Below are 207857 nucleotides of genomic sequence, written 5' to 3' on the forward strand. Positions count from 1 at the left end.
GGACAATCGGATCATCGCCATGCGCATAAGCGGTGCTTCATCCAGTGCGAACCCTCTTACCCTGTCTTCTTGCAAAAATTCCGCAATTAGATCGGCTTGCTCCTCTGCCTCGTAACCTCTCCAGTCGAGGTCAGTGAACGGTATAGTGACACGGGTATAGACGACTTGATGCGGCTCAGACATTCCTTCCCACAGGAAGGCTGTCCGCAGTATTGGATGCTGGTCACACAGCATCTCCCATGCTTGTTGCCAAGCCTGCCGATCCAATCTGCCTTGCATCGTGAAGCTAACCTGCTGAATGTAGACGCCAGATGATGGCGCATAGATGGAATGGAACAACATTCCCTCCTGTGCCGGAGCTAATCCATAGGCATCCTCAATCTGTTCTGTATTGGCCAGATAGCGGTCAATCTCCACTTGCGACAGACGGGCAAGCGGGAAGTCAGAAGGCGTAAATCCGCCCGCTTCGGCTGATTGGCAATGTGCGATTAAGGAACGCAGCGACTGCGCGAACTGCTGCATCAGAGCATGCATCGCTTCTTCGCGGAATAGATTGCTGCTGTAGGACATGGTCAATTGCAATTGTCCTTCGGCAATGACTCCCGCTACATCAAGCAGATGCGCGAGCGGATCAGTCGGATTCTGAACGACTCCGTAATCCTCTACAGCCACTCCGAATATGCTTGTAGCTTCCCTCTGCTGCTGTTGGAATTGCCCCAAATAGTTAAAGCTGATTTCCGGTGTAGGCAGCGACTGCAGCTTGGCTGTCAGCTGTTCATCCTCAGATAGATAACGAAGTACGCCATATCCTAATCCGCGATCTGGTACTTGACGAAGCTGTTCCTTAATGGAGCGGAGCGCTTCACCAGGCGGTGTATCCGAAGCGAGTTCTAAATATATAGGATATATGGATGTGAACCAGCCAACGGTGCGTGATACATCCACGCCATTCGCAATCTCTTCTCTACCGTGCCCTTCCATATGAATCAACATGGAGGATTGGCCTGTAAATTGGTGCATCGCCAGCATCAAAGCGGTAAGCAATACATCATTAATCTGCGTTCGGTATACGGCAGGCACTTGTTGCAGCAGTGCACGGGTCTCCTCTTCCGTCAATAGAGCCGCTTCTGTGCGGAACGAATCTGCCGTGTTAAGCGCTCTTCTGTCGTCATCCGACAGACGGGAGTCGACAGGCAGCGAAGCGATGTCACGCTCCGCCATTGCGAGCCAATATGCGGCCTCCTTACGCATGCTCTCCGATTTCGCATATTGTTGCAGATGCTTGCTCCATTGCTGGAAGGAGGTCGTCTTCGGTTGCAGCTTCGGCATAATGCCCTGACGTGCTTGCTCGTATGCCTCTTCGATATCTTCCAGCAAAATGCGCCACGACACCGCATCAATGACCAGATGGTGAATGACAAGCAGCAATCGGGCCGGCTGATTAGCACCAAGATCGAACAGCACCACGCGCATAAGCGGACCATGTTCAACGTGCAAGCTGCGCTGCACCGCTTCGGAAATTGTAGTAATTGCTTCGGTCTGGGCCGATTCCGAGAGCTGCGACAAATCTTCAGTCGCGAGCATTATCGCTTCATCCAAGCCCAAGTTGGTCTGACTCCAGCCTCCTTCTTCCTTCGCCAAGCGCATCCGCAGCCCATCATGATGGGCAACGAGCGTCTGTATCGTCTGCTCCAATGCTTGCACGTGGACAGGCTGCTGCACAGTAAGCAGCATCGCTTGATTCCAATGGTGTCTATGCCCAAGTGGCTGCTCAAAAAACCACTGTTGAATCGGGGTCAACTCTGCTTGTCCTGTAACGAGCCCCTGTTCCGCCACCGTACGCTCAGACCATTCGGCGACTTCACCGAGTTGTGCTACCGTAGGATGTCCGAATATCATCTTCGGTGTTAAGCGAATACCTTCGCGTGCTGCGCGGGACATCACCTGGATGCTCAATATCGAGTCCCCGCCAAGCTCGAAGAAGTTGTCATAAATGCCGACTTGCTCGAGACCCAATACGTCTTCCCAAATGGATGTCAAGCTGCGTTCCACCTCATTGCGCGGCGCGACGTACGAGCTCACATTCAGCATCTGATCCCATGCAGGCGCAGGCAGTTGCTTGCGGTCTACTTTGCCATTAGGCGTCAGCGGCAGCGCATCAAGTGTGACGAAGGCGATCGGCACCATATATTCAGGCAGCCGCTCTGGCAAGTAGCTGTGGACGGACTGCACCGCTTCGTCATGCTGCTCAACCTGTTGCGTCTTATGCAAGACGAGGTAGGCAACCAATCGTTTGTCACCTGGACGATCTTCTCGGACGATGACGGAAGCTTCTCGTACTGCTGCATGCTCCGCAATGACCGCATGAATTTCGCCAAGCTCAATGCGATAGCCGCGTATTTTCACCTGATCGTCATTGCGTCCGAGAAACTCAATATCACCGCTTGGCAAATGCCTAGCGAGATCACCTGTTCGATACAGTCGTTCTCCCCGTACGAATGGACTATCAATGAACCGCCCCGCCATCAGTTCGGGACGGTTCGTATAACCGCGAGCCAGCCCTTCGCCGCCGATATACATCTCGCCTGGCACCCCTTGCGGAAGCGGACGCAGCTTGCGATCCAGTATATACACGCGCGTATTGGCAATCGGGCGACCGATGGATGGAGCGATCTCCGCCGATGACTTGCCGGACTGCGCAGGAACCCGGCATGCCGTCGCAACAACGGTTGATTCCGACGGGCCGTAGTGATTGTATAGAGCGAACGGCAGCGTATCAGGAGGGTATTGCGCCAGTCGATCACCGCCTGTCAGAATGGCCCGCAGCTTGCAGCCCTCCGGCCACTCCAACGTCAGCATCGGTTCAGCGAGCGGCGTCGGAATGAAGGAGAGCGTAATCTCATTCGCGAGCAGCCAGTCGCGCAATGCGACCGGGTTCAATCTCGTCTCTTCATCGGCAATATAGATACTGGCTCCCGCCGTTACATAAGGCCATAGCTCCCAGACAGAAGCATCAAATGCCACACCGGCCAACATTGTCGCCCGATCTGCCGCTTGTACGTCATACGTCTGGCGGTGCCACCCGATCAGATTCAGCAGGCTGCGATGGGTGATCTCTACGCCTTTTGGCTGACCCGTCGATCCCGAAGTGAATATGACGTAAGCCAGTTTATCTACGCCAGCCGCTTCCGGAAGCTGCAGCTCCTCAGTTGATTCGGCTGCTTCAGTCACTTCAGCTTGCAACTCATGATCGCAGACTACGATACGCCATTGGAATGCAGGCAACTGGTCACGCACCCGCTCTTGCGTCATCAGCACCTTCACTTGCGCCTCGGAGAGCATATACGCCATCCGTTCCTGCGGATAAGTGGAGTCCAGCGGGAGATAAGCGCCGCCTGCCTTCCAGATTGCAAGCATACCTGCCACCGATTCAATGGAACGTTCCATGCAGATGGCCACAATGTCGCCGCTTGCGACATCAGACCGAATCAAGCTGCGCGCCAATCGTTCGGCCATGCGGTTCAATTCGCCGTAAGTGACAGACTGCTCCCCGAATACGATCGCCACTGCGTCCGGCTCTAGTCGCGCTTGCTCTGCAAACCATTCCCCAACGCTTCGATCAAGCGGGAATGCTGCTTGTGTACTGTTCCACTCCATCAGCGTCCGCGTGCGTTCCTGCTCGGAGAGAAGCTGTAGATTCCCGATTTTTTGTGCAGGTCGATTCGCCATTTCTTGCAGCAGCGTTCCCAGATGCCGCAGCATCCGCTCGACGCTGGTTGACGTGTACAGCTTCGGATCGAACAACGCTTGCAGCAACAGTTCTTCGCCAGGGATCGCGACCAATGTGACCGGGAAGTTCGTCTGTTCGAACGTTCGGAAGCTGTGCAACTGCAGCGCATCCGGATTATCTTGCTCCAGCACATCTTGTACCGGATAGTTCTGGAATACGACGAGACTGTCGAACAACGGTGTGCCGTTCGGCACATCGCTCCAGCCTTGTACTTGGACAAGTGGGCTGTACTCGAATTGGCGAATGTCCACCATCTGCTTGTTCAACTGTTTCAACCACTGCTGAACAGATTGATCTTCGTTGACCGCGACACGCACAGGCAGCGAGTTGATGAACAATCCGACCATAGACTCGAAGTCTGGCAATTCCGTCGGCCGTCCGGCTACCGTAGTGCCGAACAGCACATCTTCTTCGTTCGCGTAGCGACTGAGCAATATCGCCCAAGCGCCCTGAATTAAGGTGCTTAGCGTCAACTCATAGTGACGCGCCATCGCTTGCAATCGTGCTGCAGCCTTCGCATCCAGCGTATAAGACACACTTGCTTCGCCCATCTCCTTCTGTTCACCTTTGCGACGTTCGAGCGGAAGGGCTGTCGGAGCCGTGAAGCCGCGGAGCTGTTCCCGCCAATAAGATTCCGCTGCTTGCATGTCTTGCCTTTGCAGCCATGCAATATAATCCCGGTAGGACGATGAGATGGGATTCAACTGAATCTCCTTCCCTTGAACGAGCGAATAATAGCTGGACAGAACTTCTCCAAGCAGTGTAGGCACACTCCAACCATCTAACAAAATATGGTGGAAGCTCCATACGAACTTGTACTGTTCGGCACCTAATCGGATGAGCGTAAGCCGGATGAGTGGTGGTGCTGCAAGGTCGAATAACCGTTCGCGATCCTGTTCAAGGAACTTTTCCCACTGTATTGCTTGCTCTTCTTCTCCCAACCCTTGCCAATCCTGCCGCTCGAACGGCACTTGGGGCGAGCGGAGAACGAACTGGTGAGGCTTGTCTACTCCGTTCCAAATAAATCCGGTACGTAAGATTGAGTGCCGATCGAGCACTGTCTGCCAAGCCTGTTCGAATGCGGCATCGTTCAGCTTCCCTTGCAGAGCAAAGCTCGACTGCTCGAAGTATTGCTGCGAGCCAGGAGAGTATACCGTGTGAAATAGCATTCCTTCCTGCATTGGCGAAATCAAATATACATCTTCAGTCTGACGATAGTTGGCAAGCTGCTCATCCAGCTGCTCCTGGGTCAAGGCCGCCAATGGGAAGTCGGAAGGTGTGCAGCGCCCTGCTTCGGCTGACAGGCAGTGAGCGATTAGAGCACGCAGCGCAGCAACGTACTCTCCTGCCAGCTTCTCAATCGTCTCGCTCTTATATAAGTCGCTGCTGTATGCCCACGTCATATGCAGCTTGCCGCCAACAATCATGGCATTAATATCGAGCAGGTATGCCCTTTTGTTCGCTTCATGTAATACGGAACCCGATGCTTCGGCGGCGAAGCCGAAGATGCCCTCGCCATCCCCAGACTTTTGTTGATTCATCTGCCCCAAATAGTTGAAGCTGATTGTCGCCTGCGGCAGATTGCGCAGCGGCCCTCTGTTCGCCTCATCACCCAAATATCGCAATAATCCGTACCCGATACCGTTGTTCGGAATAGCGGCGAGTCGTTCCTTCACACGCATAATGGCATCTCCAAGCCGAGTTGCCGCTGTACGATCCATATCAAGGTAGACCGGATATACAGAAGTGAACCAACCGACGGTCCGCGACAGGTCAATGCCGTCCATTAATTCTTCTCTGCCGTGCCCTTCCATATCAATAGCGACTGTTCCTGATTTGGTCCAATCCGCTATCGTTTGAGCGAGCGCGGTTACTAATACATCATTAATCTGTGTACGGTATGCACTTGGCACTTCCCTCAGCAAAGCATGTGTCTCCGCTTCACTTAGCTCAACCGCCACGGTTGTTGTGGAAGCTTCGGTATTCATCAGCTTGTCTGTTCGCGAGCCTAGTTCGTAATCGGTCGGTAGGGCAGCCACTTGCACAGGAGACGACTTTACCCAGTAGTCCACTTCTTGTAAAAGCGCACCTGATTGTACGTAGCTGACAAGCCCCTCGGCCCACTGCTTGAACGAGGTTGTCTTCGGCGGAAGCACAGCCTGATCACCTCGTACGAGCGCTTCGTAGGCAGATTGCAAATCCTCCAGCAATATTCGCCAGGATATACCATCAACGACCAGATGATGAATCGCAATGAGCAATCGGGCACGTTCGTGGCGCCCAAGATCGAACAAGACTGCTCTCATAAGCGACCCGTTCAAGCTCAGACTTTGGTGATATTCCTCCGCTTTGTATTCAAGTACTGCCCGCTGCTCGTCTTGCGGCACATGCGACAAATCTACGCGTTCGAACGGTATTTTCTCGAGTTGATCACCATTGTGCTGTGTCCATGTCGAATTCTTCAGTGTATAGTTCATGCGCAAGGCGTCATGATGCTCGATCAGCCGCGCTATCGCTTGTTCCATTGCATCTGCATGCACCGGCTGTTCGATCGTCAGGAACATCGCTTGATTCCAGTGATGGCGGTTCGTAATCTCCTGTTCCAAAAACCAATGTTGAATCGGCGTCAGCGGAACCGGACCCGTAACCACACCTTGCTCGTTTACGGAGACCACCGCTGATTTCACAACGCCAGACAGTTCTGAGATGGTACGATGCTCGAAGATGTGTCGTGGTGACAGCGAAAGTCCTGCTTGAGCTGCTCTGGACACCACTTGAATGGACAGAATGGAATCGCCGCCAAGTTCAAAAAAGTTATCATAAATACCGACATGATCAACCCCAAGGACTTCCGACCATACACGGCAGAGGCTCTCCTCAATGACATTACGCGGCCTCACATACTCCTGTTCTCTTCCTAGTTGAGAGAAGTCTGGCGTCGGCAGTGCTTTGCGGTCCACCTTGCCGCTCGGAGTGAGCGGAAGTTCAGGCAATGTAAGAATGACGGCCGGCACCATATAAGCAGGCAGACGTTCCACGAGATAGTGGCGCAGCTCACCATCGGAAATGGTCTCCTCTTCCCGCGACACCACATACGCGACCAGTCGATTGTCTCCACGCTTGTCTGCACGAGCAATCGTTACCGCATTGCGTACCTTCGGATGTCGCAGCAGTGCAATTTCAATCTCCTCCAGCTCAATGCGGAACCCACGGATTTTTACTTGAAAATCAACCCGTCCCAAATATTCAAGCTGTCCATCATGCAAATAACGGCCGATATCCCCGGTTCGATACAGTCGCTCTCCTTCTTGGAATGGGCTCGCAACGAACCGCTCCGCGGTCAATTCCAGCCGATGAAGGTATCCTTGAGCCAATCCTGCCCCACCAATGTACATCTCGCCGGGCACGCCAATCGGCGTCAGTTCCTTGTTCTCGTCCAGAATGTAAATATACGTATTGGCGATTGGACGGCCGATCGGAATCTCTTCGTAGATAGGTTCGTCGTCCGGGCCTGCATCTGGCGCACGGAACACGGTGCAGCTCACCGTTGCTTCGGTTGGTCCATACGTGTTGTACCATGCCACTTGATGGCCCGTCATTCGCCGCCACTGCGCGAACCGCTCCGGTGACGGACGTTCACCGCCGACAATGACGGCACGTACAGTTGCCGGCATCGAGATCGTTCCGTCCACCATCTCGTTGACCCATTCATGCCAATATGCTGTCGGCAAGTTAAGCACAGTTATATGATGCTGCTCCGCCAGATGGCAGCATTCGGCCGGGCTCATCAGTCTGTCCGGCATCATAACAAGAGCCGCTCCACGAATCCATGTCGGGAAAAACTCTTCGACAGCCGCATCGAAGCTAATCGTTGCGAATTGCAGCACGCGATCAGCCGCTGTCAACTCAAAATGCGCTGCTGCACTAAGATTATGATTCCGCATCGCTCGATGCGGAATGACTACGCCTTTCGGCGCTCCCGTTGAACCGGATGTATAAATGACATAAGCCGAGAGTTCCCCTGTCGCTTCGACTTCCAATTCATCGGCGGGTTGAGCGAAAATGGCTTCGCGATCCGCATCGAGACAGATGACTGCGGCATCATGAGCTGGCAATTGCGAAGCGAGATCCGCCTTGGTTAACAGGAATGACATCTGCGCGTCGTGGATCATATAAGCAATGCGTTCCTGCGGATATGCTGGATCTATCGGCACATAAGCGGCTCCCGCCTTCAATACGCCCAGAAGCGCTAACGCCAAATCTATCGAGCGGTCGCAGAACAGACCAACCAGCTTGCCAGGACCTGCCCCCAATTGGCGCAAATAAGCTGCTACTTGGTTGGCTTGGCAATCTAATTCCCTGTAAGTCATCGACACAGAGCCGCTTATGAGAGCAACTGCATCAGGAGTACGCACCGCTTGTGCCTGCACAAGCTGGTGAACGCAGCCGACTGCGTCATAATTGACGACTTCGCCCGCAGAAATGGCAAGCACATGCTCACGTTCCTCAGGCGTAAGTGTAGGAATGGATGCCAACGTCTGCGTGGGTGAAGCGGCGATCGCTTCAAGCACGGTATGTAAATTAGTTATAATCTGCTGAATCATGTCCTTGTCGAATTTACTGCGATCATATGAAATGGATAATTCCAAAAAATCCCCAGGAACTACACTTATCGTGATCGGATAATTCGTCTGCTCTTCGGAGTGAATGCTCGTAATCATGTCCAAAAGTCCGCGTTCTTCTTCTTTCGTCTGCTGGATTGGATAGTTCTCAAATACGACAATGCTTTCGAAGAGCGAGTGACCACGTGCAATTTCACTCCACGCTTGCACGTCGGACAGCGGACAATATTCGTAATCCCGGATGCTCGCCTGCAGCTCTTGCAGTTGTTTTAAATAAGTAATGACGTCCATCTGCGGAGCTGCGTTAACTCGGACAGGAAGCGTGTTAATGAACAAGCCGACCATAGATTCAACGCCAGGAAGATTAGCGGGACGACCTGAGACGGTAGCTCCGAAAATAACGTCCTGTTCTCTTGTATATCGGGACAGCAGCAGCCCCCATGCTCCCTGTACGAACGTATTGAGCGTCAATTGGTGCTGACGCGCCAAATTGCGCAGTTCATTCGTCACTTGAACAGACAGCGCAGTGCCTACTTCTTCGTAACCACTGTCCCCCTTATTGCGGCTTGGAGGCAGGGAAGTCGGCGCGCCGACCCCCTGCAACAGATTCCGCCAGAATTGCTCAGCTTGCTGCACATCTTGCTTCTGATTCCATGCAATATAATCGCGATAAGGACGGACGCCGGGAAGACGCAAGTTTTTCCCTTTTATGAACGCTCCATAGAACGCGAACACTTCCCCCATTACGATGGAGATGCTCCATCCGTCCAATAGAATGTGGTGGAATAACCAGACGAACTGATAGCTATTATCTTGTAGTTGGATGAGTGCCAGACGCAGCAGCGGCGCTTCGGACAAATGAAATCCTTTGCTGCGATTTTCGCGAAAATAGGCATTGAACTGTTCCTGCTGCTGGTCTTCTGTCAGGTCCCGCCAATCGTATTGTTCTACCGATACCGGAAGCTGATCATAGACGACTTGCACAGGCTTCTCGATATCCTCCCATACAAAGCCTGTCCGCAAAATGTCATGACGCTCAATGACTTTGTTCCACGCCTTCTCGAACAGGGCGAAGTCCATTGCACCTTGAAACATGCAGCTATAGGACACAACATAGACCCCAGAGTCAGGGGAATAAAGCGTATGAAAGAGCATCCCCCGCTGGGTAGGGGAAAGCGCGTATATATCTTTAATGTTCGCAGTCATCGTTTAGCTGTTCCTCCCGCCATGCATTTTTTTCATGATCAAGTCCAACTCTTTCTGGCTCAGTCCCGCTTCAGGGAAATCAGAAGGCGTGAACGTATCCGCTGCGGAATGATTGCAATTCGCGATGATGGCGTGCAGCGTCTCGGCAAAGTCGTCCGCTACCTGCTCAATCGTGCTCTTATGATGCAAATTAGTGCTATACGTAATCATCATTTGCAGTTGGTTGTTGACTACCATTCCAGCCACATCAATGAGATGCTGGCGCGAGTTGGACGGTTCCTGCGTCATGCCGCCCGACTCCGGAGCCGGCTGGAATAAGCCGTCCTGCTGATACATAGATGACATCTGACCCAAGTAGTTGTAGCTCACCTCTACCGCCGGGAACTGCGCTAGCGAATTTCCTAAATCCCCTTGATCCATATATCGTAAAATTCCGTAACTGACTCCCCGATCCGGTATTGCCCGCAATTGCTCTTTGACGGTAAGCAGCCGGGACACAGGCTCCGTATCAAAACCGCCGTCAAGCAATACCGGATAAATGGAGGTAAACCAGCCTACCGTACGAGACAGATCCGCCCCCTGCACGATATCTTCACGCCCATGCCCTTCTAGGTGAATGAGCAAGGTGCTGCTGCCTGTCCAACGTTCCATAGAAGCAAGAAGTGCGGTCAGCAATACTTCATCAATGCGGGTCCGGTAGACAGCCGGGACATCCTGCAACAATCTGAGCGTGCTCTCCGTATCAAGCTGAATGCTGATGACTTCGGATGACTCAAGCGTATTCAGCGCCGGAATCTCGTCATCGCTGGCTGGATAATCAAGCGGAAGCCGCGGCACCCAAGCCATCGCCATGTTCTCCCAATACTCGAGCTGCTGTCTGCAAGCTCCCTTGGCCGCTTCTTCATCAAGCAAATGTGCCCATTGCCGGAATGAAGTAGTTTTGGCTGGAAGCTCCACCGGATGTCCTTCGGCTAGCTGGTTGTATATCCGCTCGGCGTCTTCCAGCAGGATACGCCAAGATACACCGTCTACGACCAGATGATGAATAACAAGGAATAGACGTGCTGGCCGATCTCCACCCAACTCGAACAAGGCAGCGCGTATCATAATACCGTCGGACAAGCTCAAGCTGGCTTGGAGGCTGGAGGCAATCTCTTCAATTTTGACAGACTGTTCGTTCTCCTCAACTTGGGAGAGATCGAAATGTGCAAACGGCACTTCGGTCAGATCTCCATGGAATTGTGTCCAGTCTTGTTCGCTCCCATTGAATCGCATGCGCAGCGCATCATGATGATTGATAAGATGTTCGATCATTTGCTTCACGATATGTGGTCTTACCGATTGCGAATGCAGCTGCAGCATAAACGATTGATTCCAATGATCACGGTTCACGAGCGGCAATTCAAAAAACCAGCGCTGCACGGGAGTGAGCGGCAGTGCCCCTTGTACCAATCCCTGCTCCGCTTGAACCGTTGTCGTTGATTCCACGATGGTCACAAGTTCCGTAATCGTCTGATACTGGAACAGTTGCTTCGGTGTCAACTTCAAGCCTGCTTGCGAAGCCCTTGCGACAATCTGAATGCTTAGGATGGAATCCCCACCCAGTTCAAAAAAGTTATCATGAATGCCAACTTGCTCTACACCGAGCACGTTCGACCATATTTCCGCCAAAATTCGTTCCGCTTCCTCTGTAGGTGCTACATAACCTTGAGATGAGATAAATTCAGGTGCAGGCAATGCGTTGCGGTTCACCTTCCCGCTCGGAAGCAGAGGCAGTTCATCCAACACTATAATGATAGATGGAACCATGTAGTCCGGCACCCGCTCCTTGAGGTAAGCGCGCAATATGTCTCCAATCAATTGGCCGCCTGCATGAGCTTGCACCGCATACGCCACCAGTCGCTTCTCTTTGAAACCATTCGCTTGGGCGATGACGACGGATTGGCTTACATCCGGATGGGAACTGATTTCGTTCTCGATCTCCCCTGGCTCAATTCGGAAGCCCCGTATTTTGACTTGATGATCGAAACGTCCGAGAAACTCGATATTTCCATCCGGCATATACCGAACTAGGTCTCCTGTCCGATACAAACGTTCCCCAGGCACAAAAGGATTGTCTACGAATTTCTCCGCCGTTAACTCAGGCTGTTGCAAGTAACCGTGCGCAAGTCCATCCCCCCCGACGTAAAGTTCGCCAGGCATCCCTATCGGAACCATATTTTTGTTTTCATCCAAAATGTAGCATGTCGTGCCTGTGATTGGTCTGCCGATCGGAATGATAGAGTCTATTTCCTGCGGGAACCTGTAACAGCATGTAAACGTCGTATTTTCCGTAGGACCATATCCGTTAATTAACTCCAATCCGTCCAATGCCAACGCCTTCTGCACATGCACCATGCTTAATGCATCCCCGCCTGCCCATAGCTGTTTCAATTGCCGCAGTCCGTCCAAGTTCTCTTCCACCATCGTGTGAAAGAGCGGTGCTGTCAGCCAAGCGACGGTCACCTTGCATGTCTGCATATAATCGCCAAGCTCTTGCACGGACGGCAGCCCTGGCGGCATAATCGCCAATGTACCGCCATTCAACAAGCTTCCCCACACTTCGAACGTAGAGGCGTCGAAGGAGATAGGGGCAAATTGCAGCATCACCTCGCCATGACCGAACCGGGCAAAGTCAAGCCCTTTCACAAGCCGAACGATTCCGCGATGCGGTATGGATACCCCTTTTGGACGTCCGGTTGAGCCGGAAGTATAGATGACATAAGCTAAATGTTCCGCGCTGCTTGACGACTCAGGCGCCTCCGTCGATAGCTCGGCAATCTCCCATTGCTGATCGAGCAAAATAACCTTAGCCGCTGTCACGGGCAGCTTATTCTGCAATCGCTCCTGTGTGAGCAACAGCGATACGTTCGTCTCCTCCATCATGAACGTAAGCCGTTCTGTCGGGTAATCCGGGTCAAGAGGAACGTATGCCCCCCCAGCCTTCAAAATTCCGAGCAAGCCGGCAATCGCATCGAATGAGCGTTCCATCGCGATCCCGACAGGGACGTCAGGTCCGACCCCGAGCTTGTGCAAATACCGGGCAATTTGATTCGCTCTCGCTTGCAGCTCTCGATAAGTGAGCTGCTCTGACCCGAAGATAAGCGCGATAGCATCAGGGGTGCGTGCCGCTTGCTGGTCGAAAAGCTCATGCACCGTCTTATCGCGCGGGTAACTGCCAGCCGTATTGTTCCAGTCTTGAAGCAGAAGTCGCTCCTCGTCTTTGATCAGCATCGGAACTTGACGAATGCTGCCCTGAGATTGCTGCATTATTCCTGCCAAGATTCGCTCCAAGTGCACCGTTATCTGCCTCATCGTTGCTTCGCTATAACGATGAGCATCATAACCGACGCGCAGCTCCAGCTCATGACCGGGGATGACCGTTACCGTAATCGGATAGTTCGTCCGTTCATACGCCCGAATTTCGAGCAGTTCCAACTTCTCGGCTGACTCCGTCTCCAGTTCGGCTGTCGTTGCTGCTGCTTCCGACGAGGCCTTCAGCACCGGATAGTTCTCATAGACAACGAGACTTTCGAACAGCGGCGTACCGCGCGGCACCTCACTCCAGCTATGGACTTGGGCTAGCGAAGCATATTCGTACTGCCTCATGTCAGTCTGCACTTCTTGCAATTCATGCAACCATTGCAATACTTGCTTGTGCGGCTCTATGTGTACGCGAACAGGGAGCGTATTAATGAACAAGCCGACCATCGTCTCAACCGCATCCAGACTTGCCGGTCTGCCAGCAACTGTCGTTCCGAACATGACGTCTGATTCTCCGCTGTAACGGCTGAGCAAAAGTGACCACGCACCTTGAATTAACGTACTTAGCGTAAGCTGCTGACTGCGCGCAAAAGAATCCAGTTCACTCGTCAATGCGGTGCCAAGCCCGACCATAATTTCGTCATACTGTGCTTCTTCGCGGTCCGCAGCCGTAGCCCCCATAATGGAAGTAGGGCTCTCCATTCCTAGCAAATAGCTCTTCCAAAATCCTTCTGCCGCCTGCTGGTCTTGCTTGTCCAGCCATGCAATATAGTCGCGATACGAAGGTACCTGATGGAGACTCACTGTTGTCCCTTCCGCATGCGCCTCATACAAGAGGAAAAATTCGCGAATGACGAGCGGCACACTCCACCCGTCCAACAATAAATGATGGAATGTCCATATAAACTGATTCACATTGTCCTCAAGTCGCACAATGGTGAAGCGCATAAGCGGCGGCTTTGTGAAATCAAAGCCTCGGCGGCGATCCTCCACGAGCAAGCTCTGAAGCATCTCCATGCGCTCCTTCGCCGGAAGCAAGCGATAATCCAAAATTTCCACGTTCACAGGTACCTCGTCATACAGTACGAGATGCGGACGTTCCAAGCCTTCCCACACCACAGAGGTACGCAATATCGCATGCCGAGCCATCACTTGCTGCCAAGCCTGAGTGAATGGTTGTACTTCAAATGAGCCTTGAAGGGTGAACACGCTCTGCTCGCAATACATACTCGCTTCCGGTGCCTCCAACGAATGGAACAACATTCCTTCCTGCATAGGCGTGAGCGGGAATATATCTTGCATCGTCTGGTTATGGGCATAGACTTGATCCAGTTGCTGCTGCGTCACCTTGGCGAGCGGGAAGTCTGACGGTGTCACGCCTACAGCATCAGGCTTCTGACAATGGGCCATTATTACGGACAGTTCTTCCATATAACGATCCGCAAGCTGCTCAATAGTAATCGAATTATAGTTATTTCTGCTGTACGTCCATGCCAAATGGAGCGAGCCACCCACGATCATCCCGGATAGATCAAGCAGATGCTGACGGACGGACGACGGATCAACCTCGGCGCCCATAGATTCCACAGCACCACTGAACAGAGAATCTCCGCTCGTTCCCAACGTCTGATCGAATTGGCCCAAATAATTGAAACTGAGTTTAGGCGACGGGAACTGCCCGCTCATCGGGAGTTGAGCCACATAGCGCAGCAGCCCATAGGTCAAGCCGCGGCTTGGTACAGCGCGAAGCTGTTCTTTCATAGATTTAAGCTGCTCACTGACTTCATCTTGATCCGAAAGCTCAAGCAGCAAAGGATACATTGAGGTGAACCAACCTACTGTTCTCGATAAGTCGACACCTTCCATCACCTCTTCCCTTCCATGCCCTTCCAAATGGAGCAGAAGCTTGCGCTCCCCTGACCACCATGCCATCGTACGCGCCAATGCTGTCAACAGCACATCGTTAATTTGCGTCCGGTAGGCTGCAGGCACATCTTGCAGCAATTGCCGCGTCTCTTCTGCAGACAGCATACGAATCGTCTGTTCGGCAGCGGCTACCGTACTTGGTCCTTCCACTCGATCTACCGGGAACGATGGTTCATACTTGTTGCGTTCCCCGAACCAGTAGGCCGCATCCGCTCGCACTTCTTCAGAGTGCGCGTAATGGGTTAACTTCTCGGCCCATTCCTGGAAGGAAGTTGTTTTGTCTGGAAGTTCTACCGATTCATTGCTGAGCAGTTGCTCGCACACGGTATGCAAATCTTCCAGCAGAATGCGCCAGGATACGCCATCTACCCCTAAATGATGAATAATAAGCAGCAGTCGACCTGGAATGCCTTCACCAAGCTGGAAATAAATAGACTTGAGCAGATTACCTTCGTCCAGTTGAATGCTGCGCTGCGCGACATTCGCTGCCCGTTCAAGCGCTGCCGCCTGCTGGCCTTGCGCCACATGGGACAGATCTATAATGGAGAACGGGATCTGACCCGAGATTCCCGCATTATGCTGCACCCATCCGTCTTCGTTCTTCGTAAATTGCAGACGCAGCGCGTCATGATGTGCAACCAGATGACCGATTGCTTCCCGCAGCGCGTCTGGACTTACCTTCGGATTGACGGTCAGCACCATGCCTTGATTGAAGTGCAGCGGAGCCATAAGCTCTTGCTCGAAGAACCAGCGCTGAATCGGTGTAAGGGTTACTGCCCCCTCTACGATTCCTTGAGCGGCTGCCGCTGTCGGAGCTTTAACTGCTGCTTGTGCCAGCTCCGCGATCGTTGGATGTGCGAAGAGCTGCTTCGGCGTAATGTGAAGACCTTGTTTTTTGGCACGGCTCACAATTTGTATGCTAAGAATCGAATCGCCGCCCAAGCTAAAATAATTATCATGAATGCCTATTGGCTCGATTCCGAGCACATCCGACCAGATCTGAGCGAATTGTTGTTCCGTTTCGGAACGCGGAGCCACATAGATCTCGGATTCCAGCGTCAGATCCGGTTCCGGCAGCGCCTTGCGATCGACCTTGCCGTTCGGAGTGAGCGGGAACGCATCGAGAATCATGAACGAGGCCGGTACCATGTAATCCGGCAACCGTTCCTTCACATATTGCCGCAATTCGGACGCCAGCACCGCCATCGTATTCGAAGCTGCCAGTGTAACATAGACAACTAATCGCGGATCACCGGCAGAGGTGTGACGCACAATGGCCAATGCTTCGCTAACAGCAGGGTGCAAGGCAAGAACGGTCTCCACCTCGCCCAGTTCAATGCGGAAGCCGCGTATTTTCACTTGATCGTCCTTGCGGCCGATATATTCAATTTCACCGTCTGCCCGGTAGCGGCATAAATCTCCCGTTGCGTACATCCGATCATCGGGCGATGTCTCGAACGGATTGCGAATGAACCGCTCGGCAGTCAATTCAGGCTGCCTCCAATAACCTCGGGCTAGACTTTTTCCAGCCACATACAACTCCCCGACAGCGCCCACAGGGACAACTTGCAGATGCCGATCCAATATAAACGCTTGCGTATTGGCAATCGGCCGCCCGATCGTTGGCGCTTCTTCGCTGTCTGTGCGGACAGGTACGAAGCCGCTTGTCGACACAACCGTATTCTCCGTGGGTCCGTAGTTATTGAATAATTGGAACGGCAGCTGCTGCACCGGATAGCGGTGAAGCTTATCGCCGCCGACCAGCATCACGCGCAACGATATATGCTGCGGCCACTCCAAGCCAAGCATCCGTTCACCGATCGGTGTAGGCATAAAGCTTATTGTGATTCGATGCTCGGCAATCCAGTCTCGCAATTGTTCAGGTATGAGCCTCGTGTCTTCGTCCGGAATGAAGAGGCTTGCACCTGCCGTTACATACGGCCAGATTTCCCACACCGAAGCGTCGAAGGCGGTACCAGCAAGCAAAGTGGCGCGATCGGCGTCCGTTACTTCATACGCTTGTTGATGCCAATTCACTAAATTGAGCAAGGCGTTATGTGTAATCTCTACACCCTTCGGTCTTCCTGTTGAGCCCGACGTGTAGATGACATATGCCACGTCGTCGAGATCTGCTTCACAAATGAAGGCTTGTGAAGCATACTGTTCGAGCTGTTCCCATTCTGCATCAAGAAGAATCGTTCGGGCACGGTGGTGAGGCAGTCGATCTTGAAGCCGCTGCTGAGTAATTAATACCTGCACTTCTGTATCTTCCAGAATGAATTGTAGCCGCTCTTTCGGATATTCAGGATCAAGTGGAACGTAAGCTCCGCCCGCCTTCAGAATGCCAAGCAGCCCGATAATCAGTTCAATCGAACGCTCGACACAAATGCCAACAAGCGATCCTTTTCCTATCCCGACTTGTTGCAGGAAGCGCGCCAACTGATTGGAACGTTCATCCAACTCCCGGTAGGTGATAGATGCGTCCGCACACGATACGGCAATCTGGTCGGGCTTTTCTTGCGCTTTCCGTGCCATTCCTTGATGAACGGGAATCGTGAGAGCCAGCGAAAGGGCGGTATCATTCCATTCATGAAGCAGCTTTTGGCACTCCGCCTCAGGCAATGACGGCAGATCAGCAAGTGTGCGCTCTGAATAGTGGACGATACTAGTTAGCACCGTCTTCAACTGCTCCAGCAATCGCTCTATAGCATCTCCCGTGAATCGATCGCATGCATACAACATCTGAATTTCAAAAGTAGGTCCCGGCAAAGCGACAATGGTCAATGGATAGCCGGTCTGCTCAAAGCTCTGCACCGCTTCCAGTTTCAATTTCCCGTACTGTTCAATAACGGTGCCGTCGATCGGGTAATTCTCGAATACGACGATACTGTCGAATAAGCGCTGACCCTTTGGCAGTTCGCTCCAATTCTGCACCTGCAATAGCGGACTATGCTCGTACTGCCGCAATTGCGTCTGATAAGCCTGAAATTCGCGGAACCAGTCAACAACGGAAGCAGGACCTGGCACCTGGACACGAACAGGCAGCGTATTGATGAACAAGCCGACAATGGATTCTGCCCTCGGCAAGTCGTGAGGACGTCCAGAGACGACAGAACCGAAGACGACATCCTCTTCACCACTGTTCCGGCTCAGCACAATCGCCCATGCACCTTGCAAGAGCGTATTAAGCGTCATTCGATTACGCCGAGAAAATGCTTGCAGTTCCGCAGTAATATTCGCTGGCAGTGTAATCGACCGCTCGTCGCTCTGCTGCTCTGCTGCTGCCGGAGTGCGGCCAATCGCAATCGGCGTCGGGCTTGCGTACCCTCGCAGATTATCGCGCCAGAATGCTTCTACCTTCGACATATCCTGCTTCTTCAACCAAGCGATATGATCCCGATACGGCCGCGAAGCATCGAACATAGCTTCTGTTCCAGCGCGGAAGCATTCATACTGGGTAAATACTTCGCGGAACAGAATTCCGAGGCTCCATCCGTCTACGAGCAGATGATGAATCGTAATAACGAACGTGTAGCGCTGTTCCGCCATCTGAATTAATGCGAGCCGCAGAAGCGGAGGTTCGCTTAACACGAATCCTCTGCTTCTGTCTGCTTGCAAATACGCTTCGAGACGGAGCGGCTGCTCCTGCTCCGGAACAGACCGCCAATCGAGAAGTTCCTGCGACAGCGTAACGTCACGGTTCACGACCTGAATCGGCTCTTTCACATCATCACTAATGAACGAAGCACGCAAAATGGCATGTCGCTGTACAATGTGTACCCATGCCTGGTTCCAAGCGGACGGGTCCAGTTCCCCCTTGAAATTCAAGGAGGACTGGATGACGCACACGCCAGATTCGGGCGCATACAAACTATGGAATAACATCCCTTGCTGCATAGGGGAAAGCGGAAAAAAATCTTCAATGTGATTAAGGCTCATTGTATATGCACAATCCTTCCGAATCAGAATGCCTGGTGAATGTCTTGTGCTGTCAGGAGCCGGAATGCTTCTTGATCGCATCAAGGAAGCCGTCCAGTTCGGATTGATCCCAACCAAATTCGGCAAAATCAACGGCCGAGTATGCTTCTACAGAAGCTTCTTGGCTCTGTAAAATAATCGTGCGAAGTGCATCTGTAAACCCGGCAATCAGCCGTTCAATCGTTGCTCTCTCGTACAGATGCGTGTTATAGCGCCATTCCACGTGAAGCCGCTCATTCTCAACATAGCAGGTCGCATGGAGAACAACATCGAGCTGCGTATGCTCTGACCAATCGGCACCGACGCGGTCCTGTGCAAGTCCGAAATATTCGGAGCGCCCTGTCTGATCTGCCGGATTGACATAAGTGAAGCGAATTGACGGTCTCGCTTTCTCACTCAGCTGCCTTACAATCTCCCGATCCGGACTTACATATCTTAGCAGTCCGTAACCGATTCCATGGTCGGGAACTCGCCGCAGCTGTTCTTTGACGGCGGTCATGACCTCCTGTACAGCTTGGCTTTCTCCTAACTCCAGACGCAATGGGAATTGCGAACTGAAGCAGCCCACGGTTCGCGACAAGTCCAGTTGTACGTTGTCTTGGATGCGCTGTTCTTGCACATCAACGAACAACGAACGTTGTGCCGTCCATGATGAGACAGTTGCGGCAAAAGAAGCGAGCAGCATTTCCCGTGCTTCGATGCGGAACGTCGCAGTTGCTTGCTGCAATAGATCTGCCGTCTCCTGCTCGGTAAGGGAAAGGGTCAGTACGCTGCTCATTCCCATCGTGGCCACATCGGCCATCACGTCTTTATCAACGTGCCGATCAACCGGAAGCTCCGGAACCTCTCCCTCAACCATGTTCATCCAGAAAGCCAGCTCGGATGTCGCGTTATCCGAATGAGCTTGCGCTTGCAACTGCTCAGACCATGATTTGAACGAAGCTGTCTTCAACGGCAGTATTACAGGTTCTCCCTTGCACAATTGTTCATAAGCCGTCTGCAAATCTTGCAACAGAATGTTCCACGAGCTATGGTCCACTGCCAATTGATGAATGGCAATGAACAGTCTGGCAGGAATGCCCGGCCCTAGGTCGAACAGCGCTGCGCGAACTATCGGCCCTTCGGTTACATTCATACTGCGCTGCAGCCGTTCTGTCTCCCGCTTGATGGCATCCTTCTGTGCAGCCACAGGCAGATCGAACAGATCAATGAACTCCAAAGTATGCTCATCCGGCTCTGCTTCGCTTCTTTGCTCCACAATGCCATTCGTTATCGTAAATCGAAGTCGCAATGCATCGTGATGAACAATGATGCTTCGGATTGCTTGTGTCAGCGCCGATACATCAACCGACTCGGGCAATGTCAGCAGTCTGGACTGGTTCGCGTGATGCGGATTCGTCATCGGCAGCTCGAAGAACCAATGCTGCATCGGCGTCAACGGAATGTCGCCAACGACTGGGCCTTGTTCGCTGCCCGTCCGAACCGCTTCTGCCAGCAGAGCGATCGTCTGATGATCGAATAAATCCTTCGGCGTCAGCTTCAGCCCGGCTTGGGCGCAGCGGAAAATAATTTGAATGCTGACAATCGAGTCTCCGCCCAGTTCGAAGAAGTTGTCATGAATGCCCACTCGCTCTACACCAAGCATTTCTGCCCATATGTTGCACAGCGTCTCTTCTACCGGGTTGCGCGGATCGACATATCCTTCCCCGCTCTGTCCGTTCCACTCCGGCGCTGGCAGCGCTTTGCGATCTACTTTGCCATTCGGCGTCAGCGGCAATGCTTCCAACACGACAAATGCCGCAGGAACCATGTAATCCGGCAATCGTTCCTTCAATTGCCCCCGCAGTTCCTCCGCTGACGGTGCGCTTCCTTCCGCCTTCGGCACCATGTAAGCGACGAGCCGCTTCTGCCCTCGCACATCCTCCCGTACCATAACGGCCGCTTCCCGCACCTCTGGATGCAAGCTGACGGCTGTCTGCACTTCGCCAAGCTCGATGCGGAACCCGCGCAGCTTCACTTGATCGTCAATTCGGCCCAAATATTCAATGATGCCATCTTCGCGGTATCGGCATAAATCGCCAGTCCGGTACATCCGCGCCGCCCCGTCTTCCGCGAACGGATTCGGGACGAATCGCTCCTTCGTCAGCTCCTCCTGCTGCAAATATCCGCGTGCTAATCCCGCGCCTGCAATGTACAGCTCGCCTGTCACTCCGATTGGAACAGGCTGTAAATAACGGTCCAATATATAGCAGGCGCTGCCGGCAATCGGCCGTCCTATCGGCGGTGCTTCCTCCGCCTCCTTCTCCACGAGCCACCATGTTGAATACGTCGTATCTTCGGATGGCCCGTATAAGTTATACAGCTTCTGCACCGTTCCAAGGCCATACACTTGCTGGGCCAGCGTGAACGGCAGCGGCTCCCCTGCCAAGTTGACCGTCCGCACCGAAGCCGAAACGGCTTGCATGCGAATCAACTCCGCCATCGCCGACGGCACCGAATTAATAAGCGTTACTTCCTCCCTGGCCGGCAACTCCGCCAAATAGAGCGCGTTCTCTGCCAGAATAACTTTGCCTCCGCATGTAAGCGGCAGGAACAGCTCGAAGATCGACAAGTCGAAATTAATAGACGTAGACGCAAGTACACCCGCCAACTCTTCGGCAGTGAACTGCTCGCGACACCATGCCAGGAAAGCCGAGGTGTTGCGGTGTTCAATCATAACGCCTTTCGGCCGTCCAGTAGAACCGGATGTATAGATGACATAGGCCAGATTGTCCGGCGCAACGCCGCTCTCTACAGGCTGATCGCTCTCCTCGGCAATGGATGCCCACTCGCGATCGCAGAAGACGACACGTGTCTCATAATCTGGAAGTCGGTCGCGCAAGCTCTCCTCAGAGATCAGTACCGGAACTTGTGCTTCCTCCATAATGTAGCGCAGACGTTCCTTCGGATAGGCCGGATCAAGCGGGACATACGCTCCGCCCGCCTTCAGAATACCGAGCAGCGCTATCAACAGCGTGGAGCTTCGCTCCATGCACACGCCGACCAGCACCTCCGGTCCGACTCCCAGCTTGCGCAAATAGTGAGCCATCTGGTTGGACTTGTGATCGACTTCTTCGTACGTAAGCCGTTTCTTACCGACGATCAAGGCATCCCGATTTGGCGTCTGCGCCGCTTGGGCGCTGATCTGCTCATGAATGCAAACAGATTCCATCTCGTGCAAGGCTGTAGCATTCCACGCTCCAAGCATGACATCCCGCTCGCCTTGCGTCAGAAGCTGAATCGAATCGACCGTCTGCACACGATCTTCCGCTATCGCCTCTAACACGCTGCTCATATGTGACAGAAGTCGCTCAATCGACTCCATGTCGAATCGCTTCGCATCATACGAGCATGAAATCGGAATTTCACGCCCTGGACCGGTAATGAACGTAAGGGCGAAGTTCGTTTCTTGATAAGAACTTATAATATCTATGTCCAGTTGCCCTTCCGTCTCATTGGCAAGCCGCTCGTCGATCGGGTAATTCTCAAATACGATAATGGAATCGAACAGCGGAACGCCTCGCGGCATATCGCTCCATGCTTGAATATCCCAGAGCGGAGTGTACTCATACGGATTCAATTCCGCCAATCGCACCTGCAATTGCTGGAGCAGTTCGCCAATGGACACGGTCGTGTCTATAGCCAGGCGAACTGGCAGTGTATTAATGAATAGCCCGACCATAGATTCGACTCCTGCAAAATGAGCAGGTCGGCCGGAAACCGTTGTGCCGTAAATGACCTCTTCCGTTCCGCTATATCGGCTTAATAAGATAGCCCATGCTGCCTGTACGACCGTATTGAGCGTCACCTTATGAGTGCGCGCAACTTGATTCAGACGCGCCGACAGCGTACTGGACAAGCGAATAGTCTTCCATCCTGGCGCTGCCGAAGAACTTGGCGACGGGCGCTTCATCGGAAGCGGCGTAGGTTCACTTATCCCTCGAAGCATCTCCTGCCAAAAAGCTTGGGCTTGACCCGCATCCTGTTCGTGCAGCCAGGCAATATAATCCCGGTACGGGCGAACGTCACTCAGTTCCACGACAGCATGCTTCACATACGATTCGTACATGTGCACGACTTCGGACAGAATGATCGGAACGCTCCAGCCATCAATCAATAGATGGTGATGACTCCATACGAGCGAATATCGATCCGCTGCTTCCTTGAACAAAGCTACACGCATAAGCGGCGCTTGCGACAAGTCGAACCCGCGGTTAATGTCTTCCTGGAGGAACTGCGACAAGCGCACCGCTTGCTCCTCTGCCGTAAGATGCTGCCAATCCAATTCCTCGAACGGCAATTCTACCTCCGCAAGTACTGCTTGATGCGGTTCTGATACACCTTTCACAACCAGTTGAGTTCGTAAGATGGAATGCCGGTTGATCACTTCCTGCCATGTGCGGCGGAACAGCGGCACATCAAGATTTCCTTTGAGCGAGAACGCCGTTTGTTCAAAATAAGTTGTAGATTCTGCTGTGTACAACGTATGGAACAACATCCCTTTTTGCATCGGAGACAGTACATATAAATCTTCCAGTCGACCGATTCCGGCGATTACTGTATCCAATTGCTGTTGGTCGACCACAGCCTGCGGAAAGTCGGACGGCGTATATACGGAAAGCTCCGCAGTACGAGGAATACGCAACATATCCCGTACAGCCTGCACATAGCCAGCAGCCAACCGTTCCAACGTATCCTTCTTATGCAAGTTCTCACTGTACATGAAGGTAAGATGTAGCTTGCCTCCCGATACCGCCGCATTAATCTCAATCGGATTCGATCTAGGGGCCAGCGGGCTTTGCATCGTTCCTGTCGATTCATAAGCAAGAGATAACGGTCCATCCTGCATGACTTGGTCGAATTGTCCCAAATAGTTAAAGATGATTTGCGGCTCCACCATTGCCGCTAGCTGTTCTCGCACGTCAGCCTCTTGACTCAGATAGCGAAGCAGACCGTATCCGATACCATGCTGCGGAACGCGGCGAAGTTGTTCCTTCACTTTTTTGAGCGCGTCCAAATGGGAAATCGTATGTTCGACATCGAGCTTGATCGGGTATACGGCTGTGAACCAGCCAACCGTTCGTGACAGGTCGATGTCTCTCGCCATTTCCTCGCGTCCATGTCCTTCGAGATGAATGAGCACAGATTCTTGACCCGTCCACCCTTTGACAGCAAGCACCAATGCCGTCAACAATACATCATTCACCTGCGTCTTGAACACCGTCGGCATATCCTGCAGCAGCATTCTCGTCTCTTCCGCAGCGAGTGACACCTCCACCGATTGAACGGATACGAACGTGTTCGCCTCTACAGCACACTGCCCGTCCATAGCGTAGTCCAGTGGCAACTTAGCCGAACCTGACTGCGCGAGCCAGTATGATAATTCTTGTAACACCCCCGGCTGCTGTGCATACGACTGAAGCTGTGTAGACCATGCGGAATACGATGTCGTCTTGAGCGGCAGCGCCACAGGTTGATGCTGAAGAAGCTGCGTGTAAGCCGTCAGCACATCCTCGAGTATAATTCGCCAGGACACGCCGTCCACGACCAGATGATGTGCAATCAAGAGCAATCTTGCTGGTTGCGTCGCCCCTATGTCGAACAGTGCTGCCTTGAAGAGCGGGCCTTCGGCCAAATTCAAGCTCGCTTGCAGCTTGTCCGCATGCGATTCCACCGCAGAACGCTGCTTATCTTCCGACAATGCAGACAGATCGAACCTGTCAATCATATATTCGGAACTCGCGGGCGCAATCTTCTGTACCCAACCCGTCTCTGCCCACGAATACTGTGCTCGCAGTGCATCGTGATGATGTAACAGATGAACGATTGCCTGCTCTATAGCACTAACGTTCACAGGTTGCGCTACGGTCAATATGACGGCCTGATTCCAATGGTGACGTTCCACCATCGGCTGCTCGAAGAACCATTGCTGTATAGGGGTAAGTGGAACTTCGCCCGTAACGATGCCTTGCTCAGCTGGTACGAGTGCAGTAACCTCGACGACCGTCGCCAATTCTGCAACCGTCTGATACTGGAACATCTGCCGCGGTGTCAGCTTCAAGCCTGCCTGATTGCTGCGAGCCACAATCTGGATGCTGAGAATGGAATCACCGCCAAGCTCGAAGAAGTTATCATAAATGCCGACCCGGGCAATTCCGAGCACCTTCTCCCATATGCGACAGAGCTGTAATTCCGTTTTATTGCGCGGTTCCGCATAATCAGCAGTTGCTTCCATGGACGACCAATCCGGTGCCGGGAGCGCTCTGCGATCCACTTTTCCGGCAGGTGTCATCGGCAGCTCGGACAGTGGCACAATGATGGCCGGAACCATATAGGTCGGCAACTGCTCTTTCAACGTATTTCGCAGTTCGTAAAGATCAAGCTCGATTCCGGCTTGTGGAACCGTATAAGCAACTAGACGTTTCTCACCTGGCCGATCTTCACGGGCCATGACAATAGCATCCTGCACATGCGGCTGACGCCCCAGAGCGGTTTCTACTTCCCCAAGCTCGATGCGGAACCCGCGAATCTTCACTTGATAATCAGTACGACCTAAATACTCGATGTTGCCATCCGGCGTATATCTAGCCAAATCTCCCGTGCGATACAGAATACCGTCCAAGCCAAGCGGATGCTGCACGAAGCGTTCTGCTGTAAGATCTGGCTGGTTCAAATATCCACGTGCCAAGCCTTTACCGCCAATGTAGAGCTCACCGGGAACCCCAACCGGAACAGGCTGCATGTATGCATCCAACAGATAGATTTGTGTATTGGCAATCGGTCGACCGATCGGTATCTCGTCGTAATGCGGTCCGCCGTCGGCATCCACTGCAGGAGCGCTGAATACGGTTGAGGTAATCGTCGCCTCACTTGGACCGTATGCGTTGAACCAAGCGATGCGATCACCGACCATTCGTCTCCAGTCTGCCAGATGCTCTGGTGACGGGCGCTCACTGCCGACAATGACGGCTCGCACACAAGCAGGTGGGCTGCTCTCAGTCTGAGCCAGATCACGTACCCATTCATGCCAATACGCGGATGGCAGATTCAGCACTGTCAGTTGATGATCTTCTACAAACTTACTGAATGCAGCCGGTGTCATCAGCCGATCCACGGCCATGACAACAGTAGCCCCACTGGTCCACGCAGAGAAGAACTCCTCCAGCGCCACATCAAAGCTGATCGTAGCGAACTGTAGCACGCGATCCTCGGCACGAATGCCGAACAGCTTGCTCACGCTTAGGTTATGGTTAAGCAAGGAGCCGTGCGTAACGATGACACCCTTTGGCTTGCCCGTCGACCCAGACGTATAGATAACATAAGCCGCATTCTCCTGCGTCACACCGCCATCGCCGCCTTTTATCGCAGTAACAGGTTCTTGCTCAATCAAGCTCCAATCGGAATCCAAGCAGACCGTTCTCGCTTCATGCGACGGCAATCGTTCCAGAATATGTTCTTGCGTCAGCAAGAACGCAAGCTTGGAATGGTCCATCATATAGGCGATCCGCTCTTGTGGGTATTCTGGATCAATTGGGACATACACCCCGCCTGCCTTGAATACCGCAAGCAGAGCAACAGCGAATTCCACTGATCGTTCGGCGCAAATGCCTACCAACACTTCAGGAGCAACGCCTAGCTTGCGCAAATGATGCGCCAGTTGATTAGACCGCTCATTCAGCTCCCTATAGGTCATGCTCTTGCTTCCAACAACGAGTGAGACTGCATCCGGCCTGAGCACAGCTTGCTGCTCGAACCGTTCATGAGTGCACATATCGGGCAGTTCGGCAGTCGTTGCGTTCCACTGTAAGAGAACTTGCCCGATTTCCGCATCCGTCAGTATCCCGATCTCGGCCAATGGTCGATCAGGGTACTCTGCCATCTGCTCTAACAAGGTGCAGAAATGTTCCATCATTCGTTCCATTCGCTCTGCTTGGAACAAATCGGTATTATAATTGAACGACGCAAGCATGCCTTCAGGTATTTCTGCCATTGTCAGTCCCAGATCGAACTTGGATTCGCCCAGTTCAATTTTCATAGGAGTCGTAGACAGTCCTGGCAGTTCAATCGTGCTCATCTGCTTCGTCTGCAGATCAAAGATAACTTGGAACAAAGGACTATGCGTCAAGCTACGTTCGGGCTGAATGACTTCTACCAATTGCTCGAACGGCAAATCTTGGTGATCGAAGGCATCCAAAGTCGTCTCTCTTACTTGCTGCAGCATGTCGCGAACCGTAGCACTTGCCGTGAAATCCGCACGAATCGGCAGCATATTTACGAAGAAACCGATCAAGCCCTCAATCTCCGGACGGTTCCGGTTCGCAACAGGAATTCCGACACATAAGCTGTCCTGCCCAGAATAACGATGAAGCAGAATGTGGAATGCGGTCAGCAAGGTCATGTACAGTGTCGCACCCTCTTCACGGCTCAATTTTGCGAGCTTCAGCACCACTTCATTCGGCAGAATGCTATTGACGAGCGCGCCCGAAAACGTCTGAACCGGAGGTCTTGGATAATCGGCAGGCAGTTCCAGAACAGCCGGAATTCCTGCCAGCTTCTGCTTCCAATAGGACAATTGTGCATCTCGATTATTGCCTTGCAGCCATTCACGCTGCCATATAGCGTAGTCCGCATATTGGATTGACAGCTCCGGCAGACTGACCGATTCCCCATTGCAAAAGCCTTCATAGTACGTCCCAAGTTCTCTCACGAACACACTCATCGACCAACCGTCAGAGATAATATGATGCATCGCGAGCACAACGACATGTTCTTCATCGGATAACTTCAACACGGTAACTCTTATCAAGCGGTCTGTCGCCAAGTTAAACGGCCGCTGCACCTCTTCCGCAGCCAAGCGAATTGCAGCTTCCTCGCGCTTCTCCTCCGCCAGCTCGGTCAAATCAACTACCGGCAAGCTCACTTGCACCTTAGATAAAATGACTTGCCGCGGACTTCCGTCCACCGTTACGAACGTTGTACGGAACGTTTCATGACGCTTCACAATCTCATTCAAGCTGCGCTCGAATGCTTCAATCTGCAAATAACCGTTAAAGCGCAGCGCTGTATAAATGTTATAAAAGCGATTATCCGGCTCTAGCTGATCCAGGAACCACAGTCTCTGCTGCGCATAGGACAGCGGCAAAGTCTCTGGTCGTACAACGGGAACCATCGGTTCTGCAGATGCAACTCCTTGCTTGCGAGCTGCTTCCACTTGTACGGAAAATTGCTCAATCGTCGGATAATCGAAAATGGCCCGCAGCGGCAAATCGACCTTGAACACTTCCCGAATACGCGAAATAAGCTGTGTCGCCATCAACGAATGCCCGCCGAGCAAGAAGAAATCATCTGTAATCCGCACATGGCTTACACCAAGCACTTGCGACCAGAGCGACACAAGCAGCTCCTGAATCGGAGTTAGCAGCTCGTGCTCAGCTTGGTCGGACGAATAGTCCGGTGCTGGCAGCGCCTTGCGATCAACCTTGCCATTGATCGTCAGTGGCAATGCATCCAGTATGACGAATGCGGACGGGATCATAGGCTCTGGCAGTTGCCCCTTGACAAATTGACGCAGCATTTCAGCCGTGACATGATCCCCTGCCTGTTCTACAACCAGATAGGCAACCAACCGCTTATCTCCTGGTTGATCTTCCCGTACAGTCACAACAACTTCATGGACATCCGGATGTGTCAGTATAACCGATTCGATCTCACTTGGTTCAATACGGAAGCCGCGTATTTTTACCTGATCGTCAATACGTCCGATGAATTCGATCTGACCGTCCTCGTTCATTCGGACCAAGTCGCCCGTATGATAACAGCGTTCTCCGGCACGGAATGGACTTGCGATGAAGCTCTTCTCCGTCAGATCGGGACGCTTCCAGTATCCTCTGGCAACCCCGTCACCGCCGACAAGCAGCTCGCCCGCTACGCCAACCGGCAGCAGATTCATATGCTTATCCACGACATAAGCGGTCGAGTTCGAAATAGGACGTCCAATCGGAACGACATCGGTATGTTCGCGGGTAACCCGGTAAATCGTCGAATAGGTCGTATTCTCTGTTGGACCGTAAGCATGGAAGAACGTCAGCCTCGGATTGTCTCTGATCAGTCGATTCACATGCTGAGGAGCCATTGATTCCCCGCCCGATATTAAGGTGTCGAGTCCTTGGAAAATACTGCTGTCCTGCGTAGCATACTGGTGCAGAAGCGCAGTCGTTAAAAACATCGTATTTATGCCGTTGCTCTCAATTTCCTGCTTCAGCCGCTGACCGTCCAATATCACTTCGTTCTCTGTCAAATAGAGCCGACCGCCATTGAGCAGCGCACCCCATATATCAAATGTAGTAGCATCGAATACTATCGCTCCCGACTGCAGAATGCGCGTATGTTCATCGAGCCGCATATAGTTTACATTTTTGACGAGCCGGATGATATTGCGATGCTCTACCATTACGCCCTTAGGCCTTCCGGTTGAGCCGGATGTGTACATCATATACGCTAGGTCGGCAGCATCGCCTCGATAGACCAAGTTCCCGGCCTCTTCTTGCTCTGCGGTCAACGACAGCTCCTCCAGCGACAACACCTCTCCAGCGAAGGAGAATGTTAGCAACGCTTCCCGAGTGGGCACAAGAAGCAAGCGTGCTTCACTGTCTTCCAACATAAGCTCGATCCGCTCGCGCGGATAAGTCGGATCTATTGGCACGTAAGCTCCGCCCGCCTTAAGTACTGCTAACATGGCAATAATCATCTGCGGCGAACGCTCTGCCATAATCGGAACAAGCTCTTCTCGCTGAATCCTCCGTTCGCATAGCACATAGGACAGCGAATTCGAGAGAGCATCCAATTCACGGTACGTGATGGCCCCAGATTTCGAAATGACCGCGATATCATCTGGACGCTTCGCTGCCTGCTCTATGAACAGCTCGTGCAGCGGTTGCTCAGGAACCTCAGCAGCAGTATCGTTCCATTCCACGATCAATTGCTCCCGTTCCCGTTCTGTCAGAATCTCCAATGAACTTAGCGGCTGCATCGGATTAGAGGTCATGCCTTCCAATACCATTTGCAGATGTCCGAGCATCCGCTCCATTGCTTCTGGAGAGAAGCGGTTTCGTTCGAATAAGACCGACAGCGTCATTTCTTCACCAGGTACAGCAACAACAGTTAACGGCAAATCCGGACGCTCGACTGACCGCACATCTTCAATCCATAAACCGCTGCTGCCATCTGTCGCTTTACTGTCTACCGGATAATTTTCGAGCACGACGAGGCTTTCGAACAATGGAAGTCCGCGCTCAACCTCGCTCCAGCCCTGCACACGCACAAGAGGGGAATACTCGTATTGGCGCATATCGGTAAGCTGCTGCTGAATTCCTTCCAACCAGACAGCGATACTGTCCTCTGGTGACAGCTTCACTCGAAGCGGCAGCGTATTAATGAATAAGCCGACCATCGACTCTACGCCTACCAGATTGGCAGGCCGTCCGGCAAGCGTAACACCGAACACGACATCTGACTCGCCGCTGTAACGGCTTAATAAGTACGCCCACGCTCCTTGAATAATTGTTCCAAGTGTAAGTTGAGATGAGCGAGCCATACTCTGAATGGAGGCTGTCGCTGCTTGGGATAGCTTAGTCTTCTTCGTATCCATTCCTGTCGGATCATCCATATAGGCAGGCTCTGGTAAGCCAAGCGGCGTCGGCGTCTCGAACCCGGCCATAACACTGCGCCAGTAAGACTCAGCCTGCTCATCGGATTGCTGCTTGAGCCATCCGATATATTCGTGATAAGGACGAACCGGTGCTGGTTGAAGTGCACGATTCGTTGCAAGCGCCTCATAATGTGCGAACACTTCCCCTAATACCAATTGCGCGCTCCACCCATCGAGAAGGAGATGATGGAACGTCCATACAATAAGGTGAGCTTCTTCTTCAATCCGAAATACGGATATCCGCATCAGAGGGGACTCGTTCAAGTTGAAGCCTTCATTCCGATCCTGTTCCAAGAACGTTGTCGTGTTGCGGACACACTCTTCAAGCGGATGCTCTCTCCAATCCTCCCACCTGAACGGCAGGTGTATGGTACGGTGTACGACTTGATGAGCCCGCTCCATTCCTTCCCAGACAAATGAAGTGCGAAGAATAGCATGCCGTTGCGCAACCCGCTGCCACGCCTGTTCAAATGCCGGAACATTCAGCTTGCCACGCAGTGTAAATGAAGATTGCTGAAGATACACATGCGATTTGGTATCCAGTAATGATTGGAACAACATGCCTTCTTGCAGCGGAGCAAGTGTATACAGATCATCCAGCTCTCGATTAGCAAGTTCGCCGCCTGAACGTATAAGTCGATCTAACTGCACCTGTGACAGTTCCGACAGCGGAAAGTCTGACGGTGTCAGGCATTTGCTGCCTGTAGTTCCGGCATATGCGATTAGGTCACACAGTTCTTCTTGGAACGCCCGCGCCAAAGTTGCGATCGTATCCTCCTGATGCAGCTTACGGCAATATGTAATGAAAACTTGCAGCTTCTCGTCTTGAACAAACACATTGATATTGAGCAGATGAATCCGGTGACTTCGCTTACTGACGACAGAACCGACCGCTTCATTCCCGGTCTCAAACATGTTGGAATCAGATACGGCTTTGAAAAATTGGCCTAAATAGTTAAAGGAAATAGGCGGCTGCGGAAGTGCACGCAAGCGGATTGCAGTCCCATCCTGCTTGCCGGCATGTTTGAGTAATCCATATCCAAGCCCTCGATTCGGAATACGGCGCAGCTTCTCTTTCACCTGCTTGATCGACGAGTCCAGGGAAGCGCGAGAATCCAGACGAAGTGAGACTGGATACATCGAAGTGAACCAGCCTACTGTACGAGAAATGTCAACATCCTCGAAAATCTCCTCCCGGCCGTGTCCTTCCAGCTCAATCGATGCATGCCGCTGCCCCGTCCATTTGCCCATCGCCCGCACAAGCGCAGTCAACAACACCTCTTGCACTTGTGCACGGGAATTGGCAGGTACATCTCGCAGCAGTGACTCGGTTTCCGCCTCATCCAGAGTTGCCTGGAACACGTCCGCATTCGCTACAGTATTCAACGATCGGACATCTACATGCCCTTGTACATCAAGGGGAAGCTCACATACAGGATGCTCTCCCTCTTCGTGCAGCCAATCTGACCACTCGGATTCCAAGGCTCCTGATTGCGCGTATTGCGTAATCGCTTCTGCCCATTTTTTGTACGAAGTCGTCTTCAGTTGCAGCTCTGCAAGCTCACCGCGACTCACACATTCACATACACTCTGCAAGTCTTCCAACAAAATACGCCAAGACACCCCGTCCGCGATAAGATGATGCAAAATGATTAGGACACGGGCCTTGCTCGTTTTCCCCATATCAAAATACGCTACGCGAAGCAGAGGCCCTTGAACCAGATCAAGACTGGACTGCAATTCATCTGCTTTCTGTTCCAGTGCTGCAGCCTGCTCCGCTGCCGGAAGCTGCGATAGATCTATATGTTCAAATGGGATCTCGTTATCGTTCGCATAGATTGCCTGCCAACCTGTTGATGACCTCCTAAATCGCAATCGCAGCGCATCATGATGATGAAGCAGATGGGCTACCGCTTTTTTCATGACCGAAGCCTGAACGGGTCTTCTCAGCACGAGCAGCATCGCTTGATTCCAATGGTGTTCATCGGTGAACTGTTGTTCAAAAAACCACTGTTGAACGGGCAGCAGCGGAGCTTCGCCCGTTACCTTGTCTTGCTCCGCCTCGACTGCGCGAGTCGCTCCGACTGCTTCCGCCAGACTGGCCACCGTACGATGTTCGAACATTTGACGCGGTGTAATACGCAGCTTCGCCCGATTGGCCTGCGATACGATCTGAATGCTAACAATCGAGTCTCCGCCCAGTTCGAAGAAGTTGTCATGAATGCCCACTCGCTCTACACCGAGCACTTCTGCCCATATGTTGCACAGCGTCTCTTCTACCGGGTTGCGTGGAGCGACATATCCTTCCCCGCTCTGTCCGTTCCACTCCGGCGCTGGCAGCGCTTTGCGATCGACTTTGCCGTTCGGCGTCAGCGGCAATGCTTCCAGCACGACGAATGCCGCAGGAACCATGTAATCCGGCAATCGTTCCTTCAATTGCCCCCGCAGTTCCTCCGCGGACGGCGCGCTGCCTTCCGCCTTCGGCACCATGTAAGCGACGAGCCGCTTCTGCCCTGGCACATCCTCCCGTACCATAACGGCCGCTTCCCGCACCTCTGGATGCAAGCTGACGGCTGTCTGCACTTCGCCAAGCTCGATGCGGAACCCGCGCAGCTTCACTTGATCGTCAATTCGGCCCAAATATTCAATGACGCCATCTTCGCGGTATCGGCATAAATCGCCAGTCCGGTACATCCGCGCCGCCCTGTCTTCCGCGAACGGATTCGGGACGAATCGCTCCTTCGTCAGCTCCTCCTGCTGCAAATATCCGCGTGCTAATCCCGCGCCTGCAATGTACAGCTCGCCTGTCACTCCGATTGGAACAGGCTGTAAATAACGGTCCAATATATAGCAGGCGCTGCCGGCAATCGGCCGTCCTATCGGCGGTGCTTCCTCCGCCTCCTTCTCCACGAGCCACCATGTTGAATACGTCGTATCTTCGGATGGCCCGTATAAGTTATACAGCTTCTGCACCGTTCCAAGGCCATACACTTGCTGGGCCAGCGTGAACGGCAGCGGCTCCCCTGCCAAGTTGACCGTCCGCACCGAAGCCGGAACGGCTTGTATGCGAATCAACTCCGCCATCGCCGACGGCACCGAATTAATAAGCGTTACTTCCTCCCTGGCCGGCAACTCCGCCAAATAGAGCGCGTTCTCTGCCAGAATAACTTTGCCTCCGCATGTAAGCGGCAGGAACAGCTCGAAGATCGACAAGTCGAAATTAATAGACGTAGACGCAAGTACACCCGCCAACTCTTCGGCAGTGAACTGCTCGCGACACCATGCCAGGAAAGCCGAGGTGTTGCGGTGTTCAATCATGACGCCTTTCGGCCGTCCAGTAGAACCGGATGTATAGATGACATAGGCCAGATTGTCCGGCGCAACGCCGCTCTCTACAGGCTGATCGCTCTCCTCGGCAATGGATGCCCACTCGCGATCGCAGAAGACGACACGTGTCTCATAATCTGGAAGTCGGTCGCGCAAGCTCTCCTCAGAGATCAGTACCGGAACTTGTGCTTCCTCCATAATGTAGCGCAGACGTTCCTTCGGATAGGCTGGATCAAGCGGGACATACGCTCCGCCCGCCTTCAGAATACCGAGCAGCGCTATCAACAGCGTGGAGCTTCGCTCCATGCACACGCCGACCAGCACCTCCGGTCCGACTCCCAGCTTACGCAAATAGTGAGCCATCTGGTTAGACTTGCGATCGACTTCTTCGTACGTAAGCCGTTCCTCACCGTCTATAAATGCCTCAGCATGCGGCGTTGAAGCAGCTTGCACTTGTATCAGATGATGGATGCACACAGCGTGCTCCGTCTTGAGTCCGTTCTCATTCCAACTAACCAGCATCTGCTGCGCTTCTTCCGCTGTGAGCATGGACAGTTCCGCGAGAGGTTTCTCCGCATCCCGCACGATGTGCACCAGCATATGATAGAGGTGATCAAGCAGCCGCTTGATTGCATTTCCAGCGTAACGGCTCGCGTCAAAGCTAATCTTAATACCAAGTTCTGCCCCCGGAAGCACGGTAACCGTAAGCGGGAAGCTGGTCTGCTCCACAGCATGTACAGAGTCTACGGTTAATGTGCTAACAGAGCTGGCAAGTGATGGATCAAAAGGATAGCTCTCAAATGCTACGATGCTGTCGAACATGTGACTGCCGCGGGGCAGCTCGCTCCATCCTTGAATGTTCACTAGCGGACTGTATTCATATTGGCGAAGTTCGACCAGTTGTTCCTGCAGAGAGAGAAGCCATTGCAGCACAGGAGTAGTTTCATCAATGCGAACGCGCACCGGCAGCGTATTAATGAACATGCCGACCATCTCTTCAACGCCCGCCAGGTCAGGTGGTCGGCCAGAGACAACCGAGCCGAATACGACGTCATCTTCGCCGCTATAGCGGCGAAGCAGCAGTGCCCATGCCCCCTGCACGATGGTGCTAACGGTTAGACGATGTCGCTTCGCCAGCAGATGCAGCGCAGCTGTCGCCTCAGTTGGTACAGATATAAATTGCTCCTCATATATCCCGTTCTTCTCTGCGAACATCCGATCGATTCCGATTGCGGTGGGCACCGCAAATCCACGCAGCGTCTCCCGCCAAAAGTGCTCTGCTTGCTTCATATCCTGCTTGTTCAACCATGACACGTAATCCCGATATGGTCGGCACGGATCAAGCTGTGCTGTTTTCCCTTGAGAATGTGCTTCGTATAAGGTGAAAAAGTCTCTAAGAACAAGTCCTAAGCTCCAACCGTCCAACAGCAGGTGATGCGCCGTAAATATAAGCTGATGACGAGCACCATCCTGTCGGATTAACGTTGTACGCAGCAGCGGGGCCTTGTACAGCACGAAGCCGCGCTTGCGATCCTCAAGCAAAAATTGCTCCAATCGTTCTGCCTGTTCTTGCGCGGAAAGTCCTTGCAGATCCAAATGCTCAAGTGGAATTTGCACACTGCGGTTTACAACCTGAATCGGCTGCTTGAGCTTGGGTGTAGCGAAGGAGGTACGCAAAGTCGCGTGCCTCTCCACTACTTCCTTCCATGCCGACTCCATGGCGCCCACTTGCAGCAGCCCACTCAATGCGAACGAAATTTGAATGACATACACCCCGGACTCAGGTGCGTATAAACTATGGAACAGCATACCCTGCTGCGCAGGAGATAAGGGATAAAAGTCCTCCACGTTCTTCACGCTCATGTTTCCATTCACCCTTCCACTGTGACACCCTGATTTTTCGCCTTTTGGATGGCTTACAAATCTTCGTCCATTTCTCCCAAGGCTTCGAAAATGTTCTCCAGCTCCGTTTCATTCCAGCCGAACTCAGCAGCACTTACTGCTACCTGACTGTGTACGCCCGTATCTTGGCAGTCGCTAATAATGGAGGAAAGAACAGTCGCATAAGAGTCAGCTAGTCGCTGAATCGTTGCTTCATCATGAATATCAGCGCAATAACGCCAATCCATTGTCAGTTGACTGTCCGTCACCACACCATTCACTTCAATGAGAGCTTCCCGTTCATTGTCTTGCCCGCTCAGCGTACCGATGGACTCTGGCGCTGCACCAAAATACCCGGTTGTGTCACTGTCGGCCTGAAGCTGTCCTAAGTAGTTGAAGATAATCTGGGGCTGCAGTCGCTGCTTCTGTTCGGAAGAACTACTTTGCAAATAACGCAGCAACCCGTAACCGATGCCGCCGCTTGGAACTTGCCGCAGTTGCTCCTTCACTTGGCCAAGCACCGTGAGCGGATGACGGGAATCAGCAAGTGTCAACTTAATTGGATACATGCTCGTAAACCATCCAACAGTCCGTGACAAATTCACATCCTCGAACAATTCCTCGCGGCCGTGGCTCTCCAGATGCAGCGATACCGACTGCTGCCCCGACCACTCCTCGATCGCAAGCAGCAGCGGAGTGAGCAAAATATCATTCATATGTGCGCCTGTAACTGCCGGGACTTGCCGCAGCAATTTCTTCGTCTGCTCCCGATCCAGCAAGATTCGCACAGTACGGACAGCGTGATTCGTATTCATAGCCCGAATCTGCCCAGGTGTCAACTGCTGATCTATTGGTAGACATGGCTCCTGCTCTGCTTCGATCTCAGCCCAATATTGCTGCTCTGCTTCCAGAGCGTCCGACTGAGCGTATTGCTGCAGCCGTTCCGCCCATGTCTTGAACGACGTTGTCTTAGGGGGCAAATGAACGGACTTGCCTTGAACTATCTGCTTATAGACGTATTGCAAGTCTTCGAGCACAATTCTCCAGGAGACACCATCCACCACAAGATGATGGACAGTTAGCAACAACCTGGCAGGTTGCTCGGCACCACAGTTGAACAAGGCGGCACGCAGCAGCGGACCATTATGTAGATCAAGGCTGGCATGCAATTGTTCGATGTGTGCCTCCATCGCCTGCTTCTGTTCCGTCTCTGCCAATCCGGATAGATCATAGCTGGTGAAAGGCAGCTTCTCTTCAGGTTCGGTACAAACTTGATTCCAGCCCGATTCCGTCTGAATATATCGCATACGCAAGGCGTCATGATGTGTAAACAGCCGCTCTACAGCCGCTTCCAGCGCAGTAAGGTGCACAGGCTGCTTAACCGTAAGCAGAATCGCCTGATTCCAATGATGACGCGCTTGCATCCGCTTGTCGAAGAACCATCGCTGAATCGGTGTGAATGGCACACTCCCCGTCACAATGCCTTGCTCCGCTTGAATAGGCGATGCTTTTTCGACCGTGGCCGCCAATTCAGCGATCGTTTGATGCTGGAACATTTGTTTTGCTGTAAGTTTCAGCCCTACCTGTCCTGCCCGCGCGACAACTTGAATGCTCATAATGGAATCGCCGCCGAGTTCAAAGAAATTATCATGAATGCCTACAGACTCACGTCCGATCACTTGTGCCCAAATAGTGCAGAGCATCTCCTCAATGCTATTGCGACCCGCTTCGTAAGCCTGTTCATTGTGCGTCCATTCCGGCTCCGGCAGCGCCCTGCGGTCGATCTTGCCATTAGGCGTCAACGGCAGCCGCTCCATCATGACAAACGCGCTTGGAATCATGTAATCCGGCAACCAATCACTCACATGCTGGCGCAGTATATCCGTGAGCGCAGCATCTGCAGTATCGCGCTGTCCTTGTGCCGGTACGACGTATGCAACAAGTCGGATCTGACCAGATACATCCTGACGGGTAATGACGCTTGCTTCCTCTACATCCGGATGATGGGAGATAACCGTCTCCACTTCGCCCAATTCAATGCGGAAACCGCGAATTTTCACTTGATCGTCCATACGTCCGACGTATTCGATCTCCCCGTCTGCACGGTAACGGCACAAGTCGCCTGTCCGGTACATTCTCGCTTGCGGATCGGCACGGAACGGGTCTTGCACGAACCGCTCCGCGGTCAACTCAGGCCGGTTCAAGTACCCTCGTGCCAAGCTGCTTCCCGCAATGTACAGTTCTCCCGGCACACCGATCGGTACAGGTTGTCCGCTCGCGTCCAGAATGTAGCATCTCGTATTCGCAATCGGTCTGCCGATCGTCGGCGCTTCTTCCGTCTGCACGCCGGATGCAACCGTTCCGCAAGTGGCCACTACCGTGTTCTCCGTCGGGCCATAATGGTTCACCAAGGCGAACGGCAATTGCACTTCCGGATGGTGGTGCAGCTTATCTCCTCCCGTCAGCAGCGCACGCAGCGGCGTCTCCTCCGGCCAGTCCACGCTGATGACTCGCTCCGCCAACGGCGTTGGCAGGAACGCGAGCGTAATTCCACTCTCAATGAGCCAATCCCGCAGTTGTTCGGGACTCAATCGAATCTCGTCGTCTGCGATATACAGCGCTGCCCCTGCCGTCAGATACGGCCATATTTCCCATACCGAAGCATCAAAGGCCGTTCCCGCAATCAGCGTAGCCCGGTCTGCCTCTGTCACCTGATACGCGCCATGATGCCACTGGATCAGGTTAAGCAACGAATCATGCTGCACTTGCACGCCCTTAGGCTGTCCGGTTGAACCTGAAGTGTAGATGACATACGCCAAATTGGCTGTGTTTACGTCTACTGCCAGCTTCTCACCGCTCTCCTCAGCAATGCGCGGCCAGTCCGAATCGAGACATAGCGCAGCCGCACTATGCTCAGGGAGCTGCTCCAGCAAGCCCGCCACAGTCAACAGCACCGGAACTTGCGTATCGTCCATAATGAAGCGAAGTCTTTCTTTCGGATAATGTGGATCAAGCGGTACATAAGCACCTCCTGATTTCAGCACGCCAAGCACCGCAATGATCAGCTCCACGCTGCGTTCCATGCAGATGCCAACGGGCATCTCTGCTCCGATTCCGTGCTTCGCCAAATGATGAGCGAGCTGGTTCGCGCGCCGATTCAACTCTCGATAGGTCAGGCACTGCTCGCTACATACAACGGCAATGGCATCAGGCGTCTTAGCCGCCCGCCGTTCCACCCACTCATGCACGCAAGGCCCTGCAGCATATTCATGGACAGTGTCATTCCAGTCCTCCAACAATTGCTGCTGTTCGTCACTGGTCAGCATTTGCAGACTACCTACACACTGTTCCGGGTGGGAAGCCATCTGATCGAACAAAACGAAGAGGTGATCCAGCATTCTTTCTACCCGTGCCGCCTCGAACAAATCGGTATTATAAGTGAAGGAAGCAAGCATGCCGTCCGTTGTTTCGATCATCGTTAACCCAAGATCGAATTTGGATTGTTCCCATGCAATCGGAACAGGTGCTGTCTTCAATCCTGGCAGCTCAATCGTTCCCATTTGCTTGCTCAACAGATCGAACACGACTTGGAAAATCGGCGTATGCGACAAGCTCCGTACAGGCTGAACCATGTCAACCAGCTGCTCGAACGGCAAATCTTGATGATCATAAGCGTCCAAAGCTGTCTCTCTGCTCTGCCGCAGCAAATCACGTACAGTCAAATGCTCGTTGAAATCTGCTCGAATCGGCAGCATATTTACAAAAAATCCGATCAAGCCCTCAATCTCGGGCTTACTACGATTCGCTACAGGCGTCCCGACGCAGAAGCTGTCCTGTTCCGTATATCGGTGGAGCAGGATGTGGAAGCCTGTCAGCAGCGTCATGAAAAGAGTCGCTCCCTCTTCGATGCTCAGCTTCTCCAGCTTATGCAGCACATCAGTCGGAAGAACCCGATACACCTGAGCACCGTAGAAGGTCTGCACCGCAGGACGCGGCTTATCAAGCGGCAGCTCCAATACGGACGGGAGCCCGCTTACTTGCTTCATCCAATAATCAAGTTGCACTTCGCGATGCTCCCCACTTAACCAATCGCGCTGCCACACGGCGTAATCCGCATATTGCAGTGGAAGCGCCGACAGCTCTGCCGTCTTGCCGCAGCATAGAGCCTCATATAATGCGCCCCACTCCTTAACGAGCACACCGATCGACCAGCCATCAGAGATGATGTGATGCATCGTCAGCAGCATGACGTGCTCCTCTGGATGAAGCACGACCAGTGACACATGAATGAGCGGGTCGTGAGACAAGCGGAATGTCCGGCTCGCTTCCTCCTTCGCTAATCGCTGTACAACCGTTTCTTGTTCTGCAGACTCGACCAGACTGAGATCAACAATAGATACAGTAAGCGTCAGTTCCTGTACAATCACCTGTTCAGGCTGGCCGTCGTTATTGGTAACGAATGTGGTGCGCAGCGACTCATGGCGCCGCACAATCTCATTCAGTGCTTGCTCCAGAGCAGCGACATTCAGATTTCCTTGCAATCGTAATGCAGCATAAATATTGTTATGCTGGTTCTCCATTCCCAACTGGTCTAGGAACCAAAGCCGCTGCTGGGCGAACGACAACGGCAATTTCTCGGAGCGAGACACTGCGCTAATCGGAACGGCAGGTACCGTCCCTAGCTTGCGAATAGCTTCAATCCTTCCCGCGAATTCGTTCAGCGTGGGTGCTTCGAACAGTGTCCGCAGAGACAGATCAATTTGAAACACTTCACGAACGCGCGAGATAAGCTGCGTAGCCAGCAGCGAATGTCCACCAAGGTCGAAGAAATGATCGTCAATCCGCACAGGCGATACGTTCAGCACATCAGACCAGAGGGAAGCCACCAATTGTTGTAGCTGCGTAAGATTTGCTGCCTCTCCCGACTCTTGTGTAAAGTCCGGGGCGGGCAAGGCGTTGCGATCTACCTTGCCATTAACCGTAAGCGGCATCGCATTCAGTTGCACGAACGCCGTTGGAATCATATATTCCGGAAGCTGTTCTTTGGCATATTGACGCAGATGTTCCGTTGATAACTGCTCTACTGTCTGTTCCGGGACAACATAAGCAATCAGACGCTTCTCTCCAGCAGCTTCGCCCATTACACGTACATACACTTCGCCTACATGCGAATGAGATGCCAGCACTCTCTCGATCTCACCCGGTTCGATCCGATAGCCGCGTATTTTAACCTGCTCATCCATGCGACCTAGGAACTCCACGACTCCATCTGAGCGATAACTAACTAAGTCTCCTGTCCGATAACAGCGTTCTCCCTTGCGGAACGGACTCGCTATGAACTTCTCTGCGGTCAAGTCAGGCCGATTCCAATACCCTCTTGCCACCCCATCCCCGCCAACAAGCAGTTCGCCCGCTGCCCCAACTGGCAGCAGATTCATATGCTTATCCACGACATAAGCGGTCGAGTTCGCGATCGGACGACCGATCGGAATGGTCTTTTTCTCTTCCGCCTGTACGGCATACGTGAGGGAGAATGTCGTATTCTCCGTCGGTCCGTATCCATTGACCAAAGTAAGTTCAGGGTTATCCTGCAGCACACGATTGACATGCGGTACAGATAACACGTCGCCACCAGCAATTAATGTCTGCACCCCGCTGAAAATCCGGCTGTCCTGCTGCACGAATTGATGGAATAACGGAGCGGTCAGCCACAACGTATTGATCCGATGCCGCTCGAGCTCTTGCTTCAACCTGCTGCCGTCCAGAATGACTTCCTTCTCCGTGATATATAACTGCCCGCCATTTAATAGTGCACCCCACACTTCAAATGTCGAAGCATCGAACACGACCGCCCCTGTTTGCAAGATGCGAGTCTGTTCATTCAGTTGTACGTAATTAGTGTTGGCCACCAAGCGAACGACATTGCAGTGCTCGACCATGACGCCTTTTGGACGCCCTGTGGAACCTGAGGTGTACATCACATAAGCTAGATCCTTGACTGTCGCAGTGTCTGTCGAAGTTCGCTCACATTCGTCAACTACCGATTGCTTGTCGGGATACGCTGTCTGTTCATCAATGACCAGCAATTCCCCTGTAAAAGGAAGATTGCGACATTGTTCAGAATCGGCAACAAGCAGCAAGTCAGCTGTCGTATCCTCCAGCATCATAGCGATCCGCTCACTTGGATAATTCGGATCTATCGGTACATAAGCCCCGCCAGCTTTCAGAATGGCTAACATGCCAACCACCATCTGTACAGAACGTTCAGCAAGTATCGGCACGAGCTTATTGCGTCCAATGCCGCGTTCTTGCAGCACGTGAGCCAGCTTGTCTGCATGCTCGTTCAACTCCCGATAACTCCAGGTGCATCCATTGCTAATGACTGCAGCGCTTGTTGGCCGTCTTGTCGCTTGATCTTCGAAGAGCTGATGGATCGTCTTATCCCTCGGATAATCGGTTGTCGTATCATTCCAACTGGAGATGAGCAAGCTCTGCTCGCTTTCGCTCAGCCAATGTAACGAACCAATCCGTTGCTCGGGATTCGCTGCCATGCTGTTCAACACATTTGTAAAGTGAACGAACAACCGCTCCACGCTGTCCGCGCTGAACCGATTCTGGTCATACAAGGCATGCAGACTAAGTTCATTTTGCAGCACGGCGGCAATCGTTAACGGAAGATCCGGATTTTCATACGCCCGAATCTTTTCGATTTGCAGACTGGCAACACCATGTTGTGCTGCCGTATCCGTTGGGTAATTCTCAAAAACAACCAAGCTTTCGATCAGGGGTGTTCCTCTTGGCACATCACTCCAACCCTGAATTTCGATGAGCGAAGAATGCTCGTATTGACGCATGTCGCTCAAATCTTGCTGAAGACGCTCCAGCCAATCGACAAGCCGTTCCTCTGGCGTAATCGTTGCTTTCATCGGCAGCGTGTTAATGAATAGACCGACCATAGAGTCGGCACCTTGAATGTCCGTCGGACGACCTGCAACGGTTACTCCGAACATAACCTGTTCATTGCCACTGTACCTACTAAGTAGAAATGCCCATGCCCCTTGAATAAGGGTCCCCATCGTAAGCTGACGGCTGCGTGACAACTGCTGGAGCTTATTCGTTGCATCCGCAGTCAACTTGATCGTATATTCTCCAGTTCCGCCTGCACCTGCCTCGTTCGCCTGTTCCATCGTTAACCGTGTCGGAGGAACTCCTTGCAAATGATTTCGCCAGAACGCTTCTGCTTCGCGCTTATTTTGCTGACGGGTCCACTGGATGAACTCCTTGTACGGCTTCGGTTTATGGGATGCAATCCGCTGACCTTGCACGGCTGCCTCATACGTTTCCAGCACTTCTCCCCATACCAATTGCAAGCTCCAACCGTCCAGCAATAGATGATGGAAGCTCCACACCATCTTATAGCGGTCTTCGCTTGTTCGAATCATCGCAATCCGCATTAACGGAGCGGCAAGCAGGTCATATTGGTGTTCGCGATCTGCTTGCAGCAGCGCATCCAGCTTCGCTGCTTGCTTAATCGACGGCAGATCCCTCCAGTCCTCCCATTTCGTCGGCAAGGATACTTGGCTTACAACAGCCTGATGAGGCTCCGCTACCCCTTCCCACACAAATACAGTGCGGAAAATATCATGCTTGTCCACCGCATGCTGCCATGCATGCTCGAATAGATGAGGTTGAATATGTCCTCGCAGTGTGAAGACCGATTGTTGGCAATACGCATGGGCCTTCTCTTCCAGCAGTGATTCATACAACATTCCAGCCTGAAGCGAAGACAGTGGATAGATATCAATCAATGTACGTCTACTTAATAGGCCTTCCGGTTCAACCAACCGATCAAGTTGATGCTGTGACAGTACAGCCAGCGGAAAGTCGGAAGGGGCAAACCATTTGGTCGGCGCATGGAGCGCCGATTGAATCAAAGTCTGCAATTCCCGTTCGATCCATTGGGCAAAAGCAGCGATTGTCGTTTCTTTATGTAACTTATGGCAATAAGTAATATAGAGATGAAACCGATCTTCAACCACCATCACATTAATGTCGAGCAGGTGCGGACGGTGTCCGTTGCGGCAAAGTACCGAACCAGCAGACGATGAAGCAAGATCGAACAGGGTCGAATCAGAAACCGCCTGATAAAATCGACCGAGATAGTTGAAGCTTATCTCCGCAGGTGCAAGTTGCTGTACCTGAACTGCTGTCTCATCATCGCTAAGGTAACGCAAGACCCCGTAGCCGATTCCTTTATTCGGAATAGAACGGAGTTGTTCTTTTACCGCTTTGACCACAGCTTCCGGTGATGACGCACCGTCTACCGTCACGTTCACAGGATACATGGTCGTAAACCAACCAATTGTGCGTGACAAATCGACATCTTCCACAATTTCTTCACGACCGTGCCCTTCCATATGCGCAAGCAGTGTACGCTTCCCCGTCCAGTGTCCCATTGCGAGAACGATGGCTGCGAAGAGCAATTCCGGAACGTTAGCTTGAGATGCCCCTGGAACTTCATTCAACAATGCCAACGTATCGGATTCGGACAACAGAGCGGTATGAACAGTGGAGTTCGCAACCGTGTTCACGGCAGCAAGCTCTGCGTCAGTCGTTACGTCGAGTGGCAGCCGCGAAGTCTGCCTACCGCTGTTCTCCACCCAACTCGCCGTTTCTTCCCGAGCGTCTTCCGAACGAGCATAGTGGTGAAGCACTTCGCCCCAGCGCTTGAAAGAAGTCGTCTTGGCAGGCAGCTTCACGGGCAGATTGTCGCTTAACTGGTTGCAGAGCGTTTCCAAATCCTCCAAAAGAATTCTCCACGATACACCATCAACCGCCAAATGATGAATAATGATTAGGAGAAGCGGGGATGCATTCGAACCCCGTTCAAAATAAGCGACGCGAATGAGCGGCCCGTCCTTCAAGTTCAAGCTAGCCTGCAACTCTGAGCTCTTCTGCTCAATCACCAGGTCCTGCTCACCTGTGTCTAGGGATGACAGGTCGATAAGGGTAACCACAATTTCTCCAGATTCCGCTATAGCCGCCTCGGATGGACGTTCTCCGCTGCCGAAGCGCATCCGCAGCGCATCATGATGCGCTAGCAAATACGCAAATGCCTGTTCCAGAACAGTAACCTCAAGCGGACGCTTAACGGTTAGCAGCAAGGCTTGATTCCAATGGTGCGCAGCAGCGAACTGCTGTTCGAAGAACCAGCGCTGAATGGGAATCAATGGAACGACGCCTGTCACTTCTCCTTGCTCCGCATCCACCTCAGGCTTTGTACCAACATGTTCCGCCAGCTCGGCAATCGACCGGTGCTCGAAAATTTGTTTAGGCGTCAGCCTCAGCCCTGCCTGACCAGATTGCGTAACAACTTGAATACTGAGAATGGAGTCTCCCCCTAGCTCAAAGAAATTATCGTAGATACCGACCTGTTCAATACCGAGAACTCTCTGCCAAATGTCACACAACATCTTCTCCGTATCGTTGCGTGGAGGAGCATAATCCCGTCGGTCACTATACGACCAGTCCGGGGCTGGCAGCGCCCTGCGATCAACCTTGCCGTTAATCATGAGCGGGAAGGAAGCGAGCAGCACGAAGACAGCAGGAATCATATGCTCTGGCAAGTCTGCTTTGAGATAGTTGCGCAGCATATCCGCAGTCACGACTGCATCTGCTTGCTCCACGACCGTGTACGCAACCAAGCGCTTATCATCGTTCGCCGCCTCTGCAGCAATGACCAGCGCATCCCTCACTTGCGGATGGGAGACAAGTACATGCTCGATTTCGCCCGGCTCAATGCGGAATCCTCGAATTTTTACTTGTGAGTCGATCCGTCCTATAAATTCGATGATGCCGTCTCCCCGATAGCGAACCAGATCTCCGGTACGGTAGCAGCGTTCCCCGTGGCGGAACGGGCTGTCCATGAATTTCTCTTCCGTTAAATCCGGTCGGTTCCGGTATCCGCGGGCTACGCCGTCTCCGCCAACAATGAGTTCCCCCTTCATACCGGCAGGCAGCAGGCGCATATGCCGATCGACGACGTACGCTGTCGAGTTCGCAATCGGACGACCAATCGGAATTGCTCCCGGTTGTTCCCCTGTGAAGCAATATGTCGTCGAGATCGTCGTATTTTCAGTCGGTCCGTATGCATTCACGATTGTCAATCCTGGATTCGACTGCAGCAAACGATTCATATGCGGCACGGACAGCACATCTCCACCAGTCATTAAAGTATGTAATCTGTTAAAAATGCAGCTGTTCTGCTGAGACAACTGGTGCAGCAGCGGTGCAGTTATAAACATCGTATTGACGTCATACTGCTCAATGGCTTGCTTCATTCGCCCACCGTCGAGAATGGTGTCGTTCTCCAGTACAACCAATTGCCCTCCGTTCAGCAATGCCCCCCACACCTCCAAGGTGGCGGCATCAAAGACAACTGCTCCAGTCTGCAGCATTCGCGTCTGCTCATCGAATTGCACATAGTTGCTATGCTTAACCAAGCGAATAACGTTGCGATGTTCGACCATTACTCCCTTAGGACGTCCGGTAGAACCAGATGTATACATGACATAAGCCAGATCAGAAGGAGCTGCGGCAACTTCCAGATTCTCCCCCTTGTCCGTACCCCCAAGCAGTTCGTCCATAAAGACGACTTCACCGTGAAATGTAAAGGCAGGCAGACTCTCCTTGTTCGCTGCAAGCAGCAGATGCGACTCGCAATCTTCTACGATTACTTCAATCCGCTCACTAGGATATGCAGGATCAATCGGTACGTAGGCACCGCCCGCTTTTAGAATAGCCAGCATGCCGATGACCATGTGCGGCGATCGGTGCGTGATCATCGGCACCAATTGTTCGTGCCGAATGCCTAATTCGACTAATTTTCTGGCCACCGTATTCGCGCAGCGATTCAGCTCCGCGTAGCTCCATGTCAATCCTTCGCTGCGAAGGGCCGGGTGATCCAGTCTCTTTGCAACCTGCTTCTCGAACAGACGGTGAATGGTATACTCGCTTGGATAGGCGACAGATGTATCGTTCCAATGCTGCACAATCATCCGTTCTTCTTCTGCCGTAATGAGTGGCAGATCCTTCAGCATAATTCCTTCACCCGCCGCGCTCATCGCTTCGAGCACAACCTGCAGCCGATTGAGCATCCAGTAAACTTGCTTCTCGCTGAAGCGGCTTACATCGTACAACATACGGAGCATCGCCTCTTTACCAGGCAGTACAATGACAGTAAGCGGCAAGTCAGGCTGCTCCGCGGCATCTTGATCGCTTACAGACAGCTTGTCATTCACGTCCCATGTCTTGCTGTCCATCTGAATGTTCTCGAATACGAACAAGCTGTCGAACAGAGGCGTGCCACGCGGCACGTCGCTCCAGCCTTGCACTTGCAGCAGCGGGCTGTATTCATAGAGCCGCAGTTCAGCTTGCCGAGCTTGGGCCTGGCGCAGCCATGGCCCAAGTACAGCGTCACTACTTACGTTCATTCGAACAGGAAGGGTATTGATGAATAAACCAACCATCGTTTCTACACCTGGCAGGTTGGCCGGACGTCCCGACACGGTCGTCCCGTACAATACATCTTCTTCTCCACTGCAACTGCTTAGAAATAGTGCCCACGCACTTTGGAACAGCGTGTTCGGGGTGACGCGGCATTTGCGCGCAAATCGGTTCAATGTGTCCGTTGTGTCGCGTGACAGACGCAGCGATACTTGCGCGTATCCAGCTTCCATCCCTCGTTCTATGTCTGCAGGCAGCGTCGTCGGTGCTGCGAAGCCTTGCAAGTTATTACGCCAAAATTGCTCGGCTTTGCCCATATCTTGTGCTTCCAGCCATTCGCTATAGTCGCCATAAGGACGCACTTCCGGCAGCTGCGAATATGTCCCCTGATCAATTGCATTATAGAAGCTGAACAGGTCTTGAATGACGACTGGAATCGACCAGCCGTCCAGCAAGAGATGATGAAAGGTCCACAATACGCGGTGTGCATCGTTCTGCAACCGGACAAGTGTCACGCGCATCAACGGCGCAACCTTCAAATCGAATGTAGCCTCGCGATCCTCTGTCAGCAAGCTTGCAAATCGCTCTTCCTGTTCTTCCAAGGAAGCTTGGCTCCAGTCATGCTCGATAATCGGCACTTCCACGTTAGATTGCACGACTTGATAAGGTTCCTCGACATCCTCCCAGACGAGCGAGGTTCGCAGAACAGGATGACGCCCCAGAACTTGCTGCCAAGCTTCAGCCAAAGCGGGTGTATTCAATTCCCCATGCAGACAGAATCGTACTTGAGTAATATAGGCCTGTGATCCTTCATCATACAGACTATGGAAGAACATGCCCTGCTGCATGGGAGATAATTTATAAATATCCTCAATCAATACTCCCATTATTTCGGCGACCTCCTGTTATGTTGATTCACTTGCGCCATGATTGTATCAAGCGTCTTCTGATTCAACTTGGTCCGCTTGAAGTCAGCTGGCGTGTATTCTTCCTGCCCAGTTTCCTTGCAGCCCGCGATAATCTCGCGCAGCGCCTGCATATAATGTTCGGCAAGCCGTTCGATCGTATCGTCGCGGTGATAATTGCTGCTATAAGCCCATGTCAACCTCAGACATCCACCCGTGACGACACCTACGATGTCCAGCAAGTGCTGCCGTGCGCCTTCTCCATGAACAAGTCCTACCGATTCATTAGCCGCTCCAAGCCAACCAGTTGGTGAAGTCATCTGATCAAACTGCCCCAAGTAATTGAAGCTGACTTCTGCTTCCGGAATCGCATCCAACTGCTCATGTAACTCCTCATCTTCTCGCAGCCAACGAAGCAGACCGTACCCTATGCCGCGATTCGGGATATTCGCAACTTGCTCTTTTATCGCCGTAATCTGATCTCTTAGCGCGCCGGAAGCATTCATTTGCAAATAAACCGGGTACATAGACGTAAACCAACCCACCGTTCTGCTTAGATCTGTATCTTCAAGCAGCGCTTCGCGGCCGTGACCTTCCAGTGTAACCATCAACCCGCGCTCTCCCGTCCAGTTGGCGAAGGCACGCAGAAGTGCAGTTAGCAATATTTCCGTAATTTCACTACGGTAAGCGGTTGGAACTTCCTTCAATAGAGACTGAGTTTCTTTTTGCGATAATTGCACCGTTACTTCATTAACAGAACTGAGCGTATTTAAGCCATTCTCATGATCAATCGGAAGCGGTACCGCATAAGAGTCGGCCATACGCAGCCAATACGTTTGCTCCTTGTGCAGCGCATCTGTCTGCGCGTATGCTGTCAATCGCTCCGCCCAGCTCATATAAGATGTCGTCTTAACAGGAAGCGAAGGAACCTGCTCTTGACTCAATTGCCCGCACAGTGTGTCCAGATCTTCTATCAGAATTCGCCAAGAAACTCCATCTATCGCCAAGTGATGAACCGCCAGCAGCAATCTTCTGCCCTGGTCACCGCCCAATTCGAACTGCACGGCCCTAATAATAGCCCCCTTCATCAAATCCATTCCTGCCTGTGCAGACGTCGCTCTTGCTTCCATCTCGTATTGCTGTTCCGTCTTGTCATATTGCGACAGATCAACGAACTCAAGCGGAACGGTCACTTCCGCTGCCGGAACGATTCGCTGCGTCCAGCCCTCATCGCCTTGCTCGTAGCGCAGCCGCAATGCATCATGGTGCAGAACTAGAAGATGAAGCGCCCGGCTAAGCACTTCCGTATCAATCGGTCTTCGTAGTTCCAGCATCATGGCCTGATTCCAATGGTGTCGGTCATGAATATCTTGGTTGAAGAACCAGCACTGAATCGGAGTCAGCGGCACTTCTCCTACAATTTCTCCCTGATCGGCGACAATGAATGCTTCTTCGCCAACTACAGCTGACAACTGAGCGATGACAGGATAGTCGAACAGCATTTTAGGTTGAATGCGCAGCCCAGCCTGTGCAGCCCGGGCGACAACCTGAATGCTGAGTATGGAATCGCCGCCAAGTTCAAAGAAATGATCATATATTCCCACTTTCTCTAAACCAAGCACTTGTGCCCAGATGGAGCATAGAATTTCTTCTGCCGCATTCCGTGGTGCCACGTATGCTTGGCTCTCGCCACTCCAATCGACTTCAGGAAGCGCTTTGCGGTCGATCTTGCCATTCGGTGTTAATGGCAGCCGCTCCATCATAACGAAGGCACTTGGAATCATGTAATCCGGCAGCTTATCCTTCACATATTGACGTAATGTATCCGTGAGCGCAGTATCCCCAGCACCGGCTTGTCCTGGTGCTGGCACGACGTATGCAACGAGTCGGGACTGACCGGATTCATCCTGTCGTGTTATCACGCTTGCTTCCTCTACATCCGGATGATGGGAGATAACCGTCTCCACTTCGCCCAATTCAATGCGGAAACCGCGAATTTTCACTTGATCGTCCATACGTCCGACGTATTCGATCTCCCCGTCTGCACGGTAACGGCACAAGTCGCCTGTCCGGTACATTCTCGCTTGCGGATCGGCACGGAACGGGTCTTGCACGAACCGCTCCGCGGTCAACTCAGGCCGGTTCAAGTACCCTCGTGCCAAGCTGCTTCCCGCAATGTACAGTTCTCCCGGCACACCGATCGGTACAGGTTGTCCGCTCGCGTCCAGAATGTAGCATCTCGTATTCGCAATCGGTCTGCCGATCGTCGGCGCTTCTTCCGTCTGCACGCCGGATGCAACCGTTCCGCAAGTGGCCACTACCGTGTTCTCCGTCGGGCCATAATGGTTCACCAAGGCGAACGGCAATTGCGCTTCCGGATGGTGGTGCAGCTTATCTCCTCCCGTCAGCAGCGCACGCAGCGGCGTCTCCTCCGGCCAGTCCACGCTGATGACTCGCTCCGCCAACGGCGTTGGCAGGAACGCGAGCGTAATTCCACTCTCAATGAGCCAATCCCGCAGTTGTTCGGGACTCAATCGAATCTCGTCGTCTGCGATATACAGCGCTGCCCCTGCCGTCAGATACGGCCATATTTCCCATACCGAAGCATCAAAGGCCGTTCCCGCAATCAGCGTAGCCCGGTCTGCCTCTGTCACCTGATACGCGCCATGATGCCACTGGATCAGGTTAAGCAACGAATCATGCTGCACTTGCACGCCCTTAGGCTGTCCGGTTGAACCTGAAGTGTAGATGACATACGCCAAATTGGCTGTGTTTACGTCTACTGCCAGCTTCTCACCGCTCTCCTCAGCAATGCGCGGCCAGTCCGAATCGAGACATAGCGCAGCCGCACTATGCTCAGGGAGCTGCTCCAGCAAGCCCGCCACAGTCAACAGCACCGGAACTTGCGTATCGTCCATAATGAAGCGAAGTCTTTCTTTCGGATAATGTGGATCAAGCGGTACATAAGCACCTCCTGATTTCAGCACGCCAAGCACCGCAATGATCAGCTCCACGCTGCGTTCCATGCAGATGCCAACGGGCATCTCTGCTCCGATTCCGTGCTTCGCCAAATGATGAGCGAGCTGGTTCGCGCGCCGATTCAACTCTCGATAGGTCAGGCGCTGCTCGCCGCATACAACGGCAATGGCATCAGGCGTCTTAGCCGCCTGCCGTTCCAACCGCTCGTGCACGCAAGGCCCAGCAGCATATTCATGGGCAGTGTCATTCCAATCCTCTAGCAGTTGCTTCTGCTCCGCACGGCTCATCAGCACAAGTTCCTTCAATTGAACATGCTCATCTGCTTGCGCAATCTGTTCGAGCAGCGTCTGCATATGCCCAAGGACGCGCCGAATGGTAAGCGGATCGAACTGCTCTCGCGAATAGAGCATGCGTAAGGACAAGGATGCACCTGGAACGACAGCAAGGGTAAGCGCATAGTTGGTCTGTTCACTAGTTTCCACTGATTGTAGACGCAGATCACTTGTTGCTTCGCTGCCTGCGTCTACTGGATAATTCTCAAATACAAGAATACTGTCGAACAATGAGATCCCATTAGGTACTTCACTGCAGTTCTGTATAAGCGACAGCGGCGTGAACTCGTACAGACGCTGTTCGGCCTGCTCGTCTTGCAACTGCCATAACCAGTCGAATAGGCAATCGTCTTGGTTCAACCGTACACGTACCGGCAATGTGTTAATGAACAACCCTACCATCGCTTCGATGTTCGGCACATTCGCCGACCTGCCTGATACGGTTGCACCAAATACAACATCGCTTTCTCCGCTGTAACGACTGAGCAGAAGTGACCATGCTCCCTGAATCATCGTATTCATCGTGACTTGCTTGTGCTTCATCAAGGAGAACAGGTTACTCGTTACCTCTTCCGTCAATTCCAATCGTAGCTCTTCATATCCCGGCTCACTTGCCGCTTGCTTCCGTTCCATGACAAGCGGTGTAGGAGTCTGGAAGCCGGACAGTTGCTGTTTCCAATACAGTTCAGCCTGCTGCAAGTTCTGCTCATGCAGCCATTCCATGTAGTCCCGGTAAGGTCGAGGAGGTTGAAGCTGAAGCTCTTCCTGTTGCTGCGAGTAGCTGCGATACAGTTGGAACAGCTCGCTTAATAAGAGCGATACGCTCCATCCGTCAAGTAGCAAGTGGTGGAAGCTCCATACCATTCTGTAATGCTCCAGACCGATACGGAACATGGCCACGCGCATGAGTGGAGCTCGCTCCAACTGGAATCCCTGCTGCTTCTCATCAGCCAAAAACTGCTGCAATCGCTGTTCCTGCTCGGCTTGCAAAAGCTCACGCCAATCTGCCTGCACATAAGGCATGACTACCTCTTCATAAACCACTTGATGCGGATGGTTCATCTCTTTCCATACGAATCCTGTTCGCAAAATGCTGTGCCGATTGACTAATGTCTGCCACGCCTTTTGAAAGGCATTGATATCCAGATTGCCTTCCAGCACGGCGTTCATATTTTCAAAGTACATGCCCGTTCCCGGTGAAAGCAGTGTATGGAACAGCATGCCTTGCTGGGTAGGCGATAACGGATAAATATCCTCAATCGTGCAATTTCCTTCATACAACCGATCAAGCTCAAGTTGCGTTATGTTCGCCAGAGGGAAGTCGGATGGCGTCACACCGCCCGCTCCCGGAGAGAGACAATGCGTAATCAGGTTACGAAGCGCCGATATGGATTCGTCAGCCAATCGCTCAATCGTAGTCCGCTTATGCAAATGTTCGCTGTATTCCCACATCATCTGCAATTCGCCGTCGCTAACCATGCCGTACACATCAAGCACATGTCTCCGGTTGCCGCTAATGCTTTGCTTCAGCTCTACTTTGTCAAAGAACGTTGATCCAGCGATCAGTTGGTCGAACTGCCCGAGATAATTGAAGATGACCTCGGCTTCCGGTTGACTCCACGACTCTACCCGCATCTCAGGATCACCCGATAAATAACGCAATATACCAAACCCGACGCCTCGATTCGGAATGGAACGAAGCTGCTCTTTGACCATTTTTAGTGCGGTGCCAAGATCGGCAGCTGCTTCTAGTTCGAGAAAGACGGGATATAGCGATGTAAACCAGCCTGCAGTGCGGGCTATATTGACGCCCTCTACTATATCTTCACGCCCGTGCCCTTCCATATGGATGAGCAGGGAATGTTGCCCCGTCCAGCCCGCGAAGGACTGTATAAGCGCAGTCAGCAGCACGTCATTGACTTGCGTCCGATAAGCAGAAGGCACTTCCTGCAACAGCAGCCTTGTCTCTTCAGCCGTCAGCTTGACGCTTACGTTCTGCAGAGAAGCGTGCGTATTCTCGCCAAGATAATGATCGACCGGAAGCGGTGAGCCGGCCCAATGTGCAGGATTCAGCCAATAGCTTCGTTCCTTGCTAGCCGCCTCGGTCTTGGCATATGCAGTCAATCGGGTTGCCCATTCTTGATAAGAAGTTTGCTTCAATGGCAGCTCTGGTCGTTGTCCGCTCTCCAGCTGCGCATAGAGAAGCTGCAGATCTTCCAGCAGCAAGCGCAGCGTGATACCATCCGACACGAGATGATGGACAATGATCGTCAGCCGATCCGAGTTGACATCACCCGTACGGAAATAAATGAACCTGATCAGCGGCCCATCTGTAATATGCAAGCAAGATTGCCACTCTACTACGGAAGCAGTTCTGACATCTGCTTGTTCCTCTTCGGTATACCGTGATAAATCAACCTCTGACACTGGCGCTGCACCATCATACAAAACGCTCTCCTGCTTCCAGCCTGATTCGGTCTGAACGAACCTCAACCGCAGACCATCGTGATATCTCAGCAACTCCGCTACCGCCTGTGTCAACAGCACTTGATCCATAGGACGAGCGACGCTCAGATGAACGATCTGATGCCAATGGCTCCAGTCAGGCAGATCGGATTCGAAGAACCAATGCTGTATCGGGGTCAACGCCACAGCACCCGTAACTTCGCTTTGATCCTGTTCCACTTGGACAGTTGTAACCTGTGCTACCCCGGCCAGCTCGGCTATCGTCTGGTAGCGGAATAATTGCTTTGGTGTCAGCTTCAAGCCAGCTTGGCTCGCCCGTGATATGATCTGAATGCTGAGGATAGAATCTCCGCCCAAGCTGAAGAACCCATCATGGATTCCAACCTGCTCCACGCCGAGCACCTGCTGCCAAATGCCGCACAGCATGCTCTCCACCTCGTTGCGAGGCTCTGCATAGTTGTCACTGCTCTCTGCCACTCTATCCGGCAGCGGCAACGCTTTGCGATCGACCTTACCGCTTGGTGTAAGCGGAAAGCTGTCCATCAACACAAATGCCGATGGTATCATATAGTCTGGCAAAAATTCCTTGAGATGCATTCGCAGCAAATCGGTCGTCGGAGCTGCCGCATGAGACAATTCCGGTACGAAGTAAGCAACCAACTGCTTGCTTCCCAAGTGATTTTCTTGCACCATAACTACCGCTTCTCTTACTGCCGTATGCAGCGACAACACCGTTTCGACCTCTTGCAATTCGATGCGGAAGCCGCGTATTTTCACTTGATGATCCATACGCCCTAAATACTCAATGACCCCATCGCTCCGATAACGGCACAGGTCACCCGTACGGTACATGCGCTCCCCTGCTTGCTCTGCGAACGGATTCTCAATGAATTTCTCGGCTGTCAGTTCCGGACGGTGCAAATAGCAGCGTGCCAGACCTTGCCCTGCAATAAACAGCTCCCCAGGTACCCCGATCGGTACGGGGCGCAAATGTGCATCCAAGATGTAACAGCTTGTGGCAGCGATCGGATAGCCAATTGGCGGTGCGAATTCCGCATCTGCCTCCACCAGCCAATAAGTTGAATAGGTCGTATCTTCCGAAGGGCCGTACAGATTGTATAGACGTTGTATTGATCCAACCCCATACACTTGACGTGCTAAGGTCAAAGGCAGTTGCTCGCCCGCCAAGTTCACCGTAATGACAGAAGCCGGAACTCCGTTCATGCGTATCAATTCAGCCATCGCGGACGGAACCGTATTGATCAAGCTCACTTCATGGGCCGCTGGCAACTCCGGCAAATAAAGCGCATTTTCGGCTAAGATGACCTTCCCTCCGCAAGTAAGCGGCAGGAACAGCTCGAATACGGACAAGTCGAAGCTGATCGAAGTAGATGCCAATACGCCAGCTAATTCATCCGATGTGAAGTTCTCACGGCACCACTTCAGGAAAGTAACCGTATTGCGGTGCTCCAGAGCCACACCCTTCGGTCTTCCCGTTGAACCTGAGGTATAAATGATGTACGCCAGATTACGCTCCGATACACCGCTCTCTATAGGTTGATCGCTCTGACGCTCAATAGCAGGCCAATCGGTATCCAGCCATATCATATGCGCCGCACACTGCGGCAGTCGATCTGCCAATTGCGATTGAGTCAGGAGTACCTGCACCTCTGTATCTTCCAAAATAAACCCAAGCCGATCCTTCGGGTATGCCGGATCGAGCGGTACATAAGCGCCGCCTGCCTTCAGAATCGCCAGCAGACCGGTGACCATATCCGCATTCCGCTCCGTGCATATACCAACTAAAAATTCCGGGCCTACCCCTAGCTGGCGCAAATGGTTCGCGAGCTTGTTCGCTCTTCGATCCAGTTCACGGTAGCTGATCCGCTGTTCATCTACAACCAGCGCAGTCGCATCCGGCGTACGTCTAACCTGCAGCTCAATCAGGTGATGAATCGTCGTGTTGGCAGGCACTGCCTTCTGGGCTCCTGCATCGAATTGCGTCAGGAGCAAGGTCTGCTCTGCTTCTGTCAGCAACGGAAGCGCTTGCATCGTCACCTGCTCGCCAGCTTGCACCATACCAGTCACAATCACTTGCAAATGTCCTAAAAGCCGTTCAATGGCTTGCTCATCAAAGCGTCTGCGATCATAAATGGAACGGAATTCCAAACGTTCACCCAGTACAACGATAATCGTTAATGGATAGGTGGTTCGTTCCAGAACCGAAATATCGCCGACCGACAGTCCTGTTTTTGCGGTAAGGTCGGAACGATTGACAGGATAGTTTTCGAATACTAGCAGCGATTCAAATAACGGCTGTCCATTCGGGACTTCACTGCATTCCATGACCAATGACAATGGCGTATGAGCGAATTGCATCCAATCAGCTTGACGCTCCTGCAGCTCTTGAATCCATGTTGACACCTCTGCCCCTTGCTTAACATGCATCCGCACAGGCAATGAGTTGATGAACAGCCCAATCATTGATTCGATATGCGGCAATTCAGGCGGTCGAACGGATACGGTTGCTCCAAATACCACGTCTTCCTCTCCGCTATAGCGGTGCAGCAATACGGCCCATGCTGCTTGAACGAACGTATTGACAGTGACGCGCTGCTTGCGCGCGATTCGATGTAACTCCTCCGTTGTTGACTTCGTCAATAGCAATTGCTGTTGTTCAAAGATTTCCTCCGTAAGACGGGTTGCTCCGCCGATGTGCAGTGATGTCGGTGCGCTGAATCCTTGCAAATACGAACGCCAGTAGTGCTTCGCTTCGTTCAAATTCTGCGCTGCACACCACGCAATATAATTACGGTACGGAACAGCGGTATCCTGATGAAGCAGTTCGTGATTCAGCAGCTTCGAATAGATATCGAACAGTTCATGCAATACCGCATATACACTCCACCCATCCAATAAGATGTGATGGAAGCTCCACACGAACTGCGTCCGCTCATGTTCTAATCGAATCAGCATCAGCCGCATAAGCGGCTGTTGAGACAGATCGAACTGCTCTTGCCGATCCTTCTCCAATAGCTGCTCGATACGTCGCTGCTGTTCCTCTGCTTCCAGGTCAAGCAGATTAACAACTTGTATCGGAACATTCACGGATGCAAGTACAATCTGATGAGTCTCCTGCAGCCCTTTCCACTTGAAGATCGTACGAAAAATCGTGTGACGCTGTATGATAGATTGCCAAGCTCGCTCGAATGCCTGCACATCCAGCGGTCCTGTTAATTCCGTTACCGCCTGCTCGAAATATACCGTAGACTCCGGCGAATATAACGAATGGAATAACATGCCTTGCTGCAGCGGCGATAGCAGATGAACATCTTCCATTTCCTTATAATCGAGCCTGATCTGATCAAGCTCCTGCTGAATGAGAGACGAAGCCGGGAAATCAGACGGCGTATACCCTCCGGCTTCAGGAGACACACAATGTGCTATGTATTCCTCAAGGGCAGCAATAAAGCTGTTCGCCACCCGCTCTATCGCAGCCGCATCGTGCAGTGCACGGCTATACTCCCATGTCATCTCCAGACGCCCATCGAATACCATTCCATGCACATCAATCGCATAGCGTCTGCGCCCGAGCGGACTGCGTACGTTGCCCACCTCTCCCTTGGAGAGTGAGAATAATGAGCTGTGATCTAAAAGCTGATCGAATTGTCCCAAATAGTTGAAGCTGATCTGTGGCTCAGGATGATCTGTCTCTGTCCAGCTCATATCCGGATCATCGGATAAATAGCGCAGCAGTCCATAGCGAATGCCACGCTTCGGTATGCGGCGAAGCTGTTCTTTGACGACTTGCAACTGACTGCCAAGAGACGAGTCCACGTCCCAATCCAGACGAACCGGATACAATGACGTAAACCAGCCCACCGTTCGGGAAATTTCTACGTTGTCAATGAGATCCTCGCGACCGTGGCCTTCCAAGGCGACATAAAGACTGCTACCGCCCGTCCAATCGGTAACGGCGCGGGTTAGTGCGGCAAGCAATATATCGTTAATCTGCGTACGATACGCTCTAGGCACTTCTTGCAGCATCAGCCGCGTCTGTTCGGTATCCAAGGTAACCGTAACTTTGCCAATGGAAGCAACAGTATTAACTCCCATTACGGAGTGTGGCCTATCGACGGTGACAGAAAGCGCAGTCTCTTCAGGCTGCACGTCTATTACCGACAGCCAATATTCTTTCTCTGACGCCAACTGCCCGCTGCACACGTATGATTCCACACTCATAGCCCAATCGCGGAACGAAGTCGTCTTCGCTGGCAGCATTACCTTGTCGCCGGCCACCAGTTGCCCGTAGACGGTCTCTAGGTCTTCCAGCAATATTCTCCACGACACCCCGTCGATAACGAGATGATGAACGACAATCAGCAGCTTCTCCCCCTCTTCTCCGAGACGGAATAGCACAGCTTGATATAACTTCCCTGCGGCCAGCAGCAGGCTTCTTTGAGCTTGTTCAGCGTGTTGCTGTATAGCGACTTCCTGTTCTTCGGAAGGTAAGAGGCTTAGATCGACTACTTCCACTAGAACGGGAGGCACATCTTCTTCATTGACCTGCTGCCAGCCCTCCTCCGTCTGGAAGTAGCGCATGCGAAGCGCATCATGATGTTCCAGTAAATAAACGAAGGCTTGTTCAAGCAGCTTGGAATCAACAGACTTCTTCAAGGACAGCAGCATCGCCATGTTCCACTGGTCCAGTTCCTCAAGCTCTTGCTCGAACAACCAGCGCTGAATCGGCATTAGCGGAACAATGCCTGCCACCTTGCCTTGCTCTGCTACCACAACCGTCCCCACCGCTGCCGAGGCAGCCAGCTCCGCAATCGTTTGATGATGGAACATGTGCTTCGTCGTAATCGGCACTCCTGCCCGATTGGCACGGGAAACAATCTGAATGCTCAAGATCGAATCTCCGCCCAGTACGAAGAAGTTATCATGAATACCTATCTTCTCTATCCCTAATACTTGCTTCCAAATGTTCAGGAGCGATGCTTCTGCTTCCGTACGTGGAACGTCGCGCTCACTGTCACCAGACATGGAATAATCCGGCGCAGGCAGCGCCTTATGATTCACTTTCCCGTTCGGGGTCAACGGCAGCTCATTCATCTGGACAAACGCGGTCGGTACCATATAAGCAGGCAAAATTGCTTTTACATATTCCTTCAACTGCTGTTGATCCAACTGTAAGTCATTAACCACATAACCGACGAGACGGCGTGTGCCTTCGCGATCTTCATGTACTATTACAGCACAGCTTCTCACATTCGGATGTGCGGACAACGCGCTCTCGATCTCACTTAGCTCAATACGATAGCCGCGAATCTTCACCTGATGATCGACACGGCCTATGAACTCGATCGAACCGTCCGGCAAATAGCGGCACAAGTCTCCGGTTCGATACAGTTTCTCACCACTGCGGAATGGATTAGGTACAAATCGCTCCTCCGTCAGATCAGGACGCCCCCGGTAACCCCGTGCCAAGCCTTGACCGCCAATATATAGCTCGCCGCGCACACCGAGCGGCACAGGCTGCATGGAAGAATCGAGCAGATAGATACGAATGTTATCGATTGGACGTCCGATTGTGATCGGTCCTTCCTCACCAACTGGCACGATACCGCTAGTCGCAACAACCGTGGATTCCGTCGGTCCATAGTGGTTGATCAATTGGAACGGCAATTCGGCAGACGGTGCAAAGCGCAGACGATCCCCACCTGTCAGCATATAACGCAAAGGCGCAGATTGCGGCCATTGCTCCATGATCAACGTCTCCGCAAGCGGTGTCGGCACGAACGAATGTGTAATTCCATTACATGCCATCCAGTCACACAATCTGGCAGCATCCATGCGGACCTCTTCGTCCACCACATGCAGCGAAGCACCCGCGGTCAGATATGGCCACAGCTCCCACACTGAAGCATCAAATGCTGTGCCTGCCAACAAAGTTGCGCGATCGTCTGGAGTGACACCATATGCGCGTCGATGCCAGAATACTAAGTTAAGCAAGCTGTTATGTTCGATCTCAACCCCTTTCGGCTGCCCAGTAGAGCCGGAGGTATAGATGACATAAGCCAAATCCGAAGGAATGCTCACAATATCCGGGTTGTCAGTGTAACGCCCTTCATATGGGGAATTATTCCGATCCAGACAGATGATACTCTGGATCGGCTCTGTTGGGATGTGTTCCAGGTATCGTTCTTTGGTCAGCAAGACAGTGACATTAGCATCTTGCAGCATGTAAGCAACCCGTTCACGCGGATAAGCTGGGTCAATTGGCATATAGGCCGCACCTGTCTTCAGCACTGCAAGCTGAGCCAACACTAAATCAATGGAGCGTATTGCATAGATGCCAACGACCGATTGATTATCTATTCCTTGCTCCAGTAAGTAATGTGCGAGGGAATTCGCACGCTTGTTCAATTCTTCATATGTAATCTGCTCCGATCCGCACGTAACGGCAATTCGCTCCGGCATCTGCTCGGCCCGCTCGGCAACAAGTTCATGAACGCATTGTGCAGTAGCGTACGGAACATCTGTGTCATTCCATTCATAGACGAACTGCTGCTGCTCGCTTCTTGTAAGCAGTACTAAATCGGCAATGTACTGGGAGCAATTTTGAACGGCCGCTTGAAGCAGTGTCCGGTAATGCTCCTGCATGCGAGCAATTGTATCCGGATTGAACAGATCTGTATTGTAGTCGACGACAACGTGAAGCCCTTGCTCGCTCTCCTCTACAGCCATGCTCAGATCGAACTTGCTAGTTCCGTTGGACAATTCCTGGAACTCCATGCGAACATCTGCTACTTCACGAGTAGTTGCAGGCAAATTATGCAGTGCGAAGGTGACTTGAAAAATTGGCGTCGTTGCAAGTGAGCGCTCTGGATTCAACGCTTCGACCAACTGCTCGAACGGCAAATCCTGGTTCGAGTAGGCTTCCAACGTTGTGAGCCTCATCTGCTGCAGCAGATCACGGAAAGAAGCGTTGTCTGTAAAGTCAGCACGCAAGGCAAGCGTGTTGACGAAGAATCCAATCAATCCTTCGATCTCCGTGCGCTGCCGATTCGCTACAGGGGAGCCGACGACAATGGTTTCTTGACCCGTGTATCGATGGAGCAGCACTTGGAATGCCGTCAATAACAACATATATAATGTGACGCCTTCGCGCTTACATAGCGCATCAAGTTCTCGCGCCAACTGCACCGGGAACACCTGACGACTAGTGGCCCCGTCAAAAGTTTGCACCGCAGGGCGCGGACGATCCGTCGGCAGCAGCAGCAGCGGCGGAATATCAGCAAGCTTGTGGCGCCAATATTCCAACTGGCTATCGCCCCGTGCTCCTTGCAGCCATGCACGCTGCCAATGAACGAAATCGGCATACTGCACAGACAGCTCGGTTAGATTCGGTTTCTCATTCGTTATGTATGCGATATAGAACTGCTGCAGCTCATGCTGTAGAACACCTAACGACCAACCGTCAGATACAATATGATGCATCGTAATTAGCAATAGGTGTTCATCTACCGCAAGTTGAAGCAAGATCGCCTGAAAGAGGGGGCCTGTGCTCAAATCAAATGGGTGCCGGGATGCTGTAAGGATGATGGACTGCACTTCCTTCTGCTTCTGTGCTTCGTTCCCTGTCAGTTTCCGCATCTGCAGCGGGAATGCACCAATCGGCGCTATTCGGGTGACAGCCTGCCCATCTACCAAATGAAAGGTAGTACGCAATATGTCATGACGGGCAACAATGGACTGAATGCTGTGCTGGAGTGCATCTACGGATAACAAACCAGATAGACGAATGGACAATGTCATATTGTAGTAAGGGCTGCCCGGCTCCAATTGATCCAAGAACCACAATCTCTGTTGGGCATAAGAGAGCGGGAAATCATCACGTTTATCGTAAATGACAAAATCATGACCAGCCTCAAGGCTCTCGTCAGCAAGCGATACCGCGATGAATTCAACCAGCGTCTCAATTGTTGGATATTCGAATATAGCTCGAATCGGCAGTTCTACTCCGAATGACTCACGAATACGGGACAACAATTGAGTAGCAAGCAGCGAATTGCCGCCCAGTTCAAGAAAGTGATTCGTAATACCGATTGGCTTCGTCAGCAGCACGTCTTCCCATATCGATACCAGCGTTTCTTCATTAGGCGTTCGAGGTGCAGTGTAGGCTGAATGATGATGTGCAGAGGCTTGCTGCTTGCTGCTGCGTATGCCCTCCATAATTTGTGTGCTAGTACGGTAATTCTCCCGAATATCGATCCACAGGTCCGTCAGGTTCGTTCTCTTCCGACCAAGAGCGAACGCCTTGGTTAAGTCGATAGAGCGTCTAGGCCACCCTACTGCTCTCGTCGTCTCTTCTCCTTCTACTGAAAGCGCTGTCACCAATTCCTGCACTGGCAAGACGGTGCCGAAGCCCCCCTCCTCCGGGACAATCCAATTCGCGCCGACACGTCTTACGAAGTCTGCTGACATCGCATTTCTCGGGGTCTTGCGATAATGCAAATGAATAAACCTGCAGCCAAGCCGTTCTGCAAGGCCAGCTAATCTCTGCAATACAATAATCTCAATGTTTTTCCCTAGTATTTTGCAACTAATAATATAAGAGTGCACGTCCAGCACGTCTTCGTTCTTCACGAATAACATGACTCCGGCTACCCCGTATTCGCCGAAGCGATCACTAGCTTCAATGACCCAACATTCATGGGATTGATGGTCGATCAGTTCTTCCAGTTCTGTGCGGTCTAGAGCATGCGCTGTCAGATGGAAGTCTGCTGTCCAATTCGTGAGGTAAACAACCTTATCGAACTCTTTCTCCGTTGCCGGGCGAAAGTCTACACGCAATTCCATGCGGCTTAGAAAATCTAACAACTGCATGCCAATCCCCCCTATTGATGTCGAAAAGAGTCTTCCAGAATCTCATAGCCATCGTTAATCGATGTGTTCACAATACGCTTAATTACCTCCACTGCAACATGCTCAGGCAATATCGAATCATGGCGAGCCAATGGCGTGTTGCTGAGGTCGGTTCGCATTCGCGGAGGCCGCACGATCAAGAGCTTTCCCTTATGCTGCTTGGCGGCAGATTTCGCCAGTCCCTCAATTGCGCTTTTGGCTGCAACATAATGCGGATAATCAGGTGGAGCGTCCACAACACTTTCGGCTGACAGCACGACACACCAGCCTTGCTTCGCAGCGACCGGTTTCAGCCATACGGAGAGCGGCACGCTGGCTAATCGGAAGCTGCTGGATACGTATTGCTGCACACGCTCCAGTTGCTGTACTTCCATTGCCATCGATAACAGCGGCAGCCCGGCGTTAATCACTACGATGTCAGGATGTCCATATTCATCATCCCATTGCTTCTGAACCTTCAGACACCATGCAGCATCGCTGACATCTCCCTGATACGGACGGATACTCCCACAGCCATCAGGCACCAGCTCCGCTAATCGCATCATAGACTCTTCGCTTCGATGATACATCGTCAGAACGGTAGCGCCCTGCAGCGCCAAACCGAGTGACACAGCTGCTCCAAAGCCTCGGCTTGCTCCCGTAACGATTGCTACCTTCCCCATTAGTGCTCGCGATCTGGGCAGCAGCTCTTCGAGCCGATCCACAGTCACCTCGGCAACTGGCTCCCGCAAGAAGACGTGTAGCTCTGACTCCGCAACCATTACACCATGCGACTGTAGAGACGCACGCGCTCTCATCTTGCTGAATCGGTCATCATACCCGATCACTTCAGCATCATAATCAATTGCGGCATCACTGACCACTGCTTGCTCCTGGAAGTGTGTAGTCAGCTTGCTGCATAACGAATGCCTTCCCGGAAGCACCATCCCGGCGAGATACGTTTGCCACATCAACGCCGCCGTCTGCGCTGCCCCGACTCCTTTGGCACGCAGCTTCAGTCGTTCCATCCACGCTTCCAACGACTTCTGAACAGGCCAGTATTCACCGTTCACCCGGCGTCCCTTGTGCAGATCGGCTGCACTTAGCTCCACTGGGACTTGCCTAACGTTCGGCAGAGCATCCAGTCGGTTCGGTTCGATAGGAGCACCAGGTCGGAAGAATGCCCTTCCCTTCACGGCAATTCGCTCTCCATCATAAATTCGAAATTGACTTTCTTGCATGGACGCGCTGAGCGTCTCGATTACGTAATCTAACTCGACAAACATCGGGTGAATGAACTCGGCTGTGACACTGGACAATGTATATCCCTCCCGATCTGGGAGGGCAGACAAGCAAATAAGTTGCTCCAGAACTCCATAGACAATTCGCGCTCCGTAAGGCGTCCGGTACGCATATGCTGCATCAGCATGCAATGGACTCCAGTCATGGCTGGCACGTGCAAACTCATCCAGATCGTCCATCGTAAAACGAATTACTGTACGAGTAACTTCTGTCATCATGACACAAGCACTTCATCTTCACACGCAATATAGGCAGGCCACTCCACGTTCGCGATCTCGCATAACGAATCTACCGTATGACAACCAATCGTGGCAAAAAACTCCCTTGCTGGCTCATTCCGAGGATGCTGCTCCACTGCAGCCTGCAATCGACTCACTCCACGATCAGCAAGCCGCTCGAACGTCGCAGCCAGCATTGCTTCTTCAATTCCTCTGCCAAGCACACGGCAGCTAAGAACGAAGGTGTCCAGCTCTGCAGAACTGCCTTCCAGCTTAACAATCAATGCTCCGACGATTCCATAATCACCGAAGCGATCCTTGCATTCACACAATAGCGGAATATAAGTCGAATCTTTACAAATTTCCATAAGCTCTGATTCGTTTCTTCTACGGCAATTGAGATTAAATTGATTGGTCTTATTCACAAGCTGGGTGAATCGTGCCATGTCGGCAGCTTCCGGTGCAAATAGTCGGGCGCTAATTCCAAGTCCCGCACGGTATTCTTCTGGTGCAATTGTGTGATTCGCTGCTTCGCGCCGTTTCGATTCCTGCTCATAGTAAGCAGCACGTCCCAAGTCCTCCACTGTCGGAGGAAGGCGATCCAGAGCTCCTGATTGTTGCAATACGCGAATCGCCGTAGACGGATCGGTAGGCATCTGAATGCAGGCGACTTCTGGCAGCGCAGCCTGCACCTCTGCGATTTCCACTGGATTATCGTCAATGAAGACGAAGCTGTTAAGTCCAAGTCCCAGCTCTTCAGCGATCTGGCGCAAGCTCTCTGACTTAGGCTGCCAGCCGACCCGCCAAGATGCGATATGCTCTTTTTTCAGTCGCATCTCACGCCGTTTTTCGAACACTTCCACAACATCCTCGTGAGCATTCTTAGAGCAAACCGCAATCAGCATGCCAGCACGCCGCAGCTCCAGCAGATAATTTTGAAAGTTTTTGAACGCTTCCCCTTTTCCATTGTCGGTCAGATCGATCCCATCCACACCATCCTCTCCGACAACGCCACCCCAGAGCGTATTGTCCGCGTCTACTGCGATCAATTTGCGGGGAAAAGACTTACTTAGCACAATCAATTGAGCAATGCTTCTGCCAACTGCATGGAACACTTCCTCGGTATATGGAATGCGAGCAAGGAAATACAGCTGTTCATTATAGGAGTTCGCATATCCGAAGTGGCGAACCATCTCTTCTGCATCTACAAGCAGCACACCAAGCTTGCGCGCCAGCTTGCGGCGCAGCTCCTCACGGACAGCCGTTGCTGCTGCGAACACACCTGTAACATTATTCGCATCCCCGACTCCGAGTGGGCGACGCTCGGACACAGCAGGCAAGACGTAAACAAGCGTAGACTGCCATCTTCTAGAAGCTTCAAGAGCTGCATCCGCCATATCTACAGCTTCTTTCACATAGGAATCGAGCCCATCCACCATCGGCAGCTGCTGCCCAGCCCACAGATCTTCCAGACTCGGCCACACAACCATAATGTCCGGCTGAAAACGTGCTGTAATGCTGCTATCAGTCAAGCATTCCTGTATAACTTGATTGTAAGGACTGATGAATCCTTCCGAGGTTAGCCCGCTCTGCTCCAATGTAATTCCCAGATACGGTTCGAGAGGATTGATCGTGAACGTAGACAAGTACGCGATCTTCACATTTGCGGGTTTGCCTGACTTTTTGATTTTTTGCCACTGTAAACGAAGTTGAAATAGACTCACATTGTCCCTCCTTTACGCTGTGCCCGCAGGGGTCTCTACCCCCTTCTGCTTCAGCAAGGTTTTCACATCACCAATGGTCTTAATCTGTTGAATCTCTTCGATCGTGAAGGACACTTCATAGGTCTCTTCAAGAGCTGTAATCAGATTAATGTGAGCGAGGCTATCCCACTCCATTACGCTGTCGCGTCCAGAAGCATCGTTCAATTCCGCTTCATCCACACCAGTCACCGCACTTACTATTTCTTCACATCTCATAACAGCACTCCTCACGTTTACAGATATTGAGAGTCCATGCATGCAAAATGTTGCACATCCAACGCCCACGTATCCTTCAAGAAGGATTCCATCTCCTCAGGAGCAGCAGGAGCACGCACCACCGTAACTCCTAAACAGAGTACGCGCACCTCTTCACAAAAAGCCGGATTCGCTCCGATATATAGTACTTCTTCTAACCGAACCCCCTGTTCGTTCGCCATCTCCTTCACCGCCGCTGAGATACACTGGCTTCCGAAGCGCCAAGTTGTAACGTGTCGCAGCTGCAAAGGCATATGAGTACGCTGCTCCCCGAAGGCCCGGATCATATCTATCTCTGAGTTAACACCACAGAGACAGAGCAGGATTCCCCGTTGTTGCATATTCACGATATATTGCTGCAGGAGGCCGCGGTACGGTCCGATATCAAGCTGCTCTCTCTCACTGCTCGGCCCTGTCCAGATCACATCATCACATTCCACGATCACCATACGATAAGGCAGCTTCAGAAGTGAGTAGATATGACGTACAGCCCATGTGCCAACAGCAGCGAAGTATTCAGAAGTATAGGGGACATGCCCCAATTCATCAGCATATGTATCTGTTGTCGTCAAGGTTGGATATATGCGGGAAATATCTTGATGTGAGGTCACCGTCACATTAGGTATACGGCTTGCTTCTTGTATCATCAGGGAGGTCAGGTATTCATACCAATCAAGCTGGCGCTGATCCGCCTGTATTCGCTCTGAAGACGGCAATATCAGAATCTGGGTTGGAGTCATATTCATACGGCGATAAGCCTTAAGCGATTGGCACCATTCATCGACATGTGAGCGAGCATGATCTTCTTCATTCCGACTATCATTGTTATGCAGCTGAAACATATCTTCCAAGCGCAGTAAGATCAAATTAATACCTTCATGGTTAGCAGCAAGTAAACTATGTGGATTAAGTAATTGCTGGAACACTTGATTATAGGGAGCGAACCGAAGTTGATATCGCACCCCGAGGCGTTCCAGCCAGAATGATAAGGAATCTTCTAGTAAACCAGATGTGAACGTTGATGAAATAGCTATTCGAAGCTGTTTTGGCGGAACGGATTCAGTTAATCGCCAAAGTGGAGTGCAAGGTTCAAGTGTGTAACGGTGCAGCAGGTCTTGTAGATGTACAGCAATGCCTTGGGCGATTTCCTGTTCCAACTCTCCTGCCTGATGTATAAGATGAACTTCAAGTGTATCCTTGTGAGCTGCTAATCGAATGTCCAGCTCATATCCCAATAATCCGTCTATCGTTTCATGCAATTCCCAGCTCAAATCTGCTGTTTGCAGGCTCGCGTCAGGCGCCTTATGCCGGGCAATTCGCACCTGATGACAAGGCTTTCCTGACGGCAATTGTGCAAGCTGTTGCAGCAGTCGTGCATCTTTTTGCCGATGTGCAGCTGTATCTAAGTCTTGACAGAGCCTGATCGCCATATCTCCCAGTGTTTCCGACTCTTGTATGCAGGCTTGAAGATAAGAGGTTCCTTCTCTCCCATCCGATACGGCCACATTGAATCGCTCCTGTCCACTGTATCGGTGAAGTACGGTTACCGCAGCTGCCGTCACGAGGTCTGCCGCATGGAGATGATGCAGTAGAGCCAATGATTCGAGAGTTGCATATAAAGATGGAGCAAGCATGCACCCTGTCTGTTGATACGCTACGAACACAGCATTCGAATCATTATTCATCTGAATCGCAAATAGCTCAAGCATATCGGAGGTGTCTATTGCGTCTTGTAGATATGGAAGCTCTTCCTGTCTCGGAATTGGAACGGCTTCTATTGTCGATGATGGGTTTATGTTAGGTGAAGCCTCTGCCTCAAGTGTGGAGTAGATATGAACCAATTCCTGAATCAAGCGATATACGATTGGCCTGTAAGCAGCAGCTTGTACATTCCAGAGGAGTCTATGTTCGTTCTCTGTTACTTTGAGTAATAGTGAGTTCTGTAGATGATCTTTGGTAAGCCCGCATTGTTCAGCTTCCAGCCTGAGCAGCAATTCCCAGGTATTATCCGCGCTTATGTCGATTCCTAGCTCCTCAAGACTCAAGGTATACACGTCAATCTGTTGGCTGGAATTTACGCTTATTTCTGGATATTTATGAGTGAGATGCCCGACGCTTGCTTCCAGCAGCTGTAGATTCAACGGGCCAATCAGCCGAACTTCAATGGTCAACTCATGTTGAACTTGATTGTAAGCATTACTTCTGAAGGACTGCCAAGCAGTCCGATGAGGAGCCGAAGTGCCCTTTCTCTTCCCCTTCCTCTCTTGTGTGTTCAATTGGCTGGAGGTGGGCGTTTCTACCACTTGCATGAACTCACTTCCTTTTTCATAAAAAACATTAACTTTATAATTGAAATGCTGATAGATTAACTCCATAAATAAATAGATTATTCAAATTTCAATGGTAATAACCTACAAATTTGCGAATAGCAAACAATCCTTGTCAAACAACAAGATACCCTAGAGTTTGAGATTATTCAACCTTTTTTTTGCGACATAAAGTGCAATAATTCGAGTTTTAACGGAAAAAATGTCGATTTTTGGTGTCCCATATTTTGAATATGTAAAGCAAAAAACGCGGTGTCTTCCTTTTTAATTTTTTCGAGATTTAACTTTAGCGTTATTGGTTCATTTTCATAGAAAGCGACTTTGATACAAAATTGGGCAGCTCACTCGTGGTGTCGACGGCAAGATGCAGCTTGTATCCAAACCATTTAACCTTGTTCCCGAAGGAATCGAACTTCGCACCCCAGTTGGCATTTCCGGTCAGCTCACTTTTCCGCTTCGGTTGTTTTTTCTCATAGGCATGAATCGCTGCACTGTCGATCGCGACATGACTTCCATCGATGATCCCTTCTTGCTTGCAACGTGCAACAAGATCCTCAAACAAGCGCTTCGCCAGCCCTTTGTTTGTTAGCTCAGCAAAAACTCGGCTTAATGTTGCTATTGAAGGGGCTTCCCGATCAAGTCGAAGTCCACATTGATAACGAAAGCGAAGATCCACATCCAAACGACGATGCAGACCGGTGAATGTATCAATGTTCTCGAGTGGCGCTGCAAGCAGAGCACGAAGAATCCCTTGTCTACAATGTCCATCGGCGCCTCGAGAGGAACCGCTTCTTAATTCCTTGGCGTATGATCGTAAGTCCAAGGCGCTAAAGAAGATAGGCAATCGTTCTTTGGATTCGAGTTTTTGCAGTTCGTTAAAGGAAAATAGACTTTCTTGGAGAATATACAAAGTGACTTCCCTTCCTTGGGTTTTCTGGTTTGGTCACTTGAAAACTTCTCCAAATCGGGGTGAAGTCCTTTTTCTATGCTCAGAAACCCTTACGATTTAAGGGCTTAGATAACTGCAAAATCCTCAAATAAAAAAGTGAACGTCAAATAGGCTCCACCTAGCAGTTAGATGGAAGCCGTAGTATGATGGATGAAGATTAAGAAGTACGACAGGTATCAGGCAGTGAAGATGACCACGGCATAAACGGCTCCAGCGCCTTCGGAGCTTGGAGATCCGACAGCTGCGGCAATTGCTCGAACAGGTACTTGAAACGGATGCAGCCCGTTTTCCTTTGCCTTCTCGATCACGCTGCAAATTGCCGCACTGGCCGCAGCTCCCCGTGGGGTATTGGCAAACAGCCAATTTTTGCGCCCGATCACAAACGGCTTGATCGAACGCTCACTACGATTGTTATCAATCTCCAGCCGTCCGTCCTTCAGAAACGCGGTCAGCTTGTGTCACTTCACCCAAGTTTGTCGCGGTATTTGGCATTGGCATGATATTGCTTCCAAAATACCGCGGCAAACTTGTGCTTCCAATGGGAAAATACTCATTTTAAAAAATGACGTTCACCTGTATCAGCTGCTTTTTGAATGTGATTGAGGAGTATATGCAGTTTAACTGCATCGCCAATGAAGTTCGTAACTACGGTCCACTACAGCATTGCCCATTAACGTCGCAACTGCTTTGAGCATCGCGTTCGCAAACTTCAAGTCATTCAGCCTGATATTGTTTAGTTTATCGCTAGATATCCATTTAACCAAAGTTAATCTTCCCAAATTTAAATGGGAAAATATAAAATACTACCTATAACATCACTTTTCTAATTACCCCCTAGATTTGAGGGGTATATAAAGGGTATATTGCTCTGCTCGGAACGTCTTGCTGCTCACATCCCAGCTGCAAGCGATATGGGTCGGTTCAAATGTTTGCACCGCATCCCAAAAATAGCGCATAAACCCGTATACCGCATTGGTCGGAGTCCCGTCCTTCATGTGGCGAATGAAGCCGTATGCCACGCTCGGAAAAGCAATGCCATCCCGTCGACCAACAGAATGCGCGGCAGTTGAGATGTCTCTATATGTTCTTCCAGTTGTTCTTCCAGCATGAGTGTTAACTCCTTTCGCAATACAATGCCTACCAGTATACCATATATTGCGGTTCATCGCGGTTAGCTGATTCTACCATACCTGCTCAATGCTTGGAGGCAATAGTCCATGTATTCTCGAACATCTCTTCACGAAAGCCTACTGTCGCCCGCTTGCCGTCGGTCACGATCGGACGCTTAATTAATTTTCCGTTCGAAGACAGCAACTCCAACTGCTCGTCTTCGCTCATTTGCGGCAATTTATCTTTCAATTGCATCGATTTATATACTTCACCGGACGTATTGAACCACTTCTTCAATTCCAGTCCGCTCATTTCTACAAGCTTCTTGAGCTCGGCTGCGGTTGGCGGTTGTTCGATCAGCGGAATTAATTCGGTCTCAATGCCTTGAGCCTGCAGCCACTTAACCGCTTTGCGGCAGGTGCTGCATTTGGAATATTCATATACGGTCAACTTCATTGTACTCTCTCCTTTATGAGGTTCTTCAAAAAGCCCCTTTTTGAATACGCACTTATATATCTTATCGCAAGTATTTATGATTCAGATCCTTGACGCAATCGCTCTCTTAGCTGCTCCAGTTCGGGCGGCAGCTTAGCTGTAAACTGCAAGGGCACACCCGTCATAGGATGTAAGAACCACAGCTCGGACGCATGCAGAGCATGCCGGGATAACGGTGCAATCGCAGCCTGCAGGAACGGTGTTCGCGCCAACTCGTTCGATGCATAGAACTTGTCTCCCAGCAGCGGACATCCGAGATGCTGCATATGCACGCGGATCTGATGGGTTCTGCCCGTCTCCAAGCGGCAGGATACCCGTGCAGCCTCGCCGTTATACGTTTCAAGCACGTCGTAATGCGTAATTGAATCATATCCGTCCGGAGTCACGACGCGAAGGTGCGGCTGCTCCTTGTCACGGTCAATCGGGGCATGAACGGTTCCTTCCCGTGGAGTCGGCACACCATATACGAACGCTTCGTATTGCTTCCATACTTCATCGTTCTGCATCTGATCAGACAACTGATGATGAGCATGTCCATGCTTGGCTACGATAAGCAAGCCTGACGTCTCTTGATCCAGACGGTTCGCAGGGCGGAAGCGGGTCTGCTCTCCCTTGAGCCTCCAATAATGGACAACTCCATTGGCTAACGTTCCATTGGGATAGCCTTTCGTCGGATGGACGACAAGTCCCGCTGGTTTATTGACAACGAGAATATCATCATCTTCATATACAACGTCAACCGGAATCGGTTCCGGTTCAATATAGTCTACGGTTTCTTCCGCAATTTGAACGTGAACGACATCTCCGCCGCTCAAACGGTCCCTTACGGTAAGCGGCCGGTCGTTATACCGCTCCATGCCGTTAACCGTTATCGCTCGTTCCACTGTCTTCAAGCGGGTAAGCAGACGCCGGGACAGATTCAGTCGCGAACGGAGAACCGTTCGCAGTTGAATGCCAGCCTCTTCCTCTGGCACAACATAAGTGAGTTCTGCCGCGATGTCCAATCTCGATTCAGTCATGTCGTTCTTGACGTCGAAACACTTCGGCACTGCGCACATATTCCTGGTCCTGTACCCCAGCGATTACGTTGGCACGTCTTGCGGCGACAAAGAAATAATCCGATAGCCGATTAACGTATTTCATCACTTCTGCATGCACCGTCTCTTGGCGGGACAAGGTGACCAAGCGGCGTTCCGCCCGCCGGCACACAGTACGGCATACATGAAGAGCCGAAGCGACTTCGCTTCCTCCTGGTAAAATAAATTTGCGGATAGCCGGAGTCGACGCCTCATGCGCATCGATCCAAGCTTCAAGGCGCGCCACCTGCTCCGCATGAATTTTATACGTGACGCTTTCTTGCTTCGTCTCTGCGTATGCAACATCCGAGCCGCAATCGAATAGCTCGTGTTGAATGTCGACCAGTTGTTCCCGCAGTTCGTCATAGCTGTCTTCTTGACAGCAGGCCGCAGCCCATCCGACGAACGCATTCAATTCATCCAGCTCGCCGTATGTATCCACCCGCAGATGATCTTTGGCAGCCCGCCCACCAATCAGCGAAGTCATGCCTGTGTCTCCTGTCCGCGTATATATATTGTTCACAACTGAGACCTCCCATCTTTCCCATTGATTTATCCGCGAAATCTTCTTGCACTTAACTCCTCCGGAATGCCTGCGTTCAAGCGAAACCATTGATGGCTTCTTCGCGCTAATTCAAGATTCAATGCGGCATGCTGGGTTATATAGCATCGTTCTTTCGGATCGGTGAATGGCGTATATCCGGGAGGTTCGTTCGTGATGACGAACACCTTCCCTTGAAACGACAACAACGCGTTCTGCAGTTCCTCACGTGCTGCTGTCATCAGCTCCATATAATCACCATCGTCGATGCTGCCGTCGTGTTCTTCCATGAAGCGTTGATGCGCCGCACATAAATACGACGTCAAGCTATCAATGACAAGCACTCTCCGATCAGCCCGATACAGATTGGATTCCTCATTGATGCGATGCAGCACGGTCGGCAAAGCGAATTCGGTGTGAATGGTCTTCCATGTGAAGTGAGGGGGCGCGGGCGTAGCAGCCGGCAGCGGCGTATCGTGAGTAACGACATACAGCCCTTCGCGTCCGAAGGTTGCCGCATACTTGAGGGCAAACGGCGTCTTGCCATTGCCGGCGCTTCCTGTCACCCCTATTATCATGTTATTTCCCTCCATCACCTGTCATCCGTCCTATTTACACAATTACTGTTCCTCTGCCAACGCTTTCAGCACCTGAACCGAGAGATCTTCATTCGGGGTTCTCGACGGTATCGTGACGAACAGCCCTGGCTCCTGTATGCCTAGCTTCTTTAGAAGCGGCACCTGTTCTGCTGGCAGAGCATACAGATGCGTCCCTTTATACTCGTTATATCCCTTTTCCGCTTTCTCGTATACGACTCCGTCCATAACTCCTGCCGCATACTTTTCCTTATCAAAATAGTTGTCCAATACGACATGCCCGCCCTGCATTGCCATCGTCTTCACGTCGTCTTCCGGCAAAATCACGATGCCGTTGTCACCCGCGGCATATTCAACAACCAATTTTTGTAAATTGTACATCGGCGATGCAACGGCATCAACCGTAAACTTTCCTTCAAACTTTTTATTCAACTCTTCTTTCAACGCTTGCGTCATCTCGGTCGGCACTGTTGACTTCGGCATCATGAATACGGTTATATCCGCTTTCGGTCCGCCGCAGCCGCTTACAAGGATAAGCATCGTTAGCAGAACCCCCATGAATCCCCATTTGCGCATCACGTAATCCCCTCTTTCCCCATATGTCTCTCAATTCACTATATCATAAACGGTACAAGCAAAAAAAGAAGACCCCGCAGGGTCTTCGTTCACGCTGTCACTTCTTGACATGCGACTTCATATATTCGTTAATTTTCAAGTCCAGCATACTGCTGATTTCGATGACATTCTCAGCCGTGAACGACTGTTCTTCTTGAAACATCTGCTCCATTTGCTTGCGAAGAACAATAATTTCATTCTCTAGCGCAAGTAGCTTGGACGAAACGTTTCTTGTTTTGCCCGACCATTTCGGATGAGATCCATCTTCTCTCAATAAACTACGTGAATACGTCGTTAAGGTGTAGTTCGAACAAAACAAGTGACCTTTCCTCCCTTCGCAGCTGGATACTCGAAATCCCTATAGTCGTCCATCCATCTGTTCCATATGGTGGGACAACCTTGAGAGACATGTTATATTATACCAGACGAAGGGAACGAAAACTAGTTCATTTTAGTTGAATTTGAATTTTTTTCACATTTCTTGCTTCATCTTGTCGAGGAAGCGTCCCATGCGATCGAGCGCATCATTCAGCTGCGCGACAGATGTTGCGTAGGAACAGCGTATGTAGCCTTCTCCGCCCAAGCCGAACACGTCTCCCGGCACCGCTGCGACCTTCGCTTCGAACAACAGTCGATGCGCAAATTGCTCCGAAGTCAGTCCCGTCGACTGAATCGAAGGGAAGGCATAGAAGGCGCCTTGTGGCTCATGACAGTCAAGGCCGATTTCCCGAAAGCCTTTGACGACCAGACGGCGGCGTTGATTATACGACTCCACCATGTGAGCTTTCTCTTCATGGCCGTTCTTCAACGCTTCCAACGCAGCCACCTGCCCCATAATCGGAGCACACATGACCGTGTATTGGTGAATTTTCAGCATCGCTGCAATAATTTCTTTGTGTCCACACGCATACCCCATGCGCCATCCCGTCATCGCAAACGCCTTGGAGAAGCCGCTGACCACGATCGTGCGATCCTTCATACCCGGAACCGATGCGAAGCTGACATGCTTCTGATCATAGGTCAGTTCGGCATAGATTTCATCGGAAATGACGATTAAATCGTGCTCTTCCACAACTTTCGCAATCGGAAGCCAATCCTCATAAGTCATAATGCCCCCGGTCGGGTTGCTTGGATAGCACAGAATGAGAACTTTGGAGTTCGGAGTTAATTTCGCTTTGAGCGATTCAGCCGTTAATTTGAACTGGTTCTCGGCAGATGTTTCGATCCCGACCGCCACACCGCCGCCAATTGATACGATCGGCGAATATGAAATGTAACAAGGCTCCGGAATCAATATTTCATCGCCTGGCGATACGAGCGTCCGCAGCGCCAGATCAATCGCTTCCGAACCTCCAACTGTAACGAGTAGCTCGTCAGCCGGGTTATACGTGATTTGGAACGAATCATGTAAATATTCGGCTATCGCCTCGCGCAGCTCAGGCATCCCTGCGTTGGATGTATATTTGGTGCGTCCCCGTTCCAACGAGTAGACGCACGCTTCCCGCACATGCCATGGCGTGCAGAAATCAGGTTCGCCTACGCCCAGCGTAATAATGTCTTTGCTCGCGTTGGCCATATCGAAGAACTTGCGAATACCTGACGGCGGAATGTCTCTGACGAGTGGATTGATATAATTCCCCATGGAGCGCAGCGTCGCTTGCTTATCCTCTTCCTTAATCATGACACATCACCTTTCACGGGGATACTACGAGACGTTGATCGTCCTCGCGGTCTTCATAAATAATGCCTTCTTGCTTATATTTCTTCAATATAAAATGCGTCTTCGTCGAAAGCACCGCTTCAATTGGAGACAGCTTATCAGATACGAACGAAGCCACTTCGCGCAGATTCTTCCCTTCGACTTCCACGAGCAAATCATATGCGCCGGACATAAGGTAGACGGATTTCACTTGCGGGAACAAGTAGATGCGCTCCGCAATACCCTCGAATCCACGACCACGCTCAGGCGTAATCTGAACCTCGATCAGCGCCGTCACCTTCTCGTCGTTCACCTTGCTCCAATTCAGAATTGTCGCATATTTAACGATAACGTGATCCTCTTCCATTTCGGTGATGGCCGCTCGAACTTCTTCTTCCTCCGCACCAAGCATAGTCGCGATTAAGCTAGGGGAACGTCGGGCGTCCTCTTTTAACAGCTTCAATATGTTAACGTTTAACTCGCTTAAATCCTTCATAAGACGAAATCCTCCCCCGACCTGGATATGTAAGGCCGCTTTTGTTGATATGCTTATTATGATACACCTTTTTACAACTTCCTGCCAAGAACCACCTATGCCGTATTCCCAGGTGCATCCGGATCTGATCTGGACCGGCATCTCACATGCAAACAGCCGCCCTTCCGCAATGGAAAGACGGCGCTATCGACCGGATTGAATTACATGTAATTGTGGGAATCGCCGCCTTGGTAATTCCCCTGCACATAGTTGTTGTTATTGTAATTGTGCTGCTGGCCGTTCAGTTTCTGCTGCACGAACTGGTTCGTCTTCGTCTGCATTTGTTGATGTTGCTGCAGTTGTTTGTTCACTTCCTGCCGCAGCGCCGGCGAAGCCACAGAATACATATTGTGCTGCTCCATTAAATTGAACAATTCTCCCTGCATCTTTATCGTGCTATTCGTCAAATCAGTAAACATTTGCCGGACGGCCGGGCACGCCGCCTCCGTAACGCCTGTCACATATTCACGCGACGTGCGTTTCAAATCGGCCAATATCGTATATAACAAATCTTTCTCAGCCATGAACCCGCTATTTTGTGTATAGTTCATCGTAACGTTACCTCCTGCTCTTTTGACTATATTATTGCGATTGCTGCGGTTGAGTCGGGGCCAGTTGAGCGTGCTGCTGCAATGTCTGCACAAGAATATTCATATGCTGCTGGTGAGCGGACACCATATGCGTCAAAGCTTGCTGAATCGTCGTATTCGTCGAACTGGCTGCGGTTGCGGCGCATTGCTTGATTAATAGATCTTCATTCGATATCGAATCGGCAATATACTCTAATTCTTTGGCAGTCAGTGGTTTCATGGTCAAATGGTTTTGTTGTCCGTATTGCATTTGGCATGATCTCCTTCCATCTCTTCAATGTGGTACCAAATGTATTATGTACCCTGCATTAGGGAAATATGTAACGCGATGAGGCAACCAACCTTTTGGAAGAACAGGAAGCGATGCTGCCCAAAATGGCGCGTATGGCCCGCACCCAGACTCTTGCGTATGGTGATAACAGCATCAGTCGAACTAAGATGTTTTCTTCAATCGGCAGAAGTAAGAACTCATTGGATATATGTAGTAGAATGTTCTGATTAGGCTGTAGAATAGAATATAGACTGGATATTATACAGTGGATCGGGCTGTTTGACAGCAACTCTGCTGAATGATCGGAAAAGCATTGGACTACTTCCAATGGAGCGGCCAAAAAGAGGTGTACGTGCGCTGTTTTAACTGTACAGAATCCAACAGAGGAAGGAAAACGGAATTAGTTGTTAAGCTTATATCGTTTTTGATGCCGTAAATACCAGCTGCCTAATGTGTCGCAGCTGGTTTACGGCTGCTCCTTGAGCTTGTGCTTCATCTTCGCTTCCCCAGCTTCTTCTGCTGCATCACCCGTAGCTTCCGGCACCCTTTTTGCATACTGATTCTTAACTAGAGGCTGCATGAACCATGCGCTTAGCACAGGCGCTGCGCCAATCACCGTGAGAAACACGACAATCGCCGCAGTATTCGTCCGCCACTGGACCAGGGCGATAAAAGCCGCGATACCCGCCATCCGTCCGATGAGCAGACCGAACTCACGCAGTACAGTGAGCTCGACGCGCTGACTGACCGACTTCTTATCGATTCCCATAATATCGAACGTGGACGATGTCATCGGTACGGTGAACAGCGGTGAGAATAGAGAAATCATAATACCGAACGCAAGCAGCGTCCCGTACTTGATCTGAAAAAATAATGGGACAACCGCGAGCGCCATCGCCATCGCCCCGAGCAGCATCCCCTTGGCGCGGTATGATACCTTGAAGAAACGCCCGGCCACATAGAAGCTGGCCAATGCAACCGCAGAGGTAATAAGCGTATAATTGCCGAGCTTCAGTTCATTCGTAGTGACAATATACACGATCAATCCGACTAGAAAAGCGAACACTCCATCGCGTAATCCTTGTGACGCAAGAGCCGGCAGAGCGACGCGCCAAGGACTGAGCGGAGGACGTAACGAAGTGAACGGAAGCGACCAGCAATAATGGCCTTCCGGCGGACGTTTGTGCAGCCAGAAGCTAATAATGACCGCGGCGACAAATACGACAAGGGATATGGTAAATATGATCGGATAGCCACGACTATCACCAAGTGTGGAGATAAGGAAGCCCGAAGCCCAGGGCGCTGCCATCCCGCAGCCCGACCCGATAAATCCGACCCAGCCGTTGAACAAATCCCGGTTGGCGGCATCCGTCACTTCAAAGTATACGACATTGAAGGTCAGCCAGAAGGCGCCAGAAGCGGCACCCAGCGTTAAGCCGAGCGGCCATATGTAATGAACCGCCTCTTTATCAATCCACAATACTGCGGCGTAAAAGATTCCCGCAAGCAAAATACCAAGGCGCAAGCAATTCATTTTATTGCCTTCTTTAACCCATTTGCCAGCGAAATAGAACATGAGCCCGATTGCAATTTGCTGGCTGAACGCAAACCAGCCGATGAGTGAATAATCCGACTTCGCTTTCCAAAGAAAAACGTTGACGAACGTCCCTGACAGGGCATTCGCCAACGAGAATAGACCGTATACGACCAACAACAAGAGAGATTGGCCGTCCAGACGCGCCTTCACGAAGGTAACCCTCCCCGCTTCCGTGGGCTTGTAGAGATTGATCAAAAAGTCACCTTTTGATCACGCTCTTATACCCAGTTCGTTACAGCTTATAAGTTACCCCAAAGCGCGCGTCTTATTTATTCTGATTTCGTATTTCGTACATTTTCCATTATTGGTTCACGATATGTCTCTGCCAGCACCTTCGATACTTGAAAGCAGGATGTGCAGACATATACATCCAGCTGAAACGGCGCAGTAAGAATCGGTTGCTTCAATGTCTCCGGAATGTGAGGTGTAAACTGTGTGGAAGGCATTGTTTCTTTGCCGACAAGCAACATATATTCACGGCACTGCGGGCACTCTGGCACTTCCTGCTGCTCGTGCAGCACCTTGTCTACGCCTTCTTGGTAGCGCAGCGTGTCCGGTTCGCTATACAGAACGGAATCATCATCCCAGCCAAAGTTGGACCAGCCTTTTTCCTCCGGCTGTTCTTCATTCGCATCAGATGCCTGCTCGTTACGCGCATCCTCGGCTTCATCTTCATCGTGTTCGATCATGACGTTCATACTCCGGTATGCATTAAGTTCATTATGGCAGTGTGGGCATTCCTCTTCAGGCCCCAACACTTCGTCCCATACAATTTCAGTATCGCACCAAGGACAGATTGTCGTGCTGCTCATTGTTCATCAAACCTTCCCTATATAGAGGTTGTTCCAAAAGTGTCCTTTTGAGTGCTGAAAAGTCCACTTTTTGAACACATTTTACACTTTTTATCAAGCCTATATATTTATCCAGTACACAATTCCGATAACAACAAATAGCGCGGCTAATGCGAACAGCGTTCCCCATAAGTACTTCATGAATGACCTCCGCGGTATAATCCAATCACACTACTTGATGCTCGCACCAATAATATAGGACAACGATATCGAGATAACCATCGATAAGAGGCCAACCGCACGATTGTCCTTCTGTATCTCATTGTCCAAATTAAAATACGGCATCAAAAAGCCGAACAAAAAGTAAGCCACAAGCAACAGTACATAACCAATTATCGCCCATGTCAATGAGGCGTATAACGAATCCCGCGCTTCGATGCCGAAGCGAAAAATATTGCAAATCCCAAATATTTTCCCCGAGGTTGCCAAGGCGACGCTAATATTCCCTTTGCGAATCTCGTCCCAGCACTTATAACGCGTCACCAATTCAAAGACTGATAACAACAGCACCAGAGCGAATACGGCCACGGAAAAATAAGCTAACATCGATACGTACGGATTGCTAAGCCATTGTTCAATTAGATGTTCCACTGTTGTCCTCCCCACCTTCAAGAATGATTACTTCAATTCCGCCACGGTTACTCCCGTGCCGCCCTCGCCGTAATTGCCAAGACGGAAGCTCTTTACATGCTTATGCCTGCGTAAAAATTCTTGAATGCCGGTGCGAAGGATTCCCGTTCCTTTGCCATGAATAATGTGTACTTGACCCAAGTTGCCGAGCAGGGCCTCATCCAAGAAACGATCCACTTCCATCATCGCTTCTTCTAAGTTAGCTCCCCGCAAATCAAGCTCGGACCGGACATTTTCTCCACGAGTGCGCTTCACGTTCGTGCCGGATTGCACCTGCTTGGCTTCAGACTTGGAAGACGACAGCAGTTCCAAATCGTCGAGACGAACTTTCATCTTCAAAATCCCGAGCTGTACAACGGCTTCTTGCCCTGCCAATTCAACGACGCTTCCTTTTTGGTTCAAGCTGTATACCATTACTTCGTCGCCAGCTTCGATTTGCCGAACTGACTTCACACTTTTCTTCGTCTTCGCAGCAATCTTGCTTGCCGGCGCCGCTTCATCAAGCCGTCTGCGCGCTTCCGTCAAGCGATGGTCCTTCACCTGAGCTCCTTCCAGAGCCAGCTGTCTTAATTCCGAAATAATCTCTTCCGCTTCACGACGGGCTTTGGCTACGATGGCTCGCGCTTCGTCTTCCGCACGCGCTACGCGCTTGTCCCGATCCGCCTCCAGCTTCGCTCGTTCTTCAGCCAACGCTTCACGCATCGCCTCCGTCTCACGCCGCAGCCGTTCCGCAGCCTCGCGCTCCGCTTCTGCGCCAAGCCGATTCTCTTCCAATGAGGCGATCATCGTCTCTACCCGCAGGTCTTCTTCCGTCACTTCGCCGCGGGCATGCTCGATAATGGACTTCGACAGTCCTAGCCGTTCGGCAATGGCAAAGGCATTGCTTCGTCCCGGCACGCCAATCAACAAGCGATAGGTCGGACTTAACGTCTGAACATCGAACTCCATGCTGGCGTTGATGATGCCTTTACGTTCGTATGCGTATGCCTTCAACTCGCTGTAATGGGTCGTGGCCACCATTCGGCAGCCAAGCTTATGAATATGCTCCAGAATCGCAATCGCAAGCGCCGAGCCTTCCGCAGGGTCAGTACCCGCACCCAGCTCATCAAGCAATACCAAGCTCTTCGGCGTCATATGGCTCAAGATGCGAATAATGTTAGTTAAATGGCTGGAGAACGTACTCAAGTTCTGCTCGATGCTCTGCTCGTCTCCGATATCGGCGTATATCGCATCGAACACACACATCTGACTTCCATCCTCCGCCGGAATGAACATACCGGACATCGCCATGAGGCTCAACAGCCCCATCGTCTTCAGCGACACCGTCTTACCACCGGTATTCGGACCTGTCACAATGATGGAGGTATATGAATTGCCGAGCTCCACATCAATTGGCACGACTTGTTCAATTGGAATTAACGGATGACGGCCTTTCTTCAACTTAATAAACCCGCGATCATTCATACGGGGAAAAGATGCTTTCATTTGGTGCGCAAGTCTGGCTTTGGCAAAAATAAAGTCCAATTGTTCTACGCAATCCGTATCGTACAGCAGCACATCGGCGAGAAGACCCACTTCCTCGGTCAATCGCGACAAAATACGTTCAATCTCGCGCTCTTCTCTTAGCTTCGTCTCCCGCAGCTTGTTGTTCATTGCTACGATTGCTTCCGGCTCGATGAAGAGCGTGGCGCCCGAACTGGATTGGTCATGAACGATACCGCCATAATGACCGCGGTATTCCTGCTTTACTGGAATGACATAGCGATCATTCCGAATCGTAACCAACTGGTCCTGCAGCATTTTTTGCGCGCTTTGCGAACGGATCATGGACTCCAGCTTCTCGCGAATTCGCGTTTCTCCGATGCGCAGCTCACGGCGTACGGTCGCCAGTTCAGAGCTGGCTTGATCCAATACTTCACCCTGCTCATCGATACATCGGCGGATGTCTTCCTCCAGTGCCTTCTGGTCACTTATGGATTGTGCCAATTCATGGATCGACGGAACCGGATTATCTTCATGAACACCTGCGATATGCCGCGCTACACGTCTTCCAGATAACAACAGCGAAGAAATATCCCACAGCTCGCTTGCGCTGAGCATGGCATTAATTCGAGCTCGTTTGATGGAGCCACGAATATCCTTCACTCCAGAGAACGGTGCCCCGCCTTTCAGGCGTTCTACCGTCATCGCTTCATCTGTCGCCTGCAAACGGCGCTTCACTTCATCCAAATTGGTACTCGGCTGTAACGCCAACGCAGCCTGTTCGCCCAGAGGGGTCGCCGCGTGATGCGCCAATGACTGCAGTATTTTATGGTAATCCATCGTGTTTAAAATTTTTGAATCCAATTCTAGTCACGACTCCTCTCGCTGTAATTATATCGGAACACCTAATTGATGGCTATTCATGTCTGAACATGCCACTTATGATTATCGCGGATAAGGTTACAATAATTGTTGCACAAACCTATACCCTTCAAACAAGTAAGGAGGAAAGTCCATGAATTTTCTAGGTCATGTCGTTCGATTCATTGTGGCAGCCATCGTGCTGATGATCACGGGCTGGATTGTGCCGATGTTCTCCGTAGGCGGTTTCTGGAGTGCCTTAATCCTCGCCTTGATCATTGCCTTGTTCGGCTGGATTGTCGAAGGCATTTTTGGAAAAAAAGTTACGCCGTTCGGTCGGGGTATCGTTGGCTTTTTGATCAGCGCCCTCGTCATTTACGTCGCCCAGTTCTTTGTAGCCGGCGTATCAGTCACCATCCTCGGAGCGATTCTGGCGGCCTTGGTCATCGGGTTGATTGACTTGTTCATCCCAATCGCCACGCCATTCGAAGCCGGACGACAAGCGAAATAATCTGAAGGCTGCCGCTTCACGCCATCAGTCCTTTCCAGACCCCTATGCCGGATCACTCCAAATGCGTATTTTTTGCTCGACAAAGAATGGCAAAAAATGAGTGAGTCAGCTACACTGTTATGGAAAAGGAGGATGAGCATGAAACGAAGCAGCCTTTGGACGTTATCATCTCTATTCATCATTATGATCGTCTTGCTGGTCGCTTGCGGGGGAAGTAAGGAACAGAATTCACAAGCAAGTGCCTCTGTTGCCGTCGATACAGAACTTGTCATAACAGCGACCAACTATAAGTTTGACCAATCGGAATATCGAATCAAAGCAGGTGAGTCGGTCCGCATCATTTTGGATTCCACCGGAAATCACGGGTTAGCTGTCAAAGAGCTCGGTCTCGCTCTTGAGCCGAATAACAAGGAACAAGTGATTACTCCAGAGAAGCCTGGGACTTACGAGTTCCAATGCACGATTATGTGCGGTCCGGGTCACCGTGATATGAAGTCGATGCTAATCGTCGAATAAATGAATAACCATTGTAATTAACTCCCCATGAACCGGTTCCCCCATAGTCACGTCTGAGCGCACAGCAGTGGCCGCCGTATCCTTTATTCAAGGAGACGGCGGCTTATCTTACTCTAATGCGGCCGCTCATTTCAAAAGGCCTCGAAAAGGTTTTCTCATAGCCATTGCGCCCACTTTACCGCCTCAACCATAACGTCCGGAATCCACTGTCCGGTCTTATCCACCCAGACTGACGCCTCCACCCATGTACGGATGTAACCTGCGGGCCATGCCCGAAGCAGCACATACAGGATGCACCAGAGGAATATGAACTGGATCAGGCCGAGCACTGCGCCGGTAAGCCTGTCTACGGTCCGGATCGGCCGGGAGGCGGTGAATTTGCTCCATGCAAAGCGGATAAGCCATAAGCCTGCAAGGACAAAAAAGAACAGCAGCGCAAAGGCAATCACCGCATGCACCGTATCCATCAATTCAGAGGACAATATTGAACCCGAACCGTCTGCAGGCGGCTGTGGGCTTGCTGCTTGATTGCTTGTCGTAAACAGCCTCTTCTTTACCCATGGGATAAAGTAATCATAGAAGCGTGAAGCGACGATAAAGGCTACGATATAACCAAACAACGAGAGGGCCTGGGCTTTCAGTCCGCGCTTCGCTCCCCACGCGATACATATCATTGCGGTTACGGCGACAATGTAGTCGAGCGCATTCCAAGCCATTATTCCCGCTGCGATTCCGTTCCATAAGTTGTCAAAAAACATTGTGATTTCTTGTAACATGATTCATCCTTTATTCCGATTTAACGGACATCTTGCTCAATTAATTCCAGCCATTCGTTGAACTCCGATTGCAGCTTCGAGTACTCGTCTTTGAGCTTGTTGTAGACTTCTTCCGTTTCTTGTGCTTGCTTACGTTCCATTTCCCGCTCTACTTGAGACAGACGGAATTGATGGGACAGCACTTCGAACTGTTCTTGAATAGCCGTCATGTCTTCGTTCAAGCCAACCTGTTCCTTGGCTTGCTCCAATTGAGCCATTACGTCCTTCAACTGCTGTTTCATTTCCGCTCGTTCATCGTTCCAAGATTTGAACGCGAGTGACCAATCCTGCTCTTGCTCCGCCCACTCCTGTTCCCGCGCACTCCAATTAGATTCGGCTTGCTTCCATTTTCGCTCTTCGTCTTTCCATTGTTCAAAATGCTCAAGCCACTGTTCTTCCCGAGCCTGCCATTTCTTTTCAAGCTCCAGCCAGTTTGCTTCACGCATTTGCCATTTCTCTTTTTGCTCTGTCCATTCCTGCACGTTATTTTGCTGCTCGGCGAGCTGTTCCCGCCACTCTTGTTCACGCGCCTGAACACTTTCAAGCTGCGCCTCCCAAGCTTTCTCCCGCTCTTTCATCTGCTTCTTGTATGCTTCATATTGTTCAAGCTCGGTCGCGTAAAGCTCTTGCTCTTCTTCCAGTTGAGCGCAGCGCGCCGCCGTCTCCAACGCTTCTTTCTGTGCCGCTTCCACGGCTGCTGCCGCCTCAGACTGCGCGCTTTGCATCGTCTCGGCTGCAGACTGCCAGTTCAACTTCTCTGCTTCCAATTGACGGCATTTCGCTTCCAACTCGGAGACCAATTCGTTGAAGGCTTCCTGTTCCTTCTCTTCCTTCGCAATCCATGAGCTTCGTTCCTGTTCGAACTGCTCCTGCAAGCGACTCCGCTCCTGCTTGAACTGTTCTTGCAGGCCAGTACGTTCCTGTTTGAATTGTTCTTGCAAGCTGATGCGTTCCTTATCAGCCTCTAGCTTCCACGACTCCCTTACCGCCTGAATCTGCTCTGCAAGCTGCGCCTCATGCTGGACAATGAGTTCATCGCGCTCGGCAGAGGCCAACTGTTCTGCCTCTTTCAGCTGCTCCTGCAGCTCTGCAACTTCTGCGTGAGCTTCGTCCCGTACGCGAATAAGCCGCTCCATCTCCAACAGACGCGCACGATCAAGCTCTTCCGCTCGGCTTAATTGCCCTTCGAGCTGATGGATGCGATGAGATGGCTTCTTCATCTGCTCTTCCGCTTCCGCGCGCAACGATTGCTCCAGCGCGGCCATCGCTTGCTCATGTTCGGCTGCCGCCTCCTCATGCAGCGCTGAGAACGTATCCACATCCTCCGCATGCTGGGCTCTTACCTGTTCCAACTCTTTCTGATGCGTATTCTCCAATTGTTCGAGTTCATTGCCAAGCGCTGATTTCAATTGATCCAGCTCGCTTTGGTGGCTGGAGTTTACTTTGTTCAGCTCGTTCTGATGGCGGGACTGTACTTCCTCCAGATCACTCAGATGCTTCGAGCTCTGTTGCTCAAGCTCTTGTTGATGCTTCCCGTTCAATTGAGACAGAACGTCCTGATGCTTCGAATGCACTTGCTTCAGCTCGCTCTTATACTTCGTATCGGCTTTCTCCAGCTCGGTCTGGTGCGCGGCTGTCACCTGCTCCAGTTCAGTACGATGCTTCGCCCCCATCTGTTCCAATTCAGTGCGAAGCTCCGCCTCCTTCTGATCGAATTGTTGCTGCAGCGCAGTCATGGCCTGCTCCAGCTTCTCCTGCTGAGCGGCTGCCGCCAGTTCCAGCTCCTTCGCATGCTGTTCGGTCAATTCCTTCACCTGAGTAGTGTGGCGCTGATTCGACTTCAGCAATTGATTGCCATGAGATGACTTCAATTGTTGAACTAGCTCTTTATGTTCCGTCTGGAGCTGGTTCATCTCCGCGGTATATTTAGCTTCAAGCGCTTGAAGATCGCTGGCGCGCTCCTGCGTCAACTTCTGAGCTTGCGCTTCTTGCTGTTCCGTAAGCTGCTTCACTCGCTGAGCATGTTCTGACTTTAACTTTACTACCTGAGCGGTGTGCTCTTGAGTTAAGTTGGCCTTCTGCTCTGTCAACCGCTGTTCCCATTCGGTCGCCTGCGCTGCCAACTGACCTTCCCAAGCGGCCGTCTGTTCTGCCAACTGTTCCTCCCAGACTGCAGCCGTCTCTTCTGTTCGCTGTCTCTCGGCATCCAGCTTCGTCTGCCATTGCTGTTCCTGCTGGGCGAGCTTCTGCTGCAGCGCTGCTTCATGTGCCTTGGCTGCTTGCTGCTTCTCGTCAACCGCTATCTTCAGCTTGGCTTCCTGTTCCTGCAGCTTGCGCTTCAACTCATTCTCCCGTGTTGTCATCGATTGAATGCGGCGGTCTGCTTCCTTCGTCTGCTCCGTCAGCTTATGCAGTCGCTCGTTGGAAGCACGCTTCTCTTCCGACAGCTGGCGATTCGTTTCCTTCAGCTTCGCTGCTTCCTCCCGGAGCGAGGCAGTCTGCTTCTCTACCTTTTCTTTCTCCTTCGTAAGCTCTGCTTGCAGCTTGTCAAGTTCGGCGCCCGATTCCATACGGAGCTTCTCTAACGCTTGCGATGATTCGGACTTCAGCTGTTCCAATTCGTGTGTCAACGCTTTGCCCGCATGCTCTTGCTCTTGGAGAGATACGCTGATGCGCGCATGGTCATCCTTAATCTTCTGAACTTCCTCCGCAATGTGCACGGCCGCGAGTACGGCGATGCGCGGTGTATCCAGTCGCGAGCTCGCATTCGAGATGACCCGCATATGCTCGTCCACCACAGCGGCGATATTGCGCATATATTCTTTACTTGTTGTACCTACCAATTTATATTGCGTTCCATATATTTCAACTGTAACCCGATGTTTATTATCTGAAGTGGTCATTCTTTACATCCTCCTTACCTTAGCGTCGCCACGAACTGCAAGTATGACTTTGCAACGAGGCAACGAAATCTTACCTTATAAGTTCGATATGCTTAGCCTCATTTCCTGCTACGTAAAGCGGAAAGTCAAGTTTCATTTCATATATAACGGCTCAAAAAAAGAAATGGGCCCTTCCTTGTTCCCTCGAGAGGAAAGAACAGGAAGAAAGCCCGCTTTTATTGCTCAAAATCACTTTTCCTCTCAAATGACTAAATCCAATAGAGGAGGAGGCAAGGGAATATGGGTTCTGTCATGGCTCATGCAGCTGCAAACAAGATAATTGCACTTACCATCCGACATTATTTGACCAAAGGATATTTACTTATCAGACATTATTTGGTATCGTTGACGTAATGATACCTATAGGTTTGAAGAGGTGATGATATGAAGGCTGAGTCGCTTCAATTTACAACTATTGGCGAATTCATCAGAACATGCAGACAAGAGGCCAATTTAACATTAGTCCAGTTAGAGGCTATGACAGGAGTCGCCAAAGGCATCACTTCTAAAATCGAGAACGGCGAAACGAAGCGCCCGGAATTTAAAACGATGCACGCCCTTTTAAGTGTCTTTGATATCGCATATCCAAACATTGTCGAATTATATCTCTCCGTTGAGCAGAGAGCTGATGTGCTTATGTCCATCTTGAAAGAGTCCATAACCAGCGCTCCGTCCTTATCCACTAAGATTGCCGCTCAGTTTCTTCGTGACGAAAAAAAAGACAGTATTGGATTAGTGGATGAACTGTATAAGTTCACAGGTTCCATTGAGGATGCGCCAACAGTCAGACTTTCCCTGTACAAGCTCATCATAAAATACGCTCGCACTCACGGCATTCAAACGTACTTCGCCAAGGCGCTGCTACAGGAATATTTAATTGAACGCGATGATTTCGGCAAAATGCAGACGACCTACTATACAGGAAAAAACATTACGCATTATGTTCAATTTCTTTCATTGGAAGAACAGATTACACTCTATTACAAGTTGGGTGCCCATTCGTATCATTTGAAAGAATACAAAGAAGCTATTGAATATTGCAATCAAGTATTAATATTGGATACAACTGACAGCGCCATCAAAGCACATTCTATTTCTTTCATTTCCTTTTCACACTATTTTTTGAACAATTACGACATGGCGGAACGATATCTCCAGCAATACTGCACGTTCCAATTCCCATTTGTACAAGAAAACGCAGATTTTATGACAGCTAAGTTAAACGGAAAAAAAGGCCACATTGATTTAGCCATTAATCAATTGGAACAATGCTTGGAAAAGTCCGCTCACAAAGTCAATATTATTTATGATCTTTTTGATTTATACCTGCAACAAAACAATTTGAGCGCTGTCGAAAAGCTATTTCAGTGGGAATATGACTTTATTGAAAATTCAAGCAACCCTTGCCTTATTACAGAATACGCACATTACTACAAGAAAAAAAGCGAATATTTTAAGCTGGCGGGAATTCACGAGCAATCTGTTGATTGCTTACTGAAAAGCATTACCATGTTTGTTAATGTGGATAGGCACAAAAATGCTTATGAATGCATTGAAGTATTGTTCGACACGATTCATGAAAATTCCGACATTATTAACAACATGCAATATTTACATAAGGTCAAGTCAATGTTTAATCACCTGAGTGGTTCAAAACTCAAGATAGGAGAGATGATATGAAAAAAGTGCATGGTAAACTGGCTGCTGTAATTTTTTGTCTTGCTGTTATTGTTGCACCTGTAGCCACTATGTTTTCTGGCGGCGGCGTCATTAACCCTTGGTAATAGGCTTATGCCTTCCATGAATGCAAAAGGTGGGTTACGGAAATTATCCGTTTCCCACCTTTTATGGTTTATTCCACTTTACATATTAAGTAACATCTGTTCTATTTGCGCAATTCTGCGCTATAAGTTGTTTCAAGCGCCGCAATGACACGACCGTGGATATCGGTAATTTCCTCATCGGTAAAGGTATGCTCCGCATGGCGGTATACGAGGGAAATCGCGACGCTCTTCTTATCCTCTGCGATACGATCGCCTGTGTAGATGTCGAATACCCCTACAGATTCCAGCCATTCGCCAGCCGCTTCCTTAGCTGTAGTAACCAATCGGCCCACTTCCACATTGCGGTCGACTACGACAGCGATGTCACGATCCACTGCTGGGAAACGAGGGAGCGCTTTGTATGCAATGTTGAAATCGGCTGCTTCCATCAGCGGCTGCAACAGCAGCTCCGCCACGTACGTTTCGCCGAGATCCTTCTGACGTTGAATTTCCGGATGCACTTGTCCGATGATTCCGATATATTGCTCTCCTTCCGCATCCATCAAATACATAGAAGCCGAACGGCCCGGGTGCAGCCCCTGCGGACGATTCGCCTCATAACGGATGCGGCCTTCCAGCCCCAAGTACGAAGCAAGAGCATCCACAACACCCTTCACATCGTAGAAATCAACTGCTTCGGAGCTAATATTCCACTGTGCCGCGCTGCGTTTGCCGGTCATTAGAAGACCAAGCACCAGCTCTTCCTTCACCAAGGCCGACAGTGTTTCCTGCGACGTCAAGTACAAGCGGCCAAGCTCGAACGCTTTCACATCGTCAGTTTTACGGTTGCGGTTATACGCCGCCACATCCAGCAAGCTTGGCAGCAAGCTTGTGCGCAGCACGCTCCGCTCTTCGCTCATTGGCATCGCCAGACGAACCGGAACAGCCCCGTCGATGAATGTCGGGAAGAGCTCGGTTTCAGTCGGATGCGTGAACGAATACGTTACTGCTTCATGCAGACCGTTGTCCGTTAGCAATCCGCGAATCGCACGGCGAATCGTCTGACCTTTGTTCAGATGTCCCGGTGTTGTCGGACCTTCAATCGCCGTCGTCGGGATGTTGTCATATCCGTAAATGCGAGCTACCTCTTCGATCAGATCGACGTCACGCGTAATGTCGCCGCGGCGGAATGGCACTTGCACATGAAAGACGCCGGCTTCGGGTTCAGCGGCTTCTAGCCCTAAACGCTGCAGGATAGACGTCACATCTGCCGCCGTCAACGCAGTGCCGAGCAGGCGGTTCGTTTTGTCCAGCGTCAAAGTGACCGTTCTGCGTTCATGCGGCTGTGCCGTCTCCTCGACAATGCCTGCAGCGATGCTGCCGCCTGCCAATTGACGCATCAGCTCTGCCGCCCGGTTGAGCGCTGGAATGACTGCTTCCGGATTCACTTCCTTCTCGAAGCGGAGGGATGCTTCTGAGCGGAGTCCCATCTGGCGCGATGTCTTGCGCACGACGCTTCCTGCAAAATGAGCCGACTCCAGCAAAATAGTTACGGTGTCGCCGCTCACCTCAGAATTCTCGCCGCCCATTACACCGGCAAGCCCGATCGGCTTGACGCCATCCGTAATCAACAGCATATGCGGCTCAAGCTTGCGCTCTTGCCCATCCAACGTAATGAGCGTCTCTCCTTCGTGTGCATAACGCACATCGATCGCGCCATTGCCGCTTAATTTGTCCGCATCAAAAGCATGCAGCGGCTGCCCATATTCCAGCATGACGAAGTTCGTAATGTCAACGATGTTGTTAATCGGACGCACGCCTGCCGCTAGCAGCCGGTTCTGCAGCCAGAGCGGCGACGGCTTAATGCTGACATTTGTAATGTAACGTGCCGCATATCGGTTGCATGCGTCAGGAGCACTGATGCGAACGCTAACAGTACTGCTTGCTTGTTCAGCGGACTCGCTGACCGTGTCTTCCGGCAGACGCACTGGACGGTCCAACAACGCTCCGACTTCATAGGCAACACCGATCATGCTTAAGCAGTCTGAACGGTTCGGCGTCAGGTCCAACTCAAGCACATGATCGTTCAGGCCGAGGACGTCGGCAATCGGCGTGCCAATCACCGTATCTTCTGGAAGCACGAGAATGCCTTCCTGCATTTCCTTCGGGAGCAGCTTATCATTCATGGCCAGCTCTTTGGCCGAGCAGATCATCCCTTGGGATTCCACACCGCGCAGCTTGGCACGCTTAATCTTCATACCGTCAGGCATTACCGCGCCAATTTGTGCGACAGGCACTTTCTGTCCCGCATCGACGTTCTTCGCTCCACAGACGATTTGCAGATGTTCGCCGCTTCCGGTGTCCACCTTGCATACATTCAATTTGTCGGCATCGGGATGCTTCTCCCGGGATACAACATAACCGACCACGATGTTGTCAAGCCCTTTATTGCGGTTCTCCACCACATCAATCTCAATTCCTGCGCGCGTCATCCGCTCAGCAAGCTCTTCCGCGGACACGCCGGTCAAATCGATATATTCCGATAGCCATTTGTAAGATACGTTCATGACCGTTCTCTTCCTTTCATTTAAGAGGTTGTTCAAAAAAATCACTTTTTTGAACATGTATTTAATGTCACATACGAGCAAATTGCTTCAGGAATCTCATATCGTTCGTATAGAAGTGGCGTATATCGTCAACGCCATATTTCAGCATCGCAATCCGCTCCACACCCATACCGAAGGCGAAGCCGGAGTACACTTCCGGATCGTAGCCGCCCATTTCCAGCACGCGCGGATGCACCATGCCCGCACCAAGAATTTCAATCCAGCCGGTATGCTTGCAGATGCGGCAGCCGCTGCCGCCGCACTTCATGCAGGTGACGTCGACTTCCACGCTTGGCTCGGTGAATGGGAAGAAGCTCGGACGCAGGCGAATCTGCATATGCGGACCGAACATTTCACGCGCAAATTGAAGCAATGTTCCTTTCAAGTCACTCATGCGAATGTTCTTGTCGATGACGAGTCCTTCGATTTGATGGAACATGAACGAATGCGTCGCATCGTCATCGTCGCGGCGGTATACACGCCCTGGGCAAATGATTTTGACCGGCACGTCGCCTTTCATCGCTTCCATCGTGCGAATCTGCACCGGAGACGTCTGCGTGCGCATCAAAATATCTTCTGTAATATAGAAGGAATCCTGCATGTCGCGCGCTGGATGATCCTTCGGCAGATTGAGCGCTTCGAAGTTATAATAGTCCTGCTCCACTTCCGGGCCTTCCGCAACGGTGTAGCCCATGCCGACGAAGATGTCTTCGATTTGCTCTACCACTTTATTGAGCGGATGGACCGCGCCTTGCGCCAACGTTCGGCCTGGCAGCGTGACGTCAATTGTCTCTTCCTGCAGACGACGCTCCGTCTCTTCACGTTGGAACGCCTCCTGCTTCTGTTCAATAAACTCCTCAATGGCGCCGCGGACTTCGTTCGCCACTTGCCCGATCATCGGACGCTCTTCCGCGCTCAAGCCGCCCATACCGCGCAATACTTCCGTAAGCGCCCCTTTTTTACCAAGAAATTTGACGCGCAGCTCGTTCAGATTGTTCGCATCCTTCACTTGCTGCAGCTTATCCAGCGCTTCAGCGCGCAGCGCCTGTAAACGCTCCTTCATGGTGTTGACCTCCCTTTAGTTTCCATCTCAAAACAAAAAGGCCTTCTCTGTCTCAAGGGACGAGAAGGCCGTGGTACCACCCTTATTAGACATCACGATACTCTGGCATAGAGCTGCTCTCCTGCAGCGCCGAAGCGAACGTGCTGTCTCACTTGCTACGACGATAACGGGTCGTCACCGGGCACCTCTACTGGCACAGGCGGTCTGCCTGCCGTTCAAGGCCCTGCTCCGGAGTGAATTTCGGCAGTCCGTCCTCAAGAAACGCTCTCAATCCTCGGCGTCTCCTCCCTGATAAGCGGTGCTGCGTACTTGTCTCCATCTCAGCATTGCATGGATAAACGTTGACTATAGTCAATACATTACATTTCAAGTATTATAGTCAACCCGCGGACGTTTTGCAAGTATTATACGCCCCTAATCCTCAATAAACGAAGAGCAAAGTGCAGGCTCTTTATGCAAGAGCCCATCGAAAATAGAACACCTCATTTTATTATGACGTATTATATAAAAATAAACGATTATATATTACACATTATATAATGTTTGTGATATACTACATAATGGAAAAAGAAACCAATGTTCCATCTTAAAGGAGGAATCGAAATGGCATTACCAGTTGCCGTCAACGGCATGGGCCGCATTGGGCGGCTCGTGTTCCGGCGGGCTATGGATGAAGCTGATTCACCGTTTCGCATCCGGGCAGTGAACAGCCTCTACCCGGCTTCCACCATCGCGCACTTGCTTAAGTACGACTCTATACACGGAAAATGGAACGCGGATATTGCCACTGAAGGCAATACGCTCATTATTAATGATACGCATATCCCGGTATTGGCAGAAGCCGATCCGGCAGAGTTGCCGTGGCAACGGCTCGGCATTCATACCGCCATCGATGCAACGGGCAAATTCACAGATCGCCCGGGTGCTTCTAAACATATTGAAGCGGGCGCGGAGAAAGTCATCGTCACCGCTCCCGGCAAGCAGCTCGACCTAACGGTCGTCATGGGCGTCAACGAACAGATGTATGATGACGAAGCACACCAGCTCATTTCCGCCGCGTCGTGCACGACGAACTGTCTCGCGCCCGTTCTTCACATTCTCGACCGTTCGTTCAGCGTCGTCTCCGGCTGGATGACGACCATCCATTCTTATACGAACGACCAGAAGCATCTCGACAACCCTCATCAGGACCTGCGCCGCGCACGGGCATGCACACAATCGATGGTCCCGACATCCACCGGAGTGGGCAAGGCGCTCACCGGCATTTTGCCGCATTTGGCGCCGTCCGTTCAGGGCATCTCCGTGCGAGTGCCGACACCAGACGTCTCGCTTGTTGACTTGACGGCCGAGGTGAAAACGCCGGTGACAGCAGACGATGTCCGACTCGCGTTCCTTCATGCGATTCGGGACGGATATGACCGTTATGTGGAATGGTGCGATGAGCCCCTCGTCTCGACCGACTTCATCGGTAATGACAAATCCGCGGTGGTGGACGGCTTGTCGCTCATCGCGCAGGATCGGCACATCAAGCTGTTGGCTTGGTATGACAACGAGTGGGCTTACGCGGCACGAGTCGTCGACTTGACTCGCCATCTAATACAGGAAGGAGTGAAGAGCGCATGTCCAACAGCAGCAGCCCAGTGATGCTGGGCGTCATTCTGTGCGAGCGGTGCGACAAGGTGCTGGAAGAAGTCGATACTGAGAAAGTGATCGTCTACTACCATCGGTGCGATGCCTGTGCCGCTGACAGTGAAATAGATGGAATCGGGGGAGACGCGCAATGAAATCGAATTGGATTAGTCATTTCCGGCACGGGGATGCTGGTATGAAGGCGCTGCTCGGCGGCAAGGGCGCCAATCTGGCAGAGATGACCCGCATCGGCCTGCCAGTGCCGCCAGGCTTCACGATTACGACGGAAGCATGCCGCTCCTTCTATGCGCTGAACCGGCTGCCAGACAGCCTGATGGATGACGCGCGTGCCGCCCTGCAGGCGGTCGAGCTGGCGCGTGGCCAGCAGTTCGGGGACGCAGGCGACCCGCTCCTCGTCTCCGTCCGATCCGGATCTGTGCATTCCATGCCTGGCATGATGGATACGATTCTGAACCTTGGGCTGAACGATGACACTGTGCAGGGCCTCGCCGCCGTCACGGGCGACGAACGCTTCGCCTATGATTGCTATCGACGGCTCATCCATATGTTCGGCAATGTCGTGTTCGGCGTCGAGTCCGACGCATTCGAACGCATCCTCGCCGATGTGAAGGCGCAGTACAGCGCCCAGGAGGATCAGGACGTAACGGCGGATGGCTTTCGTGAGCTTGTTCAGCGCTATAAGCAGTGCTTAGAGGCAACGGTGGGCACTCCGTTCCCGCAAGATGTGCACGTCCAGCTGCAACTGGCCGTCGAGGCGGTATTCCGCAGCTGGAACAACCACCGTGCGCAGGTATACCGCAAGCTGCACCACATCCCGGACGACGAGGGTACGGCCGTCAATATCCAGTCGATGGTGTTCGGCAACCGCGGCGCGGACAGCGGCACAGGCGTGCTCTTCACCCGCCACCCGTCGACCGGGGCGCGGGAGCTGTTCGGCGAATATTTGACGGATGCCCAGGGAGAAGATGTCGTCGCCGGCACCCGTACGCCGCAGCCGATTGCCAAGATGGAGGACGACATGCCGCACCTGTATGAGCAGCTGATACAGGCTGCCGAACAGTTGGAGCGCCACTACCGCGACATGCAGGACATTGAGTTCACGGTCGAGCGCGGCAAGCTGTTCATCCTCCAGACGCGGGCCGGCAAGCGGACGGCACAGGCCGCCGTCACTATCTCCGCCGCTCTCGTCAAGGAAGGGCTCATCACGGTGCAGGAGGCCTTGCTGCGGACGGACGTCGCGCAGCTGGAGCATCTGCTGCACCCGTCGCTTGCGCCCGATGCCACGCTGGACGTCGTTGCGTCAGGCCTGCCTGCATCGCCGGGCGCCGCTTCCGGCCGCATCGTGCTCGACGCCGACGAGGCCGAGCGCCTGGCCGCCGCTGGCGAGCGTATTATTCTCGTCCGGCCGGAGACGACGCCGGAGGACATTCACGGCGTGCTCGCCGCGGAAGGCGTCTTGACGAGCCGGGGCGGCATGACGAGCCACGCGGCCGTCGTCGCCCGCAGCATGGGGAAGCCGTGCGTCTCGGGCTGCGAGGACGTGTGCTTCGACTTCGGGCAGAAGCTCATCGTCATCGGGACGCGGACGTTCCGCGAAGGCGACCTGCTGTCCATCGACGGCACGTCAGGCCGGGTCATTGCCGGCTCCGTTCCGGTCGTCGAGGCGGATATGTCGGCTGAGTTCCTGCAGCTGCTGGAATGGGCCGACCGTGAACGCGAGCTGCGCGTCTATGCGAACGCGGATGCGCCGGAAGACGCCGCCAAGGCGCGCGCGCTCGGCGCCGAAGGCATCGGCTTGTGCCGGACCGAGCACATGTTCATGTCCGCGCACCGACTTCAGATCGTGCAGGATATGATTCTCGCCGAGACGGAGACGGAGCGCCGGAAGGCCTTGGCGAAGCTGCTTCCGATGCAACAGGACGACTTCGAAGGCCTCTTCGAGGCGATGGACGGCTTGACGGTCACGATACGGCTGCTCGATCCGCCGCTGCATGAGTTCCTGCCGAATCTGGAAGAGCTCGTCGTGCGGCAGACGCAGCTGACGGTGCAAGGCGCGGGAACGCCGGAAGAGCTGCGCGAGCTGGAGCGCTTAATCGGCAAGGTGCGCGGGCTGCACGAATCGAACCCGATGCTCGGCCAACGTGGCTGCCGCCTCGGCATTCTGTTCCCGGAAATCTATGAAATGCAGGTGGAGGCGCTGTTCCTGGCTGCATCCCGCATGCTGCGCAAGGGTGTGCGCGTGCAGCCGGACATTATGGTGCCGCTCGTCGGCCATGCTGCCGAGCTGCGTCTGCTGCGCGAGCTCATCGAGCGCACCGCGGAGCGGGTGCTCGGTCCGGAGCGCCGCAGCTGCGCCTACCGTGTCGGCACGATGATCGAGGTGCCGCGCGCCGCGCTTACAGCCGGTCAGATTGCAGAGCATGCCGATTTCTTCTCGTTCGGCACGAACGATCTGACGCAGATGACGTTCGGCTGCAGCCGCGACGACGCGGAGGGCAAGTTCCTCACCCACTACGTCGACCGCCGCGTGCTGACTGCCAACCCGTTCCAAGTGCTGGACACGACCGGTGTCGGCCAGTTAATTGAGCTGGCTGTGAAGCGCGGCATTGCTGCCAATCCTCAATTGACGACCGGCATTTGTGGCGAGCATGGCGGGGACCGCGATTCCATCCTCTTCTGCCATGAGATCGGGCTCGATTATGTCAGCTGCTCGACGTACCGCATCCCGCTTGCTCGTATCGCCGCCGCTCAGGCGAAGCTGCTGCTCGGCAGCCGGAACGCTTCGCTGCATTCCGTGTCCGTGTAACTTAAAATGACCTAACCGTTGATTATACAGGCGTCCGCATTCGCGGACGTCTTTTTTGGCAAATATACGCGGGTATAGTTGCCAAACATACGAAATTCGAACTACAGAAAATGGATAGTATTAAATCTAACGGTTTGTCTATTTTGGCTATGAAGGAATGTTTAAGTCTGTAATGCGACCAAAGCGATTTTCGATTTTCGTCACTATCCCCTTCTCCAAAAAGATATGCCTGTTTCCTCTATTGCTTCACTCTCCCCTTTATTCAGAAGGGCAACCTCCCTTTCCTTTTAGAGCGAAAAAAATTGACGGACTTACCATATGCAAGTCCTTTTGTCCATTCTCCCATAAGGTCAGGAAGGATAACAACGAGGGTCGAAGCACGTGCCGTCTCGTAGCCTTGATATGATGCGGCCGATTATGACGGCAATGGGCCAGAACTCATGCAGCCTCCTGTTCATTAAGGAAAGCTTACATTTTTCTATAAAGCGATAAAGCTAAAACGAAACCAAACCATTCTTATGGCGATATAACCTATCTTTTATTCGCGGTCGTCAACCTATGAGGCGCCTCGATATCGGTTTTCTGATGAAAGGGGAGATTGGAGCAAAAGGCCGACAAACATACTATCTCATGATTCCTCCCCCTTAATGGTGTGTCAACTTATGTTTTAAAGCTGTAGAAGTTAATTTTTATTGTATTGGGTGACAATAACCTCGAATTTTTTTGTAAGTCTTTCAGACATATAACTATTTTGTTCAGGTTCCTAATAGCTAATGTTAATTGAGGCTGTAAACCTTGTTTATTTGAAGATGGTATGTGTTACAATAAGCGCATGATGGCTTTAGGCTGTCTATCTTTCATAACATTGAAAGGGTTGGGTGAGGGGCTACGATGGAAAGAGGGAATTTCATTGGTCCGCCAAAAAGAACACTCACGCGCGCAGGCGGATTCCGGTCCTTTGCCTAACGCGTCTGTACGGTCAACCACTGGCGGGATGCGTCAGGAGCTGTTGGCCGGAGTCGTGTCCTTTTTTGCAATTGTCTATATTATTATCGTCAACGCATCGATCTTGGCCGACGCTGGCATTCCTCAAGAAGCGGGCATTATCGCGACCGTACTCGCCTCCGCCGCCGGTTGCTTCATCATGGGCTGGTGGGGCAAAGCTCCGATCATTCTCGTACCGGGCATGGGGATCAACGCCATGTTTACGTACACGCTCGTGCATGGTATGGGGTTAACATGGCAGCAGGCGTTGGCGGTTGTAGTGGTGTCAGGCATCTGCTTCACCATTATCAGCTTCACCTCGCTTGCCGAACAGTTGAGGGCCGCTATTCCTGAATCGCTGCAGGAGGCCATTTCCGTAGGCATCGGCTTGATGCTCGTGCTCATTGGGCTGCAAAAAGGCGGCGTCATCGTCTCCGATGCGTCGACCATCATTGCCGTGCAATCCTTCGGCGAGCCGGGCGTGTGGGTCACGTTCGCCACGTTGGCGCTGACTTGCATCCTGTTCATGCGCAAAGTGCCAGGCCATTTGCTGATCGCGATCATCTTCGGCACCGCGCTTGCTTATGTGACGGGAGCCGTATCGTCTGGTGCAGTTGGTGCCGAAGCGAACGGCACATTCTCGTGGTCGGTGTACGGCGACGTATTCGGGCAGTTCACCTTACAAGGTGTGTCCGCAGCTTCGATGGCCGTAGCAGTCTTCTCGATGACGTTGGTCATCGTGTTCGAAAATGTAGGCTTGATTAACGCGCAATTGAACATGTGCGGCCGTCCCGAGCGCTTCCAGCGCGCTATGCAGGCGAACGCTCTGTCGGTCGTCACCTGCGGGCTGTTCGGAACGAGCCCGACCGTAGCTACGGTTGAAACGGCGGCAGGCATCTCGGCAGGAGGCCGTACGGGCTGGACCTCCATCGTGACCGGGTCCTTGTTCCTGGTTACGCTCGTGGCGCTGCCGTTGTTGACGTTCGTGCCCGATCAGGCCGTGGCGCCGATTCTCATCTTCATCGGCGGCTTAATGATGCCCGCCGTGAAGAAGATTCGCTTCGAGCCTATGGCCGAGGGACTTCCTGCGTTCTTCATCATCGCGTTCATCCCGCTCATGCACAGCATCGTGGATGGCATCGCGATTGGGTTCGTCAGCTACGCCTTGTTCCAAATCGCTGTCGGAAAGGCGCGCGAAGTAAAGCCGCTGTTCTACGTCATTTCGGTGTTGTTCGCGGTGCATTTCGTGCTGCAAGCACTGTAATATTGTTTATTGGGCGGCTTCAGGTTGAAGCCGCCTTATTTTGCTTTGAAAGTATCGGTGACAAGCTAGAGTAGTATTACATGTTAGGCAAGCTTGAGACGTTATATAAGCTAGATAAGACTAGGTAATTTGATTAGTTAGATTTAGTTAGGTTATTTGATGCTAAAGCTAGACCTAGATAAGCGATATAAAGTTGAACAAAACTTATTTTCCGGGGTCGAGGCAATTCCATTGGAAAACATGCAGCAGAATGTACGGATTAGGCGGTTAAACGACATGTAGACTGTATTCTGTCCAGTGGATCCGCCTGATTCTCAGCGATTGCCGCTCCAAGAGTGTCAAAGCGCTGGATGAATTCCAGTGAAACCTACCGTAAAGAGGTTTACATCACCGTTTCATTAACAAAATCCAATGCAGGAGTGAGATATACGGCACTCCCCTTCCTTCAGCCCTCCTGTTCTCTTCGCATAGCTAGGTTTCTTTAACAAAATTTCCCGTTATTCGTTGATAATTCAAAAATAGTTGAATATACTGTAATTAAGTTAATAGCAAAGCGGTTGCATGAGAAACTGGAGATGACCACTTCATATCTTTGTCTTACGGCAAGGGTATATGATGTTGAGCCATCTTTTTTTTGTTTGCAGGGGGTGCGGCGGAAAAAACAATTCAGCAATTACAAATTGAAAACGCATACAGATAGTCCGAAGGAGGAACTTGGGATGACACCTTTTTGGGGAGAGTTAATGGGGACCTTGTTATTGATTATGCTGGGTGATGGCGTAGTGGCCGGCGTCGTGCTTCGAAAATCAAAAGCGGAAAACAGCGGCTGGATCGTAATCGGGTTCGGATGGGGACTCGCCGTTGCCATTGCCGTGTATGCGGTCGGGTCCATAAGCGGGGCTCACCTCAATCCCGCCGTTACGCTGGGGCTGGCGGCCATCGGCAAGTTCGCATGGGATCAAGTTCCATTGTATATAGCGGCACAAATGATCGGCGCATTTCTCGGAGCCGTGCTCGTATGGCTGCATTATTTGCCACACTGGCGTGCGACGGACGATCAAGCTGCCAAGCTCGCGGTGTTCGCAACAGCTCCGGCCATCCGCAGCACAGGGGCCAATTTGTTGAGCGAAATAATAGCGACGTTTATTTTCGTGTTCAGCCTGCTTGCCATTGGCGGCAATACATTCGCAGACGGCTTACATCCGTTTATCGTCGGCTTCCTTATCGTCAGCATCGGACTGTCGCTTGGCGGAACTACGGGTTATGCGATTAACCCAGCCCGCGATCTCGGCCCCCGCATCGCGCACGCCGTTCTGCCCATCGCAGGCAAAGGATCCTCTGATTGGAGTTATGCATGGGTACCGATCATGGGTCCGGTCGTTGGAGGCGTTCTTGGAGCGCTTGCTTATTCGTTTATGTTCTAATATATTGGTCATGAATTTCATACCAAAGAGATTATTTTGTTTAATAGTTCATATTTCGCATTTTTCTGTAATGCGTTTTTACGATTCGACTCGATTCCTATATTTAGTGCATCGCCATAACCCATGAGGAGGATTTTATTATGGACAAAAAATTCATACTCGCTTTCGATCAAGGCACAACCAGCTCACGAGCCATTCTGTTCGATCATTCCGGCGATATTGTCAGCGTAGCGCAAAAGGAATTTACGCAACTCTATCCGCGACCCGGCTGGGTCGAGCACGATCCGATGGAAATATGGGGCACGCAGAGCGGCGTTGCGCGCGAGGTTCTGGAACGCACCGGCATTCGGCCGCAAGAAGTGACGGCCATCGGGATTACAAACCAGCGGGAAACGGTCATCGTCTGGGATAAACATACCGGCAAGCCGATTCACAATGCCATCGTATGGCAGGATCGGCGAACGTCCGGCATTTGCGACGACTTGGCTGCGCGCGGGCTTACCGATCCGATTCGCGAAAAAACGGGACTCGTATTGGACGCTTACTTCTCCGGCACGAAGGTGAAATGGATTCTCGACCACGTGGAAGGCGCACGCGAACGGGCCCAGAAGGGCGAGCTGCTGTTTGGCACAGTCGATACGTGGCTCATTTGGAATTTGACGCGCGGCACAACGTTCGCAACCGACTATTCGAACGCGTCCCGCACCATGCTGTACAACATCAACACGCTGGAATGGGACGCCGAATTGCTGGAATGGTTGGATATCCCGGCTGCGATGCTGCCGGAAGTGAAGCCTTCAAGCGGCATTTTCGGCTCTACTGATGAGCATACGTTCGGCGGTGCCGAGATTCCGATTGCCGGAGTAGCGGGCGATCAGCAGGCAGCACTGTTCGGGCAGGCTTGCTTCGAGCCGGGCGAAGCGAAAAACACGTATGGCACGGGCTGCTTCATGCTGATGAACACGGGCGAGCGCGCCGTCGCTTCGAAGAGCGGATTGTTGACGACGATTGCCTGGGGGATCGACGGCAAAGTGAACTATGCGCTTGAGGGCAGCATCTTTATTGCCGGAGCGGCGATACAGTGGCTGCGCGACGGGCTGAAAATGATCGATTCCGCCCCCGATTCGGAATATTATGCGGGCAAGGTGGACAGCTCGGACGGCGTATATGTCGTGCCCGCCTTCGTCGGGCTGGGCGCCCCTTACTGGGATATGTATGCGCGGGGAGCGATTTTCGGCTTGACGCGCGGCTCGAGCAAGGAGCATATCGTCCGGGCGACACTCGAATCGCTCTCCTATCAGACGAAGGATGTGCTGAGCGCGATGGAGGCCGACTCCGGCATTACGCTGCAGGCGCTGCGCGTAGACGGAGGCGCGGTCGCCAACAATCTGCTCATGCAATTCCAAGCCGACATGCTCGACGTCAACGTGGAGCGGCCGAAGGTGACGGAAACGACAGCGTTCGGCGCAGCCAGCCTCGCCGGATTGGCCGTCCAGTTCTGGAATATCGACGATTTGAAAAAGACTAAAAAACTGGACCGCACCTTCTCCCCGCAAATGGACGATGCCAAGCGGAACAAGCTCTACAAAGGCTGGAAAAAGGCCGTGGAACGCACGATGGCTTGGGAGCGTGAGGATGAGGAAGAGCAAGAGGAGGCTGACTCCTCCGGCAATAAAGAGGAGATTAAAGCTTGATTTTTCTCTTAAAAAAGATGGGGAGCGTAAAGAGGAAGGGCTGGCGGAAGCCGGCCCTTTTGTCATGGCCTAGAGCGCGACTCACTTAAGAGGGATACTCTTCGCCAGTAATGTCCTTGTATTGTTCAGGCGCGATTTTGCCGAATTCACAGAACTTGCCGACATACAGCGGATCTTTTGGATCCTTCTTGTAAATCCCCATGTCATAGTAGCGTTTGATCGTTACAAACCAATCCATGTTATATCACTCCTTTTTCGGCTAGTTGAAATAGTAATGTTGCATGGTCTTGCGAAAGCTGCTCGTTCTTGGTATCCAGTTCGGCATTCTGAGCATGCAGCGCAGTTGTTTGTTCAGAATGTTGCTCGCTCTTCGCTTCAAGCTCGGCCACATGAAGCAACAGCTTGGCATTTTCCACCCGAAGCAAGTCGAGCTCGGATGGCACTGGCTTAGGCTGTAAAGCTTTGATCTCTTCTTGCGTCAGACCATTGCGCCAAAAAGAGTGGCCATCTACTAGCAGTGGCGGCTGCGGTTGCGAGTCCTCTCCTTCCGGATCGTACACGGCCATGACCGCGAGATATTCGGCATATTCTTCCTCGTAGTCCGACATGGTTTGTCTATATCCTTGGACGTCGAATGTCGGTTCATAGAGACCGTCAGGTAGCGGAACTGCGACGGTGTACCCAACAAGGACTGATCTTGGTTCGTCCGGCTGCTGATCGCCGTCCTTTCGCGGCATTTCTCGTGGCTCTTTTCCTTCTGGTTGAATCGGCTCCCGCCTATCAAAAACGCCCGTCTCGGATTCCGCAACGAGTTTTTGTTCATAGATGTATTTCCCGTCTGTATCTACGATATAGGCCATTTTATACATTATTTATTCACCGTCCAATCCCCTTCTAGTTCTACGCCATCAAAGCCGATAAAATACTGCGCATCTTTGTTAACGATCTTCACGGCGCCTGTGTTGGAAATGTACATGATTTGGCTTACTGTAGTGCTACCCGACCATGTAGCTACAAGCGGACGGTACGCAGGGGACCCTGAAAGTGTAACAGGAATCTGAAAAACGATTGTTTCTTTTGTTGCGGTACCATCTTGCAATATCCCCTTGAATAAGAGCTTCTTCCCTTTAAGGCGGAAGTAGCAAGGCGTTGATGCATATTGCTTCCAGCCGTTGAGCGGTGTAACTAAAATCCACCCTGTGTCCTCAACCGCATTTGCCTTCTGATTCTCTACCACCGATAGCCGCCGTTCCATGTCCCCCGTATGCTGCACCAAGTCCGATACAGTGCCGCGTAGGTTGGTCGCTAAGGAACTGCTGATAGGAGCCGCAATCGTTGGGTCTAGCATCGTGTATGTGACGCGGTAGACTGCATCTATTAGCCCAGGAATAGGGTTCTCGGCGTACTGGTAATACTCACCATTCCAAATGTTATCCTTAAAAGTCCAACCAAAATCTCTAGCTTGGTTACGATAAACGTCAAGGAGTCTGGTTGTTTTATATTTCAACCTGCCCCCAGATGCATTTATCGCATTAATGTAGTTAGTAACAGGAGTTGTCTTCTCCCGCAGCACAATACCGCTTCCTACCTCGACCATGTTTGATCCTTTGCACAGTGTCGCGCCAGTTTCGTAGTTTTTCACGGGTTCGATTGTTGGCTTGGTCTTCAGGTATTGCAGACGGTATGGTTGCCAAGTCCGACTTTTACTGTAATACGTCGTATTAGCTGTGCTTGGGATTGTGTTCGGCGTACCAGAACCTTTATAACCGCCTTTATAAATGTTACCGTCGTAACTTTGCAAAGGTGTCCACCCTTTATGCAATCCGTCTGTGCGGTTATAAGTCCCTATAGCTGTAGGATCAGCGCCCGAAGTGTCGTACATTTTCCACCCCAAGAAATACGCCTTAATCTCGTCTGCATCCGGTGTATAGTCTGGCCCCCATCCGCTGTCTATGTTGGAGATTGATATATAAAAGTTTCCGTTTACAGATACTGCTTGTAAGTCTGGCGTATCCCCTGTCGTACCAGCAGGAATATATTTTCCATCGTATTTAGATACGTGTCCACTTGCCGGAACTGCCTCAATAACGAGCCCCGTTACCTTTACTTGTTTCCCTCCCTGCGGTGTTGCATCCCCGATAGACCAATTAAGAGCACCGTCCAACGTAACCTTTTTCCACTTCTCCAGCACATACGGCAGCCCATCGTCTCCCATAAATAGCGTATCGGGATTGCTACCATCTACCGGATTAGCGGCTAGGTTGCATTCTGCTGCCCATATGCTGCGTTGTTGTGGCACGAACGGCTTCGGTTCGGTGCCGATGGTGAGCATCGGGTTTCTAAAAATATAAGTCCCTGCTCTTTCAGGCACAGATGTCCATACCCTCGTTTTAACCGCTCCTGAAGGAGCTTTAGCTGTAATGATGCCAGCATTAACATAGTCACTTGATTGAATGACCTCGCCTGCTGCATTGAGAAAGTCTAGGCCTATATCACCGCCGCCCTCTCGTTTGATAGAATACGTATAGATAGCCCCTTGAATGGTAGGGATGCTAACGTTGCTGTTGAGTCTCTTACCGTCATGATTAGGCACCCTTTGAACGTATGGAGCTTCAATTTCACCAGCTCCCCCTCCTGATTTCCTCCAATCATAAAAAAGCGGGCAAAAATTCGCCCCTGTAACTATGGCATAGGGATTGCGAACGTTTGTCATAGCGTCTAAGTAGGGAAATTCTTTAGTCACATCTTCCGAACTCATAGAGTTGATTCGAGCCACTTCTGAAGTAGGAATCTCATATACCCTGATTGCGTCAAATAGACCATACGAGTTAGGCGATGTACTTGAAATTGCCAAATGTACCGCAAACCGAGTGGCAGTAGTTGACAGGGTAAAAGCAGTATGAACAGGTTTAAGTCGGTCACCATTCACAACATCTGGAGTCACATGGAATTGAATCGAATTTTCACCGTTATATTCAAGAGCCTCCAATCTAACTACGCCGTACGATGCTCCGTTTTTTACATACCCGATCAAGACATAAGACTTTCCAGATGTAGTGTTTTCCACAAATAGAAATGCATTTCCGGAATCAAAGTTACTATCAAGTGCCACCTTCAGGCAGCTATCTCCTTGGACCTTTTCTGCATCATACTTCTCAATGATTATAGAATTAGTCTTCCATAGATTCGCGTTTTCACATGCTCCCGCATAACCTAAGAGATTATTTAACGTTCGGCCCTTAACACTCCCAAAATTAAACGGCGTATCATTCTCCACCTCAACCAATTGCACGCCGGGGGATAGCGTTAATGCTTCGTGCTCCGCCACATGCGCATCCTTCAGCCCCTGCTCGATGCGGTTCAAATCCTTTTCCGTCACCGTATCGTCGTACTTCCAATCCGTCTTTGCCTCGTATGGCATTATGCCACCTCCTTCACTGTAATCGGCTGCTTGATGATGGTATCGGATGTGAGCGGGATGTAGACGGCGTTCGACGTCAGCACCGCGCCGTCGGCGGCCCGCAGCTCAATCAGCGACACGCTGTCAACCGAACCAATAGGTATCATGTATTCCAGGTTCACGATGCTCTTGGATACTTTTTTCACCGTAAACTCCGTAATTTCGTAGGTTTTATTGAGCACCACCTTGGTGATGCGTGTGTTCACATGGCTTGCCAGCTCATTCAAAAGCGACGGTTCAATCATTTCATCTGCACCTCCGGTCCGCGCTCGGCGAACGGCGATCGCCCCAGCTTCCACGTCGTTGAAAGCCGTGTCGTCCGTTTCAGGTCCGAGCGGAATATGTTCTCTTGCACACCGACACCCGATAGGAGCGCCGTCTCCTGCTGATAGACAAGGTTCGCCGGCTTTACCGTCCGCACGGTGTGTCCCACCTCTTTAAATACAGCGGCATCCGTAATGTTAGCGACAATCCGCAGCAGGAAGGCTTCTGTATCCACGACGGCCCGCGCCTTGTCTTTGCCCAGCAAAAAATCAAGCTTCTCCTGCAAGTACCGCACGGTAAAGGGGGGCTTGGTCGTATAGCGGTTAATGATGCGTCTGCGCCGGAACTCCAGCGTCTCCGCGTCGCGATCCGGCAGGATGCTCAGCATCCGTTCCCGCCGCGCTATCGCCTCCTCGCTCGCCGTCATGACGAACTGATCGTCGAACAGCCTCTGGATTGCAGCCAATAGCTCCTCTTTCTCTTCATCCTGCGCTTCCATCAACAGAATCATTTCTTTAATGTCATGGTAAAGGTCAGGCAGCAGTCCGATTAATTTATCAGCCATTCAAGGTCACCGTCCCCATCACCGGGATCTCCTCGGCATTCAACTCAACATTGGAAGCCGCACCATTCAGCTTGGTGTCGGCAATGTCCGCAATCCCTTTAATGGTCAAAATTCGCGCTTCCAGTTGGCTGATGCGTACGATTGTTCTCTCCTCCTCTTTCCATGCCGTCCGCAGCGTCAGCAAATAATCGGCAATGACCTTCTCCACGTCGGACTTCACTTGCGGAACGGCAACTCCGGCATCGAGCGTAAGCGTCGTCGACACATTGATGCCGACGGAGGCAGCGCTTTTAATCGTAACTGCGTGACCGATAGGGGCAAATCCCAGTCCTTTGCCTTGATTCACTTCCGGATCGATCAGAGTCTGAACCTCCTTCACCAACTCAGCGGACGGGGAGTCAAAGCTGCCCGAAATGATGGTGCACTTTACAGTGCCTCCGCCTTTCCATACCGGAAATATTTTCACGCCGCCGACGCCGGTAATGGAGGTTACCTTTTTCTTATAATCGGCCACATTCCCCCCAAATGGCTGCTCATTCACAGCCTCGAAGAAACGACGCCGGAGTGATTCATCCGATTCCTCGTCTTCTCCTGGTGCGATTACATCCGCAAGCTCGGCCCTTGCCAGCCCATCAACGTAATCCACCGGCATCAGTGATCCGTAATATTCGTTCCCTTTCGAGCCTTTCGCTTCACTTTCGAGGACGAACACCCCCGCCGTCAACCGCTCGATGACTACATAATTCAGGGCTGCCGTAGAAAAGCGAGAACGCAAAGGGACATCAAACGGTTCGCCCGCGGCATCATAAAACAGCCCTTTCCGCCGTGCCGCAGTCGCTTGCTTCCGTTTCACCCCGTATTCAGCCGTCCGCCGCTCCAAGTATACACCGCTCGACGTATCTGCATAAGAAAGCTCATTCTGCACATGCAGCTCCGTATAAGCCTGTGCAAGTTCAACGGCAATAGGAGCAAGCGCATCGTAAATAATGCTGCCTTCCCGCTTGTCTACATCGCCCGGAACGCGTTCCAGCATGCGCTCCATAATGTCCTCAAGACGGGGCACCGCCCATGCTCCTTGTTCCAAATCAGCCATTCATCTTCACCTCCTTCGACATTTGCAGCTTGCCTAAATTCGTCTCAACCGTAAACCGCACGTGCAGCGAATCCCCCTTTTGCTCAAAGGCGAACTCGTTCACCCGCAATACACGGTCATCCTGCATCAGCGCTTCGGTAATGGTGCGTTGCAATTCGGATTGCACGAAGCCAAGGCTGTACCCAATATGCGCCCGCAGTTCCGAACCATAATCAGGGCTGTAAATAAGATGCGCAAACCGCTCCGTCAGCAGTATCTTCAATACCGCCTGCCTCAACGCTTCCAATCCATCCGTCATGCCAGCAATACGCCCTGATTCCGTATCCAAACGATAGGTTCTGGTAGGCTGCTCCGCATAGTCCAGCACCATCGAAGCAGCCTCTGAGCCCGTACTGTATTTCGGAATCATGCTTTCACCACCCTATCGAGCGCGACATAGCTCTGTCCGCCCTGCATGCGTGCCAGCAGCAGACGGTCGCCGGCGCGCAGTCCTTGACGGACTGCAATCTCCTCCGTGCCAACGCGCACCTTATATTCCTGAAGCTGTTCCGTTATGACAAGGGCGGACGCAGGAACCGTAAATCGCTGATCAATCTGCACCTGCAGTGGCGATGCGCTCAGAACCTCGCCGTACAGAAGCGCGACCGGACTCGCAGCCTCCACGGCGCCCGCACCTGCTTTTTTAATAATGTCCAGCATCATTTTCATGTTCTATATCACCTTCAACGTTAATGACATCTTATGCCCTGACCCGCTCCATTCCTGAGAGCATTCGTCAACCAGCATGTACTGCTCCATGTCTTGTTCCGGCGCAAAAATAGGGATGTACATTCCAGCCCGAATGTGCACATCCCCTACAGCGTTTACTTTCATCGTTTTTTTCTCACGGTTGTACAGCTTCATCAACGCTTCCAAACGCTCCTGCATTTGAGCTTTGTTTAGATTTTCGTCGATTTTTTTATACAGCTGCAGTTGGCCCCATTTCGCGATATTTTTGCTGTCCTGCATAATATATACCTCGCGCTTGCCTGTAGCTTCGTTATCCCGGAACAGCTTTACGCGGTTATACGTTTCGTCATCGATGCTTGCCTTATAGGATATGCCTGTCATCTGGCTGCCCTCGCCCACGATGCGGTCCGTCGTCCAGCTTTTGGCGTCGCGCAGTGTCAGCTTCCCGAAATCGTCATACAGCACAAATATGTTCTTCGTCGCGATCAGCGTCATGTCAAGCGAGCGGAGAATGATATCCAGCAGCTTCTTATTGTCCTGAAGCAGGCTCGGGATTTTATGCTTCGTGTCGGCAAGTTCACCAACCTCGAGTTGACAAGCTTTGGCGATTCGCTGAATCACCTCCGTCGCGGTCACGTTCTCAAGCACGTACGTATCGTTCGTCAGCAAATAGCGGATTTGGTCAAATGCGGTCAGTTTTACTTTATCGCTCTCGTCCGTTTCCACGCTGAATACATACCCGTAAAAGATAGCCGCCCCATCCGCCCACACGCGCACGATGTCGCCATTGTTAATGGTAAATGAACTATCCTGAAACAGCGCTCCCTTGATATACGAAATCGACATGCTCGCCGGCTTGCCTGAGCGAGACGTCGACCACGACATATCGGTAATCAGCTGAGACATATCCCACAGGGTGCCGTTGCGGTTATCGATATGCACCTCCATCCTGTCCGTCACCTCCTAAAGTACCCGTAGATACCCTTCACTTTTTGGGAATGCGCAAAACGCGTCCCGGCTCCAGCTCGTTCATCATTTCATCGTTCCGTATCCCGTTCAGCCTTTGAATTTCAATAAGCTTGCTCTCATCGTTGCAGAGGCTTTTGGCTATGCTCCACAGCTTGTCTCCCGCCTGAACTGTGTATTCGGTAGGTCCTTGTCGTTCATCAGCGCGTGCTTGCGGCGCTTTTTGCACCTTGACTTCCGCTTTGCCATTACCTACAACCTTCACCTTCTGCGCAGAATAGAACTTGTATTGCTTCAGCGACAGATCATACTCAAGATCGCCTACACTGCCTGCTGCCTCTCGCCAGGTGAACTTCTCAATCGCCATCGCCAGATTCATCTGATAAGTCGGGGTCGTCAATACGAAGCGGATTGGCCGCTTGCTCTCCATCCAACTGCGGATCTGGATAACATAGTCGCTCGGAGGAAGCAGCTTGTCCGGCGGGACATGCACGTAAGGTGCGGGGCTTATAGGAAAAATACTGCTGAACTGAATCGCCGCCGGCTTCGGCGTCTCGATGGCATTCACTTCTCCGAGGCCAATGATATCGAACGACTGCAGATTCCCCGCTTCGCTGATATCAAGCTGCGCCGGGTTGACCGGCAATTCGATCACCTGCTCCTGATTGTTGAAGCTCAAGTACATATGGTAGCCGCTCATCCGTACACTCCTTCCGCCGTCATCACAAATTCTTCCTCCAGCTTCTGCTCGATGCGGTTAATGAGCGTATCCATATCGAAGCCTTGATGAATGTCGCCCGTGCTGACCTGCACCGTCGGCGTCAGCGTTACGAAATTCTGAATGCTGTCCATTTCCGCCAAGTCGCGCATCATCATCAGATTCTCAACCGAGATGTCTACCTCGCCGCCGATAGCCCCTACTTTTCCAACCTCGCCTACTTTCGGAATTTCCGCAGCTCCACCATTCCACGGGTCCACTTTACCTCCAGGCGCAAGCCCCGACGTGTCCGGAATCAATTTCTTAGTGAAGTCGAGATTGTCTTGAACAAGCTTTTGCCCGCTGAGGAAAGCATCCGTCAGATTTGTTTGATCCATACGGTACTTCGATAAATCCAATACATCTTTATCACTCTCAGGTTTCTCAAGCAAAATTTGATCGGAACTCCATTTACCAATCAATTCAAATTTAGAGCCTGTTAAATCATTGACCTTCTCAATAATCCAATTAAAGGCATCCGCGAACGAGTTAATTAGATTTCCTATATAATCGGATACCGTTTTAACTAGATCATAAATTAGTTTTTCGCATGCATAAGCTGGATCGATTAATAAATTACCAAAGAATTCAGCAAAGGAAATCAGCAAATTCCACGCATGGGCAACAGAATTGCTGATAAACGCAAAAAGTACAGCAAAGATTCCAACGACGGCGCCGACAACGGTTCCCGTTGATATTCCAAATTCATTCAGTACACTCATGATAAGGACGAGCGCGCCAATGATGGCAAATAACGGCCAAGCGGCTATCACCCATTGGACAAGCCACGCTACCGCCATTGCTGCAGCAATGGCGCCAAGGACAATCAGTGTGTTCTGAACAAGATTCCAATTCTCGACGAGAAAGTCCACAACGGTAGCCGTTGCACCCGCCAGCATGGTCAACCCCGCTTGTATGCCTGCAAAAAATGGGTCGAACTTTCCTTCTTGAAATGCCAGATTGATGATGTCCAGCACCGGAGCGAACACTTGTATCGCAGTCTCGCCGGCCGCCGCCAACAAGCCATTGAACCGGTTTACCGCCGCTTCCCATTTTTGAATCGGGCTGTCCATCAACAACTCCAGCGACGCTTTGCTCATGTTCGCCTTCGTCATTAACGCATCGAAAGTTTGCAGAAAGCCATTCAAATCGCCGCTTTTGGAGAATGACTCCAATTTTTTTTGTTCTGCGGCGCTTGCCGGCATTTGGAGCTTCTGCAGCAAGCCTTCGCTCTTACCGTAATAAGCATCCTTCATCAAGCCTGCTGTCGCTGTCGGGTCACCGCCTTGTGGTTGAAAGGCTGATAAACGCTGCACCATTTCATTCATGCGGAGCACATCACTCGTATTTTTCGATACCGAGGTTAATGCAAGACCAGATTGCAATGATTTCGCTACATCCTTGCCATTCATCAGGGCCTGTCCCCGCAGCGCTTCGAAGACTGGCGAGCCTTTCTGAGCAGTTCCATATCGGGCATTGAAGCGCGCTCGCATATCTTCTGATTCGGCGGCTCCCTTCACGGCATTGACACCTATCGTTTTCCATATGCCCAGCATTTTTGTGCCCAATTCGCTGTAACTTTTACTAATGCTCTCTCGGAGACCTTTAAATATTTCAGCAATGTTGTCCCGCATTTTTGCGTGAATTTTCCCACCATGCGAAATGCCCTTGCCATTGTCATTATCAGCAGGCGAAGGCTGGCGTAAAGGCGCTTCGGCTTTCAACGTTCGGAGGTATACAGAAACCGCCAATTGATTCATGGCATCAACCGTTTTTCGCCACGTGTTCTTTGCGAGCTCCATCGTTTGTTCCAGTTCTTTCTTTATTCTCGTATCTCCTCGGCCAAAAGCGGCCGTAAACGATTGCATAGACAGGACCGGAGCCGTAAACGCCAACGTTGCTTGTGCATTCATGTTCACTTCCCTCCTTCTGTCCGCAAAGATGAAGAGAGCGGTTCCCCATTTGCACCTAAAGCCTCATTCGATAGCTGGTACGCGCCAATTGTGGAACCGCCGCTCTGTCTCCTGCGGTTCGTCCATCGTGTTCTTACCGCTTCTTGCGCATGCTGCGCTGCGCCTTGCGCTCCTCTTCCACGCGGATGTCAATCATCGCGTAGACGGCGGCGCGTTCGCGCGCCGGGAGCGCCAGCAGCTCATGCGGCAAGATGCGAAGCTTATGGAGGGCGTAGTAGGCATAGTTCGCCTCGCCGTCGCCCTCCCGGATTAGTTTTTTACTTCATTGGCGAGGTCGTTCATGTCCTGGTTGAAGCCGTTCAGCGTCTGCACCTGCTGCAGCAGCGCCGTGTATTCTCCGGGCAGCAGCATTTTGCGCAAGAGCGCTTCCGCGCCCATAACGCCATACGACTGCTGCAGCTCCGAATTCTTCAAGTCAGGATAGACGACGCTCGCCACAATCAACTTCGCTGTATACTCGTTGAAGTCAATTTCTGGCGTAACCACACCGCCTTTGCCCTTGACCTGCTTCGTTGCGGCCTTGCGGCATTGCTCATTCTCCACTTCGCTCATGCTGCGCAGCGTCCAAGGAACCGGCTCTCCCTCTTCATTTTTGAACCGGCTCGATACGACAAACGGCATTTCCGTGTTCGCTTCGGCGTGTTGGGCAAAGAAATAGCTTAATGTGCTCATGTTTCGCTCTCCTCATCTTTTGTTATTTTTAATTACATGGAAGGATTAGAAAAGTTATTTAAAATGTCGACATCGTCAAATGTAAATTCCACTTCTTCCTCCAGCACGTCACTCTCCGTATCGAGCTTCGCCATGACGACGCTGTTCAGATTTACATTTTTCAACGTAACCGTCTGTGCTCCGATAGAAGAGGTTGGATCCTCATTCGTCACCTGAATCGTGAAGTTCGTGTCTTTGCCACTCTTAATATATTCCAGCATCATCTGGCGGAACAGCGGTGTCATATAATAGATGGTCATGCTGCCTGTTCCTGACCAGCCTGCTGTCTTGTGCTGCGTAGCACGGCTGCCCAGCGTCTTAATCTCCGCCTTCTGCTTCTCGATCTTTGCTTCCAGCGTCTTGATATAGAACATTTCTTCGTTCTTGCCGTTGATTTGCGCAAATGCGCTGCCCTCGCGACCGGAAATCGTATCTTTTGCTTGTAAGAAACCCATCTTACTTCACCTTCACTTTCATATAAATTTTCTCTACTGCGTCCACTGGCTGCACCGTCAATTGAATGGCGATGCTGTCCGAAGCTTCGCCTTGCACAACCAGCACGTCCGTCTGCGCGTCAAAAGGCTGAATGGCATTCAAACGCTGCAGTTGATCCAAATAAGCAATGCACTCCGCGCGGAACAATTGGCGTCCTTCTTCGTTGTTGTTCGTTTTTCCAACATATGTCGTTTCGAAAATACGCTTCAAATCGTTTGCAATGCCGTCCAAGACACGAATGACACGGTTTTTGGAGAACGGCTGCCCTTTATCCGGCGAATAAGAAGTCAAGCTGTTGATATCCTGTTCCACTACCGCGCGTCCGAGCTGATGAACAAACACGAACTCGCCCTTGCGCAGCGCATCTTCCACTTGGCTGTTCGTCATGCGGATATCGGCATCAACCGCATCCTCGTATGCGCTATACGTCAGCGACTCGTTCATTGCCGCCGCTGCCGTCGCCGCTGCGACCCATGCGGTTGCCTGCGCCGCGTTCAGGACGGTGCCGTCCGCGAGCTTGACTCCATTTTTGACGCTAATGACACCTTCGTTGTCTGCCGTCGGATACTGAGCCATAACCGCCTGCACCTTCTTGCCCTCGTCTTCGCGCATTCGCTTCACAAATGCCGCATATACGGAACATAACGCCGCGTCTGATGAAGTTAGCGCGACCGTATGGAAATCATGGACGGCAATCGCGTCGAGGAAGGACATATGCTCCGCATTCGTCACGCTGCCATCATCGCCTCCGGTGAGCGGAAGTCCCGCAATCGCCTCAATCGCTCCCGCGCCTTCGAATTCCACCCAAGCACTCGCCGTCAATTGTTCGGCTTGCGTGACAGTCTGGCTGTCCACCGTACGTCCGCCAACTTTCGTAATGACGTCCACCTTCGTATCGTCGTTCACGTTCGGCTGCACCACAAGCTGAATATCGTTGCCGCGCGCGCCGCCGTAACGAGCCTTCACCTTCAGCTCTTTATGAGCGGCTGCCGCCTTGGCCCCTTCATTCAAACGGTACAACAGCACCGTCTTCGCCCGCTTGAACGCTTCACGCACAAGCAGCGCCGGCTTGTCCGTTAGCTCGTAGCCGATCTGTTCGAATACCGGCTCCCCCGCATGCAATTCCAACACTTGCTTTGCCGGTCCCCAGCTCAGCTTCAACGGCAGCGCCACAACGCCCCGTTCTCCAATCGCTCCTGTAGGAGCGGCATCCGCTTGAAAGCGCACATATACGCCCGGTCTTACCTTGTTCTGAGTCATCCATGTTCCTCCAGCCATCACTTTACCTCCTGAATTAGAAAATGTTGTAGCAGCGCATACACTTGCGCCTTCGTGTACTGTTCGTTCTCTTGCAAGAGCGCGTGCAGCATGTCCCGTTCGCACGCGTTCCATTCCTTCGCTTCCAGCCACTGTCCCTTCGCATAAGCGATGTCCGGGGCAGCGGACTGCGTCTTACGATCATGCATCTCGCGGTTCTGCATTTCGAATGCGTCCCTCCTGCTTCATCGAATTCATCTTGCTCGCATCTTCCCGCGAGCGCGTCAGCCTGAGTTCATACTGAACCTGAAACCGCAACGTTCGCTCCACGATCTCATGCTTCCAGCTCGTTCCCCGGCATAAGCTCCCGTACACCTCAATAAGCTCCAGCACTTCGTACAGCGCATCAGCCGCATCATGGACGGAAGCATCCAGAACGGCGGGATAATAATGAACTTCGACCGCTGCCTGCGCCAAGTAACGGCGTTCACCGACACGTTCTCGTTCGCCCCGCACGAGCTTGACGACAAAGCACGGCGCTGCCTCATCCATCCGCTCCTCCGCCTCCAGCACAGGGATGTCCGGGAAGCGTTCCCGCACCCGTCTCATCACTCCTTGCCGAATATCGTAGCTCCGCAAGCCTTCACCTCCTGTTCGCATACGCAAAAAAACCGTCCAGCAGCTTAGCCGCTAACGGTCTTCTATTGCAAGGCTGCCCTGCCATATGCCCACAACCTCACACTATCATATTAGCACGGTGCCCCGTCCAACGGCGTGCCATCATCCGGCCATCAAAGGGACACGCATCGAACTGGCCCAACTGAAGTATGTATTCGGAAAGCCTGGTTCCACATTTCCGTCAATCCTCAAATACTTCAAGCCCAAGCATGAAGGCCAGCTCCATTACGGCCCGTGCTTTAATGCGGCGGAACGTGCGCTCGCTGACATTCAGCTCATGGCATAATAAGTAATCCGGCTTGTGCGCGTATGGATTCAGATAGCAGCATTCAATGACTTCTTTTTCCGCTTCACCAAGGTGCGCGACCGCCTTCATCACATTGTCATGCACCGACTTCATGTAAGCTTCCTTGTCCACATTATGTACAGCAACCGCCTCAACAGGCTTGCCCACCTGGTTCGTCGCTCCATGGAACTTCGGTTCATAAGCGGACGTCATTCTCATTTCCCGCCGCACGACTCCCGCGCGTTTGTACAAGCATGCCAAGGATAATTGTTGCTCCACCTGTTTTCGCGTCGCCGTCCGATTTACTGTTGCCAACATCGCCATCACTCCTTCATTATTTCGTTTATAATACCAACACAAAGCTAAAATTGTTACTTTAAACAACCATATAAGTGCTAGGAATGTTTCTCTTTTGCTCGGAAAAGCACTTGAGTTATTGTAAACAACTATATACAATAGACGTTGTTCATTATAAACAACTTGCGAATCATGTTGCGAACATTTGTTCCTATATGATATACTGCAAGCATACCATGCTCATAAAATGAACGTCAATCCTGAATTTATGAACATATGCGAAAAATAAGGGTGATAACGATGTCAGAGACGAACAAAGAACGTGTAGGTTCTCGCATTAAAGAAATGAGGCTCAAGCAAGGCTTATCTCAAGACGATGTTGCGCACGAGCTTGGCATGAAGCGGGCCAACGTAGCCAATTATGAGGCGGGGCGCACGACGCCACCAAGCGACATCATCGGGCGGATCGCCGATCTGCTGCACACGTCAAGCGACTATCTGCTCGGCCGCATCGATAATCCGATGCCTTTGACCGTCAGTCCGCATGAATCCATACCGGAGTGGGCCACGTGGAAGGATAAGCGCGATTTCCGGAAATTGCTTGAAGAAGATGCGGAGATTATGTTCGATGGCGTCCCGATCGAAGAGGACGACCGCGAGCGGGTCATTCAGGTGCTGGAGGCCCTGTTCTGGGATGCGAAAAAGAGAAATAAGCGCAAGCTGAATCGAACGCAACATACCGACTAACTTATCCGCGAGGTGCATCTCATGGATGTAGAGAAGATTGTACGATCGTTAATTCGAAAATATAAGACGAACTGCCCTTTTCAGCTTGCACAGCACGTTAACATTCAAGTTCAGCTGACGCAGCTTGGCAACTCGACGCGCGGCTTCTATTTCCGCAAGCTTCGCCGCCGCTATATTGTCATTAATTCAGATTTACCGTTTGAATGGCAGCGCTTTGTGTGCGCGCACGAGCTCGCTCATGACCGGCTCCATAAGGGAGTCGGCCACTTTTTTATCGAGCGGCATACCTTGTTTCAAGTTGGCAAATTCGAACGGCAGGCCAATCAATTTGCGCTGCAGCTTCTGCTAGCGGACCAAGAATGCATGGCTGGCGAGACGCGGGAAGTGTACTGCGCGCGCAATGGCATTCCGCCGGAAATGGCAAAGTTTCTTCCAATCGAATACGATCGAGAATAAGCGCGGGATGCGAAGGTATGGATCATACTTCGTATCCCGTTTTTTCCCCTTTAATGCAATGTGGATCTGCACAGATGCCGTCACCCTTTCCTGCCTACTCCACATAGTATAGGGTAAAGCCGAAGTATGGGTGTATGCTATCAATCAGAGAGGTGAGACCATTTACATGAAGGCGCTTGTCACCGGGATCTCCGGATTCGTCGGAAGTCATATGGCGGAATACTTGCTTGATAATAACGTGGAGGTCATCGGCACGATTCGCAATCGCAGCCGGATGGAGCATATTCTCCATATTCAAGATCAGGTTCACCTTGTGGAGTGCGAGCTGCGCGATCCTTTCTCCGTCGAATCGCTCTTGACGCAGGAGCGTCCCGATCTTATTTTTCATTTGGCCGCGCAAAGCTTCGTCCCTACGTCATGGAACTCTCCTGTCGACACCATCCACAACAATGTGGCCGGACAGTTAAATATTTTTGAAGCGGTGCGACGGCTGGATCTGGATTGCCGCATTCAAATCGCCTGTTCCAGTGAAGAATACGGCCATGTCGAGCCGGACGAAACGCCGATTCGGGAAGAAAATCCACTGCGCCCGTTAAGCCCCTACGCGGTGAGTAAAGCGGCACAGGACTACCTCGGTTACCAATATTTCAAAAGCTATGGCCTGCATGTCATCCGCACCCGGACCTTTAACCACACCGGGCCGCGCCGCGGGGAGCAATTCGTCACGTCCAACTTCGCCAAGCAGATTGCTGAAATCGAAAAAGGCATCCGCCCTTCGAAAGTATCGGTCGGCAACTTGAATGCGAAGCGCGACTTCACCGATGTGCGCGATGTCGTTCGGGCTTATTGGCTCGCTCTGGAGCATGGCGAAGCGGGAGACTGCTACAATATTGCATCGGGCTCCTGTGTCACAATCCGTGAAATGCTCGACATGCTGCTCTCCATGAGCACCGTCTCGATTGACATCGTACCAGACCCAAGCCGCATGCGTCCTTCGGATGTTGAAATATTGCTCGGCGACATGACCAAATTCTCGAATCAAACGGGCTGGAAGCCGGAGATTCCATTTGAGCAGACATTGCGAGATTTGCTGAACTACTGGCGCGAGCGTGTATAATCTTCTATCGCATGAGCGCATTCGTAAATAACGCGAAGAACCGCCTTCTAGTTACAGAAAGGCGGTTCTTTATTTATTGTTTTAGCTAGTCGCTTAAAATGTTAGGAGATACCTATCATTTCCGTGCCTCAAACGTAAACGTTTGCTTTTCGTGATCAGGCTCTGCACCGTACTGGTAATTTGCCGAGCAAACAATGTCCTTAAATCCGACGCTCTCCAGCAGCAGCCTGAACTCCTCGATACCATACCAACGAAGAGCAAACCGTTGCAGCTCCGTCTGAAGCAAGTTCCCTTTTCGCCATTTTTCATATTTCAAGTAAGATACCCAATGCTGATGGAGAAAATCAACCTCGACCACTTTTTGCTCCATCGTAATCACATCACCGGAAGGCAGTTCATGGGTTGTCGTATACACGTTGCCGCATGCAAAATCCGTACCGGTATAATCAGGCAGAAAAATATCGACAATAAAACGACCGCCTGGCACAAGATGTTCATACATGCATTTCATGGCGTTGATCGACTCTTCCCGCTTCTCGATGAGCAGAAAGCTGCCGGTAGGTATTACGATCGCTTCATACTTATGAGGCAGGGAAAAATGCTGTAAGTTCCCTTCATATAATTCGGCGTTCAAGCTGCGTTCCGCCATTCGTGTGCGGCACACCGCCAGCATCTCTGGAGAATAATCGATGCCGTCCACCGTCAGACCGGCTTCCAGCAACGGAATCAGCATGCGGCCGGTTCCAACCCCAGCCTCCAAAATGCGTCCACCGCAGGATTGCAACCGTTCGCGATAATATTCGATGTCCCCATTAATAGAATGTCCAACCGGCTTGGTGAACTCATACACTTCCGAATTAAGCGCTCCGTAATAGCTAAACATAATTTTTCCCTCCGTATTTGAGGAACGGAAGAAAGGTTATTTTAAGAACGTGGTCGTTCTCAACTCTTCCGCACCTTGAATAAAATATTCGCTTGCAAAGAGCTGACTGTCATCTGAATCACTCGCCTTCTATGGTAATATTTATAAGTATAATTGGTTGCGAGACAAATTACAATTGCGGTTACGTTTCTATTTCTTTAATGATGAGTCCAAAAGTCCTTGATAATACAACCGCTTGCTCAGGGGAAATGATGCAGCCCTGCAGATCTTCCAGCGTTGCGCCCAGTCCATCAAAGCGGCAGCTGCTTACATCAATTCCTGCCAATTTTGTGCCAGACATTTGAGCCTGATCCAAATTCGATTCACATAACTCCACTTTCGTTAATTCCGATCTGTAAAAATCGGCGTTACACAAAGACGTGTTTTCGAATTTCACCTGCTTGCAATTGGCAAAACGAAAAGTCGCAAAATCCGCGTAGCAGTTATGAAACAATACATTTCGCAAAGTCGATCCCAGCAAATTCAGCCCTAAAATTTTGCAGTCATTCATTTCCACTCTGTGCATGATTGCGTCACTTAAATCTATATTAGACAGATCACATTTTTCAAAAATAACGTCCGTTAGTTCAAGCTTATGAAAGGTGATTTGGTCAAACGTTACATTTTTAAAAATGATTTGATCAAAGCAGACTTTTTCAGCTGTTTGGTGTTCAATCACTTCATTTTCAATAACCCTCAACTGAAAAACATCTTCGGTATAAATGTTTCTATCCGTAAAGGTAAAAGACTCCATATACTTAGGTATATTAGGCCGCAGTACATTTTCGTTTTTCCGATTCTTCTTATCCATGCGTGAATCTCCTTGTTTCATCATATTAATCTATTATGTATTTCGATGTAATAACATTGAAAACCTATATTGTTCATTCTAATCCTAGCACAAAAGAAGACTACCGATTAGCAAACTGACTGGGATTCTCTTTATCCTCCCCTTTGTTCCATTCTCCCCTTCCATCAGAAGACGACTCGCCCAATAAACTCCCGTTCACTGACATCATGATCGCCTCGTTCCATGCTAAGGTACATGAATCATCATTCGTCTTTTCCTCAGCGTTATTTCTCCTGACTATATGGGAGATTGGACATAAGAGCCATACACAGAGGACCGTCAACATGTTCTCGTTTGAAAAAAGGAAAGAGAGGCTATATCACCCCTTTGTTCCATTCTCCCCTTCCATCAGAAGACGACTCGCCCAATGAACCTCCGTTCACTGCCATCATGATCGCCTCGCTCCATACTAAGGTACATGAATCATCATGCGCCTTTTCCTCAACGTTATTCTCCTGACTATATGGGAGATTGGACATAAGAGCCTATACACAGAGGACGGACAACATTTTCTCGTTTGAAAGGGAAGGGCAAAGTGATATCAAGGCAAAGCGTATGACATTTTCACCCTCAATTAATGAAAATCCTAATATATTAAAAAAAGCCTTGGAACACCAAGGCTTAAAAGGGTAAAGGTTATGAAGAAAAAATTGGTCCTAACAAAAGATGTTATTGGAGCGGGTGATGGGAATACTCAACATCTGATTCCAAATGAGCCTTCGGCTCAACTTAGAGGTAATGTTGACGCGCGTCCTACTTGGGATGATTCACCGAAGTATTCACGGACGGTACTCAACATCTGATTCTAACTGAGCCTTCGGCTCAATTTAGAGGTAATGTTGACGCGCGTCCTACTTGGGATGATTCACCGAAGTATTCACGGACGGTACTCAACATCTGATTCCAAATGAGCCTTCGGCTCAACTTAGAGGTAATGTTGACGCGCGTCCTACTTGGGATGATTCACCGAAGTATTCACGGACGGTACTCAACATCTGATTCTAACTGAGCCTTCGGCTCAATTTAGAGGTAATGTTGACGCGCGTCCTACTTGGGATGATTCACCGAAGTATTCACGGACGGTACTCAACATCTGATTCCAAGTGAGCCTTCGGCTCAGCTTAGTGGTGATGTTGACGCGCGTCCTACTCGGGATATTTCACCGAAGTATTAACGGACGGTACTCAACATCTGATTCCAAATGAGCCTTCGGCTCAATTTAGAGGTAATGTTGACGCGCGTCCTACTTAGGATGATTCACCGAAGTATTCACGGACGGTCGAACCCGTGGGTTCGCTTCCTGACACAAGATGTTATTGGAGCGGGTGATGGGAATCGAACCCACGCTGTTAGCTTGGGAAGCTAAAGTTCTACCATTGAACTACACCCGCAGAGTACAAAAACACACTCAAGCTAAGAACATCCCAGACTGGAGTGTGTGACAAGTTAGAAGTTGATGGTCGGGACGACACGATTTGAACATGCGACCCCTTGGTCCCAAACCAAGTGCTCTACCAAGCTGAGCTACGTCCCGACAGGCGTTAAGATGTCAACAACTAGTGACAACAATGAATATATCATATTTCACGCCGTTAAGCAAGCGATTTATTGCAATATTTATTGCAGCGCCCGATCGTCCCCGCTTAATTATCCACGAGTCCGTGCTCCAGCGCGTAACGCGTCAATTGGACTCGATTTTCGAGATGAAGCTTTTGCAATATGTTCTTCAAGTGATTTTTCACCGTATGCTCAGACAGTGAAAATTGCGCAGCAATCTCTTTGTTGGATTCGCCCTTGGCTACTCGCTCTAATATTTCACGCTCGCGCGATGTAAGCGGCGTCGCGGCCGGAGGCTTATTCGGCCCTTTGGACGAGAACTCCTGCAATATGCGGAAGGCAAGCTCCTTCGACATCGGTGCCTCATCTATCGCAATTGCGCGCAAATATTCGTGCCAAGCGGAAGGCTGCAAGTTTTTGAGCAGATATCCCTGCGCGCCTTTTTTCAACGCTTCGAATAAATGAGTGATATCGTCAGATACGGTCACCATCACGATTTTTACATACGGAAATCGCTCTTTAATGCGTTTAGTCGCTTCAAGTCCGCCCATCACCGGCATCGAGATGTCCATCAAAATCATATCAGGCATTACCGTTTCCGTCATAGCGAGCGCCTCTTCGCCATTTACCGCTTCTCCAACGATAACAAAGGAAGGATCGATGGACAGAATGTCCCGCATTCCTTCACGGGCGTGCGCATGATCGTCTGCAATGAGTACGCGAAATGCGTTCTCCGGTATCGAATTCATGGTTAAAACCTCCTTTTTATTCGTCATGATTCTAGTCGTTCTTCTTTGCATACGCGCAGCACCGTTTCCTGCGCCACATGCTCCACATGCAAGCTCCAGCCCATATTGCGGGCACGGTCTCGCAGCATTTTCAAGCCGAACTTACCCGACTCCGCGAACGGATCACTCTTGAAGCCCGCCCCGTCATCCCGGACTTCACAATAGAAACCGCCGGGTATCCGTTTCCCTATGACCTGTACCGTCTTCGCATCCGCGTGCTTGCGCACGTTCGTCAGCGCTTCCCGAACACAGGAGAACAGCGCGATCTTTTCCTTTATCGAGAGTGCTTCCTCCGGTAATTCCCATTGCACTTCGACCTGCCACTCCGTGTCCTTCTTGCTGTCTTCAATCATGTGCATCAATTGCAAAGACCATGAGAAATCCGCTTCTTTGGGTGCCGTTCTTAGGTTGGCAATCGCTTGACGAACATCGTCATAGACATGCCGCACCGTCTGGCGCAGCTTGTCCAGCTGCTCCTGCTTCTCTTCCGCAGACGCGGCCTCCAGCCGATCGATTTTGACAGATAACATGAACAACGATTGCGAGATTCCATCATGAAGCTCCTGTGCCAAGCGCTCCCGTTCTTCAAGCGCTGCCTTGGTCTGCTGCTCCCGGCGCAACGTCGCCTGCGTATCGTCCAGCAGCTTGAACAATCTGGTCAGCAGCGTGGCAGACACAATAAAGACGATGACGGGAGCGAGAATATTGCCCATATCCATCGACAAATAGGGCAACAAGAAAGAATGACGAACATACTCCCATAAGCCGATCGTAATCGTCGGTATCCATAAGATGAGGCGTTTAATCATTTTGTCGCTCACGGCGCTTCCCTCCTAGCCCAAACATAAAAAGCATGAGGCACATCCTAAGAAGGACCGTCATGCTTCAGTGAAGTTGCCGACATGATGCTATATCCGCATCCATAATGACTACTGCGGTGGGGCCGTGGACTCTCGCACTATAATTTCTGGATTAAGCTTCAACGTGGTGCTGCGTTTGTTCACGCCGTTAATTTGCTTCATCAGCACATCGACCGCCATTTTACCCATTTGAACAGCAGGCTGGCGAATGGTCGTCAATCTTGGCCTCAGCTCGGAAGCGAGTGACTGATCGTCATAGCCAATGACCGACACGTCATCCGGAATCCGACAACCCGCTTGCCGCAGCGCATTTATGGCGCCAATCGCGGTGAAATCATCGGCTGCGAACAGACCCGTCGGCATTTGCCCTTTCGCTAACCATTTCTGGACGATGTCGTACCCGGATTGAATGGTGAATTCCCCTGGCTCGATGGAGAACGGCTCCAGCCCCTCCTCTTTCACCGCCTGCATGAAACCCCTTTCACGTTCGATTGCACTCAGGAAATATTGCGGTCCTTGAATATGGGCAATCGAGCGGTGCCCCAGATCAATAAGATGCTTCGCCGCTTCATATCCGCCCTTGAAGTTGTCGACTGTCACACTGGACACCGCCGGATGATTCTTTTGGTTGTCGATGAGCACGAATGGAATTTTTCGTTTCTTCAATTCCATTACATAAGGCTCCTCATCAACGGCTGCTAATATGAGCAGGCCGTCTACGCGATCCTCTTGAATGAGATAACTCCCCGCCCCCTCTTCCAAGGGATGGTTCGCTACAGACAAGGCCAAATAGTATCCATGATCTCTTAAAAGAACCGACACTGTCTGCACGATATTGTCTAAATATGAATCCTGTAGCGTGGTTACAATCATGCCGATTACGCCCGTTTTTCCTTTCGCTAAGCTGCGTGCCGCCGCATTGGGATGATAGTCCAGTTCTTTCATCGCCTGCAATACCTTTTGACGATTTTTTTCTCGAACGGTACTGGCGTTGTTCAAGACACGGGATACCGTCACAACGGACAAGCCAGCTTTTTTGGCCACATCAAAAATACTGACTTTCATAGCCTTCTCTCCTCATAGCTTCATCGTATTGGACAGGCTTGCAACATCTAGTATAAATAATAACCAATTTAAAGCGTTATTCCAATAAAATATCCTCTTATTTTGAATATACTTTTTCTTTTCTGAATAAGTATGCTCAGACAATATAAGCTGTGCCGTTCTGCCAGCTGTCGAGAAATCCTGAAACGAAATGAAATAGCTTCCGTATGATTATAAAAACAGGACCCGCAGGACACCCTTAAATTGTGTGTTCTAAAAGGTAGCTGGGATATATCGTGATCAACAAGGGACTTTTTGAACGACCTCTTAAAAGGGAAAAGGAGATGATCGTTTCATGATCGTAGTAACAACAGAGCGAATTGCTAATTACGAAGTAACCGAAGTAATGGGCACCGCCTTTGGCGTAGTCGTGCGTGCTCGCGGAATCGGCGGAGATATTATGGCGTCATTAAAAGGCTTGGTCGGCGGCGAAGTAAAGCAATATACTCAAATGATTGAAGACGCTCGCCGTCAAGCAATGGATCGCATGATTGAGAACGCGCATGCAATGGGCGGAGATGCCATCACGATGATGCGCTTCGACAGTGGTGATGTCGGGCAGAACATGAGTGAAATTGTAGCCTATGGAACGGTTGTCAAGCTGAAGCCGGTGCATGCATGATGACTGCGCTTGGCGTTGTTGGAGTGGCCCTCGTCATATACGGGCTTCCTCTGATCGGTCTTATCATCCTTATTATTATCGGCAAGAAATATTTTGATAAGCGGTATAAGCAATACGATAATCCACTGGATGCGATCGGCGTGAACGGTGATTTCGTTCCGACAAAAGAAATATTCATCGATCCTCGCGACGGGTTCAAGTATCAAGTGTACTACAACCCCAAGTCGGGGGAGCGCAAATATGTGCGCATGACATAATGATATCTAATACGGAAGAGCGCCGCACCTATATCAATAGGAGCTGCGCTTTTCTCACATTCCACAGTCTTGATGGGATAACATCTATCGAAGCCTGTGGCAAGATGAGCGACTATCTTAGAGGCAGGTGTTAGTGTTAGCGTGATCAGATTGCTGGTTACTCGCTTACCTGCCCCTTTGCTTCATTCTCCCCATCCATCAGGAGACGGTACGCTCAAGCACGACGCAACTGCCATCACGATCGGCTGCTTCATGCCATAGTATACGACATGGCATATGCCTTCCCCATTGATGTTATCCTTCCTGAGCTTATGGGAGAATGGATATAAGGACCATTACACGAATACCCGACCATATACTCCCGTTTGAAAGGCAAGCAAGGGTCCATTCTGAATGAAGGGGAGAGTGGAGCAAAGGATAGAACCAGCACACCTCCTTCTTCCGGAAAGCTCACATTCAACAGCCTTAAATACAAAGCGACCGCCCTCTCTCCGGTACCGGAGCAGCAGGGCGGTCGCTTCATTAGGTTACGTTATCATTCCGGGCGTTTCTGGCTTTTCTGACTGAAATTCACTTCTGGCGTCGTCATCTGATCATAGAATTGCAAATATTTGTCCCGATCTTCCGAAGCAAGCAGGGCCATAGCCGAGCGCGGATGCTCGTCAAGCGTGCCCGTCACTAAGTAAGGGATAAGATAGCCCCACTCCCATTTCTCGCGTGTCTGCAGCATGAAGTTCTCAATGAAGCCCAACACCGGACGCAATTGATACTTGCTGTTCTTCAAGTGGGTCAACAGCAATTCTGTTGGACAGTTCCCCGCACCGCGGCCCATGCCGTACACCGATGCATCCAGCAGTTCGACACCGATTTCCGCCGCAACGAGCGTATTCGAGAAAGCAAGCTGCATATTATTATGCGTGTGCACGCCAAGCCGTTTGTTAGGCAAATGATCTTTAAATTTATTTACCAAGTAATGAATATCATTATGATCAAGGCTGCCGTAAGAATCGACGACATAGACCGCATCTACCGGACTTTCTTTAATCATGGCGAATGCTTCCACCAAATCGTTCTCCATCACATTGGACAACGCCATAATATTCAAAGTTGTCTCATAACCGCGCTCATGGAACACGCGAACCAAATCAATCGCCTTGTCGACATCCTTGATGTAGCAAGCGATACGAATCAAGTCGAGCAAGCTTTCACTGCGCGGCAAGATGTCGTTCTCATCCACGCGACCGATGTCAACCAGTGCTGAGAGCTTCGTTGTGCCTTTTTGCGGAATGACTTTTTTCAAGAAATTGTCGTCCAAAAATCGCCAAGGACCTGCTTCATCAGCGCCCTTTAACAGCTTCGGCGAATTTTTGTAGCCAATTTCCATATAATCGACGCCCGCTTCATTCAATGAGGCGTACAGGCTTTGCACAAATTCTACGCTGAAGTCCCAGTTGTTCACAAGTCCGCCATCGCGAATAGTGCAGTCGATAATTTTGCAGTGATTCGTTTTCATCCCGCTATCTCCTTTTCAAAAATAATTTTCTCTCCATTCTAATGGAAACTTACACATAAAGCAAAGCAAAATAACCTATCTTTTGCATCTATTTGACGTATATCGCTGAACATTCACGCAAAAAATGTATTTTCCATGACAAATGTTACATGTTTTTTATAAATCATATGGTAAGTTCAATTTATTCTCAATGATAAAGATTATCATTCCAAATTGCAAATTGCTTTAAGAGATTTGAAAAGCTGTAAACTGATAGAAAGAGGGAATTCCCGTGAGTACACAGCCATCGACTGCTGCTGAAATCAACACCACTCTATGTGAACTCAAGCCTGGACAACAAGCTTGCATCTGCGATTTGACCCGTGTCCATTCGACTATATTCCAACGTTTGCTCGATCTGGGAGTGGAAGAAGGATCTCATGTGCATATGAAGCGCACCAGCCTATTCGGCGGACCGCTTACGCTCGAAGCCAACGGACAATTGTTCGGCATCCGGCGGAGCGTTGCCCGGCTCATCGGGGTGAAGCACACATGACAACCTGGACGACGGCGCTTGTCGGCAATCCGAATACTGGCAAGACTTCCCTATTTAACGCGCTAACCCGTTCCTACGAATATGTCGGCAACTGGACTGGCGTCACCGTCGAGAAAAAAGTTGGACAGCTTCATCGTCAGTCTGGAGCGTTAATAGATTTACCTGGTATTTATTCACTGCACCCGATGTCCCGTGACGAGGGCGTAGCCGTTCAATATTTGCTGCATGAAACCCCGGATACTCTCTTAAATGTCGTAGACGCTTCCCAGCTTGAACGTAATTTATACCTGACCGTTCAACTATTGGAGTATGGCGTTCCAACCTATATCGCATTGAATATGAATGACGTCGCGGAAGGTCGCGGCATCCACATCGATCCGAAGAAGCTGTCTGCAGCGCTTCAAGTCAAAGTTATTCCGGTCAATGCCCGGCGCAAACATGGCATATCAGACATCATCGGGCAGCTCCAGTCTGCGAATTCCGAAGCCGCCTCCCCGAATGAACCATTATCGTTCCAGCTTCATTATGGAGATGAAGTGGAAGCGGCAATTACGCAAATGAGCGCCTTGCTTCCCGAAGCAAATGTGCCTCTTCGTTGGGTGGCTCTGCAATACTTAGAGCGCAATGAGACGGTTCAACATTGGGTGCACAACAGACTCGATTCTGCTCAACAGAGGAAGCTGGAGTTGATAGGGGAGGAGACCGAGAACCAATTGCGTGCGCATGGACAGGCATTGCACTTGGCGCAGCATCTGCGGGCGGTTCGCAACTCCTTCATCCGCGAAGTGCTGTCATCCTCAGTGAACATGAATGAGCGGAAGCCTCATACGTTAACCGAGCGAATTGATGCTATCGTCACCAACCGTTGGCTCGGCATTCCGATATTTATTGGTATCTTGTACTTGATGTTCAAAGCGACCTTTGAATGGATCGGCACACCGCTCTCAGATGCATTGGATGCCTTTTTCTCGGGACCGTTAACCGTTGGCGTCTCGTCCTTGTTAGATTCCATCGGCGCCTCGTCCTTTACCCATGCGCTCTTGGAAGAAGGCATTATTGCCGGTGTGGGCGGCGTGCTCGTCTTCGTACCGCAAATTTTCATTTTGTTCTTGTTCATCTCTTTTATCGAAGACTCGGGTTATATGGCACGCGTTACGATCGTCATGGACCGATTGATGGAAGCTGTCGGATTGAACGGCAAAGCGTTCATCCCCTTCGTCATCGGCTTCGGCTGCAACGTGCCCGGGATCATGGCCGCCCGCACGATCGAACAGCCGCGGGAACGGCTCGTCACGACGCTGCTCGTACCGCTTATGTCCTGCTCGGCACGTCTATCGGTCTATGCCCTATTTGCCGGCGTCTTTTTCGAAAGTCATCAGGCGCTTGTCGTCCTCTCGCTTTATTTGCTCGGCATCGTGCTGTCCTTGCTGCTGGCGAAGCTCTTCACGAAGCGGATGATGAAGGAAGAACAAAGCGTATTCGTCGTAGAGCTCCCGCCATACCGCATGCCTCAATGGCAGACCCTGTTCCGCAGCACATGGGAGAAAGGGAAAGGCTTCGTCCGCAAAGCCGGAACCTTCATTCTCGGGGGATCGGTGCTGATCTGGCTCCTTACGTATGCGGGACCGGGCGGGTTCGGCGTGGAGATGGACGACAGCTTCTTAGCCTACATCGGCGGCTTGCTCGCACCGCTGTTCATTCCGCTCGGATTCGGAACTTGGCAGGCTGGAGCAGCATTAATTACCGGTTTTTTGGCCAAAGAGATTGTCGTATCAACCATGAACATCATCTATCATGCACCTGATGCAGCGCTGCTGGAAGCGCAAATCGCCCAAGCGTTTACACCGCTATCTGCCTTTACGTTCTGTGCATTTATCCTGCTGTACGTCCCGTGTCTGGCAACAGTCGGAATATTGCGCAAAGAGACATCTTCATGGGGCTGGACAGCATTTGCTATCGGATATTCCTTTGTCATTGCTTACATCGTTGCGCTCCTCATTACCGGTGTCGGGCGATTGCTCGGCTATGCTTAAGAAGAAGGTGATATACAATGCCATGGATAGAAATCGGATTAGTTGCCGCTATCTTTGCCTATGCCATATGGATGGTTGTCCGTCACGTTCGAAAAAGCAAGCAAGGAGCATGCGCCTCCTGCGCGCTGAATCGCTCCTGCTCGTCGGCATGTTCCGCTGCCAAGCCACAGGCAGACCGGAGCAGCCTTGATCACGGCAACCTTCCACAATAATAATGCACAAGGGTGAACCATTCCTTCAGGAACGATTCACCCTTGTCTTATTCATGCGCTGCTATGTTATCCCTGTTATCTATAGTGTCGTCAGCGGGATATGGCCTCCCCGCCTTCTGCGAATCTCCTCGATCGTCTCCATGAAGCGCCGCTCCACTTCGCTCAGATATGCGTCTCCCTTGCGAATATATACGACCGACACCTTGTTGAACGGCTGAGGAATACGGAACACCCGCAGTGCGCCTTCCTCCTCTAATTTGCTGATTGCCGCCCGTGGTACGACCGTGATGCCGAGTCCAGCAACCACGGTGCCGATAATCGTCTCGAGCGTACCGAACTCCATGACTTTCGTGGGCGAAATCCCCTCTTGTTGCAGCCATTGCTCCAACTTGGCACGATAACCGCATCCCTTGCGGAATACAAGCAGCGGCCGATGCAGCAGATCGCGCACATAATAATCCCGAATCTGCCCCTCCATGACGCCGCGGCCGCAGACGAGCACCAGCTCCTCGTCGAATACGGGATGCTGCTCCACATTGGCTGCCGTCACCGGTCCAGAGACGAAGGCGCCGTCCAACTTATATTCAAGCACCTCTTCCGTCAACTTCTCTGTAACGCCAGTCATTAACGAAAGGTCTACCTTTGAGTATTTCTGATAGAATAGACTGAGGATATCCGGCAAGCCGACGACGGTCTCTACCGAGCCGATAAGCAAGGAGCCGGAAGGGTCATCCGTATCTTGGAACGCCTTCGTTATCTCGTTCATCAGCTGAGTCATGCGCTCCGCATAATATAGCAGCTTGCGCCCTTCCGCATTCAGCATCATGCCTCTGCGGTGACGATGGAACAGCGGGTGGCCGAGCTCTTGCTCCAGCAAGCGGATGCGGGCCGTTACATTGGATTGAACGTAACCCATTTCCTCGGCAGCACGGCTGACACTGCCATGTTCGACAACTGCCATAAAGATATGAATATCACTTACGTCCATGCTGATGACTCCTTCATGACTGATCCTTCACAGTAAGTGTGAGCTATTATTCTAAGTGATATCTTCTTAAATCACTTTCAATTGTTTTACAAGATACTAAAATAGTCATATGATGAATTTCGTTGAGTTGCAAACATCAGGACCGTACAGTAGGAGTGAACATTCATCATGAGTAAGAAACATTTCTGGCAAGGAGCGCTATTCTGCCTCTTCGCCGCTGTTGCGTGGGGCGCCATGTTCCCCATTGCTGAGAGCGCGCTGCATCATATTGATCCGTTCTGGTTCTCAGGAATTCGTTACCTTGTCGTTGGCTTGCTGTTGGCTGTTATTCTTGGTTTAAAAGAAGGAAAGCGGGCTTTCCGCACCGAAGGCCGCGGCTTGAAGCTGTGGGTGCTCGGTACACTCGCTTTTACCGTATATAACTTCGGTGTATTCTGGGGGCAGCAACAGCTTGGCAAGTCAGGAGTGCTGCTCGCTTCGATTATGGAGTCGTTCATGCCGATGCTTGCCGTATTATTCGTATGGATGGTCTCCCGCAAGCGTCCGAACAGTTGGACCTTAAGCTGTGTCATCGTTGCTTTCATAGGTGTGCTCTTCGTCGTCACGAAAGGGGATTTCGCAACACTTGCGAACGGCGGCTTGCAATTGCTGCCCCTGCTGTCGGTGTTCGCCGGTGTAACCGGCTGGGTAATCTTCACCGTGAGCAGCGATCAATTCTCGGGTTGGTCAGCGCTGCGATTCTCGGCACTAACCTCGCTATACGGCGGAGTCACTACGTTTGCCATCGTATTGATAATGACGGTACTTGGAATCGTCGATACGCCGGCTGTCAGCAGCATCGTTACTATTATGCCTGAGATGCTATTCATGATTGTCGTCGCCGGATTGCTGGCTCTATTAAGCTGGATTCAAGGCATTCAACGATTGCATGCCATCAACGGGATGCTGTTCATCAATTTTGTGCCCGCGACCACCTTTATTATTTCTGTCATTCAAGGCTACTCCATTTCTGGAGCGGAGATGTTCGGAACACTGCTTATCGTGTGCGCGCTCATCGTCAACAACGTGATTAGCCGCCGGTCGCCTGCAGAGCCAACTTCAAAAGTTGCAGCTACGCAGAAATCGGTTCACGGGCGCCTTCCGAAGAAGCGTACACACGCTCCGACAGGATAGCTATCGAACTACGATAACAAACTAGACTTCACATAACCCTACAAGGTGAGTGAACTATCTCTACAAGCAACAAGGGAGAGACCCAATGGTCTCTCCCTTGTTGTATATTCGAATCCATATATATTAGTAATGCGCGAAATGCACGTCTCTACTGCGCAAGCACCGTTTCCGTAATCGTGCGCACCATAACCCCGGTCGCTCCTTTTGGATCGACACCGCGTCCGCTGGCCAAGAAGGCCGTGCCTGCGATATCCAAGTGCACCCAAGGCAGATCATCGGCGAAGGTGCCCACGAACAGACCTGCCGTAATCGTGCCTGCGCCGCCTGGAATGGCATTGCGAACGTCAGCTACGTCGCTCTTCAGCATATCCCAATATTCTTGGTTGGAAGGAAGCTCCCATACCAGCTCATTCGTGCGCGCCGCAGCCGCTTTGAACTGGCCGAAGAACTCTTCGTTGTTCGTTACGACGCCAGTCGTAATGCTGCCAAGCGCCACACCGACAGCGCCCGTCAGCGTTGCGACGTCGATCAGCTTACTTGCGCCAAGCTCCTTCGCATACGTCATACCGTCTGCAAGGACAAGACGGCCTTCTGCATCCGTATTGAGCACTTCAATGGTGCGTCCGCTGTAGGAAGTCAGCACATCACCAGGCTTCAACGCATTGCCCGCAGGCATATTCTCTGCCGAAGCGACAACACACAGCACGTTCGCTTGCGGACGAATGCGACCGATCGCTGCCATCGCGCCCAATACCGCCGCTGCACCGCCCATATCGCAAATCATCTCGTCCATATTGCCCGCACGCTTCAAGGAAATACCGCCCGTATCGAACGTAATCCCCTTACCAACGAGACCACAGACGTCTGTCCATTCGTCCTTGCCTTGATATTTCAATACTATCATGCGTGGCGGATTCACACTGCCTTTGCCGACGCCGAGAAGACCGCCCATGCCTTTCTCCTCGATATGCGACTCATCGAGAACGTGTGCCTCGAAGCCGCTGTCCTTCGCAAGCTCAAGCGCCGCTTCTGCAAGCGTGCTTGGAACCAATACGTTCCCCGGCAGATTCGTCAAATCGCGGGCAAACGTCGTACCGTACGCATATGCGTTGCCGCGTTCTGCGCCCTCTGTCCAAGCCGCTTCGGCAAGACCTTCCGCGCACAGCGTGAACGATGCGAATGCATGCGCCGGCTTTGCATCTTTCTTATACGTGACGCGTTGATAAGCGCCTAACATAAAGCCTTCCACCATCGCGTGAGCCATCATCTTCGCATCTTCCGCCGAAGCTTGCACGAGCTCCTGCGGAATGATAACGGACACGCGGCCAAGACGAAGCTTCACTGCTTCTCGAGCCGCTTCCGCCAACATCAAACGCACTTGCTTGACCGTTAACGCTTCCTCTTTGCGGCCAACGGCGATAAGCACAGGCGCATGATCTTGTCCCGTTGGAACAACATACGTCTTGCAGCAGCCTGCTTCGAACAATCCGCGGCGCACCGCTTCCGCACATGCTTCTGCACCAGGGAAATCTGCCGCCTGCTCGAATTCCGCTTTGGTACCGATAACGACTACGGCGTCCGCGTCAACTTGATTTGATGCCGAGGCTTGTACTTGAACCTTAACATCTTTCAACCATGTCACATTTGCTAGTTTCATTTATGTACCATCCCTTTGTATAAAAATGATGATGCCAAATGCCCTCCATATTGTACCACAAGTTCAAATCGGGTACGAGACGGAGGGCCATTTGCCCATTCAAAATGACTTCAACCTCGGGATGATGTGTTATCCGACATTACGCCAACGGCAGTCGTATGATAAATTCCGTCCACACCTCTTCCTTGCTGTCAACCGTAATCGTCCCCCCGTGATTTTTAATAATCCGGTAGCTGACGGACAATCCGAGACCGGTGCCTTCTTCCTTCGTAGTGAAGAAGGGATCGAACAATCGATCTAACGTCTTATGATCCATGCCTTTGCCGTTGTCGTGAATCTTGATGGACACATACATTCCTTCTTGTTGAGTCGAGATGCGAATGAGTCCTTTTCGCTTGGTGTGAACGTGGTCAATCGCATCGATGGCATTGCGAATCATATTTAGAATGACTTGCTTAATTTGCTTGACGTCGATTGATACAAAAAGGGAGCCTGCCTCGGGATGATCCATCAATTCGATTTCGCAGCCTTTCATGAGCGCGTCGCTTTCGGTGAGGAGGACCACTTCTCGAAGGAGGGATGAGATAGGAACTTCTGAGGTCATCGGAGCTGAAGGTTTCGAAGAGTTCAGAAATTCGAAAATAATGTCGTTGGCCCGGTCAATTTCAGCTAAAATAATCCGAGCATACTCTTCTTTTCCCAGTTGCATCAAATGCGGACGCAGCAATTGAATAAAGCCGCGAATAGAGGTCAGTGGATTGCGGATTTCATGGGCGATGGCCGCTGCAATCTTGCCGAGTATGGCCAGTTTATCATTTTGATAAGCGGTTTGTTCGATTCGCTTGAAATCCGACACGTCTTTGATGCTGAACAGGTAGTCGCCATCCATCTGGTCTCCGTATGTTACAGTAACAAGATAATGTCTATCATTTCGGTCAGAGAATTCATGATAGCGCTTTCTTGTTAAAATGGTATCTTTGTACAGTCGCAAAATCATTTTACGCTTGTCCCTCTTTAAAAGCGGGTGGAAGAGCAATTCGCGCAAGGAACATCCGACCAGCGCTTTGCGGGGAATGTCGAGCAGCTTCGCCGTCTCTACATTGATAAAGGACAGTACCCCGCTGCTGTCAAACAGCACAATTCCGCTATCCATCTGTTGCAGCACATTCTCATACTTATTGCGTACGCTCTGGGTGGAGCACAACGCCTGTGCGGACTGAATCCAAGGCTCGCGAATCGGGTCTAATACCATTGCATTCCCCTCCTTGCTTCCCTGTTCTGTCTTAATAGCCGTAATCCATTCCATGAAATAAATGAACGAACGATTAAGCACCTTGATGCCTTCATCCATTTCGACATGGGATAGCACGGTGAACAACGCTTCCTCATGGATGCTTAATACATCCTGTGGGTTCAATTGATTCGTAGCGCAGGCCGAATCTCTCACTTGCTGCAAGTCTTGATCGCCGCCGTTCAGGATATAGTGCCGCAACCCATTGATGTACCGTTGTTTCCATTCCGATTGATTACGTTCTTCCTTCGCACTCAGCGCATTCAATTGTGACTCACCTCATTATACGGCAACCGTTTCCGTCCCATAGGTTCGTTCCAACAGTACCATCATAGTAAACTTTTGGCAAAAACGTCAACCAATTATTATGTCGAAAATAGACAAATAAACTCGCATCCTCTAAAGGTAATTTAAAGGCGCTGCGCGAGGGTATGCATGTGAAAGAAGGCGAGTTCGTCCGCCTTAGCCGAATCGGCCCAGCATTCGCCAATGCGCTTCAGGACTTATGACAACCATCGCCTTTTACCGTCTGGCATCCGCTGCGATACCAATCACCTTCAATTTCCTATTTCTGCTTCAATAACTGCGCCTTGCGGCGGCTCATCAGCGCCAGGCGGCGCTTCAACTGAGATTCCCACTGCGTATCGTTCCACTGCTTCGCCACAGCCAGCAGGTCCAGCGCATTGTCAATCTGGTTCTTCACCAGTTCGAGCGGATCATCATTCTCATGATTGATGCAGTTCTCGAACAGTCGACCGTCTTCCGAAGTGACGTAATCACGGAAATCGACCTCTTCCGCACCGTCACTTTGTGCATATTCCGCCAGTATTTCATACTCATTTTCCACTAAAAAATGCACTTCAATGCGATGACATACTGGGCAAAGCAACAGGGGAACATTATGAATCCGAGTCCGATAATGCTGCAGCGTACCATTGGTCCCAATCATGCTTGCTCCACAACAAAAGCTCATGTTCTCCCTCCTCGCATGGATCCATTGAAGACTAGATTGTTGTAGCTTATTCGCCGCTATCCCGCTCAATTCCTTTTTTTTACTACAACTTCCTTCTAATGACCTATTTCAAGTCCGTGTTCACGTATATCGTCAAGCTGTAACGCATATAGATGTGGAACAATCTCTGAAATGGGGGCTTGCGTATGAAACCGAATGTGCTGTTTGTGTCCTCTAAGCAAATTCACTATTTACGCTACGACGAAGTGAATCATGAATTGGTTGTACACTATGCTACCGGGGAAACGGCGGCCTATCCGTCGGTATCCGAAAGCTGGTATGAGCGATTGCTTCATTCGGAGAACCGGTATGACGAATTCATGCGTCTGACGGAAAGCGTAATGAAGAAACCTGCGGAGAAACATTGTTGATTAAGCCGCTGCAGTTGCTTTGACCCCAATGTTTTTGCGCTTGTTTTCATAGGTTCTCACAACGCTTTTCAAATATTCACAAAACGATCTGACATGAAACCGGACCGTACCGGATATATATGAACCCATGTTATCGAAAGGGGGAGAACTCTCATCCGCTCACCTATCAAGGACAAATGGTCTTCGCGCCAGCATCATTCAGTTATGCATCTTATGGTCAAAGATCCATGCACCTTATTTGCGTACTGGGACATATCCGAGCGTAAACGTGCAGCCACAGAACGACACTACCGCATGAGTTGGTATGAATTCACCAAGAGAATTCGAATATATGCCGTGACGGACCAACGAGAGCTGCTGTCCAGTTCGGTCCAATATTTCGATGTGAATCTAGATCATCTAGAACATGATGGGGATTCCATCTATATTCATTCCATCGAGCCGGGCCAATCTTATATAGCAGATTACGGTATTCTTAACTCATCATTGCAATTTATACCAATCGCACGCTCTGCAGCCGTTCGCACTCCCCATAATCTCTCGTCAGCATCCACCGATTCGGAACAGACGTCAACACGCATCGTTTCGTTATCATCTCAAGCTCCGTCGTCCGACTCATCCTCACCCTTTGAACAATTCTCAACCTACACGCTATATCCGAATCGAGAAGGAGTCCGTGAATGAAGGGAACTATACTGTATCCGTCAGATGCGCCAATGCAGAATCAGGGACAGATTGCCCTTATCCTGCATGCGCATTTGCCTTATGTGCGTCACCCGCATCGACCGAATTCGTTGGAAGAACGTTGGTTCTTCGAAGCAATGATGGAGACGTACCTGCCTCTTATTGACGTGTTCCGCCGACTTGAACAAGATAACGTTCCGTTCCGCATTACGATGACGCTATCGCCCACGCTCCTGTCGATGATGGAGGATAAGCTTATGCAGACCCGATTTGAAGAGCATCTGAAGACATCCATCCGGCTCGCGCGTTCGGAGACGAAGCGACTTCGCACGAACAACGAGCTGCAGAACGTCGCCGCCTTGTATCTTGAGCGTTGGCTCAAATGGTTGCATATGTATCGTCAATGTCGGGGCCGCGTCATCGAGTGGTTCCGTCATTTTATCCAGAAGGGATGGCTGGAATGCATCACCTGCGCCGCCACCCACGCCTTTCTTCCACTCATCAAGCATCCGGTGATGGCCCACGCTCAGATTGAGATCGGAGCACGTGAACACGAGCGGCTGTTGGGACATCGGCCAGAAGGCATATGGCTGCCGGAATGCGCCTATTCCCCCGAGCTGTCGCCGCTCCTACAAGCAAGTGGAATCCGGTATTTCATGGTCGATCATCATGGATTACTGACGGCACAGCCCCAGCCGCACCGACTTCAATATGCGCCTGCCATGACCGAAGACGGTGTGTTCGCCTTTGCCCGGGACCCGGAGTCGTCCCATCAAGTCTGGAGCAGCTATGAAGGCTACCCCGGAGATTGCGATTATCGGGAATATTACCGCGACATCGGCTTTGATTTGGGCTGGAATGACGAAGCGGAATGGAATTATATCCTCCCCTATATATTGGAGGATGGAGCAAGGCTTAACACGGGAATGAAATACTACCGCATAACAGGAGCGGGCTCAGACAAAACTCCCTACCGTTTGGATTGGGCTCTGCACAAGGTGCGGGAACACGCCAAGCATTTCTTGGACAGCCGCGAGCGTCAGCTGGTTCAAGCGCAGTCATGGATGGATCGGGCGCCTCTCGTCGTCTGCCCTTATGACGCAGAATTGTTCGGCCATTGGTGGTTTGAAGGGCCGCTGTGGGTGGAAGCCTTGTTCCGCGAGCAGCACGCCCGCGGGGAACAGCATGAGCAGCGGACGAAGTTCGTCGCGCCAAGCGACTATATTGCAGCCTACCCGGACAGCGAGCAGACGGATCTGACCTTCAGCAGCTGGGGGCGCGGCGGATACGCCGACGTATGGCTGCAAGAGCGCAACGACTGGATATATAAGCATCTTCATCATGCGGAAGATCGTCTGCTGCAGTATGCACAGCGGCTGCGGGACAGCTGGGGGTTCAGACCCGTGCAGGAACGCATCATGAATATGGCGTTGAAGGAGTGGATGCTGGCTGCCAGCAGTGACTGGGCTTTCATCCTGGATGCCGGCACGGTGACGGAATATGCCGCCGAACGGACCCGACAGCATCTTGGGCGCTGTCATTTGCTGTTGGATATGCTTGAACAAGGGGTGTATGACCTGATTCAGCTAGAGAAGATGGAGGCGGAATATCCATGCTTCAAGACAGCCGATTATCGCCTTCTGCTTCCGGATTCCAGCTCGCCGAGAAGGACAGATATGCCGTTCTACACCGTTCTCCAGCCGCTTCCTCCCCCCCCTTCCACAAGTCCCAAGGCGAAAGTCACCCTCATGCTGGCGTGGGAATTCCCGCCTCTCATCGTCGGTGGCTTATCCCGGGCTGTGTACGATCTGTCCCGCCATTTGGCGGAGAAGCAGTGCGAGGTGCATGTGATCACGCGTGAAGTCCCGGACGCTCCATCCTATGAGTTGATGAACGGCGTGCACGTGCATCGCGTTGCCCTTATACATTCAGTCACCCCTATAGACTTTATGGATTGGGTATTCCAAATGAACGCGGCCATGTCTGACGGAGTAGATGCGCTGGTGAGCAGGGGGTTAACCTTCGACTTCCTTCATGCCCACGATTGGCTCGTCTATCCTGCTGCCCAAGACATAAAGAGCACATTCGGCTGTCCGCTCATCGTGACCATTCACGCGACCGAGCACGGGCGCAACCACGGCCGAATTCAAGGTGAGCTGCCACAGCGCATTCATCAGATGGAATATCAGCTTACGGAAGAAGCAGAGCATGTCATCGTGTGCAGTCATTCTATGGTGCAGGAGGTCGAGCAGATCTTCTCTTTGCCGCGCCGCAAAATAACGATGATTCCGAATGGTGTCGAAATTGGAGCGGAGTCTGCTGCGATACAAAACTTATCCGGAGCAGCCGTTCCCGCATCCGGGCCCCCGCTTCTGTTCTATGTCGGACGGCTCGTATTTGAAAAAGGCATACATGTGCTCATTGAAGCAATGCCCCGCATTTTGCAGTCCGTACCGGATGCCAAGCTTATTATCGCAGGTACCGGTCCGATGAAGCAGGAGCTAGAAGGCCAAGTTCAAGCTATGAGCTTGGGGGAGCAGGTTCATTTTGCCGGATTCGTTCAAGACGACACGAGAGATGCGCTAATTCAATCCGCCCGCGTCTGCGTCTTTCCGAGTCTGTATGAACCGTTCGGCATCGTTGCGTTGGAAGCCATGCGCTTCGGCACGCCGGTTGTCGTATCCGACACAGGCGGATTGGCAGAAATCGTTGACCATGGCATTGATGGTTATAAAGCACTGCCAGGACATATTGAATCCCTCGCTTGGCATGTGACCGACATGCTCTTGCATCCAGAGCACGCGGCGGAGATGGCTGCCACAGCGCTATACAAGGTGCGCACGCAATACGATTGGAACACAATAGCCGTGTCTACGAGACAAGTATATGAAGGAGTGATCGCCCGATGAAAGCCGTCATCATGGCTGGTGGAAAAGGAACACGTCTGCGGCCGCTTACGCTAAAGACACCGAAACCTATGGTACCGTTATTGAATCGCCCTTGTATGGAATACATTATCGAGTTGTTGAAACGGTACGATATTCACCAGATCGCGGTCACGGTTCAATACTTGCCTGATGTCATTCGCAACTATTTCGGAGACGGGTCTGACTTCGGCGTGCAGCTTCAGTATTTTGAGGAGGGCACTCCGCTCGGGACAGCCGGAAGCATCAAGAACGCCTCCTCCTTCCTAGACGAGACCTTCATCGTAATTAGCGGCGACGCCTTGACTGATTTCAATCTGCGTCAAGCCATCCAATATCATAAGCAGAAGCATGCACTCGCCACGATGGTGCTGACGCAAGTCCATTCCCCGTTGGATTACGGCGTGGTCATGACAGATGAAGAGGGGAAAGTGACTCGTTTCCTGGAAAAGCCAAGCTGGAGCGAAGTATTCAGCGACACGGTAAATACCGGCATTTATGTACTGGAGCCTGAAATATTGTCGTGGATTCCGGAACGGGAAAGCTATGATTTCAGCCTGCAGCTCTTCCCTGCCCTGCTGCGGGAGGAGAAGCCGCTCTTCGGCTATGTAGCGAATGGATACTGGTCAGATGTCGGCAGCCTGCACCAATATCGCCAGACGCAGTTCGATATGCTTGACCGGAAAGTCGAGGTGCGCATTCCGGCTTCCGAACCGATGCCAGGCTTATTTGTGGAGCATGGGGTGCGCCTGCCTTCGCGGATACGTCTCAGCGGACCGTCCTATATCGGAGCAGGCTGCACGCTGCATCCTTCCTCCGCTGTTGGGCCTTATACGATCCTCGGTTCTGGGAATGTGATTCATCCGTACAGCTCGCTGGAACGAACCATCGTATGGGATGGCAGCCTTATAGGCAGCCACTGCGACATCCAAGATGCGATCGTGCTGCACCGCACGCTGATTGGCAATGATGTCCACATTCAAGAAGGAGCCGTCATCGGGCACGGCTGCGTGTTGGGAGATAAGTCTCATATTCGCTCTCAAGTAAAATTATGGCCGGACAAAAAGATCCAACCTCACAGCACGGTTCATACTTCGTTGATATGGAGTGAAGAGGTGCCTGCCTCCCTCTTCGGCGGCAAAGGGATTGTCGGCAGACCGAATGGAGACATTACCCCCGAATTTGTCGGGAAGCTTGCAGCCGCATATGGCTCCGTTCTCCCCTCCGACGCTGCTATTGTCCTCGGTTCAGGAATGCATTCCTTTGATACGCTATTAAAAAGCGTGTTCGCCGCCGGCCTCCGTTCGCTCGGCATCCATGTCATCGACATCGGCGTTGTCTCCATGGAGTGCACTCGCTTTGCTGTACAGACACTGAAGGCCGACGGTGCGGTTCACGTGCAGCTCTGCGTGGCTGGCAACGATGTGAAGAATGAACAAGTCTTTATACAATGGACGGATGCCCAAGGTATGCCGATGGCCAAGAGCCTGGAGCGCAAAGTTGAAAATGCTTATTTACAAGAGGATTTTGCAAGAGGCGCCACCAATCGGATTGGACGATGGAAAGGATATGATCATGCCATCCCGGATTATATCGAAGCGCTGCGCCGTGCGGTCGATTTCGAACTGATCCAGGATGCTTGTTTTTCCATCATCGTACAGTCCTCGCCGTCCGAAGCTTCCACAACGGAGCGCTTCGCTTCCATGCTGGGCGGAACGAGGGTACATACCCTATCGGCGCAGCCAAATCCAGCGGCCATCATCGAGCATGTCCGCAATGTTCAGGCTCAGATAGGCGTCATGTTGAATGAAGACGGCACCTTCCAGCTCGTTACGGACGAAGGAACGATCATTCATGAAGACACGCTGCTTCCCCTCATCGTGCTCGCCTTGGCGAAGTCAAGCATCAATGCGAGCATAGGCGTTCCTGTCAGCGCTCCGATTACACTAGAGCAAGTCGCCGTGAAGTGCGGAATCCGCATCATCCGGACGAAAGAGCCGCTGCGCGCCCGTATGGAAGCAACGAATGGGCTGCCCTTCTCCCCGTTCGCCCATCGTTTATATGCGGTGAGTCTCATTTTTCAGCTTATGGCAGCCGAACAGCGCTCCTTGCGCGAGCTTGTTGCAAGCATGCCGTCGATTCATGTGGCGAAGGAGCAAGTCCCTTGTGCCCTGCACGAGAAAGGCGGAATGATGCGGGAGCTGATGGAATGGGTCCGTCGGGAATCGGTTCAGGCAGAATTTCTGGATGGGGTTCGCATTCAATCGGAAGAAGGCTGGGTTCTCATTCAACCGGATCAGGATGAGCCGCTGTTTCATATTATCGCGCAGGCGGACAGCTCCATGAAGGCGCAAATTCTGGCTCATGAATTTGCGGGGAAATTAAAGTATACACAACCTTTGATAAGGAAGTGATGACGTGCCTAGACATCTCGTCGTAGGAAACGGAAAATTCCTAGTCAACTTGGATGAGCATACCTATATACGTGATGTCTACTTCCCTTATGTAGGCCAATTAAATCACGTAGGCGGTTACCGCTGCCGTGTCGGCGTGTGGGTCGACGGACAATTCAGTTGGTTGGATCACCCGGAATGGGACTTTCGCCTAGGTTACGTCGAAGAGTCCCTCGTTACGGACGTGACAGCCGAACATCCCCGATTAGGGCTGACGTTATATATGAATGATGCCGTCCATCAGCGGGACACCATTTTTCTCAGACGAATCCGCATCGTTAACCACCATCCCTTTGCGCGTAAAGTTCGCCTATTTTTCCATCAGGATCTAGTCATCAATGAAACAGAAGTGGGCGATACCGCGGTGTACTACCCAAATAACGGCACGCTCTTTCATTATAAGAAGGACCGCTACTTCATGTTCAACGGCATAAGCACGCGGCAGGATGGCACACTCGAAGGCATCTATGAATATTCGACAGGCATTAAACGGTTCCACCAAGCCGAGGGCACGTGGAAGGACGCCGAGGACGGACAATTGATGGGAAATGACATTGCTCAAGGCTCTGTAGACAGTACGTTCAGCTTGCGTACCGAAGTGCCGGCTTCTGGTGAGCGAACAGCCTACTATTGGTTCAGCGCCGGAACCAGTCTGGAAGAGGTCGTGCGGCTTAATGAATATGTACGCAGCAGTCACCCCGAACACCTTATCGAGAGGGTAAGCACGTATTGGAAACGCTGGGTGAACAAACAGAGTCGCTCCTTTGCGAATCTCGAACCCGAGCTGATCCGGCTTTATAAACAAAGTCTGCTTATCGTGCGCTCTCAAACGGACGTGAACGGTGCCATCATCGCGGCGAACGACACGGATATTATGCAATACAATCGCGATCATTACAGCTACATGTGGCCGCGTGACGGCGCGCTAGTCGCTCAGGCTATGTCTGCGGCCGGCTACCATGGCATGATTGCGCCTTTCTTCCGCTTCTGTGCCGAAGCGCTGACGTCCGACGGATATTTGCTTCATAAATATAACCCGGATGGGACAGTCGGTTCGAGCTGGCACCCTTATATTCATGATGGCAAGCAGCAGCTGCCGATTCAAGAGGATGAGACGGCACTCGTCCTGTACGCCCTGTGGCAGGATTACGAGCAGCACGGGGATATAGAAATGGCGCAATCGCTCTATCAGACGCTCATCCGACAGGCGGCGAAGTTCCTGCTTCATTACCGTGATGCGAATCTGGGACTGCCGCTGCCAAGCTATGATTTATGGGAGGAGCGGTACGGAATATTCACGTTTACCGCCTCCGCCGTGTACGGCGGCCTTACCGCTGCTTCGAAGTTCGCTGCCTTATTCGGAGATGACGAACGGGCGCAGCGGTACAGCCAAGCTGCGGAAGAGATTCGAGCAGGCATCGTGACCCACTTATGGAACGAGGAGGAACAGCGCTTTGCACGCGGCTTATACCGGCAAGACGGCCAGTGGGCACAGGACACGACACCGGAAAGCAGCATCTTCGGCATTTATGCCTTCGGTGTGCTGCCGGCGGACGACGTGCGTGTATTGTCCACGATGCGGTCATTAAAAGAGAAGCTCTCCATCCGAAGCAGCACGGGGGGCATCGCCCGCTACTATCGCGATTATTACTTTCAACGCTGCTCCGATATGGGCCTCGCTCCGGGCAATCCATGGATTATATGCACTTTATGGTTCGCGAGCTATGACATTGCGATGTCCTCAACGCTTGCCCAGCTGGAGCAAGCCCATGACACGCTGCGCTGGGTCGAAGCGCATAGTCTGTCGAGCGGTCTTCTGTCGGAGCAGCTTGATCCGTTTGACGGCAGTCCCGTCTCGGTCGCGCCGCTAACGTGGTCGCATGCTACTTATGTGGACACCGTGCTGAAGTACTTGGCCAAGTATGAACATTTAAGCAATGCCCTATAATTAGCGTTCAACTGATCTACAAAGCCCCGACGGATAATTCCGCCGGGGCTTTGCTATGTTCGTGCAGATGGATGCGGCAAGCGCAATGCTTACTTCGCTACCAAATGTTTGTCGCCTGGTTTCCAGTTAATTGGGCACAGACCGCCGGATTGCAATGCTTGCAATACGCGGAGTGTCTCTTCAACACTGCGGCCAACGTCGTTATGGTTAACGACTTGGTATTTCACTTCGCCTTCCGGATCGATGATGAACAGACCGCGAAGCGCTACGCCTTCCTCTTCAATCAGAACGCCATAATCACGTGCAACGTTCTTCGTAATGTCGGAAGCAAGCGGGAAGTTCAACTTGCCGAGGCCGTTGTCTTCTTTCGCTGTGTTGATCCAAGCGCGGTGGCTATGGATGGAGTCAACCGATACACCAACGATTTCAGTATCCAATTTCTTGAATTCGCCAGCCGCATCGCTCAACGCAGTAATTTCAGTCGGGCATACGAATGTGAAATCAAGCGGATAGAAGAACAGAATCAACCATTTGCCGCGATAATCGGACAAAGATGCTGCACCGAAGTTTTGTCCATCGCCATTTACTGTCTCCATGTTGAATTCTGGAGCGGGTCTGCCAACTAAACGTTCTGCCATGTTGAATTCCTCCTTGAACTATATCAATAATAATGATTCACACGGGTTAATAGGCTTGTTGCTGTAGAACAACTTCCATATTGAATGTTATCATTCGATAATAATGATGTCAAGATTATAATCATTATTTATTAATATTAATTATAAAATATGACTAAATTGCGAACCATTCTCAATAGAGTTTACAATGCATATGTATTATATCATTTCTACGCCCATGCATCCCGCTCCTGCCTGAACCGTTGTAATTTTTCGTGCGGAACGTTAATTTTTTGTGAATTCTTCAGATGCCGCCTACGTTAACACTCGACTCTCTTTCCTTTGCTCCATTCTCCCCTTCAATTCTCCCCTTCAATTAGAAGTTGCCTGCCTATCGCTTCTTAACCGCAAGAGAATCTTTGCTTGCTTATCGCTCCCTGAGCCGTAAGAATCAAATTTTGACATGCTCATCGCTTACTGAGTCGTAGGGAGATTGAACGAAAGGAGTCTATAAACGCAGTGTCTTTGCAAGGTAAATCAATCTGTTTATAAAAGCAAAGCATGTCCAGACACATTTATGCGCAAAAAAGCCACTGATTTCCTGATATCCGATCACTTTTTAAGGTCAGACTCATGGATAACAATGAGCGTATGTGTTCTTGGAGAATATCGCCCCCTCCACCCTGAATAGAGCAATACTGGTTTGATCAGCCACGTCTCCAATTTTATAACTTATGTCATTGAAATACTGATAATCAACACCTGTTTTCACTTTTACTACTTTTACTATGTATTTCTTTTCTTGTTTACGGCTTCATGATCGATTTGATCGCTCTGGCAAAATGTCGAGTATTTCATTGATGTTCAGCCTTTGATTACACTGTCAAGCACTGATCTAAATTAGAGCCATAACAAAAACTACATATACATTTGAATTTCCGTTTACATTCATTTAATAATCACATGACATTCCCCCTCTACAATAAAGGATGTAAATATATAACCAGTTGGAGGGGAAACTGTTGAACAAATATGTACGCAAATCGTTAGTAATTGGTCTGGCACTTCTCATGCTTCCACTTGGCGCGATGCAATCAGGAACGACGCTAGCGAAAGAAGCCGCAAAGCCTCAGCCTGTCTCAAAAAATCTCATCGTCCTGATTGGTGACGGCATGGGACCTGCACAAGTGTCGGCAGCTCGAATCTACTCCAAGAACAAGCTGAAACAACCTCACCTGAATCTGGACAGCATATATGTGGGTCAAGCCACCACCTTCGCTGATAAAGGCGAAGATGGCGATACCATTGTGTCCGGTGAAGTAACAGATTCTGCTTCGGCAGGTACTGCCTTTGCCACAGGGCACAAAACATACAATGCAGCAATTAGCGTTTCTAACGAGGATGTTTCCAGGCCGTTTGCCTCGGTCATCGAGGCTTCCAAGACAGTCGGCAAATCAACAGGGCTTGTCACAACGGCCCGTATCACGCATGCGACACCTGCCGTATACGCAGCACATGTCCGCAACCGTGATAATGAAAATGCGATTGCATCTCAATATTTGACATCCGATGTTGATGTTCTGCTTGGCGGCGGCAAACGCCACTTCGTGAGCAAGAAAGAAAAAGGCAAACGCGAAGACAAAACCATTATTCCAGACTTTGAGAAAAAAGGTTATAAAGTTGTATACGATAAAAAAGGCTTGAAATCATTAACGGCAAAGAACAAAAAAATTCTCGGCCTGTTCCATGATTCCCACGTAGACTACGTGCTTGATCGCAAAACAGAGACACCTAGCTTGGCTGACATGACCTCTAAAGCGATTGAATCGTTGGCTACTAATCCAAAAGGCTTTACGATGATGATCGAGGGCGGACGGATTGATCATGCCGGACATGCGAACGATTTAGGATCTATGATCCAAGAGACGTTGGACTTTGATGCAGCAGTCAAAGTAGCGCTGGACTTCGCGAAAAAAGACGGCAATACTTCTGTCGTAATAACAGCGGACCATGAAACAGGCGGATTCTCGCTCTCACGCGATAACATTTACGAGCTGAACGTGGATGCATGGGATAAACAAAAGATTTCATCCGAGCTCCTTGGGCCACAGCTTGCCAAAGCCGTCACAACAGATGAAGTAAAAGAACTCATCAAGAAATATACCGGCTTTACCGATGTGACAGAGGATGAAGCGCAATACATTATGGAGGGCGACGGATCCTCTTATAAGCAGGAAGGTGCATTTAACCAAGTGATGGCGAAGCGTTATTTGGTCGGATGGTCCGGACACGGACACTCTGCCGTTGACGTAGGCGTATGGGCCTATGGTCCGATTAGCCAGCTTGTCAAAGGGCAAGTCGACAATACCGATATCGCTAAAGACATTGCTCAAGTTGCAGGACTGGATCTGACGAAGGCTACAGCTGAACTGCGCAGCAAGCATTTGTACCCGAAATTTAAAGTAACCCGTGAAGGCAGCATCATGTACCCTGCAGTGGAATTAGCAAAAGCTCTGCAAATCAAGGTATCGAACAACAGCGCAGCAAAGGAAACAACATTCACAAAAGGAAAAGTAACCTTGAAAGTAAAAGACGGTAACACGGTAACAGTGAACGGCCAGGCCAGCACACTGCCGGCAGAATTAGACCGCAACGTGCTGTACTTAAACCTTGACGCATTCAGCAAATTAACTGGTCAGGCTCTGAAATGGGATTCCTTGTCTGAACGCATTGCACTGAAATAACCATATTGACTTTGAAAATCGGGTAGGATGGCACACGTCATCCTACCCGTTCCAGTGAGGTGACCTTATGATTCAGCTTCATCAGGTGCATAAGTCTTTCCGTAATCAGCAACAGTTGATCCCTATCCTTGACATTGAACATTGGCACGTATCAGAGGGCGACCAGATTGCCCTTCTAGGTCCAAGCGGCAGCGGCAAGAGCACACTGCTCTACGTGCTATGCGGGGTACTGCCTGTCGATGAAGGAGAATGTATCATCCTTAACGAGCCTCTGCATCGGATGTCGGAGCTGGAGCGCGATCGCTTCCGCTCCAAGCATGTTGGCATTATTTTTCAAGACTTCCATCTCATCTCCTCGCTTACAGCGAAACAGAACATTGAGCTTGTCTATGAAGGACCTTTGAATGGCCGGGAGCGATATCAGCACATTCAGCAGTGGTTCGAACGAGTCGGCTTGCAGGAGCGTATGAACCATTTGCCTAGCCAACTATCGCGAGGTCAACAGCAGCGAGTAGCTATGATACGCGCACTCATTAACCGTCCCGCACTCCTGCTTGCAGATGAGCCGACCGGCAGCTTGGATTATGAAACGGCACACCTTACAATGAATCTGCTGCTGACGCTATCGCAAGAAGAGGGTGCGACTTTAATTACAGTTACCCACGATCAGCATTTAGCCGTACACTATCCGAAGCAAGTATATATCGCAACGATAAATCAATATGCCATGATTCAAGGTCCGGTCAATTGGGGCTCATCAATTGCGACGGGAGCCAAGCAAGCATGAATATATTCCACTTCCTTTGGCGCAACGTCATGCATAGAAAGACACTTTCCATTCTCACGGCATTATCCATCACGCTCACGATTGCCCTTATCATCGTTCTTCTGCAGGCTAGTGAGGGTGTCGAGCAAAGCGCGCAGAAAGGCTATGGCCCATTCGAGCTGACACTCGGTTCGAAAGGAAGTCAGACGCAGCTCGTGCTAAATACGTATTACCACGTTGGTTCACCGGGTAGCAATATTCCGCTCCAAGTGCTGCATGATTTGAAGAATGAACAGGAAGTAGCGAAAGCTTTTGCGATGACAGCTGGAGATTCCTACAATGGGTATCCGATTGTCGGACTAGAACCCTCCTACTTTTTTACGCGCTATGGTGATCATTCGTTGATAGCTGGCGGTATGTACAACAAAACCGGTGAAGCAGTCGTAGGATCCCATGTTGCGAACATGCTTGGACTACACGTTGGTGACACCTTTCACGGGAGTCATGGTCTGGTGCATGGCAGCGTCGATTCGTTTGACACGACATCGGATAATCACGAAGAGCAACATGATGAACCCGATCACGAGCACTTTGAATATCAAATCGTCGGCATTCTCCCTCCGCTCGGCACAGCGGATGACAGGGCTGTATTTACAACCGTTGATTATGCTTGGCACGTCCACGGCATAACGCATGATGAGGACAAACAAATAACCGCCATTCTCGTTCAGCCCAAGTCGCTGCTCGGCGCCCAGATGATTAAAAATAAATATAACCAGCGTATTGATGTCCAAGCGGTCTATACCAGCAAGGCAGTAGCTGATGTCGTTAACGTGGTCGATCAAGGCACAGAGTTGGTTCAGTTCGTTTCCATCCTATGTGTAGTGCTTGCGGCTATTTCCCTGTTGCTGTCCCTGACCTCCGTTGTGACGGAACGAAACAAAGACGTCGGCCTCATGCGCTTAATCGGCAAATCACGTCAATACGTTATGGTCCGTCTTAATTGGCGAAGGCTTGTTCTTAACAGCAATCGGAGCGATAGCTGGCTTGCTGCTTGGACACCTCGTCACCTACTTCTTTGCAAGCTCCATATTGGAATGGAGCGGAGTGCATGTTGATGCGTTACGTTTCGTTCCGGGAGAAGGATGGCTTCTTCTTGGGGCACTGCTTGTAGGCTTTGTCGCTTCGATCGGACCGGCTTGGAAAGTGTATCGTGTCGATTCCCTTCAATTATTCCGCACTTAGCGGACAGGAGAAAGACGACCAACGAGGAAAAGAGGCGAAAAGGAAATGAAAATAACATTCAATAGTCTAGCTGCAGGTTCAGTAATAAGCTTAAGTCTGTTGTTATCCGCTTGCGGCCATTATCAACAGCAGTCTGATAGCGCCGCACCTCAATCTTTCGCTGCTGCAGCTGTGGATCAGCAGACATTAGAAGAAGCGACAGCAATAGCACACATAGCGGATACGGCAGCAGGCGGCAGTTCTGGCAGCAGCACCACGGGCGGCGACATCTCAACGAAGCCGCCGCAAGACAGCTTGAAGCCAAATAACCAAGCAGACAAAGCCAACAACAAGAAAAATTCCACAGCAAACTCCAAGCTCGGATCTAAATTAGAGGAGTCAGCTGCGGCAGTGAATAGCAGTACATTGGATAAAGTCAGTCCGGCGCATCATGCTAATCCTTCGCCTAATGCCAAGCAGCAGCCCCTTACGGGCACTAGTGTGAAGAGCAAGATCAAGCCTTCAACTGCAGGCAATCATAAATCAACTGCTAGTACCGCTCCAGATGCAGACAGCAAGAAAAAAAACGCCGCCGCACAGCAGAACAATGAGCCGAATACTAAGCCGGAGAAGTCCTATTCCAATACGTTGCTCTGGTCTGAATTTTTCGATAACGAGAAACAAGATACGCCTTCAGATAAATTTTGGGAGCTTTCCGGCAAGCAAGTCAAGATTAAAGGCTATATGGGCGAAGTGCTATCATTTGACAAGCATTGGTTCTTGCTCATTCCCGCTCCGGGCGCCGAATGCCCGTTCGACAACGGAGATGAAACCTATTGGAACAAGATTATGATGGTGTTCGTACCTTCCGATACGAAGCTGCGCTATACATCAGGAGCGTTGGAGCTGACCGGAACGTTGGATGCGGGCATTAAAATAGACGAATCCGGTTACAAAACAATGTTTAGGCTGTATGATGCAACGTTTGAAGAATTAAGCGAATAGTTCGAGTTGCTCCTAATTTCCCCCTCTGCCCTTGTTTTCCATTTAATTCTAAACATGGATTTAGGCACATTATAGTTCATGGATTCAAGTATATCTTCCAGATTTTTTTGCGGCAGGAATTCGAACTAGGATGGTTTCGATGGATAATAACGGGGCAGGCTTTACGGTGAAATACCGATTCAGGGTATTCGTGACATACGATTGGAAGGTCGGAAGCATAACGCTCCGACCTTTATCATCAAGCCTATTTCATCGCGGCTACGATTAAATCGCCCATTTGCGTCGTGCCGAGCGCCTTCGACTTGTCTGTTGCGATATCCCCTGTACGGTGTCCTGCGTCTAGCACTTCCTTCACAGCCGTCTCAATCGACTGCGCCGCTGCTTCGTATCCGAATGTCAGGCGGAACATGAGCGCCACGGACAGAATCGTCGCTATCGGATTCGCCACGCCTTGACCCGCGATATCCGGAGCGGAGCCGTGCACCGGCTCGTACAGCCCGAAGCTGCCTTCTCCTAGCGAAGCCGAGGACAGCATACCGATCGAGCCCGTCAGCATTGCCGCTTCGTCACTCAAAATATCCCCGAACATATTCTCCGTCACGATGACATCGAAGCTCGACGGACGGCGCAGAAGCTGCATCGCACAGTTGTCGACCAGCACGTGCTCCAGCTCCACATCTGGATATTCTGGAGCAATGCGGTTCACCGTCTCGCGCCAGAGGCGGGACGTCTCCAACACGTTCGCCTTGTCGACCGAGGCCAGCTTCTTGCGGCGCTTCTGAGCAATCTCGAACGCTTGACGCACGATGCGTTCCACTTCCTGCACGTTGTATACGCACGTGTCGACCGCTTCCTGACCGTGTTCCCCTTCGCGGCGGAACTTCTCGCCGAAGTAGATGCCGCCGGTCAGCTCACGCACGACGATAAGGTCCGTTCCCTCGAGCACCTCCGGCTTCAATGTAGACGCATCCTTTAAGCAGTCGAAGATGACTGCCGGGCGAATATTGGAGAATAACCCGAGCGCTTTGCGAATGCCAAGCAGCCCGGTCTCAGGCCGAAGCTCCTTCGGGTTGCTATCCCATTTCGGACCGCCTACCGCGCCCAACAGGACGGCATCCGCTTGCTTACACTTCTCAAGCGTCTCTTCCGGAAGCGGGGTTCCTTTCTCGTCGATTGCAATACCACCGAATAAGCTGTGGCTCGTTTCGAACGAATACCCGAACAACTCCTCCGTACGCTTTAATACTTTTTCCGCTTCTTTGACGACTTCCGGCCCGATGCCGTCGCCTGCGATAATGGCGATCTTCTTCACTTCTGCCATGTCTGTCACTCCTCGTTCATTGTCGTTACTTTCAGTTGTAACACAAATGAAAGAGGTTGGCTAAGATATAAAAGCTATCATTTTTATAGGAAAAAACTATGAGTAGTGTTTCATTCCATCGTCTTGCCCATTATTTTACTTTTAACAAATAACCATTCGGATTAAATGTAAGATGGAATTTATGTCTGCTTTCATCCACTATGAATTGGTCGTTCTCCGTCAAAAATTGTTGCACGGCTCCCATGGGTCCAGGGGCCAAGTGAGGAGCGATTGGGTTTCCCCCGATGATGGTGTCTTCTACAATCAGGTAACTTCCAACCGATACTAGCCCATAATACAGTCTCATCTCTTGAAGCACGTGCGGTTCTGTATGATCGGAATCGAGAATGACTAATACGACATCACTAGGTAATATTGATTCCTTTATTTTGTTAACAATCTCAGTAGAGGTCGTATCTCCTAATAGATAAGAAATTCTGCCATGCTCGGGTCTTTCCATTTCCTGTATATCTACCGTAATCACCTTGCCCTTGCCTAATAGATCGCACATATTTGCTAAAAACAAAGCACTTCCGCCCTGATTTGTTCCACATTCGACTATCACATCAGGTTTAACTTGGAACAGGATTTCTTGGTAGTTAAATAAGTCTAGCGGACATTTAAGTACGCGGTGCCCGAACCAATATGTGTCCAACCATACTTCACTATCAAAGTAATGATGATGGAAAGACTTTACGAAATCACCCACAATTTCTTCCCCTTTCTCGCCAATCACATTTTCATATCCGTTTCTAGACAGTGTATGAAAATTATAATGATTGCGTGAGTGAAATAGACTGCCATCGTGTGCTACCACCTAAGCCAAATCTATCTTCCAACCCAAATTAGAGCCAAGATCCATCCGAGAAATGTATGTCTCTGTATTCTATACGCCGTCCCCCCGTTCTCGGAACGGTCATAGAATATCTTAATTTCGTAAGCTTCATAGGGTTATTAGAAAGAATATCCTTATCGCAACTGCCAAGACGACTGTAGTCCCGATGATGCATGCCGGTCTGCCCTCCCAGCACAACAGAGGGAACAAAGCTCACCGCAAAGTAAGACAACGAGTCTATTAACGGAGGGAAGAGAAATGTACCCAATCCCCGACCAGTTCTACGCAAAAACGATCGACTGGGCTATAACTTATGCGTTAAGCAACAATTACCGCTTGGAGGACGTTTACAAGGTAATATACCCGAAAGAAATGCTTCAGCTTCAGGCCCCCAAAGGCTTGGACTCTACCCGTTGGCCTACGTTATGCAGCTTCGACGAAGCCTTCGTGGCCGTTATACCGAACGGACGCGTCGTTACGGGGAACTGTTATGTCGTCACACCTGACAATAAACGGCTGCTCGATGTAGAATACAACTACCCGTACGGTATTCAGGAATTGCCCTTCCCGGAATATCGGGCTGAGACCGTGGCTACCCTCATATGGGGTTGGAACATTCCCGAAGTCGGTTACACCCAAGCCGTATTCGGCCATTGGTTTTTTGATATTTTACCGCGCATTCATCTGGTGGAACAGAGCGGGATCGCAATCGATAAATACTTAATCGGCAAACTGACCCATCCTTTTCAATATGAGTCCTTGAATATGCTCGGTATTCCAATGGATAAATTGATACAAGTGGACAAGAATGACTTTCATCTTATGGCAGACAAGTTGGTCGTCCCCGCAGTGCCTTGGATATTGGGCAAGAGTCCTAGATGGGCCTATCAATTTATACGACATCGATTGAAGGATAACCATTCAGTTCAACCCGTGAACGGTTACGAGCGAATATATGTAACCCGGCAAGATGCGAATGCGCGCTTTGTCCTGAATGAAGACGAAGTCATGAATATGCTGCGCGCAAAAGGATTCACACGTATCGTGCTCACTCCGTTGACTACCCAAGACAAAGTAGCCATTTACTCGTCTGCACACGCGATTGTCGCTCCGTTCGGGAGCGGAAACATTAATTTCGCTTTTTGCAATCCCGGAACGAACATCGTGGAGCTCACGCCGCACACCGTGGCGGATGATTACTTCTGGAAGATAAGCAATCATGCGCAGCTAGACTACTACGAAATCGTATGCGATATCGGATATCCGCCCAGACATATAGGAGGATTGGACAATATGATCGTTGATATCAACAAGCTGCGGCAAGTGCTTGAACTGGCTGGGATATAAGTCGGATCAGCCCCCCTCATCAAAAAATTGAGCGTATGAGACGGGACGAATCGTTGGCAAGAAGACGAACACTATACGGCTGAAACTTTTCTTGCCTTTCTCCAGAAGATCCTCGCGGCTTATCCGACGGGGAAACTTGTTCTTGTGTTAGATAATGCCCGGATTCATCATGCAAAGCTGCTTCAGCCGTTTCTGAAAGAACAGAATAATCGGCTTAAGCTTGTATTTCTGCCACCATATAGCCCACAGTTAAACATCGTGGAAGGACTCTGGAAATGGCTCAAGTCCAGTGTGATCAACAATGTGTTCTATTCCACCGTTTCCGAAATCCGTCTGCGTGTCGGGCAGTTTATGGACGAAATCATGAAGTACCCTCATGCAATCGTTGACCGCCTATGCGTTCGACTTTGAATGCTATCTTCTTTCGTTCAACTTATATAGTTTGGTTAGTGTAAAGTTCGGCTAGTCCGGTTAATTCAGATGTTTCAGCTAGTCCGGTTGGTCCAGATAAGCGAAAATCCTGCATAGCTGCATCAATTTACGCCATATAAGCACATTTTCGATGGAATTCCTGCAAAATTACCACTAGCGTTGCATCAATCTTTTCACGAAAATTTCTATCCCATAAGTCTCTATATTTGTAACTTATTGAACAATATTTGTGGACAAAAATAAAGAAATCTCCTATTGTTGAGTTACCCTTAGCGTTATCCATAAAACGCCTCAACAAAGGAGATTTCTATTTGTAGAGGCACAGCTCCAGCAACGAGACTCATACAATACAAAGGTATGTCAGAGCATGTAGCGGCTAATCCTGAATTTCAAGACCTGCTTGGTCTCAAGAGCATAAGCGCTTCTCAACTATGGCGGAAGCTGAAACGGCTGCCTATATGTGCTCGGTGGCATCGCCATCCTCGGCGGCGGCATCGTCACGAACCTGCCAGCGGCCCGCAAGGCGAAGAAGCGTCCTTCCCGCTCGGCATCATGACCATTCGATGGCATTCCGTGGATCCAAAACAGCAGGCCTATGCATTTGCGCATAGGCCTGCCTTCACGATATCAACGATTCCTTCCTTGCCTTCTCCACCGCCTCATCACGGTTGCTTACATTCAGCTTCGCATAAATAGAAGGCATGTAATTCCGCACCGTGCGTTCCGACAGATGCAGCCGGGACGCAATGGCTTTATAACGAAGCCCTTGCATTAATCCCTTCATAATATCCATCTCCCGGCTTGTCAACGAGAACGGATTCTCGCCTGATACGCGAACGGATGGGGCGAGTGCGCCTCCGCTGTGCCGGCCTACCGGTTCATGCCCTCCTTCCGGGATCATCCTGCCGCCGCAATGCACGAATCGAATGGTAGCGGCGAGTTCCTTCGCGCCAGCCTCTTGCGATGCATATCCGTCAACCGCGCAGCGCAGCGCCTGAACCGCCTTTATACGTTCCTCCCCTTCGTTAACGATAACGATAACGCGGGTATCTGTTCCCTTCCCTTTTTCCCGGATGCGCCCTATCCAATCTCTCCTGTCTGTTCCATCCCAATGTACGGACAGCAGTATAATATCCGGTTGTGCATGCTTCACGACTTCTCCGGCCTGAGCCTCATGATCTGCCGCGATCGCCCGGAAATCCCGTTCTTCGTTCAAAAGGTTCACGACATGCTCGCGCCATGCAGGAGAATCTCCCATCACTACAATCTCAATCCGTTCGACGGGAGCTGCCGCTTCGCTCGGTACCGTTACGGTCATCATCGTTCCTCCGTCCACACCGGCATAAAGATGCATATCGCCTCCCAGCTTGTTCAGACGCTCTTTCACAGGAGACAGATCCGAGCCGAATGGCAGCCAATCGAGCCGCTTTCCATTATCCTCTATCTGCAGCGTGATGTGCGTTGGGGCATATTGCAGGGTCATGTGAATAGAACCAGCTCGGCCGTGCCAACAGGCATTGGCCAACGCCTCCCATGCACAGCGGTACAATAACTGCTGCGTGTCCTGATCGACCGGATATGCGCTGCCAAGCTTCCGGAAGGATACGGGAACGCCCTCTTGCCTGCTCCAATCGTCTGCGACCGCTTCAATAAAGTCCTCTAGCGGCAGGTCATATCCCGGCTGCTCCAGACTCCGCAACTGATCATGAAGCTGATCCCTCTCTGCCACGATGGATGCTCTCAGCGATTCTAAGCGCTTCATGCCGTCTACTGAAGTGACATGCTGGCGAAGCGCATCCAACTCAGACCCTGCTATCGTAAGAAGGTGACAGACCTTCTTCGTGGTCTCGCGTGCGGTCTGGCAGCGCTCCTCCAAGCGCAGCGTCCGTTCCGTCTGAAACGGGTGCTGTTCAATAATCTCGTAATGATCCCCAATGACGGTAAGTTTGCGCTTGGCCGTGCGTATAATATCTCCGAGCTTGCGCAAACCGAATCCAATGAAGTAGAAACATGCCGCTAAAAACAAAGTGCCAAACACAGATGCTCCCCAAGACGCATCCGGCGAGAAGCATGCTGCCACAGGAGGAGTCGCAATGGCAAGCATAGGCACAACCCAGTTCTTCGTATTTCTATGAAAATACCCCATCGTGAACGCTGCCGGAAAGAACATGAAGTAAAAACCGAGATCTATAGCGGTGTAGATGGAAAATCCGCCTGTAATCAATACATCGGCAATGATATACGCCTGATAACGAAATGCTAGCAAAATAATAGGAACTTGAAGATATAACACAATGAATAGGATGGCATCAATGGTAAGAAAAGATCCCAAATATTCATTTTTTAAAAGAAGAAGAGTCCACACAAAAAATAAGATGCGTACCAGGAGCACTAGCCCGTCCAGCTTAGAAACGCGTTTGTTATTCAAATTCATTAAAAACAACCCCAATAGAATAGATAGATTATTGTGTTGGAATAGATTTCTATTCATATGTACCATGAAAAGACGGAAAAAGAAAGCTCTGGGAGTCACGACCTTTTCCAACTTTCAACTTCAGGACATTTTGACCCTACCGGGCAGGACAATCCGTATGCTACCTTAACGTGGTCGTGCTTTTTTATACAAGAAGAAGGAGGAGTTGGAATTGAAAACAAGGCTTATGAAGAAGGAGGAGTTGGAATTGAAAACAAAGCTGATGGCATGGACGCTCATTTGCAGCTTTTTTTTGCTCATGCTCCCGGGTCAGGCGGATGCTTCCAGCGAGAAAGTGACCTTGAAGGTATTGGACTATTCCCAAGAATCTTTTAACAAGAGCTTCGGGGATGCATTTATGGCCAAATACCCGAATATTGAAATCAAGGTCATTCCGACACTGAACGAGAAAAAGACAGCGGTGCTTCGGGGTGATGAACTGCGTAAGCTGGAGGATAAGGAAAAGCCGGATCTGCTGCTGCCCGATCAGGATAGCTTGGAAAAATATGTGGCAGAAGGCCGACTCGTCGATTTAGGGCCCTATATTGCCCAATCCAAATCTATCAAGCTGGCCAATTTGAACCAAAATATTGTGAATTTCATGAAAGTAAAAGGCAAACTCTACACGCTCTCGCCGACATTTATGACCAAAGGTCTATTTTATAACAAAACCCTATTCGATAAATACAAAATCAAGTACCCGAAAAACAAAATGAGCTGGGCGGAAGTGATGGAGCTAGCCGCGGAATTCAAGAAGAAAGCGGGCTCGGATAAGGTTGAAGGGTTTGATTATGACCATCATTTATTCTCTTTGGCCGACACAATCTCACGCTCCTATAATCTGACATATCGAGATGTCAGCAAGGGCGGCAAGAACATAACGATCAACACCAAGGAATGGAAACCGATCTTCGATATGGTGCTCAAGGCTGCCAAAAAAAATGCAATTACGACGAATAAAGATGCCTTTCTCAAAGGCAACACGGCAATGACGGTATCTGATTCATACCTTCTTCACTCGCTTAAGCCGCAAAACATTAAGTTCGAGTGGGGAGTTGTATCCGAGCCGGTGAATCCTGCCCGTCCGATAAGTTCGGCATACGGAGCCAATCATATGTTCGGCATTAGCGCCGAGTCGAAACATGCGGATGCGGCTTGGAAATTTATTGAGTTCGTCAACAGTGACGATTTTGCCAAAGGGTACCTAAAGGATGGCGAATTTATGTCCGGAGTACCGACTAACGAATGCTGCAAGAAGTGGAACAATAAAGTCGACCTTAGCGGCCTCTACCAGTTGGCTCCGATCAAAAAGATGTATGATCCGAACCAAGCGGATATCTGGCAAGTTTATCTTAAAGAAGGGGATGCGGCATTCAAATCCGCCTTGAATGGCACACAGAGCCTTGATTCCATGTTAGCCGGACTTCACACGAAATTACAGTCTGAGCTAGATAAAGCATGGGCCAAGAAAGGAAAATAAGCCATGAAAGATCTGCTTCGCGGACCGAACATCGCATGGCTGCTCCTCGGCTTGATCCTGCTGCTGCAAGGCTGTGCCGACAAGCATACCGAGCCCTTCGACCCGAACAAGCCCGTTACCTTAAAAATCATGTACCCTTGGGAAGGGGAAGAGTTCTATAATCGGTTCGGTGAGCAGTTCCAACTGAAATATCCGAATGTCGATTTTCACATCATCAAGGAGCCGGAGTATAATCCCGAGTTAACGGCAAAAGAAAATGAACAGGCATTGCTTGCCTATATCGCGAAGGAACGGCCTGATGTTCTGAAACTTGGTCCCTTCAGATTCGAAACGGTAGCGGCTGCGGGTAAGCTCATTGATTTGGCGCCATGGATTCAACGGGACAAGTTTTCGCTGGACGGGATTTACCCCCCAGTTATTGACGCGATTAAAATGAAGGGCCGCGGAACGCTGTACGGACTGTCCCCAACATTTATGAGTTCTGCCCTATACTATAACAAGGACTTATTTGAGCGGTATGGGGTTACGCCGCCCCATGATAAGATGACCTGGGAACAAGTGCTTGATTTAGCTGCGCGCTTTCCGGTTGATGGTTCCCCTGAAGAACGGATATACGGGTTTACTCAGCCATTCTCTAGTGATAGTTCTATATTTGTGCTCATGGAGAGCATCGCCAAGACCGAGCAGATCGCATTGATCGATGCTTCGGGGACACGATTGCTGTTCGACTCGGACGGCTGGAAGCGGATAACGAAGCTGACTGTGCGGAGCATGAACTCCAATTCTGTCTATTTTCCAGTGACGGTTGATCTAAGCAGGATGCTGGTCGATGATCCGTTCCTAGCGGGCAGAGCCGCCATGGTCGTCATGGGCGATTCTATAGCGGCGGACTTGCAAGTTATAAACCAAATCAGGAAAAATTCCATTCCCCCGGAAGAGCCGCTGCGTTGGGGAGTTGTACCGGTTCCGATCGATCCCGTAAATCCGCAATCCGCGAACGAGATCACTGTGCTTGAAATGTACGGTATTGGGGCTGACTCTACCGCCAAGGCAGCAGCCTGGGAGCTTGTGAAGTTCATCAACGGCGATGAATGGGCAAAAGCTAAATCTCGTGCCAAAGACGGGGGTAATCTGCTGGCGCGTATCGCATACAATAAAGACCGCTACGACCATTTCGATCCTGAAGAGATTGAGGCATTCTATAAAATCAAACCGCAGAGCGGAGAAGAACAAAGGCAAATCCGCCAAGTCCCGCCTGAATTCCAGACATCGTTCGCAGAGATCGTAAGGGAAGAACTCGAAGCGATTATCGCGGACAAGCAAAGTGTTGATCAGGCCGTACAGAAGATTCAGACACGAGGCCAGGCGAAGCTTGATTCGTTCAATGCCCGGACGGAAGAGAATAACGGGGTTCATTAATCTCTATTGGAATAAGCCCGGTGCGGATTCGCATCGGGCTCGTTTCGCGTGCCCATCTCCTCTTTGCCTGACCTCCAACCTTCCACTTCAGGACATTTTGACCCTACCGGGCAGGACAATGTGTATGATACCTTAACGTGGTTGCTAGCTTTTATACAAGAAGAAGGAGGAGTTGGAATTGAAAAGAAAGCTGATGGCATGGACGCTAATTTGCAGCGTTCTTATGCTCATGCTCCCGGTTCATACGGAAGCGGCCAGCGAGAAAGTGACCTTGAAGGTGTTGGACTTATCTCAAGATTTTTTTGACAAGAGGTTTGGAAATGCGTTTACGGCCAAATACCCGAATATTCAAATTAAGGTCATCCCGATACAAAAGGGGAAATCACTGCTTGGGGGTGATGATCTACGTAAGCTGGAGGATAAGGAAAAGCCGGATCTGCTGGTGCCCGATCAGCTTAGCTTGGACGAATATGTGGCCGAAGGCAAGCTCGTCGATTTAGGGCCGTACATTGCCCAATCCAAATCCATCAAGCTGGCCAATTTGAATCAAAATATTGTGAATTCCATGAAAGTAAATGGAAAACTATACACGCTTTCGCCGACATTTATGGTGAATGGCCTATTTTATAACAAAACCCTATTCGATAAATACAAGATTAAGTACCCGAAAAACGAAATGAGTTGGGCGGAAGTGTTGAAGTTAGCCGCGGAATTCAAGGAGAAAGCCGGCTCTCCAGGATTTCAATATAACAATGACTTATTCTCTTTGGCAGCCTCTGATATCGCAGGCTCGTATAAGCTGACATTTCAGGATAAGAACAAGGGCGGCAAGAACATAACGATCAATACCAAGGAATGGAAATCAATATTCGACATGGTGGTCAAAGCTGCCAAGAAAGAGGCAATTACCACGAAAAATAAGGCTTTTCTAGCAGGCGACGCTGCCATGACGGTAGGGAACCCACTTTTTTTTATCGGGTTTAAGTTGGAAAACATCAAATTCGAATGGGGAGTTGTGTCGGAGCCGGTGAATTCCGCTCATCCGATAAGTTCGGCATACGGAGCAAATCATATGTTCGGCATTAGCACGGAGTCGAAACATGCGGATGCGGCTTGGAAGTTCATTGAGTTCGTCAACAGTGACGATTTTGCCAAAGGGTACATGAAGGATGGCGAATTGGGGAGTGGATTGCCGACCAACGAATGCTGCAAGAAGTGGGGCAATAAAGTCGATCTTAGCGGCCTCTACAAGTTGGCTCCGGTCAAAGAGAAGGATGATTCGAACATTCCCAATATTAGCGAATTTGTCTATAAAGAAGGAAGCGAAGCATTCAAATCCGTCTTGAAGGGCACACAGAGCCTTGATTCCATGTTAGCCAGTCTTCAAAAGAAAGCACAATCAGAACTAGATAAAGCATGGGCCAAGAAAGGAAAATAAGCCATGAAAGATCTGCTTCGCGGACCGAACATCGCATGGCTGCTCCTCGGCTTGATCCTGCTGCTGCAAGGCTGTGCCGACAAGGAAACCGAGCCCTTCGATCCGAACCAGCCGATTACCTTAAAACTTATGTACGCTTGGGGAGAGGAGGACTTCTATAATCGGTTCGGCAAGGAGTTTCAACTCAAATATCCAAATGTCGATTTTCACTTCGTCGAGAATCGGGAGTATAATCCCAATCTAACAGCAGAAGAGAATGAGCAGGCATTGCTTGCCCATATCGCGAAGGAACGGCCTGATGTTCTCAGAATTGGTGGCGGCAGCGAATTAGAAGCGGTGGCGGCTGCGGGTAAGCTCATTGATTTGGGACCATGGACGAAACGGGACAAGTTTTCGCTGGACGGGATTTACCCCCCAGTTCTCCATGCGATTCAAATGCAGGGCCGCGGAACGCTGTACGGACTGTCCCCCACATTCGTAAGCTCGGCCGTATACTACAACAAGGACTTATTTGAGCAGTACGGGGTTACGCCGCCCCAGGATAAGATGACCTGGGAACAATTGCTTGATTTAGCTGCACACTTCCCGGTTGGAGGTTCCCCGGAAGAACGCATATACGGGTTTGCTGAGGAATTCGCTGCCGAAGATTCTATATTTGGCCTCATGAATCGCATCGCCCAGACCGAGCAGATCGCATTAATTGATGCTTCAGGGACACGATTGCTGTTCGACTCGGACGGCTGGCGGCGGATAACGAAGCTAACGGTGCGGAGCATGACCTCCAATGCTGTCTATTTTCCTGAAAAGCTGACGATTGGTCAAAGCATCACGCCGGATAATGATCTGTTCGTATCGGGCAGGGCCGCCATGATCGTCTCGGGGGATTATAGAATGGGTTTGTTGGAAGACAAGAACCACACCATGCAAACTTCACCTTCCTCGCAGGAGCCACTGCGTTGGGGAATGGTGCCGGTTCCGATCGATCCCGTCAATCCGCAATCCGCGAACGAGATCACTGTGTATGAAACGTATGGCATCGGGGCCGACTCTACCGCCAAGGCAGCTGCCTGGGAGCTTGTGAAGTTCATCAACAACGACGAATGGGCAAAAGCTCAATCTCGTACCAAAGGCGGAGGGAATCTGCTGGCGCGTACCGCATATAATAAAGACCGCTTCAATCATGAAGATATTGAGGTATTCTATTCAGTCAAACCGCAGAGCGGAGAAGAACTGCGTCAAATCCGCCAAGTCCCGCCTGAATTCCAGACATCGTTCGCAGAGATCGTAAGGGAAGAACTCGAAGCGATTATCGCGGACAAGCAAAGTGTTGATCAGGCCGTACAGAAGATTCAGACACGAGGCCAGGTGGAGCTTGATTCGTTCAATGCCCGGACGGAAGAGAATAACGGGGTTCATTAATCTCTATTGGAATAAGCCCGGTGCGGATTCGCATCGGGCTCGTTTCGCGTGCCCATCTCCTCTTTGCCCTGACCTCCAACCTTCCAACTTCAGGACATTTTGACCCTACCGGGCAGGACAATGTGTATGATACCTTAACGTGGTTGCTTGCTTTTATATAATGAGAAGGAGGAGTTGGAATTGAAAAGAAAGCTGATGACATGGATGCTAATTTGCAGAAGTCCTTCTCCTGATGATCCCGGTTCATACGGAAGCGGCCAGCGAGAAAGTGACCTTGAAGGTGTTGGACTTATCTCAAGATTTTTTTGACAAGAGGTTTATTCCACCGTTTCCGAAATCCGTCTGCGTGTCGGGCAGTTTATGGATGAAATCATGAAGTCCCCTCATGCAATCATTGACCGCCTATGCGTTCGACTTTGAATGCTATCTTCTTTCGTTCAACTTATATAGACAGTGTTCCAACACTAGTTTGTAACGCTTATATTCAAATTTCATAGTATTTTCTAAAATAAAACCCCCCCGTAGTTCACCCCTGCATCAAGAGCGATCGTAGGTTGGAATTCCCTCTTCTCCATAAATCTCACATCCACTCTCTTTAATAGGAACTCTATATCATATAACTCGGAGATATTGTTCTGCCATTATCATTTACCTACTTCTTTGCTTTTGTATTGATGCCGCTAGACGCCATCTTTTTTATTTCCTTATCACCATCTATTTTCACCCATTTTATAATAACTATTTATTCTGCCTACATCGTCCCATCGCTTCAATCATAACTTACAATACGACATGCGATTGTCAGGAGGGAATGATTCGTGTCCAGCAGACAGAAGACGGTCATCATTGGCGCAGGCGGACATTCCAAAGTTATCATTGATATGCTAGGCTTCAATCCCATGATAGAGATGGTGGGATGTACGGCCGCCACGGGAATGGGCACAGCCTTGAACGTGCCTGTATTGGGCGATGATTCTATCTTGCCGCATCTATATGATCATGGCGTCCGCCACGCATTTGTGGCGATCGGCGACAACCGAATCCGGCACAAGGTGGCACGTCATGCAAAAGACATCGGATTCACATTGATTAATGCCATCAGTCCATTTGCGTATGTGTCCCCTTCGGCCCAGCTAGGCTCGGGTATTGCCGTCATGCCTCATGCCGTGTTGAATGCGGAAGCGCACATCCATGATAATGCCATTATCAACACGGGAGCAACGGTCGACCATGAATCCGTCATCGGAGAATCGTGCCATGTGGCGCCGGGAAGCAGTCTCTCCGGGAATGTGCACGTCAAAGATGGGGCCTTTTTAGGTACGGGAACGAAAGTCATCGATGGCATAACCATTGGCGCCTGGTCGGTACTCGGCGCAGGTTCAGTCGTCATCCGCAATATTCCGGATCGATGCCTCGCTGTCGGCGTGCCGGCCCGCGTCATTAACCAACGTCATGAACCGTACTAATGCGCAGACAGGAAAGTTGGAGGGAAAATCATGAACAAATATTATTCCATTGCGACTCCCATATTGAATGGGAACGAAAAGAAATATGTCATGGACTGTTTGAATTCGACATGGATCTCTTCCAACGGCCCGTATCTGGATCAATTCGAGCAGCAATTCGCTGCTTTCTGTCAGACGAAGCACGCGATCGCCTGCAGCAACGGCACGACTGCCCTGCACTTGGCGCTGATGGCTCACGGAGTCAGACCGGAAGATGAAGTAATCGTTCCGACACTTACCTTCGTGGCTTCGGCAAATGCCGTAACATACTGCGGAGCGGTACCTGTGTTCGTCGACGCGGAATCCGAGACATGGAATATAGACACCGACGCCATTGAAAGCAAGATTACGCCCCGCACGAAAGGAATCATTGCCGTTCATTTGTACGGACATCCCGCCAATATGGATCCCATCATGCATATCGCGCAAAAGCACGATTTGTTCGTCATCGAAGACGCTGCCGAGGCCATTGGCGCTCAATATAAAGGAAAAATGGCGGGGTCGCTGGGACACACCGCCACATTCAGTCTGTTCGGAAATAAAATCATTACGACCGGCGAAGGCGGCGTCGTAACGACCAATGATGACGATCTCGCCGAAAAGGTCAGGCTGCTGAAGGGGCAAGGCATCGACAAAAACAAAAAATATTGGCATCCCGTTATCGGATACAATTATCGGATGACTAACATTCAAGCGGCGATCGGATGCGCCCAGCTTGAAAATATCGATTGGCACATCCGGCAGCGCATCCGGGTCGCCATGCACTACTATGACTATCTCCAAGATGACGATAGACTGACCCTTCCGGTTCAGAAAATATGGTCCAAAAATGTATACTGGATGTTCAGCGTCGTGCTCAATCGCTATACGGAACTGCAGCGGGACTCGGTCATGAAATGCTTGAAAGACAATGGCATTGAGACGAGGCCGTTCTTCTATCCGATGCACATCCTTCCACCGTATAAACAAGGTCTGACATTTACTGATTTTCCAGTAGCCAACCGCATTGCGTCCCAAGGCATCAATCTTCCGAGTCACGGAGAACTGACCGAAGGCGATATCCGGTTCATTTGCCGGACGCTAAAAAATGTGTTGTAACCTACCGCTTGAGGAGGAAAAGTTATTGGCACAGCATTATCGGGTCATCCATTTCATACACGCCATGCTGAGGCTCGAAGGATTGGACTTCATCAGAGAGGTATACCGGCAGTTCCTCCACCGGGTGCCGAGTGAGGTGGAATATCAGCATTATATGAAACTGCTGGCTATGCGGCAGACCAAACAGACGCTGATGGTCCATGTGATGTGCAGCGAGGAGGCGGAACGATTATATCATCAACCGCCTGCCGGCTTCATTCATCTCCATGATGAGACAGCCGCAAGCATCTTACGTCGCTTTTATCCTTCTGAGCCGTTTTTTTTCGTTCATTCGCTGTACAATGAATTGTTATGCCGCAATCCAGATACGCAAGGAATGCAAGGCCACCTGCACAGTTTACTGGCGGGCATGCAGAAGAAAAATCTGCTTCACGGATTTTTTACGTCAGCGGAATGCCAGCAATTGCTGTCTTTGCCGCAAATTCCTGTACAAGACGACTGGCGGATGGTCGATACGGGGATTGCAGCTCTTCCATCGGGACATCGGATCGTCAATCATATCGGCATCTTTTTAGCTTATCCTCATCCCCTTGCCTTGGACGGTGAGGGAATCGGACGCTTTCTTTACCGGCTAATTGAGGGGTTTTTAATCAACAGACCAGATGTGCACATCCATATCGCCGCCACAGATTACAACTATATGGATGCTGAAAATACATTCGCTTTATTAAAGTCCCACTTCCCCGGACGGCTTCATATCACCAAATCAAACAATATCGAATCGTTCAATACCAGCGTTCCGGCGGAGGTCTGGATTGTGCCTATCGTTTCACTTGAACTGGCGATGTTTTTAAAGAAGCCTTATATCGTATGTTTGCATGATTTGGTTCATCATCAATTCAAAGACTTGTATTTTACAATATATCCTGAATTTTGCCATCGGGTTGACCGTAATGGCTATCACATATTGAAAAAAGCTGCCGCCATCGTATCCAATTCCAATTATGTCCGGACGCATCATGCCATCGGTGTCGCCGGAATGCCTGCCGAGAAGACACATGTTATCCGGTTGGCCCCGCCAAACAATGAGTACCAGACCTTCAGCTTCATCGACGAAGCCCAATTTAGAATGAAATACCAATTATATTTAGACTACCTTGTGTTTCCGACTGTTTTTCGCCTTCATAAAAACATCGAGCGGCTAATTGCCGCATTTATCAAATTCAGACAATCATTTGACGGTTATCATTCCCGATTGCGCCTCGTATTCACCGATCAGTTGACGAACACTCCGAAGCAGACGGAAGTCATGCAGATGTTACAGCATGTTGCAGATGAAGAAATTCGGAGCAGCATCATGTTTATAGGAAGAATTCCGAAATCCGATCTGCCCTCGCTTTACAAATACGCGCTGGGAACCATCGTCCCGACGCTGTTCGAAGGGAGCTGTCCGTTCCCCATTCTGGAATCATTGACGATGGGCACACCTGTCGCGGCAGCCAATCTTGAGGTTACGAACGAGATCATTACAGATATGAGCGCATTCCTGGCGTTCAACCCATACTCCATCGAAGAAATGGAAGCGGCCATTCGCGGCTTGTGGACGTACCGCCACAATCTGTTGGCCCGGCAACAGGCAGCGATTAGCGGAGCGATGCAGCGCAGCTGGACAGATGCCGCATATGAATATTACGCCTTAATACAGCACGTCGCCGGTACGAACTAATGGCCGCTTGAACGGCTCATACCATGCCATAATGCTTCATGTATGCCAGCCGGAATACATGAATATATTTTTTTGCCACATCATCCCATGATTCCGACGGATCGTTCATGCCTTCTACGGCAGAGGCCTTATAATGCGCGTAGTTGGCAAATAACCGACTTAGAGCCTGTGCAATCGAATCCGGCGATTCCGGGTCGAACCATACGATGTCGGCGCTGTGCCTTGCCAGATGCTCCCGCATGACGGGAATATCGGAACAGAGTACCGGGACTCCCAATCGCAACGCTTCTTCTACCGGATAGCTTCCGCCGCCTTCCGATAGGCTCGGCATAACTAGGGCTTGGGCATTCCTCACGAGCGGAATGACATCTGCGTCTGAAATGAATCCCATCGGATACACATCCTCGTCAAGACGCAGCCCGATCCGGTTCATTAATGATATGAGTGTGGGAATATATAAATGATCTGGCCAATGTGGGGGGACACTGTGCAGCAACTCCGTATTGTAGCCGAACAAGACAAGGGGAACTTTGCTGCTTTCGGTAAATCTGGAATAGGCCAGCAGCAGATTATAGTGATTTTTATGCGGTGACACATTGCTTGGGTAGACCACGTATTCCTGTGGAAGACGTAGTGCCAAATCTGCGCTTACCGCAGCACTCGTTAAGTTTGCGGACGGCAGAATGGCATGCTCGACAACATGTGCTTCATTGCATTGCGGCCCGAAATGCTCAATCAATCTTGATTTTACGTGATGAGATGAGACGACGACGGACGTCATGTTGTCTATCCAGACTTTGGATATACGCCAGCACTGTTGAACGACAGCACCCGTCAAATAATGAGGGACGAAATCCATCACCGTTGTATCGTGAAACGTGCATATCGCCGGAATGTGCACCTTGACATATTCAGGGCCATGCGGCCAGAAAAAGTATACAACATGACAATCTGCAAGCAGCGCACTTCCTTCAGGCGATTGAATGCTGCCGCCAAAATAAACGATATCGATATTCGGGCAGCCCGTAATATCGATTCTTTCTTTGAATCTCGTTTCAGAGGATATGACTAATCTCACCAGATCAATATCTTCCTGCCGTGCCATCGCAGGCAATAAATTGGACAATAATCTTGCCCCGCCGCCCGCGGAAATCAAATTGGCACACCAAATCATAATTCTCATTTTCAACTCTCCCTTGAAGCATTTACAAACGGCTGATTATGCGATCCCCTAATGATTATGCGGCGCGCGCACGGAAGATTCATTGCGATGTCCTGAGCGCAGAGATATTTCACGCCAAGAAGATGAATATAGATGAGATAAAAGGAGGGTATGAAGATGGTGCAAATCATATGGCATGGAAATGTATTTGACTCCACGGGGTATGCCAAAGCAGCAAGACAGTACGTGCTCGCCTTGCATGCGCGCGGGGCAGACGTCAAGCTAGAGACCTATCCCGGACTCCCCCATGTCGAGCTCCCCCCTGACCAAAGCACGGTGCTGGAACAATTGCGGGTCAAGCGGAAAAGAGCGGCGCAGCGGGTAAGCATCTTTCATTACATCCCCGACTTCTGGAGAAAGAAGCTGCGCCCGTCGTTCGGATTCACGTACTGGGAAACATCGAAAATACCGGACACCTGGGTCAGGCATGCGAACCAGATGAATGCCGTGTTGTTGCCTAGTCTTCACAATATCGATGTTTTTCACCGTTCCGGTGTCACCGTGCCGTTATTTTACGTCCGTCCCTGCCTGTCCGAACCGTATCATCCACCCTCTCTTGAATCTACGCCTTCCTATGTGCGCCAGTTGCCTCCGTTCCGATTCCTGTCGGTCTGTTCCTGGATTGATCGCAAAGGCATCGACCTGCTGTTGAAGGCGTTCTGGCACGAATTTACGGCTGCCGATCCGGTATGCCTGATTATTAAATCGGCGGGCTCCGCAGACATTTTTCATGAAGTGGAGAAGTTGAAGCAAGAACAAATGCTGGCGCATATTCCTGCTCCGGTGTACATTGATTTGGAACTGCGCAGCGAGATGGAGATGGATGCGCTGTATCGGAGCAGCCATGCTTTTGTACTGCCAAGCCGAGGGGAAGGCGTCGGTTATCCGGTGCTGGAAGCGGCCATGAGAGGAATTCCGGTCATTGTGACCGGATGGGGAGGCCATGCGGATTTTTTGAATGAGCATAACAGCTACTTGATTCCGTATCAGCTCGTCCCTGTGAAGCCGCAGCCTTATTATTACGGGTATCAAAGCGATCAGCTGTGGGCGGAAGCATCGATCGACTCGCTGCGAAGCAATATGCGGCACGTCATGACAAATTACGCAGAAGCAGCCGTGAAAGGGCAAATTGTCATGCAGCATACTCTGACGCACTTTTCGCCGGATAAGGCGGCGCAGGATCTTATCGACGCGCTTACAAGGATAACCGGCTTCTCCTTCACCTAATTCGAACAAAATTCCAGACCAAATAAAAAAGAGCTAAGGAGCCGCCCTTACCTCTTTCTTTCGTTACATATTTTTCATCATACTTCAGCACTTATTTAGAAAGCTGTTTCTTAATGATCTGCAGGGCTTCGCCGACGTTTGCCGCTTCAATGTTGTGGACCGATCCGTCATATAGCTCGGAAGCATGGTCGTAACGGGAATCATAGTAATGCTCGAGCATGAGCGCTGCCGCTTCCCCGTAATTCTCCAATCGCAGCGCGTCGGCAACGGCGCGCGCTCCAGGCGTATGCATCCGGCGCTGAATGCGCGCAAACGCTTCACGAATCGCTTCCGGGTGCTTGGACGGCTCATAGTCGGCCACAATATTGCTCACCCGCTCCGGCAGCGGCAAATGCACATCATACACGATTCCACGCTGCTTGGCACGCATAAGGAACTCCGGCAGCATGATTTTGCCGAGCCTGCGGCTTTCCGCCTCCAAGAGCACATAAGCGGCATTGTCCAACTCCAGCTGCATCAGTCTATCCAACAGCAGCGCGTCGAACATCTTCTGATTATTCGGCGCCTGTCCGATATGTCCGAACACCGAGCCTCGATGGCCAGCCAGCTCCTCCAAATCCAATACGGGATAACCTTCAGAATGCAAGCGCCGAAGCATATCCGTCTTTCCCGTCCCCGTATGGCCAGCCAGCACGACGCAGGGCACGTTCATTTCATACTGTTCCAACGAATCCTGCACCCAGCGCCGGTAAGAACGAATCCCCCCGGACAGACGATAGGGCTTCAAGCCCATCAGCGTCATGACGGTAGCCATCGTGCGGCTGCGCATGCCGCCGCGCCAGCAATAGATTACAATCGGACCATCCAATTGCCTAAACTGCTTATACAATGCAGGAAGCTTGGCCGATGCGATTTCCAACCCGCGTTCTTTCGCGGCCTCCACGCTAACCTGCTTATAGATGGTGCCAATTTCCGCCCGCTCCTCATCGGAGAACAGCGGAATGTTGATGCTCCCCGGAATTGTAAACTCCTTGAATTCCCCGGGCGAACGCACGTCGACCAGCGTCGCCTTATTATCACGCAATGACAAACATTGCTCCAATGCAATATCTTGCATGCCACTCACCTCTTGTTGTCTCTCTCGAAAATATCTCTATTTTTAAGACTATAGCATTGCCGCCCAGAAATCTACTCTACCTTTTATCATGGACAATTAACGAGCCTTCCAAACGAATAAATCACCGCCCTTAGCGCCCACACTCCGTCAAGCGCCGTGCCCTTTTTTCTCCGTTGTTCATATGTAGTAATAATTCTCTTCTGTCATCATTGTCTGTTTTTCAGGAGGTGTTTCTCATTACAACAGTCAAGGCTGTTATTTTGGCTGGGGGAAAAGGGACTCGGTTCTGGCCGTTTAGCCGCTCGCACTGCCCAAAGCAATTTTTGCCGATTCTTCACCACCAATCCATGATTGCCGACACCCTGCGGCGCATGCTGCGCTACTTACCGCTTGAACATATTTACATCGTATCCCTGGAAGAGTACGTTCCGCTAATCCGGGAACAGCTGCCCGGCTTCCCTCCACAAAACATTATCATTGAACCGATGGCCAGAGATACGGCCGCTTGCATCGGTTTATCCGCGCTGCACATGCTGATGGCCGATGAGGATCCGGTACTTATCACCTTGCCTTCCGATCATTATATATCGGATCCAGATGCGTTCCATGAGGCACTGCAGTCTGCTGTCCGGCGAGCGGAGCAGGAGCCGTGCGTCGTCACGCTGGGCGTTCGGCCGACCCGTCCGGAAACCGGTTATGGATATATCCGTATTCGTACCGATCACTCCGACTCAGCAGAGGAATGCGCCAGAGAACAAAGGGCGGAACAAATAACGGCCGTGGAAAAATTTATCGAGAAGCCTCATCTGTCCGTAGCGCAAAAAATATTTTCTGACGGATGCCACTATTGGAACACGGGCACTTTCATCTGGAAAGCGTCCACCATTATGCATTTACTGAAGCTTCATCTGCCCGATCTGCACGATATATTAATGGAAATGAAAGACTTCATGCGCAACCCGACTGACGGCTCAGAGACGCTTGCAATGCTGTACGGCAATCTCAACAAGCAATCCATCGATTACGGCGTCATCGAGAAATGTGAATCCATCTATATGATTCCCGTCCATTACGGCTGGGACGATCTGGGCAATTGGAACGCACTGGAACGGACGGAGCAGCCGGATGAGCAGCACAACGTCATACACGGGCTCTATCAAGGATTGGATACGAACCGCTGCATCATCTATGGAACTTCGAATCAAATGATTTCAACGGTAGGGGTCGAAGATATGGTCATCGTCGCAACCGATGACGTCCTGCTCGTCTGCCATAAAGAACGAACCCAAGATATTAAAAAAGTTGTAGAACAGCTGAATCAACAAGGTTACCGCATATTTTTATAGACTGTTGGCCGTCTTGAGGGGAGGAAGCACATGAACGGCGAGATGTATATCCGCAACATCGGGACCGTATTCGAACCGACAGGTTATGCGAAAGCAAACCGGCATATTTTATTGGAACTTATAAAAAGAGGTGTGCGTCCCCAATTCTCCCCCATTCATCCCGAAGTCGTCAAAGTGCCGCTATCCCCTTCCGTTGAGGCCGAATTGCACGCGCTCATGCACACTCCTCTGCCGCAGCATCATACGGTTATGGTCCACTACCCGGCCATCCATTTCGTCAATAATGCGCAGCAATTCACGATCGGCATGACGATGTTCGAATGCAACCGTCTCCCTTTCACTTGGGTGCGGCGATGCTGCAGCATGGATGAGATCTGGGTGCCGTCCACCTTCAACCGGGACACCTTCATCCAATCCGGCGTCCCGGCGCATAAAATCCGGGTCATGCCATACGGCATCGATCCGCTCATGTACTCCCCGGGCAAACCATCCCTTCCCGTTCCAGGCAGACGGGACTATGCCTTCTTGTCAGTCTGTTCGTTCGATAACCGCAAGGGAATCGATATTTTGCTGACATCCTTTTTTGAAGAGTTTTCCGAATCAGAGGATGTCTGCCTCATCATCAAAACGCGAGCCTCCTCCGAAGAGGAGATGGGAAGACAGCGGGCATATGTGGATTCCATCGCCTTCAAGACATCAGGGCGGGCAAGATCGTCCGTCATCCTGCTGTCAGCCATCCATAGCTGGACGGAAGAGGAGTTGGCCATGCTGTATAACAGTGCGGACAGCTATGTCCTCGCCACCCGCGGCGAGGGCTGGAGCATGACCGTCATGGAAGCGATGGCGTCGGGCTTGCCCGTCATTACGACCCGCTGGTCTGCCCATCTGGACTTCGTGAACGATATGAATGGCTATCTCATCGCCGTGCAAAGGTTCGTCCCCTCACATCAGACGAACTCAAGGCTGCTCTGGGCCGTTCCGGATAAACATCATTTGCGGCAATTGATGCGCCACGTCTACGTCCACCGGGAAGAAGCCGCGGCCAAAGCGGACCTTGGCCGGCAGACGGTAAGCGGGCAATTTGCGTGGGAAGCGAGCGCTGCCCGCATGCTGCAGCGCCTGCAGGAAATATCCGCCCGGTAAAAGGGGTTGTTCGAACACGCACTAAAAGGAGAGATTACAGCGCCATGATCAGCGTCATTGTTCCGACCATCCATCATACCGAACTGGTGAAACAATGCTTACACAGCTTCATCAACAGCGTCCATGATCTGCCGTATGAACTCATTGTAGTTGATGACGGGAGTCCACCCCATATTCAGCAGAATCTGGCGGATTGGGCGGCCCCCCTCAATGTGCATGTTATCGCCAAGCCAAGCAACGAAGGCTTCAGCCGTTCGGTCAACCTCGGTATTCAACACTCGCAGGGAGAATTCGTGCTGCTCGTCAACAACGATGTCGTCTTTCATGAACCAGGGTGGCTGCATCATATGCTGCTGACGATGCATAGCTCTGCAGACATCGGCATTGTCGGCGCCCGTCTCTTATACCCGAACCTGACGATTCAACATGGCGGTGTGGTCCCGACCCATAAAGGCCATTTCGATCACCGCTTTCGGGGGCAAGCGGCCGACTTCCCGCCCGCCTTGGCCGTCGAGGACCTGAATGCCGTCACCGGCGCGCTAATGCTCGTGCGCAGACAGATCTTTGCCCAAATCGGCTTGTTGTCGGAAGAATACTTCATTGCCTTCGAAGACGTCGATTTCTGTTATCGCGCCAAACAGCAAGGTATACGTGTCGTCTATTGCGGAACGGCTTGCGCCCTTCATCTTGAAGGCTATACGAGAGGCACAAATAAAAATAACAAGAATCGGTATTGGCGGCAAAAAGAGATGGAGGCAAGAAAAAAATTTTGGATGAAATGGGGAGGGAGCAACGTCCGATGACTGCACCGTTGGAAGTCGTGTACGTGCTTGAGCTGACCGGATTGTCCGGCGGCATCCGGAATGTGCTGGAACAGGTAAATCGCTTGCATGATCAGGGCGTAAAGGTTCATTTGTTCGCGCTTGACAAACAGCCTGCCTGGTTTCCGTTGAAGATTGCCGTGCAGCGGTTTCCTAGCTATCCGGCCATGCTGCGCACGTTAAGACGAATGAATTGCATCAAAATCGCCACCTGGTGGAAAACGTTGGCCGTCGTCTGGCACAGCTGCGACCGAAGACGCGGCGGCAGCGGTGTACCGTTGTACCTTGTTCAAGATATAGAGGAAAGCTACTACCCGAACTGGAATGACATGCAGGAGCGGGTGCGCAATACGTACCGGGTGCCGGTGAACATGATGACCATCGCCGACTGGACGACCGGACAACTGCTTGAACGGTTTCAGCGGCATGCCAGCAATATCTCCATAGCGGTGGACTTCGACTTGTATAAGCCGAACCGCACTCACGATTACGATCCGCTCCGTATTCTTGCCTGCAGCCGGCGAAGCCAGCATTTGAAAGGCTTCGACATCACGGTTCACGCGGTCAAGGACGTATGCGCCAAGCTGCCGCAAGCATCGCTGGTCACCTTCGGCGTAGAGCCCCCCTATATCGACGGTATCCCGCAAATCCATTTTTCCCATCCGGACGATCAGCATGTAGCATATCTGTACGCCAACTGCGGTGTATTCGTACAAACATCGTATCACGAAGGCTTCGGACTCCCGATTCTCGAAGCGATGGCGTGCGGGGCTCCGGTCGTGACGACCAAGGCGGAAGGCAATGAAGAATTTTGCCAAAATGGCTTGAATTGCATACTGACGGAAAAAGGGGATGCCGCCGGAGTCGCGCAAGGCATTCAGCGCATACTGACCGATCCGCAATTTGCCGCATTCATAGCAGCGAATGGAATGGCCACGGCACAGCAATACAATTGGCCGCGCGTCATGAACAGCTTGACGAACGTGTTTCATTCGTTGGTTCCGCAGCTGCAGCACTGAGAATGGAGACAACCGGCATGTCTGCTCCCGTTTTTTTCATACACCGAGGCAATGAGCCCTATTTATCAATCAGCTTGCAGCAAGCGAGAAGCAGCAATCCACATGCAGAGGTCATTCTTATCGGCAAGCCGGCGAACCGGGGTCATGGCGGTCCGCATATCCGCCATGCGTTCCTCGGCGATTATTTTGCCGGCGCCGCCCATTTTTCGAACGTATATAAACACGACAGTCCGAACACTCGCGAATATAATCTGTTTTGTTTCCAACGTTGGTTTGTGCTGCGGGATTATATGAGCCGGCACGGGATTACAGAAGGATATTATTTGGATTCGGATGTGATGCTGTATGCAGATATGCGGAACAGTCATCTTCGCCGTCATCCGTTCGAGCTGTGCTGGACGACCTACATTCATATTCACCCGCTGAGACAATTGTGCGATATGATGATGCGCGCGTTTGCCGATCCGGACAGCTTTGCTCATTTGCGCCATCATACAAAGCAGCTTGGCCACCCCGCCGTTTCCGACATGATCGTCTTCGATCTGTTTTACAACCATATGCTGGAGAACACAAGAACGTTCGGCTTCCATCAAGATGGTCTATACGACTACAATCTTCACCATTGCAGCGGATTTGAAATGCAAGGCGGCTTCAAAAAGATATATTGGTGCGGCGGCATCTTATACGGCAATCTTCTCGCGGAACATCGGTTTCTGCGCATAAACAGCTTGCATTTCCAAGGAGGCGCCAAAATCTATATGCCCCATTTCCACACGCCGCATCTGCCATCCGGGAGAAATGAAACGTTCTATTTCCACTATGGCGCACAGACTTGGGTAACTTCGGAGCATGCAAAAGCCACTATCGAGGCCTTTTGAAGATGAGCGACCGCGTGTTCCGTTCGTGCAGTGATGCGTTCAGAACTGAGGGGGTACGCTTCATTCATTCCTTTGCTTCATTCTCCCTCTCTTTCAGGAGGCGGCAAGCCATAGAATGACTATGGTTAACTTCCGCTACCAAATCAACCGCTTCATGGTACGGTATCTATATGAAAGGGCATGTGTTTTTGCTCCCCGCCGTTATCCTTTCTGACTAAATGGGAGAATGGAGCTAAGAGCCATGGTACGGAAGTCCGACAACCTGTTTTCATTTGAAAGATATTCCAAACTAGCCCCAGCCTGATATGGTCAGGCTGGGGCTTTCCTCATCAATGGCTATAAGCCGCTTCGTCAATCATCGCTTGAATTCCCTCCTGCAACCCGACTCTGCTCGACCATCCCAGAGCGGTGAGCGGTTCAATGTCCGCCTGCGAGTGCATCATTTCATGCTCCCGGTACGGAAGCGCCCCGAACTGGAGCAAGGTCTGCGATCGGGCCAAGCGATGGACATGCCGCACGAATTCCCGAACCTCGATCGCCCTTCCGGTGCCGAGGTCAAATTGCCGGAACGGCTCGGAATCATGTGCTGCGCTGCGCCTCAGCAATAGAGCATAAGCATCGGCCGCATCCGCCACATAGATAAAATCACGCGCTTGCAACCCCGGTGTCAGCTTCAATTCCGGTACGTTCGCGACGCAGCTCCGAACGACGTAGCTAGTAAATTTATCGTCATTATCAAGCGGTCCGTACACATGCTCCAGCTTGACGTTGATGAAGCGGACGGCGCCCTTAAGCGCCGCTTCTCTGCCCCATTCGGCAAAGTGCTTCTTGGATAACGTATAGCCAATTAAATATTTATAGTCCAACGGCTCGCGGTTGATGAACGTATCCGTGTTGAGAAACAGCTTGGCGCCATTACTTACGGCCGTCTCCAGCAACCGCAGCGGAAATGAGACATTCGCCTCCATTAATGAACTGAACGGCGCCTCATCGCGTCCGTACAGGGTTGCCGCATGAACGACGGCGTCAATCGGGGCATGCTGCGCAACAATCGTCTCCAGTTCCGCCCCATCCAAGTCCGCCGTTGCGATGTCAGGCAGCACCCCGCTGATGCGGCGGCAGTCAGAGAAGCTGCGTTTCAGCGTGATGACATGATGACCGTCGCGCAGCAGCGCCTTGACGATATAGCTGCCCAAGAACCCCGTCGCGCCCGTAACGAGCACTCGCAACGCAAGTTCAGCCTTGCTTTCCGGTTCTATTCGCTCCATGGCGCGTTCCCCGTATTCCACAACTGCTCGAGATGCTTCTTGTCACGCAATGTGTCCATCGGATGCCAGAAGCCGGTAAGCGGAAACGCCATCAGTTCGCCGCCATGAGCCAATCGCTCCAACGGTTCTTGCTCCAACACAGTCTCATCTCCGTGAATATATGAGAAGACTCCGGGATCCATAACGAAAAATCCGGCATTGATCCATCCTCCCTCTCCCTGCGGCTTCTCCTGAAATCCAGTCACCTGATTATCTTGTATATGCAATGCGCCAAAGCGCCCGCCAGGCAGAGTTGCGGTTACAGTCGCCATCTTCCCGTGAGAGCGGTGGAACTCGACAAGCTTAGCAATGTTGATATTCGCCAAGCCGTCTCCGTAGGTCAACATGAACGGTTCATCCCCAATGTACGGCTGGACGCGCTTCAGTCTTCCGCCCGTCATCGTATCCGGCCCGGTATCCACCAGTGTCACCCGCCAAGGCTCGGCACGGTGTTGATGAATAATCATCTGATTCTGATTGCTGAAATCAAAGGTCACATCCGAGCGATGCAAATAATAATTCGCAAAATACTCCTTAATCATATAGCCTTTGTACCCGAGGCAAAGAATGAAATCATGATACCCGTACCGCGAGTAGATGGACATAATATGGGTAAGGATGGGCCGATCGCCTATCTCAATCATCGGTTTCGGTCTGACATGGGACTCTTCGCTAATCCGTGTGCCGTAACCGCCAGCCAATATAACGACTTTCATTTCTTTACTTCCCCCTTTTCGTGAAGGGCGGGCCTCTACGCTATATGCCGCCGTATAAGGCAATCTGCCGTAGGCAGACCTGCTGTATGTCGCAGCCGGCTTCATAAGCGCGCACCCAGTCCGCAATATGCTGAATGGCTTGCTTTACAGTCCATTTCGGATGCCATCCGAGCTCCGCCTTCGCTTTGGAACAATCTAATTTCAACATGTTCGCTTCGTGAACATCGTCTTCGCCTTCGATTATAATCGGCGTATCGCTCCCCCATGCCGCGCACAGCGATTCGGTGATCGCCAGCACCGTCTCAGCGTCGCTGTCGTTAGGACCGAAGTTCCAGCCACCGGCATATGCCGCTCCATGCTCGTACAGTTTTTGCGCGAGCAGCAGATATCCGCCGAGCGGTTCCAATACATGCTGCCACGGGCGGACGGAATGCGGTCTGCGGAGCCGGATTGTCTCACGTCGCAACAGCGCGCGCACAATATCGGGCACGAGCCGATCCTCGGCGAAGTCTCCCCCGCCGATGACGTTGCCCGCCCGGGCCGACGCCACGGCAACGCCGTGCGAGCCATATCGATCCGGATGAAAGAAAGAATTGCGATATGCTGCGGTCACGAGCTCGCTGCACGCCTTGCTGTTCGAATATGGGTCGTATCCTCCCAATCGGTCTTGCTCGCGGTAGCCCCAGATCCATTCGCGGTTATCGTAGCACTTGTCGGATGTGACATTGATGCACGCTCTTACCGGTATTCCTTGATGAACGGCTGCGCGCACTGCTTCCAGCACATTGACCGTCCCCAGAACATTGACTTCATACGTTTCTGCCGGATGAGCATAGGAGGCACGGACCAGCGGCTGGGCCGCCATATGAATGACAATGTCCGGCTGGGCCTCCGCAAGAGCTTGGGTCAATGACTCCCGCGCCCGCACGTCTCCGATTACAGAGTGGACAAGAGATCCGATGCCGCAGCAAGCAAATAAACTGGGATCCGTTGGCGGCTGAAGCGCATACCCGGTAACACGTGCGCCGAGACTGTGCAGCCACAGGCACAGCCACGAGCCTTTAAATCCCGTATGACCGGTCACGAATACGTTTTTGCCTTTCCAGAAGGACTGATCACTCACCATTTCCCCTCCCCTCTTTCCAATCCAATCTCGCATATAAATTCACTAAGCGCGTGTTCAAAAAGGTCGGTTTTCAGCACCGAGAAGGTGCAAGAACTCGAAGCGTCTGCTTACGAAGCGGGCTTTGATCCGCAAAACTTTTTGAACAACCTCTTTAACTGAGTTTCCCTTTGAATCTTTGTTCCCGATACCACTCAATCGTACGCTCCAAGCCGCTCGCCAAGTCGGTTGCCGCTTCAAATCCGAAGGCTTGCTTCGCCCGCCCGACATCGAGCAGCCTCCGCGGCTGTCCGTCTGGCTTATCTGCATCCCAGACGATCGTTCCGGTATAACCGGTCAAGGATTGAATGAGCGCGGCGAGCCCGCTAATCGTAATTTCCCGGCCGGTACCGATATTTACCGGGTCCGGACCGCTATATAACGCCGTTGCCTTCACAATCGCTTCCGCGGCATCCTCGACGTAAATGAACTCGCGTGTCACTGTGCCTGTTCCCCAGAGCGTGATACTCTCTTGTCCTCGCTCCATTGCATCCACGCATTTGCGGATAATGGCCGGAATGACGTGGGATGTTTCCAAATCGAAATGATCTCCCGGTCCATACAGGTTGACGGGAAGCAAATAAATGGAATTAAAACCGTATTGTTCGCGGTAGGCATGCGACTGCACCAGCATCATCTTCTTGGCCAACCCGTAAGGGGCATTCGTTTCTTCCGGATACCCGTTCCACAGTTCGCTTTCCTGGAACGGAGCGGGCGTATGCTTCGGATAGGAGCAAATCGTCCCGATCGCGACAAACTTCTCTACCTGGAACAGACGCGATTGCTCGATAAGTTGCGTTCCCATAATAAGGTTGTCGTAAAAAAACTTGCCGGGATTTTTCTGATTAGCGCCAATCCCCCCAACAACGGCAGCCAAATGAATGATGATATCAGGCGCACAATCGTTCAACATTTGAACAATATCCTGCCCCTTCCGCAAATCGTAGCAGGCGCTGCGCGGAACAAAGACGGATCTGCATCCGTACTCCTCTAGTTTGCGGACGACATGTTTGCCCAGGAATCCTGATCCGCCAGTCACCGCTATCCTCTTTTGCGCAAGATTCATCTGACATTCACATCCTTTTACCGGGTATGCATGAACATCCTCTTATAGCATTGGAACGGGACGCCGATTCGCCTGGACCCATCTATTCGCTACATCCGCTCCCTTTTTCAAATGATGGATAAATTCATATTCCTGCTGCGACAGCGGAGCAATGAGATTAACTCTAAAGCTCAACTGGCGTAAATCATCACTTCCGCCTCGAGCAGCAGGCACGAAGTGCTGGTCGGCGCTAATGTCTATTACCGTTCTCGTGCTAACCGCATCAATCCGCAAATCGATATAGAAGCTTCCGTCCACGACAGTCACCCGCTTCACCGGGATGCCGTTCACATGGACCGTAAGATGCAAATCCCCGTTTATACGTTGATACGTTCCATGGCAGATCAGCCGTTTGCACGGTTGATCCGGTGTCGTTTCTATAGTTGCGCGGTAGTGGGGGGGAGCCCATCCATCCTTATATCCGTTGGTGTCGGCAATGCGTGGATAATGCCCGAAGAGCGGATATTTTTTGACGAGTTCAGCCCACCACAGCAGACCGTTCTTGAAAAAATGAATAATAAGCTGGCTCAAATAATTGTTCGATACGGTGCCGTAATTTTTCACGCTTGCCGCCAATATTTCCGGCAAACCGATCTCCGTGTAGCCGACGACCGTCTTGCACGAGGAATGCATGCGCGAATTCGCCAGCAGCTCTTCTATATATCCGATTGGATGATGCTTGGAAATACGCATCCACAAGTCATAATCCATGCAGAACTGCAACTGTTCGTCAATGCCTCCTAGGCTGTCATACACGTCTTTGCGCACAAACGATGCCGGTTGGCATACGATACAGCATTCGAATAAGCGCAGCGATTGATAGGGCTCCACGTGATAGGGCTTCAAGAAACGATTGGATTCGTCGGTATAGTTTCCTCTGCCGTATACCATCCCCCAATGGGGATGGGCCTGCAGAGCATGCACCGCCTTATCAACCGCTCCCGGCAAATACGTATCGTCTGAATTCAGCCATCCGATAATTTGGCCTTGCGCCAGCCGCAGTCCTTTGTTAATCGCATGGGATTGCCCTCTGTCCGGTTCCGACACATAGCGGAAGCGGTGTCCGCAGCGCTGGCTGTACTCTTGCAATATAGCAACGGTTACGTCGCTTGAGCCGCCGTCGATCACGATATGCTCGATATTCGGATACGATTGTGACAATACGCTTTCTATTGTCTCGCGGATAAAGGCCGCTTGGTTAAAGGAAGGCGTAACAATGCTTACCATGGGCAGAAGCGGATTGAGCACCGGTCATAACCTCCAAACCATCAATATCGTTGTGTCGTTTCTTCCTGAGTTGTTGAAACGTTATATATATATGAAATCTGGATGATTCTGCCACGGCAAGCATATACAGGCTCATTGAAAGTTTGTAATTTTTGGAGGGGAATGCGTTGTCTATTCCATAGGTTGCGTCATGCAATCCGAATCATATGTACCCATGCTGCATGAATGTGGCGCCGACGCCATACTTGAGACGGCGCCATTCCGTGACCCCTCACCACGTATTCACCGTGGAAGGCCAGATCGCCATGCAGCATGGAATAGGCATTACTCGCTGGGAAGACTGACCGGGAATGGAAGTCCGCAGCACGGTAGCGCAGTCTTCAATCGGCCTGATATTCGATTCCCGCAAACACTGTGTTCCATAATTCATCGCTCTGAGCATCCCATTCGGCGGGAATTTCCAAGGCGCAGGTATGCGCTAACGGCCACCCGCTTTCCACAATCTGATAGGCGGATCCGGGATTAACGACCAAGAGGGTAAACTGATGCCTGACGATGGAAGCCAGAGCAGCCTCCAATTCGATCGTTTCTTCATAGGAAGCATTCAGCCGGAAGAAAAAAATCCACTCGCACCGCTCCACTTTGTCGAGAAAGCGGGTTATGCGGCGCTGCAGCGTTGCTTGAAAATCCGGATATTTCACAGGAATCCCCTCTACTCCGTCTGAACACAAGAAATCATGCACCGACTGCATGCCGTAAATGCAATCGCGAACCGAGAAGTTATGTCCGTTGAATTCCGTCCCCTCCACCACAATATTGGCGGGATGCATAAAATGAGCGAACCGATTGCGCAGCAGCGTGCACAAACCCGGAACAGAGTTGGAGTACATCCAATCAATAACACCACTATAGGGCCGCAGCCCATATCGCTCCATGCGCTGGGATGGATAACAATTCGAGCCGAGGCTGTAAACGGCGTTATAAGTCCGTTTGATGTCAGACAAGCGCATAAAATCCCCCCTTCCCTAAGGCATATTGAACGGCGTCATATATGTTTCCTGCGCCATCTTGCCGCCCCACTTCAGCTCGTAATACCGTTCATAGAGCGGCCACGTCGTATCGACGATAAAGTTGAAGCGCGAATCCGACTTTCTGGTGGAGCTTCCGTGATGCTCTACCGGCAGTCCTGTAAACACTTCGTCGTAGCCCGCCAGTCTTAGTCTGCGGTGATAATCGATATCCGCGAAATAACTGCTGAATATCGTATCCCAAGGTCCCGCGGCCCGCACGGCCTCCATGTTGTAAGCAGCCAGCGCGTCGAAATTCGTCAAGGCAAGCCCCCACTTGCGTCCGCTGCTCTGCAGCTCCTCCAGCACTCTAAGAAACGCCTCCGGCGTGCCCGGATGCGCTTCAGCGTCGGTATGCATGTAAAATACCGCATCGGCTTCGCGTTCGGCAGCCATCCGTTGGAACCAGTTCATGGATTGGGTAAATGTGAGCGGGACGGGAGGTTCGTATACGGTCACGCTCCGTGACAGGCCGATATCGTGCCTCAGCTCGCGCTCCGCCGAATTATCGAGCACGAATATATGCCCCCAATACGGACGGATACTATCAATGGCTCGATATAACAAATCCCGGCGGTTGACGTACGGAATTCCCACGATGTAACGCATTTCCTGACCACTCCTTTTTAGAGGTAGTTCATATATGCCGTAAACGATCCGCAATTCGCCTGGCGGCATTCGTCCATGTCCATTGCGACAGCACCTGCTGTGCGATGACCTGACTGCGCTCATTGACCGCCTCCCGGTTGTCATATACATAGCGCATGAGATGTGCCAAATGATCATAGTCAGGCTCCGCCCATTGGAAGTTGGTGTAATATGGGCATTTGGCTACTGCCGGCACCAACCGTTTTACACGGACGGGGAATCCAGTCTGCTCGTTCAAGAAGTCCCGCTGTGCGCTCCAATCGGTCGCGATCACCGGGATCCCGCACGCCATCGCCTCCAACAGCGGCATTCCCCAGCCTTCTCCTCTGGTCGGCAATACGAAACAATCAGCGGAACGGTACAGGCTGCCGAGTAAATAAGCAGGAATCGTCTGGTTATAGACAATCAATATTTTGGATTCCACATGTTTTAAATTTAATTTTCGAATTTCCGCACGCACATCGATGTCTGGATCTTTATTCGTTATTTTGCAGACAAGCAGCACATCGTCATGAGCGAATTCATTGGCAAACGTGCGCAGCATTTCCGCCGGCGCTTTTCGTTCCCCCCATTCAAACACGCTCAAAAACGTATATTTCTTCGAAAAGCGAAACGCTTGTATCCCTGGATTGAAATAATTCGGATCGATGCCTAACGGCACGATATGGATCGGCACGCGGACGCCGCTATTGCGGAACGTCTCGACGTTAAAGGCGGACGGAACCCACACTTCATCCATTCTATTGCACTGCCGCACCCATTCCTCCGGCAATCCGTCGACCTCCAGCATCGTATAGCCGACTTTGTATTTGCCTTCATTTTTAAAGAAGACGTCTCCTTGACCATAGACGACTTCTGGAGCGGACATATCTCTTTTGCGCATGCTGAACACATTGATGCGGTAATCGTCGCTCATCTGCGGCTCCACCGTCTGGAACGGCGTTCCCGGACCATAGACGTACCGGTAATGCATTTTTACGCGAAGCTCGTCGAGTGCTGTCATCATATTTCTTGAGGAATTGGCATAGCCGCTTGATAAATTCGCAATGGAATGCCAGTTCAGCTTATGAGTGTACTGCTCCTCCAAATAGTTGGCCCATTTATCACGGAATATGCTCTGCGACTGCATGAACAATTGATTGAAATCGACGTTGTTCACTTTGGTCGTCGTATTCTGCGAATGAATGAGCGTTACCCGTCCGTCATATACGACCCGGTAGCCGTCTGCAATTGCTCTAAGGCAAAAATCAGTATCCTCAAAATAAGCAAAATAATCGAGATCCAATGTTCCAATCGCATGGAGCAGTTCCCGCTTCAAATAGGCGCACGCAAATACAACTCCTTGCACATCCCGTACGCCTTCATACTGATTGATGTCCGTTTCCAGTCCGCCAAGCTGCTGGCCCCAGCATGTTTCCGCGAAGATATACGTTCCTGCGTGCTGCAGCTTAGCATCGTCACCCCGCAATCTGCAGCCGACAATCCCAATGTCCGGCGCTGAATAAGCCGTCTCCTGCAGCCTCTCGATCCAATCAGCCTGCTCTACCACAATATCGTTGTTCAGCAGCACAATGTCACTGTCCGGATCGCATTGCGCAATCGCTAAATTATTTCCGGCCGTAAATCCGCTGTTCCGTCCATGTTCAATCAGCTTCACCCACTGAATTTCCCGCAAATAGGGCACAGTCTCATCTGTGCTGCCGTTATCGAGGACAACGACATCGACCCAATCGTTATCCACCAGCCGGGCAAGTGATGCAATGCATTGCTTCGTATGCTCCAGACCGTTCCATGTCAAGATGACGACAGAGACTTTGCGGCGCAGTGGAAACGCAGCGGGATAACGGCTTCCAGCCTTCTTCGGCGTATCCTCATCGATTTCGAACTCGCCGAATTCGAGCGGTCCGTTCAATCTAGGCATTTGCGGTGAAGACAGCAGCAGTTGGCACTCCGGCGACACAAGCACACCCAAAATTATCGAAAGACGTGACCTGCCGTTGCGCAGTAAGCTTGCATAATGTTGCAACGCCTCATGCTCCACTTCCCGGCACAGCAGCTCCGCGTACAGTTCTGGAATGAAGGAAGTGGAATCGATGGTAAGCAAGGAATAGATGCGGTGATAAATGCGGGGAGTGACACCCTGCAGGCCGCCTGCGCCTTCCTTGGCGTATATTTGCTTTAATTCCCTGCTGCGCAAGAAGCTGACCGCAATCGATAATTTCGTATGCCCGGAATGAAGCAGCCCTGTAAAGTGGCTCACGCCGATAATCTCCGGCTCTTTATTCAACAGTTGTCTGTACAATTCCGTAACATATGCTTCCTCTTCCAATTCGAAGATCTGGTGTAACTTTTGGATGATGTTCAATATCGATCCCTCCAACACACTGCGGATGATACGGTCATTTGGATCCAGTGTATTAGCACAGCCCCTGCTTTGCCTGTGCATTTACCCGTGGCGGGCGCTTTATCACTGAACTAAATGCAAGGATAGCCGCAATCCATCCTATTCTGTTCACACGCTGAATAAAATGATATCAAGGGATGACCTGCAGGCAGGAGGCGGTTGAAAATGGAACGGCGATATTTGGTGGCGAACGACTATCATATGCTTATCGTTAAGCCTGCGGACCGCGGGCTCGTCATAGAGACGTTGGATCATGTATGGAAAGAGTACCGAGAGCAATTTGTGCTTGAATATGCAGACCGTCTTTATGACATCTGTCAGGACGATAAGCAGTATGTTCATATCGTGTACGCAGATTGCTTTCAACAGCTCGTTCATGCCCGGATTGCGCCTCACGACAGCACAGTGATCAAATGCAAACTGGACGGCGATTTCACAGCTCTGGCCGATCTGAAGATCACATGCTGCGCCAACCAGCTGCATCTCGCGCTTCGATTCCCCGACCGCATCGATCATTCCGTGCTGTCCGGCGTCCATTGGTCGAAGCCCGAACCCATCGTTACAGAGCTGCCTGTCCGCTCGATTCAGCTGGTAACGGACGGGGACTCGATATGGCTGGCTGGCGGCGTGGTGCAGCATGAACGGAAGCAGCAAGTCGGTATTTGGCGCTTCCATCAGGCTGCGGGAACGTGGAGCTTGCTTGACGGCATGTTCACATTGCCGTATACGGATGCGCATGGGCCTGTCTTCATTCAGGTCTCACCTGATTGGAACGACAGTCTGCATGTGCTTCTTATTCATTTTCCGCATGGAAAGCTCTCCTTTCATTTCTACTCGGCTGCTGAAGGATCGGAATCGGCCAAGGTGGCAGAAGGCAGCATCGCCATAACTCCTTCTCGCGTGGAATGCGCGGTCTGCGCCGTGGACCGTGAACGCCTCCGCTTTTTCTGGATCGCAGAGGGGAGCATTACTCACATTGACTACAATATCGCACATGGTGTGTGGGGAGGTATTGATACAGTTCACGCAGCCCATCCCGTTGCATGGCGCATCATATCCGCTCTGGAGACCCGTAACGGTTCGGCACCGTATTGGCTGTCTGACGGCAATCATGTCGGGAGCCTGTTTCAGTTGAGCGGTTGGGGCGTTGAATCATACCGCGCTGCCAGAAATTTCGGGCACAGCATGCGCTTTGCCCGCCACGCGCTCTCCACCGCCGATTCGTTGATGAAGCGCCGCGATCAGTTACATGGAGAATGGGAACGGCTGAACCAAACACTACAGTACTGGCAGCAGAGAAAATCAGGTCTGGAGCAGCGGCTATCCGTGCTTGAAGAGGAAAAGAACATCCGCCGCGCGCTGCAAGTTACTACATTGGCCGATAAGCTGCTTGCACAGGTGGTGCAATCTCCCATTCTCCAGCCTGAAGTTGTGCCTATGAAGGAAACAAACAAAGAGCAGGAATTGGAGCAAACCCATAATCATGCTGCGGAATCCATCCATCAATCCACTCCTGATCCCGTACAGTTCAATGTTTACTATCCTTCACGATATGAAGATGCAACCCGGGCATCCAGCTTCAAGAGCAAAGTGATCGATCTCCTGTCCAAAATGACAAAAATCCGGTAACAGCGAGGTGATGACAATGAATCACTCCCCTTCTTCCGTGTCGGTCGAATGTGTGCTCCAATCTGCCGCCGACATCGATGTAACCATGCGGCACGTGACCTTGTTCGTAAACGTGCTGTTCCGCAATACAGGACATCAGGCAATTGAACATCCTCGCATCGTGATAGCCGTTTCTCCAGAGCGCGCATGTGAGATAAGCGGAAAGATCCTGTCACCCCAATTGATTCACACGCTTGCCGTCTATGTAAAGGGCGGCAGGCAATCCGGATGGAAGTTCACCGATGACAATTGGTTTCGGTCCGGCAAAGCGAGCGGAGAGTATAACATCGAATCGATTGAACCTCTAACGCTGTCTCCGGGCGGCGGATGGACAGAAATGAAAGATTTGCAAATCGTATGCGATATGGACAAACTGACGAAGCCCTTGACGGTGAACGCTTTTATTTTGGCGCAAGAAATTAGCTTTACCGCCCTCAATTCCATCTGTATCAGCATGAGCATATAAATTGTGCGAACGACTATACAACTTCCTTTCTTTTGATGAATACAGTAATAACGGAATACAGGCAATACACCATATGTGGGCTAGTTACGGCATAATGCAATAAGGAGTGAAGAAATGAGAAATATCATTAAAAATTTTGCTGCCATTTGCGCAGCAGTTCTTCCTTACGAGGAGCCTGTATACGAGTTCGGCGCTTATCAGGTCGCGGGTCAGGAAGGCTTTGCCGATCTGCGGCCTTATTTCCCAGGCAAAACGTATGTCGGATGTGACATGCGTCCAGGTGTAGGTGTTGATCTCGTTCTGGATCTCCATCACATTGATCTGCCGGACCAGACGGCAGGACTTGTGATTTCACTGGATACGCTGGAACATGTGGAGGATCCGCGGCTCGCGTTGTCCGAAATCCACCGCATATTGAAGCCAAACGGGATTGCCATCATCAGTTCGGTGATGAATTTCCCGATTCATGACTATCCGGCTGATTATTGGCGCTTTACGCCGCAAGCATTTGCCAGCATATTGAAGCCGTTCGATACCGTCATTACAGATTACGCAGGAGAGGAAATATTCCCGCATACCGTAGTCGGCATTGGCATCAAAGGAAATGCAGTTCCTCCAGAGAATATTCAACTGTTGCAGCATCATTTGAATCAGTGGAGACAAAATAGCTATCATCAGCATTAAGTGTGATGGCAAGCGGTGAACCAGCATGTATGTACCTGGTGGCCATGGGGGGTAAGGATATTGATTTATTTCTGGAATCAAATCATACATCCGATCTTGCAGTTGACGAAGCCGAACGACATTGTCGAAATCGGCTGCGCGCAAGGGTTAAACACTACGAACCTGTTAAGCTACGTCAATGGAGCGGACAGCGGACGTCTCGTCGCCATCGATCCTTCTCCTCAGTTCGATGTGGGGCGATTGAAGCAACAGTTCGGGGATAAGTTCGAAATGCTGCGGGGATTCAGTCTGGAACTCCTCCCTCATATCCACCGGTGCGACGCCGTGTTTGTGGATGGGGATCACAATTGGTTCACGGTGTATCATGAACTAAAGCATTTAGAACGAATGGAGCGGTTTCCGATCGTATTTTTGCACGATTTGGAGTGGCCATACGGGAGAAGAGACATGTACTATTTCCCGGAATCCATTCCCGCCGAATTCCGGAAGCCCAGTGCGCAAAAAGGCATCCTGCCTGGTGTCAATGAGCTGGTGGAAGACGGTCATAACTCGTCTGTTCATAACGCCGAGTATGAAAATGGGGAGAGAAACGGTGTACTGACCGCGGTAGAGGACTTCATGGCGGAATCGAAGCTGCCTTTGCAATTACACAGAGTACACAGCCAATTCGGCCTTGGTGTCATAATGCCTGACGACTCAGACATCTACCGCCATTATAATGAAGTGACCAGACACATTATCGCGCAATCTGGTCTATAAGCGGTCAACATCGAAGCCGCAGATGTCCTTCGACGTCTGCGGCTATTGCTTGCTCTATTATTGCTGTATGAACATCTGTACGTACATCGTGCCGTACGGTCCACCCGGAACAATTCCGATGCCCACTTGATTGAACTCCTTCGTCATGATGTTGGCGCGATGCCCTTCCGAATTCATGAGCGCAAGATGAGCCGCCGCAACCGAGCGATTGCCGGCAATATTCTCAGCAGCTTTCTTGTATGCGACTCCCCCGGACTGCATCATCTTGAACGGAGAACCGTAAGTCGGCGAATTATGGGAGAAGTAATGGTTATCGACCATATCCTTCGCCTTCAGGCGGGCCAGCTCCATCAGCTTGGCATTCGGCTTCACCGACTGCAAGCCTGACTTGGCTCGCTCTTGATTCATCAGTTCAATCATTTGCTGCTCTTCGGCAGACAATGTGATACCTGTATTTCCTGGCGTAACCGGAGCAGGGTTAACGACTGGCGGCTGAACGACAGGAGGCCGGACGACCGGAGGCTTAACTACCGGCGGTTGGACGACAACCGGCTTCTCCGGTGCAGGCTTGGAAGGCTGCGGAGTTGGCACAGGCTTGCCGATGGCACTATCATAAGCCGCCCCCTCCTGCTTCAGACGGTTCATCGTGGCATTGTCGATGACACCGGTCACGCGGATACCATGCTTTTGCTGAAATTTCTTCACAGCCCGCACAGTGTAGCGATCATACTTCGTGTCCACTTCCACATACCATCCCAGCTTGTGAAGCAGCTGCTCTGCTTCCAATACTTGCGGGCCCTGATCCCCTTGCTTGAGCTTCAAGCCGTCTGCATACCCGATCGATGTCAGAGAGGCAGACAGAAGCGCAACTACAGAGAGCGTCGTGAACAGCTTGCTTTTCCTCATTTTTCTTACCATGTTAAGGAACTCCTTTCTATTATCTTCTATTTCAGACTAATAGAAAGGAATTAACCTAACAACGATCATTATTTGGAAATTCATTCTTCTTTATTTAATAAGCGCTTTACTATACAAAACTAAGTAATGGCAATATTTACTATATTTTCATTGCGATAGACCCATTTGCATCATAATAATTAAATTGCGAATCGACGCTAAGTGCCTGTTTATGCCCCCACTTCTGATGAAATATGATTTGGTTTTGACCATACAATGACATCTCAGTCAGTCCGAACTGTTCGAGCCATGTCGAATAATCTGATTGTGACGAAGTTTGTGAACCGACATGGTGAACGTAAACACCGATCGTGAGCACTTTATATCCCCGATATATGGATTCAAGGCAAATATCCATATCATAATAGTGGTGAATCGGATACTGATTCGCGATACCGCCGATTTCAAGAATGAGCTCTTTTCTTATGATTAAGCACATCCCATCCAGCACAACGGAAGGGACGTAATCCTGCAGCATGCGTGTTCCGTGAACTTCGGCATTGATCATGTTGCTTGTAAATGATGTGCGTAATCCTCTGCAATCCATTGAATGCCCTCCGCCGAAGCCGGCAGCTCCGACAAAAGAAACCTGTTCCAGCACCCGGTTGATCTTCACATCAAAATGCGGCTCTAAAATAAGGAGATCATTATGGAGATACATAATATAAGTTGTGTCCAACACCTGCCAAGCTTGATTCATGGCAGGGATGACCCCGATGTTCACTTCATTGCGGATGTAGTAATCTCCGAGAGCCTGAAGTTCTGTCTGGTATTCCAAGCTAGAGCCATTATCAATAATCAAGAGCGGTATATGTTGGCTGGAATAGGCTCGTATATAATGGATGCACTGCCTTGTCATATCCAATTGATTCAATACTAGTATAGCAATGCCGAATAATGATGAAGACATCTTTCTCCCTCCTTCAAGATGTATTTATTGTTCTTATAATCCTGATAATGAGAGAATCGCTTGAATTTGCATATCAACAGCATCATGTTTCGGAACGATAATGCCGAGCCCGCTATTGGAATAGGCTTGATGAAAGCTTAGATTCAACGGCGTTTGCTTTAAAAAGTCCTCGATCGCCGTGAGCACGCCGTTGCGTTCCCCATTTTCATAGAGCGCATTATAGAGTATGCTGTTCGCCCCTCCAACTTCCAGCAATTCCGATCGGCCGTATTCCATTCCCTTTTGGGCATGCGGATGAAGATATGCAGGCGGTATCGACTCAGGGAAGTAATACATATCCCTTCTGCCATATGGCCATTGTGTGTCGTGCAGCAGCACGACAGGGAATTTCCCGTCCTGCGAGGCCATTGCCTCAATCAACTTCAATTCATGATATACGGTATACCAATTATGGTCCCCGTCGATAAGAATGGAATCGTACTGTCGCAAATGAGGGAGAATTTCTAAGCTGTAATCCATCATCATATGAAATTCCTTGTGAAAGAGTCTCTTATATTCCTGAACGTCAAACCTAGGGGATGGATCAATAACGAACAATTCACCGTTTACGGCACGGCAATACTGCAAAAGATGACTTGTATTCCAACCATTCTCCGCTCCGATTTCCACAATCTTCTTCACACCGTACATTTGCAAGAGAGGCAATATTATTTTTTCCCAAAATGCAAGCATTTCTCGCTCACCTCCGTAAATCATTGTATTCTATTACTTCATATTGGTATAAACATTCATACCACTTTTAAAAAAACGGCATTTATTTGTCCTATTGAAACAGAAAAGAGCCCACTGCCACACATGGGCAGCGGGCTCTTTTACTATTCCATCCCTAACGTTCTGATTTCATTCCGCGTTTATGCTGATACTCAGCATTCCTCTTCCTCATGGATGGTGCATTCATGAGGGTGCTTCCGGCAATCATCTTCGTCGATAACGACAGGCCCGCAACCATTGTCAGGATCAATCGTTAATACGTCGCCTTGGCAGAAAGAGCTGTCAAAGGTCAACGTAAGCCAGAGCAAATTGTCCGATTCACTCGGTGGAATGCATTTGCCCCACCCGAAGATTTCTTCAAAGTCGAGATGAAGGCAGCATGTCGGACAATCTAACACAATCGTTTTTGCGCAAAATGTGGTCTGTACTTTTACTTTGACGATACAAGGAACTTTACATTTATGTCGATTGTTATGATGTCCGTGATGTCCGTGATGTCCGTGATGCCCGTGATTACAGCACTTGCACTTATCACAGCAATCGCAATGGTGCTTGTGTTTGCATTTATCGTGACAGTCGCAGTGATGCTTGTGCTTGCTTTTATCGTGACAGTCGCAGTGATGTTTATGCTTGCTTTTATCGTGACAGTCGCAGTGATGCTTGTGCTTGCATTTATCGTGACAGTCGCAGTGGTGCTTGTGTTTGCATTTATCGTGACAGTCGCACTCATTATGGCGGTCATTATGTTGATGGATTTTACATTTTCCCTTCAAATTATCATTGGTCACGGTAATATCAAGATCACACAAGGGTTGTTGCGTCTCATTTCGCAATATGAACTTAATGACGTTCTCGCAGTCAGCGGACACATGCAGCGTCCGAAACACAAGCTTTCGTTTTAATGGAATCGTCAATTCCTACCTCCTCCAATCCGACTTTCTAATCTATAAGTATGCCGATCCAACGATACAAGTTTGTGCGAATGAATCTATTAATTCATCCATACGATTCATTCTGGCTACTCATACATTAGTAATGTGAAAGGACAACACCACACCAAGTCCTTTAACAAGCCTAAAGGAGGTTTTTTTATATGCCAATTATCCCCATTCAACGGCTTACCAGCAGCACAGCCAATGTAGTCAGTGCAGCTGACAAAGCAACAGCAGCCGCTTTGGCACTGGCAGGTGCGGCTCCTAACGTAGTGAATGTAGGCAACGCGCCATTGATATGGCCTGAAATTCGGAAATTCGACAACGACAATACCGTATTTGCCGCTGCTCCGGACCCACAGGCCGTATGGACGCAGCCGACATTCATCCCTGGAGAAACGCACGGCTTTGCGGCAGTGTCTATTACGGTTCCTTTGACGATCGGTATCATCAATGATTTTCTGATCGCATTGACCGTATTTGCCGACAACGCCGTGACCGCACGGATTCAAGCCGTGAGCACGCTAGGAGTTAGCTTGTTCCCGGTTCCTGGACTCGACGTCGACTTGAACGCCGGCTCGTTGAACCCAGTCACGGGTATTACTACTGATGTCGCCAACCCTTATAACTGGCAAAAAGTCCGCTTCTACTCGATCCCAGCTTCCCTCGGATTAATTAGTATCGCGGTTGGCGTACGATTCGTCTTCTCCTTCCAAGTGACGAACTATCTCACCAACGGCGCCATCAACACGGCTGGCTTGGCCTTCTCAGCCGATATTTATCAAGCGACTCCTATCTAATCTATGGCAACTGATTCAGCATCTGAAAGATAGCAACAGCCATACCCGCTCTTCATGCGGGTATGGTACTCTCATGTTTTGATATCTTCATTGGATAGGAGGTTGCAAACCGTGCCATTGCTACCGATTCAGAGACTAGTAAGCCATACCGCGACCGTAATCGGCGCATCCGACAGAGAGACAGCTTTTAGCCAACTGTTGTCCGGAACGGTTCCAAATGTCGTCAAGCTGGGCAAGCTGTATGACGAGAACAACGCCATCGCCAGGCTATTTAACGAAGGCCCCACTTTTCTTCCAGGTCCCGATCCGCATATTGTGAAATATGCTGCTGCGAATCAAGATAACTGCCGTCAAGGCTATGCAGCGCAATCCCATCCGATTAACCTAGACCTGTCGAACAATTTTCTTATTGTGCTCATAGTGTACAGCGCAGCTGAATTGCATAGCCGTGTTGATATTGCAGATTTAGATTCCCTAAACCTACTGCATTCTTCTCCTCAGCCGATGAACCGGAAAAGAAAATCCATACCCATTTTCTCCTCCCTGAATGCAGACAACCACAGCCGCTCACAATGCTTGCGAAGCTATACGGTGCCGGTTGTGTTCGATGAGGCGTGGGCGGGTCTGGATGTTAAATTCGTCTTTTCTTTTGAACTTGCAGATGAACGCGCTGTTCTCCCGGAAGGGTTCGCTTTTATTGCGGAAATCTATCAATCGATCCCCTTGTAGCCTATGTACAACAAAAAAACGGTCCCTTATCTTGTTGTAAAGATAAGAAAACCGTTAGGAAGGCACAAGCCAGATCGGCTCATGTTGCACGTCTCCCCCCGTAATACGGTAGCTGCGGACGCGCGGTCGCAACCGATTCAACGACACGATGAGATAGGAGCACGGATACGCAACATGTTCGATATCGAATGTAGACGGATAAGGGTAACTATTCGGATGGGAATGATATATTCCCAACAACTGTTCATTATGCTGTTTCATTTGCTGTAAAGCTGTCACCACTTGTTCCATATCCATAGCGAACGATACAGGGCTTTGATTGACGTTCCGTATGTTCCAGCAGTGTCCGACTGTCCCCTCACTTCCGGACAGCAGGCCGCAAGCTTCAAGCGGTTTCTCTTCCATGCAGTGAAGGACCATCTCACGATAGGCTCCTGCTGCAATTCGAATGTAGCCCATATTACGATTTCTGAGCCCTTTCTCTCTCTAACGTCATCATATCGAACGGTTTTGGCGCCTGCTTTTTCTCTTGCTTTTGAGACATCTGATTCATGTAACTGAAAAAAGACGTGTTGCGGCGCTTTTCCTCGTCCGATGGCCCCCGCTCCTTCCTTACCGTCTGCGCTTGCAGCCATATAAAAGTCGAATACGTCGGCGCCTGCTTAGAGCGCGTATCCTGCCCCTCTTCTGCAATAGGTTCCGACCCGCTCTCGGCTTGTCGTTCCGAATCGCTGCGCTCCTCTGGTTCTATGTCGACGGTGACAATGTGAACAGCCTCGGCTTCATTCTCCTCACTTGCTTCCAGCACGGTTTCCGGCAGTAATTCTGAATCCGAAGCGGCGACAGTATGTGTCTCATCGTTTTCATAGGTTTCATTTTCTTCATTTAGCTCAATGCCTTCAATTCCTTCAATTAGCTCAATTCCTTCAATAACTTCATTCACTTCTTTTTCTTTATTAACCTCAATTGCCTCATACACTTCTTTTTCTTCATCTGTTTCATCCGCCTCGTTCATGTGCCCATCCATATCGGCCACATCCGGAATGTCAGCCGCCTCAGTTGGTTGGCCTGCATCATCTGCGGCTGCACCTGCTGGGCCTGATTCCACTGTTTCCATAACGCTGTGCTGTTCCGCAACCACAGAATCAGCCGTCTCTTGTTGAGCGGCAAGGCCAGCGTGCTCCATCCATTGCAGCGTTCGAATCAGGTCAAGAACCGGCTGCTTCGCAAAAAATGAGGTGGCCGTGCAAACAATGCTTCGTGACAGCTGCTCCAACTCCAGCGGAGACAACGCGGAGAGCCTTCCGTACGTTAAAGCAGCCATCGGCATGTTGTGACCGGATAATGGAGATATATAGTTCGTTACCTTCTTCCAATTCAACGACACTCCGCCGACAGGCAAATCAGATAGCTTCACAATGTTTTGGATAAGTAAGTGTGCCAGCTGTTTGCTTGATTTCATCTGCTGCACAAAAAAATGGGCTGTCACCTTATTCTCATCCGGCTCAGGCTCCAATACCGAAAGCCAGATACTCGGCTTTGCTCCGTTCAACTCAGATAAGCATGCCTTTCGTTCTTCTTCCGTGTCAACAATCCATACTTGCAGCCCCGCTGCTCTAAGCGCTTCACTCGTGAGCATGAGCAGTCTGTCCTTCACCCGCTTACATTTGCTTTCCAACACGACCTGATGCCCTGATAGCGGATTGACAATATTGAGCGTACCGTTTTCTTTGTCCAAATGAAAAGTAAACGAATGCATGCCAAGCAGCTGATACACATCGGGAAGCATCGTGACGGATATTGTGCAGAGCGGTTTGGAGCTAATTTGGATTTTCATCTGTTCACCCTCCGATCTGTTCTGGTGTATAGCCATAAACATACACTTGCTGAGGATGTTCAAAAAAAGGCCCATTTTTCTAACTACACTTATAATATGAAGCGCAGAGAGAATGGTTCCGTATCGGACGTATCCTGCAGTTTCTTTATTTCCGCCAGCACTTCGCATTCCGTTTGTTCCAGCACCCGGCACTGCTCTATGAGCTGCTGCAGCGACATTTCTTTTACCTCATTGCCGCTGTCCAACTCGTTAACGGCTGACTGCAGCCCCTCCACCTGGCTCTCGAAATGCCTGAATAACTGTTCCATCTGCAGGCCGTAGAAAGCAAACCCGGTGTCAACGGGCAGCAAGGCCTTCATCGCAGAGAACGAGTTCAGCAAATCAATCTCTTCTATCGGCCGGAAGTAAGGGGCCCCAAGTCCGAGCAGGAGCACCGGAACGATCCGGTCTGGCTCACTTATGACACTCTGGACGATCGAAAGCTGTGCCTGCGGCGAAAAATGAATATCGCTAAAGGGCGACCAGCACTCCCCATAATCCGTCGAGTACGCAGCCGCGATACGCCCGCTCTCTTCAACCAGCAGCAGCAGCAGCATTTCTCCCCTACATATAAAGTAGGGCTGCGGCTCCGCATCTTCAAATCGAACCGATAGCGGCATGCACGATCCAGAAATTCGCGTCGGATTGGCGTAGTATGATGCAGCCGCCGAACCGCTGTGAATGGTCCATGCCGCATGGGGCCGGCCGTCATCATCGACGGATAAGCCAATGCTCCACCGTTGGCGGACCTGTGCAGCAGCGAACAGACGCATCCACACCTTCTCGCTCGCGTGCTCGATATCCACTTCAAGCAGCTCAAGAGCATGATGCTCTTCGTCATCGCTGCACACATGGAACAAGCCGTAAAGCCTCCCTTGCTCGCTTACGGTAAATAACGCTTGAGCGACACGTTGGCCCGTTTGACCCGGACGCATATCCGGAAACGCAACGGAGCGCTCGCGCCACACTCCTTGGTGGCAAGATTTCATTATGAACGTCAACGCACCTTGCTCTGTCACTATGTAGCAAATATAAAGGGCAGACCGATGCATGAATAAATACGGGAACCCGCCAGTCGCGCGGCGTTCTATGCACCGTTCCTGCTGCAGTCCCGTATCCAGAGAACATTTTAAATAGTATATACCCGTATCGCATTGCGCCAGAACATGAACTTGATTCTCGGAAGGGATCGCGCAAAATTGTCTGATCGGCCCGTGTGCCTGCCATTTCATGAAGACCGGCGGCTCCTGCAATCGATGCACCGCATGCTTTAGCACCCCGTTGCGGTCAATGCCGAGCCAATGAGTGCCTTGCGTCATTCGAAAAAGGACATTCCTCAGCACCTGATATCCCTCCAAAAAATTCATGGGGTTTCGTCACCTTTTTATTGCCTCCTCCATAGACTGTATTGAATTTGAATTCTACAAAGGAGGCCTGAAACATCAATGGAGAGCAAGTTGGTTCAAGGGCAGACGACACCCCCCGAATATTTGCCTTTACCCTCTTTGGAATGTATAGAGGTTCCTAAAATATTCGATTGGGTGTTGAAAGTGACCCAAATTGTCGACGAGTCTACAGTCGATCCGATGTCCTGCTTACCACTTCCGACCTCATTCCGAATTGAGGTAAGAGTAGTTGACGTCGACTGCGAAGAGAAAGTTGGTTCTACGAGAGAAAACGTAGTTGTCACGGTCGGTGGCACTCCAGTGACGTTGCAACGGGTAGTCATGAGAAAGTTCGGAACGTATGAGGTAACGATTATCGACACCTCGGTTATCCCGAACGTTGTACACTGCAAATATACGAAGAACTTCGTGCGCTTTGAAAAAGTGCTCTTGTGCGCTCCTCCGGGAACTGTCATCGATTGCCATATCGTGCCGGATGCAACAAGAATCGAGTTCTTGGATATCGTGAACAACACGTTCGTTAACGTCGATATCGTCATTTGCCAAAGCATTCAAGTGAAAGCAAATGTCAAGATGATGGTTGAAGCGGAATTATGCCAGCCGCGCGCTGAAATTCCGATTCCGGAAAATCCTTGTGTGGTTACATTCCCTCAACAATGCCCTGACGTCTTCCCTGGTGCGCCTTATCCGTTCCCTGGATAATTTAAATGCTGATCGCTTGGGGTGGTGGACCAAACCATCCCTTTTTTAATCTTTCATTCTTTCATCCTTCCTTCACAGGCAAGCAAGGAGGCGTCTATGAAGCTGTATTATATTGCTTCTGGCTACCGGAGACCGATTGATATTCTCGATAATGCGCTGATGAAAGCAGTTGGCGGACACAGTCGCGAGGCGAAGCTATTCCTGCTCAATCGGACTCCCATTCAGAACTTGCTGCCCGACATCCGCCAATTCGCTCCAGATATTGTGCTTACGCTGTGCGGACCGAAGTCATTTCTTCCTCCAGAACTGATTCGCGCCATCCGGGCTCTGGGCATTCCGACAGGCATCTGGTTCGTGGACGATCCGTACGCGATCGACAACGCGTTGCAAGTAGCGCCGCATTACGATTATGTGTTTACGATTGATTCCGGGTGCATCCCCTACTATGAAAGGAACGGCTGCAAGCGGGTATTTCATCTGCCGCTCGGAACCGACTTGGACATTTTTCGCCCGTATGCGGTTCATTCTTCGTACCGGAACGACGTATGCTTCATCGGAACGGGCTACGACAATCGGCTTGCTTTCATGAAGGAAACACTGCGGTATGTCAACAGGGATGTCCGGGTGCAGCTGGTCGGTCATTTCTGGGAAACGGTCGACTGGTCAGGCGGCTGCGTGCCAAGCATTCGAAGCAAATGGATTAATTTCTCGGAAACGCCTCGTTACTTTAACGGTGCAAGCATTGTCTTGAACATCCACAGGAGCGAGGACGACTCGCTAATCGACAAGAACAAAGCCGGGGCTCCCGCCCATACCATTAATAACCGCACATTCGATATCGCAGCATGCCGGGCTTTCCAGCTTACCGATTACCGGCCTGATCTGGAATTATTCTATGCGCCGGGAGAAGAGATTGGCTGTTACCATTCTCCGCAGCAGTGCGCAGATCTCATCCATCACTATTTGAACGAACCTGAGAAACGGCAGGAAGCAGCGGCAAAAGCCTATCTCAGAACATGTGCCCAGCATACCTTCTCACATCGGTTGAACAGCTTGCTGCACGATATCACAACCTAATGTTTAATCACTCGAGCCATAATTTATCATATGCTATCATGATTTTGAAAGATGCAGACGACCGCCTTAATTGGCGGACAAATCAGCAGCAATCCAACCTAACGTGCGGTTCAAAAAGATCACTTTTCAGCACCGTGAAGATTGCAAGAATTCGACTGCCTTATAACATAAAAAAAAGGCAAGCAGTTGCCTGCTTAGCCTTTAACAAACGATTCAAGAATCCCGGCCGCCCCGGCGATAGCCAGCACGAGAACGAGAGGATACGCAATATCTGGTATTAGTAAATAAGCTGCTCCCACTACAGCGGCAGACCATACCCCGACACACCAATAACAGGTCAAGAGCTTGCGCATAAATGCGTGAAAACGTCCGCCTTTTTCGTCAATTACCGCATAAATGGCGCCCGTTTCGTCGGTGTGGAACCGCTCCTCCACAAACGGGCGGCGCAAAAATGCCGTTATTTCATCGAACACAATCAATCGCGTCAAGCGGTAGCTTGCCAAAAACAGCAGCATAAATGTCAGCCAAGAGATGTCCCACATCAGCAGTTCCCTCCATGTCCTGCAAAACATACCGGATCAGTTCATTGTATGTCTCCCCGTCCAGAACAAGAACTGAATACATAGCCGCGTTCAACGCGCTTGATATGAATATTAAGGAGGAACCTTGCGATGTCTCTTATGATTATTCAATCCGACGAACAGCTCACGCAGCTCATCCAGCAATCCGATGCCAGACCATTGTTTTTATACAAACATAGTTCGCGTTGCGGGTCGAGCCGGGTCGCTCATGTCGCGCTTAATCATTTTATATCGCGCTATCCGGACGTCTCTTCCCGCTTCACATTCGGCGTTATCCGGGTCGTCGAGGAAAAGGATCTGTCCGATCGGGTATCCCTCAGACTCGGAATCCCTCACGTATCTCCGCAAATTATTTTAATCAACCAGCAAAGGGTCGTCTGGCACGCCTCTCATCAACAGATTAATTCCAACCAATTGTGCAAAGTAGCTCTTCATTTTCTGCATGCGCCTGAGACGCGCGGCAAAATATATATTGACTAACGCCTATTTGCTGCTGCGATTGCCGACTGCGTGTCCCGTTACGGTAATTTCACCCGGATGCTCCGCAACGACTTCTCCGATGCATGCTGCCGCAATGCCTTTATCGTTCATCGCTTGCAGCAGGGCTTCCGCATCTGCTTCCGCTACGGATAACAGCAATCCGCCTGAAGTAACGGCATCACACAAAATCAACTGCGATATTTCATCCAAGCGCCCGTCAAAGCGAATGTTATCCTTCACATGATTGAAATTGTTCTTCGTTCCGCCGGGTACAGCACCCTGCTCCGCCAACTCGCGCACGCGCGGAAGAACCGGAACGGACTCTGCATAAATATGCAGACCGGTCTGGCTGCCCTGCGCCAACTCCGAACCATGCCCGAGCAAGCCGAAGCCGGTAACGTCCGTGCAGGCGTGAACTTCATAATCCGCCATCACTTCCGCCGCCGTCTTGTTCAGCATCGTCATCGTCTTCGTCACGAGCTCAATTTCATCCGGCTGCAGCAGCTCGCGCTTAAGCGAAGTGGTCATGATGCCGACACCGATCGGTTTCGTTAACACGAGCTTGTCTCCCGGACGAGCGCCGGCATTGGTGAGCACCTTATCCGGGTGGATGATGCCGGTAACAGCCATGCCGAATTTCGGCTCCGCATCATCAATGGAGTGGCCTCCGACCAACGTAGCTCCCGCCTCCTTCACCTTGTCTCCCGCTCCACGCAAGATTTCTGCCAATATGGACTTATCCAGCTTCGAAATCGGGAATGCGACAATGTTGAGCGCCGTCAGCGGTTTGCCGCCCATCGCGTAAATATCGCTAAGCGCATTGGCCGCCGCGACCTGGCCGAATGCGTACGGTTCGTCCACAATCGGCGTGAAGAAATCGACCGTCTGCACGATCGCTAGCTCGTCGTTCAACCGGAACACGCCTGCATCATCGCTTGTGTCCAAGCCGACGATCAAATCGGGATGCTTCTCCGTCGCGGGAAGCTGCCGCAGCACCTGCGCCAAATCTGCGGGGCCAATCTTACAGCCGCATCCTCCTTTGCTGGACAAAGTCGTCAAACGGACATTAGGTTGTTGCTCCATCTTTCATCATCCTCCTGAGTATAGGCCAAAACTTCATGTAATTATTTTACCACATTGTGTTGTCCGGCTTAGAAATGAATTGCCGTACCGTTCCGATTCCATTGCGGCATAAGAGTCAATATATTTTTTTTCTTTGACAAAAACAGAATTCGTTGTATACCATATAGTAAAGAATGAGCATTAATTATTTGTAAGCGCTTCCCGATATGAATGTAAATATATCCACCTTTATACATATAATTCATGTTCAAGATTCGCTTTATAATCAATAGGGCACTTTTTGAACTGCTGCATATATAAGTTCAAGGGGGTTGACGGGAATGGACATAATGATTGTCGAGGATGAAGCTTCTGTCCGCGATATACTCGAATCTTATTTTCTTAATGAAGGGTAGAAGGTAAGGTGCATCTGTCCTGCGATGGCATAGAAGCTTTGAAGAAAGTCCAGTTATACAAATTGGATTTGGTCGTGCTTGATTTGATGATTTCCGGGATTCCAGGAGAGGATGTGTGCCGCAGCATTAGGCGGATGTCCAACGTCCCCTTGATTATGATTACCTCCAAAGCGCGGGAAGTCGATATGATCCATGGCCTCAATCTGGGAGCCGACGATTACATCACGAAGCCTTTTCGCATGAAAGAAGTTATCGCTCGCATCTATGCCTTGCAGCGCAGAATCAATAGTATGAACAGCACCAGCTGCAGCATTCTGTATTTTAATCGGCGCAGGCTCATGGTTAATTTCGAATTGGAAGATGTATTCCTCGAAGGAACACCGGCTAATCTCACGACAACCGAATTCAGGACGTTAAGCATTCTCGTGAAGAAGCCGGGAAAAGTGTTTAGCAGGCACGATTTGTCCTATGAAGTGCAAGGCTACCGCTTTATCGGAGACGGACGCGTCATGGATGTACATATTATGAATATTCGCAAAAAAATAGAAGAGGATCCGAAACGCCCCCAATATGTTGTTACGAAGATTGGCTCGGGATACAAATTTAGTTTCCAGCCAGATGATGAACGATGAAGCGACTCGTTTTGACCAGATTCAAAACCCGTACCTCCATGTTCATCTTCATGTTATGCATCTCCCTCACATCACTGATCTGTCTCTACTTCGTATTGATGCATCTCTGGAAAGAACAGTTCACTACATATAAGCAGCAAGCTTTGACGGAGCACACCTATCATTTATCCTATGTCATTCGGAACTTCATGTCCGAGGGACCACTTACCGAAGTAAATAACGCTCAATTGCGGGAAGCCTCCAACCAATTCTCGGCTCCATTTCGCTATTTTGATCCTGACCGCAAGACAATAAAAATGAACCTTAAGACGGAAGACGTACTGGTCAGCACTAATCCTTATGAAGTGGAAGTTCCTATCATTATCGACGGGCATATAGACGGATATTTGCATGCTTATTACGATTTGGACGCCGGATTGCATTCACCCGCTATCGTGCAATACGAGCAAGAGCTTCTGACCCGAAGCCGTAATACGCTCGGCCTGTTCATATTAGCTGCGTTGCTTCTCTCTCTGTATGCCTCACATCGCTGGAGCCGCAGCATCCACAAGCAGGACAATTAGCCGAATCTATCGTTATCGGTAACCGTAATACGGTAATACCGCAGTGCGGCACAAGAGAAATGGCGATCTTGATTGCGACAATCAACAGCCTGCTCGCTGAGTTCGATCGCCAGGAAAGCTGGCGCACTCAACTGATGCAGGATTTAACGCATGAGTTGCGCACTCCGCTTACGGCTGTGCTTTCCCGCTTAGATGCAATAATTGATGGCATTTATCCATTGACGAAAGACAATATGCTCAGCATTTTGACCGATATTGAACGATTGTACCGGCTGATTGAGGATATGGAGAAATTGTCGGAAGCGGAAGGCGCCCGCTTTGAGCTGAATCTGCAGCCATTAGAGATGACGCGAGTCGTTAGAGGGGTGTATGAAGGCTTTTTATTTTTATCTAAGGAAAAAGAAATAAAGTTTGTCTTTGAGAAACCTCACACTCCTTGTTTTCTGGATGCCGATCCGGACCGGATGGTACAAATATTGTCCAACGTCATTTACAATGCGATCAAATACACGCCGCGCGGAGGCAGCGTCGTTCTAGGCTTATCATGCAATCAAGGGGACACGCTCATCTATTGCCGTGATAATGGGATCGGCATTACCACAGTAGATTTGCCGCACATCTTTCATCGATTTTACCGGGCAGACAAATCTCGTTCACGTGACAGCGGTGGCTTGGGGGTTGGTCTAAGCATTGCCAAAGCATTGGTTGAATCTAATCGGGGAACTATTTGGGCGGAAAGCGAGCAGGGCGAAGGTTCGACGTTTTGGATTCGTTTTCCGGAACAAAACAGGTTGAACCTATAGTTGAAGAGCAGGCCAAGGGCACGCAAGGGCGCAAGGAGCACGCTAAAGAGCATACCGAAGAACAAAATCTGTATGTGGAGCTAACTTCTATTGGAAAACATACAGTGAAATGTACGGATTGGGCGGTTACACAGCACGTTGATTGTATTTTGTACAGTGGATTAGACTGTTGTTCGGCAATTACGGCGGAATTCATGTCAAACCATTGGATCAATTCCAATGGAACCTGTCTGCAAGGAGACATACGTGCTATTTCATTGTACAGAATCCAATGGAACTTGAGCCAGGGGATCCCGGCCAAGCCTTTGGATTGTTTTTTCCCGTAGAGGAGATGAGCGTTCCCGTTGAACATGCAGCCCATTTCAGCCTTGCATAAATGAGATACATGACATTCCTTTTCCACCAGTAGAATATGAGCCGTTACAGCCTTCATCGGGCGCTTCTGTCTTTATCTAAATAAACCATTTATCGGATGTCTTTTGCCAATCTAAGAGAAAGTTATGCCACTCTTTCAATCATTCCGTCTATTACGCCGCAACCTCAACATCCTGCTCATTCCTATAACTCTAGATCTTATCGTGCTTGCCGTCATGATAGCCACGACCGGATGGCAGCTGCATTCGCAATGGAGTTATCGTATCGTGCTAGAAATGGGCCTCCCGTCAGTCTTTCATTTATTTAACATTCCTTTAACTTGGGCGTATGTTATCGTCATGCTCGTATGGGCATTTGCACAGGGCGGTTATATTAAGGCACTCGTCTCTATTATCGAAGGACAGCCTGTCCGTGCTGCGCAAGTGGTGAAGGACGGCCTCAAGTACTGGGTTCCGTTTGCCTTTCTGAACATTACGGTACTGCTTGCCAAGGCTGCCGCCTCTTCCTTGCTCATCATTATGTTCGGTTCGATTGGCGCTGCCGCATCGCTGCTATTATTCATGGTCATGCGGGTCCTCGCCGTATATTGGGAATTTACAGTTGTTGTCGATAATGTCAATTTCGATACCGCGTTCCGCCGAAGCATGAAGTACTTCAAGCATAACAGTCTATCTGCGATCGGGATGGCGCTCGTTATGTTTGCCTTCTCCGGGGCGGCGAGCGTGCTGGCCAATTACTTTGTGATGCCTGCTGCCGTAATCGTAACGATGTTCGTGTATAGCTTCATCATGTCTATCATCCAGTTGGCGCTAATGCTTACCTTGCGAGAAACGAAGCGATAGCCTTAAATACGGTGCAACGTTTTCAAAAATAGGCTCGAACTTGTATTCGCCTAATTGTTTGGCTGAGGCAATGATTACGTTTTGGCATGCAAAATAGACGGAAGTCCAGCAGCATGTTCTAAAGTATCCGAATACGATATCAAAACATGAATGAGGGAGACTGATCCATGACAAAAGAGCATGCCGCCGTTCCTTCCAAACCACATGTCCCAGCAAGAACTATCAAGTGGGATCACTATCGTGAACTAAAGAACGACAGCACGATTAAAAGGCACCTTCCCGCCACAATGAAACTGAATAAACAATCTCTATTTTCCATGCTGTCGGAGTATACATCGGTATATTTAAAACCTAATCGAGGGGCTTTTGGTGTAGGAGTCATAAAGGTTCAGAAGATAATTCATGAGAAACAACCGCGTTTCCTTGTCCATGAGGGAACCAGGAAGAAAACATTTTATTCGAGGAATCAGGTATACGCATTTGTTTTGGCAAATATGGTGAACAAAGATTATTTGGTCCAGCAAGGCATAGACCTGCTCCGATGGAACGAACGCCCGTTTGATCTGCGGTTGATGATCAAAAAACAAAGTGATAACACTTGGCTAAATGAAGGGTTTGTCGGCCGCGTCGCTCATCCGAAAAAAATCGTAACGAATATCCGCAGCGGCGGAACTGCGGTGTCCATCGATGACTTATTAGCTCCATATACCAACGTAACAAGTAAAATAGAGACCAAAAAAAAGTTGAACCTATTGGGAGAGCAAATATGTGAGCTGCTGGAAAAGAAATATCCTGGTATTCAGCTTTTTGGGGTTGATCTAGGGCTGGATCAAAACTTAAAACCATGGATTATCGAAGTGAATAATCGACCGGAAAAAATATGTTGGAAGTGCATGCTTGAATTGTATAAAAAGTCTAGCGAAAGCAGCCATTTCATATTTTATTGAGCTTTGTTCATATCCGATTTCGCGAATTCGGGCAGCTTATCATACAGCTTCACATAGCTGTCCCATACGCTTTCCCTCGCTGGAGGCGGTGCGAACTGACATTGGAAGTAAGTGGCGATATTTTTGCCTTCGTACCGTTTGTTATCGGCCGCAAATTGGGCATTTATCGACTTGTCGCCCGTAATGACAGACGGGGTTCCCGCACGGGCAAGCGTCTGTTGATATTCTAGAGAGACGCTTGCCATAATCCATTGGAAGGCAGCCTCCTTCTTCTCATTGAACTGGTTTATCGTGAAAATTTGGGTGTTCGGCGTCGGAGCCGTCTGTTCCATCCCCGGCCAGTCGACAGTCGGAACGATGTCCATATTTTTTTGAAAAATCGAGCGCTTCCTCCTCGTTGCCGCCGAACCAGGTGAAGTAGCCGTGCCAATCGATATGCATCGCGACCATCTTATCACTAAAGCCTGAATTGTTCTCGTCGAACAGGCCGGGAATGCTGAAGCATGGCTGCCGCCGTTTATTTTTTCATTGCTGAAATAATGCGGGCGATATGCGAGTCAATGTAAGAGTATTTTTGCAAGTGAATGTGAGAGAATTTGTGAGAGTAGAAGCTAGATATGAGAATAGAGGTTGGAGTAAATATGCGGGTAGCCGGATCGTGTTGCTGAGATGCTTCGATCAACTTTATTTTTTCGCCATCATTTCTTTCACGATACTTGTATATTCCTCCTCCATCTCTCTCAAATAGGTCGCGACGTCTTTGTCTGGCATCTTAACGAAATCCCGCGCCTTCTGGTTGATGCTGAACGACACCGACGGGGCCGTCGGACCGACATCCGGATGATCCGGCCATACCGGTACGGATACCATGTCGAACTCCAATCCTTCAACAGCACTGTTCAGCAGAAGATGAGGAAGTTGACCAACATACATGGCTAGATTCTGCTCGTTACTGAAGCTTTATTTATAATCGCTCGTGTCAACCATGCCCGGAATGTTATAGCCGAAGGACAAGCCTTTGTATTTCACTCCGTCACGTTCAGCAGTCACTTGCTTCGCCAGCTCGAGGGTTTCGTCCCACGTCATTCCATCCTGCGGATAATCAATGCCGAATTTATCGAATATGCTCTTGTTGTAATACAGCGCTTTTTGGCTGCCTTCAATCGGCAGGCCGTATAAGAGCCTTGGGAAACTTCAGTTCAATCTGCTCTTTGAATCGCTGTTTAAATGTTTCTTCATCGACGGAGATAATGAACTTGAGCGTAACTGGTTCACCGTCATACGTCACGGCATTCGTATTGGCCTGTCTGCTATTCGGTTCCGATTCCTTGCCTTCTCCTTCTGCAGATGTGGAATTTTGATTATCAGTCTGCTTCTGTTCAGCGGGTGCGGGGGTATCTTCTGCGGTTTGTCCGCTGCATCCTGCCAGTAGTGATACGAGCATAAGGATCGCGACAAGCAGTATAGAAACGTTCTTTTTCATCGCCACGAGCTCCCTTCGTCAGACAACGATTATTTTGATATTGAAATGTTCGGCAGGACCGGCTCTGCTCATGATGCAAGCAAAGCCGGTATGATGAGGTGAGTGGAGTTAAGTGGAGTTAACACGAGAAGTCTGTTTAAGGATAAAATAAGATATTATATAAGTTGAATCAAAGTTCTTAGCAACCCTTGGCAAGGAAAAATGAACCATTTGTCGAATAAGAAACAGATGAAGAAGCGGACAAAGTGGGGAACGCCATGGATAAGCATAATGAACTGGAAAAAGTAAAAGAAGCCATGAAACAAGCCAAAGAGCGTCGAATGTATGAACGCTATCAAGCCATCTATTTGCACTTGA

The 207857-nt window shown here is 50.8% G+C and carries 142 protein-coding genes, 2 tRNA genes and 5 pseudogenes (1 of these 149 cut by a window edge); 61 read left to right on the forward strand and 88 right to left on the reverse strand.

Annotated elements, in window-relative coordinates; translation table 11 throughout:
* The 26 genes and pseudogenes from M3650_RS05420 to M3650_RS05545 form a co-directional block, all read right to left on the reverse strand.
* On the reverse strand, positions 1–9618 hold the 5' portion of the coding sequence (locus M3650_RS05420) for a non-ribosomal peptide synthetase (protein WP_251573039.1). The gene continues 2880 nt to the left of window position 1, outside the view; the window shows 9618 of its 12498 coding nt (coding positions 1–9618); its start codon is at positions 9616–9618; the stop codon falls past the left edge of the window.
* A gap of 3 nt (positions 9619–9621) precedes the next feature.
* Entirely contained in the window at positions 9622–18867 is a 9246-nt protein-coding gene (locus tag M3650_RS05425) for a non-ribosomal peptide synthetase (protein WP_251573041.1), read from the reverse strand.
* A complete protein-coding gene (locus tag M3650_RS05430) occupies positions 18839–35761 on the reverse strand; it encodes a non-ribosomal peptide synthase/polyketide synthase (RefSeq protein ID WP_251573043.1) in 16923 nt (5640 codons plus the stop codon). Before M3650_RS05430 ends, M3650_RS05425 begins: the two co-directional genes overlap by 29 nt.
* 53 nt (positions 35762–35814) lie before the next feature.
* Positions 35815–48171, reverse strand: a complete 12357-nt coding sequence (locus M3650_RS05435) for a non-ribosomal peptide synthetase (RefSeq protein WP_251573045.1) — start codon at positions 48169–48171, stop codon at positions 35815–35817.
* Positions 48171–62858 carry a non-ribosomal peptide synthase/polyketide synthase gene (locus M3650_RS05440; RefSeq protein WP_251573047.1) on the reverse strand — a complete coding sequence of 4896 codons (14688 nt, stop codon included), beginning with the start codon at positions 62856–62858 and terminating at the stop codon, positions 48171–48173. The genes M3650_RS05435 and M3650_RS05440 overlap by 1 nt, the downstream gene beginning before the upstream one ends.
* Before the next feature lie 11 nt (positions 62859–62869).
* Positions 62870–64396: an SDR family NAD(P)-dependent oxidoreductase gene (locus M3650_RS05445; protein WP_251573049.1), complete on the reverse strand. Its 1527-nt coding sequence runs from the start codon at positions 64394–64396 to the stop codon at positions 62870–62872.
* Complete coding sequence (locus M3650_RS05450; protein WP_251573051.1) at positions 64393–66120, reverse strand: HAD-IIIC family phosphatase; 1728 nt, start codon at positions 66118–66120, stop codon at positions 64393–64395. Before M3650_RS05450 ends, M3650_RS05445 begins: the two co-directional genes overlap by 4 nt.
* Before the next feature lie 12 nt (positions 66121–66132).
* Complete coding sequence (locus tag M3650_RS05455; protein WP_251573053.1) at positions 66133–66375, reverse strand: acyl carrier protein; 243 nt, start codon at positions 66373–66375, stop codon at positions 66133–66135.
* Positions 66376–66392: 17 nt separating this feature from the next.
* Entirely contained in the window at positions 66393–68723 is a 2331-nt protein-coding gene (locus tag M3650_RS05460) for a hypothetical protein (protein ID WP_251573055.1), read from the reverse strand.
* A 352-nt stretch (positions 68724–69075) separates the two neighbouring features.
* Positions 69076–69651: pseudogene (locus M3650_RS05465) on the reverse strand (transposase); the annotation flags it as partial.
* A gap of 196 nt (positions 69652–69847) precedes the next feature.
* A pseudogene (locus M3650_RS05470) lies at positions 69848–70145 on the reverse strand (transposase domain-containing protein); the annotation flags it as partial.
* Positions 70146–70541: 396 nt separating this feature from the next.
* Positions 70542–70798 (reverse strand): annotated as a pseudogene (locus M3650_RS05475) (5'-3' exonuclease); the annotation flags it as partial.
* 86 nt (positions 70799–70884) lie between these two features.
* Positions 70885–71256: an arsenate reductase family protein gene (locus M3650_RS05480; protein WP_019421784.1), complete on the reverse strand. Its 372-nt coding sequence runs from the start codon at positions 71254–71256 to the stop codon at positions 70885–70887.
* A gap of 74 nt (positions 71257–71330) precedes the next feature.
* Positions 71331–72314, reverse strand: a complete 984-nt coding sequence (locus tag M3650_RS05485; RefSeq protein WP_251573057.1) for an RluA family pseudouridine synthase — start codon at positions 72312–72314, stop codon at positions 71331–71333.
* On the reverse strand, positions 72307–72894 hold the full coding sequence (locus tag M3650_RS05490) for a cob(I)yrinic acid a,c-diamide adenosyltransferase (RefSeq protein ID WP_311295028.1): 588 nt from the start codon (positions 72892–72894) through the stop codon (positions 72307–72309). Before M3650_RS05490 ends, M3650_RS05485 begins: the two co-directional genes overlap by 8 nt.
* 29 nt (positions 72895–72923) lie before the next feature.
* Positions 72924–73490 (reverse strand): P-loop NTPase family protein, encoded by a 567-nt coding sequence (locus M3650_RS05495; RefSeq protein WP_251573059.1) that lies wholly within the window; start codon positions 73488–73490, stop codon positions 72924–72926.
* 42 nt (positions 73491–73532) lie between these two features.
* Positions 73533–74084, reverse strand: coding sequence for a type 2 periplasmic-binding domain-containing protein (locus M3650_RS05500; protein WP_019421780.1), 552 nt, complete (start codon positions 74082–74084; stop codon positions 73533–73535).
* A gap of 97 nt (positions 74085–74181) precedes the next feature.
* A complete protein-coding gene (locus M3650_RS05505; RefSeq protein ID WP_019421779.1) occupies positions 74182–74442 on the reverse strand; it encodes an aspartyl-phosphate phosphatase Spo0E family protein in 261 nt (86 codons plus the stop codon).
* 153 nt (positions 74443–74595) lie between these two features.
* Positions 74596–75804: an aminotransferase class I/II-fold pyridoxal phosphate-dependent enzyme gene (locus tag M3650_RS05510; RefSeq protein WP_285848322.1), complete on the reverse strand. Its 1209-nt coding sequence runs from the start codon at positions 75802–75804 to the stop codon at positions 74596–74598.
* 13 nt (positions 75805–75817) lie between these two features.
* A complete protein-coding gene (locus M3650_RS05515; protein WP_251573061.1) occupies positions 75818–76318 on the reverse strand; it encodes an Lrp/AsnC family transcriptional regulator in 501 nt (166 codons plus the stop codon).
* 200 nt (positions 76319–76518) lie between these two features.
* Positions 76519–76908 (reverse strand): spore coat protein, encoded by a 390-nt coding sequence (locus M3650_RS05520; RefSeq protein ID WP_019421776.1) that lies wholly within the window; start codon positions 76906–76908, stop codon positions 76519–76521.
* Positions 76909–76939: 31 nt separating this feature from the next.
* Positions 76940–77197 carry a hypothetical protein gene (locus tag M3650_RS05525; protein WP_019421775.1) on the reverse strand — a complete coding sequence of 86 codons (258 nt, stop codon included), beginning with the start codon at positions 77195–77197 and terminating at the stop codon, positions 76940–76942.
* 487 nt (positions 77198–77684) lie between these two features.
* Complete coding sequence (locus tag M3650_RS05530; RefSeq protein ID WP_251573065.1) at positions 77685–78965, reverse strand: MFS transporter; 1281 nt, start codon at positions 78963–78965, stop codon at positions 77685–77687.
* Between the two features lie 119 nt (positions 78966–79084).
* A complete protein-coding gene (locus M3650_RS05535; RefSeq protein ID WP_233698315.1) occupies positions 79085–79627 on the reverse strand; it encodes a hypothetical protein in 543 nt (180 codons plus the stop codon).
* A 210-nt stretch (positions 79628–79837) separates the two neighbouring features.
* Entirely contained in the window at positions 79838–80257 is a 420-nt protein-coding gene (locus M3650_RS05540; protein WP_251573067.1) for a DUF350 domain-containing protein, read from the reverse strand.
* Between the two features lie 27 nt (positions 80258–80284).
* Positions 80285–82642, reverse strand: coding sequence for an endonuclease MutS2 (locus M3650_RS05545; protein WP_251573069.1), 2358 nt, complete (start codon positions 82640–82642; stop codon positions 80285–80287).
* Between the two features lie 151 nt (positions 82643–82793).
* Between M3650_RS05545 and M3650_RS05550 the strand changes: the two genes are divergently transcribed.
* Positions 82794–83150 (forward strand): phage holin family protein, encoded by a 357-nt coding sequence (locus tag M3650_RS05550; protein ID WP_251573071.1) that lies wholly within the window; start codon positions 82794–82796, stop codon positions 83148–83150.
* Between the two features lie 138 nt (positions 83151–83288).
* Positions 83289–83666, forward strand: a complete 378-nt coding sequence (locus tag M3650_RS05555; RefSeq protein WP_251573073.1) for a cupredoxin domain-containing protein — start codon at positions 83289–83291, stop codon at positions 83664–83666.
* A 155-nt stretch (positions 83667–83821) separates the two neighbouring features.
* Here the strand turns inward: M3650_RS05555 and M3650_RS05560 are convergent, their stop codons facing one another.
* Together M3650_RS05560 and zapA are read right to left on the reverse strand one after the other, a co-directional pair.
* Positions 83822–84442, reverse strand: a complete 621-nt coding sequence (locus M3650_RS05560; protein WP_251573075.1) for a CvpA family protein — start codon at positions 84440–84442, stop codon at positions 83822–83824.
* A gap of 20 nt (positions 84443–84462) precedes the next feature.
* The gene (gene zapA, locus M3650_RS05565) at positions 84463–87384 is read right to left on the reverse strand and encodes a cell division protein ZapA (protein WP_251573077.1); all 2922 of its coding nucleotides are present in this window, start codon (positions 87382–87384) and stop codon (positions 84463–84465) included.
* Between the two features lie 423 nt (positions 87385–87807).
* On the opposite strand from zapA, the gene M3650_RS05570 reads away from it, so the two are divergent.
* Entirely contained in the window at positions 87808–89103 is a 1296-nt protein-coding gene (locus tag M3650_RS05570) for a helix-turn-helix domain-containing protein (RefSeq protein WP_251573079.1), read from the forward strand.
* Between the two features lie 205 nt (positions 89104–89308).
* On the opposite strand, the gene pheT is transcribed toward M3650_RS05570, so the two are convergent.
* Both pheT and pheS read right to left on the reverse strand, forming a co-directional pair.
* A complete protein-coding gene (gene pheT / locus M3650_RS05575; protein WP_251573081.1) occupies positions 89309–91753 on the reverse strand; it encodes a phenylalanine--tRNA ligase subunit beta in 2445 nt (814 codons plus the stop codon).
* A gap of 67 nt (positions 91754–91820) precedes the next feature.
* A complete protein-coding gene (gene pheS / locus M3650_RS05580) occupies positions 91821–92855 on the reverse strand; it encodes a phenylalanine--tRNA ligase subunit alpha (protein WP_019421762.1) in 1035 nt (344 codons plus the stop codon).
* 603 nt (positions 92856–93458) lie between these two features.
* On the opposite strand from pheS, the gene gap reads away from it, so the two are divergent.
* The 6 genes from gap (at position 93459) to glpK (ending at position 102677) form a co-directional block, all read left to right on the forward strand.
* Positions 93459–94499: a type I glyceraldehyde-3-phosphate dehydrogenase gene (gene gap, locus M3650_RS05585; RefSeq protein WP_251573083.1), complete on the forward strand. Its 1041-nt coding sequence runs from the start codon at positions 93459–93461 to the stop codon at positions 94497–94499.
* The gene (locus tag M3650_RS05590; protein WP_157259582.1) at positions 94475–94639 is read left to right on the forward strand and encodes a GapA-binding peptide SR1P; all 165 of its coding nucleotides are present in this window, start codon (positions 94475–94477) and stop codon (positions 94637–94639) included. Before gap ends, M3650_RS05590 begins: the two co-directional genes overlap by 25 nt.
* On the forward strand, positions 94636–97311 hold the full coding sequence (gene ppdK / locus M3650_RS05595; protein WP_251573085.1) for a pyruvate, phosphate dikinase: 2676 nt from the start codon (positions 94636–94638) through the stop codon (positions 97309–97311). Before M3650_RS05590 ends, ppdK begins: the two co-directional genes overlap by 4 nt.
* Before the next feature lie 910 nt (positions 97312–98221).
* A complete protein-coding gene (locus tag M3650_RS05600; RefSeq protein ID WP_251573087.1) occupies positions 98222–99559 on the forward strand; it encodes an NCS2 family permease in 1338 nt (445 codons plus the stop codon).
* A 719-nt stretch (positions 99560–100278) separates the two neighbouring features.
* Positions 100279–100983: an MIP/aquaporin family protein gene (locus tag M3650_RS05605; protein WP_251573089.1), complete on the forward strand. Its 705-nt coding sequence runs from the start codon at positions 100279–100281 to the stop codon at positions 100981–100983.
* 140 nt (positions 100984–101123) lie between these two features.
* Positions 101124–102677, forward strand: coding sequence for a glycerol kinase GlpK (gene glpK, locus M3650_RS05610; protein ID WP_251573091.1), 1554 nt, complete (start codon positions 101124–101126; stop codon positions 102675–102677).
* A gap of 85 nt (positions 102678–102762) precedes the next feature.
* On the opposite strand, the gene M3650_RS05615 is transcribed toward glpK, so the two are convergent.
* From M3650_RS05615 to M3650_RS05665, 11 genes are read right to left on the reverse strand one after another with little or no spacing between them, the layout of a single operon-like run.
* Positions 102763–102915 (reverse strand): XkdX family protein, encoded by a 153-nt coding sequence (locus tag M3650_RS05615; protein WP_251573093.1) that lies wholly within the window; start codon positions 102913–102915, stop codon positions 102763–102765.
* Position 102916: 1 nt separating this feature from the next.
* A complete protein-coding gene (locus tag M3650_RS05620; protein ID WP_251573095.1) occupies positions 102917–103546 on the reverse strand; it encodes a hypothetical protein in 630 nt (209 codons plus the stop codon).
* On the reverse strand, positions 103546–106098 hold the full coding sequence (locus M3650_RS05625; RefSeq protein ID WP_251573097.1) for a hypothetical protein: 2553 nt from the start codon (positions 106096–106098) through the stop codon (positions 103546–103548). The genes M3650_RS05620 and M3650_RS05625 overlap by 1 nt, the downstream gene beginning before the upstream one ends.
* Entirely contained in the window at positions 106098–106382 is a 285-nt protein-coding gene (locus tag M3650_RS05630) for a ketopantoate hydroxymethyltransferase (protein ID WP_251573098.1), read from the reverse strand. The genes M3650_RS05625 and M3650_RS05630 overlap by 1 nt, the downstream gene beginning before the upstream one ends.
* A complete protein-coding gene (locus M3650_RS05635; protein ID WP_251573100.1) occupies positions 106379–106966 on the reverse strand; it encodes a putative phage tail protein in 588 nt (195 codons plus the stop codon). The genes M3650_RS05630 and M3650_RS05635 overlap by 4 nt, the downstream gene beginning before the upstream one ends.
* Complete coding sequence (locus M3650_RS05640) at positions 106959–108059, reverse strand: baseplate J/gp47 family protein (RefSeq protein ID WP_251573102.1); 1101 nt, start codon at positions 108057–108059, stop codon at positions 106959–106961. Before M3650_RS05640 ends, M3650_RS05635 begins: the two co-directional genes overlap by 8 nt.
* Positions 108052–108468, reverse strand: coding sequence for a DUF2634 domain-containing protein (locus M3650_RS05645; RefSeq protein ID WP_251573104.1), 417 nt, complete (start codon positions 108466–108468; stop codon positions 108052–108054). The genes M3650_RS05640 and M3650_RS05645 overlap by 8 nt, the downstream gene beginning before the upstream one ends.
* Positions 108465–108767, reverse strand: a complete 303-nt coding sequence (locus M3650_RS05650; RefSeq protein WP_251573106.1) for a DUF2577 domain-containing protein — start codon at positions 108765–108767, stop codon at positions 108465–108467. Before M3650_RS05650 ends, M3650_RS05645 begins: the two co-directional genes overlap by 4 nt.
* A gap of 3 nt (positions 108768–108770) precedes the next feature.
* Positions 108771–109736, reverse strand: a complete 966-nt coding sequence (locus M3650_RS05655; protein WP_251573108.1) for an XkdQ/YqbQ family protein — start codon at positions 109734–109736, stop codon at positions 108771–108773.
* 37 nt (positions 109737–109773) lie between these two features.
* Positions 109774–110454 carry a LysM peptidoglycan-binding domain-containing protein gene (locus tag M3650_RS05660; RefSeq protein ID WP_251573110.1) on the reverse strand — a complete coding sequence of 227 codons (681 nt, stop codon included), beginning with the start codon at positions 110452–110454 and terminating at the stop codon, positions 109774–109776.
* Positions 110451–112424 (reverse strand): phage tail family protein, encoded by a 1974-nt coding sequence (locus tag M3650_RS05665; protein ID WP_251573112.1) that lies wholly within the window; start codon positions 112422–112424, stop codon positions 110451–110453. Before M3650_RS05665 ends, M3650_RS05660 begins: the two co-directional genes overlap by 4 nt.
* Positions 112425–112452: 28 nt before the next feature.
* Between M3650_RS05665 and M3650_RS05670 the strand changes: the two genes are divergently transcribed.
* On the forward strand, positions 112453–112737 hold the full coding sequence (locus M3650_RS05670; RefSeq protein ID WP_251573114.1) for a hypothetical protein: 285 nt from the start codon (positions 112453–112455) through the stop codon (positions 112735–112737).
* Here M3650_RS05670 and M3650_RS05675 read toward each other — a convergent pair.
* From M3650_RS05675 to M3650_RS05700, 6 genes are all read right to left on the reverse strand, one after another.
* A complete protein-coding gene (locus M3650_RS05675) occupies positions 112734–113156 on the reverse strand; it encodes a phage tail assembly chaperone (RefSeq protein ID WP_019421742.1) in 423 nt (140 codons plus the stop codon). The genes M3650_RS05670 and M3650_RS05675 overlap by 4 nt on opposite strands.
* A 32-nt stretch (positions 113157–113188) precedes the next feature.
* Complete coding sequence (locus tag M3650_RS05680) at positions 113189–113650, reverse strand: phage tail tube protein (RefSeq protein ID WP_019421741.1); 462 nt, start codon at positions 113648–113650, stop codon at positions 113189–113191.
* Between the two features lies 1 nt (position 113651).
* Positions 113652–114968, reverse strand: a complete 1317-nt coding sequence (locus M3650_RS05685; RefSeq protein WP_251573116.1) for a phage tail sheath family protein — start codon at positions 114966–114968, stop codon at positions 113652–113654.
* Positions 114968–115171, reverse strand: coding sequence for a hypothetical protein (locus M3650_RS05690; RefSeq protein ID WP_251573119.1), 204 nt, complete (start codon positions 115169–115171; stop codon positions 114968–114970). Before M3650_RS05690 ends, M3650_RS05685 begins: the two co-directional genes overlap by 1 nt.
* Positions 115149–115586: a phage tail terminator family protein gene (locus M3650_RS05695; RefSeq protein WP_251573121.1), complete on the reverse strand. Its 438-nt coding sequence runs from the start codon at positions 115584–115586 to the stop codon at positions 115149–115151. Before M3650_RS05695 ends, M3650_RS05690 begins: the two co-directional genes overlap by 23 nt.
* Before the next feature lie 220 nt (positions 115587–115806).
* Positions 115807–116229 carry an ArpU family phage packaging/lysis transcriptional regulator gene (locus tag M3650_RS05700; protein ID WP_251573124.1) on the reverse strand — a complete coding sequence of 141 codons (423 nt, stop codon included), beginning with the start codon at positions 116227–116229 and terminating at the stop codon, positions 115807–115809.
* A gap of 279 nt (positions 116230–116508) precedes the next feature.
* Between M3650_RS05700 and M3650_RS05705 the strand changes: the two genes are divergently transcribed.
* The 3 genes from M3650_RS05705 (at position 116509) to M3650_RS05715 (ending at position 118528) form a co-directional block, all read left to right on the forward strand.
* Positions 116509–116955, forward strand: coding sequence for a helix-turn-helix domain-containing protein (locus M3650_RS05705; RefSeq protein WP_019421736.1), 447 nt, complete (start codon positions 116509–116511; stop codon positions 116953–116955).
* 21 nt (positions 116956–116976) lie between these two features.
* Positions 116977–117411, forward strand: a complete 435-nt coding sequence (locus M3650_RS05710; protein ID WP_251573126.1) for an ImmA/IrrE family metallo-endopeptidase — start codon at positions 116977–116979, stop codon at positions 117409–117411.
* Positions 117412–117577: 166 nt separating this feature from the next.
* The gene (locus tag M3650_RS05715; protein ID WP_251573128.1) at positions 117578–118528 is read left to right on the forward strand and encodes a GDP-mannose 4,6-dehydratase; all 951 of its coding nucleotides are present in this window, start codon (positions 117578–117580) and stop codon (positions 118526–118528) included.
* 115 nt (positions 118529–118643) lie between these two features.
* Here the strand turns inward: M3650_RS05715 and M3650_RS05720 are convergent, their stop codons facing one another.
* The 7 genes from M3650_RS05720 to M3650_RS05750 all read right to left on the reverse strand — a co-directional run bounded on the left by M3650_RS05720 (position 118644) and on the right by M3650_RS05750 (position 124570).
* On the reverse strand, positions 118644–119411 hold the full coding sequence (locus M3650_RS05720) for a class I SAM-dependent methyltransferase (RefSeq protein WP_251573130.1): 768 nt from the start codon (positions 119409–119411) through the stop codon (positions 118644–118646).
* A 181-nt stretch (positions 119412–119592) separates the two neighbouring features.
* Complete coding sequence (locus M3650_RS05725) at positions 119593–120261, reverse strand: pentapeptide repeat-containing protein (RefSeq protein ID WP_251573132.1); 669 nt, start codon at positions 120259–120261, stop codon at positions 119593–119595.
* A gap of 1356 nt (positions 120262–121617) precedes the next feature.
* Positions 121618–121691: transfer RNA gene (locus M3650_RS05730), tRNA-Gly, on the reverse strand.
* A gap of 66 nt (positions 121692–121757) precedes the next feature.
* Positions 121758–121834 (reverse strand) — tRNA-Pro (locus tag M3650_RS05735).
* A 109-nt stretch (positions 121835–121943) separates the two neighbouring features.
* On the reverse strand, positions 121944–122606 hold the full coding sequence (locus M3650_RS05740; RefSeq protein ID WP_019421387.1) for a response regulator: 663 nt from the start codon (positions 122604–122606) through the stop codon (positions 121944–121946).
* Between the two features lie 23 nt (positions 122607–122629).
* Positions 122630–123466: a sensor histidine kinase gene (locus tag M3650_RS05745; protein WP_251573134.1), complete on the reverse strand. Its 837-nt coding sequence runs from the start codon at positions 123464–123466 to the stop codon at positions 122630–122632.
* Positions 123467–123574: 108 nt separating this feature from the next.
* On the reverse strand, positions 123575–124570 hold the full coding sequence (locus M3650_RS05750; RefSeq protein WP_251573136.1) for a LacI family DNA-binding transcriptional regulator: 996 nt from the start codon (positions 124568–124570) through the stop codon (positions 123575–123577).
* 334 nt (positions 124571–124904) lie between these two features.
* Here M3650_RS05750 and M3650_RS05755 point away from each other — a divergent pair, with 334 nt between their 5' ends.
* Complete coding sequence (locus M3650_RS05755) at positions 124905–125231, forward strand: YbjQ family protein (RefSeq protein ID WP_019421390.1); 327 nt, start codon at positions 124905–124907, stop codon at positions 125229–125231.
* Positions 125228–125488 carry a hypothetical protein gene (locus M3650_RS05760; RefSeq protein WP_019421391.1) on the forward strand — a complete coding sequence of 87 codons (261 nt, stop codon included), beginning with the start codon at positions 125228–125230 and terminating at the stop codon, positions 125486–125488. The genes M3650_RS05755 and M3650_RS05760 overlap by 4 nt, the downstream gene beginning before the upstream one ends.
* Positions 125489–126023: 535 nt before the next feature.
* Here M3650_RS05760 and M3650_RS05765 read toward each other — a convergent pair.
* Positions 126024–127001 (reverse strand): aldolase catalytic domain-containing protein, encoded by a 978-nt coding sequence (locus tag M3650_RS05765; protein WP_019421392.1) that lies wholly within the window; start codon positions 126999–127001, stop codon positions 126024–126026.
* Positions 127002–127272: 271 nt separating this feature from the next.
* On the opposite strand from M3650_RS05765, the gene M3650_RS05770 reads away from it, so the two are divergent.
* The 3 genes from M3650_RS05770 (at position 127273) to M3650_RS33110 (ending at position 129781) form a co-directional block, all read left to right on the forward strand.
* Positions 127273–127536, forward strand: coding sequence for a FeoA family protein (locus M3650_RS05770; protein ID WP_019421393.1), 264 nt, complete (start codon positions 127273–127275; stop codon positions 127534–127536).
* On the forward strand, positions 127533–129569 hold the full coding sequence (feoB, locus tag M3650_RS05775) for a ferrous iron transport protein B (RefSeq protein ID WP_251573138.1): 2037 nt from the start codon (positions 127533–127535) through the stop codon (positions 129567–129569). Before M3650_RS05770 ends, feoB begins: the two co-directional genes overlap by 4 nt.
* A gap of 71 nt (positions 129570–129640) precedes the next feature.
* Positions 129641–129781 (forward strand): hypothetical protein, encoded by a 141-nt coding sequence (locus M3650_RS33110; RefSeq protein ID WP_311295044.1) that lies wholly within the window; start codon positions 129641–129643, stop codon positions 129779–129781.
* Between the two features lie 79 nt (positions 129782–129860).
* Here M3650_RS33110 and M3650_RS05785 read toward each other — a convergent pair whose 3' ends face one another.
* Positions 129861–130769 carry a LysR family transcriptional regulator gene (locus M3650_RS05785; protein ID WP_019421396.1) on the reverse strand — a complete coding sequence of 303 codons (909 nt, stop codon included), beginning with the start codon at positions 130767–130769 and terminating at the stop codon, positions 129861–129863.
* A gap of 168 nt (positions 130770–130937) precedes the next feature.
* On the opposite strand from M3650_RS05785, the gene M3650_RS05790 reads away from it, so the two are divergent.
* Positions 130938–131942 carry a DMT family transporter gene (locus tag M3650_RS05790; RefSeq protein WP_251573140.1) on the forward strand — a complete coding sequence of 335 codons (1005 nt, stop codon included), beginning with the start codon at positions 130938–130940 and terminating at the stop codon, positions 131940–131942.
* 148 nt (positions 131943–132090) lie between these two features.
* On the opposite strand, the gene M3650_RS05795 is transcribed toward M3650_RS05790, so the two are convergent.
* From M3650_RS05795 to M3650_RS05805, 3 genes are all read right to left on the reverse strand, one after another.
* Positions 132091–133599 (reverse strand): leucyl aminopeptidase, encoded by a 1509-nt coding sequence (locus M3650_RS05795; protein WP_251573142.1) that lies wholly within the window; start codon positions 133597–133599, stop codon positions 132091–132093.
* A gap of 139 nt (positions 133600–133738) precedes the next feature.
* On the reverse strand, positions 133739–135157 hold the full coding sequence (locus tag M3650_RS05800; RefSeq protein WP_019421399.1) for an ATP-binding protein: 1419 nt from the start codon (positions 135155–135157) through the stop codon (positions 133739–133741).
* Positions 135158–135455: 298 nt separating this feature from the next.
* Entirely contained in the window at positions 135456–135863 is a 408-nt protein-coding gene (locus M3650_RS05805) for a hypothetical protein (RefSeq protein ID WP_251573144.1), read from the reverse strand.
* A gap of 185 nt (positions 135864–136048) precedes the next feature.
* Between M3650_RS05805 and M3650_RS05810 the strand changes: the two genes are divergently transcribed.
* From M3650_RS05810 to M3650_RS05825, 5 genes are all read left to right on the forward strand, one after another.
* Positions 136049–136273, forward strand: coding sequence for a KTSC domain-containing protein (locus M3650_RS05810; protein ID WP_019421401.1), 225 nt, complete (start codon positions 136049–136051; stop codon positions 136271–136273).
* Between the two features lie 213 nt (positions 136274–136486).
* Complete coding sequence (locus M3650_RS32530; RefSeq protein WP_369011094.1) at positions 136487–136957, forward strand: DUF4912 domain-containing protein; 471 nt, start codon at positions 136487–136489, stop codon at positions 136955–136957.
* Positions 136954–139866, forward strand: a complete 2913-nt coding sequence (locus M3650_RS05815) for a 1,4-alpha-glucan branching protein domain-containing protein (RefSeq protein WP_251573146.1) — start codon at positions 136954–136956, stop codon at positions 139864–139866. The genes M3650_RS32530 and M3650_RS05815 overlap by 4 nt, the downstream gene beginning before the upstream one ends.
* A complete protein-coding gene (locus M3650_RS05820) occupies positions 139863–142295 on the forward strand; it encodes a sugar phosphate nucleotidyltransferase (RefSeq protein WP_251573148.1) in 2433 nt (810 codons plus the stop codon). Before M3650_RS05815 ends, M3650_RS05820 begins: the two co-directional genes overlap by 4 nt.
* Before the next feature lie 4 nt (positions 142296–142299).
* Complete coding sequence (locus M3650_RS05825) at positions 142300–144282, forward strand: glycoside hydrolase family 15 protein (RefSeq protein ID WP_251573150.1); 1983 nt, start codon at positions 142300–142302, stop codon at positions 144280–144282.
* Between the two features lie 89 nt (positions 144283–144371).
* On the opposite strand, the gene M3650_RS05830 is transcribed toward M3650_RS05825, so the two are convergent.
* Entirely contained in the window at positions 144372–144920 is a 549-nt protein-coding gene (locus M3650_RS05830; RefSeq protein ID WP_019421406.1) for a peroxiredoxin, read from the reverse strand.
* 1049 nt (positions 144921–145969) lie between these two features.
* On the opposite strand from M3650_RS05830, the gene M3650_RS05835 reads away from it, so the two are divergent.
* The 5 genes from M3650_RS05835 to M3650_RS05850 all read left to right on the forward strand — a co-directional run bounded on the left by M3650_RS05835 (position 145970) and on the right by M3650_RS05850 (position 150638).
* Positions 145970–147643 carry an alkaline phosphatase gene (locus M3650_RS05835; RefSeq protein WP_483311728.1) on the forward strand — a complete coding sequence of 558 codons (1674 nt, stop codon included), beginning with the start codon at positions 145970–145972 and terminating at the stop codon, positions 147641–147643.
* Positions 147644–147710: 67 nt separating this feature from the next.
* On the forward strand, positions 147711–148430 hold the full coding sequence (locus M3650_RS05840) for an ABC transporter ATP-binding protein (protein ID WP_251573155.1): 720 nt from the start codon (positions 147711–147713) through the stop codon (positions 148428–148430).
* Between the two features lie 29 nt (positions 148431–148459).
* On the forward strand, positions 148460–149527 hold the full coding sequence (locus tag M3650_RS05845) for an ABC transporter permease (protein ID WP_311295029.1): 1068 nt from the start codon (positions 148460–148462) through the stop codon (positions 149525–149527).
* The gene (locus M3650_RS32235) at positions 149424–149654 is read left to right on the forward strand and encodes an ABC transporter permease family protein (protein WP_311295031.1); all 231 of its coding nucleotides are present in this window, start codon (positions 149424–149426) and stop codon (positions 149652–149654) included. Before M3650_RS05845 ends, M3650_RS32235 begins: the two co-directional genes overlap by 104 nt.
* Before the next feature lie 45 nt (positions 149655–149699).
* Positions 149700–150638: a hypothetical protein gene (locus M3650_RS05850; protein WP_251573157.1), complete on the forward strand. Its 939-nt coding sequence runs from the start codon at positions 149700–149702 to the stop codon at positions 150636–150638.
* 244 nt (positions 150639–150882) lie between these two features.
* Here the strand turns inward: M3650_RS05850 and leuB are convergent, their stop codons facing one another.
* Positions 150883–151959: a 3-isopropylmalate dehydrogenase gene (gene leuB / locus M3650_RS05855; protein ID WP_251573159.1), complete on the reverse strand. Its 1077-nt coding sequence runs from the start codon at positions 151957–151959 to the stop codon at positions 150883–150885.
* A 130-nt stretch (positions 151960–152089) separates the two neighbouring features.
* A complete protein-coding gene (locus M3650_RS05860) occupies positions 152090–152734 on the reverse strand; it encodes a CmcI family methyltransferase (protein WP_483311727.1) in 645 nt (214 codons plus the stop codon).
* A gap of 357 nt (positions 152735–153091) precedes the next feature.
* Here M3650_RS05860 and M3650_RS05865 point away from each other — a divergent pair, with 357 nt between their 5' ends.
* Both M3650_RS05865 and M3650_RS05870 read left to right on the forward strand, forming a co-directional pair.
* Entirely contained in the window at positions 153092–154180 is a 1089-nt protein-coding gene (locus M3650_RS05865) for a glycosyltransferase family 61 protein (RefSeq protein ID WP_251573161.1), read from the forward strand.
* Between the two features lie 60 nt (positions 154181–154240).
* Positions 154241–154591 (forward strand): annotated as a pseudogene (locus M3650_RS05870) (IS630 family transposase); the annotation flags it as partial.
* Positions 154592–155041: 450 nt separating this feature from the next.
* On the opposite strand, the gene M3650_RS05875 reads toward M3650_RS05870, so the two are convergent.
* Complete coding sequence (locus M3650_RS05875) at positions 155042–155221, reverse strand: hypothetical protein (protein WP_251573163.1); 180 nt, start codon at positions 155219–155221, stop codon at positions 155042–155044.
* A 10-nt stretch (positions 155222–155231) separates the two neighbouring features.
* On the reverse strand, positions 155232–156878 hold the full coding sequence (locus M3650_RS05880; RefSeq protein WP_251573165.1) for a helix-turn-helix transcriptional regulator: 1647 nt from the start codon (positions 156876–156878) through the stop codon (positions 155232–155234).
* Positions 156879–157257: 379 nt separating this feature from the next.
* Here M3650_RS05880 and M3650_RS05885 point away from each other — a divergent pair, with 379 nt between their 5' ends.
* From M3650_RS05885 to M3650_RS05915, 8 genes are all read left to right on the forward strand, one after another.
* Positions 157258–158565 carry an ABC transporter substrate-binding protein gene (locus tag M3650_RS05885; protein WP_251573167.1) on the forward strand — a complete coding sequence of 436 codons (1308 nt, stop codon included), beginning with the start codon at positions 157258–157260 and terminating at the stop codon, positions 158563–158565.
* A gap of 3 nt (positions 158566–158568) precedes the next feature.
* Positions 158569–159984, forward strand: a complete 1416-nt coding sequence (locus M3650_RS05890; protein WP_251573169.1) for an extracellular solute-binding protein — start codon at positions 158569–158571, stop codon at positions 159982–159984.
* A 178-nt stretch (positions 159985–160162) separates the two neighbouring features.
* The gene (locus M3650_RS05895; RefSeq protein ID WP_251573172.1) at positions 160163–161422 is read left to right on the forward strand and encodes an ABC transporter substrate-binding protein; all 1260 of its coding nucleotides are present in this window, start codon (positions 160163–160165) and stop codon (positions 161420–161422) included.
* Between the two features lie 3 nt (positions 161423–161425).
* Positions 161426–162841 (forward strand): ABC transporter substrate-binding protein, encoded by a 1416-nt coding sequence (locus M3650_RS05900; protein ID WP_251573174.1) that lies wholly within the window; start codon positions 161426–161428, stop codon positions 162839–162841.
* 180 nt (positions 162842–163021) lie between these two features.
* Positions 163022–163150 (forward strand): hypothetical protein, encoded by a 129-nt coding sequence (locus tag M3650_RS31820; RefSeq protein ID WP_285848324.1) that lies wholly within the window; start codon positions 163022–163024, stop codon positions 163148–163150.
* 509 nt (positions 163151–163659) lie between these two features.
* The gene (locus tag M3650_RS05905; RefSeq protein WP_251573176.1) at positions 163660–164307 is read left to right on the forward strand and encodes an acetyltransferase; all 648 of its coding nucleotides are present in this window, start codon (positions 163660–163662) and stop codon (positions 164305–164307) included.
* A 30-nt stretch (positions 164308–164337) separates the two neighbouring features.
* Entirely contained in the window at positions 164338–165444 is a 1107-nt protein-coding gene (locus M3650_RS05910; protein WP_251573178.1) for a DegT/DnrJ/EryC1/StrS family aminotransferase, read from the forward strand.
* A gap of 25 nt (positions 165445–165469) precedes the next feature.
* Positions 165470–167170: a DUF4214 domain-containing protein gene (locus M3650_RS05915; protein ID WP_251573180.1), complete on the forward strand. Its 1701-nt coding sequence runs from the start codon at positions 165470–165472 to the stop codon at positions 167168–167170.
* Positions 167171–167186: 16 nt separating this feature from the next.
* Here the strand turns inward: M3650_RS05915 and M3650_RS05920 are convergent, their stop codons facing one another.
* Positions 167187–168353, reverse strand: a complete 1167-nt coding sequence (locus M3650_RS05920; RefSeq protein ID WP_251573182.1) for a glycosyltransferase — start codon at positions 168351–168353, stop codon at positions 167187–167189.
* 156 nt (positions 168354–168509) lie between these two features.
* Between M3650_RS05920 and M3650_RS05925 the strand changes: the two genes are divergently transcribed.
* Positions 168510–169619 (forward strand): glycosyltransferase, encoded by a 1110-nt coding sequence (locus tag M3650_RS05925; RefSeq protein ID WP_019421419.1) that lies wholly within the window; start codon positions 168510–168512, stop codon positions 169617–169619.
* A gap of 91 nt (positions 169620–169710) precedes the next feature.
* Here M3650_RS05925 and mnmH read toward each other — a convergent pair whose 3' ends face one another.
* A complete protein-coding gene (mnmH, locus tag M3650_RS05930; RefSeq protein WP_251573184.1) occupies positions 169711–170736 on the reverse strand; it encodes a tRNA 2-selenouridine(34) synthase MnmH in 1026 nt (341 codons plus the stop codon).
* A gap of 209 nt (positions 170737–170945) precedes the next feature.
* On the opposite strand from mnmH, the gene M3650_RS05935 reads away from it, so the two are divergent.
* From M3650_RS05935 to M3650_RS05955, 5 genes are read left to right on the forward strand one after another with little or no spacing between them, the layout of a single operon-like run.
* A complete protein-coding gene (locus M3650_RS05935; protein WP_251573186.1) occupies positions 170946–172082 on the forward strand; it encodes a mannose-1-phosphate guanylyltransferase in 1137 nt (378 codons plus the stop codon).
* A 30-nt stretch (positions 172083–172112) separates the two neighbouring features.
* Positions 172113–173225, forward strand: a complete 1113-nt coding sequence (locus M3650_RS05940; protein WP_251573188.1) for a glycosyltransferase family 4 protein — start codon at positions 172113–172115, stop codon at positions 173223–173225.
* A 44-nt stretch (positions 173226–173269) separates the two neighbouring features.
* Positions 173270–174028, forward strand: a complete 759-nt coding sequence (locus M3650_RS05945; RefSeq protein ID WP_251573189.1) for a glycosyltransferase family 2 protein — start codon at positions 173270–173272, stop codon at positions 174026–174028.
* Positions 174025–175065: a glycosyltransferase family 4 protein gene (locus tag M3650_RS05950; RefSeq protein ID WP_251573192.1), complete on the forward strand. Its 1041-nt coding sequence runs from the start codon at positions 174025–174027 to the stop codon at positions 175063–175065. Before M3650_RS05945 ends, M3650_RS05950 begins: the two co-directional genes overlap by 4 nt.
* A 17-nt stretch (positions 175066–175082) precedes the next feature.
* The gene (locus tag M3650_RS05955; protein WP_251573193.1) at positions 175083–175943 is read left to right on the forward strand and encodes a hypothetical protein; all 861 of its coding nucleotides are present in this window, start codon (positions 175083–175085) and stop codon (positions 175941–175943) included.
* 329 nt (positions 175944–176272) lie between these two features.
* Here the strand turns inward: M3650_RS05955 and M3650_RS05960 are convergent, their stop codons facing one another.
* From M3650_RS05960 to M3650_RS05980, 5 genes are all read right to left on the reverse strand, one after another.
* The gene (locus M3650_RS05960; protein WP_251573195.1) at positions 176273–177211 is read right to left on the reverse strand and encodes an NAD-dependent epimerase/dehydratase family protein; all 939 of its coding nucleotides are present in this window, start codon (positions 177209–177211) and stop codon (positions 176273–176275) included.
* A complete protein-coding gene (gene rfbF / locus M3650_RS05965) occupies positions 177199–177966 on the reverse strand; it encodes a glucose-1-phosphate cytidylyltransferase (protein ID WP_251573197.1) in 768 nt (255 codons plus the stop codon). Before rfbF ends, M3650_RS05960 begins: the two co-directional genes overlap by 13 nt.
* Before the next feature lie 40 nt (positions 177967–178006).
* The gene (gene rfbG / locus M3650_RS05970; protein ID WP_251573199.1) at positions 178007–179092 is read right to left on the reverse strand and encodes a CDP-glucose 4,6-dehydratase; all 1086 of its coding nucleotides are present in this window, start codon (positions 179090–179092) and stop codon (positions 178007–178009) included.
* A gap of 151 nt (positions 179093–179243) precedes the next feature.
* Positions 179244–180194 carry a GDP-L-fucose synthase family protein gene (locus M3650_RS05975; RefSeq protein ID WP_251573201.1) on the reverse strand — a complete coding sequence of 317 codons (951 nt, stop codon included), beginning with the start codon at positions 180192–180194 and terminating at the stop codon, positions 179244–179246.
* A gap of 42 nt (positions 180195–180236) precedes the next feature.
* Positions 180237–181481 carry a glycosyltransferase family 2 protein gene (locus M3650_RS05980; protein ID WP_251573203.1) on the reverse strand — a complete coding sequence of 415 codons (1245 nt, stop codon included), beginning with the start codon at positions 181479–181481 and terminating at the stop codon, positions 180237–180239.
* A gap of 200 nt (positions 181482–181681) precedes the next feature.
* Here M3650_RS05980 and M3650_RS31825 point away from each other — a divergent pair, with 200 nt between their 5' ends.
* Complete coding sequence (locus M3650_RS31825) at positions 181682–181804, forward strand: hypothetical protein (RefSeq protein WP_285848325.1); 123 nt, start codon at positions 181682–181684, stop codon at positions 181802–181804.
* Positions 181805–181840: 36 nt separating this feature from the next.
* Here M3650_RS31825 and M3650_RS05985 read toward each other — a convergent pair whose 3' ends face one another.
* Genes M3650_RS05985 through M3650_RS05995 form a run of 3 tightly spaced genes read right to left on the reverse strand, consistent with a single transcriptional unit; the run spans position 181841 to position 185540 of the window.
* Complete coding sequence (locus M3650_RS05985) at positions 181841–182470, reverse strand: DUF1796 family putative cysteine peptidase (RefSeq protein WP_251573205.1); 630 nt, start codon at positions 182468–182470, stop codon at positions 181841–181843.
* Between the two features lie 15 nt (positions 182471–182485).
* Entirely contained in the window at positions 182486–183136 is a 651-nt protein-coding gene (locus M3650_RS05990) for a glycosyltransferase family 2 protein (protein ID WP_251573208.1), read from the reverse strand.
* A gap of 28 nt (positions 183137–183164) precedes the next feature.
* Positions 183165–185540 (reverse strand): DUF4214 domain-containing protein, encoded by a 2376-nt coding sequence (locus tag M3650_RS05995; RefSeq protein WP_251573210.1) that lies wholly within the window; start codon positions 185538–185540, stop codon positions 183165–183167.
* A gap of 204 nt (positions 185541–185744) precedes the next feature.
* On the opposite strand from M3650_RS05995, the gene M3650_RS06000 reads away from it, so the two are divergent.
* The 4 genes from M3650_RS06000 (at position 185745) to M3650_RS06015 (ending at position 189156) form a co-directional block, all read left to right on the forward strand.
* On the forward strand, positions 185745–187208 hold the full coding sequence (locus M3650_RS06000) for a hypothetical protein (protein ID WP_251573212.1): 1464 nt from the start codon (positions 185745–185747) through the stop codon (positions 187206–187208).
* A 10-nt stretch (positions 187209–187218) separates the two neighbouring features.
* The gene (locus tag M3650_RS06005; RefSeq protein WP_251573214.1) at positions 187219–187713 is read left to right on the forward strand and encodes a D-Tyr-tRNAtyr deacylase; all 495 of its coding nucleotides are present in this window, start codon (positions 187219–187221) and stop codon (positions 187711–187713) included.
* A gap of 114 nt (positions 187714–187827) precedes the next feature.
* Positions 187828–188397 (forward strand): class I SAM-dependent methyltransferase, encoded by a 570-nt coding sequence (locus M3650_RS06010; RefSeq protein ID WP_251573216.1) that lies wholly within the window; start codon positions 187828–187830, stop codon positions 188395–188397.
* A 60-nt stretch (positions 188398–188457) separates the two neighbouring features.
* Complete coding sequence (locus M3650_RS06015) at positions 188458–189156, forward strand: class I SAM-dependent methyltransferase (RefSeq protein ID WP_251573218.1); 699 nt, start codon at positions 188458–188460, stop codon at positions 189154–189156.
* 57 nt (positions 189157–189213) lie between these two features.
* On the opposite strand, the gene M3650_RS06020 is transcribed toward M3650_RS06015, so the two are convergent.
* From M3650_RS06020 to M3650_RS06035, 4 genes are all read right to left on the reverse strand, one after another.
* Positions 189214–190074, reverse strand: coding sequence for a CAP domain-containing protein (locus M3650_RS06020; protein ID WP_251573220.1), 861 nt, complete (start codon positions 190072–190074; stop codon positions 189214–189216).
* Between the two features lie 139 nt (positions 190075–190213).
* A complete protein-coding gene (locus tag M3650_RS06025) occupies positions 190214–191023 on the reverse strand; it encodes a glycosyltransferase family 2 protein (RefSeq protein ID WP_251573222.1) in 810 nt (269 codons plus the stop codon).
* A 33-nt stretch (positions 191024–191056) separates the two neighbouring features.
* Complete coding sequence (locus tag M3650_RS06030; protein WP_251573224.1) at positions 191057–191755, reverse strand: class I SAM-dependent methyltransferase; 699 nt, start codon at positions 191753–191755, stop codon at positions 191057–191059.
* 191 nt (positions 191756–191946) lie between these two features.
* Positions 191947–192192 (reverse strand): hypothetical protein, encoded by a 246-nt coding sequence (locus M3650_RS06035; RefSeq protein ID WP_251573226.1) that lies wholly within the window; start codon positions 192190–192192, stop codon positions 191947–191949.
* 63 nt (positions 192193–192255) lie between these two features.
* Here M3650_RS06035 and M3650_RS06040 point away from each other — a divergent pair, with 63 nt between their 5' ends.
* From M3650_RS06040 to M3650_RS06050, 3 genes are all read left to right on the forward strand, one after another.
* On the forward strand, positions 192256–192696 hold the full coding sequence (locus tag M3650_RS06040) for a hypothetical protein (protein WP_251573228.1): 441 nt from the start codon (positions 192256–192258) through the stop codon (positions 192694–192696).
* Between the two features lie 191 nt (positions 192697–192887).
* Positions 192888–193526, forward strand: a complete 639-nt coding sequence (locus M3650_RS06045; protein ID WP_251573230.1) for a hypothetical protein — start codon at positions 192888–192890, stop codon at positions 193524–193526.
* A 111-nt stretch (positions 193527–193637) separates the two neighbouring features.
* On the forward strand, positions 193638–194255 hold the full coding sequence (locus M3650_RS06050) for a histones H3 and H4 (protein WP_251573232.1): 618 nt from the start codon (positions 193638–193640) through the stop codon (positions 194253–194255).
* A 54-nt stretch (positions 194256–194309) separates the two neighbouring features.
* Here the strand turns inward: M3650_RS06050 and M3650_RS06055 are convergent, their stop codons facing one another.
* The 3 genes from M3650_RS06055 to M3650_RS06065 form a co-directional block, all read right to left on the reverse strand.
* Positions 194310–194714: a M67 family metallopeptidase gene (locus M3650_RS06055; RefSeq protein ID WP_251573234.1), complete on the reverse strand. Its 405-nt coding sequence runs from the start codon at positions 194712–194714 to the stop codon at positions 194310–194312.
* 1 nt (position 194715) lies between these two features.
* Positions 194716–196092, reverse strand: a complete 1377-nt coding sequence (locus M3650_RS06060; RefSeq protein ID WP_251573236.1) for a hypothetical protein — start codon at positions 196090–196092, stop codon at positions 194716–194718.
* An 89-nt stretch (positions 196093–196181) separates the two neighbouring features.
* Positions 196182–197474 carry a hypothetical protein gene (locus tag M3650_RS06065; protein WP_251573238.1) on the reverse strand — a complete coding sequence of 431 codons (1293 nt, stop codon included), beginning with the start codon at positions 197472–197474 and terminating at the stop codon, positions 196182–196184.
* Positions 197475–197576: 102 nt separating this feature from the next.
* Here M3650_RS06065 and M3650_RS06070 point away from each other — a divergent pair, with 102 nt between their 5' ends.
* Positions 197577–198239 carry a BMQ_0737 family morphogenetic spore coat protein gene (locus M3650_RS06070; protein ID WP_251573240.1) on the forward strand — a complete coding sequence of 221 codons (663 nt, stop codon included), beginning with the start codon at positions 197577–197579 and terminating at the stop codon, positions 198237–198239.
* 96 nt (positions 198240–198335) lie between these two features.
* Positions 198336–199316, forward strand: coding sequence for a CgeB family protein (locus M3650_RS06075; RefSeq protein WP_251573242.1), 981 nt, complete (start codon positions 198336–198338; stop codon positions 199314–199316).
* Between the two features lie 194 nt (positions 199317–199510).
* Here M3650_RS06075 and M3650_RS06080 read toward each other — a convergent pair whose 3' ends face one another.
* Positions 199511–199858: a DUF1360 domain-containing protein gene (locus M3650_RS06080; protein ID WP_251573243.1), complete on the reverse strand. Its 348-nt coding sequence runs from the start codon at positions 199856–199858 to the stop codon at positions 199511–199513.
* A gap of 129 nt (positions 199859–199987) precedes the next feature.
* Here M3650_RS06080 and ytxJ point away from each other — a divergent pair, with 129 nt between their 5' ends.
* Positions 199988–200377 carry a bacillithiol system redox-active protein YtxJ gene (gene ytxJ / locus M3650_RS06085; RefSeq protein ID WP_251573245.1) on the forward strand — a complete coding sequence of 130 codons (390 nt, stop codon included), beginning with the start codon at positions 199988–199990 and terminating at the stop codon, positions 200375–200377.
* A gap of 3 nt (positions 200378–200380) precedes the next feature.
* Here ytxJ and selD read toward each other — a convergent pair whose 3' ends face one another.
* The gene (selD, locus tag M3650_RS06090; RefSeq protein ID WP_019421450.1) at positions 200381–201460 is read right to left on the reverse strand and encodes a selenide, water dikinase SelD; all 1080 of its coding nucleotides are present in this window, start codon (positions 201458–201460) and stop codon (positions 200381–200383) included.
* A gap of 433 nt (positions 201461–201893) precedes the next feature.
* On the opposite strand from selD, the gene M3650_RS06095 reads away from it, so the two are divergent.
* The 5 genes from M3650_RS06095 (at position 201894) to M3650_RS06115 (ending at position 206017) form a co-directional block, all read left to right on the forward strand.
* The gene (locus tag M3650_RS06095) at positions 201894–202487 is read left to right on the forward strand and encodes a response regulator transcription factor (RefSeq protein WP_251573247.1); all 594 of its coding nucleotides are present in this window, start codon (positions 201894–201896) and stop codon (positions 202485–202487) included.
* Positions 202488–202498: 11 nt separating this feature from the next.
* Positions 202499–203050, forward strand: a complete 552-nt coding sequence (locus M3650_RS06100) for a hypothetical protein (protein ID WP_251573249.1) — start codon at positions 202499–202501, stop codon at positions 203048–203050.
* A gap of 59 nt (positions 203051–203109) precedes the next feature.
* Positions 203110–203853, forward strand: a complete 744-nt coding sequence (locus M3650_RS06105; RefSeq protein WP_251573251.1) for a sensor histidine kinase — start codon at positions 203110–203112, stop codon at positions 203851–203853.
* A gap of 500 nt (positions 203854–204353) precedes the next feature.
* A complete protein-coding gene (locus tag M3650_RS06110; RefSeq protein ID WP_251573253.1) occupies positions 204354–205070 on the forward strand; it encodes a hypothetical protein in 717 nt (238 codons plus the stop codon).
* Positions 205071–205237: 167 nt separating this feature from the next.
* Positions 205238–206017: a YheC/YheD family protein gene (locus M3650_RS06115; protein ID WP_251573255.1), complete on the forward strand. Its 780-nt coding sequence runs from the start codon at positions 205238–205240 to the stop codon at positions 206015–206017.
* Here the strand turns inward: M3650_RS06115 and M3650_RS06120 are convergent.
* The 5 genes and pseudogenes from M3650_RS06120 to M3650_RS06130 all read right to left on the reverse strand — a co-directional run bounded on the left by M3650_RS06120 (position 206011) and on the right by M3650_RS06130 (position 207500).
* Positions 206011–206382, reverse strand: a complete 372-nt coding sequence (locus tag M3650_RS06120; protein ID WP_251573257.1) for a hypothetical protein — start codon at positions 206380–206382, stop codon at positions 206011–206013. The genes M3650_RS06115 and M3650_RS06120 overlap by 7 nt on opposite strands.
* A 319-nt stretch (positions 206383–206701) precedes the next feature.
* Positions 206702–206950, reverse strand: coding sequence for a hypothetical protein (locus M3650_RS06125; protein ID WP_251573259.1), 249 nt, complete (start codon positions 206948–206950; stop codon positions 206702–206704).
* Positions 206951–206977: 27 nt separating this feature from the next.
* A complete protein-coding gene (locus M3650_RS31830; RefSeq protein WP_285848327.1) occupies positions 206978–207103 on the reverse strand; it encodes a hypothetical protein in 126 nt (41 codons plus the stop codon).
* Positions 207104–207187: pseudogene (locus M3650_RS31835) on the reverse strand (hypothetical protein); the annotation flags it as partial.
* Positions 207177–207500, reverse strand: a complete 324-nt coding sequence (locus M3650_RS06130; RefSeq protein WP_251573262.1) for a hypothetical protein — start codon at positions 207498–207500, stop codon at positions 207177–207179. The gene M3650_RS06130 and the pseudogene M3650_RS31835, both read right to left, overlap by 11 nt.
* Between the last annotated feature and the right edge of the window lie 357 nt (positions 207501–207857).

The sequence above is a fragment of the Paenibacillus sp. MER TA 81-3 genome (assembly GCF_023713585.1).
In the GTDB taxonomy this organism is placed as follows: domain Bacteria; phylum Bacillota; class Bacilli; order Paenibacillales; family Paenibacillaceae; genus Paenibacillus_B; species Paenibacillus_B profundus.

What these genes read in the sequence shown, in the direction of transcription:
- M3650_RS05425 (WP_251573041.1), bottom strand. Translation starts at nt 18,867, where the DNA reads ATGCGATCAAGAAGCATTCCGGCTCCTGACAGCACAAGACATTCACCA.
- M3650_RS05755 (WP_019421390.1), top strand. Translation starts at nt 124,905, where the DNA reads ATGATCGTAGTAACAACAGAGCGAATTGCTAATTACGAAGTAACCGAA.
- M3650_RS05790 (WP_251573140.1), top strand. Translation starts at nt 130,938, where the DNA reads ATGAGTAAGAAACATTTCTGGCAAGGAGCGCTATTCTGCCTCTTCGCC.
- M3650_RS05590 (WP_157259582.1), top strand. Translation starts at nt 94,475, where the DNA reads ATGTCCAACAGCAGCAGCCCAGTGATGCTGGGCGTCATTCTGTGCGAG.
- M3650_RS05985 (WP_251573205.1), bottom strand. Translation starts at nt 182,470, where the DNA reads ATGCGCTTGTCTGACATCAAACGGACTTATAACGCCGTTTACAGCCTC.
- M3650_RS06020 (WP_251573220.1), bottom strand. Translation starts at nt 190,074, where the DNA reads ATGGTAAGAAAAATGAGGAAAAGCAAGCTGTTCACGACGCTCTCTGTA.
- selD (WP_019421450.1), bottom strand. Translation starts at nt 201,460, where the DNA reads ATGGAGCAACAACCTAATGTCCGTTTGACGACTTTGTCCAGCAAAGGA.
- M3650_RS06110 (WP_251573253.1), top strand. Translation starts at nt 204,354, where the DNA reads ATGCCACTCTTTCAATCATTCCGTCTATTACGCCGCAACCTCAACATC.
- M3650_RS05445 (WP_251573049.1), bottom strand. Translation starts at nt 64,396, where the DNA reads ATGATGACAGAAGTTACTCGTACAGTAATTCGTTTTACGATGGACGAT.
- M3650_RS06125 (WP_251573259.1), bottom strand. Translation starts at nt 206,950, where the DNA reads ATGTATGTTGGTCAACTTCCTCATCTTCTGCTGAACAGTGCTGTTGAA.
- M3650_RS05810 (WP_019421401.1), top strand. Translation starts at nt 136,049, where the DNA reads ATGAAACCGAATGTGCTGTTTGTGTCCTCTAAGCAAATTCACTATTTA.
- M3650_RS05535 (WP_233698315.1), bottom strand. Translation starts at nt 79,627, where the DNA reads ATGAGCAGCACGACAATCTGTCCTTGGTGCGATACTGAAATTGTATGG.
- M3650_RS05605 (WP_251573089.1), top strand. Translation starts at nt 100,279, where the DNA reads ATGACACCTTTTTGGGGAGAGTTAATGGGGACCTTGTTATTGATTATG.
- M3650_RS05940 (WP_251573188.1), top strand. Translation starts at nt 172,113, where the DNA reads ATGAACGGCGAGATGTATATCCGCAACATCGGGACCGTATTCGAACCG.
- M3650_RS05495 (WP_251573059.1), bottom strand. Translation starts at nt 73,490, where the DNA reads ATGATAATAGGGGTGACAGGAAGCGCCGGCAATGGCAAGACGCCGTTT.
- M3650_RS05660 (WP_251573110.1), bottom strand. Translation starts at nt 110,454, where the DNA reads ATGAGCGGCTACCATATGTACTTGAGCTTCAACAATCAGGAGCAGGTG.
- M3650_RS05805 (WP_251573144.1), bottom strand. Translation starts at nt 135,863, where the DNA reads ATGAGCTTTTGTTGTGGAGCAAGCATGATTGGGACCAATGGTACGCTG.
- M3650_RS05635 (WP_251573100.1), bottom strand. Translation starts at nt 106,966, where the DNA reads ATGGCTGATAAATTAATCGGACTGCTGCCTGACCTTTACCATGACATT.
- M3650_RS05655 (WP_251573108.1), bottom strand. Translation starts at nt 109,736, where the DNA reads ATGGAGGTGCATATCGATAACCGCAACGGCACCCTGTGGGATATGTCT.
- M3650_RS05765 (WP_019421392.1), bottom strand. Translation starts at nt 127,001, where the DNA reads ATGAAAACGAATCACTGCAAAATTATCGACTGCACTATTCGCGATGGC.
- M3650_RS06045 (WP_251573230.1), top strand. Translation starts at nt 192,888, where the DNA reads ATGCCAATTATCCCCATTCAACGGCTTACCAGCAGCACAGCCAATGTA.
- M3650_RS05820 (WP_251573148.1), top strand. Translation starts at nt 139,863, where the DNA reads ATGAAAGCCGTCATCATGGCTGGTGGAAAAGGAACACGTCTGCGGCCG.
- M3650_RS06075 (WP_251573242.1), top strand. Translation starts at nt 198,336, where the DNA reads ATGAAGCTGTATTATATTGCTTCTGGCTACCGGAGACCGATTGATATT.
- M3650_RS05890 (WP_251573169.1), top strand. Translation starts at nt 158,569, where the DNA reads ATGAAAGATCTGCTTCGCGGACCGAACATCGCATGGCTGCTCCTCGGC.
- M3650_RS05455 (WP_251573053.1), bottom strand. Translation starts at nt 66,375, where the DNA reads ATGAGATGTGAAGAAATAGTAAGTGCGGTGACTGGTGTGGATGAAGCG.
- M3650_RS06000 (WP_251573212.1), top strand. Translation starts at nt 185,745, where the DNA reads ATGGAACGGCGATATTTGGTGGCGAACGACTATCATATGCTTATCGTT.
- M3650_RS05435 (WP_251573045.1), bottom strand. Translation starts at nt 48,171, where the DNA reads ATGGGAGTATTGATTGAGGATATTTATAAATTATCTCCCATGCAGCAG.
- M3650_RS06040 (WP_251573228.1), top strand. Translation starts at nt 192,256, where the DNA reads ATGTCGATTGTTATGATGTCCGTGATGTCCGTGATGTCCGTGATGCCC.
- M3650_RS06005 (WP_251573214.1), top strand. Translation starts at nt 187,219, where the DNA reads ATGACAATGAATCACTCCCCTTCTTCCGTGTCGGTCGAATGTGTGCTC.
- M3650_RS05665 (WP_251573112.1), bottom strand. Translation starts at nt 112,424, where the DNA reads ATGAATGCACAAGCAACGTTGGCGTTTACGGCTCCGGTCCTGTCTATG.
- mnmH (WP_251573184.1), bottom strand. Translation starts at nt 170,736, where the DNA reads ATGCAAGATATTGCATTGGAGCAATGTTTGTCATTGCGTGATAATAAG.
- M3650_RS05625 (WP_251573097.1), bottom strand. Translation starts at nt 106,098, where the DNA reads ATGCCATACGAGGCAAAGACGGATTGGAAGTACGACGATACGGTGACG.
- M3650_RS05440 (WP_251573047.1), bottom strand. Translation starts at nt 62,858, where the DNA reads ATGCAGTTGTTAGATTTTCTAAGCCGCATGGAATTGCGTGTAGACTTT.
- M3650_RS06010 (WP_251573216.1), top strand. Translation starts at nt 187,828, where the DNA reads ATGAGAAATATCATTAAAAATTTTGCTGCCATTTGCGCAGCAGTTCTT.
- ppdK (WP_251573085.1), top strand. Translation starts at nt 94,636, where the DNA reads ATGAAATCGAATTGGATTAGTCATTTCCGGCACGGGGATGCTGGTATG.
- M3650_RS05760 (WP_019421391.1), top strand. Translation starts at nt 125,228, where the DNA reads ATGATGACTGCGCTTGGCGTTGTTGGAGTGGCCCTCGTCATATACGGG.
- M3650_RS06025 (WP_251573222.1), bottom strand. Translation starts at nt 191,023, where the DNA reads ATGTCTTCATCATTATTCGGCATTGCTATACTAGTATTGAATCAATTG.
- M3650_RS31825 (WP_285848325.1), top strand. Translation starts at nt 181,682, where the DNA reads ATGAATGTGGCGCCGACGCCATACTTGAGACGGCGCCATTCCGTGACC.
- M3650_RS05900 (WP_251573174.1), top strand. Translation starts at nt 161,426, where the DNA reads ATGAAAGATCTGCTTCGCGGACCGAACATCGCATGGCTGCTCCTCGGC.
- M3650_RS31830 (WP_285848327.1), bottom strand. Translation starts at nt 207,103, where the DNA reads ATGACGTGGGACGAAACCCTCGAGCTGGCGAAGCAAGTGACTGCTGAA.
- M3650_RS05685 (WP_251573116.1), bottom strand. Translation starts at nt 114,968, where the DNA reads ATGGCTGGAGGAACATGGATGACTCAGAACAAGGTAAGACCGGGCGTA.
- M3650_RS06060 (WP_251573236.1), bottom strand. Translation starts at nt 196,092, where the DNA reads ATGAAAATCCAAATTAGCTCCAAACCGCTCTGCACAATATCCGTCACG.
- M3650_RS05845 (WP_311295029.1), top strand. Translation starts at nt 148,460, where the DNA reads ATGCATAGAAAGACACTTTCCATTCTCACGGCATTATCCATCACGCTC.
- M3650_RS05785 (WP_019421396.1), bottom strand. Translation starts at nt 130,769, where the DNA reads ATGGACGTAAGTGATATTCATATCTTTATGGCAGTTGTCGAACATGGC.
- M3650_RS32530 (WP_369011094.1), top strand. Translation starts at nt 136,487, where the DNA reads ATGGTCAAAGATCCATGCACCTTATTTGCGTACTGGGACATATCCGAG.
- M3650_RS05865 (WP_251573161.1), top strand. Translation starts at nt 153,092, where the DNA reads ATGTACCCAATCCCCGACCAGTTCTACGCAAAAACGATCGACTGGGCT.
- M3650_RS05875 (WP_251573163.1), bottom strand. Translation starts at nt 155,221, where the DNA reads ATGCGCAAATGCATAGGCCTGCTGTTTTGGATCCACGGAATGCCATCG.
- ytxJ (WP_251573245.1), top strand. Translation starts at nt 199,988, where the DNA reads ATGTCTCTTATGATTATTCAATCCGACGAACAGCTCACGCAGCTCATC.
- M3650_RS06080 (WP_251573243.1), bottom strand. Translation starts at nt 199,858, where the DNA reads ATGTGGGACATCTCTTGGCTGACATTTATGCTGCTGTTTTTGGCAAGC.
- M3650_RS05850 (WP_251573157.1), top strand. Translation starts at nt 149,700, where the DNA reads ATGAAAATAACATTCAATAGTCTAGCTGCAGGTTCAGTAATAAGCTTA.
- rfbG (WP_251573199.1), bottom strand. Translation starts at nt 179,092, where the DNA reads ATGGTGAGTGATCAGTCCTTCTGGAAAGGCAAAAACGTATTCGTGACC.
- M3650_RS06105 (WP_251573251.1), top strand. Translation starts at nt 203,110, where the DNA reads ATGGCGATCTTGATTGCGACAATCAACAGCCTGCTCGCTGAGTTCGAT.
- M3650_RS05650 (WP_251573106.1), bottom strand. Translation starts at nt 108,767, where the DNA reads ATGAAAATGATGCTGGACATTATTAAAAAAGCAGGTGCGGGCGCCGTG.
- M3650_RS05835 (WP_483311728.1), top strand. Translation starts at nt 145,970, where the DNA reads ATGCTTCCACTTGGCGCGATGCAATCAGGAACGACGCTAGCGAAAGAA.
- M3650_RS05945 (WP_251573189.1), top strand. Translation starts at nt 173,270, where the DNA reads ATGATCAGCGTCATTGTTCCGACCATCCATCATACCGAACTGGTGAAA.
- M3650_RS05950 (WP_251573192.1), top strand. Translation starts at nt 174,025, where the DNA reads ATGACTGCACCGTTGGAAGTCGTGTACGTGCTTGAGCTGACCGGATTG.
- M3650_RS05510 (WP_285848322.1), bottom strand. Translation starts at nt 75,804, where the DNA reads ATGATTAAGGAAGAGGATAAGCAAGCGACGCTGCGCTCCATGGGGAAT.
- M3650_RS05750 (WP_251573136.1), bottom strand. Translation starts at nt 124,570, where the DNA reads ATGAAAGTCAGTATTTTTGATGTGGCCAAAAAAGCTGGCTTGTCCGTT.
- M3650_RS05500 (WP_019421780.1), bottom strand. Translation starts at nt 74,084, where the DNA reads ATGCGCAAATGGGGATTCATGGGGGTTCTGCTAACGATGCTTATCCTT.
- M3650_RS05640 (WP_251573102.1), bottom strand. Translation starts at nt 108,059, where the DNA reads ATGGCTGATTTGGAACAAGGAGCATGGGCGGTGCCCCGTCTTGAGGAC.
- M3650_RS05740 (WP_019421387.1), bottom strand. Translation starts at nt 122,606, where the DNA reads ATGAATTCGATACCGGAGAACGCATTTCGCGTACTCATTGCAGACGAT.
- M3650_RS05795 (WP_251573142.1), bottom strand. Translation starts at nt 133,599, where the DNA reads ATGAAACTAGCAAATGTGACATGGTTGAAAGATGTTAAGGTTCAAGTA.
- M3650_RS05715 (WP_251573128.1), top strand. Translation starts at nt 117,578, where the DNA reads ATGAAGGCGCTTGTCACCGGGATCTCCGGATTCGTCGGAAGTCATATG.
- M3650_RS05460 (WP_251573055.1), bottom strand. Translation starts at nt 68,723, where the DNA reads ATGCAAGTGGTAGAAACGCCCACCTCCAGCCAATTGAACACACAAGAG.
- M3650_RS05925 (WP_019421419.1), top strand. Translation starts at nt 168,510, where the DNA reads ATGGTGCAAATCATATGGCATGGAAATGTATTTGACTCCACGGGGTAT.
- M3650_RS06055 (WP_251573234.1), bottom strand. Translation starts at nt 194,714, where the DNA reads ATGGGCTACATTCGAATTGCAGCAGGAGCCTATCGTGAGATGGTCCTT.
- M3650_RS05975 (WP_251573201.1), bottom strand. Translation starts at nt 180,194, where the DNA reads ATGAATCTTGCGCAAAAGAGGATAGCGGTGACTGGCGGATCAGGATTC.
- glpK (WP_251573091.1), top strand. Translation starts at nt 101,124, where the DNA reads ATGGACAAAAAATTCATACTCGCTTTCGATCAAGGCACAACCAGCTCA.
- M3650_RS05515 (WP_251573061.1), bottom strand. Translation starts at nt 76,318, where the DNA reads ATGAAGGATTTAAGCGAGTTAAACGTTAACATATTGAAGCTGTTAAAA.
- M3650_RS06030 (WP_251573224.1), bottom strand. Translation starts at nt 191,755, where the DNA reads ATGCTTGCATTTTGGGAAAAAATAATATTGCCTCTCTTGCAAATGTAC.
- M3650_RS05485 (WP_251573057.1), bottom strand. Translation starts at nt 72,314, where the DNA reads ATGACTGAATCGAGATTGGACATCGCGGCAGAACTCACTTATGTTGTG.
- M3650_RS05525 (WP_019421775.1), bottom strand. Translation starts at nt 77,197, where the DNA reads ATGCAATACGGACAACAAAACCATTTGACCATGAAACCACTGACTGCC.
- M3650_RS05815 (WP_251573146.1), top strand. Translation starts at nt 136,954, where the DNA reads ATGAAGGGAACTATACTGTATCCGTCAGATGCGCCAATGCAGAATCAG.
- M3650_RS05570 (WP_251573079.1), top strand. Translation starts at nt 87,808, where the DNA reads ATGAAGGCTGAGTCGCTTCAATTTACAACTATTGGCGAATTCATCAGA.
- M3650_RS05710 (WP_251573126.1), top strand. Translation starts at nt 116,977, where the DNA reads ATGGATGTAGAGAAGATTGTACGATCGTTAATTCGAAAATATAAGACG.
- pheS (WP_019421762.1), bottom strand. Translation starts at nt 92,855, where the DNA reads ATGAAGGAGCGTTTACAGGCGCTGCGCGCTGAAGCGCTGGATAAGCTG.
- M3650_RS05430 (WP_251573043.1), bottom strand. Translation starts at nt 35,761, where the DNA reads ATGAGCGTGAAGAACGTGGAGGACTTTTATCCCTTATCTCCTGCGCAG.
- M3650_RS05955 (WP_251573193.1), top strand. Translation starts at nt 175,083, where the DNA reads ATGTCTGCTCCCGTTTTTTTCATACACCGAGGCAATGAGCCCTATTTA.
- M3650_RS05830 (WP_019421406.1), bottom strand. Translation starts at nt 144,920, where the DNA reads ATGGCAGAACGTTTAGTTGGCAGACCCGCTCCAGAATTCAACATGGAG.
- M3650_RS05720 (WP_251573130.1), bottom strand. Translation starts at nt 119,411, where the DNA reads ATGTTTAGCTATTACGGAGCGCTTAATTCGGAAGTGTATGAGTTCACC.
- M3650_RS33110 (WP_311295044.1), top strand. Translation starts at nt 129,641, where the DNA reads ATGGTTGTCCGTCACGTTCGAAAAAGCAAGCAAGGAGCATGCGCCTCC.
- M3650_RS05840 (WP_251573155.1), top strand. Translation starts at nt 147,711, where the DNA reads ATGATTCAGCTTCATCAGGTGCATAAGTCTTTCCGTAATCAGCAACAG.
- M3650_RS05675 (WP_019421742.1), bottom strand. Translation starts at nt 113,156, where the DNA reads ATGAGCACATTAAGCTATTTCTTTGCCCAACACGCCGAAGCGAACACG.
- M3650_RS06115 (WP_251573255.1), top strand. Translation starts at nt 205,238, where the DNA reads ATGACAAAAGAGCATGCCGCCGTTCCTTCCAAACCACATGTCCCAGCA.
- M3650_RS05630 (WP_251573098.1), bottom strand. Translation starts at nt 106,382, where the DNA reads ATGATTGAACCGTCGCTTTTGAATGAGCTGGCAAGCCATGTGAACACA.
- M3650_RS05920 (WP_251573182.1), bottom strand. Translation starts at nt 168,353, where the DNA reads ATGAGAATTATGATTTGGTGTGCCAATTTGATTTCCGCGGGCGGCGGG.
- rfbF (WP_251573197.1), bottom strand. Translation starts at nt 177,966, where the DNA reads ATGAAAGTCGTTATATTGGCTGGCGGTTACGGCACACGGATTAGCGAA.
- M3650_RS06120 (WP_251573257.1), bottom strand. Translation starts at nt 206,382, where the DNA reads ATGGACATCGTTCCGACTGTCGACTGGCCGGGGATGGAACAGACGGCT.
- M3650_RS05960 (WP_251573195.1), bottom strand. Translation starts at nt 177,211, where the DNA reads ATGGAGCGAATAGAACCGGAAAGCAAGGCTGAACTTGCGTTGCGAGTG.
- M3650_RS05670 (WP_251573114.1), top strand. Translation starts at nt 112,453, where the DNA reads ATGAAGAGAGCGGTTCCCCATTTGCACCTAAAGCCTCATTCGATAGCT.
- M3650_RS05700 (WP_251573124.1), bottom strand. Translation starts at nt 116,229, where the DNA reads ATGTTGGCAACAGTAAATCGGACGGCGACGCGAAAACAGGTGGAGCAA.
- M3650_RS05725 (WP_251573132.1), bottom strand. Translation starts at nt 120,261, where the DNA reads ATGGATAAGAAGAATCGGAAAAACGAAAATGTACTGCGGCCTAATATA.
- M3650_RS05645 (WP_251573104.1), bottom strand. Translation starts at nt 108,468, where the DNA reads ATGATTCCGAAATACAGTACGGGCTCAGAGGCTGCTTCGATGGTGCTG.
- M3650_RS06130 (WP_251573262.1), bottom strand. Translation starts at nt 207,500, where the DNA reads ATGAAAAAGAACGTTTCTATACTGCTTGTCGCGATCCTTATGCTCGTA.
- pheT (WP_251573081.1), bottom strand. Translation starts at nt 91,753, where the DNA reads ATGAACGTATCTTACAAATGGCTATCGGAATATATCGATTTGACCGGC.
- M3650_RS05910 (WP_251573178.1), top strand. Translation starts at nt 164,338, where the DNA reads ATGAACAAATATTATTCCATTGCGACTCCCATATTGAATGGGAACGAA.
- leuB (WP_251573159.1), bottom strand. Translation starts at nt 151,959, where the DNA reads ATGGCAGAAGTGAAGAAGATCGCCATTATCGCAGGCGACGGCATCGGG.
- M3650_RS05560 (WP_251573075.1), bottom strand. Translation starts at nt 84,442, where the DNA reads ATGTTACAAGAAATCACAATGTTTTTTGACAACTTATGGAACGGAATC.
- M3650_RS05550 (WP_251573071.1), top strand. Translation starts at nt 82,794, where the DNA reads ATGAATTTTCTAGGTCATGTCGTTCGATTCATTGTGGCAGCCATCGTG.
- M3650_RS05480 (WP_019421784.1), bottom strand. Translation starts at nt 71,256, where the DNA reads ATGAAGTTGACCGTATATGAATATTCCAAATGCAGCACCTGCCGCAAA.
- M3650_RS05620 (WP_251573095.1), bottom strand. Translation starts at nt 103,546, where the DNA reads ATGTATAAAATGGCCTATATCGTAGATACAGACGGGAAATACATCTAT.
- M3650_RS05520 (WP_019421776.1), bottom strand. Translation starts at nt 76,908, where the DNA reads ATGAACTATACACAAAATAGCGGGTTCATGGCTGAGAAAGATTTGTTA.
- M3650_RS06070 (WP_251573240.1), top strand. Translation starts at nt 197,577, where the DNA reads ATGGAGAGCAAGTTGGTTCAAGGGCAGACGACACCCCCCGAATATTTG.
- gap (WP_251573083.1), top strand. Translation starts at nt 93,459, where the DNA reads ATGGCATTACCAGTTGCCGTCAACGGCATGGGCCGCATTGGGCGGCTC.
- feoB (WP_251573138.1), top strand. Translation starts at nt 127,533, where the DNA reads ATGACAACCTGGACGACGGCGCTTGTCGGCAATCCGAATACTGGCAAG.
- M3650_RS05690 (WP_251573119.1), bottom strand. Translation starts at nt 115,171, where the DNA reads ATGCAGAACCGCGAGATGCATGATCGTAAGACGCAGTCCGCTGCCCCG.
- M3650_RS05680 (WP_019421741.1), bottom strand. Translation starts at nt 113,650, where the DNA reads ATGGGTTTCTTACAAGCAAAAGATACGATTTCCGGTCGCGAGGGCAGC.
- M3650_RS05990 (WP_251573208.1), bottom strand. Translation starts at nt 183,136, where the DNA reads ATGCGTTACATCGTGGGAATTCCGTACGTCAACCGCCGGGATTTGTTA.
- M3650_RS05615 (WP_251573093.1), bottom strand. Translation starts at nt 102,915, where the DNA reads ATGGATTGGTTTGTAACGATCAAACGCTACTATGACATGGGGATTTAC.
- zapA (WP_251573077.1), bottom strand. Translation starts at nt 87,384, where the DNA reads ATGACCACTTCAGATAATAAACATCGGGTTACAGTTGAAATATATGGA.
- M3650_RS05705 (WP_019421736.1), top strand. Translation starts at nt 116,509, where the DNA reads ATGTCAGAGACGAACAAAGAACGTGTAGGTTCTCGCATTAAAGAAATG.
- M3650_RS05555 (WP_251573073.1), top strand. Translation starts at nt 83,289, where the DNA reads ATGAAACGAAGCAGCCTTTGGACGTTATCATCTCTATTCATCATTATG.